199 protein-coding genes, 2 tRNA genes and 3 pseudogenes (1 of these 204 only partly in view) are annotated in these 219,114 nt (G+C 65.8%); 84 read left to right on the top strand and 120 right to left on the bottom strand.

The genetic code is table 11. The features are described from left to right. The 4 genes from ACK4HJ_RS04960 to bioB form a co-directional block, all read left to right on the top strand. Positions 1-798 carry the 3' portion of an acyl-CoA carboxylase subunit beta gene (locus tag ACK4HJ_RS04960; protein ID WP_409828260.1) on the top strand. 735 nt of this gene lie to the left of the window's left edge, so the window shows 798 of its 1,533 coding nt (coding positions 736-1,533); its start codon lies off the left edge, out of view; it ends in the stop codon at positions 796-798. A 21-nt stretch (positions 799-819) separates the two neighbouring features. Then, complete coding sequence (locus tag ACK4HJ_RS04965) at positions 820-2,868, top strand: acetyl-CoA carboxylase biotin carboxylase subunit (RefSeq protein ID WP_409828261.1); 2,049 nt, start codon at positions 820-822, stop codon at positions 2,866-2,868. A 111-nt stretch (positions 2,869-2,979) separates the two neighbouring features. Further along, positions 2,980-3,450, top strand: a complete 471-nt coding sequence (locus ACK4HJ_RS04970; RefSeq protein WP_060987719.1) for a VOC family protein — start codon at positions 2,980-2,982, stop codon at positions 3,448-3,450. A 452-nt stretch (positions 3,451-3,902) separates the two neighbouring features. Next, on the top strand, positions 3,903-4,943 hold the full coding sequence (bioB, locus tag ACK4HJ_RS04975) for a biotin synthase BioB (protein WP_409828264.1): 1,041 nt from the start codon (positions 3,903-3,905) through the stop codon (positions 4,941-4,943). Between the two features lie 71 nt (positions 4,944-5,014). Here the strand turns inward: bioB and ACK4HJ_RS04980 are convergent, their stop codons facing one another. From ACK4HJ_RS04980 to ACK4HJ_RS05010, 7 genes are all read right to left on the bottom strand, one after another. Next, the gene (locus tag ACK4HJ_RS04980) at positions 5,015-6,196 is read right to left on the bottom strand and encodes a two-component system response regulator (RefSeq protein WP_409828266.1); all 1,182 of its coding nucleotides are present in this window, start codon (positions 6,194-6,196) and stop codon (positions 5,015-5,017) included. Then, complete coding sequence (locus ACK4HJ_RS04985) at positions 6,193-9,240, bottom strand: response regulator (protein ID WP_409828267.1); 3,048 nt, start codon at positions 9,238-9,240, stop codon at positions 6,193-6,195. Before ACK4HJ_RS04985 ends, ACK4HJ_RS04980 begins: the two co-directional genes overlap by 4 nt. Before the next feature lie 33 nt (positions 9,241-9,273). Further along, complete coding sequence (locus tag ACK4HJ_RS04990; protein WP_409828269.1) at positions 9,274-9,810, bottom strand: molybdopterin-dependent oxidoreductase; 537 nt, start codon at positions 9,808-9,810, stop codon at positions 9,274-9,276. A gap of 137 nt (positions 9,811-9,947) precedes the next feature. Beyond that, a complete protein-coding gene (locus tag ACK4HJ_RS04995) occupies positions 9,948-10,313 on the bottom strand; it encodes a carboxymuconolactone decarboxylase family protein (protein WP_409828271.1) in 366 nt (121 codons plus the stop codon). A 66-nt stretch (positions 10,314-10,379) separates the two neighbouring features. Continuing rightward, positions 10,380-10,571, bottom strand: a complete 192-nt coding sequence (locus tag ACK4HJ_RS05000; RefSeq protein WP_015014124.1) for a DUF2892 domain-containing protein — start codon at positions 10,569-10,571, stop codon at positions 10,380-10,382. An 85-nt stretch (positions 10,572-10,656) separates the two neighbouring features. Continuing rightward, a complete protein-coding gene (locus tag ACK4HJ_RS05005; RefSeq protein WP_409828273.1) occupies positions 10,657-11,037 on the bottom strand; it encodes a rhodanese-like domain-containing protein in 381 nt (126 codons plus the stop codon). Positions 11,038-11,083: 46 nt separating this feature from the next. Then, positions 11,084-11,944, bottom strand: a complete 861-nt coding sequence (locus tag ACK4HJ_RS05010; protein WP_409828274.1) for an MBL fold metallo-hydrolase — start codon at positions 11,942-11,944, stop codon at positions 11,084-11,086. A gap of 100 nt (positions 11,945-12,044) precedes the next feature. Here ACK4HJ_RS05010 and ACK4HJ_RS05015 point away from each other — a divergent pair, with 100 nt between their 5' ends. From ACK4HJ_RS05015 to ACK4HJ_RS05045, 7 genes and pseudogenes are all read left to right on the top strand, one after another. Continuing rightward, the gene (locus ACK4HJ_RS05015; RefSeq protein ID WP_409828275.1) at positions 12,045-12,380 is read left to right on the top strand and encodes an ArsR/SmtB family transcription factor; all 336 of its coding nucleotides are present in this window, start codon (positions 12,045-12,047) and stop codon (positions 12,378-12,380) included. Further along, positions 12,374-12,805, top strand: a complete 432-nt coding sequence (locus ACK4HJ_RS05020; RefSeq protein WP_409828277.1) for a YeeE/YedE family protein — start codon at positions 12,374-12,376, stop codon at positions 12,803-12,805. The genes ACK4HJ_RS05015 and ACK4HJ_RS05020 overlap by 7 nt, the downstream gene beginning before the upstream one ends. A 31-nt stretch (positions 12,806-12,836) precedes the next feature. Then, on the top strand, positions 12,837-13,286 hold the full coding sequence (locus ACK4HJ_RS05025; RefSeq protein ID WP_409828278.1) for a DUF6691 family protein: 450 nt from the start codon (positions 12,837-12,839) through the stop codon (positions 13,284-13,286). 1 nt (position 13,287) lies between these two features. Further along, positions 13,288-13,644 (top strand): TIGR01244 family sulfur transferase, encoded by a 357-nt coding sequence (locus tag ACK4HJ_RS05030; RefSeq protein ID WP_409828280.1) that lies wholly within the window; start codon positions 13,288-13,290, stop codon positions 13,642-13,644. Between the two features lie 16 nt (positions 13,645-13,660). Continuing rightward, a complete protein-coding gene (locus ACK4HJ_RS05035) occupies positions 13,661-15,400 on the top strand; it encodes a SulP family inorganic anion transporter (RefSeq protein ID WP_409828282.1) in 1,740 nt (579 codons plus the stop codon). 237 nt (positions 15,401-15,637) lie between these two features. Further along, positions 15,638-15,977: pseudogene (locus tag ACK4HJ_RS05040) on the top strand (alpha/beta hydrolase); the annotation flags it as partial. 47 nt (positions 15,978-16,024) lie between these two features. Then, positions 16,025-16,702, top strand: a complete 678-nt coding sequence (locus ACK4HJ_RS05045) for a phosphoribosyltransferase (protein WP_409828283.1) — start codon at positions 16,025-16,027, stop codon at positions 16,700-16,702. A 178-nt stretch (positions 16,703-16,880) separates the two neighbouring features. Here the strand turns inward: ACK4HJ_RS05045 and ACK4HJ_RS05050 are convergent, their stop codons facing one another. Then, a complete protein-coding gene (locus ACK4HJ_RS05050; RefSeq protein WP_409828285.1) occupies positions 16,881-17,129 on the bottom strand; it encodes a biotin/lipoyl-containing protein in 249 nt (82 codons plus the stop codon). A 262-nt stretch (positions 17,130-17,391) separates the two neighbouring features. Between ACK4HJ_RS05050 and ACK4HJ_RS05055 the strand changes: the two genes are divergently transcribed. Both ACK4HJ_RS05055 and ACK4HJ_RS05060 read left to right on the top strand, forming a co-directional pair. Then, complete coding sequence (locus ACK4HJ_RS05055; protein WP_409828286.1) at positions 17,392-17,664, top strand: hypothetical protein; 273 nt, start codon at positions 17,392-17,394, stop codon at positions 17,662-17,664. Positions 17,665-17,827: 163 nt separating this feature from the next. Continuing rightward, positions 17,828-18,643, top strand: a complete 816-nt coding sequence (locus ACK4HJ_RS05060) for an SDR family NAD(P)-dependent oxidoreductase (protein ID WP_409828287.1) — start codon at positions 17,828-17,830, stop codon at positions 18,641-18,643. Between the two features lie 71 nt (positions 18,644-18,714). On the opposite strand, the gene ACK4HJ_RS05065 is transcribed toward ACK4HJ_RS05060, so the two are convergent. The 4 genes from ACK4HJ_RS05065 to ACK4HJ_RS05080 are packed head-to-tail and all read right to left on the bottom strand — an operon-like array spanning position 18,715 to position 22,523. Continuing rightward, positions 18,715-20,274, bottom strand: a complete 1,560-nt coding sequence (locus ACK4HJ_RS05065) for an MATE family efflux transporter (protein WP_409828289.1) — start codon at positions 20,272-20,274, stop codon at positions 18,715-18,717. Then, a complete protein-coding gene (locus tag ACK4HJ_RS05070) occupies positions 20,271-20,765 on the bottom strand; it encodes a MaoC family dehydratase (RefSeq protein ID WP_409828291.1) in 495 nt (164 codons plus the stop codon). The genes ACK4HJ_RS05065 and ACK4HJ_RS05070 overlap by 4 nt, the downstream gene beginning before the upstream one ends. 35 nt (positions 20,766-20,800) lie before the next feature. After that, on the bottom strand, positions 20,801-22,057 hold the full coding sequence (locus tag ACK4HJ_RS05075) for an MFS transporter (RefSeq protein WP_409828293.1): 1,257 nt from the start codon (positions 22,055-22,057) through the stop codon (positions 20,801-20,803). After that, entirely contained in the window at positions 22,047-22,523 is a 477-nt protein-coding gene (locus ACK4HJ_RS05080) for a MarR family winged helix-turn-helix transcriptional regulator (RefSeq protein ID WP_409828295.1), read from the bottom strand. Before ACK4HJ_RS05080 ends, ACK4HJ_RS05075 begins: the two co-directional genes overlap by 11 nt. A gap of 73 nt (positions 22,524-22,596) precedes the next feature. Here ACK4HJ_RS05080 and ACK4HJ_RS05085 point away from each other — a divergent pair, with 73 nt between their 5' ends. Continuing rightward, a complete protein-coding gene (locus ACK4HJ_RS05085; RefSeq protein ID WP_409828297.1) occupies positions 22,597-23,148 on the top strand; it encodes a PaaI family thioesterase in 552 nt (183 codons plus the stop codon). Further along, positions 23,145-23,558, top strand: a complete 414-nt coding sequence (gloA, locus tag ACK4HJ_RS05090) for a lactoylglutathione lyase (protein WP_252662076.1) — start codon at positions 23,145-23,147, stop codon at positions 23,556-23,558. Before ACK4HJ_RS05085 ends, gloA begins: the two co-directional genes overlap by 4 nt. 142 nt (positions 23,559-23,700) lie before the next feature. On the opposite strand, the gene ACK4HJ_RS05095 is transcribed toward gloA, so the two are convergent. Beyond that, on the bottom strand, positions 23,701-24,237 hold the full coding sequence (locus tag ACK4HJ_RS05095) for an OmpA family protein (RefSeq protein WP_409828300.1): 537 nt from the start codon (positions 24,235-24,237) through the stop codon (positions 23,701-23,703). A gap of 88 nt (positions 24,238-24,325) precedes the next feature. Between ACK4HJ_RS05095 and ACK4HJ_RS05100 the strand changes: the two genes are divergently transcribed. Both ACK4HJ_RS05100 and ACK4HJ_RS05105 read left to right on the top strand, forming a co-directional pair. Then, on the top strand, positions 24,326-24,922 hold the full coding sequence (locus ACK4HJ_RS05100; RefSeq protein ID WP_409828302.1) for a gamma-glutamylcyclotransferase: 597 nt from the start codon (positions 24,326-24,328) through the stop codon (positions 24,920-24,922). Between the two features lie 118 nt (positions 24,923-25,040). Continuing rightward, a complete protein-coding gene (locus ACK4HJ_RS05105) occupies positions 25,041-25,592 on the top strand; it encodes a superoxide dismutase family protein (protein ID WP_409828303.1) in 552 nt (183 codons plus the stop codon). Positions 25,593-26,006: 414 nt separating this feature from the next. On the opposite strand, the gene ACK4HJ_RS05110 is transcribed toward ACK4HJ_RS05105, so the two are convergent. Together ACK4HJ_RS05110 and ACK4HJ_RS05115 are read right to left on the bottom strand one after the other, a co-directional pair. Beyond that, complete coding sequence (locus ACK4HJ_RS05110; protein ID WP_409828305.1) at positions 26,007-26,600, bottom strand: NTP transferase domain-containing protein; 594 nt, start codon at positions 26,598-26,600, stop codon at positions 26,007-26,009. Between the two features lie 87 nt (positions 26,601-26,687). Beyond that, complete coding sequence (locus ACK4HJ_RS05115; protein WP_409828307.1) at positions 26,688-27,587, bottom strand: LysR family transcriptional regulator; 900 nt, start codon at positions 27,585-27,587, stop codon at positions 26,688-26,690. Positions 27,588-27,710: 123 nt separating this feature from the next. On the opposite strand from ACK4HJ_RS05115, the gene ACK4HJ_RS05120 reads away from it, so the two are divergent. Next, positions 27,711-29,060, top strand: a complete 1,350-nt coding sequence (locus tag ACK4HJ_RS05120) for an alpha-hydroxy acid oxidase (RefSeq protein WP_409828308.1) — start codon at positions 27,711-27,713, stop codon at positions 29,058-29,060. A gap of 256 nt (positions 29,061-29,316) precedes the next feature. Here the strand turns inward: ACK4HJ_RS05120 and ACK4HJ_RS05125 are convergent, their stop codons facing one another. Further along, positions 29,317-29,484 carry a hypothetical protein gene (locus ACK4HJ_RS05125; protein WP_409828310.1) on the bottom strand — a complete coding sequence of 56 codons (168 nt, stop codon included), beginning with the start codon at positions 29,482-29,484 and terminating at the stop codon, positions 29,317-29,319. A 112-nt stretch (positions 29,485-29,596) separates the two neighbouring features. On the opposite strand from ACK4HJ_RS05125, the gene ACK4HJ_RS05130 reads away from it, so the two are divergent. Then, a complete protein-coding gene (locus ACK4HJ_RS05130; protein WP_409828311.1) occupies positions 29,597-30,220 on the top strand; it encodes a tyrosine-type recombinase/integrase in 624 nt (207 codons plus the stop codon). A gap of 117 nt (positions 30,221-30,337) precedes the next feature. On the opposite strand, the gene ACK4HJ_RS05135 is transcribed toward ACK4HJ_RS05130, so the two are convergent. Further along, the gene (locus ACK4HJ_RS05135; RefSeq protein WP_409828312.1) at positions 30,338-31,753 is read right to left on the bottom strand and encodes a DUF3703 domain-containing protein; all 1,416 of its coding nucleotides are present in this window, start codon (positions 31,751-31,753) and stop codon (positions 30,338-30,340) included. Between the two features lie 523 nt (positions 31,754-32,276). On the opposite strand from ACK4HJ_RS05135, the gene ACK4HJ_RS05140 reads away from it, so the two are divergent. From ACK4HJ_RS05140 to ACK4HJ_RS05170, 7 genes are all read left to right on the top strand, one after another. After that, the gene (locus tag ACK4HJ_RS05140; RefSeq protein WP_409828684.1) at positions 32,277-32,618 is read left to right on the top strand and encodes a helix-turn-helix domain-containing protein; all 342 of its coding nucleotides are present in this window, start codon (positions 32,277-32,279) and stop codon (positions 32,616-32,618) included. Positions 32,619-33,245: 627 nt separating this feature from the next. Then, positions 33,246-34,496, top strand: a complete 1,251-nt coding sequence (locus tag ACK4HJ_RS05145; RefSeq protein ID WP_406561332.1) for a TolC family protein — start codon at positions 33,246-33,248, stop codon at positions 34,494-34,496. Positions 34,497-34,533: 37 nt separating this feature from the next. After that, complete coding sequence (locus ACK4HJ_RS05150; RefSeq protein ID WP_406561331.1) at positions 34,534-35,082, top strand: hypothetical protein; 549 nt, start codon at positions 34,534-34,536, stop codon at positions 35,080-35,082. Next, the gene (locus tag ACK4HJ_RS05155) at positions 35,079-36,200 is read left to right on the top strand and encodes an efflux RND transporter periplasmic adaptor subunit (protein ID WP_406561330.1); all 1,122 of its coding nucleotides are present in this window, start codon (positions 35,079-35,081) and stop codon (positions 36,198-36,200) included. Before ACK4HJ_RS05150 ends, ACK4HJ_RS05155 begins: the two co-directional genes overlap by 4 nt. Before the next feature lie 11 nt (positions 36,201-36,211). Further along, positions 36,212-39,331: an efflux RND transporter permease subunit gene (locus ACK4HJ_RS05160; protein ID WP_406561329.1), complete on the top strand. Its 3,120-nt coding sequence runs from the start codon at positions 36,212-36,214 to the stop codon at positions 39,329-39,331. Between the two features lie 53 nt (positions 39,332-39,384). Continuing rightward, entirely contained in the window at positions 39,385-39,783 is a 399-nt protein-coding gene (locus ACK4HJ_RS05165; RefSeq protein ID WP_406561328.1) for a hypothetical protein, read from the top strand. 367 nt (positions 39,784-40,150) lie between these two features. After that, entirely contained in the window at positions 40,151-42,544 is a 2,394-nt protein-coding gene (locus tag ACK4HJ_RS05170) for a heavy metal translocating P-type ATPase (RefSeq protein ID WP_406561327.1), read from the top strand. Positions 42,545-42,885: 341 nt separating this feature from the next. On the opposite strand, the gene ACK4HJ_RS05175 is transcribed toward ACK4HJ_RS05170, so the two are convergent. The 3 genes from ACK4HJ_RS05175 to ACK4HJ_RS05185 form a co-directional block, all read right to left on the bottom strand. Continuing rightward, entirely contained in the window at positions 42,886-45,165 is a 2,280-nt protein-coding gene (locus ACK4HJ_RS05175) for a molybdopterin cofactor-binding domain-containing protein (RefSeq protein ID WP_409828314.1), read from the bottom strand. A 22-nt stretch (positions 45,166-45,187) separates the two neighbouring features. Beyond that, on the bottom strand, positions 45,188-45,649 hold the full coding sequence (locus tag ACK4HJ_RS05180) for a (2Fe-2S)-binding protein (RefSeq protein ID WP_409828316.1): 462 nt from the start codon (positions 45,647-45,649) through the stop codon (positions 45,188-45,190). Positions 45,650-45,799: 150 nt separating this feature from the next. Further along, positions 45,800-46,372, bottom strand: a complete 573-nt coding sequence (locus tag ACK4HJ_RS05185) for a TetR/AcrR family transcriptional regulator (RefSeq protein WP_409828317.1) — start codon at positions 46,370-46,372, stop codon at positions 45,800-45,802. 125 nt (positions 46,373-46,497) lie between these two features. On the opposite strand from ACK4HJ_RS05185, the gene pdxH reads away from it, so the two are divergent. After that, a complete protein-coding gene (gene pdxH / locus ACK4HJ_RS05190) occupies positions 46,498-47,172 on the top strand; it encodes a pyridoxamine 5'-phosphate oxidase (protein WP_409828319.1) in 675 nt (224 codons plus the stop codon). Between the two features lie 27 nt (positions 47,173-47,199). Next, a complete protein-coding gene (locus ACK4HJ_RS05195; RefSeq protein ID WP_409828321.1) occupies positions 47,200-47,604 on the top strand; it encodes a VOC family protein in 405 nt (134 codons plus the stop codon). A 23-nt stretch (positions 47,605-47,627) separates the two neighbouring features. Here ACK4HJ_RS05195 and ACK4HJ_RS05200 read toward each other — a convergent pair whose 3' ends face one another. Continuing rightward, positions 47,628-48,584 (bottom strand): AEC family transporter, encoded by a 957-nt coding sequence (locus ACK4HJ_RS05200; protein ID WP_409828323.1) that lies wholly within the window; start codon positions 48,582-48,584, stop codon positions 47,628-47,630. Between the two features lie 227 nt (positions 48,585-48,811). Here ACK4HJ_RS05200 and ACK4HJ_RS05205 point away from each other — a divergent pair, with 227 nt between their 5' ends. Further along, on the top strand, positions 48,812-49,300 hold the full coding sequence (locus ACK4HJ_RS05205) for an AAC(3)-I family aminoglycoside N-acetyltransferase (RefSeq protein ID WP_409828324.1): 489 nt from the start codon (positions 48,812-48,814) through the stop codon (positions 49,298-49,300). A 112-nt stretch (positions 49,301-49,412) separates the two neighbouring features. On the opposite strand, the gene ACK4HJ_RS05210 is transcribed toward ACK4HJ_RS05205, so the two are convergent. The 13 genes from ACK4HJ_RS05210 to ACK4HJ_RS05270 form a co-directional block, all read right to left on the bottom strand. Further along, on the bottom strand, positions 49,413-51,035 hold the full coding sequence (locus ACK4HJ_RS05210) for a PAS domain-containing protein (protein WP_409828326.1): 1,623 nt from the start codon (positions 51,033-51,035) through the stop codon (positions 49,413-49,415). A gap of 224 nt (positions 51,036-51,259) precedes the next feature. Beyond that, complete coding sequence (locus tag ACK4HJ_RS05215) at positions 51,260-52,585, bottom strand: DUF3526 domain-containing protein (RefSeq protein ID WP_409828328.1); 1,326 nt, start codon at positions 52,583-52,585, stop codon at positions 51,260-51,262. Then, a complete protein-coding gene (locus tag ACK4HJ_RS05220) occupies positions 52,582-53,985 on the bottom strand; it encodes an ABC transporter permease (protein WP_409828330.1) in 1,404 nt (467 codons plus the stop codon). The genes ACK4HJ_RS05215 and ACK4HJ_RS05220 overlap by 4 nt, the downstream gene beginning before the upstream one ends. Next, positions 53,982-54,719, bottom strand: a complete 738-nt coding sequence (locus ACK4HJ_RS05225; RefSeq protein WP_409828332.1) for an ABC transporter ATP-binding protein — start codon at positions 54,717-54,719, stop codon at positions 53,982-53,984. The genes ACK4HJ_RS05220 and ACK4HJ_RS05225 overlap by 4 nt, the downstream gene beginning before the upstream one ends. Next, positions 54,719-56,902 carry a TonB-dependent receptor gene (locus ACK4HJ_RS05230; RefSeq protein ID WP_409828334.1) on the bottom strand — a complete coding sequence of 728 codons (2,184 nt, stop codon included), beginning with the start codon at positions 56,900-56,902 and terminating at the stop codon, positions 54,719-54,721. Before ACK4HJ_RS05230 ends, ACK4HJ_RS05225 begins: the two co-directional genes overlap by 1 nt. A 163-nt stretch (positions 56,903-57,065) precedes the next feature. Beyond that, the gene (locus ACK4HJ_RS05235; protein ID WP_409828336.1) at positions 57,066-59,219 is read right to left on the bottom strand and encodes a TonB-dependent receptor domain-containing protein; all 2,154 of its coding nucleotides are present in this window, start codon (positions 59,217-59,219) and stop codon (positions 57,066-57,068) included. 228 nt (positions 59,220-59,447) lie between these two features. Further along, entirely contained in the window at positions 59,448-59,969 is a 522-nt protein-coding gene (locus ACK4HJ_RS05240; protein WP_409828337.1) for a hypothetical protein, read from the bottom strand. Between the two features lie 143 nt (positions 59,970-60,112). Next, positions 60,113-60,754: a DUF3299 domain-containing protein gene (locus ACK4HJ_RS05245; RefSeq protein WP_409828339.1), complete on the bottom strand. Its 642-nt coding sequence runs from the start codon at positions 60,752-60,754 to the stop codon at positions 60,113-60,115. A 42-nt stretch (positions 60,755-60,796) separates the two neighbouring features. After that, the gene (locus tag ACK4HJ_RS05250) at positions 60,797-61,048 is read right to left on the bottom strand and encodes a hypothetical protein (RefSeq protein WP_409828340.1); all 252 of its coding nucleotides are present in this window, start codon (positions 61,046-61,048) and stop codon (positions 60,797-60,799) included. Positions 61,049-61,105: 57 nt separating this feature from the next. Next, complete coding sequence (locus ACK4HJ_RS05255; RefSeq protein ID WP_409828342.1) at positions 61,106-62,344, bottom strand: FtsX-like permease family protein; 1,239 nt, start codon at positions 62,342-62,344, stop codon at positions 61,106-61,108. Next, on the bottom strand, positions 62,341-63,024 hold the full coding sequence (locus tag ACK4HJ_RS05260) for an ATP-binding cassette domain-containing protein (RefSeq protein WP_409828344.1): 684 nt from the start codon (positions 63,022-63,024) through the stop codon (positions 62,341-62,343). The genes ACK4HJ_RS05255 and ACK4HJ_RS05260 overlap by 4 nt, the downstream gene beginning before the upstream one ends. Continuing rightward, positions 63,021-63,446 carry a transcriptional repressor gene (locus ACK4HJ_RS05265; RefSeq protein WP_409828687.1) on the bottom strand — a complete coding sequence of 142 codons (426 nt, stop codon included), beginning with the start codon at positions 63,444-63,446 and terminating at the stop codon, positions 63,021-63,023. Before ACK4HJ_RS05265 ends, ACK4HJ_RS05260 begins: the two co-directional genes overlap by 4 nt. A 168-nt stretch (positions 63,447-63,614) precedes the next feature. After that, positions 63,615-64,439, bottom strand: coding sequence for a DUF6597 domain-containing transcriptional factor (locus ACK4HJ_RS05270; protein ID WP_409828345.1), 825 nt, complete (start codon positions 64,437-64,439; stop codon positions 63,615-63,617). A 146-nt stretch (positions 64,440-64,585) separates the two neighbouring features. Between ACK4HJ_RS05270 and ACK4HJ_RS05275 the strand changes: the two genes are divergently transcribed. Continuing rightward, complete coding sequence (locus ACK4HJ_RS05275) at positions 64,586-65,578, top strand: class I SAM-dependent methyltransferase (RefSeq protein ID WP_409828346.1); 993 nt, start codon at positions 64,586-64,588, stop codon at positions 65,576-65,578. Here ACK4HJ_RS05275 and msrA read toward each other — a convergent pair. The 15 genes from msrA to ACK4HJ_RS05350 form a co-directional block, all read right to left on the bottom strand. Further along, entirely contained in the window at positions 65,541-66,086 is a 546-nt protein-coding gene (gene msrA, locus ACK4HJ_RS05280) for a peptide-methionine (S)-S-oxide reductase MsrA (RefSeq protein WP_409828348.1), read from the bottom strand. The genes ACK4HJ_RS05275 and msrA overlap by 38 nt on opposite strands. Before the next feature lie 106 nt (positions 66,087-66,192). Then, positions 66,193-67,056 (bottom strand): oxaloacetate decarboxylase, encoded by an 864-nt coding sequence (locus ACK4HJ_RS05285; protein ID WP_409828350.1) that lies wholly within the window; start codon positions 67,054-67,056, stop codon positions 66,193-66,195. Positions 67,057-67,060: 4 nt separating this feature from the next. Further along, complete coding sequence (locus tag ACK4HJ_RS05290) at positions 67,061-68,473, bottom strand: FAD-dependent oxidoreductase (protein WP_409828352.1); 1,413 nt, start codon at positions 68,471-68,473, stop codon at positions 67,061-67,063. Between the two features lie 8 nt (positions 68,474-68,481). Next, complete coding sequence (locus ACK4HJ_RS05295; protein ID WP_409828353.1) at positions 68,482-69,117, bottom strand: cysteine hydrolase family protein; 636 nt, start codon at positions 69,115-69,117, stop codon at positions 68,482-68,484. Further along, on the bottom strand, positions 69,114-71,198 hold the full coding sequence (locus ACK4HJ_RS05300; protein ID WP_409828355.1) for a hydantoinase/oxoprolinase family protein: 2,085 nt from the start codon (positions 71,196-71,198) through the stop codon (positions 69,114-69,116). The genes ACK4HJ_RS05295 and ACK4HJ_RS05300 overlap by 4 nt, the downstream gene beginning before the upstream one ends. Next, entirely contained in the window at positions 71,195-72,877 is a 1,683-nt protein-coding gene (locus ACK4HJ_RS05305; protein WP_409828356.1) for a hydantoinase B/oxoprolinase family protein, read from the bottom strand. The genes ACK4HJ_RS05300 and ACK4HJ_RS05305 overlap by 4 nt, the downstream gene beginning before the upstream one ends. Positions 72,878-72,899: 22 nt before the next feature. Continuing rightward, positions 72,900-73,400: a 3-isopropylmalate dehydratase gene (locus ACK4HJ_RS05310; protein ID WP_409828359.1), complete on the bottom strand. Its 501-nt coding sequence runs from the start codon at positions 73,398-73,400 to the stop codon at positions 72,900-72,902. Then, positions 73,397-74,683 (bottom strand): 3-isopropylmalate dehydratase large subunit, encoded by a 1,287-nt coding sequence (locus ACK4HJ_RS05315; RefSeq protein ID WP_409828362.1) that lies wholly within the window; start codon positions 74,681-74,683, stop codon positions 73,397-73,399. The genes ACK4HJ_RS05310 and ACK4HJ_RS05315 overlap by 4 nt, the downstream gene beginning before the upstream one ends. Continuing rightward, on the bottom strand, positions 74,680-75,645 hold the full coding sequence (locus tag ACK4HJ_RS05320; protein ID WP_409828364.1) for a tripartite tricarboxylate transporter substrate binding protein: 966 nt from the start codon (positions 75,643-75,645) through the stop codon (positions 74,680-74,682). The genes ACK4HJ_RS05315 and ACK4HJ_RS05320 overlap by 4 nt, the downstream gene beginning before the upstream one ends. Positions 75,646-75,697: 52 nt before the next feature. Next, positions 75,698-76,414, bottom strand: a complete 717-nt coding sequence (locus ACK4HJ_RS05325; RefSeq protein ID WP_409828366.1) for an ABC transporter ATP-binding protein — start codon at positions 76,412-76,414, stop codon at positions 75,698-75,700. After that, positions 76,411-77,172, bottom strand: a complete 762-nt coding sequence (locus ACK4HJ_RS05330) for an ABC transporter ATP-binding protein (RefSeq protein WP_409828369.1) — start codon at positions 77,170-77,172, stop codon at positions 76,411-76,413. Before ACK4HJ_RS05330 ends, ACK4HJ_RS05325 begins: the two co-directional genes overlap by 4 nt. Further along, positions 77,162-78,133, bottom strand: coding sequence for a branched-chain amino acid ABC transporter permease (locus ACK4HJ_RS05335; protein ID WP_409828371.1), 972 nt, complete (start codon positions 78,131-78,133; stop codon positions 77,162-77,164). The genes ACK4HJ_RS05330 and ACK4HJ_RS05335 overlap by 11 nt, the downstream gene beginning before the upstream one ends. After that, positions 78,130-79,002 (bottom strand): branched-chain amino acid ABC transporter permease, encoded by an 873-nt coding sequence (locus ACK4HJ_RS05340; RefSeq protein ID WP_409828374.1) that lies wholly within the window; start codon positions 79,000-79,002, stop codon positions 78,130-78,132. The genes ACK4HJ_RS05335 and ACK4HJ_RS05340 overlap by 4 nt, the downstream gene beginning before the upstream one ends. 96 nt (positions 79,003-79,098) lie before the next feature. Next, positions 79,099-80,301: an ABC transporter substrate-binding protein gene (locus ACK4HJ_RS05345; protein WP_015014065.1), complete on the bottom strand. Its 1,203-nt coding sequence runs from the start codon at positions 80,299-80,301 to the stop codon at positions 79,099-79,101. 46 nt (positions 80,302-80,347) lie between these two features. Further along, on the bottom strand, positions 80,348-81,160 hold the full coding sequence (locus tag ACK4HJ_RS05350) for a GntR family transcriptional regulator (protein ID WP_409828377.1): 813 nt from the start codon (positions 81,158-81,160) through the stop codon (positions 80,348-80,350). Positions 81,161-81,422: 262 nt separating this feature from the next. Between ACK4HJ_RS05350 and ACK4HJ_RS05355 the strand changes: the two genes are divergently transcribed. Genes ACK4HJ_RS05355 through ACK4HJ_RS05380 form a run of 6 tightly spaced genes read left to right on the top strand, consistent with a single transcriptional unit; the run spans position 81,423 to position 89,015 of the window. After that, positions 81,423-82,142 carry a TetR family transcriptional regulator gene (locus ACK4HJ_RS05355; RefSeq protein WP_409828380.1) on the top strand — a complete coding sequence of 240 codons (720 nt, stop codon included), beginning with the start codon at positions 81,423-81,425 and terminating at the stop codon, positions 82,140-82,142. 5 nt (positions 82,143-82,147) lie between these two features. Next, on the top strand, positions 82,148-83,308 hold the full coding sequence (locus ACK4HJ_RS05360) for an efflux RND transporter periplasmic adaptor subunit (RefSeq protein ID WP_409828383.1): 1,161 nt from the start codon (positions 82,148-82,150) through the stop codon (positions 83,306-83,308). A 9-nt stretch (positions 83,309-83,317) separates the two neighbouring features. Then, the gene (locus ACK4HJ_RS05365) at positions 83,318-86,503 is read left to right on the top strand and encodes an efflux RND transporter permease subunit (RefSeq protein ID WP_409828386.1); all 3,186 of its coding nucleotides are present in this window, start codon (positions 83,318-83,320) and stop codon (positions 86,501-86,503) included. 26 nt (positions 86,504-86,529) lie between these two features. Beyond that, positions 86,530-87,243 (top strand): protein-L-isoaspartate O-methyltransferase family protein, encoded by a 714-nt coding sequence (locus tag ACK4HJ_RS05370; protein WP_409828388.1) that lies wholly within the window; start codon positions 86,530-86,532, stop codon positions 87,241-87,243. A gap of 27 nt (positions 87,244-87,270) precedes the next feature. Next, complete coding sequence (locus ACK4HJ_RS05375; RefSeq protein ID WP_409828390.1) at positions 87,271-87,624, top strand: rhodanese-like domain-containing protein; 354 nt, start codon at positions 87,271-87,273, stop codon at positions 87,622-87,624. A 53-nt stretch (positions 87,625-87,677) separates the two neighbouring features. Then, a complete protein-coding gene (locus tag ACK4HJ_RS05380) occupies positions 87,678-89,015 on the top strand; it encodes a TolC family outer membrane protein (protein ID WP_409828393.1) in 1,338 nt (445 codons plus the stop codon). Between the two features lie 68 nt (positions 89,016-89,083). Here the strand turns inward: ACK4HJ_RS05380 and ACK4HJ_RS05385 are convergent, their stop codons facing one another. The 3 genes from ACK4HJ_RS05385 to ACK4HJ_RS05395 all read right to left on the bottom strand — a co-directional run bounded on the left by ACK4HJ_RS05385 (position 89,084) and on the right by ACK4HJ_RS05395 (position 92,728). Next, positions 89,084-90,439 (bottom strand): 3-deoxy-D-manno-octulosonic acid transferase, encoded by a 1,356-nt coding sequence (locus tag ACK4HJ_RS05385; protein WP_409828395.1) that lies wholly within the window; start codon positions 90,437-90,439, stop codon positions 89,084-89,086. 13 nt (positions 90,440-90,452) lie between these two features. Next, entirely contained in the window at positions 90,453-91,238 is a 786-nt protein-coding gene (locus tag ACK4HJ_RS05390; RefSeq protein WP_409828398.1) for a carbon-nitrogen hydrolase family protein, read from the bottom strand. A gap of 101 nt (positions 91,239-91,339) precedes the next feature. Beyond that, positions 91,340-92,728, bottom strand: coding sequence for a phosphomannomutase/phosphoglucomutase (locus ACK4HJ_RS05395; RefSeq protein WP_409828401.1), 1,389 nt, complete (start codon positions 92,726-92,728; stop codon positions 91,340-91,342). A 224-nt stretch (positions 92,729-92,952) separates the two neighbouring features. Here ACK4HJ_RS05395 and ACK4HJ_RS05400 point away from each other — a divergent pair, with 224 nt between their 5' ends. From ACK4HJ_RS05400 to ACK4HJ_RS05420, 5 genes are all read left to right on the top strand, one after another. Then, positions 92,953-94,548, top strand: a complete 1,596-nt coding sequence (locus ACK4HJ_RS05400; protein ID WP_409828404.1) for a DNA-3-methyladenine glycosylase 2 family protein — start codon at positions 92,953-92,955, stop codon at positions 94,546-94,548. Positions 94,549-94,608: 60 nt separating this feature from the next. Beyond that, the gene (locus tag ACK4HJ_RS05405; protein WP_409828406.1) at positions 94,609-95,169 is read left to right on the top strand and encodes a methylated-DNA--[protein]-cysteine S-methyltransferase; all 561 of its coding nucleotides are present in this window, start codon (positions 94,609-94,611) and stop codon (positions 95,167-95,169) included. Then, positions 95,166-96,107 carry a DMT family transporter gene (locus ACK4HJ_RS05410; RefSeq protein WP_409828409.1) on the top strand — a complete coding sequence of 314 codons (942 nt, stop codon included), beginning with the start codon at positions 95,166-95,168 and terminating at the stop codon, positions 96,105-96,107. Before ACK4HJ_RS05405 ends, ACK4HJ_RS05410 begins: the two co-directional genes overlap by 4 nt. 130 nt (positions 96,108-96,237) lie before the next feature. Beyond that, a complete protein-coding gene (locus tag ACK4HJ_RS05415; RefSeq protein ID WP_409828411.1) occupies positions 96,238-100,053 on the top strand; it encodes an EAL domain-containing protein in 3,816 nt (1,271 codons plus the stop codon). A gap of 313 nt (positions 100,054-100,366) precedes the next feature. Beyond that, complete coding sequence (locus ACK4HJ_RS05420; RefSeq protein ID WP_409828414.1) at positions 100,367-100,765, top strand: hypothetical protein; 399 nt, start codon at positions 100,367-100,369, stop codon at positions 100,763-100,765. Positions 100,766-100,783: 18 nt separating this feature from the next. Here ACK4HJ_RS05420 and ACK4HJ_RS05425 read toward each other — a convergent pair whose 3' ends face one another. Further along, entirely contained in the window at positions 100,784-102,685 is a 1,902-nt protein-coding gene (locus ACK4HJ_RS05425; RefSeq protein WP_409828416.1) for a propionate--CoA ligase, read from the bottom strand. A 182-nt stretch (positions 102,686-102,867) separates the two neighbouring features. On the opposite strand from ACK4HJ_RS05425, the gene chrA reads away from it, so the two are divergent. Further along, positions 102,868-104,211, top strand: a complete 1,344-nt coding sequence (chrA, locus tag ACK4HJ_RS05430; protein ID WP_409828419.1) for a chromate efflux transporter — start codon at positions 102,868-102,870, stop codon at positions 104,209-104,211. 241 nt (positions 104,212-104,452) lie between these two features. Here chrA and ACK4HJ_RS05435 read toward each other — a convergent pair. From ACK4HJ_RS05435 to ACK4HJ_RS05460, 6 genes and pseudogenes are all read right to left on the bottom strand, one after another. Then, positions 104,453-105,778 (bottom strand): annotated as a pseudogene (locus tag ACK4HJ_RS05435) (DUF2254 domain-containing protein). 83 nt (positions 105,779-105,861) lie between these two features. Then, a complete protein-coding gene (locus ACK4HJ_RS05440) occupies positions 105,862-107,058 on the bottom strand; it encodes a hypothetical protein (RefSeq protein WP_409828421.1) in 1,197 nt (398 codons plus the stop codon). A 111-nt stretch (positions 107,059-107,169) separates the two neighbouring features. Then, a complete protein-coding gene (locus ACK4HJ_RS05445; protein WP_409828424.1) occupies positions 107,170-107,772 on the bottom strand; it encodes an isochorismatase family protein in 603 nt (200 codons plus the stop codon). A gap of 99 nt (positions 107,773-107,871) precedes the next feature. Further along, complete coding sequence (locus ACK4HJ_RS05450; RefSeq protein WP_409828427.1) at positions 107,872-108,783, bottom strand: ribose-phosphate diphosphokinase; 912 nt, start codon at positions 108,781-108,783, stop codon at positions 107,872-107,874. Positions 108,784-108,785: 2 nt separating this feature from the next. Continuing rightward, entirely contained in the window at positions 108,786-110,378 is a 1,593-nt protein-coding gene (locus ACK4HJ_RS05455) for a thymidine phosphorylase family protein (RefSeq protein ID WP_409828430.1), read from the bottom strand. A 145-nt stretch (positions 110,379-110,523) separates the two neighbouring features. Then, positions 110,524-111,690, bottom strand: coding sequence for a PQQ-dependent sugar dehydrogenase (locus ACK4HJ_RS05460; RefSeq protein WP_409828432.1), 1,167 nt, complete (start codon positions 111,688-111,690; stop codon positions 110,524-110,526). Between the two features lie 171 nt (positions 111,691-111,861). Between ACK4HJ_RS05460 and ACK4HJ_RS05465 the strand changes: the two genes are divergently transcribed. Then, positions 111,862-112,467: a C40 family peptidase gene (locus ACK4HJ_RS05465; RefSeq protein ID WP_409828434.1), complete on the top strand. Its 606-nt coding sequence runs from the start codon at positions 111,862-111,864 to the stop codon at positions 112,465-112,467. A gap of 31 nt (positions 112,468-112,498) precedes the next feature. Here the strand turns inward: ACK4HJ_RS05465 and ACK4HJ_RS05470 are convergent, their stop codons facing one another. Then, the gene (locus ACK4HJ_RS05470; protein ID WP_409828437.1) at positions 112,499-112,876 is read right to left on the bottom strand and encodes a hypothetical protein; all 378 of its coding nucleotides are present in this window, start codon (positions 112,874-112,876) and stop codon (positions 112,499-112,501) included. Between the two features lie 167 nt (positions 112,877-113,043). On the opposite strand from ACK4HJ_RS05470, the gene ACK4HJ_RS05475 reads away from it, so the two are divergent. The 3 genes from ACK4HJ_RS05475 (at position 113,044) to ACK4HJ_RS05485 (ending at position 114,631) form a co-directional block, all read left to right on the top strand. Further along, entirely contained in the window at positions 113,044-113,715 is a 672-nt protein-coding gene (locus ACK4HJ_RS05475) for an adenylate/guanylate cyclase domain-containing protein (protein WP_409828440.1), read from the top strand. Between the two features lie 102 nt (positions 113,716-113,817). After that, entirely contained in the window at positions 113,818-114,066 is a 249-nt protein-coding gene (locus ACK4HJ_RS05480) for a GlsB/YeaQ/YmgE family stress response membrane protein (RefSeq protein ID WP_409828442.1), read from the top strand. Positions 114,067-114,115: 49 nt separating this feature from the next. Further along, positions 114,116-114,631, top strand: coding sequence for a hypothetical protein (locus ACK4HJ_RS05485; RefSeq protein WP_409828445.1), 516 nt, complete (start codon positions 114,116-114,118; stop codon positions 114,629-114,631). 13 nt (positions 114,632-114,644) lie between these two features. Here ACK4HJ_RS05485 and ACK4HJ_RS05490 read toward each other — a convergent pair whose 3' ends face one another. The 7 genes from ACK4HJ_RS05490 to coxB form a co-directional block, all read right to left on the bottom strand. Further along, positions 114,645-114,797: a formate dehydrogenase accessory sulfurtransferase FdhD gene (locus ACK4HJ_RS05490; RefSeq protein ID WP_409828448.1), complete on the bottom strand. Its 153-nt coding sequence runs from the start codon at positions 114,795-114,797 to the stop codon at positions 114,645-114,647. Between the two features lie 5 nt (positions 114,798-114,802). Next, positions 114,803-115,456, bottom strand: coding sequence for a formate dehydrogenase accessory sulfurtransferase FdhD (locus tag ACK4HJ_RS05495; protein ID WP_409828450.1), 654 nt, complete (start codon positions 115,454-115,456; stop codon positions 114,803-114,805). Then, entirely contained in the window at positions 115,453-117,804 is a 2,352-nt protein-coding gene (locus ACK4HJ_RS05500) for an FdhF/YdeP family oxidoreductase (protein ID WP_409828453.1), read from the bottom strand. The genes ACK4HJ_RS05495 and ACK4HJ_RS05500 overlap by 4 nt, the downstream gene beginning before the upstream one ends. A 79-nt stretch (positions 117,805-117,883) precedes the next feature. Further along, complete coding sequence (locus ACK4HJ_RS05505; protein ID WP_409828456.1) at positions 117,884-118,687, bottom strand: cytochrome c oxidase assembly protein; 804 nt, start codon at positions 118,685-118,687, stop codon at positions 117,884-117,886. A 29-nt stretch (positions 118,688-118,716) separates the two neighbouring features. Further along, positions 118,717-119,085, bottom strand: a complete 369-nt coding sequence (locus ACK4HJ_RS05510; RefSeq protein ID WP_409828459.1) for a hypothetical protein — start codon at positions 119,083-119,085, stop codon at positions 118,717-118,719. Continuing rightward, complete coding sequence (gene ctaD / locus ACK4HJ_RS05515) at positions 119,082-121,655, bottom strand: cytochrome c oxidase subunit I (RefSeq protein WP_409828461.1); 2,574 nt, start codon at positions 121,653-121,655, stop codon at positions 119,082-119,084. Before ctaD ends, ACK4HJ_RS05510 begins: the two co-directional genes overlap by 4 nt. After that, a complete protein-coding gene (gene coxB, locus ACK4HJ_RS05520) occupies positions 121,652-122,350 on the bottom strand; it encodes a cytochrome c oxidase subunit II (protein ID WP_409828464.1) in 699 nt (232 codons plus the stop codon). The genes ctaD and coxB overlap by 4 nt, the downstream gene beginning before the upstream one ends. A 57-nt stretch (positions 122,351-122,407) precedes the next feature. Here coxB and ACK4HJ_RS05525 point away from each other — a divergent pair, with 57 nt between their 5' ends. Further along, positions 122,408-122,872 carry a DUF2231 domain-containing protein gene (locus ACK4HJ_RS05525; RefSeq protein WP_409828467.1) on the top strand — a complete coding sequence of 155 codons (465 nt, stop codon included), beginning with the start codon at positions 122,408-122,410 and terminating at the stop codon, positions 122,870-122,872. A 32-nt stretch (positions 122,873-122,904) separates the two neighbouring features. Here ACK4HJ_RS05525 and ACK4HJ_RS05530 read toward each other — a convergent pair whose 3' ends face one another. From ACK4HJ_RS05530 to ACK4HJ_RS05540, 3 genes are all read right to left on the bottom strand, one after another. After that, positions 122,905-123,351 carry a CopD family protein gene (locus ACK4HJ_RS05530; protein WP_409828469.1) on the bottom strand — a complete coding sequence of 149 codons (447 nt, stop codon included), beginning with the start codon at positions 123,349-123,351 and terminating at the stop codon, positions 122,905-122,907. Positions 123,352-123,587: 236 nt separating this feature from the next. Continuing rightward, positions 123,588-124,643 carry a Bug family tripartite tricarboxylate transporter substrate binding protein gene (locus tag ACK4HJ_RS05535; RefSeq protein ID WP_409828472.1) on the bottom strand — a complete coding sequence of 352 codons (1,056 nt, stop codon included), beginning with the start codon at positions 124,641-124,643 and terminating at the stop codon, positions 123,588-123,590. Positions 124,644-124,707: 64 nt separating this feature from the next. Next, positions 124,708-125,184: a DUF3237 domain-containing protein gene (locus tag ACK4HJ_RS05540; RefSeq protein ID WP_409828475.1), complete on the bottom strand. Its 477-nt coding sequence runs from the start codon at positions 125,182-125,184 to the stop codon at positions 124,708-124,710. Positions 125,185-125,342: 158 nt separating this feature from the next. Between ACK4HJ_RS05540 and ACK4HJ_RS05545 the strand changes: the two genes are divergently transcribed. After that, the gene (locus ACK4HJ_RS05545; RefSeq protein WP_409828476.1) at positions 125,343-126,212 is read left to right on the top strand and encodes a helix-turn-helix transcriptional regulator; all 870 of its coding nucleotides are present in this window, start codon (positions 125,343-125,345) and stop codon (positions 126,210-126,212) included. A 9-nt stretch (positions 126,213-126,221) separates the two neighbouring features. Here ACK4HJ_RS05545 and ACK4HJ_RS05550 read toward each other — a convergent pair whose 3' ends face one another. Then, positions 126,222-126,665, bottom strand: a complete 444-nt coding sequence (locus ACK4HJ_RS05550; RefSeq protein ID WP_409828479.1) for an Lrp/AsnC family transcriptional regulator — start codon at positions 126,663-126,665, stop codon at positions 126,222-126,224. Positions 126,666-126,799: 134 nt separating this feature from the next. Between ACK4HJ_RS05550 and ACK4HJ_RS05555 the strand changes: the two genes are divergently transcribed. Further along, a complete protein-coding gene (locus ACK4HJ_RS05555; protein ID WP_409828482.1) occupies positions 126,800-127,693 on the top strand; it encodes a DMT family transporter in 894 nt (297 codons plus the stop codon). A gap of 54 nt (positions 127,694-127,747) precedes the next feature. Continuing rightward, on the top strand, positions 127,748-130,405 hold the full coding sequence (locus tag ACK4HJ_RS05560; RefSeq protein ID WP_409828485.1) for a DEAD/DEAH box helicase: 2,658 nt from the start codon (positions 127,748-127,750) through the stop codon (positions 130,403-130,405). A gap of 69 nt (positions 130,406-130,474) precedes the next feature. On the opposite strand, the gene fur is transcribed toward ACK4HJ_RS05560, so the two are convergent. The 5 genes from fur to ACK4HJ_RS05585 form a co-directional block, all read right to left on the bottom strand. Then, entirely contained in the window at positions 130,475-130,951 is a 477-nt protein-coding gene (gene fur / locus ACK4HJ_RS05565) for a ferric iron uptake transcriptional regulator (RefSeq protein WP_409828487.1), read from the bottom strand. 20 nt (positions 130,952-130,971) lie between these two features. After that, positions 130,972-131,922, bottom strand: coding sequence for a GTP-binding protein (locus tag ACK4HJ_RS05570; RefSeq protein ID WP_409828490.1), 951 nt, complete (start codon positions 131,920-131,922; stop codon positions 130,972-130,974). A gap of 286 nt (positions 131,923-132,208) precedes the next feature. After that, complete coding sequence (locus ACK4HJ_RS05575) at positions 132,209-132,829, bottom strand: DUF3592 domain-containing protein (protein ID WP_409828491.1); 621 nt, start codon at positions 132,827-132,829, stop codon at positions 132,209-132,211. 89 nt (positions 132,830-132,918) lie between these two features. Next, positions 132,919-133,410 carry a DUF3592 domain-containing protein gene (locus tag ACK4HJ_RS05580; RefSeq protein WP_409828494.1) on the bottom strand — a complete coding sequence of 164 codons (492 nt, stop codon included), beginning with the start codon at positions 133,408-133,410 and terminating at the stop codon, positions 132,919-132,921. 74 nt (positions 133,411-133,484) lie between these two features. Next, the gene (locus ACK4HJ_RS05585; protein ID WP_409828497.1) at positions 133,485-133,958 is read right to left on the bottom strand and encodes a hypothetical protein; all 474 of its coding nucleotides are present in this window, start codon (positions 133,956-133,958) and stop codon (positions 133,485-133,487) included. 366 nt (positions 133,959-134,324) lie between these two features. On the opposite strand from ACK4HJ_RS05585, the gene ada reads away from it, so the two are divergent. The 3 genes from ada to alkB are packed head-to-tail and all read left to right on the top strand — an operon-like array spanning position 134,325 to position 136,877. Continuing rightward, on the top strand, positions 134,325-135,458 hold the full coding sequence (gene ada / locus ACK4HJ_RS05590; protein ID WP_409828689.1) for a bifunctional DNA-binding transcriptional regulator/O6-methylguanine-DNA methyltransferase Ada: 1,134 nt from the start codon (positions 134,325-134,327) through the stop codon (positions 135,456-135,458). After that, entirely contained in the window at positions 135,455-136,210 is a 756-nt protein-coding gene (locus ACK4HJ_RS05595; protein WP_409828500.1) for a 2OG-Fe(II) oxygenase, read from the top strand. The genes ada and ACK4HJ_RS05595 overlap by 4 nt, the downstream gene beginning before the upstream one ends. Positions 136,211-136,223: 13 nt before the next feature. Continuing rightward, positions 136,224-136,877 (top strand): DNA oxidative demethylase AlkB, encoded by a 654-nt coding sequence (gene alkB, locus ACK4HJ_RS05600; protein WP_409828502.1) that lies wholly within the window; start codon positions 136,224-136,226, stop codon positions 136,875-136,877. Between the two features lie 23 nt (positions 136,878-136,900). Here the strand turns inward: alkB and ACK4HJ_RS05605 are convergent, their stop codons facing one another. Further along, positions 136,901-138,727, bottom strand: a complete 1,827-nt coding sequence (locus ACK4HJ_RS05605) for a DUF3592 domain-containing protein (protein ID WP_409828505.1) — start codon at positions 138,725-138,727, stop codon at positions 136,901-136,903. A gap of 147 nt (positions 138,728-138,874) precedes the next feature. Here ACK4HJ_RS05605 and ACK4HJ_RS05610 point away from each other — a divergent pair, with 147 nt between their 5' ends. The 3 genes from ACK4HJ_RS05610 to ACK4HJ_RS05620 all read left to right on the top strand — a co-directional run bounded on the left by ACK4HJ_RS05610 (position 138,875) and on the right by ACK4HJ_RS05620 (position 140,869). Then, positions 138,875-139,366, top strand: coding sequence for an EVE domain-containing protein (locus ACK4HJ_RS05610; RefSeq protein WP_409828507.1), 492 nt, complete (start codon positions 138,875-138,877; stop codon positions 139,364-139,366). 114 nt (positions 139,367-139,480) lie between these two features. Beyond that, positions 139,481-140,254 (top strand): hypothetical protein, encoded by a 774-nt coding sequence (locus ACK4HJ_RS05615; protein ID WP_409828510.1) that lies wholly within the window; start codon positions 139,481-139,483, stop codon positions 140,252-140,254. A 108-nt stretch (positions 140,255-140,362) separates the two neighbouring features. After that, a complete protein-coding gene (locus ACK4HJ_RS05620) occupies positions 140,363-140,869 on the top strand; it encodes a flavodoxin family protein (protein ID WP_409828513.1) in 507 nt (168 codons plus the stop codon). A gap of 28 nt (positions 140,870-140,897) precedes the next feature. On the opposite strand, the gene ACK4HJ_RS05625 is transcribed toward ACK4HJ_RS05620, so the two are convergent. Together ACK4HJ_RS05625 and ACK4HJ_RS05630 are read right to left on the bottom strand one after the other, a co-directional pair. Continuing rightward, a complete protein-coding gene (locus ACK4HJ_RS05625) occupies positions 140,898-142,226 on the bottom strand; it encodes a patatin-like phospholipase family protein (protein WP_409828516.1) in 1,329 nt (442 codons plus the stop codon). 151 nt (positions 142,227-142,377) lie between these two features. Further along, the gene (locus tag ACK4HJ_RS05630; protein ID WP_409828519.1) at positions 142,378-143,070 is read right to left on the bottom strand and encodes a GntR family transcriptional regulator; all 693 of its coding nucleotides are present in this window, start codon (positions 143,068-143,070) and stop codon (positions 142,378-142,380) included. A 118-nt stretch (positions 143,071-143,188) separates the two neighbouring features. On the opposite strand from ACK4HJ_RS05630, the gene ACK4HJ_RS05635 reads away from it, so the two are divergent. The 5 genes from ACK4HJ_RS05635 (at position 143,189) to ACK4HJ_RS05655 (ending at position 148,509) form a co-directional block, all read left to right on the top strand. Further along, positions 143,189-144,100, top strand: coding sequence for a fumarylacetoacetate hydrolase family protein (locus ACK4HJ_RS05635; RefSeq protein ID WP_409828522.1), 912 nt, complete (start codon positions 143,189-143,191; stop codon positions 144,098-144,100). Continuing rightward, positions 144,097-145,158, top strand: a complete 1,062-nt coding sequence (locus ACK4HJ_RS05640) for a TRAP transporter substrate-binding protein (RefSeq protein WP_409828525.1) — start codon at positions 144,097-144,099, stop codon at positions 145,156-145,158. Before ACK4HJ_RS05635 ends, ACK4HJ_RS05640 begins: the two co-directional genes overlap by 4 nt. A gap of 83 nt (positions 145,159-145,241) precedes the next feature. Next, positions 145,242-146,726 (top strand): FAD-binding oxidoreductase, encoded by a 1,485-nt coding sequence (locus tag ACK4HJ_RS05645; protein ID WP_409828528.1) that lies wholly within the window; start codon positions 145,242-145,244, stop codon positions 146,724-146,726. Continuing rightward, positions 146,723-147,232, top strand: a complete 510-nt coding sequence (locus ACK4HJ_RS05650) for a TRAP transporter small permease (protein WP_409828531.1) — start codon at positions 146,723-146,725, stop codon at positions 147,230-147,232. Before ACK4HJ_RS05645 ends, ACK4HJ_RS05650 begins: the two co-directional genes overlap by 4 nt. Next, positions 147,229-148,509: a TRAP transporter large permease subunit gene (locus tag ACK4HJ_RS05655; protein ID WP_409828534.1), complete on the top strand. Its 1,281-nt coding sequence runs from the start codon at positions 147,229-147,231 to the stop codon at positions 148,507-148,509. Before ACK4HJ_RS05650 ends, ACK4HJ_RS05655 begins: the two co-directional genes overlap by 4 nt. Positions 148,510-148,515: 6 nt before the next feature. Here ACK4HJ_RS05655 and ACK4HJ_RS05660 read toward each other — a convergent pair whose 3' ends face one another. The 7 genes from ACK4HJ_RS05660 to ACK4HJ_RS05690 form a co-directional block, all read right to left on the bottom strand. After that, positions 148,516-149,499: a class I SAM-dependent methyltransferase gene (locus ACK4HJ_RS05660; RefSeq protein WP_409828536.1), complete on the bottom strand. Its 984-nt coding sequence runs from the start codon at positions 149,497-149,499 to the stop codon at positions 148,516-148,518. 93 nt (positions 149,500-149,592) lie between these two features. After that, a complete protein-coding gene (locus ACK4HJ_RS05665; RefSeq protein ID WP_409828539.1) occupies positions 149,593-150,264 on the bottom strand; it encodes an NUDIX domain-containing protein in 672 nt (223 codons plus the stop codon). A 301-nt stretch (positions 150,265-150,565) separates the two neighbouring features. Further along, the gene (locus tag ACK4HJ_RS05670; RefSeq protein WP_409828541.1) at positions 150,566-151,987 is read right to left on the bottom strand and encodes an aspartate kinase; all 1,422 of its coding nucleotides are present in this window, start codon (positions 151,985-151,987) and stop codon (positions 150,566-150,568) included. Between the two features lie 190 nt (positions 151,988-152,177). Then, entirely contained in the window at positions 152,178-154,316 is a 2,139-nt protein-coding gene (locus ACK4HJ_RS05675) for an acyl-CoA dehydrogenase (protein ID WP_409828544.1), read from the bottom strand. Positions 154,317-154,728: 412 nt separating this feature from the next. After that, the gene (locus tag ACK4HJ_RS05680; protein ID WP_409828546.1) at positions 154,729-156,732 is read right to left on the bottom strand and encodes a methyl-accepting chemotaxis protein; all 2,004 of its coding nucleotides are present in this window, start codon (positions 156,730-156,732) and stop codon (positions 154,729-154,731) included. Between the two features lie 131 nt (positions 156,733-156,863). Next, positions 156,864-157,727: an NAD(P)-dependent oxidoreductase gene (locus tag ACK4HJ_RS05685; RefSeq protein WP_409828548.1), complete on the bottom strand. Its 864-nt coding sequence runs from the start codon at positions 157,725-157,727 to the stop codon at positions 156,864-156,866. Positions 157,728-157,739: 12 nt separating this feature from the next. Then, on the bottom strand, positions 157,740-158,321 hold the full coding sequence (locus tag ACK4HJ_RS05690; RefSeq protein ID WP_409828550.1) for a carboxymuconolactone decarboxylase family protein: 582 nt from the start codon (positions 158,319-158,321) through the stop codon (positions 157,740-157,742). Between the two features lie 156 nt (positions 158,322-158,477). On the opposite strand from ACK4HJ_RS05690, the gene ACK4HJ_RS05695 reads away from it, so the two are divergent. After that, on the top strand, positions 158,478-159,416 hold the full coding sequence (locus ACK4HJ_RS05695; protein WP_409828552.1) for a LysR family transcriptional regulator: 939 nt from the start codon (positions 158,478-158,480) through the stop codon (positions 159,414-159,416). A gap of 91 nt (positions 159,417-159,507) precedes the next feature. Here the strand turns inward: ACK4HJ_RS05695 and lpdA are convergent, their stop codons facing one another. The 3 genes from lpdA to aceE are packed head-to-tail and all read right to left on the bottom strand — an operon-like array spanning position 159,508 to position 165,831. Further along, positions 159,508-161,379: a dihydrolipoyl dehydrogenase gene (lpdA, locus tag ACK4HJ_RS05700; protein WP_409828555.1), complete on the bottom strand. Its 1,872-nt coding sequence runs from the start codon at positions 161,377-161,379 to the stop codon at positions 159,508-159,510. Positions 161,380-161,391: 12 nt separating this feature from the next. Next, positions 161,392-163,095, bottom strand: a complete 1,704-nt coding sequence (gene aceF / locus ACK4HJ_RS05705; RefSeq protein ID WP_409828558.1) for a dihydrolipoyllysine-residue acetyltransferase — start codon at positions 163,093-163,095, stop codon at positions 161,392-161,394. Positions 163,096-163,113: 18 nt separating this feature from the next. Further along, positions 163,114-165,831 carry a pyruvate dehydrogenase (acetyl-transferring), homodimeric type gene (gene aceE / locus ACK4HJ_RS05710; RefSeq protein WP_409828561.1) on the bottom strand — a complete coding sequence of 906 codons (2,718 nt, stop codon included), beginning with the start codon at positions 165,829-165,831 and terminating at the stop codon, positions 163,114-163,116. Between the two features lie 169 nt (positions 165,832-166,000). Here aceE and ACK4HJ_RS05715 point away from each other — a divergent pair, with 169 nt between their 5' ends. The 5 genes from ACK4HJ_RS05715 (at position 166,001) to ACK4HJ_RS05735 (ending at position 172,916) form a co-directional block, all read left to right on the top strand. Further along, positions 166,001-168,559 (top strand): PAS domain S-box protein, encoded by a 2,559-nt coding sequence (locus tag ACK4HJ_RS05715; protein ID WP_409828563.1) that lies wholly within the window; start codon positions 166,001-166,003, stop codon positions 168,557-168,559. Further along, the gene (locus tag ACK4HJ_RS05720) at positions 168,556-169,182 is read left to right on the top strand and encodes a response regulator transcription factor (RefSeq protein WP_218295105.1); all 627 of its coding nucleotides are present in this window, start codon (positions 168,556-168,558) and stop codon (positions 169,180-169,182) included. Before ACK4HJ_RS05715 ends, ACK4HJ_RS05720 begins: the two co-directional genes overlap by 4 nt. A gap of 74 nt (positions 169,183-169,256) precedes the next feature. Beyond that, complete coding sequence (gene folD / locus ACK4HJ_RS05725) at positions 169,257-170,111, top strand: bifunctional methylenetetrahydrofolate dehydrogenase/methenyltetrahydrofolate cyclohydrolase FolD (protein ID WP_409828565.1); 855 nt, start codon at positions 169,257-169,259, stop codon at positions 170,109-170,111. Positions 170,112-170,187: 76 nt separating this feature from the next. Then, positions 170,188-172,245, top strand: a complete 2,058-nt coding sequence (locus ACK4HJ_RS05730; RefSeq protein WP_409828566.1) for a M3 family metallopeptidase — start codon at positions 170,188-170,190, stop codon at positions 172,243-172,245. Between the two features lie 14 nt (positions 172,246-172,259). After that, positions 172,260-172,916 carry a glutaredoxin family protein gene (locus tag ACK4HJ_RS05735; RefSeq protein ID WP_409828568.1) on the top strand — a complete coding sequence of 219 codons (657 nt, stop codon included), beginning with the start codon at positions 172,260-172,262 and terminating at the stop codon, positions 172,914-172,916. 103 nt (positions 172,917-173,019) lie between these two features. Here ACK4HJ_RS05735 and rpiA read toward each other — a convergent pair whose 3' ends face one another. Beyond that, the gene (rpiA, locus tag ACK4HJ_RS05740) at positions 173,020-173,709 is read right to left on the bottom strand and encodes a ribose-5-phosphate isomerase RpiA (protein WP_409828569.1); all 690 of its coding nucleotides are present in this window, start codon (positions 173,707-173,709) and stop codon (positions 173,020-173,022) included. Between the two features lie 37 nt (positions 173,710-173,746). Here rpiA and ACK4HJ_RS05745 point away from each other — a divergent pair, with 37 nt between their 5' ends. Continuing rightward, a complete protein-coding gene (locus tag ACK4HJ_RS05745; protein WP_409828572.1) occupies positions 173,747-174,805 on the top strand; it encodes a quinone-dependent dihydroorotate dehydrogenase in 1,059 nt (352 codons plus the stop codon). A gap of 73 nt (positions 174,806-174,878) precedes the next feature. On the opposite strand, the gene ACK4HJ_RS05750 is transcribed toward ACK4HJ_RS05745, so the two are convergent. The 15 genes from ACK4HJ_RS05750 to uvrB all read right to left on the bottom strand — a co-directional run bounded on the left by ACK4HJ_RS05750 (position 174,879) and on the right by uvrB (position 186,395). Then, positions 174,879-175,232 (bottom strand): hypothetical protein, encoded by a 354-nt coding sequence (locus tag ACK4HJ_RS05750; RefSeq protein ID WP_409828574.1) that lies wholly within the window; start codon positions 175,230-175,232, stop codon positions 174,879-174,881. Then, positions 175,229-175,624, bottom strand: coding sequence for a phage holin family protein (locus tag ACK4HJ_RS05755; RefSeq protein WP_409828577.1), 396 nt, complete (start codon positions 175,622-175,624; stop codon positions 175,229-175,231). Before ACK4HJ_RS05755 ends, ACK4HJ_RS05750 begins: the two co-directional genes overlap by 4 nt. Positions 175,625-175,693: 69 nt before the next feature. Further along, positions 175,694-175,996 carry a DUF883 family protein gene (locus ACK4HJ_RS05760; protein ID WP_409828579.1) on the bottom strand — a complete coding sequence of 101 codons (303 nt, stop codon included), beginning with the start codon at positions 175,994-175,996 and terminating at the stop codon, positions 175,694-175,696. A gap of 211 nt (positions 175,997-176,207) precedes the next feature. After that, the gene (locus ACK4HJ_RS05765; RefSeq protein WP_409828582.1) at positions 176,208-177,245 is read right to left on the bottom strand and encodes a histone deacetylase family protein; all 1,038 of its coding nucleotides are present in this window, start codon (positions 177,243-177,245) and stop codon (positions 176,208-176,210) included. A 127-nt stretch (positions 177,246-177,372) separates the two neighbouring features. Continuing rightward, positions 177,373-177,447: transfer RNA gene (locus tag ACK4HJ_RS05770), tRNA-Val, on the bottom strand. A 50-nt stretch (positions 177,448-177,497) separates the two neighbouring features. Then, positions 177,498-177,572 (bottom strand) — tRNA-Val (locus tag ACK4HJ_RS05775). Positions 177,573-177,609: 37 nt separating this feature from the next. Beyond that, positions 177,610-178,323 carry a DNA polymerase III subunit epsilon gene (dnaQ, locus tag ACK4HJ_RS05780; protein WP_409828584.1) on the bottom strand — a complete coding sequence of 238 codons (714 nt, stop codon included), beginning with the start codon at positions 178,321-178,323 and terminating at the stop codon, positions 177,610-177,612. Positions 178,324-178,409: 86 nt separating this feature from the next. Further along, positions 178,410-178,748 (bottom strand): ISC system 2Fe-2S type ferredoxin, encoded by a 339-nt coding sequence (fdx, locus tag ACK4HJ_RS05785; RefSeq protein ID WP_409828586.1) that lies wholly within the window; start codon positions 178,746-178,748, stop codon positions 178,410-178,412. 57 nt (positions 178,749-178,805) lie between these two features. Next, positions 178,806-180,680: a Fe-S protein assembly chaperone HscA gene (gene hscA, locus ACK4HJ_RS05790; protein ID WP_409828587.1), complete on the bottom strand. Its 1,875-nt coding sequence runs from the start codon at positions 180,678-180,680 to the stop codon at positions 178,806-178,808. An 80-nt stretch (positions 180,681-180,760) separates the two neighbouring features. Then, positions 180,761-181,279 carry a Fe-S protein assembly co-chaperone HscB gene (hscB, locus tag ACK4HJ_RS05795; RefSeq protein ID WP_409828589.1) on the bottom strand — a complete coding sequence of 173 codons (519 nt, stop codon included), beginning with the start codon at positions 181,277-181,279 and terminating at the stop codon, positions 180,761-180,763. Positions 181,280-181,370: 91 nt separating this feature from the next. After that, on the bottom strand, positions 181,371-181,694 hold the full coding sequence (iscA, locus tag ACK4HJ_RS05800) for an iron-sulfur cluster assembly protein IscA (RefSeq protein ID WP_015013983.1): 324 nt from the start codon (positions 181,692-181,694) through the stop codon (positions 181,371-181,373). 32 nt (positions 181,695-181,726) lie between these two features. Then, entirely contained in the window at positions 181,727-182,131 is a 405-nt protein-coding gene (gene iscU, locus ACK4HJ_RS05805) for a Fe-S cluster assembly scaffold IscU (RefSeq protein ID WP_409828593.1), read from the bottom strand. A 51-nt stretch (positions 182,132-182,182) separates the two neighbouring features. After that, positions 182,183-183,409, bottom strand: coding sequence for an IscS subfamily cysteine desulfurase (locus ACK4HJ_RS05810; RefSeq protein ID WP_409828596.1), 1,227 nt, complete (start codon positions 183,407-183,409; stop codon positions 182,183-182,185). Positions 183,410-183,524: 115 nt separating this feature from the next. Next, positions 183,525-184,061 (bottom strand): Fe-S cluster assembly transcriptional regulator IscR, encoded by a 537-nt coding sequence (gene iscR, locus ACK4HJ_RS05815; protein WP_008904778.1) that lies wholly within the window; start codon positions 184,059-184,061, stop codon positions 183,525-183,527. Positions 184,062-184,304: 243 nt separating this feature from the next. Next, positions 184,305-186,395: an excinuclease ABC subunit UvrB gene (gene uvrB / locus ACK4HJ_RS05820; RefSeq protein WP_409828599.1), complete on the bottom strand. Its 2,091-nt coding sequence runs from the start codon at positions 186,393-186,395 to the stop codon at positions 184,305-184,307. A gap of 108 nt (positions 186,396-186,503) precedes the next feature. Here uvrB and ACK4HJ_RS05825 point away from each other — a divergent pair, with 108 nt between their 5' ends. Then, entirely contained in the window at positions 186,504-187,700 is a 1,197-nt protein-coding gene (locus ACK4HJ_RS05825) for an amino acid aminotransferase (protein WP_409828602.1), read from the top strand. 34 nt (positions 187,701-187,734) lie between these two features. Further along, positions 187,735-188,286, top strand: coding sequence for a nucleotidyltransferase family protein (locus tag ACK4HJ_RS05830; protein WP_409828605.1), 552 nt, complete (start codon positions 187,735-187,737; stop codon positions 188,284-188,286). A 54-nt stretch (positions 188,287-188,340) separates the two neighbouring features. Here the strand turns inward: ACK4HJ_RS05830 and ygiD are convergent. After that, positions 188,341-189,245, bottom strand: a pseudogene (ygiD, locus tag ACK4HJ_RS05835) (4,5-DOPA dioxygenase extradiol). A gap of 136 nt (positions 189,246-189,381) precedes the next feature. Between ygiD and ACK4HJ_RS05840 the strand changes: the two are divergent. From ACK4HJ_RS05840 to ACK4HJ_RS05850, 3 genes are all read left to right on the top strand, one after another. Continuing rightward, positions 189,382-190,272 carry a CoA transferase gene (locus ACK4HJ_RS05840; protein WP_409828608.1) on the top strand — a complete coding sequence of 297 codons (891 nt, stop codon included), beginning with the start codon at positions 189,382-189,384 and terminating at the stop codon, positions 190,270-190,272. A gap of 21 nt (positions 190,273-190,293) precedes the next feature. Further along, on the top strand, positions 190,294-191,001 hold the full coding sequence (locus ACK4HJ_RS05845) for a DUF1294 domain-containing protein (RefSeq protein ID WP_409828611.1): 708 nt from the start codon (positions 190,294-190,296) through the stop codon (positions 190,999-191,001). A gap of 209 nt (positions 191,002-191,210) precedes the next feature. Beyond that, entirely contained in the window at positions 191,211-191,708 is a 498-nt protein-coding gene (locus ACK4HJ_RS05850) for a hypothetical protein (protein WP_409828613.1), read from the top strand. A gap of 71 nt (positions 191,709-191,779) precedes the next feature. Here the strand turns inward: ACK4HJ_RS05850 and ACK4HJ_RS05855 are convergent, their stop codons facing one another. Continuing rightward, positions 191,780-194,260, bottom strand: a complete 2,481-nt coding sequence (locus ACK4HJ_RS05855; protein WP_409828616.1) for a YgiQ family radical SAM protein — start codon at positions 194,258-194,260, stop codon at positions 191,780-191,782. A 191-nt stretch (positions 194,261-194,451) separates the two neighbouring features. Between ACK4HJ_RS05855 and ACK4HJ_RS05860 the strand changes: the two genes are divergently transcribed. The 4 genes from ACK4HJ_RS05860 to ACK4HJ_RS05875 all read left to right on the top strand — a co-directional run bounded on the left by ACK4HJ_RS05860 (position 194,452) and on the right by ACK4HJ_RS05875 (position 198,475). After that, positions 194,452-195,399: a GNAT family N-acetyltransferase gene (locus ACK4HJ_RS05860; protein ID WP_409828618.1), complete on the top strand. Its 948-nt coding sequence runs from the start codon at positions 194,452-194,454 to the stop codon at positions 195,397-195,399. Positions 195,400-195,984: 585 nt separating this feature from the next. Further along, a complete protein-coding gene (locus tag ACK4HJ_RS05865; protein ID WP_409828620.1) occupies positions 195,985-196,566 on the top strand; it encodes an IMPACT family protein in 582 nt (193 codons plus the stop codon). A 185-nt stretch (positions 196,567-196,751) separates the two neighbouring features. Then, positions 196,752-198,170, top strand: coding sequence for a dihydrolipoyl dehydrogenase (locus ACK4HJ_RS05870; protein WP_409828623.1), 1,419 nt, complete (start codon positions 196,752-196,754; stop codon positions 198,168-198,170). 101 nt (positions 198,171-198,271) lie between these two features. Beyond that, positions 198,272-198,475, top strand: a complete 204-nt coding sequence (locus tag ACK4HJ_RS05875; protein WP_409828626.1) for a YjfB family protein — start codon at positions 198,272-198,274, stop codon at positions 198,473-198,475. Between the two features lie 50 nt (positions 198,476-198,525). Here the strand turns inward: ACK4HJ_RS05875 and ACK4HJ_RS05880 are convergent, their stop codons facing one another. From ACK4HJ_RS05880 to ACK4HJ_RS05895, 4 genes are read right to left on the bottom strand one after another with little or no spacing between them, the layout of a single operon-like run. Next, complete coding sequence (locus ACK4HJ_RS05880; RefSeq protein WP_409828629.1) at positions 198,526-199,671, bottom strand: NAD(P)/FAD-dependent oxidoreductase; 1,146 nt, start codon at positions 199,669-199,671, stop codon at positions 198,526-198,528. Between the two features lie 16 nt (positions 199,672-199,687). Then, positions 199,688-201,250 (bottom strand): amidase, encoded by a 1,563-nt coding sequence (locus ACK4HJ_RS05885; RefSeq protein WP_409828631.1) that lies wholly within the window; start codon positions 201,248-201,250, stop codon positions 199,688-199,690. Between the two features lie 34 nt (positions 201,251-201,284). Continuing rightward, positions 201,285-202,271: a Bug family tripartite tricarboxylate transporter substrate binding protein gene (locus ACK4HJ_RS05890; protein WP_409828633.1), complete on the bottom strand. Its 987-nt coding sequence runs from the start codon at positions 202,269-202,271 to the stop codon at positions 201,285-201,287. A 53-nt stretch (positions 202,272-202,324) separates the two neighbouring features. Beyond that, on the bottom strand, positions 202,325-203,677 hold the full coding sequence (locus tag ACK4HJ_RS05895) for a D-serine ammonia-lyase (RefSeq protein WP_409828636.1): 1,353 nt from the start codon (positions 203,675-203,677) through the stop codon (positions 202,325-202,327). A 93-nt stretch (positions 203,678-203,770) separates the two neighbouring features. On the opposite strand from ACK4HJ_RS05895, the gene ACK4HJ_RS05900 reads away from it, so the two are divergent. Beyond that, positions 203,771-204,757 carry a LysR substrate-binding domain-containing protein gene (locus tag ACK4HJ_RS05900; protein WP_409828638.1) on the top strand — a complete coding sequence of 329 codons (987 nt, stop codon included), beginning with the start codon at positions 203,771-203,773 and terminating at the stop codon, positions 204,755-204,757. 160 nt (positions 204,758-204,917) lie between these two features. Continuing rightward, the gene (locus tag ACK4HJ_RS05905) at positions 204,918-205,202 is read left to right on the top strand and encodes a DUF6150 family protein (protein WP_409828640.1); all 285 of its coding nucleotides are present in this window, start codon (positions 204,918-204,920) and stop codon (positions 205,200-205,202) included. Positions 205,203-205,236: 34 nt separating this feature from the next. On the opposite strand, the gene ACK4HJ_RS05910 is transcribed toward ACK4HJ_RS05905, so the two are convergent. Beyond that, a complete protein-coding gene (locus tag ACK4HJ_RS05910) occupies positions 205,237-206,082 on the bottom strand; it encodes a fumarylacetoacetate hydrolase family protein (RefSeq protein WP_409828643.1) in 846 nt (281 codons plus the stop codon). A gap of 242 nt (positions 206,083-206,324) precedes the next feature. On the opposite strand from ACK4HJ_RS05910, the gene ACK4HJ_RS05915 reads away from it, so the two are divergent. Continuing rightward, positions 206,325-206,930: a chromate transporter gene (locus ACK4HJ_RS05915; protein WP_409828645.1), complete on the top strand. Its 606-nt coding sequence runs from the start codon at positions 206,325-206,327 to the stop codon at positions 206,928-206,930. Then, entirely contained in the window at positions 206,927-207,523 is a 597-nt protein-coding gene (locus tag ACK4HJ_RS05920; protein WP_409828648.1) for a chromate transporter, read from the top strand. The genes ACK4HJ_RS05915 and ACK4HJ_RS05920 overlap by 4 nt, the downstream gene beginning before the upstream one ends. A gap of 24 nt (positions 207,524-207,547) precedes the next feature. Here ACK4HJ_RS05920 and ACK4HJ_RS05925 read toward each other — a convergent pair whose 3' ends face one another. From ACK4HJ_RS05925 to ACK4HJ_RS05945, 5 genes are read right to left on the bottom strand one after another with little or no spacing between them, the layout of a single operon-like run. After that, on the bottom strand, positions 207,548-208,852 hold the full coding sequence (locus tag ACK4HJ_RS05925) for a Yip1 family protein (protein WP_409828650.1): 1,305 nt from the start codon (positions 208,850-208,852) through the stop codon (positions 207,548-207,550). Between the two features lie 43 nt (positions 208,853-208,895). Continuing rightward, the gene (locus tag ACK4HJ_RS05930) at positions 208,896-209,930 is read right to left on the bottom strand and encodes a vWA domain-containing protein (protein WP_409828653.1); all 1,035 of its coding nucleotides are present in this window, start codon (positions 209,928-209,930) and stop codon (positions 208,896-208,898) included. Positions 209,931-209,979: 49 nt separating this feature from the next. Beyond that, complete coding sequence (locus ACK4HJ_RS05935; protein WP_409828654.1) at positions 209,980-210,933, bottom strand: hypothetical protein; 954 nt, start codon at positions 210,931-210,933, stop codon at positions 209,980-209,982. 5 nt (positions 210,934-210,938) lie between these two features. After that, a complete protein-coding gene (locus ACK4HJ_RS05940) occupies positions 210,939-211,550 on the bottom strand; it encodes a DUF3617 domain-containing protein (protein WP_409828657.1) in 612 nt (203 codons plus the stop codon). Between the two features lie 26 nt (positions 211,551-211,576). After that, the gene (locus ACK4HJ_RS05945; protein ID WP_409828659.1) at positions 211,577-212,074 is read right to left on the bottom strand and encodes a hypothetical protein; all 498 of its coding nucleotides are present in this window, start codon (positions 212,072-212,074) and stop codon (positions 211,577-211,579) included. A gap of 150 nt (positions 212,075-212,224) precedes the next feature. Here ACK4HJ_RS05945 and ACK4HJ_RS05950 point away from each other — a divergent pair, with 150 nt between their 5' ends. From ACK4HJ_RS05950 to ACK4HJ_RS05960, 3 genes are all read left to right on the top strand, one after another. Next, on the top strand, positions 212,225-212,869 hold the full coding sequence (locus ACK4HJ_RS05950; protein ID WP_409828662.1) for a LuxR C-terminal-related transcriptional regulator: 645 nt from the start codon (positions 212,225-212,227) through the stop codon (positions 212,867-212,869). Then, positions 212,856-214,577 (top strand): hybrid sensor histidine kinase/response regulator, encoded by a 1,722-nt coding sequence (locus ACK4HJ_RS05955; RefSeq protein WP_409828665.1) that lies wholly within the window; start codon positions 212,856-212,858, stop codon positions 214,575-214,577. The genes ACK4HJ_RS05950 and ACK4HJ_RS05955 overlap by 14 nt, the downstream gene beginning before the upstream one ends. A gap of 364 nt (positions 214,578-214,941) precedes the next feature. Continuing rightward, positions 214,942-215,925, top strand: a complete 984-nt coding sequence (locus ACK4HJ_RS05960; protein WP_409828666.1) for a hypothetical protein — start codon at positions 214,942-214,944, stop codon at positions 215,923-215,925. A 53-nt stretch (positions 215,926-215,978) separates the two neighbouring features. Here ACK4HJ_RS05960 and ACK4HJ_RS05965 read toward each other — a convergent pair whose 3' ends face one another. From ACK4HJ_RS05965 to rlmB, 3 genes are all read right to left on the bottom strand, one after another. After that, a complete protein-coding gene (locus tag ACK4HJ_RS05965) occupies positions 215,979-217,145 on the bottom strand; it encodes an ABC transporter substrate-binding protein (protein ID WP_409828669.1) in 1,167 nt (388 codons plus the stop codon). Positions 217,146-217,333: 188 nt separating this feature from the next. After that, positions 217,334-218,071: an SIR2 family NAD-dependent protein deacylase gene (locus ACK4HJ_RS05970; protein WP_409828671.1), complete on the bottom strand. Its 738-nt coding sequence runs from the start codon at positions 218,069-218,071 to the stop codon at positions 217,334-217,336. Positions 218,072-218,177: 106 nt separating this feature from the next. After that, a complete protein-coding gene (gene rlmB, locus ACK4HJ_RS05975) occupies positions 218,178-218,924 on the bottom strand; it encodes a 23S rRNA (guanosine(2251)-2'-O)-methyltransferase RlmB (RefSeq protein WP_409828673.1) in 747 nt (248 codons plus the stop codon). Between the last annotated feature and the right edge of the window lie 190 nt (positions 218,925-219,114).

Below are 219,114 nucleotides of genomic sequence, written 5' to 3' on the forward strand. Positions count from 1 at the left end.
CCGCTCAACAACCGCGAAAAGGCCCCGGTGCGCCCCAGCAACGACCCGGCCGACCGCATGGATCTGAGCCTGGACACCCTGGTGCCCGAGAACCCCAACAAGCCGTACGACATGAAGGAGCTGATCCTCAAGACCGTGGACGATGGGGACTTTTTCGAGCTGCAGCCCGAGTACGCCAAGAACATCATCATCGGCTTTGCCCGCATGGAAGGCCAGACCGTGGGCATCGTGGCCAATCAGCCGCTGGTGCTGGCCGGTTGCCTGGACATCAAGTCGAGCATCAAGGCCGCGCGCTTTGTGCGCTTTTGTGATGCGTTCAACATCCCGGTCGTCACCTTTGTGGACGTGCCCGGCTTCATGCCCGGCACCAGCCAGGAGTACGGCGGCATCATCAAGCACGGTGCCAAGCTGCTCTACGCGTACGCCGAGTGCACCGTGCCCAAGATCACCGTCATCACCCGCAAGGCCTACGGCGGCGCATACGACGTGATGAGCAGCAAGCACCTGCGCGGCGACGTGAACCTGGCCTGGCCCAACGCCGAGATTGCGGTGATGGGCGCCAAGGGCGCGGTGGAAATCATCTTCCGCGAAGACAAAGGCGACCCTGCCAAACTGGCCGCCCGCGAGGCCGAATACAAGCAGCGCTTTGCCAACCCGTTTGTGGCCGGTGCGCGTGGCTTTATCGACGACGTGATCCTGCCGCATGAGACGCGCAAGCGGATTTGCCGCAGCTTGGTCATGCTGCGCGACAAGAAACTCGAAAACCCATGGCGCAAGCACGGCAACATCCCACTGTGAGCGGACAAGGAGCATAAGAACATGTTTACGAAAATCCTGATCGCCAACCGTGGCGAAATCGCCTGCCGCGTCATCGCGACTGCCCGCAAGATGGGCATCAAGACGGTGGCCGTCTATTCCGACGCCGACAAGGAAGCCCGCCACGTCAAGCTGGCCGACGAGGCCGTGCACATCGGCGCTGCGCCCTCGCGCGAGTCGTACCTGCTGGCTGACAAGATCATTGCCGCCTGCAAGCAGACCGGCGCGCAAGCCGTGCACCCTGGTTATGGCTTCCTCTCTGAAAACGAAGCCTTTGCCAAGCGCTGCGAAGACGAAGGCATTGCCTTCATCGGCCCCAAGGCGCATTCGATTGCAGCCATGGGCGACAAGATCGCTTCAAAGAAGCTGGCCAATGAGGCCAAGGTCAACACCATCCCTGGCTACAACGACGCCATCAGCGGCCCCGAGCAGGCGGTGGAGATTGCCAAGGGCATTGGCTACCCCGTGATGATCAAGGCCTCGGCCGGCGGCGGCGGCAAGGGCCTGCGCGTGGCGTTCAACGACAAGGAAGCGTTTGAAGGCTTTGCCAGCTGCCAAAACGAAGCCCGCAACAGCTTTGGCGATGACCGCATCTTCATCGAGAAGTTCGTGCAGGAGCCGCGCCACATTGAGATCCAGGTGCTGGGTGACAGCCACGGCAACGTGATCTACCTGAACGAGCGCGAGTGCTCCATCCAGCGCCGCCACCAGAAGGTGATTGAAGAGGCTCCCTCGCCCTTCATCAGCGACGCCACCCGCAAGGCCATGGGCGAGCAGGCGGTGGCGCTGGCCAAGGCCGTGAAGTACCAGTCTGCGGGCACGGTGGAGTTTGTGGTGGGCAAGGACCAGGACTTCTACTTCCTGGAGATGAACACCCGCCTGCAGGTGGAGCACCCGGTGACGGAGTGCATCACCGGCCTGGACCTGGTGGAGCTGATGATCCGTGTGGCCGCAGGCGAAAAGCTGCCGTTGACCCAAGCCGATGTGAAGCGCGACGGCTGGGCCATCGAGTGCCGCATCAACGCCGAGGACCCGTTCCGCAACTTCCTGCCATCCACCGGCCGCTTGGTGCGCTTTCAGCCGCCGGAGGAATCCATGTTCCAGTCCGACACCAGCAAAAAGCTGGGTGTGCGGGTGGACACCGGCGTGTACGAGGGCGGCGAGATCCCCATGTACTACGACTCGATGATCGCCAAGCTCATCGTGCATGGCACGGACCGCAATGACGCGATTGCCAAGATGCGCGCGGCACTCAACGGCTTTGTGATTCGCGGCATCAGCAGCAACATCCCGTTCCAGGCCGCGCTGCTGGCGCACCCCAAGTTTGTGACGGGCGACTTCAACACCGGCTTCGTTGCCGAGAACTACGGCAAGGGCTTCCACTCCGAAGACGTGCCGCACAGCGACCCGCTGTTCCTGGTGGCGCTGGCCGCATTCATGCACCGCCGCTACCGCGCGCGCGCCTCGGGCATCAGCGGCCAGCTGGCGGGCCACGAGGTGAAGGTGGGCGAGGAGTTTGTAGTGGTGACGCTGGGTGCCGAAGGGCAGAACCAGCACCACGAAGTCACGGTCTCTGACTTTGAAGACAAATCGGGCTCCAGCTCAATCTCTGTGGGCGGCAACAGCTATCAGATCAGTAGCAACGCCACGCTGGGCCAGATCCGCGTGCAGGGCGCATGCAATGGGCAGGGCTTTACCGCCCAGGTGGAGCGTGGAGTGGGAAAGAACCCGCTCGCGCTGCGCATTGCGCACAACGGCACGCAGGTGGACGCGCTGGTGCTGTCGCCCCTGGGCGCGAAGCTGCACAAGCTGATGCCCTTCAAGGCGCCGCCAGACCTGTCCAAGTTCCTGCTCTCGCCCATGCCCGGTTTGCTGGTGGATGTGGCGGTGCAGCCCGGCCAGAAGGTGCAGGCGGGCGAGAAGCTGGCCGTGATCGAAGCCATGAAGATGGAGAACATCCTCTTCGCCGCGCAGGACGGCGTGGTGGGCAAGATCGTGGCGGGCAAGGGCGAGTCGCTGGCGGTCGATCAGGTGATCCTGGAATTCCAGTGATCCCCAGGGCCCGACAGCCCATCTGGAGGGGCCTTGCGCCCCTTTTTTTAGTCTTTTTGGCCGATAGCGCTAGAGGAATATGCGCTGGCAGCTATCAAATCAGGAGTAATCATGAGCACGACCCCACGCCCCTTCAAGGTCCTGGGCATCCAGCAGGTCGCCATTGGAGGCACCGACAAACAGCGGATGAAGACGCTGTGGGTCGACATGCTGGGCCTGGAGCAAACCGGCACCTTCCAGAGCGAGCGCGAGAACGTGGACGAAGACATCCTGGCCATGGGCAAGGGTGCCTTCAAGGTGGAGGTGGACATCATGCAGCCGCTGGACATCGAGAAAAAGCCCGCCGTGCACACCACGCCGCTCAACCACATTGGCCTGTGGATCGACGACCTGCCGAAGGCGGTGGAATGGCTCACCGCCAAGGGCGTGCGCTTTGCCCCGGGCGGCATCCGCAAGGGCGCTGCAGGTTATGACATCACGTTTTTGCACCCCAAGAGCAATGACGAGTTTCCGATTGCGGGGGAGGGCGTGCTGATTGAACTGGTGCAGGCGCCTGCCGATGTAATTGCGGCGCTGGGCTGAACCGCCGCCCTGGGACATGGTCCCAACGGCAGACCGGGGAGTGAGCAGACGCCCCGAAACAGCCAACCCTTGCGGTTGGTTTTTTTTCGTCTGCAGGGCACAGATGTCTGCCGTTAAAAGCGCTCATCTTTGGAAGGCCTGCGCGGGAGTTTGGCTGCAATAGACGGCAGATGAGGGTGGCTTGCGGGTGGCAGAAAAAGTGACCTTTCGGATGCGTTCAAGTTCGTCAAAAAATCATCAAAATCCATCTAACTGCTTTTAAATAATCTTTAATTTGCCGTCTTTTGCTGCACCATTTTTATGACGGTTTTTATGGACCTGATGGCTGGATTTGTGCAATTTTCTGAACCAGAATCCGCCCCATTGCAAGCCCGCCAGCCCGGCACCACAAGTTGCGGTGTGAACGTTAAGGCTCTGGGGCGATTTCCAGATACACCCTTCAAGGAGGAAGCATGAACCCCGGCACGACGTCCCAAACCGTTCACATCCACCGCCCCTCGTCACCCCTGGCTCGCCAGGCGGGCCCGTGGTCGGTCGAAGCCATCCAGCAATTGCTCGACAAGCCTTTGCTGGACCTGGTTTTCGAGGCCCAGACGGTGCACCGCCAGCACTGGCCTGCGGGCGACATTGAACTGGCCACGCTGCTGTCGGTGAAAACTGGGGGCTGCCCCGAGAACTGCGGCTACTGCCCGCAGGCAGCCGAGTTCGACACCGGCGTGAAGGCCGAAAAGCTCATGGAAGTGGAGGAGGTGGTGCGCGCCGCCCAGGCCGCCAAGGACGCTGGTGCCACCCGCTTTTGCATGGGTGCGGCCTGGCGTGCGCCCAAGGACCGCGACATTGAAAAGGTCAGCGCGCTGATCGGCGCGGTAAAGGGTCTGGGCCTGCAGACCTGCGCCACGCTGGGCATGCTTGAATCGCACCAAGCACAGGCGCTGAAAGACGCCGGGCTGGACTACTACAACCACAACCTGGACACCGCCCCCGAGTACTACACCGATGTGGTCAGCACCCGCGCGTACCAGGACCGGCTGGACACGCTGCAGAACGTCCGCAATGCGGGCATCAGCGTGTGCTGCGGCGGCATTGTGGGCATGGGCGAGGCGCCGGTGCACCGCGCGGGCCTGATCGCGCAGCTGGCCAACCTGCAGCCATACCCCGAGTCGGTGCCCATCAACAGCCTGGTGCGCGTGCCCGGCACGCCACTGGCCGACAGCGAGCCCATCGACCCGTTTGACTTCGTGCGCGTGATTGCGGTGGCCCGAATCACCATGCCCAAGGCGCGCGTGCGCCTGTCGGCAGGGCGGCAGCAACTGGGCGAGGCCGTACAGGCGCTGTGCTTCATGGCCGGGGCCAATTCCATCTTTTATGGCGACAAGCTGCTGGTGACGGGCAACCCCGATGTGGATGCCGATGTGCAACTGCTGGCCAAGCTGGGACTGAACGGGCGCCGCACAACCACCACCACCCTGGACGGGCACAGCCACAGCGCTTGACGCCGCTGGCTGGCGGCTCGTTTGTCGTCAGCTTGCTAATGCCATTGGACGCCGCTGACGGGCGCGGTCGGTCATTCGCGCGATGTCAGACCAAGGCCCTCCGCGGGCAGGGCGGCGGCCAGGCGGTCCACCTTCGCGAGCCGTGCGGGTTCCGCATCAGCGAACCGCTGGGCAATGCGCCGGAACTCCTCGGACAGGGTCAGGAAGGCATCGACTACATCGGGGTCAAAGTGGCTGCCCCGGCCGTCGCGAATGATCACCACCGCCTGCTCGTGCGAGTAGGCGGCCTTGTAGACGCGTTCGGAAATCAGCGCGTCATACACGTCGGCCACAGCCATCAGCCGTGCAGACAGCGGGATGTTGTTGCCCACCAGGCCCTCGGGGTAGCCCGAGCCGTCCCATTTCTCCTGGTGGCTGTAGGCGATCTCCTTGGCGTAGCGGAAGAACGGGTTGTCCTCGGTGGTGCCGGTCTCGGCCGCAATGATGGCGTCGCGCCCCAGGGTGGTGTGCGTCTTCATGATCTCGAACTCTTCCGGCGTGAGCTTGCCCGGCTTGAGCAGGATGCGGTCAGGAATGCCCACCTTGCCGATGTCGTGCAGCGGGGCGGACTTGAAGATGGTCTCGATGGCGTCATCCGTCAGCTCGTGCTTGAAGCGCGGATGGTTCTGCAGGTGGCGCGCCAGCGTCTCCATGTAGTGCTGCGTGCGGCGGATGTGGTTGCCGGTTTCGTTGTCGCGCGTTTCGGCCAGGGATGCCATGGCGCGGATGGTGGCGTCCTGCAGCTCGGCCATGGCGCGCGTGCGGTTGGCCACCTCCTGCTCCAGAAACTGGTTGTGCTGGGCCAGAAAGTCGCGCGCCCGCTTGAGCTGCAGGTGGTTGCGCACCCGCGCCATCACGATGGCGGGGTTGATGGGCTTGGTGATGTAGTCCACCGCGCCCAGCTCCAGGCCAATGCTCTCGTCCTCGGCCGCGTTCATGGCGGTGAGGAAGATCACGGGAATGTCTTCGGTGTCGGGGTTGAACTGAAGGCGGCGCAGCACTTCGTAGCCATCCATGTCCGGCATCATGATGTCCAGCAGGATCAGGTCGGGCCTGCCGTCGCCCGCCACGATCTGCAAGGCACGTTCGCCACTGGGCGCGAGTTTGACCTTGTAGTCGGTGCGCAGGAGTTCGCTCATTAGCGAGAGGTTGTCGGGTGTGTCGTCTACAACCAGCACCGTGCATTTGCCAGTGGGTGCGAATGGGCTATTCATGGGTGGGCCTCCTTGTTGTCATTGTGCGCCTTGGGGGCCTGGCGCAGTATGGCCAGTGCCTCCACAAAGTCGTAGCTGTCCAGCGACCGCTTCATCTGGCCATACGCGGGCCCCAGCAAGGCCTGCAGGGGGGCAGCGGATTGCTTGAAGATTTCGATGGCGTCGGAATCGTCGTCCGCCAGCAGCGCGTCAAGCTGCGCCACCAGCGCACGCGCGGCGGCTGCGTCGATTGGCAGGCCAGGCGCAGCGTCAACACCCGCAACCTCCTCAACGGGCAGGGCTTGCTGCAGCGCCATGATCAACTCGTGGCAAGCCACTTCGACGGGCGCCAGCAGTGGCTCTATCCGTTCGGGCGCGTCTTTCCGGGCGATGGCTTCTTCGGCATGCTGTGCCAGTGCGGCGAGGGCAGTGGCGCCAATGGTGCCCGCCGTGCCTTTGAGCGTGTGCATGGCGCGCTGGGCTTCGTCGTGATGCCCGGCGGCCATGGCGGTGCGTGTGGCCGGCACCGCGTGCGCTTGCCCCGCCACAAACTTGCGCAGCAGGCCCTCGTAGGCAGGGCGTTTGTCCAGCACACGCCGCAGGCCGGCGGCCACATCCAGCCCGGGGATGTGGCGCAATGCGTCATGGGCTGAAGGCGCGGGGGCAGGGTGGGGCGATGCCTGCGGGTTGGTGGCTTCACGCATGGTGTCTGCCGCTTCGGTGGCCCGTGGGGCAATCCATTGCAGCAGGGCGGCAAACAGTTCGTCCGGGTGGATGGGTTTGGCCAGGTGGCCGTTCATGCCCGCCTCCAGGCACAGGTCACGGTCGCGGCTCATGGCGTTGGCCGTCATGGCCAGCACGGGCAACTGGGCCCAGGCGGGGTTCTGACGCAGGTGGCGGGTGGCGGTCAGGCCGTCCATCACGGGCATTTGCATGTCCATCAGCACCAGGTCGTAGGGGGCTTGGGCGAGCAGGTCCAGTGCCACCTGCCCGTTCTGGGCCACATCCACGACCAGGCCCGCGCCGCTCAGCAGTTCGGCGCCCACCTGCTGGTTCAGGTCGTTGTCGTCCACCAGCAGCACCCGCGCGCCGGCGATGGTGGAGAGGTGCGCAGCCCTCCGGGGTGTTGGGGTGCCACGCCCGTAAGACGACCGGGCCTGTCCGCCCAGCGATTGCATGGCCGCATCAAACAGTTGCGAAGGATTGACGGGCTTGGAGAGCATGAGCGACAGCCCGGCGCGTTCCAGTTCGCCTTGCACTTCGTCGTGGCCCGCGGCGGTCACGATGACCGTGTGGGGCGGGTGTTGCAGCTGGGCGAGTGCGCGGTGGGTGTCAAACCCGTCCATGCCGGGCATCTTCCAGTCCACGAACGCGATCTCGCAAGGGCGACCAGCCTGTTCGGCTGCACGGGCCTGCGCAATGGCCTCTTCACCAGAACTGGCCGTGGTGACGGCAAAACTCATGCTCGTCAGCATGTCGTCCAGAATGTGCCGGGCCTGCTCGCTGTCGTCCACCACCAGTACGCGCCGCCCCCGCAGGTCAGGGGTGGGCAGCAGGGGGGCGTGGCGCGGCTGGCCCAGCCCCAGCCGGGCCGTGAACCAGAAGGTGCTGCCCGCACCCGGCTGGCTCTGCACGCCCACTTCACCGCCCATCAATCTGGCCAGATTCTTGGAGATGGCGAGTCCGAGCCCGGTGCCACCGTATTTGCGCGTGGTGGAGGTGTCGGCCTGCTCGAAGGACCGGAACAGCCGCGCCTGCTGCTCGAGCGTCAGACCGATGCCGGTGTCCTGCACCTCAAAGCGCAGCAGCACGCCGGTGTCGTCGCGCGAGGTCTCGGTGACGCGCACGATGATCTCGCCCGTATCGGTGAACTTGACCGCGTTGTTGGCGTAGTTCACCAGGATCTGCCCCAGGCGCAGCGGATCGCCGCGCAGGTCGTCGGGCAGGGCCGGGTCCACATCGAAAAGCAGCTCCAGGCCCTTGTGCGCGCATTTGTCGCTGACCAGGTTGGCCACGTTGTCCAGCACGCCGCGCAGGTCAAAGTCCACCACCTCCACCTCTAGCTTGCCGGCCTCGATCTTGCTGAAGTCCAGGATGTCGTTGATCAGACCCAGCAGGTGCTGGCCCGAGCGCTGGATTTTTTCCACGTAGTCGCGCTGGCGCGGCGTGAGGTCGGTGCCCAAGGCCAGGTGGCTCATGCCGATCACTGCGTTCATGGGGGTGCGGATCTCGTGGCTCATGTTTGCCAGGAAGTCCGACTTCATCTGGGAGGCGTCCTCCGCGCGGGCGCGGGCAATCTCCAGCTCGTCCTCGTGTTCGCGCAGGGCCGCGTTGACTTTTTGCAGTTCCACCGTGCGCTCGGCCACGCGCGCTTCCAGCACCTCTTCGTTGCGCTTGAGGGCATCGACCAGCTCGTTCTGCGCTGCCATGGCCTGGGCCGTGGCCTTTTCGCGTTGCAAGAACTGCCGCGCCATGGCAAAGGCGAGCAAAAACGTGAGCAGCGCCTGGAACGCGGTGAGCCCGGTGGTCAGCAAGGTCTGGTGCTTGACCTCTGCGTTGCGCGAATCGCCCAGCATGGCCGACACGCGCGAGGCGTCGAGGGAAAGCTGCTGCACGGTCTCGCGCAGGGCGTCCAGTTCGGTGCGCAACAGCCGCATGTTCTCCAGGCTGGAGGCTGCATCCACGCTCGCGCCAAAGTAGTTGTCGCCAGCAGCCACGAACCGCTGCAATGCGGACAGGGCCTTGTCGTAGATGGGCTCTTCCTGCATGAGCGTGCGGGCCGTGCCGCTCTCCAGGGCGCTGAACCGGCTCAGGAAAAGGTCATACCGCAGCTCGAGCCGGTCGAGTGTGATGCTGGCGGGGTCGAGTTCGAACTGGTGCAGCGCATGGTCCAGCTTCTCGTATTCGACATTCAGCTGCAAAAAGGACCAGAGCGCATTCACATCACCGCGCCGCATCACCGCTTCGACGTTGCGGTACTGGCTGTATTGCACCGCCGCAATCGCGACGTAGGCGAACACTAGTCCCGTAACGATCAGCGGGAGGATGTGTTTGCTGCGCAGCATGCTGGGGCGATCGGGAGACGCGGGCGCTCCTGGCTACTGGATGCGCAGCGCGTTGAGCTGCCAGGCCGCCCGGTTGTAATAAAGCTCGCTGCGCAGTTCGGCCTTGGCATCAAAGGGGTAGACGATGAAAAGCGGGCCTTTCTCGCGCACGCGCATGGGCCGGTTGTTCATCAGGCGGGCCACGATCACGTCGTGCCGCGTCGCGTCGTCTGCCGGGATCTCGGTTTTGTAGTCATTGAGGGCCACCGCGGTGATCCTGGTGCCCTTGGCGCCCACCGCTGCCAGCACATCGCGGAGCAGGGGGCCTGTGAAAGTGACGGCGCTGGGGTACCAGGGCGTCTGGGTGGTGAAGCTGTGCTGGGGCAGCTTCTCCAGCATCTTCATGTCGAACTGCGCCTGCGGGCCGCGGTTGGTCTGCGTGATGGCACCGTCAATGGTGAGGATGACGGGGCCGGTCGGTGGCTCCAGTGCCTGCACGTTGCTCACGGCCAGCAATGCCGCGCCCATGACCCATGCCGCCCATACCTTGGAGTACGACCTGTTGCGCCAAAAAAGACGATGCGAATGCATGGGCTCCTTCCTGCATGTGTAACAAAACCGCCGGTAGATGCTCCAAATGTAAACCGATTTGTTGCGGCTGGCATGACGGTCGGGAGGAGCGCATTTAACGTCATCAGCGACGGGAGGAAGGTCGCAGAGACGGCGCTTCAGGCAGCGGCTGGCGCGCTGGCAGCAGCCATGGTGTCCCAGGCCTTCAGGGCCTCGGCCGTGTACATGAGTGCCGGGCCGCCGCCCATGTAAACACACACAGCCAGCATTTCTTCCAGCTCAGCGCGGGTGGCACCGAGCTTTTGCAGTGCCTTGACATGAAAACCGATGCACCCGGAGCAGCGCTGGGTGACGCCGATGGCGAGGGCAATCAGCTCCTTGTGCTTGCTGGTCAACGCCCCTTCCGCCATGGAGGCCTGCGCGAGCTGCGCAAAGCCCCGCATGGCGTCAGGCTGGGCCTTGCGGAAGGTGGCCAGGTTTTCGTTGATGTCCTGGATCAGGCTGGTGTGGTCGAACGTACTCATGGAATGGTTCCTTGCAGGGCCTTGAGGGCACCGGACTCTGTGTGTGTGCCGGCGCCTGCCGACGGTTTATTTCTTCATGGGACAGGTGTTGATGCCGAGCAGCGTGTAAGCCGGGCAGAAGCGAAACAGGCCCGTGGCCAGTGGCACCACGCCCAGCCATCCCCACCAGCCCACCGTGCCGGTGGCGGCCAGTGCGATCAGGACCAGACCTGCCAAGACGCGCAGCACGCGGTCCACGGTTCCTACGTTGATGTTCATGATGATTTCCTTGCTCTGAGGTTGTGGCCCGGGATGGGCCTTGCTTGCACAAGCGCAGCGAACGCGGAATGCGCTCGCTGCCCGGTCAGTCGAATGAGGGGGACGCAGGCGCTACGACAGGCTTGCCCGCAGCCACCCACGCGTCAAAGCCGCCGGCAATGGACTGCACCTGCAGACAGCCCATGTCCTGCATGGCGCGCGCGGCCAGTGCGGCACGGCCGCTGGTCTTGCAGTACAGCACCACCTTGAGGTCGCGCGCACTGAGTTCGGGTGTGCTGCTGAGGCGGAACTCCAGCACCCCGCGAGAGGCGTGAATCGCGCCCGGGATGTGTCCTGCCTGGTATTCGTCGGCCTCTCGCACATCGATCAGCACGTCGGCGGTGCGGATGGCTTCGTCTGCCTGGTCCAGTGGGACCTCCTGCACCACGGCCTTGGCGGCGGTGACGAGATCGTGGGCTGTTTTCATGTCGGCGTTCCTGCGGTGGGTAGGGTGGTGCGGATTCGGCAGCGTGTCACAGCGCGTTGACAGGAATCTTGAGATAGGTCACGCCATTGGCTTCCGGCGGCGGCATTTCCCCCGCACGAATGTTGACCTGCACCGAGGGCAAGATGAGCACGGGCATCTCCAGCGTCGCGTCGCGCTGGGTACGCAGTGCCACAAAGGCCTCCTCGGTCACCCCGTCGTGCACATGGATGTTCTTGGCCCGCTGGTCGGCAACGGTGGTTTGCCACGCCACGGCGCGCCCTGCAGGGGGGTAGTCGTGGCACATGAACAGGCGGGTTTCCGCCGGCAGGCTGAGCAATTTGCGCACCGATTGGTAAAGCCTGTGGGCATTGCCGCCTGGGAAGTCGCAGCGCGCTGTGCCCACGTCGGGCATGAACAGGGTGTCACCCACAAACACGGCGTCACCGACCTGATAGGCCATGCAAGCGGGGGTATGGCCGGGCACTGCCAGAGCCTGGGCCTGCAGCTGGCCGATGTGGAACACCTCGTTGTCGTGCAGCAGCTGGTCGAACTGGCTGCCATCCGGACGGAACTCGGGCTCCAGATGAAAGACCTTCTTGAACACGTCCTGCACCTGCGTGATGGACGCGCCAATGGCGATCTTTCCGCCCAGCTTGTCGCGAAGGTAGTGCGCGGCCGACAGATGGTCTGCGTGGGCATGGGTTTCCAGAATCCATTGCACCGTCAACCCCTGACTCTGTACGAACGTCACGATCTTGTCGGCTGACCGCGTGCGGGTGCGGCCCGACTTCGGGTCGTAGTCCAACACCGAATCCACCACCGCACAGTGCCCGCCAGGCTGATCGAACACCACATAGCTCACCGTCCAGGTGGCGTCGTCGAAGAAGGCTTCTATCTGGGGTTTCATCGAAAGGCTCCGTAATTAATTTCGATGCAGATAGTTTATTGACGGATAGATTGTCAGTCAATAGAATATCAACATCGAATTTGAAAAGGAGCGCGCCACCATGCACCCAGAAGCACATATGGACTTGGAGGCCTTGCGCAGGTCCGCCGACAGCGCTTGCCGCTTGATGAAGGTTTTGTCCAATCCCGACCGCCTGCTGCTGCTGTGCCAGCTGACACAGGGCGAAAAGAGGGTGGGCGAGCTGGAGGAGTTGGTCGGCATCTCCCAGCCCACCTTGTCGCAGCAGCTGGGCGTTTTGCGCGAGGAGGGCCTCGTCAACACCCGCCGCGAAGGCAAAAACATCTATTACGAAATCGCCAGCCCCCAGGCCCTGGCGGTGATGAACGTGCTGTTTGAACAATTTTGTGGCCCCGCCCAGGAGAGCAAACCATGCTGATCGATTGGACCCATTTCACCCCTTGGGCTGCCTTGGCAGGCGGCATTTTGCTGGGCCTCGCTTCGGCGCTTTTTGTGCTTCTCAACGGACGCATCCTGGGCATCAGCGGCATTGTGGGAGGGCTGCTGCGCCCCCGCGCGGGTGACATGGGCTGGCGCCTGGCTTTTGTGCTGGGCATGTTGGTGGCGCCTGGCCTTTACTGGGTGGTGGTCGGCCCCACGCAGCCGCGCATTGATGCGAACTGGGGCATGGTGGTGATCGCCGGCCTGCTGGTGGGTGTCGGCACCCGTTACGGATCGGGCTGCACCAGCGGCCACGGCGTGTGCGGACTCTCGCGCATGTCGCCCCGATCCCTGGTGGCCACTCTGGCCTTCATGGGGGCAGGGTTCGTCACCGTCTTCATCATCCGGCACGCGCTGGCCTGAACGCCCCCCATCCTTCGGAGCATTGATCGCTATGAAAAATCGTATTTCGGAGTTTGTGGTGGGCCTGGTCTTCGGCCTGGGCCTGATCGTCTCGGGCATGACCGACCCAGGCAAGGTGCTGGGCTTTCTGGACCTGGCTGGCTTGTGGGACCCATCGCTCGCGTTCGTGATGGGCGGAGCCATTGCGGTGGGCGTGTTTGCCTTCGCCGTGGCCAAGAAGCGGACCACCAGCTTTCTGGGCGGCGCCATGCACTTGCCCACGTCGCGTGACATTGATCGCCGTCTGGTGGTCGGAAGCCTCATCTTTGGCGCGGGCTGGGGTATTGCCGGGTTTTGCCCGGGGCCAGCCATCGTTTCGGCGGGTGCGGGCCAGCCCAAAGCCATCGTGTTTGTGATCGCCATGCTAGCGGGCATGTGGCTGTTTGAGCTGGCCGAACGCATGTCCCACCGTACCCCAGCCACACAGACCGGAGGCCGCTGATATGCCGCTGCAAATCATTGCCCTGACCCCTGACTTTGCTGTGTCGCCGCAGTTGGCCACCACGGACTTTGCCTCTTTGGCCCAGCAGGGCTTCAAGACCATCATCAACAACCGGCCGGACGGGGAGGGCGGTGGCGCACAGCCCACCAGCCCTGAAATGGAGCGCGCTGCCACGGTGGCGGGGCTGCACTACGTGTATCTGCCTGTGGTCAGCGGCTCCATCACGCCAGAACAGGTACAGGCCGTGCACAAGGTCCTGATCGCTGCCCCCAAGCCCATGTTGGCGTTTTGCCGTTCAGGCGCCCGGTCTGCACAGTTGTTTGGGCTGGCGCAGGACTTGGACGCCGAAGCGTCCTGATCAACCAGGAACCCTCATGAACTTCATCCCCGGCTGGGTGCGCAACTACCAGAAGTCCTGGCTCTCCGGCGACATGGTCGCCGGCGTGATCGTGACGGTGATGTTGATCCCGCAGAGCCTGGCCTACGCGCTGCTGGCGGGCTTGCCGCCCGAAGTGGGCTTGTACGCCAGCATCCTGCCGATCATTGCCTATGCCGCGCTGGGGTCCAGCATGACGCTGGCCGTGGGCCCGGTGGCAGTGGCTTCGCTCATGACGGCGAGCGCCCTGCAGCCCCTGGCCGCCGCTGGATCGCCCGACTACGTGGCGCTGGCCATGCTGCTGTCGCTGCTGTCCGGGGGCATGTTGCTGCTGTTCGGGGTGTTGCGACTGGGTTTTCTGGCCCATTTTTTGAGCCATCCGGTGATCAGCGGTTTTATCTCTGGCTCGGCTGTGCTCATTGCTGTGGGGCAGATTAAGCACCTGCTGGGCGTGAAGGCTGGCGGCAACGACGTCTTTGATACCTTGGTTCAACTGGTCCACGCCGTGCCTGGCACCAACCTCGTCACGCTGGGAATTGGTGCGGGCAGCGTGTTGTTTCTGGTGCTGGCGCGCAAGTCCTTGTCTCCATGGCTGGTCCGCCTAGGTGCCAGTCCGCGTCTGGCAGACATCGCATCCAAGCTGGCTCCGATGCTGGCGGTGATGGTGTCCACCGCCCTGGTGGCAGCCATGCGCTGGGACCAGACGGCGGGGGTCAGCATTGTGGGCAGGGTGCCCCAGGGCCTGCCACAGCTCGGGTTGCCGGCGGTTTCGATGGCGTCTGTGGGCTCGCTGTGGCTGCCTGCGCTGTTGATCTCGCTGGTGGGCTTTGTGGAAAGTGTGTCGGTGGCGCAATCGCTCGCGCTCAAGCGTCAGCAACGCATTCAGCCCAACCGGGAACTGCTGGGCCTGGGGGCGGCCAACGTTGCCAGCGCGCTGTCGGGTGGTTTCCCCGTCACGGGCGGCTTTGCGCGCTCGGTTGTCAATTTTGCGGCCGGGGCCAACACGCCCCTGGCTGGTGTCATTTCTGCAGTGCTGATGGGTGTGGTGATTGCCGCGCTGACAGGGCTGTTTCACTATCTGCCCCACGCCGTACTGGCAGCCACCATCATCGTGGCGGTGGTCTCCCTGATCGACGTGGAGACACTGCGCGAGGCCTGGCACTACGACAAGGCCGACGCTATGGCCCTGCTGGCCACTGCTGGGGGCGTGGTCGCTTTTGGTGTGGAAGTGGGCATCCTGATGGGTGTGGCGTTGTCGCTCGCCACATTGGTGTGGCGCAGCAGCCACCCACACATCGCGGTAGTGGGACGCGTGCCAGGCACGGAGCACTTTCGAAACGTGAGCCGCCACACGGTGACCACAGAGCCCGGCTTGATTGCCGTGCGGGTGGATGAAAGCCTGTATTTCGCCAACTCGGACGCTTTGCTGGACCGTGTGGAGGAACTGCTAGCCGCCCAACCGGATACAGGCCACGTGCTTCTGGTGTGCTCAGCCATCAACCAGATCGACACCACTGCATTGGGCGTACTGACCGATCTGGAGCGAAGCCTGGCCCAGCGAGGGGCGGAGTTATTGATGTCCGAGGTGAAAGGCCCAGTGCTCGACCGTTTGCACGGCACAGTACTTGGCCAGCGGTTGGAGGGACGGATCTTTTTGAGTACACATGCTGCGTTTGAATACGCAAAGCGGGCTGGCGGCATGGCGGGGCAGTACGGGGATCCGGCGGCGGCTATCTAGCGTCCTGAGTTAGAAGTTCGTTTCATAAAGATGCCGAGACGCCGCCATGCTGCGCTGCAAGTTCTCGCTGTAGCCAGGGTCATCGCTGTGGTTTGCGCCTTGCCTCACAACGATTGTCCTGATCCGCAGAAGAGCTTAGAGAAGTGGACTTTTTATTTGACATAATATACATCGTATCTACTTAAGCCACAGAGGGTCAGGCACGCCATTGACGATCTTTCCGTGCGCTGCAGCCGGCCCATCGGGCAATTCGGTGCTAGCACGGGTGCGGACGCCGCCTTGGTCGCAGCCGCGCAGCATCCGGAGCTGGTAAGGGCTGTGGTGTCGCGCGGCGGGCGCCCAGACCTGTCCGGCGATGCGCTTGGCAGACGTCCTCGCTCCAACCCTTCTGATCGTGGGCGGAGCAGACCCTGAGGTGATGGCACTGAACCGCTAGGCCCAGGATCGCCTGAGTTGCAAAAAACAGCTGAAGATCGTTCCGCGCGCCACGCATCTTTTCGAGGAAACAGGAGCGCTTGACATGGTGGCCAGCCTGGCGGGCGCCTGGTTTTTGCAGCACCTCGGCCTTGTGGACTGATCTGATTTGATTGCGCTCAAACCGGCTGCGAGCGCAACCTGCAAGCATTGCCGGACAGCCAAGAGGTCGCGCAGGTGTTCTTCTTGAATCGTCATGATGCCGCAGAGCGGCTGTCCCAGGCCTTGACGCGCTGGAAGGGGCGCAACCCGCTGATCCTTGCCATTCCTCGCGGGGCGATCGAGATAGGACGCGTGATCGCGCATCGGCTGGACGGGGAGCTGGACGTCGTCCTGGTCCGGAAACTCCGTGCGCCCTCCTCGCCCGAATTTGCCGTTGGCGCTGTCGCCGAGAACGGGTGGTCGTACATCGCCCCCCATGCGCTAGCCGCCGGTGCCGATGATCGCTACATCGATGAAGAAAAACGCTATCAGCTCAATGTGCTCAAGGAGCGACGGCAGCGTTACACACCTGATCGGGCATCCACGGACGCGCGCGGCCGTATCGCCATCGTCGTCGACGATGGCCTCGCCACAGGGGCCACGATGGTGGCCGCCTTGCATGCGGTACGCGCACTGCAACCAGCCAGGCTCATCTGCGCCGTGCCGGTGGCGTCTCCACGGGGGATTGCGCTGGTACGCCCGCTGGCTGATGAAGTGGTGTGTCTGCTGGCTCCCGAGGAGTTTGGCTCCGTCGGGCAGTTCTACCGAACCTTTGAGCAGGTTGAAGACGAGCAGGCAAGCCGCTGGCTGAGCGAGACGGTTCGGCGCACGCCGGCCAGCCCTTGAACCCGGCAGACATTTCGTGGCCGCGCTGCGTGCCAAAAAAGCCGCCAATTCTCATTCTGCTTTCACTGCCATCTACTCGCTGGAGAGACCTCATGATGGAGACCTTGCGTGCTTCCCTCCCCTCTCCCTCACCGCCTTTGACCCCGACCGATGTCGTGGCGACAGGCAAGGCGCGCGCTCAGAACTTCACAATTCGCGCCAGCACATCGCCGTGTCCGAACGAATCGCCACGCGCCACGCAGATCTGCTCCAGAACGCCGTCGTGCGGAGCCTCGATGTCCACGTTCTGCCGAGCCAGCATGGCCCTGCCAATCACCTGCCCGGCATGGACACGATCACCCTCGCATGCCGTCCAGTCCTCGATGAAGGCGGTATCGCCTGCTTCCATCGACTCCCAACGGGTGGGGTCCAGAATGACTTCGCTCATCGCATGCACTCCCATGACAGGACACGTGCGCAGCATCGCCCACCGCCGCCATCCCCGTTTGACGCGACGCAATGCGCTCGCATTTCGCCCATTGGCATTGGACAGGTTTCCAAGGCCGCCGACCTGCATCGGATCCAATTGATCAATCGCAATTCGGGTCCCGGGTGGTTCGCAGTACGGTAGCTGTTCAACTTGCTGGGCGACGCAGGATGTCTACCACTGGCCGCTCACCAAAATGAAAAGCCAAGGAAAGGAAACTGCGATGAGATCAACCCTTCGCCTCAGACACACACTCGTTTCGGCCTTCATGCTTCTCGGCGTGACCTTGGGCGGCGGCGCTTTTCTGCCGACGGTGGCGCATGCCGCCAATTCCGGGGAACCCCCACATGCCAAACGCAAGCCAGAATCACCGGAAGCCATCGACGTCATCAAAGGCACGGTGACAAATCCCCACGCCGGACCTCTCAAGCAAGCGCTGGCGGCGAGGGGCGTCAAAGCATCGCCCCGTTCCAAGAACGGCGCTTCAGCCAATTGAACGCTTGAGATTCGGCGCCAACGCGCCGACGGCCCGCGCTGCCCGCGCTGCCCGCGCGGCCCCATTCGAGTACCCGGAATCCCTCGACTCGGTGCCCAGCTGCACCTCCGTCTGAGAGGCCATGCCGCTCCGCTCGCACGGCACCACCGCTACCATCTGCGGCATGACGTCTCTCATCCAACCTCCGATTCAACCTCCCCGACCTCACAATTCTTCCGTCCATTTCGGCCACCAAGGCCGTGTCTGCATCGTCACGGGTGGCGCGCAAGGCATTGGCGAAGCCTGCGTGCGCCGCTTTGCAGCCGAAGGCGCCAAGCCCGTCATTGTGGATGTGGACGATGCGCGCGGCCAAACCTTGGCTGCAGAGCTGGGTGCGCAGTATCTGCGCTGCGATGTGGGCGACAAAGCCCAGGTGGATGCGCTGGTGGCGCAGGTTTTGGCTACGCACGGCCGCATCGACGTGCTGGTGAATAACGCAGGCATCTTCCGCGCGGCGAATTTTCTGGAAGTGGCCGAAGCGGACTTCGACGCGGTGCTGCGCGTCAACCTCAAGGGCTCGTTCCTGGTCGGCCAGGCAGCGGCCCGGGCCATGGCCGCATCCGGTGGCGGTGCCATTGTCAACATGAGCTCGGTGAACGGCGTGCTGGCCATCCCCAACATCGCCAGCTACAACGTTAGCAAAGGCGGCATCAATCAGCTCACGCGCGTGATGGCGCTGGCGCTGGCTGACAAGAACATCCGTGTCAACGCCGTGGCACCCGGCACCATTGCGACCGAGCTAGCGGCCAAGGCGGTGCTGACCAGTGACGAAGCCAAGCACAAGATCATGAGCCGCACGCCGATGAAGCGGCTGGGCGAGCCCTCTGAAATCGCCGACGTGGTGGCCTGGCTGGCCAGCGACGCCGCCAGCTATGTAACCGGCGAAATCGTGACCGTGGATGGCGGACGCATGACGCTGAACTACACCGTGCCGGTGTAAGCAGTTGGATAATTACTATATTTTTGATAGCTGCTAGTGCTTATCCATCAAGCGCTAGAGCCCGATTTTATTCATAATCCGGCCGACGGCATGCGCTGCAGCAGGCCTGCCGTGCTGCGCGGCCACCCTACGCGGCCAAACCATGCTCCGCCGGCAATGGCCCAGGCGTTGACAACGCCGTACAGCACCAGCGCTGCGCTCTGTGCTGCAAACACCGCAGCCAGTCCGCCGCCCCAGCGCAGCGCCAGCCACCCGCCTGCCACCGCCACCGCGAGGCGCACCAGGTTGCCCACCACGGGCCACAACAGGCGCCCAGCCCCTTGCGACGCGAAGTACAGCACCAGGCCGAGGCCGAAGAACCCATACACGGGCCCCACGGTGCGCAAGTAGGCCGCGCCCGCCTCCAGCATGGCCGGGTCGCTGTTGAACAGCGACAGCCAGGCATGCGGGAAGAACGCCGCCCACAGCCCGATCGCCTCGGCCATCGCAAACGCCATGGCGGCGCCAACCCAGGTGGCGCGCAGGGCCCGCTCCCGCTGGCCTGCGCCCATGCAGGTGCCCACCATGGCCAGCAGGGGCGCGCCCAGCCCAAAGGCCAGCGGCACCAGCAAATACTCCAGTCGCGACGCTGTGCCATAGCCCGCAATGGCCGCCGTGTCAAACCCGCCCACCAGCGCGGTGGTGACACCAATGGCCAGATTGGTGGCCACGGTGGAAACCGTGCCCACCAGGCCCACGCGCAGAATGTCCCAGAACAAGGCCCAGCGAAAACGGATCTGCCCCAGTGTCGCGTCACCGACCATCTGTCGGTCTGGGCTGGCCCTCGAATCGCATCGCTGCGTTGCATTGCGATCCGATGGCGGCGCGTAGCCTTCGACATCTGATCGGTGGCGCGACACTAGCGACGGCCGCAGCAGGCTGCGCGGTGACCACAGGTAGGCCGCCAGCACGGCGCTGCCCAGCAGGTAATACGCCAAGAGCGCAATGGCGCCGCCGGCAATGCCCAACCCCGGCACAGGCCCCCAGCCGAAGATCAGCAGCGGCGACAACGGCACCAGTACCACCGCGCCCAAGACGGTCACGTACGCCGGCACGGCCATGTTGCCTGTGCCGCGGATCACGGCCGACAACGTGTTGAACAGCCAGACGAGAAACGCGCCCGCAAACACCCAATTGGAATAGACCAGCGCCGCGTCCAGCGCGCCGCCCGACCCGCCCATGCGGGTGTAAAGCCAGCGCCCTCCTCCCAACACCGCCACAGTAAAGACCAGCGAGAACACCAACGAAATCACCAGCGCGTGCAGCACCAGCGCGTCGGCATCGTCCCGCCTCCGTGCGCCCAGGGCCCGGGCGATGGCCGAAGCAATGCCGCCGCCCATGGCGCCGGCCGATGTCATCTGCATGAGCATGACGACCGGGAACACCAGCGCCATGCCCGCCAGCGCGTCCGTACCCAGCTTGCCGACAAAGTACGTCTCTATCAGCCCGACACCGGCCTGCGCCAGCATGACAAGCACGTTGGGCAGCGCCAGGCGCAATAACGTGGGTGCAATTGGCGCCTCCAGCAGCATGCGGGTGCGCGGGTTCATGGGCGCAGCGTCCGCCGCTGCGGAGGGCGTCGCAGTGCTCATGCGTCGGTGGCCGGTGCACCCACAAACGCGCCAGGCCTGCGTGGAACCACGATGCGTACGGTGGAAAGCTGCAGCACGTCGCCGTGCTGGTTGCGCGTTTCGCTGCGCACGGTGACCATGCCGCGGTCGGGCTTTGACTTGGAAGGCTGGATCTGTACGACCTCGCTCACCACATGCAGCACGTCGCTAGCCCGCGTGGGCCGCGGCCAGCTCAACTCGCCCCCGGCGCCGATGATGCCGCCCGCCACCGGCAGGCCGCTGGTCACCTGCAGCCGCATGGTGACCGCCGCCGTGTGCCAGCCGCTGGCCGCCAGGCCGCCGAACAGCGTGGCGCGCGCGGCGGTGTCGTCCAGGTGAAAAGGCTGCGGGTCGAACTGTGCGGCAAACGCGGTGATCTGCGCTTCGTCCATGGCGTGTTCGCCACTTCGGAACTGGTCGCCCACGGACAGGTCGTCCAGGTACAGCGGGGATGGAGTGGAGTTTTCGGTCACGGCGTGCGCCTTTGAGCAGTTGGAGGAGGTGAAGGTCAAGCCGCTGCCGCCGGCCGGGCCAGGGGCGCTTCGCGGATGGGCAGGTGTACCAGCGCGGCGCCCAGCGCCAGCACGATGTCGATGTACCAGACCCAGTCGTAGCTGCCCGTGGCCTGGAACACGCTGCCACCCAGGTAAGCCCCCAAAAATCCGCCCACCTGGTGCGACAGCATCACCACGCCAAACAGCATGGCCATGTTGGCCGTGCCAAACATCTTGGCCACCAGCCCAGCCGTGGGCGGCACGGTGGACAAGAACGTCACGCCCATCACCGCCGCAAACACCAGCACCACGGCGGGCGTTTTGGGGGCCAGCAAAAACACCAGCACCGCCACACCACGGGTGGCATAGAGCAGCGACAGCAGCGACTTCATGCGCCAGCGCCCCACGGCCCAGCCCATGGTCAGGCTGCCCACAATGTTGAAGAGGCCGATCACCGCCAGTGCCCAGCCGCCCACTTCAGGCGCCAGTCCGCAGGCGGCGATCACGCCCGGCAAGTGCGTGGCCAGGAACGCCACATGAAACCCGCACACCAGGAACCCCAGCGCCAGATACCGGTAACTGGGCGTGGCCAACGCCTGCGCAATGGCCTCCCGCGCGGTCAGCGCCTTCTGCCCCGATGCCGCTGCGGCCTGCGCCGCCAGCGCGTTGGAGTTGCCCTTCAGCACCCAGGCCGCAGGCAGCGCCAGCAGCACCAACACGCCCAGCCACTGCATGGCACCCGCCCAGCCGACGGCCGCGATCAGGCTGATGGCAATCGGCGCCATGACGAACTGCCCGAACGAGCCGCCCGCATTGACCACCCCGCTGGCCAGCCCCCGCTGCGACACCGGCACCAGCCGCGCAGTGGCCGCCATCAGCACCGACGGGCCGGCCATGCCCGCACCGCCCGCAGCCAGCACGCCAATGGCAAAGATCAACCCCGCAGTGCTGGTCATGTACGGCGTGATGAACGTGCCCAGTGCCACCAGCGCCACGCCCAACAGGATGACCCGGCCTGCGCCAATGCGGTCGGCCACGGCGCCCGCAAACGGCTGGGTCAGGCCCCACCACAGCTGGCCAAACGCAAATGCCAGGCTGATGCTGCCAATACCCAGCCCGGTGGACGTGTTAAGCGCCGACAGGAACAAACCCATGGTCTGCCGCGTGCCCATGGTGAGTGCAAAGGCCCCAGCGGCGGCCAGCAGCGCCAGCCACAGGGCCAAGGGCGCGGCTGTCCTGGCCACAGATGGAGGGGTGAGGTTATTCGTCATGCCCAGCCTCCGCTGGCAAAGCGGCCAGCAAATCGAGCGACTCGTCCACCAGCGCATGCAAAGCCGCCACGCGGTCCACGCCCAGCGTTTCGTTCAACGCCATTTGCGCCGCCTTCCAGTGGCGCTGGGCTTCTGCACGCTTATCCCGCCCTGTGTCCGTGATGTGCACCAGGCGGCTGCGTGCATCGGTGCCCGCCTGCAAGGTGACCCAGCCGGCATCCACCAGCGGGCGCAGGTTGCGGGTGAGCGTGGAGGCGTCCATCTTCATCGCAGAAGCGAGGTCACCCGGGCGGATGGGCCCCAGCTTGAGCACATGCGACAGCAGCGAATACTGCGTGGTCTTGAGCCCGCACCGCGCCATCTCGGCGTCGTAGTGACTGGCCACTCGGCGCATCAGCTGGCGCAGCTTGAAGTTCGTGCAGCCCTGCGGCGGCGCGCTTGCTGGGGTGGTTTGCTCGGCTTGCATGAATTTAATTGTATCTGCAATAATTGCATATGCAAGTCACTCAACTAGACCACTACAGCAACCAGGACACCACATGACCTCACAGAACCAACTTGAACACTGGCTGGCACAGGAGCGCGACATCCTGTCCGTACTGGACGCCGGACCCGGCCCGGGCGTAGCCCGGCGCGAACAGATTGCGCACCTCACTGGCCTGCAGCAGATGCAGGCCATGCTGCGCGGTGAGCTGCCCTACGCCGCCATTGCCAATACGCTGGACTTTCTGATAGTGGAAGTCGGCGACGGCACTGCGATCTTTCAGGGCACTCCGCGCGCAGAACACCTCAACCCCATGGGAACGGTGCACGGTGGCTGGTTCGCCACCCTGCTCGACTCCGCCCTGGGCTGCGCCGTACACACCCGCATGGAGCCAGGGCGCGGCTACACGACCGCAGAGCTGGGCATCAACCTGGTCAAGGCCATCACCCCCAAAGTGCCGCGCGTGCGCGCCGAAGGCCGCGTGATTCACAGCGGCCGCCAGCTGGCAACGGCCGAGGCGCGTCTGGTGGGGCCGGACGGCACGCTGTATGCCCACGCCACCACCACATGCCTGGTTTTCGACTTGCCTGCACAATCCCGGGGATGAAATTCCTCCACACGATGCTGCGCGTTGGCAACCTTCAACGCTCGATTGATTTCTACACCAACGTTCTGGGCATGCAGCTGCTGCGCCAGTCCGAGAACCCCGAGTACAAGTACTCGCTGGCCTTTTTAGGTTTCGAGGGCGGCAACCCCGGCCAGGCCGAGATCGAGCTGACCTACAACTGGGGCGTCGAAAGCTACGAGATGGGCACGGCCTACGGCCACATTGCCCTGGGTGTGCCCGACGCGTACGCGGCGTGCGAGAAGATCAAGGCCGCCGGCGGTAACGTGACACGCGAGGCCGGGCCGGTGAAGGGCGGCACCACGGTGATTGCGTTCGTTACAGACCCCGATGGCTACAAGATCGAACTGATCCAGCGCGCCGAAGGCGCAGGCGGCCAAGGCCTCCGCTGAAGAAATACTTCAAAAATGATAGCTTCAAGCGCTTACCAAATAAGCGCCAGAGGCCGATTTGACCAATAAAAAACCCGGCAGCGCCGGGTTTTTTATTGGGTTGCGCGGCGTCAGCGTCTGGCCGCGTTACTGCACCAGCCGCTTACATCGCGCCCAGCGTCACTTCCACGCGGCGCGCTTCGGCGTCTGTGCCGGTGGCGGTGGTTTGCTCGGGCTTCTTCAGCTCGATCTTGTCGTCGGCCACACCCAGGGCCTTGAGTGCATCACGCACTGCCAGGGCACGTTGCTTGGCCAGCTCGGCGTTTAGCGCGGCGTCGCCCGTCGCGTCGTGGTAGCCAGACACTACGGCCTTCTTGCCATCGGCCACACCCTTGACCACGTCGGCCAGCGCATCGTTGGCGCCGGCAGCCAGGTCAGCCTTGGCGGTGGCAAAGTAGAACTTCACCACACCGCCTTCCACGCGCACCGTGGCTTCGTCCACCACCACAACAACGGCTGCAGCAGGCGCTGCCGCGTCAGCGACGGGGGTGGATGCCGCGTTGTTGGCTACAGCTGCAGCCGAGCCGCCCATCTGCTTGACCACCACCGTGCCCACCACCACCGAAAGGATCAGCGCAATCAGCGCAAACAAGAATCCAAGGGCAAAACGTTGCTGGCTATCGTCGTCGGAGCTGGACATGAGAGGTTCCTGGGGTGATGGTTTGGAGAAAAATAATCGCTGCGAGATCACTGCGCCGCAGCAAAGCTTTCAATTGTAGAGTGGCCCCATGACGAATCTCCCCGCGCCGCTGCGCGACCCGGCCCCCATGCTTGAGCGCGCCCTTGCCGAATGGGGCGGCCACGACGACCTGTGGGTGTTTGGCTATGGCTCGCTCATCTGGCGGCCGGACTTTGACTACGCCGAGCGCCGGCCCGCAAAGGTGCACGGGTGGCACCGCGCCCTCAAGATGTGGAGCCGCATCAACCGTGGCACGCCCGAGTGCCCTGGCCTGGTGTTTGGCATGCTCTCGGGCGGCAGCTGCCGCGGCATGGTGTTCCGTGTTCCGCGTGCGCACGCCCAACAGGTCATGGTCAACCTTTGGCAGCGCGAGATGGTCACTGCCGTCTATGACCCGCGCTGGCTGACCTGCCACACGCCGCAGGGCCCCGTCAGCGCCCTCGCCTTCACTCTGTCCCGCAAGAGCCCCAATCACACTGGCGTGCTGCCCGACCACGAATACAGCCGCATCTTCGAGCAGGCCACGGGCCGTTATGGCACCACACGCGACTATGCCCAGGCCACGTTTGACGAACTGCGCCGGCACGGCATTCACGACCGGGCGCTGGGCCGCCTGATCGCGTTGGCTGCAAAAAAAGAGGTGTAGTTATCTGCGCGCATGGCTAGGATGGCGCCACATCACACCGGAAGCGCCTGCGGCAGGCCCATGCCTCCAGCGTCTGGTGTTTGCTTTTGTTGTCCCACTTTTCCAAGGAGTCCCGGCCATGACGACCCAACCGTTTTCCCCTTTGCTGATGCTCTCTAGCGCCGTGGCGGCGCTAGCCCTGTCGGGCTGCGCGTCGCACCTGGAGGGCTACCGCGCCGTGGCCAAACTGGAGCCCACGCGCGGCAACACCACCCACGGCACGGTCACATTTGTGCAGCGCGGTGACCACGTGCGTGTGCACGGAGAAATCCGCGGCCTCAAGCCCAATGCCGAGCACGGGTTTCATATCCATGAAAAAGGGGACTGCTCCAGCGGCGATGGCATGAGCGCTGGAGGGCACTTCAACCCCACCACCAAGCCTCACGGCCACCACGGCGCGGGCGAGCACCATGCAGGCGACCTGCCCAGCCTGAAGGCCGACAAGTACGGCGTGGCGGCCTTCAGCTTTGTGTCCAAGACCATCAGCGTGCAGGGCCCGGTGACCGACGTCATCGGCCGCGGCCTCATCGTGCACCGCGACCCCGACGACTACACCACCCAGCCCACCGGCAACGCCGGCCCACGCCTGGCCTGCGCAGTGATCGAGAGCCAGCCGGTCAAGCGCATCTGACCGGCTGACACGGCTGGCTGCAAAGCCCCCTCGGTGCAGTGCGGCGGGGCGCTTTGAGCCACGAGCCGCAGTCCCTCAGCGCTATCGCGACAACGGGCCAAACACCGGCACCGGGCCTTGGGGGGCCGCAGACGCCTGGACTTCCGCTGGCGAACCCTCGGCGGGCGCTGCATGCGACGCGGTGGCCGGGAGGGGATTTGTCTGGCAGCCAATCAACATGGCGGCAAATGGGGCAACGACGAATGCGATTGCGTGTGTGCGCATCGAAATGCTTCCTTTTGGGGTCATGGGTTGAGTGAGAGCCGGCAAAGCCGGTGACGGGCCATCCGTCAGCGACTACGGAATCGCGGCGTTTCAAAAAGTTTCGCAGCTCATTCATGGCGAATCATCACTGCCCGCCCCTGCCGTCTTTCCTCAGTCACCTGCCCTAACAGCGCCGCGCAGCGCCAGGATGCGCTCCGCCCGTCTCAGGTCGCCGACCGTGTCCACATCGGTCACGGTGCCCACGTCTTCCACACTCACCTGCCGCAGCCTGCCCTGCTGGGCGTACTGGCGGACGATACGGGCCGCGCCCTGTTCCCCAGTCAGCGCCATCAGTTCTGCGCCACACGCCGACGCGAAACCCACGGGGTGCCCGCGTTCGCCCTGGTACGCCGGCTGCACCACCGCAGCGCCCTCGGCAGCGGCGGCTTGCAGGGCGCAGGCCATGTTGCGCAAAGTGCCGGGCAGCACCAGCGGCAGGTCGGCCGGCAGCACCAGCCAGCCGTTGGCACCGGCCGTGGCGCGCACGGCGGCCGCAATCGAATCGCCCATGCCCGGGTGTCCAGCGTCCTCCGCGTGCCAGGCCAAGCCGCTGGCGCGCACGGCGGCCAGCGTGTGCTCCAGCACCGTGGTGCTGCCCAGCGGTGCATACAACTTGTGCGTTGCGCCCCCCGAGGCTTTAAACCGCTCGCCCCGGCCCGAGGCCAGGACCAGAACAACAGGGCCGGGTGAAGATGAAGCAAGCATGGGTTGGGGCAATGTGCGGCGCGGTCACCGATTCTAGAAATACGGAATGCACCTTCGCCACGCACCGGTCAGGAAGGTGCTACGAACTCAAAACGCCCCGCTGGACACCGAAAAATCCGCCTGCCTCACCGCCAGCGCATGCAAGGCACCCACCAGCGGCCGCACGTCGTCGCGCCGGTGGTGCAGCGCGTAGTCCAACTGCCCCAGCGGCACGGGGCTGGGCAAGGCTGCCAACGCACCCCGCGCACACAGCGTCTGCGCCCACCCTTGTGGCAGCAAGCCCACGCCCATGCCCTGGGCCAGCAGTCCCACGATGGCGCCCCAGTGATTGCACACCACACGCCGGTGGATGCGCGCACCCGCCTGCCGAAGCCACTCGTCGATGAGGTGATTGACGCCCGAACCCAGCGGCAAGCTCACCAGCGCATGCTGCTGCAGCGCCGCTGCGTCCATCTGCGGCAGCTTGGGCGCGAGTTGCGCACCCGCGCACCAGATGAAGCCCGCTTGCGCCAAGGGCGCAGACGTGAGCGCGCTGCGGGTGGCGGGGCCGGCGATGACGGCGGCATCCAGCTCACCCTTGTCCAGCCGCTCTGCCAGGGCCGCGCCCACATCCACGTGCACCGACACCTCCAACGCCGGGTGCGCATCTGCAATGGCAGCAACGCAGCGCGGCAGCCAGGTCAGCGCGGTGAGTTCGCCCACGCCCAGTCGGCAGGGGCCGCGCAATCCGCTGGCGCTGCCCATCTCCTGCTGCAGCCGGTCGGCCTGCTGCAGCAAGCCGCCTGCCAATGGCAAAAGCCGTGCGCCCGCATCTGTCAGCACCGCGCGGTGCCCGGCACGGTCAAACAGCGCCTGGCCCAGCGATCCTTCCAGCTCTGCAATGCGTTTGGACAAAGACGACACCGACAGGTGCACACGCTCTGCCGCAAGTGCAAAACTGCTGCAGGTGGCGGCCCAATAGAAGGCTTCAAGCTGCTTGAGGGTCATGCGGCTATTTTCGCGTTAGCGAACATTGCGTTCCCAATAATTTCGCTTTCTTGCGCAAAGGGGTGGCGCCACACTCGGCGCAAACCTGCTGCTGTATCACATCACTGCCATATCGGAGCCGCCGTGCCCACCTCGTCATCTGCCACCCCGTCACCCCCATCCTCATCTCCATCGCCAGCGCCCGTCTCAACCCGTAGCGTCAGCGACAACAGCAGCAGCGCATGGCAAGCCTTCAACGGCACCCGCCGCAGCGGGCGCACGCGAAACCTGCTCGCGCTGGACGACTTCGAGCCCGCAGCGCGCCGCGTGCTGCCGCGCCCGATCTTTGGCTACGTGTCGGGCGCAGCAGAAGACAACCAGGCGCTGGATGACAACCGCCGCGCGTTTGCCGAGCTGGCCCTCGTCCCCCGCGTGCTGCGCAACGTGGCCGTGCGCGACCAGGGCGTGACCCTGTTCGGCAAACGTTACGCCAGCCCCTTCGGCATCGCCCCAATGGGCATTGCCGCCCTGTCGGCCTACCGCGGCGACATCGTTCTGGCGCGCGCCGCCGCAGCAGCGGGCATACCGGCCATACAAAGCGGCAGCTCGTTGATCCGGCTGGAGGAAGTGATGGCCGCGGCCCCCGGCACCTGGTTCCAGGCTTACCTGCCCGGCACGCCCGAGCGCATCGACGGGCTGCTGCAGCGCGTGGTGGCCGCAGGCGTGGAGACCTTGGTCGTCACCGTGGACATCCCAGTGGCCGGCAACCGCGAGAACAACATCCGCGCAGGCTTTTCCACCCCCCTGCGCCCCAGCCTTCGCTTGGCGTGGGACGGGCTGGTGCGCCCACGCTGGCTGGCCGGCACGCTGCTGCGCACCCTGGCGCGGCACGGCATGCCGCACTTTGAAAACTCGTTTGCCGAACGCGGCGCGCCCATCCTGTCATCGCGCGTGCAGCGCGACTTTGCCGCGCGCGACCATTTCGACTGGAGCCACATCGCCCACATCCGCCGCCAATGGCAAGGCCCGCTGGTCGTCAAGGGCATCCTGAGCCCGCACGACGCCGCCCTGGCCCGGCAGCACGGTGTGGACGGCATCATCGTGAGCAACCACGGCGGCCGCCAGCTTGACGGCGCAGTGGCGCCGCTGCGCGTGCTGCCTGCCATCGTTGAACAAGCGGGCAGCGGCATGACCGTGATGCTGGACGGCGGCATCCGCCGGGGCACCGATGTGATCAAAGCTATGGCGCTGGGGGCGCAGGCGGTGTTTGTGGGCCGACCCTTTAACTACGCAGCAGCGGTGGATGGAGAAGCAGGCGTGGGGGCCGCTATTGAACTGCTGAGTGCAGAGGTCGACCGGAACCTGGCGATGTTGGGCGTCACGACCTGCGCCGACATCGGGCAAGAGCACCTCTTGGACCGGCGAGCACCGTGGGGGACTGCGGCGCTGGCTTCTCTCCTGCTACCTGTCAAAGGCGGTGTCGAAACGCAATGACGCGCAGAGGCATGCGCACCATTACCAATTCGTAGACGTAAAGTTTTTTGGGCAAAAGACAGTTCTCAAAAAAAATAAAGAACCGCTGATGAAAACATTTCTCTGGCGGCAAGTTCTTTGGGCCTTGCGCGCGTTATCGCCATGCTGGGCGTTGAGCACAAACGAAACGCCGCAGGTAACGATGCTGCCACGCTGGTGTCAACGCAATTTGATGTGAAGAGATTGCGGCACCGAATTCGCAGCCACCCCGTTCACTTCAAAAACGATAGCTGCCAGCGCTTGCCAGTAAGCGCCAGAAGCACTTTTGATTAAGTGAGTCAAGCTGACTGACCGCAGCGCCGAGGACGGCTTCAGGCTGGTTGCTGTCGCTCAACATGCAATCGTTGAACGACTGCTGCGATCGAGAGCAGACAGTGAAGAACATCACCGGGCGTTTTCCTGAACCGCAAGAACTGACACAGCTACCGTGGTCACTCGTGGACACCTGCATCTAGAAGGCGCATCGTGTTTGTCCAGCAACTCGATTGGAGGCCATTATGGAATCCGTTGCAGCCGTCGTTCATCGCGAGCCTTGGAACAAGGGAAAGATCGTTGGTCAGAAGGCGCCATTCAAGCCTAAAGACATCTGGGCGCTGCGCGTGCGCCTTCAGATGGAAAACCGCTTGCGCGAGCTTGCGCTCTTCAATCTGGGCATAGACAGCAAGCTACGCGGATGCGACCTGGTCGCCTTGAAGGTCCGAGACGTTTGCCATGGCGACCAAGTCGCTTCGCGAGCAACGGTCATGCAGCACAAAACTCGTCGCCCCGTCCAGTTCGAACTGACAGGGACCACTCGCGAAGCGCTTCGGCAATGGATCAAGGCCACTAAGCTGAAATCAGAAGACTTTATCTTCCCCAGCCGACTTCACAAGTCTCCGCATCTCGGGACTCGTCAGTACGCCCGAATTCTAGGGCGCTGGGTGTTGCAGCTTGGTTTGGATCCAGCGGAGTATGGAACACACTCCATGCGACGAACCAAAGCTACTCTTATCTACCGCAGGACCAAGAATCTGCGTGCTGTCCAGCTACTACTAGGCCATTCAAAAATCGAGTCAACTGTCCGCTACCTTGGCATTGAAGTCGATGACGCTCTGGAGCTCTCCGAACAGACTGAGATCTGAAGACGTTCACGCAGCAAACTTGGCTTTCGCGGACGGCAATATGGGCGGTGCTGCAAACAACGGTGATTGTGGAGTCGTGCAAAGTTATTTGGCTTTGGGTAGGCAGTTGCACCAGCGCTACTGAGGTGTCGTCACTTTGTCCGCAGTGGGTACCTGGTTCGAACCAATGCGAATGGCTCGACCAGCCTCAACCTGTTGAAAGCGCTGGCCAAACCGTTTCGAAAATGTCTGGATCATCTCGTCACTCGTATCATGCGTACCGACAGCCAAGAACTGGATGCCCGCTGAATCCAACATATCCATTTCGGCTAGTACTTGATCGCGCTGGAGTGGGGAAAATGGTCCATCGCCTGACGCAAAAAATCGCTGCACATCGATCCCCATCATCCGCATTCGGCCCTCTGGGACAGGAAAGTGGAGGTCGCCGACGATTCCATAGATTGGCTCTGCGAACGCTTCGCGAACTCTTTGGAGCAGTTTGGGAATCGTTTGGTGTCCACAGCCCACGATCACGATCAATCCCTTGCCCGCTACGTTCACAACCAGAGCTTGCTCGTCGATCCGCCCAATGAAGAGACTGCGGGGGATCGGCCCAGTGGACGCGACACCGGCGAAAAGCCGTTGAGGCTTGTCAAGCACCTCCACCTTCATGCCAGGGTGAGACATTTCCAATGGTGCAATCAACGTTTTTCCCGTCATGTCCACGCCTTCGGGACTCATGCTGAACGTTCGGGCTCGCTCCGCTGCAGCGCCGCCCACGTGATCCCGGTGGGCGTGGCTGATAAAAACTGTATCGATGCTTGAGGGCAATATTCCCATCATGCCCATGTTGTGAAGCAGCGGTGATGGCGTCGTCTGTTCGCGGTTCCAGCCAACATCAAACAAGATTGTCCGGTCGTCCGTTTGGATTAGATAGGACACGCCTGCCTCGGTCTGCAGATCTGGAGCAAGAGCATGTCGGTTTACCAGCGGCAAGATTTCAAGGGATGTTGACTCCCCCAACCCCAATACCTTCTCCACACGCAAATTGGACCATTCGTGCTCCAGAGCCGTTGCTTGGACAGCCCGGCGCGAGTCCTGCCAAGCTAACGCTGCCAACCCCAGCAGTGCAATGAGCACCAGCAGTGCGAGTCGTCGCATTACGTGGTACCAGATACTATCTCCGACAAAGTACCTTGCCAGATCACTCGGCATGGCAGAGGACTTGAGGGGGTTCACGCTTGTCAGACCAGGATTCCCCACAGGAACCCAACCGATCAGCCATCCAGGAACCACCATCATCAGGCGGCGCAATTGCCCCATGGCATCGGCCACGTCGCCGCGGCGCCAAGCCATCCGCATCATCCATACATGAGTGACCAAATGGGGAATCAAGTAGCGTTGTCCCAGGATGTGGGCACGAACCGCATGTCGCGTAGCACTATCCTCGTCGCCAGCAAGGTAAGCAGACCTCATCAGGTCCATCTCATTTTGGTATGCCCGTCGGGCTGATTTGAACTGCGGCGCTTCTCTGGGATGATGAGTTGTATTCATGAGAAGGATTTGATCAGTGCGTCATGATCGGGGCTTGAACAAACCGGCTATCGCAGCGCGCCGTACGGACCAAGGCGGTGGCCACGCATTTGTAGCCTCGATTCCAGATGAGCCTGTGGTAGAGCAGCGATTGCTGCCACGGTTGGGCATTGGACCGGGCTGGGCAATCTATGTGGGACCAGTGCAGCAAAATAGGGCACACCGCCACCATCTGGTTCAAATCGCGTGGTCGCCCATCGCCGCTTTTGAGCTTGTCGCCGGCCCCTACAGAAGGCGAGCCGCCGGGCACGTCGTTGATGCCGGTGCCCCACATTGCCTGCAGTCAACAGAGGCAGTGCGACTCCTGTTTCTTGACCCCGCCATGCCTATTGCAATGCATTGGCGCAGTATTTCGCGCGGGAATGCGTGCGAAATATCGATTTCAATGGTGCAAGAGCTAGAAGCACGATTACACCAATGGGACTTTGCCAGTGCTGGCGAACCCCAAGATGGGCCTTCTCAAGGGCTCCGTGAACTGGCGCTCATGGACTGGTTAAAAGTCGAGCTGGATCAGCCTCTCCGGGCGCTGGACGCAGCCCAGATCGTAGGCTTGTCGGAGGGGCGGTTTCTGCACTGGTTCAAGCAGAAGTATGGGCTTCCCTTTCGGGCGTATGTGCGATGGCTAAGGCTCCAAGAAGCGCTGCGACGCCTTGCCGGGGGATCCAATTTGACTCAAGCGGCGCACGCAGCTGGGTTCTCAGACAGTGCGCATCTCAGTAGAACTTTTGCGACTAGCTTTGGCATCGCCCCACGCGGCTTGCACAATGTTGAGATCACGCTATCTCAATCGGGCGGTCCTCGTTTGGATGGGATACCGGGCACATAGGTTGGCCGAGTTTCGATCATTTTTGCAGCCTTCAATGCCCTCGGAATAGGACCGTCCCGCAAATTCGCTGGTTATTACAGTGAGTAGAATGCGCGGAATTCATGCGCCGCTTGCTTCTCATCTTTTTGCTGGTGTTCACGCCGCTCCAATCCATCTGGGCGGCTGCATCACCCTATTGTGGGCACGAAGTGGCGCCGCAAGCAGCCCACTTCGGTCACCATGTGCATGACCACGAAGGTGACTCTGCCGCAGAGGATTCAGCGCAAACTCAAGCCACTGAAACGTCCGGCCACCAGGCGCTGGCGAGTTTCACTACTGCCGACATGGATTGTCATGCGTGCCACGGCGCTGGAAGTGGTTTGATTTGGACCTCGGGCGTTCACGCCCTGGCAGTTGATGCCTCCCGTCCTGCGCACCAAGTGCTTCAAGCATGGGTGCGGCCCCCGCTCTCCCGCCCCGAACGCCCCAACTGGTCTGTCCTCGCCTGAGCGGCGAGGCGGGCGCTGGGTAGCCCCTTCCTGACGATTCCATGTTGCCTTGAAAAGCAGCATCGGTGCGCACCTGCGCACCAGGCATCGGGCCTTGCCGATTTCAATCTTGTGGCTCACGCCACTGCAGAGGAATCGGATGCAACATACGAGAAAAACGAACGACGCACCATGGTTATCCATGGCGGCCGTGGCCCTGGGATGGGCGCTGGCCGGCAGTGCCGCGCTGGCCCAGCCGCCGGCAACACCGCTCACGCTCACGACCCTGTTCGATAGGGCCTGGGCGCAGCAGCCCGAGGCGCAGTCGGCTGCACTGCGGCGCGAATCGGCGCAGGCCGCGCGCAGCGGCGCTTCGTCCTGGACGGCCGAGCCCGCGGCCCTGGAGCTGCAGGCCAAGACCGACCGGCCCGGCAGCAACCAGGGCAGCCGTGAATACGAAGTGGGCGTGGCTCTGCCGCTGTGGCTGCCCGGAGAGCGCGCACGCAAGGCCGCGCTGGGGGATGCCGAGATCAAGGCCGTGGACAGCCGCCGCCTGGCCGCGCAGCTGCAACTGGCCGCCACCGTGCGCGAGGCCTGGTGGGCCTTGCAGCGTGCGCAGGCGGAGCTGGGCCTGGCCCAGGACCGGCTGCAGAACGCAGAGCGCCTGGCGGCCGATGTGGCGCGCCGTTTCAAGGCTGGCGACATGTCGCGCGCCGACCAGTCCCAGGCCGACGGCGCCGTGGCCCAGGCCGAAGCGGCCGTGGCCGAGGCCATGGGCGCACGCGATGCGGCGCAGGCCGCCCTGGCGGTCTGGGGTGGCGGCGCGGAGCTGGCCGACGGGGCAGAGCCCGAGGCCGTGCCCGGTGCCGGCCTGCCCGCCGACCACCCCGCCGTGGCCGACTGGCAGGACCAGGCCGAGGTGGCGCGCCGCGCCGCCGACCTGGCCGCCGTGCAGACGCGGGCCAACCCCGAACTGACCGTGGCCGCCACGCGCGGGCGCGAGCAGTCGGGCGAGCGTTACCTGCAAACCTTCACCGTGGGGGTGCGCGTGCCCCTGGGTGGTGGCGACCGGGCGCGCGCCAGGGAGGCCGCCGCGCGCGCTGACGCGCTGGACGCCGAAGTGCGCGCCCGCGTGGAGCAGGACCGTCTCGCTGCTGACGTGGCCGCGGCTTCGGCCCGCGTGAAGGCCGCCCAGGCCCAGCGCGAGGCCATGGCCCGCCATGCGGCCCTGGCACGCGATGCGCGCGGCTTCGTCGACAAGGCCTTCCGCCTGGGCGAGGCCGACTGGCCCACGCGCCTGCGCGTGGAGCTCGATGCCGTGCAGGCAGAGCGCCAGCTCGCGCGTGCCCGCATCGATGCCGCCGCTGCCGTGTCCACCCTGCGCCAGGCCCTGGGCCTGTTGCCGCAGTGAGCGCCCAGCCTGTCCCATCCCCATTTCTGTGACCACCATGCAAATCCTTTCTCTTCTTTCCACACTGGGCCTGGCCCTGGTGCTGGGCCTTGTGCCGCCGGCAGTCCATGCCGATGCCGGCCATGACCATGGCGAAGCCCCCGCTGCCGCTGCCGGCCCTGCCATGCCGCGCTTTGCCGCCACGTCCGACCTGTTCGAGCTGGTGGGCGTGCTCGACGGGCAAAAGCTGGCGCTCTACCTCGACCACGCGGGCGACAACAGCCCCGTGAAGGAGGCCCAGCTGGAGCTGGACATTGCCGGTACGCGCGTGCCTGTCACCCGCGTCGCCGAGGGCGAGTTCCAGGCCGCGCTGGCCGCACCGCTGGCCGAGGGCGTGAGCCCCGTTACGGTCACCGTGGTGGCCGGCGCCGAGACCGACCTGCTGGCCGGCGAGATCGATGTGCATGCCGCTGCGCATGCCCATGCCGAGCCTGCGGGCCGGCGCAACGCGCTGGTGGCCGGTGCCGTGGGCGCCGTGCTGCTGGCCCTGGGCACCGTGTGGGGTCTGCGGCGCAGCCGCGCCACCCGTGTTGGAGGTGTCGCATGAAGCGCTCACTTGCAACCCGCGCCCTGGCCGCCTTGCTGGTGGCCGCCGGCCTGTACGCCCCCCTGGGCGCGGTGGCCGGCGAAGGCCATGACCATGGTGACGCCCCTGCGGCCGCCGACGGCAATGGCCCCAAGCGCCAACCCGATGGCAGCGTGTTCCTTCCCAAACCCGCGCAGCGCCAGCTGGGCGTGCGCACCCTGGTGGCGGCCGAGGGCCGGCACCCCAAGGCCTTCGAGCTGGCCGGCACGGTGGTGATGGACCCGAATGCCGGCGGCAAGGTGCAGGCCGCTCTGGCGGGCCGGCTGGAGGCAGGGCCCAAGGGCCTGCCCGGCGTGGGCCAGGCGGTGCGCAAGGGCGAGGTGCTGGCCTATGTGGTGCCCACGGCAGGCGCCATCGAGCGCTCCAACCAACTGGCCCAGCAGGCCGAGCTGCGCGCCGCGCGCGACCTGGCTGCACGCCGCGTGGCGCGTTTGAAGGACTTGGCGGACACCGTGCCGCGCAAGGACATCGAGGCGGCCGAGAGCGAGCTGCAAAGCTTTACCCAGCGCCTGGGTGCGGTGGGGGCTGGCCTGGCAACGCGCGATGCGCTGGTGGCGCCCGTGTCGGGCGTGATCGCCTCGGCCAACGCCGTGGCAGGGCAGGTGGTGGATGCGCGCGAACTGCTGTTCGAGGTGGTGGACCCTTCGCGCCTGCGCGTCGAGGCCCTGGCCTACGACACGGCGCAGGCCCACAGCGTGGCCGGTGCCACGCTGGCCGTGGGCGGGCAGCGCGTGCCGCTGCGCTTTCTGGGCGCGGCGCGCAGCCTGCGCGACCAGGCGCTGCCGCTGCAGTTTGCGGGCGACTCGGCGGTGCTGGGCACCCTGGCCCTGGGCCAGCCCGTGCGCGTGTTCGTGCAGTCCACCGAGCAGGCCGCCGGCGTGCAGGTGCCCGTGGCCTCGCTGCTGCGCAACCCCGCGAACCAGACCATCGTCTGGGTCAAGGAGTCGCCCGAGCGCTTCGTGCCGCGCGTGGTCACCTACGTGCCGCTCGACGGTACTTCGGTGGCCGTGACCTCGGGCCTCAAGGCCGGTGACCGCGTGGCCACGCAGGGCGCCACGCTGATCAACCAGGTCCGCTAGGAGCCACCACCATGTTCAAGTGGCTACTCGAAAACAGCCTGGCCAACCGGCTGCTGGTGCTCATCGCGGCCGGCGTGCTCATGGCCTATGGCGCCTTCACGCTCACGCGCACGCCGGTGGACGTGTTCCCCGACCTCAACAAACCCACTGTCACCCTGATGACCGAGGCCGGCGGCATGGCCGCCGAGGAGGTGGAGCAGCTCATCACCTTCCCGCTCGAAACCACGATGAACGGGCTGCCCGGCGTGGAGAGCGTGCGCTCCACCTCCAGCGCGGGCCTGTCCTTCATCTACGTCACCTTCGACTGGAGCACCGACATCTTCCGCGCGCGGCAGATGGTGTCCGAGCGCCTGTCGTCCATGGAGGAGGGGTTGCCCACGGGCGTGACACCGCGCATGGGTCCCATCAGCTCCATCATGGGCGAGATCATGCAGGTGGCGATCCCCATCGACGTGCAGCGCACCACGCCCATGGCCGTGCGCGAGTACGCCGACTGGGTGCTGCGCCCGCGCCTTCTGGCGATAGCCGGTGTGGCGCAGGTGATACCCATCGGCGGCGAGGTGCGCCAGTTCCAGGTGCAGCCGCAGACGGCACGCATGGCGGAGCTGGGCATCACGCATGACCAGCTCACGGGCGCGCTCAAGGGTTTCTCGGCCAATACCTCGGGGGGCTTTCTTGAGCTCAACGGGCGCGAGTACCTGATTCGCCACCTGGGCCGCACCTCGCGCCTGGAGGACCTGCAGAACCTGGCGCTCACCGCGAAGAACGGCCAGCCCGTGCTGCTGCGCCAGGTGGCCGAGGTGACCTTCGCCGCTGCCCTCAAGCGTGGGGACGCGGGCTTCGAAGGCAAGCCGGCCGTGATCCTCGGCATCCAGAAACAGCCCACGGCCGACACCATCGCGCTCACGCGCAGCATCGAGGCAGCGCTTGGCGACCTGAAGAAGTCGCTGCCCGCGGGCATGGAGGCGCCGCGCGTCACCTTCCGCCAGGCGAGCTTCATCGAGGCCTCGGTCACCACCTTGCAGGGCAAGCTCATGGGCGCCTCGGTGTTCGTGGCGGTGATCCTGTTCGTGTTTCTGGGCACGCTCAGGCCCACGGTCATCGCGCTCACGGCCATTCCGGTGTCGATCTTCATCACGGCGCTGGTGTTCAAGTACTTCGGCCTGTCGATCAACACCATGACGCTGGGCGGACTGGCCATTGCCATTGGCGGCCTGGTGGACGATGCTGTGGTGGACGTGGAGAACGTGCTGCGCCGCCTGAAGATGGACCGCGCCAAGCACCCGAACCATCGGTTGCACCCCATCGAGGTGGTCAAGCTCGCGTCGATGGAGGTGCGCTCGGGCATCCTCTACGCCACGGCCATCATCGTGCTGGTGTTCCTGCCGCTGTTCGCGCTGCCGGGCATCGAGGGGCGGCTGTTCGTGCCCCTGGGCATCGCCTTCATCGTCTCCACCGTGGCTTCGCTGCTGGTGTCGGTCACTGTCACGCCGGTGCTGGCCTTCTATCTGCTGCCACGCATGAAGAACCTGGACCATGGCGACACGCGCGTGGTGGCCTGGCTCAAGGCGCGCTACCGCAGTGGGCTGCTGGGCGTGCTGGCGCGCCCGCGCATCGCCATGGCCGTGAGCGCGGTGGCCGTGGTGCTCTCGGTGGCGGCGGTGCCGTTCTTTCCGACCACCTTTTTGCCACCCTTCAACGAGGGCACGCTGCTCATCGGCATGCGCCTGAACCCGGGCGTGACGCTGGCTGAGTCGGCCGCACTGGCCAGCCAGGCCGAGGTGCTGGTGCGCCAGGTGCCCGAGGTCACGCACGTGGGCCGGCGCAGCGGCCGGGCCGAGCTGGACGAACATGCCGAGGGCGTACACGTGAGCGAACTCGACGTGGGCCTGCTGCCTGCGGCCGAGCTGAAACGCAGCATGGCCGAGGTGCAGGCCGACATCCGCAGCCGGCTGGCGCAGATGCCGGCGGCGATTGCCATCGGCCAGCCGATCTCGCACCGCATCGACCACATGCTTTCGGGCGTGCGTTCACAGATCGCGATCAAGCTCTTCGGCGAGGACCTCGACACCCTGCGCGGCCAGGCCGATGCGCTGCGCGCACGCCTGGCCAGCATTGACGGCCTGGCCGACCTGGAGGTGGAAAAGCAGGTGCTGGCGCCGCAGATCACCGTGCGCGTGGACCATGCCGCGGCCGCCCAGTACGGCGTGCCCGCAGCGCAGGTGCTGGCCACGCTGCAGGGCCTGGTGGAGGGAGAGAAGGTCACTCAGATCGTTGAGGGCAGCCGGCGCTTTGCGCTGGTGGTTCGCCTGCCCGAGAGCGCGCGCTCACTCGAGGGCCTGGCGCAGATCATGATCGAGACCCCGCGCGGGCGGGTGCCGCTGTCGCGCCTGGCCAGCATCGAGGACGGCGACGGCCCCAACCAGATCAGCCGCGACGACGGCAAGCGCCGCATCGTGCTCTCTGCCAACGCGCAGGGCCGGGCGCTGTCCGACGTGGTGGCCGACATCCGCCGGGTGGTGGGCGAGACGCGCCTGCCGGATGGGTACTTCATCACCCTGGGCGGCCAGTTCCAGGCGCAGGAGGAGGCCAGCCGCCTGGTGGGCATGCTGGCCATCGTCTCGCTGGTGCTGATGTTCGTGGTGCTGTACACGCGCTACCGCTCGGCCACGCTGTCGGCACTGATCATGGCCAACATCCCGCTGGCGCTGGTGGGCGCTGTGCTGGGGCTGTGGATCTCGGGCCAGCCACTGTCGGTGGCGGCGCTGATCGGCTTCATCACGCTGGCCGGCATCTCGGTGCGCAACGGCATTTTGAAGGTGAGCCACTACCTGAACCTGATGCGCGTGGAGGGTGAGAACTTCGACCACGCCATGATCGTGCGCGGCTCGCTCGAACGCCTCTCCCCCGTGCTCATGACGGCCCTGGTCACCGCCTTCGCGCTGGCCCCGCTGCTGCTGGAGGCCGAGCGCCCCGGCACCGAGATCTTGCACCCGGTGGCGGTGGTGATCTTCTCGGGGCTGATCAGCTCGACCCTGCTCGACACCTTCCTCACCCCCGCTCTGTTCTGGCTGTTCGGCCGCCGCGATGCCGAGCGCCTGCTCGATGACAAGAACGCCGAGGCGTTTTGAGCTTTCTGTTCTCTATTTCTCTAGTTTTCCATCCACCCTTTGAAAGGACCATCATGAAAACCACAACCCATCTCTTTGCCGCCCTGGCTCTCGCCGTCAGTGTCTCCGGCACAGCGTTTGCCGCAGGCGACCACGCCCATGGCCACGACCACAAGCCGCTACACGGGGGTATCGTCGTCGAAGCTAACGACATGGACTACGAACTGGTTGCCAAGCCCGACACCCTCACCCTGCACCTGCGCGACCACGGCAAACCCGCCAAGACCGAAGGCGTGAGCGCCAAGCTCACTTTGCTGAACGGCACCGAAAAATCCGAAGCCATGCTGGCGCCCGCAGGGGACGGCAAGCTGGAAGCCAAGGGCACGTTCAAGGTGACCGCAGGCACCAAGGTGGTGGCGCTGGTGACACTGCCGGGCAAGAAGCCGGCGAATGTGCGATTTGCGGTGAAGTAGCGTTTGACGAAAGTTCTAGTGGGGCACGCGCTGCGGTAGATGTTGCTCGTCGCAGTGCGGCAAATGCGTGCAAAAAGTAGGCCTCACGGCAGGGATTTCCCGTGCGAGGGGATCCAGCACTCTGTGTGTGTCTGCCACTGTACGCCACGCGTCATGGTCTCGTTCGCGCAGGACAAAGAATCTACATTTGCATCCCCCTTGACTCTAAAGTCACTCCAAGGTTTCTAATTCAGATATGAATTCAGATACCAGCACCCCATCCAGCGTAGTTGACACCTGTTGCTCTTCAGGCTGTTCCAGTCCTCCCTCCGCGCCCCCCGCGACCACACATCACCCGGATGAAGGCAAGCTGTTCAGAATCGCCACCATGGACTGCAGCGCTGAAGAGTCGGAGATTCGGCGGGCGTTGGAACCTATAGACGGAATACGCTCTTTGGGCTTCCAACTTGGCGCGCGAACCCTGAAGATCGATGCGGAGGATCGCGCCTTGCTGTTGTCTCTCGACGCCATCCGCAAAGCGGGCTTCGACCCTCAACCGGTGGCCGCTGCAGCTACCGCCACGGGCAGTCCGGGCCGATGGTTTCGCATTGCCACAATGGATTGCAGCGCCGAAGAAGCTGAGATCCGCCGTGCTCTTGAACTTCTGCCTGGAATCCGTTCATTGGGTTTTCAGCTCGGCGCGCGGACGCTGAAGATCGATGCTGACGAAAGCGCGTACCCGTTGGCACTCGACGCCATTCGCAAAGCGGGCTTTGATCCGCAACCCATTGCAGACGCTGGCGGGACTGAGGGTGGACACACGGCTGGGGCCGCCGAAGGAGAAAACCATGAGCATGGTTTTTCAAGTGGCATATCGCGTCTGGTGGCGGCGCTGGTGTTCGCCACAGGGGCGGAGGTTCTTTCATTCTTCGCACCCGACCAGATGGGCTGGAAAGTGGCCGGCATGGTGATCGCCGCCTTAGCCATCTGGCTGGCCGGCATCGACACATACAAGAAAGGCATGGCGGCACTGCTACGCGGAAAGTTGAACATCAATGCGCTGATGTCAGTGGCCGTCACCGGCGCGTTCCTCATTGGGCAATGGCCTGAAGCAGCAATGGTCATGGCCTTGTACGCCATTGCCGAACTGATCGAGGCCAAGGCGGTGGACCGGGCCCGAAACGCCATCAAGGGCTTGCTGGACCTAGCGCCAGAAGAGGCTTTGGTTCAAGGAGCCAATGGCGCGTGGTCCACCACCCCGGTCGCTTCTGTAGCCATCGGCGCGACCGTGCGCATCAAGCCGGGCGAACGGGTACCGCTTGACGGCAAGGTGACCAAGGGCACTGGAGCGATCAACCAAGCTCCGGTGACTGGCGAAAGCATCCCTGTGGACAAGGCGCCTGGCGATCCCGTGTTCGCTGGCACGATTAACGAAACCGGTGAACTGGAGTTCGAGGTCACCGCCTTGTCCAGCAACACCACTCTCGCCAGGATCATTCAGGCCGTTGAGCAAGCGCAAGGCACACGCGCCCCGACACAGCGCTTTGTAGACCGTTTCGCCGCCATTTACACGCCTGCGGTCTTCGCCCTTGCGGTGGCAGTGGCCGTACTCACCCCCTTCCTGATGGGCCTGACCTGGCTGGAGGCGCTCTACAAGGCTCTGGTTCTGCTGGTAATCGCCTGCCCTTGCGCCCTGGTCATTTCCACGCCCGTCACAGTGGTGAGCGGCCTTGCCGCTGGCGCTCGCCGTGGCATCTTGATCAAGGGCGGAACCTACCTGGAAGACGCCCGGCTCCTGAAGGCCGTAGCGCTCGACAAGACCGGCACCATCACCGAAGGCAAGCCAAAGCTGGTGAAGTGGCAGGTGTGGGGTGCGGGCGATGAGGCTGCCACCCAAAAGATGGCGGCGAGCCTCGCCGCCCGTTCAGATCATCCTGTCTCCAAAGCCATCGTCCAGGGACTAGAAGTGGCGGGCCCTGAGGCCGAGAACTTCAAGGCATTGCCTGGCCGCGGGGTCGGAGGTGTGGTCAACGGTGTGCGCTTGATGCTAGGCAACCACCGTCTGATTCATGAGCAAGGTTTGTGCGGTCCAGAGCTGGAGGCGGAGCTAGCCACCCACGAGAAGCAAGGCCGCACGGTAACTCTCCTGGCAGACGAGTCGCGCGTATTGGCGCTCTTTGCGGTCGCGGACACTATTCGGGAGACGTCGAAACAGGCCATCGTTGACCTCAAAGCGCTGGGCGTGACGTCGGTAATGCTGACTGGGGACAACACTGCTACGGCAAAGGCCATTGCTGCTCAATCTGACATTGAAGACGCGCGGGGCGATCTGCTGCCAGAAGCCAAGCTCGAAGCCATCAAAGAAATGCAGAAGCGTTATGGCGCAACCGGAATGACCGGCGATGGGATCAACGATGCGCCCGCGCTCGCGCAGGCCGACATCGGGTTTGCCATGGGCGGGGCCGGGACCGACACGGCAATGGAAGCGGCCGATGTAGTCATCATGAACGATGACCTGCAGCGCGTGGCTGAGACGGTGAGGCTGTCCAAGCGAACGCACGCCGTGCTATGGCAGAACATCACCCTTGCGCTGGGCATCAAGAGCGTATTCCTTGTAATGGCGGTAGTTGGCAGTGCAACCATGTGGATGGCGGTGTTTGCAGACATGGGCGCCAGCTTGCTGGTGATGGGCAATGGCCTGCGCCTGCTTCGGGGCGCACGTGTGGGCCATGATTCCAAGGTCGTGCGCTCGCAGCCCAAGGAGCCCGCCCATTCCCACTAGGTCCCAGTTAGTAGTAAGGCAACGTATTCAGAGAATGGGAGAGCAGGCTGCAGCTTCGCTCCTGGAGTGCGCGGGCGGATAGTCACTTGCCCAACAAGGAGAGAGATCGGCAACGACTGCTATGGGGCTAACACCGTGAATTCGGTGTGCCACGTCCACCGACTGCAATCGCTGCATTGCAGCCACCCCTCCCCCGCTTCCTGTGCCGCTGGAAGCAGGCCGAAAGCTTTCGCCAAACACCACCTCAGCAATACCCGGAACGCTGAGCTGGCGCAACCGAATGAGCCATAAAAAGAGCGCCGGGCTTCCCAAACCCGGCGCTCTCATTCCAACAGGCTTTATCAAGCCACCTTAAACGGCAACTCCCTAGGCGTCTTCCCCGTCAACCTTGCCACCGCGTTCGCAAACGCAGGCGCCAGCGGTGGCAAACCGGGCTCGCCCATGCCGGTAGGCGGCTCGGCGCTGGGCACGATGTGCACGACCACCTGGGGCATATCGGTGATGCGGGGCACGGCGAAGTCGCCGAAGTTGCTTTGCTCCACCACGCCATCCTTCAAGGTGATGGCCGCGCCGGGCAGGCACATCGACAGGCCCATCAGCGCCGCGCCCTGCACCTGGGCTTCCACGCTCTTGGGGTTGACGGCCAGGTTGCAGTGCACGCCCGCCGTCACGCTGTGGAGCTTGGGCGTGCCGTCTTTGCTGACGGAAGCTTCCACCACATAGGCGACCACGGAGCTGAACGACTCGTGCACCGCCACGCCCCAGGCGCGGCCTGCGGCGAGCTTCTTTTTGCCGTAGCCGGACTGGTCTACCGCCAGTTGCAGGGCGGCCTTGTGGCGGGGGTGCTTGTCGCCCATCAGGCGCAGGCGGTAGGCCACGGGGTCTTGCTCGGTGGCGCGGGCCACTTCGTCGAGCAGGGTTTCCATGGCGTAGGCGGTGTGGGTGCTGCCCACGCTGCGCCACCACAGCACGGGCACGTTGACCTGCGGGTGGTGCACGGACAGGCGCATGGGGATTTTGTAGGGCTCTTTCATGCCCTCCACGGCCGTGGCGTCCACGCCGTTCTTGACCATGAAGGCCTCGAACGGCGAGCCCTTGAGGATGGACTGGCCCACGATGACGTGGTCCCACGCCAGGATGTTGCCCTGGGCATCAAAACCGATCTCGGCGCGGTGCACGTGCATGGGGCGGTAGTAGCCGCCCTTGATGTCGTCCTCGCGGCTCCACAGGGTGCGCACCGGGGCGGTGATGCCTGCGGTGCGTGCGGCCTTGGCCACGCCGCAGGCTTCCACCACGTAGTCGCTGGTGGGGATGGCGCGGCGGCCAAAGCCGCCACCGGCCATCTGGGTGTGCACCTTGATGTTCTGCGGCTGCAGGCCCAGCACCTTGGCGGCGGCCATGGCGTCCAGGCCGGGCATTTGTGTGCCCATCCACAGTTCGGCCTTGTCACCATCGAGTTTGACGGTGCAGTTCAGCGGCTCCATGGGCGCGTGGGCCAGGTACGGAAAGGTGAACTCGGCGCTGATCTTTTGCGGCGCGTTGGCCAGCGGGGCCACATCAGCGGGGATGGCGATGGCGCCGGTTTGCTGCGCCAGGGCGCGGTACTGGGTGAGCAGCTGAGCGGTGTCGGCCTTCTCCACGCCGGCGGTGTCCCATTCCACCTTGAGCGCATCGCGCCCCTGCTTGGCGGGCCAGTAGCCTTCGGCGATGATGGCCACGCCTTCGCCGCCGCGGTCGGTGGGCACGCGCAGCACGGCTTTTACGCCCTTAATGGCCTTGGCGGCGCTGTCGTCCAGCGACTTCACCTTGGCGCCAAACACCGGTGGTCGGGCTACCACGGCGGTGAGCATGCCGGGCAGGCGCACGTCAATGCCGTAGTCCTGCTGGCCGCTGGATTTGGCCTGGGCGTCGAGCCGGCCCGTGGGCTTGCCGATGATGCGGAACTGCTTGGGGTCTTTGAGGGTGATTTTCTCGGGCACGGGCTGCTGCATGGCGGCCTCGGCCAGCGCGCCGTAGCTTAATTTTTTGCCGCCGGGGCCCACCACAAAGCCTGCGTTGGTGCGCAGGGTGGATGCGTCCACACCCCACTGCGCAGCGGCGGCAGACACCAGCATGGCGCGGGTGCGGGCGCCCAGCTCGCGGTACTGGGTGTACGAGTTTTTCAGCGAGTTGGAGCCGCCCGTGAGGTGCATGCCAAAGGCGGGGTCGGCATAGGCGGGGTTGGCGTCGCCGTGCACGCTGCGCACTTTGGCCCAGTCGGCATCCAGCTCTTCGGCCAGGATCATGGGCAGGCCGGTTTGCACGCCCTGGCCAAAGTCCAGGCGGTTGATGGTGACGGTGACGGTGCCATCGGTGTCAATGCGCACAAAGGCCGAGGGTTGCTCGAAGGGCTTGAGCCCGGCGGGCGTAGCTGCGTCCCCGGCGCCCTGGGCGGCAGCCACCAGCGGGTAGGCCCCCAGCGCAAAGCCGGATGCGGCCGCGGCCTTGAGGAAGGTGCGGCGCGCCACGCCCTCGGGGGCTGCGGCGTTTGCTTCTGTATTGATAGCGCCTTGCGCTTGATCCATGAGCGCTACCAGGCCTTTTGGCATGTGATTGCGGGCGGTTTGAGCGTCGAAATGCATGGTGTTCTCCTGCTCGGTGTGCTTAGGCCAAAGACTTGGCAGCGTCGTGGATGGCGGCGCGGATGCGAACGTACGTACCGCAGCGGCACACGTTGCCAGCCATGGCGGCGTCGATGTCGGCGTCGGTGGGCTTCTTCTTGCCCTTGAGCAGCGCGGTGGCGCTCATGATCTGACCGCTTTGGCAGTAGCCGCACTGGGCCACGTCGTGCTTCACCCAGGCGGCGTGCACGGCCTTGCCCACCTTGTCGCCCGTGGCGACGGCTTCAATGGTGGTGATCTTCTGGCCCACGGCGGCAGAGATGGGCGTGATGCATGAGCGCACCGGCGCGCCGTTCAGGTGCACGGTGCAGGCCCCGCACAGCGCTTGGCCGCAGCCAAACTTGGTGCCGGTCATGCCCAGCGTGTCGCGCAGGGCCCAGAGGATGGGGGTGGAGTCGTCGGCGTTGACGGCGGTGTCTTTGCCGTTGATGTTCAGGGTGGGCATCGTGGGTTCTCCGGTGGATGAAGCGAAGCGATTGCGGGAAGGCGAATGTGGGCGTTGTGAGCGCGCTCTGGTTTTAAGAGAATAAAAATTCGATTAAACAGCAAAGTTGGACTTTGTGCACGATGCCGCTACCAGGGCGGCAGCGTCCGATCAGGCTTTGATAGCGTCCCAGCAGAGGCTGAAAGCCATCTGCAGCACCTGCTCGTCATCCGCCAAGGTGCCCGACCGGATCAGGTTGGCCGTCTCGCGCACCGAGCCCACCAGGCTGGCAGTGAGCAGCGGCACGGGCACGGCCTTCAAGATCTCCTGCCGCTGGCCTTCTTCCATCACCGCAAAGAAGCCCGCCATCAGGCGCGTGGAGAACTCGCGGTTGCCCGGTGTAAACCACGGGGAGTTGTAGTACTGCTCCTGAAACACCACTTCGGCGTACTGGTCCAGCCGGTGGCGCAGCAGGTTGCCCCACATGCGGCGCACCTTGGCGCGGTAGGGCAGCTCGGGGGTCACGCCTTCCATGATGCGGACGGCCGTGACGGTCTTGGCGTCCTGGTAGAGCTGGCTGATGAGCTCGTCCTTGGAGGGGTAGTACACATACAGCGTGCTGGTGGCCAGCCCCGCAGCGCGGGCGATCTGGGCCATGGTGAGGCCGCTCAGGCCCGTCTGGGCCACCAGGTCGAAGGTGGCCTGGGCAATGGCGCGCTGTTTTTCGTCGTCTTTGGGTTTCATAGGGACCTGCCACTATAAGCGAATGAATGTTCGGCGCCTTCATTCGCGCGGGCGCATTGCTGGTTTGGCTCGCAGGCGGACCGGGTCCGGGTTGATCTGCCGCTGGGTGCTGCCCGGCACCGGCCATGCACAATCGCCCCATGACCTCGCCCTCCTCTCCTCTTTCCTCCGCCATCGCCGACCTGCGCAAGAGCTACGAGCGCGCCGAACTCAACGAAGACGCCTCGCACCCCGCGCCGCTGCAGCAGTTTGACCAGTGGCTGCACGAGGCCATCAAGGCCCAGATCCCCGAACCCAACGCCATGACGCTGGCTACCGTGGGCAGCGACCTGCGCCCCAGCACGCGCATCGTGCTCATCAAGGGCTATGACGAACGCGGCATCGTGTGGTTTACCAACTACGACAGCCGCAAGGGCCGCCAGTTGGCTGGCAATCCGTTTGCGGCGCTGCAGTTCCACTGGGTGGAGCTGGAGCGCGTGGTGCGCATCGAAGGCACGGTCGAGAAGGTGAGCGACGAGGAAAGCGACGCCTACTTCCACAGCCGCCCGCTGGATTCGCGCATCGGCGCCTGGGCCAGCCCGCAAAGCCAGGTGATCGCCGGCCGCGGCGTGCTGGTGGCCAACGCGGCCAAATACGGCGCGCAGTTCATGCTCAAGCCGCCGCGCCCGCCACACTGGGGCGGCTACCGGCTCAAACCCGAGCAGTGGGAGTTTTGGCAGGGGCGCAAGAGCCGCCTGCACGACCGCCTGCGCTACCGGCTGGATGCGGGCGAGTGGGTGCGCGAGCGGCTGGCGCCCTGATCGCGATGCGCCCCTAGGAGGCCTGCCATGTTCTCGCACATCTTCATCGGCGTGACCGACTTTGACCGCGCGCAGGCCTTCTATCAGCCTGTGATGGCCGCGCTGGGCATTGCGCCGCGGTTTGTGGACGCCAGCCACCCCTGGGCGGGCTGGCAAAGCACGCCGGGCCCGCGCCCCCTCTTCCTCATCGGTCGGCCCTTTGAGGGCGAGCACGCCCCGGGCAACGGCCAGATGACGGCCTTTGCCGCCGCCACCCGCGCCCAGGTGGATGCCGTGCACGCCGCAGCGCTGGCCCACGGCGGACGCTGCGATGGGCCGCCGGGCCTACGACCGCAGTACCACGCTGACTACTACGGCGCGTATTTTCGCGACCCGGATGGGAACAAGCTGTGCGTGGCATGCCACGGGCAGGAAGAGCCAGTGCAGACCTGAAGCGCCCCGCACACTTACGCGGCCTATCCCACCACCCACCGCGTCACCGCCAAAATCACCACCGGCATCGTCACCAACCCCAAAACGGTGGACACCGCCACGCTGGCCGTGACCTCGTCTTCGGCCACCGCATAGCGCTGCGCAAACAAGAACACATTGGCCCCCACGGGCAGCGACGCGGCCACGATCATCACCGCCAGGGGCAGGCCCGACAGGCCCAGCGCCCAGCCCAGCGCGGCCAGCACCACGGGGTGCACCATGCACTTGACCAGCGCAATGCGCAGCGCGGCTTTGAAATGGTGACCTACCTTGGTAAACGCCAGCGTCACCCCCACCAGCAGCAGCGCAATGGGCCCCAGGGCCTGGCCCAGCAGTTGTAGCGGCTTGTCCACCACCTGCGGTACCACCAGCCCGGTCTGCGCAAACAACAGGCCAGCAATGATGGGCAGCGGCACGGGGTGCACGATGCCGTTGCGCATGGCCTGCAGCACCGTGCGCCACATCGGCGGTTGGGCACCGTCGCCGCGGCCCGCATGCTCGCGCGCGGCGGCCAGTTCAAACACCACGGTGGCAGCCGTCAACAGGATGAGTGAATGCACCGATATCAGCGTGAACAGCGTAACCAACCCCGCATCGCCAAACACCAGGCCCACCAGCGGCACGCCAATCATCAGCGTGTTGCTGAAGGTGTTCGCCAGTGCCCGCGCCGCGCCCAACGTGTTGAAGCCCTGCAGCGCCAGCGTGGCCGCGTACACCAAGCCAAAGGCCACAAAGTAAATACCCACGGGGCCGAAGTTCAGGTCCTGGATGTGCACCGTGCTCATGGTGCGAAACAGCAGCGCGGGCGTGAGCACCATAAACACCAGGTTGGCCAGGTCCTTGACGGCACCAGCACGGATCCATTGCCTCCGGCCCACGTAAAACCCCAACGCGATGAACAGGATGACGGGGAGAAGCGAGGTGGCGACGGGAGAGTTCACGGTGGGAGCGAGAGGGGCTGAGGAAGCAAACGGCGCTGAAGGTGCGTGGGCACGCAGGGCGCATATTGTGGCGCGGCATGTCCGGGCTTACCCTCGGTTTGCGCAAAAAATACTATGCTTTTGATAGCTTTTAGCGCTTGCTGGATGAGCGCTGGAGCCCAATTTTGCTTGAATTTTGCAGGCTATGGATACTGGCGGCTCCTTGGCTTTTCGTCTTTGGCAAACTCATGACCCCATTTCCCCCTCCCTGCCCCATCGTCCACCTCGGCCCGGACCACGCGGCGCTGATGGCGCAGGTCAACAGCTTGTTCGGCGAAGTGTTTGGCGACCCCGACAGCTATTGCGCCCGGCGCCCACGCCCCGAATACCTGCAGCGCCTGCTGGCGCGCGACACTTTCGTGGCCCTGGCCGCCCTGGACCCCGGCAGCGGTCAACCCGTGGCGGCATTGGCGGCCTATGAGCTGCCCAAGTTCGAGCAGGAACGCAGCGAGTTCTACATCTACGACCTGGCCGTTGCCACCACCCACCGACGCCAAGGCCTGGCCACTGCGCTGATCGAGCGGCTACAGTCCATCGCCGCGGCGCGGGGTGGCTATGTCATCTTTGTGCAGGCCGACACTGGCGAAGAAGACGCGGCGGCGATCGCGCTGTACACCAAGCTGGGGGTGCGCGAGGAGGTGCTGCACTTTGACATTGCCGTGCCGGGCGGGGGCTAGTAGACTGCGGCCCGGTAGCAGTCACACCCAACTGCGGCTTCATCGCAAATTTCCGGCCTCAGCCGTCTCGCGCCGCCCGCACTTTCAGCCGCTGTTGGATTGCGGAATCGCCTTACTGAAAAACGCACACGCCCAATGACTGGCTTTTGGCCCGGTACATGGCGGTGTCCGCGGCGCGGAGGTAGTCGTCCACCGTCGGCAGTCTGGATGCGCTGCAGGCCAGGCCAATGCTCGCGCCACTGACCACGGTGTGTTCGCCGATCACGTAGGGCACTGCGAGGGCTGCGGCAATCTGCCCTGCACGGTGGCTGGCTTCAGCGGGGTCAATGCATTCCAACAGCACATTGAACTCGTCGCCACTCATGCGGGCGACCAGATCCACCGCCCGCACGCAGGATTCGAGCCGCCGCGCCACCTGTTGCAAGAGCTGGTCGCCCACAAGGTGCCCGTAGCTGTCGTTGACGGCCTTGAACCCGTTGAGATCCAGCAGCAACACGGCGAACATCGTGGCTTCATCGCGCGCTTGCCCGCCGCCATCGTTGACCCCGTTGTTCTGCTGCAGCGCGATAAGTTGCGCGAGGCGATCGCGGAACAACGGCCGGCCGGGCAAGTTGGTCAGCGCATCGTAGGAACTGCCCCGCTCTGCCAAGTCGCTCAACGACCCGGCCATGCGGACGGGCGCTCCCTCTTCGAACTCGGCAAGCCCGCGCCAGTTGACCCACACCAGCCGCCCCGCCCCGTGGAACGCACGGAAATCCACCGAAAAGTTCGGGCTGCTTCCGGACAGGTGCCTGCGGTAGGCCTCCTGCACGCGCGCGCGATCCTCGGGGTCGATGAGTTGCTCCAAAAAGCGCCAGCCACCGTCAAACACATGGTCGCGGCTGCCGAGCCCGACAATCTGAAGAAATCGCCCGGACACATGCAGTGCATCTGTTCGCAAGTCCCAATACCAGATGCCGTCATTCGACCCGTGGGTCGCCAGGGAATAGCGGTTTTCGGAGCGCACCAGCTCAAGTTCGGTGTTCTTTTGCTGGGTCACGTCGATCATCAGGCCGATCATGCGGTTCGGCCGCCCCGGCTCGACCACTGCGCGGCACAGATCGCGCACCCACACGACCTTGCCCGACTTGGCGATCAGCCGGTAGTTCATCTCGTAGGCATGGCTGTGCGTGGCGTTGTATGCAGCATCGTCGATGCGCAGTGCCTCCTCCAGATCATCGGGATGCACATGCGCCCGCCAGAAGCCCGGGTCAGCTCGCCACTCCTCGACGGAGTAGCCGAACAAGCGTTCGACCTGCGGGCTCAGAAAGGTATTGCCCACGCCGATTTCAGCTTCCCACACCACGCCGTCAATGGTTTCGAGCAAGCGCAGGAAGCGCTGGCGGACTTCCACCAGCACCTGCTCGGTGACCTCGGTGATCTCGATCAGGACACCTTGGCGGCTGATCACGCGTTCCGCCGAATCGGTCTCGGGGTGGAACTGCAGACGCACCCAGCGGAAGTCCGCATCGGCAAACCGCAAACGGAACACAGGCATGCCCGAGCGCATGGTGCCGACGTCGTCGGGATGCACGAACTCCAGCAGAGACCGGCCCAGCGCCGCTGCCACAGGATGGCCGGTGAGCTTGTGCCATGCAGGGTTCAGATAGGTGATCTCCCACAGCGCATCGGTTTGAACCACCGCCTCGGGTAGCAGTTGCAGCAGGTTCGCGGACGGCGTGGGAGGGGTGGGCATGCAGGGCTATTGCTAAAAGGGGGCTGGCACATCCAACGGATAGCGAAATCGACCATTTGAGACCAATATGGTACGAGCCTTATAGCACTTGAGGCCCCCAATGCAGGGGCACAGAGGCCAGTCGGTCTGTCAGATTTTTGGCCTTCCGATTTGCCTGCCAGGTGCGCCGCCGTTAGGCAGCCAGTGCTGCAGTCTTACCCTGCCGACTTGCCAGGGCTGCCATGTCATTCCTCGAACCGAGGCAACTGCCGCAGCTCTTCGGCCCGCATTCCCTGTTTGCTCATCACGCGCGGCACCAAAAACGCTCTCCACCGCTGCTCAAACGCGTCCACTTGCTGCTGGTAGCGCATGTGGCTGTCCACATCTGTGCCGGCCAGCCGTTCCCCATACAGCACCAAAGCCAGGCCGGGTGACAACCACGACCATGCCGACACCTGTTTGGCTTGCAGTGCACGGCTTTGGCGGAACTGTTCCACCAGAGGCTGCAGCGTTTCGTCCTGGTCCAGCACGCGCACGACGAAGCTGGCGGGCCATACAGCGGGCTGTTGCGCGGGGATGTGCGGGTGCTCGTCGTACCAGGCTTCAGCCAGCGCCTGTTCGTTGTCCTCGGCCTGGTGCTGTGCGTCGCGCAAGGTGACCACGGCTGACAGGCGCGATGGCAGGGGCGCATTTTTCTGCGCCAGCAACACCAGACCTGCGGGCACAGCAAACGTCAACGCCAGCCACAGCCCCAGTGCAGCCAGTATGCAAGTGGCGCCGCTGACGGGCAGGACCGACAAGATGCCGCCCAGCGCGACCCACAACGCGCAGAACGCGCCCAGCGCGCCGGCCCACTGCAGCGCAACTGCAGCGGTTGCACCAGGGTCCAGCAGCAGCGCTGGCAGGGTGGCTGCCACCGCAACCATCCACAGTGCCAGCAGCCGCCAGCCCAGCGCGGCGAGCAGAATGGGGCCGATGCCGTAGCGCGACTGCACCCGCAGCAGGCCCAGCCGGCCTTGCTCACGCTCTTCCTGCAGCAGCCCGGCGCACAGTACCAGGGCCACCAGCGGCAGCAGCAGCGCCACCATGGCTGGCAGGCCGGGCAAACCGGTGTCGGTGAGCAAAGGGTTGCGCAGTGGACCCGGGTCGCGCGAATCGACATGCCGGGTGTCCAGCGACGCCTTGATGCGCGACGGCAAGACCTGGAGCCGCTGCACGCCCAGCGCCAGGCCGGCCTCTACCGGCATGCGGGTGAGGCCCAGGTCGCTGCGGCCCAGCTGGTAGGTGGCGGTGGCACTGGCCGCGCTGGGTGCGGGGCTTGCCTGCAGGCGCAGTTGTTGGGCGTGCAGTTTGTCGGCGTAGGCAGTTCGGTCCTGCGCTTTGGCCTGGCGCCAGGTTCGGGCGTCCAGTCCCGCCACGGTGGCAGAGGCCAACAGCACCAGCAGCAGCGCAGCCAGCGCCCACCAGGCTATGGGTTGGCGGTACAAACGCAGACCTTCGGCCTGCCAATGGATGAGGCGTGGAAAAAGCATGCGATGGGTGGCTGTTGTGGAGATGACAAACGTCGTCATGGGTTCAGCTTTCTGGCGCCCAGGCAGAGTGCCGTCAGGGCCGCCAGCAGCCACACCCCCAGCGCCACCCAGTCTGCGGCGCTGTGGCGCAGCGCAAAGCCGATGCCGGGCGGTGTGTAAGTCCACGCCGGAATTGCCTGCCACAGCGCGTTGCCTGCGTAGCGGCTCTCGAACGATGTGACCCCCTGGGTGGCTTGCAGGTCCCATTCGTCCACCAGGGTGGTGAAGCGCTCTCGGTATTGCTCAGCGGCTTCTTCAAAGTGCTGCTGGTGGGCCAGGTCGGTGCCGGCCAGTGCGCTGCTCACGGCCCGCATCGGGGCGTAGGGCGATACGGCGGTCAGCCATCGCAGCAGGTATTGCTGCTGCGCCTGCGCATGCCACAACTGGCCGAAATGTTGTGCATACACCTTGGTGGCATACGCATCCCTGAACAGGCGGCGCTTTGCATTTGCGCCAAAGGGCAGGCCTTCAAGGCGCGCCACGCCGTTGTCGGCCAGCAGTTGCGCGTCAAACGCCTTCATGCGCTGGGCAGCGCTGCCCTCCCCCGGCAGGCCCTGGTCAATGTCGCGCTGGATACCGGCCCAGAACGCCTCGCCCGTGGGTAGTGGCGCCAGCGCCTCGACCGTGGACGCCGCCAAGCGCGGCACGATGAACACCCAGCCCACCCACAGCGCCAGCAACACCAGCAGCGCGCCGCGCGAAGTGCGACACCTGGTCGACACCCCGACCGAGACGGCCGCCCAGGTGGCGTAGTACGCACCCAGCGCCGCCAGCAGCATTGCGGCCTCAGCCGCACCCTGCCGTGCAGCCAGCAGCCAGCCTGCAACCAGCGCAGCGGGTGCCAGCACGAGCGCAACGCTGGCACACAGGCCCAGCCATTTGCCCAGTACCAGCGGCACGCCGCGCATTCCACACGCATGCAGCATACGCAGGGTGCCCTGCTCCCGTTCTTGCGCGACAGCGCCGTGGCCCAGCACGGCGATCAGCAGCGGCACCATCGCCAGCAGCACAAAGGCCGGGGTGAAGTCGCCCAGACCCATCGAAGGGGCGGCGTCAGCTACGGGCGCGTGCAGCGCCATGTTGCGCTTGTGCGGCTCCAGCCACAGCGCCTGGCCGGTGCGCGCGTTGATGCCAGGGTCTACGCTGGCCAATGGCAGTTGGGGTTTGAACGCATACAGCCCGAAGTGCGCAGCACGGTGGGGGTTGCGGTCGCCCTGGTGGTCCCACTGGGCGCGGGCGGCGGTCCCGACCTGCTGGCGCTCCTGCTCTGCCACCTGGCGCTGGTGCACGGCCGACACCAGCACGGCCGCCAACAGCGATACAAGCACCAGCCCGAGTCCCCACAAGCGGCCGTCGCGCAGCAACGCGCGCATTTCCTTGGCGGCGATGGACGCGATCATGGTGCGGTGACCTCCACCACGCCGCGCGCATGCTGCAGGTAGATGCGCTCCAGCTCGTTGTGGGCTATGTCGTGCGCGGCAAACTCCGCCACTAGGCGCCCTTCGCGAAGAATGCCGATGCGGTCAGCCACCTGAATGGCATTGAACAGGTCATGCGTGGCCATCAGCACGGCCATGCCGCCCTGCTTGGCCTGCAGTACGCTTTGCGCGAACTCGTTGGCAGCTGCAGGGTCTAGCCCGGAGGTGGGCTCGTCCAGCAGCATGGCGCTGGCGCGGCGCGCTTTGGCAATCGCCAGGCCAACCTTTTGCCGCATGCCCTTGGAGTACCCCCCAACCCGGCGCCCCTGTGCGTCGGGCGCCAATCCCGACGCTGTGAGCAGGTTGTGCGCTTGGGTTTTGTCGAGTGCGATGTCCGACAGCTTGCAGAAGTACTGCAGGTTCTCCACCCCCGACAGGTAGGGGTACAGCGCCACGTTCTCGGGCAGGTATGCCAGGTGAGCGCGTGACTGGTGCGGCTGCAGCGAGGCGTCCACCCCGTTGACCAGGGCCTGCCCCGACGCGGCGGGAACAAATCCCAGCAGCGCGTTCAGCGTGGTGGTTTTGCCCGCGCCGTTGCCGCCCAGCAGCGCATAGACGCTGCCCGCCGGGACCGCCAGGTCGAGCGCCTGCAGCGTGACCCGGTCGCCCCTCCGGATGGTGAGGGCGCGGGTCTCAAGAATGGCCGCCGCTTCCATCAGAAGAAGTAGCGCAGCGTGGCGCCAAAAGTGCTGCGGGGAACGGGCGACATCATCAGCCCTGCGGCGCTGCCGTAGGCGATTTCGGTGCCATAGCGGTGGGGCTGGAAGGTGGCGTACAGCGACAGCTGCGTCTGCTTCCAGTCGTACGTGGCGCGCAGGTCATAGCGCGTGTACAGAGGCATGGTGCGCTCTTGCGTGGCAGGCGTGCCCACGTAGTACGGCATGTCCGCGATCAGGTAGGCATCCGCATTGAGCGTGAGCTGGCCTTCGCCCAGCCGCAGCTTGTGCTGGGCTCCGGCCTTGAGTTGCGTGGCAGGCACCGTAAGCTTGGCACCGGTATTGGGCGCCGGGTTGTCCACCTTGGCCTGCAGGATCTTGCCGATGCTGGCGTACACGCTGGTGGCGCTGCTGGCGCGCCAGCGGGCTTCCAGCTCCAGCCCTTTGCGCGTGGTTTCGCCCACCGATTTGAAGGAGCCATCGGCTTGGCCCACGATTTCGTCGGAGTTCTGAATGGCGTATCCCACGCCCGACACCGTCCAGCCGCTGGCAGGCGATGCGGTAAAACCCAAGTCGAATGATCGCACCTTGCTGGGCGCGATCTGGCTGATGATGCCGCCTGTTGCACCCAGCGGGCCGGTGGCGCCGCTGCTGCTGATCTGCTCGGCCGAGGGCGACCGCATGCCTTCGGCCACGTTGGCAAACAACTCCACCTGCGGGGTGAGCGACCACGACGCGCCCAGCTTGGGCGTGAACACACCCTTGTCGTAGCCGGTGCTGGCCGCAGGCAGCTTGAGGTTGGCGATGTCGTAGTCAAACCGGTCGTAACGCGCACCGGCGCTCAGCTTGAGGGTGTCAGTCACGCGCCACTGGCCCTGCGCAAACAGTCCGTAGGTCAGCAGGTCCAGGTCTTGCGCATTGACGTAGTTGGCCGATGGTGTGCGGTTGACGTAGACCTGGCGGTAGGCGTCCCCCCGGTCCTTGCGCAGCTCGGCGCCAAAGGCAATGGCCGCATTGCCAAACGTGGTGTTACGCAGTACGCGTGCGCCGAAGATGTCCCGGTCATCCACGCCCACCGTGTGATTGGTGGCGTTGGCGGTGATGCCGCGTTTGCGATTGAAGCTTTCGGCGTAGGCCGTGGCATACCAGCCCGCCTCGCCTTCGGCCGGGGCGCGGTTGAACACCAGGCTGGTGCGCCGCGCATTCCCGAAGCCAGGGTTGTTCGATTGGGTGGAGCGTGGGTCGAGCCCGGCTTCCAGCGCAGGCAGCAGCAAATACCCAGGCGCATCAAAGTCGGCCACGTAGCGCATCACGCGCAGGCTGTAGCGGGCGCCTTGGTGCTGGGTGGACAGCTTCCAGAACAAGGTGTCGCGGTCGGTGCGGGACGCATAGCGGTAGCCGTCGTTGCGGTACACGTCGGCCATCAGCAGCGAATCGATGCTGGAGAAGCTGGTGGGCATGCTGTTGGACAACACCAGCGTGCTGCGGCGCAGGCCGTAGCGCTCGGCGCTGACACTGACGCTGGACGGCGTGGCGCTGCCGCCCTTGCGGGTGCGGATGTCAACAGCGCCTGCGCGGTTCTGGTCGCCATACAAGGCAGAGATAGGGCCCTTGATGACGTCCACGCCGTCGATCAGGTCGGCGTTGAGCCATTCCAGAAACACCGGGCCATGCCCTGCCCCGCCCTGGCTGGACGGAATGTTTTGCGGGACCCCGTCCACATACACGGCGGTATCGGCACCGTGTGTGCCCTGCGTGGCAAAGCCGCGCATGCGAAAGCCGTTGCCGGTTTCGCCCTGATCGATGTTGTTGGCCAGCACGCCAGGGACGCGGCGAAAGATGTTGGAAATATCGCGGCCGACATTGGTGCTGGCAATGTCGTCCTGGTTGAGTTGCTGCACCGTGGCGGGCAGTGCGCTTGGCTGGAGCGTGACAGCAGCGCGTTCGCCGGGCGTGCGCGCGGCGGGGCCGGTCGTGCCCAGCACGTCCACGGCCGGGAGGGCGCGTGTGGGCTGGGTGATTGCTTCTGATGCGGATGCTGCGGCAGGTGTCTGTGATGTCTGTGCTTGGGCCCACGGCACCAGTGCCACCGCCAGTGCGGCAGCAGTGAGCTTGGCAGCGGGCATGCGGCTGAGCGCAGCACGGCTGCGCGATGAAGAAGGGGATAAACGGGTTGGGTTCATGGCGGGTTTCGTCAACGGACGGTGTGGGGTACAGGCACGCGAACGAGCGCGCAAACGCGCGCTGCCCAACCGCGGAGGTATCGGCGGCAGGCAGAGTGCGCTTGGGAGTACGTGAGCGAGTGAGTGAATTGGGGGTGGGCGAGCCGCGCAACGCGGCCAGCTTTCAGAAAGCCACCTTCACCCCCACCGTCAGGTTGCGCCCCATCAGCGGCGCCGCGTTTTTGATGAAGCTGGTGTGTGCATACGCCAGGCGATCCGTCAGGTTGGTGCCCTTCACGTACACCTGCCACGGCGTGCCGTTACCAAGCTGCCCGTTGTATGCCACTCCCAGGTTGAGCATGCCGTAGCCGGGGGTGGCGGTTTCAAACGCGGCGATGCGGTTCTGGCGGGCGACCTGCACCCATTCCACCTGGCCTTCCCAGGCGTTCCAGTTGGCATCCAGGCGCACGCCGATGCGGCTGGCGGGGATGCGGGGCAGGTTGCCGCCGCCGTCCGCGATGCGGGCGCGCACGGTGTCGCCAAACAGCGTGACGCCCAGGTTCCGCGTGAGGCGCTGGCGCACCTGGCCCTCGATGCCGGTGAAGGTGGCGTCGGCCTGGCTGTACTGCAGCAGCTGCAAGCCGTCCAGCTCGTCCAGGGTGCGGCCGTAGATGTAGTTGTTGATGCGGTTCCTGAACACGCTGACGCCGAAGGTGGTGTCGCCGGCGGTCTTCTTCAGGCTCACATCAAAGTTCTGCGAGGTTTCGGAGCGCAGGTTCGCGTCGCCGCGCTCATACGTGCTGGTGGCCATGTGCAAACCGCGGGCGTACAGCTCTTCGGCCGACGGCGCGCGGCTGGCGCGGGTGAAGGACGCGCCCAACTGGTAGCCCGGCGTGAACTTCCACACCGCGCCCAGGGATGCCGAGGTGCCGTTGTGGCTGCGTTCGATGTTGCTGGTTTCGGCCTTGGCCGTCTGGCGGTCGTGGCGCAGCGCGGCTTCAAAGCGCCAGTCGCCCAGGCGGTATTCCTCCAGTACAAACAGGCCCGTGCGGCGGGTGATGGTGGGCTGCACGTAGGCTTCGTCCCCCTCGGCGCTGAACTTGCGCTGCGAGGTCTGCAGGCCGATCACGCCCTTGAAGCCGGCGATGGGCTCGTGCTGCAGCTCCACGCGGGTGTCGTAGGCTTTGTTCTTGAAAGTGGTGCTGACGGCGCCGTCCTCGAATTCGTCGTGCACGTAGTCAGTGATGCCGGCGCGCAGGCGCAGGGCCGAGAAGCCCGCGAAGGGGTTGCGCAGCTCGCCGCGGATGTCAAAGCGTTCGCTGCGCAGGTCCACGACCGGCACATCGCTATGGTCATGATCGTGATCGTGGTCATGGTCGCCGTGGTCGTGGCCATCGTCTTCGTCGTGCGATCCGCAGTGCAGGTGGCTGCCATGCGTGTGGCAGCCCTCGAAGCTGTGGTTGTGGCCCGGCAGGCCGTACTTGGCGGTCTGGCGGGTGTAGGCAGCGCCCAGGTAGCCGCGCTCGCCCACCCACGACAGGCCCACGCTGCCGGTGTCGGTGCGGTTGAAGCTGCCCGGCACCTTGCGGGTGGCCTCACCCTCAGGCGCCCAGCCCTTGCCCACGCGGTAGTCGCCCGCATCGCGCGCCACGCCTTCCACATGCACGGCCAGATTGCCCGCGCCCCCGGTCAGCGAGACAGCGCCTGCTTTCTCGCGCGCGCCAGAGTTGGCGCGCAGCTCGGCGCTGCCTTCAAAGCCCTTTTGGGGAATGGCAGTGGGGATTTTTCCGTCCAGCACATTCACCACGCCGCCCACGGCGCCGTTGCCATAGACCAGGGCCGAAGGGCCGCGCAGCACTTCGATCTGCGTGGCGAGCATGGGCTCGGACACCACGGCGTGGTCGGGGCTGATGGTGGAGGCGTCGTGCAGCTCGGCGCCGTCCGACAGCACCTTCACACGCGGGCCGTCCATGCCGCGGATGATGGGGCGGCTGGCGCCCGCGCCGAAGTGGCTGCTGGTGATGCCGGGCTCGCTGTTCAGCGTCTCGCCCAAGGTGGCCTCGCGGCGGCGCACCAGCTCATCGCCTTCGAGCACGGTGGCGGGCGTGGTCATTTCGTTGGCACCCAGCTGCAGGCCGCTGGCGGACACGGTGACGGGCGGCAGGCTGGGCGCTGCAGCTGGGGCATCGGCTGCAGGCGCGGTGGCCGCTGTCTGCGCATGCGCCGGATGCAGGCCGGGCGACAAGGTCAGAGCAGCGGCCAGCGCAATGGGCTGCAACGCGGGGCGCCGCGTGGCGGCACGGCGAATGTGAATGGAGCGGGAGATAAGGTGTGTCATGGTGCGTTGGCAGAGGGCAGGCGTGCCACACGGCCGGCCGCGAACGGAAGGACCGGAGGACGTGGCACGGTTGCGCGCCCGCGGTAGGGCGAAAGAGTTTGAATAAAAAACGACCCTAGCGCTTGACTATCAAGCGCTAGCAGCTATGAAATCAGGAGCAATGGACTGTAGGAGCGTCGTCAAGTTGGGCATGCACCCAACGGCAGCTGCTGCGATTGCAGCGCCGCTTCAAGCGACGGCAGCGGCCGTGGCAGGCGCCACGCACCCAGGCGGTCCGCGGGCCTGGAACTGTGCAAGCCGCTGCCCGGCGGGGCCGTGCGCGCGGTGCGGGGATGGCTGCGGCGCTGGCACCGCAGTGGGCAGCGCCAGCGGGGCGGCGTGCAGCACGTCCCCCAGCGTGAGTTGGTCGAGCAGCAGGCAGTCCACCGCCGCGCCTTGCGCAGGGTGGGCCCACAGGTGGTCCAGCCAGCCGCCGTGGGCATGCGAATCTGCTTGTGACCGCGCATCAACATGTGCAGCAGCAGGCTCGTGGACATGCGTGCCAGCGTGTGCCGACAGCCCGGGCGCATGGCCCGCCTGGTGCATGCGGCCCAGCGTAGGGGCCCACAGCAAGGCCAGCAGCAGCCAGGCCAGTGCCAGCGTGCGGCCCAGCCGCCGCGCACTACCCTGCCCCATTGCCGCAACGCGCGCGCCACCGCGTGGCGCACGCAGGGCGCGCACCGGTCGGGGTGGGTAGGGCAGCAAAGACACGGGCGGGAGGGGCGAGACGACAATGAAAAAGCGAAAAAGCGAAAAAGCGAAAAAGCGAAAAAGCGAAAAAGCGAAAAATCGAGGCAAGCGTGCCAGCAGCGGACGAGAACGGCAGATCGGGTGCCGCCCGGCGCTTTGGCGCTTTACTTCACCGGCACCGCCTCGGTCACGCGGTAGTACAGGCCATAGGGGTCGTTGTGCAGCACGGTGAACTTGCCTTCCACCACCACGGGTTCCAGCGAATAGCGCACGGGCGTCTTGGCCTTCACCTCGATCATGCTCTCGGGACCACCCGGCATGCAGAACGAGCAGGTCAGCGGCACCGAGGTAAGCAAGAAATGGGTCTGCGTGGGCTTGGCATCGAGCGGCATCATGAAGCCCTGGATGCGCTGCGTGGTCTTGTCCATGCCCTTTTGCGCATCGTTGAAGACAGGCAGGATGCCGTCCTTGGTGGTCTTCTTGGTCAGATCGGTCAGCACCGACCAGGGGATCACGTCATTGCGCTGGGGCAGCGGTGCGATGGGGCTGTCGGGGCTGTGGTAGCCCGCACCGGATCCCGATGGCACAACGGTGCCTGCACCTGCGGGCAGCGGCGAACTCAGCACGGGCGCCGTCGCCTTCGGCGCTGCGGCCTCTTTGGCCCGCTCAAAAGCGCCCGGTGCGGGCTTGGTGGCAGCGCCCTGCTGCGCCTGCGCGCCACCAGCTGCTGTCAGCAGGCAGGCAGCCAACCAGCCAAGACGTAGCACTCGGCCAGTGCCAGGTTGGGGGATCAAAGCGTGGGACATGGCGGGCAACCTCCAGAAAGAATGAACAGCGCGGCCCGGCGATCAGTGCGCGTGCCTCATGCCGCAGTATTTTCCGATGGCCAGACCCTTGCACGCGGCCTGGAGTTCCTTCTGGCACACGTCGTGGCCCTTGCCAGATTCCAGGCACTTGGCGGCGGCCTCGTGCGCGGCGGCCATGGCGCGGTGGCGTTCGATGTCGGCCTTGGTTTCCTTGTCGCTGTGGGCCTGGGCATGCGCCAGGGCGCCGGCCAGCAGCAGGGGGGCCAGGGCGAGGGCGGTGAGGAGTTTTTTCATGACGAGCCTTTCAGTTGAGAGGGTAGGTTGGATAAACAAAAATCTGCGGTCGGGCGGCTAGGGCTGGCTAAGCAGGTCGGCCACGTCAGTGCGGTAGGCCTGCATGGCAGGCAGCAACGCCCCCAGCGCCGCCACACCCGCGGCCAGCAACGGCACGCCCGCCTCGGCCGGCAGCCAGATCAAGCCCGTGACGGGCAGCAGCCCCTGGGCCTGCAGTGCCCAGCCCAGGCCATGCGCCAGGGCGTGCCCCAGCAGCAAGCCCAGCGCGGACGCCATGGCGGCCAGCCACAGCGCCTCCCACAGCACCAGCCCGGCCACGCGGCCCGGGGGCGCGCCTAGCATGCGCAACATCGCCAGGTCGGCACGGCGTTCCCGCACGGCATTCCACAGGGCAATGAACACGCTGAGCGCGGCCACGGCCAGCAGCACGCCGCCAAAGGCGCGCAGCACGTCTGCGCCCACACCCAGCAAGCGCAGCAGGCGCGTGACCTCGATGGCCGGCGCGGCCGCCTGCATGCTGGTGCCGCTGTTGATCTGGCGCGGCATGGTCACCGCGGCCAGCGGGGTGCGGTAGCGCACCAGGGCCACGGTCACCTCGCGCTCTTCTTTCAAAATTTCCAGGTCCTCGGCATCCGCGGCCGTGGCCGTCTCGTGCACCATCCAGACGGATTCGGTACTGGTCAGGATCAGCCGGTCCAGCACGCAGCCGCAGGGCTTGAGCACGCCGCTCACGCGGTAGGGATGGTCGCCATGCGCGTGCCCCCCCCCACCCAGCCCATGGCTGCCGATAAAGGTGGCCCCCACCAGCGGCGCCCCCGCGTGGCTGCTTTTGACGATGCCGCGCGCCACGCTGGCGCCTAGCACGGCATCCATGGGCTGCTGCCACAGCGCGCCTTCGGCGAACTGGGCTTCGTAGTGCGCCACGTAGTCGGGCGTGGTGCCCACGATGCGAAAGCCCTGGTAGCTGTCGCCCAGGCTCAGCGGAATGACCTGTGCCACCTGCGGGTTCTGTTGCAGCGCCTGCACTTCCTGCAGCGGAATGTTGCCCGTGGGCACGTCGATGTGGAACACGCCCGCCAGGATCAGCTGCAGCGGGCTGCCCTTGGCGCCCACGACAAGGTCGATGCCCGATAGGTCGCGCTCGAACGCCTTGTCGAGCTGCGTGGCCACCAGCAGCACCAGCGTGATGGCCGCCAGGCCCAGCGTGAGTACCAGCAGGTTCAGCACGGCCGCAAGCGGGCGGGACCAGAGGTAGCGCCACGACAGGCGTGCGAGTTTGGTCACTCCTGAATTCATAGCTGCTCGCGCTTATCCAATAAGCGCTGGGCGCCAATTTCATTCAAATTCAACGTTTGCACACCGGCCAGGGCTTGCACCACGCGCTGGTCGTGCGTGGCAATCACCAGGCTGGCATCGCAGGCGGCCGCGCTGTGCTGCAGCAGCGCCAGCGCGTCGGCAGCGGCCTCGTCGTCCAGGCTGGCCGTGGGCTCATCGGCCAGCAGCACCTGCGGCGCCAGCAGCACCGCCCGCGCCAGCGCCACCCGCTGCGCCTGCCCGCCCGACAGCTGGTGCGGCTTGCGGGCGGCCAAGTCGGCCACGCCCACCTGCGCCAAGGCGCGGCAGATCGCCGCATCGTCGCGCGCCAGCCCGGCTGCAAAGTACACCAGCGCCAGGTTGTCGGCCACGGTGAGCGCGCTGCTGAGGTACAGCTTCTGCGGCAGAAAGCCGATGTTGCGCGCGCGCCAGGCGTCGATCTCGCTGCCACGCTGCATGCCCAGCTCGGTACCGGCCACAAACACGTGGCCGCCGCTGGCACCACGCAATCCCGCCATCAGCGCGAGCCAGGTGGACTTGCCCGTGCCCGACCGCCCACGCAGCAACAGCGTGCCGCCCTGGCGCAAATCCACATCCGGAAACCGCAGCGGCGCCGCACCGCCCGTGGCGTAGGTGTAGCAAAGCCCCCGGGTGCGGATCATGCGGCTGCGCTCCCGGCTGGGTGCGCACAGTCGGCACACCGCCCATGCACGGCAACGTCCACCGCCAGGCTCTCATGCCCTGCTGTGGCCAGCGCCTGCAGCACCTGCTGGAGGGCCTTTTGCACCTTGGCCGAACCCTGCGACAGGCGGAACTGGCGGTGGCAATCGTCGCACTCAAAACGCGGTGCGGCGCCCTCTTCGCCCTGGGGCGCCAAGGCATACCGCGTCACTCGGGCGGCATCCACCTGCTTGTGCAGCAGCCCGGCCGAGGCAAACCGGTCGAGCATGCGGTAGACAGTGACTTTGTTGACGGCAGCCCCCGATGCAGCCAGCGCCGCTTCCACCTCGGACTCGGACAGGGCCGCATCCGGCCTCGCCTCGTACACAGCTGCCAACGCCCGCGTGGCGCGGGTGGCGCGCATGCCCTCGGGCAACACCCAGGTACGACGGGGCGGCAATGCAGCGGCTGGAGATTCGTGGGCGGGCATGGCTCAGGAGCGGGGAAAGGAGTGCTTGCAATAACGCAAACGGCTTGCATTATGCCGATGCTTGCTGTACCCACGGGACAATCACCCCCCACGTCACCAAGGCTATGACCAGATCCGATAGAACCAGTAGCTGTCGTCATGGGCATTCACACGCCTTGCCAGTTCGCTGGGGCTTGCGCCGGTGACCCGCCGGGCCTCGCGGCACAGATGGGACTGGTCTGCGTAGCCCGCACTCTGGGCCACATCCTGCCAGCGCGGCGGGTGCCCGGATCGATCGCCTTCCTGCCGTGCCCGCAGCAATGCATCTTCGGCACGCGACAACCAACCCAGACGGCGCAGCGACTGGCCCGCCCAGGCACGCGCAAGGCGCTCCAGGCTGCGAACGCTGCCACCCATGCCGTGAAGCGTCGCGTGGGCAAGCAAATTCCGCATCCAGCGCACAGATGCCGAATCGCCAGATGCCAGCGGGGGCCGCATCCGGTCCTCCTGCAGCACAAAATTTTCCAGCAGCGCCATGCGATCCACATCACAAGCCGCACTGCGGACCCGGTGGATCAGTGCGACCCACGGGGCGGGCAGCAACTCTTCGGCCGACAGCAGGCCATCGACGAGCGTGCTCATGTCCAGCCCGGTCATGCGGTGAAACGCGTGGGGATGAAACACCACACCGAAGGTGCGCACCGGCCCCGGGTTGCGCGTGACCAGTGGCTGTGACCGTGGGCCCAGCAACAGCGTGGGGGGCAAAGTTCGTACTCCGCGCAGATCGTCGTCCAGCTGCTCTGAGGACCCCTCCAAGTACCACGCGATGCCGCAGTAGACAGATGCGGGATACCGGTTGATGTGTCCCGCCTGCGCAGCTTTGCCCGTGGTGTCCTTGGTGATGTAAGCGCGGATGCTGCCCACGCACGACAGTGGGGGCAGCACCACGGAGGCGAAGGGAAGCGAAATCCTGGGGCGCATGCCGGCCATCGTAAACAGATTCGCTGCCACCGCATGTTGGCGAAAACGTTCAAGACAGCAAAAAAACCAGCTCACAAAATCCGCCCACCACCATCACCGCTACTCACTTCGGCATGACCTCATCAACACGTCTGGCTCCCCAGCCACTCTTGGCCTCAGCCCAACCCAGCCACACTGCCTGGCTGTGCGGCATCTCCCGTGCGCGGCACCAGTTGCTAGATGCAGGTGCCGTGTTCAAAGACGAGCTGGCCCTGGAGATACTGGGACCAGAAGAGGCAGCGCGCGTGATCCAGGAAGTGGAAGGTGACGGGCCACGCGGGCGCAGACGCGAAAACGGAAGCATCGCGCAGGCCATGCGGGGAGCGTTGGCTGCCCGCAGCCGCATTGCTGAAGACACTCTGTGCGAAGCCGTCTCAGACGGAGCCACCCAATACGTGTTGCTGGGCGCCGGCCTCGACACCTTCGCTTTGCGCGATCGGTGGCCGAGCGGCCTGGAGCGGGTTTTCGAGGTGGACCATCCAGCCACCCAGCGCTGGAAGCAGCAGTTGGCAGAAAGGGCCGGGCTACAGATGCCATCGGCTGCTTGCTTTGTGCCGGTGGATTTCGAGCAGCAGGACTTTATAGAACAGCTCAAGGCGCACGGCTGGCGACCCGACCAGCGCACCGTTTTTTCATGGCTGGGAGTGACCATGTACCTTGCACCTGCCGCGGTGCAAGCCACCTTGGCGCGTATAGGCAATTGGGCCGCGCCAGGCAGCGTGCTGGTGTTCGACTATGTACGCCGCCCGTCCGCCATGGACCTGCCAAGACGGTGGGGCCTCCAACTCATGGCCCGCAAGTTCAGTCGCATGGGCGAGCCTTGGCGCTGCTTTCTGGGAGATGACGAACTGGAAAAGCTGCTCTCAAGCAACGGCTTCGACACCCATGAATTCATTTCCCCACGCGTGTTGATGCGCACGCTGCTGGCGCACCGCGCCCCCAGCCTGCTTCAGCGCGGGCTCGGCAGCATCATGGGCGGCGTAGCGCGCGTGCGGGTGGGCGCTCGCCAAGACAAAGTGCTCCAAACGCTCACGCCCCCTTCAGGTACTTCGCAAACGTCTTCCTGAACTTCTCTACCTTGGGCCCCACCACAAATGCGCAATAGCCCGCGTGCGGGTTCTTCGCAAAGTAGTCCTGGTGGTAGGCCTCGGCCGTGCTGTAGTTCGAGAGCGGCTTGACCTCGGTGGTGATGGGCGCGCCAAACAGCTTGTCTTGCGACATCTGGCGGATCATGGCGTTGGCGATCTCGCCGTGCTCGGGGTTGTCGTAGTAGATGCCGCTGCGGTACTGCGTGCCCACGTCGTTGCCTTGGCGGTTGAGGGTGGTCGGGTCGTGGGTGTGGAAGAAGATTTCCAGAATCTCCTCCAGGCTGATTTCGTCGGCGTCGAACGTCAGGCGCACCACCTCGGCGTGGCCGGTATCGCCCTGGCAGATCTGCTCGTAGGTGGGGTTCAGCGTGTGGCCGTTGGTGTAGCCGCTTTCCACGTCGGTGACGCCGCGCACGCGGTCGAACACGGCTTCGGTGCACCAGAAGCAGCCGCCGCCCAGGGTGATGGTTTGTGGGTTGTGGGCCATGTGGGAGATCTCCATGCAGTTCGGGGGAAAAACGTTCACGGCATGGTACGCGCCCTCACCCGCCGCAGTGCGGGCGGGGGCATTGGCCTTTACCCCTTGGGGGGGGCTACTCGTACTGGCGACCCTGTGCCATCAGTTCGGGCGTGCCGATCAGCGCATTCAGGCCGTCAAAGTCCATCATCCGGTCCTTGAAGGGCGCCGTGGTCTGGTGCGTGTGCAGGCTGGCGTAGTAGCCCTGCAGCGTGTGCGCCACGGCGCGGGCGGTGCCGCCGGGGAAGATCACGATGCGAAAGCCGCGCTGCTGCAGCTCGGCCGCGCTCTGGATCGGTGTCTTGCCGCCTTCGACCATGTTGGCCAGCAGCGGGATACGGTGGGCAAAGCGCTGGCAGGCCGCGTCCATCTGCTCGGGGGTGCGCAGGGCCTCGATGAAAAGCGCGTCCACACCACATTCCAGGTACGCCTCGGCGCGGTCGAAGGCGGCGTCAATGCCCTCCACGGCCAGCGCGTCGGTGCGGGCCAGGATCAGGGTGTGGGCGCTGCGGCGCGCGTCCAGCGCGGCCTTGAGCTTGCCGCACATCTCGGCCACGGGCGCCACCGTCTTGCCGTCCAGGTGGCCGCAGCGCTTGGGAAAGCCCTGGTCCTCAATCTGGATCATGGCCGCGCCCGCACGCTCAAAGCCGCGCACGGTGCGCTGGGTGTTGAGTGCGTTGCCAAAGCCGGTGTCGGCGTCGACGATGACCGGCGTGCGCACGCGCTCGGTGATGCGGGCCAGGGTGTCTTCCACCTCGGTGTAGGTGGTCAGGCCCACGTCGGAGCGGCCCAGGCGGGTGTAGGCAATCGATGCGCCCGAGAGGTACAGCGCCTCGAAGCCCGCCTGCTCGGCCACCAGGGCGCTCAGGGCGTCGTAGACGCCAGGGGCCAGGATGGCGCGGGGTTCATGGAGGCGTTCTTTGAACGATGAAGGGGTCATGTCTTCAAACTTTCTGGCGGGTCAGATCGGCCGCCGTGTGCGCAGCGATGTAACCACCGGCCACGGCGCTGAGCAGGCCGTTGCCGGAGAGATAACCCCAGACCGCGTCGCCCGACACGCCACGCGCGGCGCCGCCTGCGGCCAGCAGATTGGGAAATGGCTGGCCGTGCTGGCTGAGCACGCGGCACTGGGCGTCGATGTCCAGCCCGCCCTGGGTGTGGAACAGCGCGCCGGTCACCTTGACGGCGCAGAACGGTGCCTGAAGTGGACGCGCGAATACGCGGCGATTGTGATCGTTTTGGCCGCTAGCGCTAGTGGTGCTTGCCAGAGTAGCTATCAATTTTGATTCTTCGCAGCCGATGGTGGCTGCCAGTGCCTGCACGCTGTCGCAGTGCTTGACGGCACCTGCCGCCTCGGCATCCACAAAGTCCGGAAAGCCACGGGCCAGCGCGAGGATGGGCGCATCGAACACGTTCCACGCCACGCCCCCCGGCTGCGCCAGCACATGCACCGAGGCCTCGGAGTAGCCCTGTGTCTCGTCGTGAAAGCGCTCCCCCAGCGCATTGACCTGGATGCCACCTTCCATCATCAGCGCCCACGAGATCAGCGCACCCTGTGGAATGGCCCAGGAGCCGTGGCCCTGGTAGCCGCCCAGGTCGGCCAGCCGGGCACCCAGCGCCTGCCCCCAGGCAATGGCGCTGCCGTCGTTGCCGGTGTGGCCGGCGAACAGCGCATCGTGCATCTCGGGCAGCAAATCGCGCACCATGGCCGGGTTGCCGCCAAAGCCGTTGCAGGCCAGGATGAGTGCGTCGCAGGCCAGGTGCTCCAGCGTGCCGTCGGGCCGCTCGTAGCCCACACCGATCACGCGCTGCTGGGCGTTGACCCACAGCTCGCGCACGGTGGCTTCGGTAATGAGGGGAATGTCGGCCGCCGTCACCGCGTTGGCCAGGCGGCCCATCAGGCCCACGCCGGTTTTCTCGGGGGTGGCGTGCATGCGGCGCACGCTGTGGCCGGGGTACAGAAATCCGTCCAGCACCTGCCACTGCAGGCCGTGGCGTGCTTGCAGTGCATCCAGCGCCGGGCCAATCGCCTGGGCGTAGGCCTGCACCAGGTGCGGCGCCGCCCTGCCCTTGGCCTTGGCGCTGATGTCGGCAGCGAAACGCTCCGGGCTGTCGTCAATGCCCGCCGCGCGCTGCGCCTGCGTGCCGGGCGCGGGGATAAAGCCGGATGACAGAGCAGATGAGCCCAGCGGCGTGGCGTCGCGCTCCAGCACGGCGCAGTCCACACGGGTGTAGTGCAGCATCAGCGCCGCAGTCAGCCCACAGGCACCGCCACCCACGATGAGCACCGGCACATGGGCGTCTTGCGCCACGGTGCCGGGCAGGTGCTCGGCATAGCAGATGCGGGGGGTGCTCATGGGCGCATTCATGCGGAAGGGGCGGCCACGGCGGCCGCAAAGTCGGCGCAGGTCAGCACCTGGGCCACGTTGGCCATATCGGCCAGCGAGGTGTCGTGCACTGCCTGCTTGAAAGCCGCGCAGCCGTCGGACAGCACCAGGGTCTGGTAGTCGCGCATGTGCGCATCGCGCACCGTGCTGGCCACGCCACCGTTGGTGACGATGCCGCACACGGCCACGGTGGTGATGCCCGCGCGGCGCAGCACCCAGTCCAGCTGGGTGTTGAAGAAGGCCGAATACGCCACCTTGCACACCGACACGTCCACCCACGGTGCGATCTCGGCCACATGGGCCTGGCCTGTGCTGCCGGGCGCAAAGTCGCCACGGCGCAGAAACGGGCGCAAGGCCTTGAGGTGGGGCGAGACCATGGGCTCGCCCTGCGCGTCGGGCCACAGGGTGAACTGGCTGCCCACCACCATGCCGCCCGCCGCCTTGAGTGCCTTTGCCACCGCTGCCACCCGGGGCGGCAAGGCCTGGGCGGCTGCGCTCACCGCGCCACCGCGTGCATAGGCACCGTCCGGGGCCAAAAAGTCGTTTTGCAGGTCGATGATGACCAGCGCGGTGTGGCGCGGGTTGATGCTCGGGTTAGGTGCGCCGCGACTCATGCTGCGCCCTCCCCGTCGGCCCGCACCAGCAGATTGCCCAGCGGGTCCACCGTGGCGCTGAAGCCAGGCTCCAGCCACACCGTGGTGTCGGGCTGCTCCAGGATGGCGGGGCCGTCGACGCGGGTGCCAACGGGCAGGTCCAGCCGTGCGTGGCGCGCGGCGTCCCACCAGCGGCCGGCGTGGAACACGCGCTGCACGCCGAACGACGGGTTCACGGTAGTGGTCTGCGGTGCCAGCACCGTCAGGTCGAACTTGGGGCGCACGCCCACGCGGGCGTAGCGCAGGTTCATCACCCGCACGGCAATGCCGTCAAGCACACGGCCAAAGGCAGCGCGGTAGGCGGCCTCGAATGCGGCGCGGATGCCCTCGTGGCTCAGCGCATCAGCCGCCACGGGCACCTGCACGGTGTGGGTCTGCCCGGCGTAGAGCATGTCCAGCGCAATGATTTCCTGCACTTCCACAAACTTCACGCCCGCCGAATCCAGGCGCTGCTGGCAGGTGGCTGCGAGTGTGGCCACGCGCTGGCGCAGGTCGGCCACGTCCAGGTCGACCAGGGGTTTGTTCAGCGTCTGCACCGCGTCGTGGCGCATGTCAGCCATCACACAGCCCAAGGCCGAGGTCACGCCCGGGTAGCGCGGCACGATGCCCGTGCCCACACCCACCTCCCGCATCATGGCGCAGACATGCAGCGCACCGCCGCCGCCAAACGGCATGTAGGCGAACTGGCGTGGGTCGTGACCGCGCTCGATGGACACCACGCGCACAGCGCCCGCCATCTTGGCGTTGGCCACCGTGAGGATGGCTTCGGCGGCTGCCATCACATCCAGGCCCAGCGGTTGGGCCACATGGGTCTCGATGGCATCGCGCGACTTTTGCGCGTCCATGGCGGCCAGCAGGCCACCGCCCAGGGGCCGGTCGGCGGCGATACGGCCCAGCAGCACGTTGGCATCGGTGACCGTGGGCCGGGTGTTGCCCCTGCCATAGCAGGCCGGGCCGGGGATGCTGCCGGCCGACTCGGGGCCCACCTGCAGCATGCCGCTGGCGTCTACCGAGGCGATGGAGCCGCCACCCGCGCCAATGGTCTCGATCTGGATCATGGGCGAGCGCACCACCATGCCGAACTCGATAGCCGTTTGTGCAGCCAGCGCCGCCTCGCCCTTGGCCACGAGGGACACATCGAACGAGGTACCGCCCATGTCGCCGGTGATCACATCAGGGAAACCGGCCGCACGTGCAATCGCCGCGCAGGCAATCACGCCCGCAGCCGGGCCGGAGAGCGCGGTGCGCACCGGCACATCGCAGGCCGTCTGGCGTGACATCACGCCGCCGTTGCTTTGCACGATGAGCAGCTCGCCGCCAAAGCCCTGCGTGCGCAGGTCGCCCTCCAGCCGCTCCAGGTAGCTGCCCACCACGGGCTGCAGGGCGGCGTTGAGCGTGGCCGTGGAGCAGCGCTCGAATTCACGGATCTCGGGCAGCACCTCGCTGGCGGCCGTCACATGCGGGTTGGGCCACACGCTGCGCACGGCGGCCACGGCGGCCTGTTCGTTGGCGGGGTTGGCATAGGTGTTGATGAAGAATACGCAGACGGCCTCGCAGCCTGCCTCCAGCAGCGCACGGGCTTGGGCTTTGACCTGCTCCACATCCACGGGTGTGTGCACCGTGCCGTCGGCCAGCACGCGCTCATCCACCTCCAGCCGCAAGTCGCGCGGCACGATGGGCTCGAAGCTGCCGCGCAGGCCCCAGGTCTGAGGCCGGTCGCGGCGGCGCATCTCCAGCACGTCGCGAAAGCCGCGCGTGGTAATGATGCCGGTGCGCGCCACCTTGCGCTCCAACAGCGCGTTGGTGCCCACGGTGGTGCCGTGCACGATGGTGGCGATCTGCCCGGCCGAGTCGGCCACACGCGCCACGCCATTCATGAAGCCGCGCGCCTCCTCGCCCCGGGTGCTGGGCACCTTGACGATGCGGGCGCTGCCGTCACGCTCGTCCAGCACGAACAGGTCGGTGAAGGTGCCCCCCACGTCCACGCCCACCACATAGGACGCCTCGCTCAAAGCCTTGTCCGAAACCTTGCCGCTGCTCATTCCTTGCCTTTCATTACGGCGTTGGCGCTCACATAGCCCATCGCCAGGTCCTTCTCACGCGCTGCTGCATCCCGCGCGGCCGGGGCACCGTAGCCGCCGCCGCCGGGGGTTTCCAGGCGCACGCGCTCGCCCTGCTTCAGGCGGATGCCAATCATCTTGGAGCGCATGGGTGGCTGCTTCCATTCACTATCGTTTTCATAGCTGAAGACGTTCATGGAACCAGCGCTACCGCCCGAAATGCCTTGGGGTGCGGCCTTGCCGCGCTCGCCAAAGATGAAGACCTCGGCATCCTGCTCCAGCAGCTCAATCTCATAGATGGCGCCCAGGCCACCCCGGTGCTGGCCGTCGCCGCCCGAATCGGGCCGCAACGCCCACTGCGTGAAGCGCACGGGGTACGCAGCCTCCAGAATCTCGAGCGGCGGTATGGTGGCGGTGGAGATGGGCGCGTTGCCGTGGCTCAGGCCATCGCCATCGCTGTGCCCGCCGTGGCCGCCGCCGAAGAAGCTGAACATCACCCAGCGCTGCTCCTTGCGCGCGGGGTCGGTGCGCAGCCCGGCGATGGACAGCGCGTTGATGGTGCCGTAGGCCTGGGCCATGGCGCGCTTCGGGTCAGCCTGCGCGGTGGCGCTGAAGATCACATCGATCATGCGCAGGATGGTCTCGGTATAACCACCCACGGGGCGTGGGCGTGCGGCGCTGATCACCAGGCCATCGGGCAGCACAAAGTCCACCGCGTCGAGCACGCCCGCATTGGCAGGCACATCGGGGAACAAGTGTTTGAGCGCCACATAGCACGCCGCAATCGCCGTGGCGCGCGAGATGTTGACCGGCCCCGCGCACTGCGGCGAGGTGCGCGAGAAGTCGAGCGTCAGGCGGTCGCCCTGCACCGTCATGTCGAGGGCAATGGTCAGCGGCTCGTCCTTCACGCCGTCGTTGTCCAGGATGTCGCTGAAGCTGTAGCGCCCGTCGGGCAGCGCCGCGATGTGCGACTGCATGAGCTTGACGGCGCGCGTGCGCAGTTCACCCATGGCCTGCTGCACCTGGGCATCGCCGTACTGGTCCAGCAGGTTGTGCAGGCGGCGCTCGCCCAGGTCCAGCGCGGCCAGCTGGCCGTTCAGGTCGCCCCACAGGCTATCGGGCAGGCGGGTGTTGGCCTTGAGGATAGCGAGCACGTCGTCGTCGAACACGCCGCCGCGCACGATGCGCACCGGCGGAATCTGCACAGCCTCTTGCCAGCACTCGGTGGCGGCCGGGTTGTAGTTGCCGGGTACGGCACCGCCCACATCGTGCCAGTGCGCCGCCGATGCCAAGAAGCAGAACAGCTGGCCGTTGCGGAAGAACGGGCGCACCAGCTTGAAGTCGTTGGCGTGGGTGCCGCCCTCGTAGGGGTCGTTGAACAGCCAGGTATCCCCCGCCGTGATGCCGCCGCGCTCGCCCGCCGCCCGCATGGCCGCGCGCACGGCAAAGGCCATGGCACCCACAAAGACCGGCAGACCGGACTTTCCTTGCACCAGCGTGTCGCCCGTGGTGGCGTCGTACAGGCCGTGGCAGGCGTCATGCGCCTCGGCAATGATGGGATTGAACGCGCTGCGGTACAGCGTGGCGTCCATCTCGTCTGCGATCTGTTCGAGCCGCCCGCGCAGCACGGCCAAAGTGACCGGGTCCATGACTGGGTCCATGGGCGGAGGGGTGGGTGTGTGTTCAGCCATGCAGGGGCTCCTTGCCAAAGCGGGCGCGCAGCTGGTTCATCAGACCACCGGCGCGCACCATGTCCAAAAGAAACGGAGGAATCGGGTCGCAGGCCAGCACACGCCCCTGGGCGGTGGTGACCGACGGTGTTTGTTCGTTCAGGGTGATGCCCTCCCCCTCCCCGATGGTCTCGGCCTCGGGGCAGGTCAGCAGCAGCAGGCCCAGGTTGAACGCGTTGCGAAAGTAGAGGCCGCTGAACGACGGCGCAATCACCGCCGTCACGCCCAGGCGCACCAGCACAGCAGCCGCCTGCTCGCGCGACGAGCCAATGCCAAAGTTGGGCCCGGCCACGATCACATCGCCTTTGCGCACGCCCGCCACAAAGTCGGGGCGCACGGATTCGAGGCAATGGCGTGCCAGCACTTCGATGCCGTGTTTCATGGCGTGGCCGGGGGCCAGTACGTCGGTGTCGATGTCGGCACCCAATTTCCAGACGCGGTGGATGCTCGTCATGCCAGCACCTCCCGCGGGTCGGTAATAAAGCCTCGCAGGGCCGAGGCCGCCACCGTGTAGGGCGAGGCCAGGTACACCTGCGCCGTGGGCGAGCCCATGCGGCCCTTGAAATTGCGTGCCGTGCTGGAGATGACGTTGGTGGCGGCGCCCACCGTGTCGCCATAACCCGCACAGGCCCCACAGGTGGTAGGAAACAGCTCGGCCCCTGCGTCCTGCAGCACCTGCAGCACGCCTTCGGCCTGGGCAGCGGCCTGGTCGCGCTGGCTGGCGGGCGCCACCATCAGGCGCACGCCGGGGGCCACTCGCTGACCACGCAGCACGCTCGCGGCGGCGCGCAGGTCGTCCAGCTTGGCGCCGGTGCAGGCGCCGATGTAAGCCACGTCAATGCCCTGCCCTGCGTGCTGCGCCACTGGGGCGGCGTTAGCGGGGCTGTGTGGGGCGGCAACCTGGGGCGTGAGCGTGGCGGCGTCGAAGGTGTGGCGCGTCAGGTCAGCGCCTTCGTCCGTGCGCCAGGCATCCAGCCCCTGCAGGTCTGCATCAGGCACGCCCGCCGCCCGGAGCCAGTCGCTTGTCGTGGCGTCGGGGGCAATCAGACCGGCCTGGGCACCCAGCTCCGCGCTCATGTTGGACAGGGTCATGCGCTCTTGCATGCCCAGCGCCTGCACGGCGGGTCCGGCAAATTCCACGGCCTGGTACTGGCCGCCGTTCATGCCAAAGCGGCCAATCATGTGCAACATCATGTCCTTGGCGGTCACGCCTGCAGCCAGCTGGCCGCTCCAGTGCATCTGCAGGGTGTGGGGCACGCGCAGCCAGATTTCTCCGGTCACGACCACGCCCAGCATCTCCGTGCTGCCAATGCCGAACATGTAGGCGCCAAACGCCCCGCCCGTGGGCGAATGCGAGTCGCCGCCCACGCAGAACATGCCGGGGCGGATGTGGCCGTGCTGGGGCACCACCACATGGCAGATGCCTTGGCCGTCATACACATGGGGCAGGTCCTGCTCGCGCGCCCAGTCGCGGGCGATGCGCACGATGCGGCGGGATTCGTCGTCGCGCTCGGGCAGGTAGTGGTCCATCACCAGGACCACGCGGCGCTTGTCCCAGATCTGGGCGCCCAGCTCTTCCAGCATGGGCTTGAGCCGGCGCGGGCCGGACGAGTCGTGGAACATGGCCAGATCGACACGGCAATTGACGATCTCGCCCGGCGTGACGCGGTCGCGGCCACTGGCGCGGGCCACGAGCTTCTGCGCCAGCGTGCTCGGAGAGCGGAGTGGGACGCTCATTCGGGCTTGGCTCCAGAAAACTGCACCACCTTGGCCCAGCGCGGGATCTCGGCCTGCACAAACCGCGCAAACTCCTCGGGGCTGTTGCCCACGGGCACGGCACCTTCGTGCTCCAGGCGCCGCTTCACATCGGGCGAGGCAATGGCCTGGCGCGCGGCGTCGCTGATGCGCTTGGCCAGCTCCGGGTTCATCTGTCCCGGGCCGAACAGCCCGAACCACGCGCTGGACTCATAGCCGGGCAGCACCTCGGCAATCGCGGGCACATCGGGGAACGCAGGCAGGCGCTGCGCACTGGTCACCCCCAGCGCCTTGAGCTTGCCCGCGCGGATCTGCGCCTGGGCGTTGCCCACGGCGGCAAACATCAGCTCCACCTGCCCGGCCAGCACATCCTGCAGCGCGGGCGCGGTGCCCCGGTATGGAATGTTCACGATGTAGGCACCCGACTGCATCTTGAACGCGTCCCCCGCCAGGTGCAGGGACGAGCCCACGGCGCCAATCGCAAAGTTGAGCTTGCCGGGCTTGGCCTTGGCCAGGGCGATCAGCTCGCGCACATCCTTGGCGGGCACGGCGGGGTTAGCCACCAGCACCGAGGGCGAGGTTGCCACACAGGTCAGCGCCGTGAAGTCCTTGATAGGGTCGAACGGCAGCGTCTTGTACAGGCTGGCGTTGATGGCATGGCTGGTGAAGCTCATCAGCAGGGTATTGCCATCGGGCGCGGCCTTGGCCACTGCGTCGGCCGCGATGTTGCCGCCCGCGCCAGGCCGGTTCTCGACAATGACGGTGCGGCCCAGCAGACGGCCCATTTCGGTCGCGAGGGTGCGCGCGAGGGTGTCGGTGGAGCCACCGGCCGGGGCGCCCACCAGGATGCGGATGGGGGAGTTGCTTTGGGCGAGCGCCAGCGGGCCCTGCCACAGGGCGGGCGCGGTGCCCAGTGCAACCAAGAGGTGACGGCGTGATGTCATGGCGTGTGTCTCCAATCCTGTAGTGCGTTGTCTTGTGGGGTGGGCGAAGGCATCACAGCCCTAGGTATGCCCTGCGCAGGTCGTCGCTGCGCAGCAAGTCGGCCGGGGCGCCCGAGAAGCGGATGCTTCCGTTCTCCATCACGTAGGCGCGGTCGGCGATTTCGAGGGACTGGCCCACGTTCTGCTCCACCAGCATCACCGCCAGCCCGGTGGAGCGCAGCTGCCGGATCAAGCCAAACATCTCTTCGACCAGCAGGGGCGACAGGCCCAGCGAAGGCTCGTCGAGGATGAGCAGGCGCGGCTCGGCCATCATTCCGCGGCCAATGGCCAGCATCTGCTGCTCGCCACCGCTCATGGTGCCGGCGAGCTGCGTGGTGCGCTCCTTCAAGCGCGGAAAGGTGGCGAACACCTTGTCGATGTTGTCTGCCCGCCGCTCGCGGGCCCGGGTGAAGCTGCCGAGCGCCAGGTTTTCCATCACGCTCAGGTTGGGGAAGATCTTGCGGCCTTCGGGCACCTGGATCAGACCCGCCTTGACGACGTCGGTGTAGTGGGCGCCGCTGAGGTCGGTCCCATCAAACGCCACCTTGCCCGCCCAGGCCTTGTAGATGCCGCAGACCACGTTGTTGAGCGTGGACTTGCCCGCACCATTACTGCCCAGCAGCGCCACGGTCTCGCCGGGCTGCACCTGCAGGTCCACACCCCGTAGCACTTCCACCCGGCCGTAGCCGCCGCGCAGGCCGGTGATTTCCAGCAAGGGAGAGGTGCTCATGCAGCCTCCTGCGGTGCGGCGGCGCGCAAACGGGCGGCGGTGCCGTGGCCCAGATAGGCCTCGATCACCCGCTCGTCCGAGGTGACCTGCGCCGGATTGCCCTGCGCAATGAGCTGGCCCTGTGCCAGCACCCACACATGCTCGGCCAGGTTCATCACGGCCTGCATGACGTGTTCGATCATCAACACGGTCACGCCACCATCGGCAATGCCGCGCACCACGGGAATCATCTCGGCAATCTCCTGGGGGTTGAGGCCAGCCAGCACTTCATCGAGCAGCAGCAGGCGCGGACGGGTGGCCAGGGCGCGCGCCAGCTCCAGGCGTTTGCGGCCAGCCACCGTGAGGTCGGCCGCGGGTTTGTCCAGCTGCGGGGCCAGGCCCACACGGGCTGCGACTTCGCTGGCCAACTCCAGGGCGGCACGGCGATTGCGCTCTTTGAGGTGGGCGCCCACGGCAATGTTTTCACGCACGGTCTGCGCTGCGAATGGCTGCACGATCTGGAAGGTGCGCGTCATGCCCAGTCGGGCGTTGAGGTGCGGGGCCTGGCCGGTGATGTCCTGGCCCGCAAAGCGCACGGTGCCTGTGTCGGGCCGCAGAAAGCCCGACATGAGGGCAAACAGCGTGGTCTTGCCCGCGCCGTTGGGGCCGATCAGCGCGGTCAGCGAACCCTCGGACACCGCCAGACTCACGTTTTGCACGGCTTTCAGGCCGCCGAAGGATTTGCTCAGCACACTGAGCTGCAACAGGTCATTCGCCATGGCGGCCTCCCGAACGTTTCCACACCGCCACCACCGACTGCCCGATGCCCGCAATGCCACGGGGCAGGAACATCACGATGATCACCAGTACCACGCCGTAAATCACCATATTGATGCCGGGCAACTGGCCGAACAGGTTGCGCGTGACGTCGGCCAGAATGTGCAGTACCAGAGCACCCAGCACAGGGCCCCAGACGGTGCCGATACCACCCACAATGGCTGCGACCAGCGCCTCGACCGAGGTGGCCGAACCATAGGCAATACCCGGGTCTATGTACTGGAAGACCTGCACATAGAAAGCCCCGGCTGCGCCCATAAACCCGCCGGAGATGGCAATGGCGCCCATCTTCACGCCGAAAGGGTTGACGCCGATGGCGCGCGCCGCGTCTTCGTTGTCGCGCACGGCCTGCAGCCAGGCACCAAAACGCGAGTTCTTGAGCCACCAGCTGACCAGCAGTGCCAGCGTGACCAACGCCAGGATCAGGAAGACAAAGCCCTTGCGCGAGCCGAACTGCATGTTGGAGAGCGACTCCTTGAGCGGCAGCATCAGCCCGACACCTGCGCCGGTGAACGGCACCGACAGCGCCAGAATGCGAAACACCTCGGCAAAGGCCAGCGTAACCAGCGCGAAGTACGAGCCCTTGAGCCCGTAGCGGAACGACAGCCCGCCCACAAACAGCCCCACCAGCGCGCTGCCTGCCACCGCCATGGGCAACGCAATCCAGGGGTTGATACCCCCCTGCATCTGGGCAATGGCCTGGATGTAGGCCCCCGTGCCGAAGAACAGTGCGTGCCCGAACGAGAACTGACCGCCAAAGCCCCCGAGGATGTTCCACGCCTGCGCCAGCAGCGCTGCGTAGAGCGACATCATCACGAAGTTGAGCAACACGCCGGAGTCGGAAGAGGCCGCAATGGCCGCCACGACGACGGTAAACAATCCAATGCTTGCAAGCTGCTTCATGCCTTGGCTCCAAACAAGCCCTGCGGGCGAAATAGCAACACTGCGATGAAGATGGCGAACATGCCGATCTGGCCCAGCGACTCACCCAGGTACAGGCCGCCCAGCGACTCCACCACCCCGATCAGCAGCCCTCCCACCAGCGCGCCGGTGAAGCTGCCCATGCCGCCCAGCACCACGATGGTGAATGCCACCAGCACAAAGCCGCTGCCCACCTGCGGGTTCACGTAATACGCTGGCAGCAGAAAGCAGGCGGCAGCGCCCAGGCAAGCCAGACCAATGCCAAAGCTCATGGCATACACATGGTCCACGTTGATGCCCATGAGCTTGGCGCCGTGTTTTTCCTTGGCCACGGCGCGGATGGCGCGGCCCAGATCGGTGCGGCCCACGATCCACAGCAGCACAGCCGACACCACCAGCGCACCGGCAAAGGCGACCAGCTTGGGCAAGGCGATCATGGCCGGGCCCACCGCCACAGTGGTGAGCGTGTAGGCCGTATCGATGGTGCGCGTGTCGGATTTGAAGAACAGCAGCGCGAGGTTTTCCATCACGATGGAAATGCCCAGCGTGACGAGCAGGATGTTTTCGTCCTTGCCATGGCTGGCGCGGTTGATGACCAGGCGCTGCAGCGCATAACCCAGGGCAAACATGCCGGGCACCAGGATGGGCAGCGCAAGATAAGGGTCGAGCCCGAAGTGCTGCTTGAGCAGGTACACCGCGTACAGCGCCAGCATCAGCGACGCGCCATGCGCGAAATTGATGATGTGCAGCACGCCGTAGATCAGCGTGAGCCCGAGCGCGATGAGGGCATACACCGCGCCCGTGGTCAGGCCGTTGAGGACCGACGGAAAGAGGATGCTGAGGTCGAACATGGAGGGAATGGGCGCCATTCAGGCAAAGGCGCGGCCTGGCGCCTCGGTGGGAGGCGCCCCGCAGCCCCTGTCGTCAGGGCTGAAAGTTGGTGGGTGTCAGGCCTTCAGCGGGAAGAGCGGGTCCGCTTCGCGGTAGTCGCGCGGGATGATGACCTTGATGTCCTTGTTCAGCACCTGGGTCATGAGCGGCTGGGCTCCCTGGTTCTGCCCGGCCACAAACTTGGTGGGGCCGTACGGCATGATGTGATCGGCAAAGGTGCTCTTCTCCAGTGCATCGATGAGGGCCGCACGGTCCGCCGACTTGGCGCGCTCCAGCGCATCGGCCAACAGCCACATGCTGGTGTAGGTCATGAACAGCTCGTAGCTGAAGAACAGGCCTTTGGCTTCGACGCGCTTCTTCAGGTCCTGCGCACGCTTGTCCTTGGGGTTGAACCAGTGGTTGCAGTCGATGATGCCGTTGGCCGCGTCCGGAAACTCCTTGACGAACTTGTAGCTCGACGCCGCACCGCCCAGCACCGAATAGATGGCCTTGGGCGTGACCTTTTGCTGTTGCATGGTGCGCACCAGCAGCGCGTATTCGTTGTAGTAGTTGGCGGGGATGACGATGTCCGGGTTCACCGCCTTCATGCGCAGCACGATGTTGTTGAAGTCGCGCGTGGGGTTGGCGTGCTTGATGACTTCCTTGACCTCGTAGCCGTAGCCCGGCAGTTCGCGCGACAGCAGCTGGGCGGTGCCCGAGCCGAACAGCGATTCCTCGTGGATGATCATCACCGTCTTGGCGGGTTTGCCGGCTGCGGTGTTCAGCACATGCAGGTTGGCCATGGCGGTTTCAGTGCACTTCTTGTAGCCGGGGCCAAAGCGGAAGGTGTTCTTCAGGCCGCGCTCCACGATTTGGTCGGCCACGCCCACGTCGACGATGTGGGGCAGGTTGTATTTGGCGGCAGCCTGCGTGGTGGCCAGGCAGATGGCCGAGGCAAACGCCCCCACCACCGCCGAAACGCCCGCTTCATTCATCTTCTCGACCTCGGCGGCACCGGCCTGGGGCTGCGACTGCGCATCGCCCAGCAGGGCTTCGAGCTTGGCGCCGCCCAGGGCCTTGATGCCGCCCGCCTTGTTGATGTCCTCGATGGCCATCATCGCGCCTTCACGGCATTGCTGGCCCGAATAGGCCAGTGCGCCTGTCACGGGGTGCAGCACCCCCACCTTGACGGACTTGGCCTGGGCACCGCCCACCAGCGGGAAGGCCAGGGCCGACGCGGCGGCAGCCGACTGGGTCATGAAATGGCGGCGGGTACTCATGGGCATTCTCCTGGCACGTAGGTAGGGTTGAGGTGGGGGATGGAATTCAGTGGAACTGGGCCGACAGCTCTTTGCTGACCCAGACCTTGGCATCGATGCTGCCCACGCGGGACAGCTGCATTTCGTATTCGTAGCGGTCGGGCCGGTACAACCCGTGCAGCCATTGCACGGGGCGCTCTTGGTCGTCGTAAATGAGGCGACGCACAGCCAGCAGCGCCGAGCCCACCGACACATCCAGGTGCCGGGCCACCACGGCGTCGGCCAGCTTGGCCGAAATGGTCTGGTGCGCTCGGCCCACCTTGACGCCCGATTCTTCGAGCAGCACCAGGATGGGCTTACGTGCAAGTTCGCGACGCCCGAACTGGCGGGCGATGTCGGCAGGCACATAGGTGGTGATGTGCGACAGCGGCCCCTCCTTGGTGCTGCGCACGCGCACCGCTTTTTGCACGGCATCGCCCACAGCAATCTGCAAGGCACCCGCCACCGCACGGGATGCCGTCACGGTGTCAACGTCCAACACCTTCACGGAGGTGCGCAGGCCCATGCTGACCAAGTTTTCCAACAGGCCGGTGAGGTGGGCGCGGCTGCCTTGGCCATCACCGCCGTCGGCGGTGAACGAGGCCGCCGCCGGCGCCAAAGGGCGCGTGCCTCTGCCGGGCTCGCGCGAAATCATGCCCTCGCTCTCCAGCAGCTCCAGCGCACGGCGTACCGTCACCCGCGCCACGGCGAACTGCTGCATCAGCGCCAACTCGCCCGGCAGCCCGTCTGCAAACCGGCCCTCTTGCAACTGCTCGCGCAGCACCAGATAGATCTGGTGGTACTTGGGCAACGGGAGGTTGTTGGCAGGCATGGCGGTCATAGTAGAAACAGTTCTAATGTCCTGTCAATAAGACATTTGGAGGCAAATGTTCGGTACTTTGCAGACATTTGCGTAATCCGGTCGTGAGGGCGGCGGCTCAGTTGCCGATGCAACTCGCGTGCCAAAGCGAGCCAAACGCCCGAGAACTTGCATCGCTAGTGGCTACCGGGAGACTTTTTTCAGGTGATGCGGCATGCGCCGATTGACGCTACCCGGCGCATTGACTACATTACTAACCGGTCAGTCATTAACACTTCCCGCGTTGCCCTCCTCCACTTCTACTCCTACCGCCCCTGCGAGCCCAGCCTCTGCGTCTAAGCGCGAGCGGCGCAAGGAAGCGCGCCCTGGCGAGTTGCTCGAAGCCGCGCTGGAACTCTTCGTCGAAAAAGGCTTTGCAGCGACCCGCGTCGACGAAGTGGCTTCGCGTGCTGGTGTGTCCAAGGGCACTCTTTTTCTTTACTTCCCCAGCAAGGAAGAGCTGTTCAAGGCCGTGGTGCGTGAGAACATCGCCGGACGATTTGCCGAATGGAACGCCGAGCTGGAAAGCTTTGAAGGCAGTGCCAGCGACCTGCTGCGCTACTGCTACCAAGTGTGGTGGGAGCGTATAGGCTGCACCAAGGCTTCGGGCATTACCAAGCTCATGATTAGCGAGGCGCAGAACTTCCCGGAGATCACTTTGTTCTACCAGCATGAAGTGATCCAACCCGGCCAGGCGCTTGTGCGCCGCATCCTGCAGCGCGGCATCGACAGCGGTGAGTTCCGCCCGCTGGATCTGAACCATGCCGCGTACGTGGTCGTGGCGCCCATGATCTTTCTGATGATGTGGAAGCACTCGGTGGGCGCGTGCGTGCCCGAAGGCGCCGGCTTCGCTCCCGAAAAGTACATCACCGCGCACGTGGACGCGCTGCTGCACGGACTGTGCGCCGCGCCCGACCCCGCTCCCGCTCCCATTTCTTCTCCACCTTCCTTCTCTTCGCTCTGATCACCATGAAACGCTGGATATCCTGGGTGGTGGCTGCTGCCTTGCTTTTAGCGCTTGGCGCTGGAGTGTGGCGAGCCATGGCGGCGCGTCAGGCACAGCAGGCCCAGGCGGCATCGGCCGCCAGCGCTGCGGCCTCTGCTCCACTTCAGTTGGCGGCCGACGAACTGGTGACGGTGCAGCGGCGGTCGCTGAGCGTGGGCGTCCCGGTCTCCGGGTCGCTGCGCGCCGTAGAAACGGCCATGGTCAAGGCCCGCGTGGGTGGCGAGCTGCAAGGGCTGACACTGCGCGAGGGCGATCCCGTCAAGGCAGGCCAGGAGGTCGCGCGCATAGATCCCACCGAAGCACGCGCCCGACTGCGCCAAGCCCAGCAGCAGGCGGACGCGGCCAAGTCCCAGGTGGATATCAACCAGCGCCAGTACACCAACAACCGTGCGCTTGTGGACCAGGGTTTCATTTCGCCCACGGCGCTCGTCACCTCGCAGGCCAGCCTGGAGGCGGCGCAATCCACGCACCAGGCGGCAGTTGCGGCGGCAGATGTGGCGCGCAAGGCACTGGACGACACGGTGCTCAAAAGCCCCATCAACGGCCACGTGGCACAGCGCCTGGCCCAGCCCGGCGAGCGGGTGGCGGTAGACGCCCGCATCGTGGAAGTGGTGGACCTTTCGCGCCTGGAGCTGGAAGCCCTGCTCACCCCGGCCGACTCACTGGCCGTGCGCGTGGGCCAGAAGGCACAGTTGTCCATTGAAGGCGTCCCCACGGAGGTCACGGCCAGCGTTGCCCGCATCAGCCCCACAGCCCAGGCCGGCAGCCGCGCGGTGCCCGTGTATCTGCGGGTGGAACAGCCTGCGGGTGCCGCACCTCTGCGCCAGGGCCTGTTTGTGCAAGGCACGCTGGACACCGGCAAGGCTGAAGTGCTCGCCGTGCCGCTCGATGCCGTGCGCACCGACAAGCCCTTCCCCTATCTGCAGGCGGTGGCCGAGGGCCGCGTGGCCTACGTGCCCGTCAAGCTGGGCATGCGGACCGTGGCTGAGCGACAAACGCTAGTGGCCATTGAAGGCGCGCCGGAGGGCACCCTCGTCATCGCCGGGCGCATCGGCCAACTGCGTGAAGGCACGGCCTTGACCACAGCCAGCGGTGCCGGTTCTGCCCAGAAGCCCAAGCCCTGACCGCACGCCATGTGGTTCACCCAAGTCAGCCTCAAGAACCCCGTGTTCGCGACGATGGTGATGCTCGCCATCGTCGTGCTGGGTTTGTTCTCGTACCAGCGCCTCAAGGTCGATCAGTTTCCCAACATCGACTTCCCGGTCGTGGTGGTCACCGTGGACTACCCCGGCGCCTCGCCCGAGATTGTGGAGAGCGAAGTCACCAAGAAGATCGAGGAAGGCGTCAACTCCATCGCCGGCATCAACGCCCTCACCTCGCGCAGCTATGAGGGCACTGCCGTCGTCATCATCGAGTTCCAGCTGCACATCGACGGCCGCAAGGCCGCCGAGGACGTGCGCGAGAAGGTGGCCACCGTTCGCCCCACCCTGCGCACCGAGGTCAAGGAACCGCGCGTGCTGCGTTTTGACCCCGCCAGCCGCGCCGTGTGGTCGCTGGCCGTGTTGCCCGAGGAGAAATCCAACCGCAGCGCCGTGGAGCTGACCACATGGTCCGAGCAGGTGCTGAAAAAGCGCCTGGAGAACGTCCGCGGCGTGGGCGCCGTCAACCTGGTGGGAGCCACCAAGCGCGAGATCAACATCTACCTGAACCCGCAGGCGCTCGAAGCCTTTGGCGTGACGCCCGACCAGGTCGCGCAGGCCGTGCGCAACGAAAACCAGGATCTACCCGTAGGCTCCATCCGCTCGCAGGCGCAGGAGCGCGTGGTGCAGATCGACGCGCGCATGCAGCGCCCCGAGGACTTCGGCCGGATCATCGTCGCCCGCAAGAACGGCGCGCCGGTCCGGCTGGACCAAGTCGCCCGCGTCAACGACGGCGCGCAAGAGGTGGAAAGCCTGGCCCTGTACAACGGCCAGCGCACGCTGCTGCTGTCAGTGCAGAAGTCACAGGGAGAAAACACGATCGAGGTGGTCGATGGACTGAACGCGGCCGTGGCAGAACTGAAGAACCAGCTGCCCCCGGGCGTGCGCCTAGAGACCATTGGCGACAGCTCCCGCCCCATTCGCGTGGCGGTGAACAACGTGCGGCAGACGCTGATCGAGGGCGCCATTCTCACGGTGCTCATCGTGTTTTTGTTTCTGAACTCCTGGCGCTCCACCGTGATCACCGGGCTGACCCTGCCCATCGCGCTGATCGGCACGTTCTTGTTCATGAACATGTTCGGCTTCACCATCAACATGATCACGCTGATGGCGCTGAGCCTGTGCGTGGGCCTGTTGATCGACGATGCCATCGTGGTGCGCGAGAACATCGTGCGCCATGTGCAGATGGGCAAAAGCGCCTACGCCGCTGCCATGGACGGCACGCAGGAGATCGGCCTGGCGGTGCTGGCCACCACGCTGTCCATCGTGGCGGTGTTCATGCCCATCGGTTTCATGGGCGGGATCATCGGCAAGTTCTTCCACGAGTTCGGCATCACCATCGTCGCGGCGGTGCTGATCTCGATGTTCGTGAGCTTCACGCTCGACCCGATGCTGTCCAGCGTGTGGCACGACCCCAGCATCCACGCGCACGGCCAACGCACGGAGCCGGTCACGTTCTACGACAAGACCATCGGCCGCGTCACGGGCTGGTTTGACCGCGCCACCGATTCGCTGGCCGAGGGTTACCAGCACATCCTGCGCTGGTCGCTGGTGCACAAGCTGGCCACCATGGCGATTGCGCTGGCGATCTTTGTGCTGAGCATCTTCATGGTGCCGCTGCTCGGCACCGAGTTCGTGCCCAAGGCCGACTTCTCGGAAACCTCCATCAACTTCTACACGCCCGTAGGCTCGTCGCTGGAGGCCACCGAGGCCAAGGCTAAGCAGGTGGAAGGTATTCTGCGCGAGCTGCCCGAGGTGCGCTACACCCTCTCCACTATCAACACCGGCAGCGCACAGGGCAAGATCTACGCCAACATCTATGTGCGTCTGGTGGACCGCAAGGACCGCAGCCGCAGCGTGGACCAGATGTCCGACGTGCTGCGCGAGCGCCTCAAGACCGTGCCTGGCATCACGGTGACTCACGTGGGCCTGCTCGACGCGGTGGGCGGCAACAAGCAGGTGGAGTTTTCGCTGCAAGGGCCGGACCTGCAGGAGCTGGAGCGCCTGACCAAGGTGGTCACCGAGAAGATCCGCGACATCCCCGGCCTGGTGGACCTGGACACCAGCGCCAAGCCCAACAAGCCAGTGATCGCGCTGGAAGTAAAGCGCGACGTGGCCTCGGACCTGGGCCTGTCAGTGGCGCCCATGGCGGCGTCGCTGCGCACGCTGGTTGCGGGCACCACCGTTGGCAACTGGCGCGCGCCCGACGACCAGACCTACGACGTGAACGTGCGCCTAGCGCCTGAAGCGCGCACCCAACCGGCGGACCTGGAGCGCCTGCCCTTTGCCCTGGCGGCCACCGATGGGACCACCCGCATCGTGCGCCTGAACCAGGTGGCGACCGTGACCGAATCCACCGGTGCCAACCAGATCAACCGCCGCGACCTGACCCGCGAAGTGGCCGTGAATGCCAACGTGGCGCAGCGCTCGGCGGGGGAAGTGTCGAACGACATCAAGAAGGCGCTGGAGGAAGTGAGCTTCCCGCCCGGCTACCGCTACCAGTTTGGCGGCTCCACCAAGAACATGGCCGAATCGTTCGGCTACGCCATCTCGGCGCTGGTTATGGCGATCATCTTCATCTACATGATCCTCGCGAGCCAGTTCAAGAGCTTCTTGCAGCCGCTGGCTCTCATGACCTCGCTGCCTCTCACGCTGATCGGAGTGGTGCTGGCACTCCTGATGTTCCGCTCCACGCTGTCAATGTTCTCCATCATCGGCGTGGTGATGCTCATGGGCCTGGTCACCAAGAACGCCATCCTGCTGGTGGACTTTGCGATCCGCGCCCGCGAGGAGCACCCCGACGACCAGGGCCGCATGGTGCCTGGCCTGCCCCGCGCGGAGGCCCTGCTGCTGGCCGCGCGTGTGCGGCTGCGCCCCATCCTGATGACCACGCTGGCCATGATTTTTGGCATGGTGCCGCTGGCCTTTGCGCTGTCCGAAGGTTCGGAGCAACGCGCCCCCATGGGCCAGGCGGTGATTGGGGGGGTCATCACCTCGTCGCTGCTCACCCTGGTGGTGGTCCCCGTGGTGTATTGCTACATGGACGATCTGGCTGCCTGGGCGCGCCGCAAGTTCGGGTCAGCCCCTGCAACGCCCTCTAAAATCGAGGGTTTGTCCTGACCCACGCCCTCCCCGGGAGAAACTCCATGAACCTGCCCCTGAACACCCTTGCCAACACCAGCGATCCCGTCGCACAGGCCCGCTACAACATGATCGAGCAGCAGATCCGCCCGTGGAATGTGCTCGACGCCGACGTGCTGGACTTGCTGGCTGTGGTGCGACGCGAGGATTTTGTGCCCCCGGCCTACCGCAGCATGGCGTTCATGGACATTGAAGTGCCCTTGCTGGGCAACGACGCCGAAGAGGCGGTGCGCCGCGGCCAGAGCATGCTGCAGCCCCGTGTGGAGGCCCGCATGCTGCAGGACCTGCAACTCAAGACCACGGACCGCGTGCTGGAGATCGGTGCGGGCTCGGGCTACATGGCCGCGTTGCTGGCCCACCGCGCCGAACGCGTGGTGTCACTCGAGATCAACCCCGAGCTGGTGGAGATGGCCCGCGAGAACCTGCGCGACGCCGGTGTGCAAAACGCCGAGGTGCGCCTGGGCGATGGCGCGCGCGACGCTATTCCGGATGGTCCCTTCGACGTCATCGTGCTCAGCGGCTCCGTGGCCGAAGTCCCCAGCGCCCTGCTTGCGCTGCTCAAGGACGGCGGCCGCCTGGGCGCCATCGTGGGCAACGACCCTGTGATGCGCTTTACTCTCACGCGCCGCACGGGTGACCGCTTCGAGACCACCACGCCCTGGGACACGATTGCGCCGCGGCTGGTCCACTTCCCCGAGCCCTCGGCCTTCACGTTCTGATATTGGTTTTCCCCTTCGGAGTTCTGCATGATCGACCACGTCCGCCCCGCCCAGCTGTCTGCCTGGTTTGCCGCCGCGCCCGCAGGCAGCCAGCCCCTGGTGCTGGACGTGCGCGAACCCTGGGAGCTGCAAACCGCGAGCGTGCGCGCCGACGGCTTTGAGCTGGTGGCCATCCCCATGGGGGAGTTGCCCGCCCGGCTGGAAGAGCTGGACCCCGCCCACCAGTCGCAACGCCCCATCGCCTGCCTGTGCCACCACGGCGCCCGCAGCCTGCGGGTGGCCGCATTCTTGCAACACAACGGTTTTGAGCGCCTGGCCAACATCACGGGCGGGATTGACGCGTGGTCGCACGAAAACGACCCCAGCGTGCCCCGCTACTGAGCCGTGCCGGCCCCGCTTTCCACCCCATCTGCAGAACCCTCCGAAGGACCTCCATGACCCCGTTCCGACCTCTTTCCCTGCCCCTTCTGTTCCTGGCATTGGGCGCGGTGCTGGCTGCGCCGGCGCAGGCCCAGAGCCTTTTGGAAATGGTGGAGTCGGCACGCACCTATGACACGGCCTGGCAGTCTGCCCGCGCCCAGCTGGATGCCGCCGCCCGCCGCGCAGACCAGGCCCGTGCCGGCCTGCTGCCCAGCGCCGGGCTGACGGCGGGGCTGTCGCGCGCCAATGTAGAGCTGAGCCGCCCGCCCGTCGAAAACACCGGCACGCAGCAGACCGTGGGCGTGCAGGCCTCGCAGCCGCTGTTTCGCCCCGCCAACCGCATCACCCTGCAACAGGGCGAGCGCGGCATCGACGTGGCCCAGGCCCAGCTCGACGCGGCCACGCAGGACCTGCTGGTGCGCGTGAGCCAGGCTTACTTTGACGTGCTCGCCGCGCAGGACACGCTGACCTTTGTGCGCGCGCAGAAGGCCGCCGTGTCCGAGCAGCTCGCCGCTGCCAAGCGCAATTTCGAGGTGGGCACAACCACCGTGACGGACTCCCGTGAAGCCCAGGCCCGCTACGACCTGGTGATCGCGCAGGAGATCGCGGCCGAAAACGACCTGCGCGTGAAGCGCCTGGCCCTGGACCAGCTGGTGGGCATCACCGGTACGCAGCCCCTGCCCCTGGCCCTGCCCGTGTCGCTGCCCAGCGTGCAGCCGGACAACGTGAACACCTGGGTGGACACGGCCCGCGAGTTGCAGCCCGGTGTGCGGCAGGCCCAGGTGGCACTCGACATCGCGCGGCTGGAAACCAAAAAGGCCGAAACCGGCCATTTGCCCACGGTGGACCTGCAGGCCGGCTACAACGTAACCCGCAACCCCAACGGAACGGTCACGGCCCCTGGCGTCAACAGCCGCACCAACAGCGCCAGCGTGGGCGTGGCCTTCAACCTGCCGCTGTTTGCCGGGTTTGCAGTGCAAAACCGCGTCAAGGAAACCCTGGCACTGGAAGAAAAGGCCGCGGCGGACCTTGAGACCACGCGCCGCAACGTCGCCCAGGCCACGCGTGCTGCCTTCTTTGGCGTGCAGTCCGGCCAGGGCCAGGTCCAGGCGCTGGAAGCCGCCGAGGCCTCCAGCCAGAGCGCGCTGGATGCCAACAAGCTGGGCTACCAGGTAGGCGTGCGCATCAACATCGACGTGCTGAACGCGCAAAGCCAGCTCTTCCAGACCAAGCGCGACCTGGCCCAGGCCCGCTACAACGTGCTGCTCGGCACGCTACGGCTGCGCCAGGCGGCCGGCACGCTGACGCAGCAGGACATCGAGGCGATCGACGCGCTGCTGGCGCGGCCCTGAGAGCGCAGCGCGGCGCAGTCGTTGAAATTCGCAGGTTGCGCTGCGCAGATATTGGGCGCCTCAGCCCCTTACCGCTGCTGCAACACCGCCGACACTGCCTCGGCGGTGGCCGCCGCGGCGCCCCGGTGGGCTGCGGCAAACCGGGTAGCCCGGTCGCTGGCAGCTGACTGGCCGGCGGGGTCCGCCGCCAGCTGCACGGCCTCGCCCATGCCCTCCGCCATGCCGGCCACACGCCGCGCTGCACCTGCGACGCACGCCAGCTCGGCCGCCTCGGCAAAGTTGAAGGTGTGCGGGCCCAGCACCACGGGGCAGCCGCAGGCGGCGGCTTCGATCAGGTTCTGTCCGCCCAGTGGCGCAAAGCTGCCGCCCAGCAAGGCCACATCGGCCATGCCGTAGTACAGCGCCATCTCACCCAGCGAGTCGCCCAGCCACACATCCGCCGGCTCAGGCTGTGCCAGCCAGCTGCTGCGGCGAGACACCGTGAGGCCCGCATGCAGCAGCAGCTGGTGCACTTCGTCAAACCTTTGGGGGTGGCGGGGCACGATGAGCCATTGCACAGTGGCGCGCGGTGAGACAACCTCTGCTTCACTATTGATAGCTGCTTGCGCTTGACTGGTAAGCGCCGAGGGCATTTTTTGCTTCAAGTTCTCCAGCCACAGGGCCTCTTCGCCTTCGCGGCTGCTGGCAAGCAGCACCACCGGTCGCGCATGCTGTGCGCGCCAGCTGCGGCCCAGCGCCAGCTGAGCGGGGTCGGGCACCACGTCGAATTTCAGGTTGCCAAACACACCGCGCACCGGGGCGCCGATGGTGCGCAAGCGCTCGGCATCGTCCTCGGTCTGCGCCCAGGCGGCTGTGAGCCCGCCATATGCCGGACGCGCCAGCGGCGCCAGCCGCAGCGCCCGGCCCAGCGACCGGGCGTTGAAGCGCGCATTGGCCAGCACCAGCGGCACACCGCGCTTGCGGCAGCCGGCCACCAAGTTGGGCCACACCTCTGTTTCCATCAGGATGCCGATGGCCGGGCGGAACTTGCGCAAAAACCGGGCGACCGCGCCGGGTGTATCCCAGGGCTGCCACACCTGCATGTCGCCGGGCAGCAGCAGCTTCTCACCCTCGGCACGGCCGGTGGCGGTGCCGTGGGTCAGCAGCAGGCGCATGCCGGGCAGCTGCTGGCGCAACTGCGCCAGCAGGATGGCGGCGGCGCGGGTCTCGCCCAGAGAGACGGCATGGATCCACACAAAGCGGGCCAACGGGGCGGTGGTGCTGGGGGGCACCAGGCTGTCCACAGGGGGCGGATAGCGGCCGAACCGCTCGCCCACGGCGTGGGCGTAGCCCGGCTCGGCCACGGCGCGGCGACGCAGTTTGCGGCGCAGCAGCGGCTGGGCACACCAAGTCACCAGCGAATACAAGGCCCGTGCGGCGTTCATGGCGGCGCAGTGTTCACGACGGCGAGAGGGTCACGTCCTGCACACCGCCCGTCCAGGCGCCCTGGCGGCTGCGCTCGGCCCACACCAGGCAGGGCGCATCACCGGGCGCGGCAGCCACGCACTCCCCACCAGGCGCCCAGAAGGCGCTGCGGCCGGCGCTGACATAGCCGCCCGAAGGGCCGCTGTAGTTGGCCAGCAGCACGGCCATGCCGTGCTCGCGCGCATAGCCTTGCAGCAGTGCGGATTCGGCCGGATAGCCTGTATTGGAGATCAGCGCGCCGGCGGCGTACAGCGCTGCACCCGCCGCGCGGGCGGCCCGCGCATGTGCGGCATGGGTGAGATCGGCACACACTGCCAGGCCTATGGCCTCGCCCGCCAGGGGCAGAACCAGCGCATCGTCTTCGCCCGGGCTGGCAAACGTTTCCTCGCTGGTGTGCAGATGGCGCTTGCGGTACAGGGCAACGTCACCATCGATGCCCACCACCCAGGCGCCGATCGCGGGGTGGGCCCCCGCCCGCTGCGGCGCAGCCGGGCCGCCCACCACCAGCACCATGGCGTGGTCGCGGGCCGCCTGCTGCAGGGCCTGCAGCGCGGGGTGGCTGGCGTCCATCACGTGGGCAGCCAGCAGGTCTGGCTCGTAGCCGGTCAAGGACAGCTCGGGGAACAGCAGCACCTGCACGCCGAGCCGCGCGGCGGCGTGCACAAAGCGCAGGTGCGTTTGCAGGTTGTGCCGCACGTCGCCAGGCGCGGCAGGGCATTGGGCTGCGGCTACGCACAGCGGGGGAGCAGAAAGGGACATGCCGGACAGCGAAACAAAAGAGGATGGCGCAAAAGAAAAAGCAGGCCGGATTGTGCCTGCCTGCTTTCTGGACGGCGCAGCGGGTCAGGACTCTCAGCCTCTCAGTGGCTGGCCGCCCCCACGTGCGCGTCGGGCTTCACGCGGTGCAGCAGCGCCAGCATGGCCTTTTCGATCCGCGCCAGCGCCTCGGGCGTGTGGCCCTCAAAGCGCAGCACCAGCACGGGCGTGGTGTTGCTGGCGCGGATGAGGCCAAAGCCATCGGGCCAGTCCACGCGCAGTCCGTCGATGGTGTTGATGGCAGCGGGCGCTGCAAACGCCTCAGCGGCCAGGGCCTGCAGCTCGGCCGTCAGGCGGTGGGGCTCGCCTTCGGCGCAGGCCACGTTCAGTTCGGGGGTGGAATGGCTGGTGGGCAGCGCGTTCAGCAGCGCGCTGGGGTCGCTACTGCGGCTTGCGATCTCCAGCAAGCGGCAGCCCGCGTACGTGCCGTCGTCAAAACCGTACCAGCGCTCCTTGAAGAAGATGTGCCCGCTCATCTCGCCGCCCAGGGGGGAGTTCGTCTCCTTCATGCGGGCCTTGATGAGCGAATGGCCCGTCTTGTACATCACCGGCACGCCGCGAGCGGCCGTGATGGCGGGGGCCAGGCGCTGAGTGCATTTCACATCGAAGATGATTTCGCCGCCCGGCACGCGCGACAGCACATCCTGCGCAAACAGCATCATCTGGCGGTCCGGAAAGATGTTGTTACCGTCCCGGGTGACGATGCCCAGACGGTCGCCGTCGCCGTCAAAGGCGAGGCCCAGTTCGGCGCCGCTGGTCTTCAGGGCGTCTATCAGGTCGCGCAGGTTCTCAGGTTTGCTGGGGTCCGGGTGGTGGTTGGGGAAGTTGCCGTCCACCTCGGAAAACAGCTCCATCACCTCGCAGCCCAGGGCGCGGAAGATGGCCGGGGCCGATGCGCCCGCAATGCCGTTGCCGCAGTCCACGACGATCTTCATGGGCCGTGCCAGGCTGATGTCACCGACGATGCGCTCGGTGTAGGCGGGTAGCACGTCGGCACTGCGCACCGAGCCGCCGGGCACCAGTTGCCAGCTTTCCTGCTCCATGGTGCGGCGCAGTCCCTGGATCTCGTCGCCGTAGATGGCGCGGCCGTTCAGCACCATCTTGAAGCCGTTGTAGTCGCGCGGGTTGTGGCTGCCCGTGACCTGGATTCCGCTGTGGCACAGCGTGCTGGCCGCAAAGTACAGGATGGGTGTGGTCACCATGCCCACGTCGATCACCTCCATGCCCGCGTCCACCAAACCCTGGATCAGTGCTGCCGACAGCGCAGGCCCCGACAGGCGGCCATCGCGCCCCACGGCGATGGTGGTCTGCCCTTCCGCCCGGGCCGCCGTGCCAAACGCACGACCCAGGCCCCGGGCCACGTCCTCGGTCAGCGTGGACGGCACGATGCCGCGGATGTCATAGGCTTTGAAAATGGCGGGAGTCACTTGCACGTGGAGGGGCCTTTCGTGGGGATTGAGGTGCCGCGCGGTGGGGTTGGCGACCGGGTGCTGGCTCGGCTGGCGGGCCACGTCGGCCGAATTGTAGGGTGGTGGATGGGGGCGCTTGTGTCAGCGAATGCCGCGCTGCGTTGGGCGCCTATGGGCTGAGGCGCCCGCGCAGCCACAGGTCCGAAAACGGCTAGTTCGCCCCCCGCAGGCTCCTATCATCGGGCTCCATGACTTTCCCAGCACCCTCCTCCTCGCCGGACTTCCGTGCTGCCCTCGCGCCAGCGGGGGACTCCGTGCAGGACGAAGGCCGCTACCTGGCCGTGCTGGCACGGGATGCGCGGTTCGACGGGCGTTTTTTCACCGGCGTGACCTCCACCGGCATCTACTGCCGCCCCGTGTGCGCCGTGCGCGCGCCCCGGCGCGAGAACTGCCGCTTCTTTGCCCTGGCAGCCCAGGCTGAAAGCGCGGGCTTCCGACCCTGTCTGCGCTGCCGTCCCGAGATGGCGCCGGGCGCTGCGGTGTGGTCGGTGCAGGACGCGAGCAACATCCTGGTGCAGCAGGCCGTGCGCCTTTTGGATGCGCCCGAGCTGTGGCCCGCCCCCGCCGGGCCTGGCGAAGGCGCCACGGTGGCACGGTTGGCCGAGCGACTGGGTGTGAGCGACCGGCACCTGCGCCGCATTTTTGAAGCGGCGCTGGGCGTGTCGCCCCTGCAGTACCTGCAAACCCGCCGCCTGCTGACGGCCAAGCAGTTGCTGACCGACACCCGCCTGCCCGTGACCCAGGTGGCGCTGGCCAGCGGCTTTGCCAGTGTGCGCCGCTTCAACGCGGCGTTTGCCAGCCACTACGGGCTGAACCCCACCCAGCTGCGGCGTGACGGCGCAGCCAAAGATCCACGCGCGACCAACACCCTGCGCCTGGGCTGGCGGCCGCCGCTGGATGCTGCGGCCCTGCTGGGCTTTTTTGAGCGGCGGCAGTTCCACGGCGTGGAATGGGTCCTGCCAGAAGAGAGCACGCTGCGCCGCACCGTGCGCCTGCCGGCAGCCTGCACGGGCCTGCCGCACGAGACCACTGGCTGGCTGAGCGCGCGCTTTGACATGGCACGCCACCAAGTGCTGCTGCAGACCAGCGACAGCCTGTACCCCGTGCTGCCGCTGGTGATACGGCGCGTGCGCGCCATGCTGGACCTGGACGCAGACCCCGCAGCCATCAACGCCGTGCTGAACCCGCACTTCCCGCAGGGCGACGGCCTGCGCGTGCCGGGCGCGTTCGATGGGTTTGAGCTGGCCGTGCGTGCTGTGCTGGGCCAGCAGATCACCGTAGCCGCTGCGCGCACGCTGGGCCAGCGGCTGGTGGAGCGGCTGGGCGAGCCCATCGCCACGCCCTGGGCGGAGCTGAACCGCCTGTTCCCCACGCCCGCCACGCTGGCCGCCGCCGGTGGCGATGCGCTGGGGCAGCTGGGCATCGTGCGGCAGCGCCAGGCCTCCATCATGGCCCTGGCGCGTGCGGTGGACGGGGGCACGCTGGCCCTGCACGCGGGGGCGGATGTGGCGCAGACCACTGCCGCCCTCTGCGCGCTGCCCGGCATTGGCGACTGGACGGCCCAGTACATCGCCATGCGGGTGTTGCGCTGGCCCGACGCCTTTCCGGCCGGGGACGTGGCGCTGCACAAGGCCCTGGGCGTGATGGGCCACAAGAACCCGGCGCGCGCGGCGACCGAGGCATCGCAGGCATGGAGCCCCTGGCGCAGCTACGCGGTACTGCGCGCCTGGGCATCCGGTATCGCCGGCAGCAGCGCTGCGTCGAATGCACTATCAAAACAATAGCTGCTAGCGATTGCCTATCAAGCGCTAGAGGCCATTTTTACCTCAGATCAATTCCTCCACATGCACTATCACCCCCACACCGTTCAGCTTCAGGCCGCCAGCGCCCTGGGCACCGTGCGCCTGGCCGCATCGCCCGCCGGGCTGGTCGGCGTCTGGTTTGAAGGCCAGCGCCATGAACCGGTGACCCGGCTTTACGGCACCGGGGCGTGGCCCCATGCGCCGGGACACGCGCTGCTGCAAGCGGCAGCCTTGCAGTTGCAGCAGTACCTGGCTGCCGAGCGCAGCACGTTCGACCTGCCGCTGGACCTTTCCGGCGGCACGCCGTTTCAGCAAAGCGTGTGGCGCGCCTTGCTGGCCATTGGCCGGGGCGCCACCACCAGCTACGGAGCGCTCAGCCTGCAATTGGGTTACCCCCGGGCCGTGCGCGCCCTGGGCGCGGCCGTGGGGCGCAATCCGCTGAGTGTGGTCGTGCCCTGCCACCGCGTGGTCGGCTCCGACGGCAGCCTGACAGGCTATGCCGGTGGCCTTGACCGCAAAAGGGCCTTGCTGACCCTGGAGAATGCGCAGCTCGCCGCCACCCGCGCGCACTCCATCGCCGCCACCCCACAAGGATTTCAATGAGCACCCCCACGGCCACCAGCCCTGCGCACCAACCTGTCTCTTCCTGGATCGGCGAATTCATTCTTCTGGCAGCGCTCTGGGGGGCCTCGTTCCTGTTCATGCGCCTGGGCGCCGCAGAGTTTGGCCCGCTGCCCACCGCCGGGCTGCGGGTGGCCCTGGCCACCGTGTTCCTGTGGCCCATCATGCTGCGCCAGGGGCACTTTGCCGCGTTCAAGGCGCACTGGCGGCCCATCATGCTGGCCGGCGTGATCAACTCGGCCATTCCGTTTGCGCTGTTTGCCTGGGCGGTCATGCACATCCAGACGGGACTCAGCTCCATCCTCAACGCCACGGTGCCGCTGTTTGGGGCCCTGGTGGCCTGGATTTGGCTGGGCGACCGCATCAACAGGCTGCGCTGGGCGGGCCTGGCGCTGGGCTTCGTGGGCGTGGCGCTGCTGGCGTGGCGGGCACCGGCCGGCACGGGCTTCAAGACCGACAGCGCCCACTGGGCCATTGCGGCGTGCTTGGTGGCCTCGGCGTTTTATGGCATATCGGCCAGCTTCACGCGCCGCCACCTCACCGGCGTGCCGCCCCTGGCCACGGCCACCGGCAGCCAGCTGGGTGCCACGCTGGCCCTGGCCCTGCCCACGCTGTGGCTCTGGCCGGTGCAGTTGCCGGGGGCGCGCGCCTGGGGCGCCATTGCGGCCATTGCCGTGCTGTGCACTGGCATTGCTTACATCCTGTATTTCCGCCTCATCGCCCACGCAGGCCCCAGCCGGGCGTTGGCCGTGACCTTCATCACGCCGGTGTTCGCCGTGATGTATGGCGCGCTGTTTCTGGGCGAGAACATCACGCTGTGGATGGTGGGTTGTGCGCTGGTGATCGTCTGCGGCACGATGTTGTCAACCGGACTTATCAGGACGGCGCGCGCCCGCGCCGCCTCCGTTGAGAGGGCCTAAACTCGGTGCATGGTTTTTGCGCCGGGTCCCTACACCGCATCGAGTCTGCCCACGCCCGGCCCGGGGCCTGACATTCTTCCCCTGAACGGCCCATTGGCCGTCCAGGGCGCCCCCCTGCCGGACGTGCTTCATGGGTAACAACACACTGCTGGCCGCCACAGCACTGATGTTGCTGCTGCTGGTGCTGGCGGGCCTGCCTCCCCACCGACTACTGCATCCCGATCGCCGAATTCGTGTGGCAGTGGGGCTGGCGGGCGGCCTGGTCTCTGCGGCCGCATTTGAAGCGCTGCGCTGGAACGCCCCCGATCTGCACGTGCTGGCATATCCCACCGCCACGGCTTTTGTGGCGCTGGCCTTTGGCGGGCCAGCGGCCCTGGTTTCCGCCGCGCTGGCGCTGGCTGCCTCGGCCTGGAGAGAGACCGCCACCACCCCGGTGGCTGTGGCCGTGCTCGCCACGGCGTGGGTGGCCGGCTGGCTGTGGCGCCTGGCAGGCCAACGGATCCGGCTGCCGCGCTGGGGGGGCATCGCTGGACTGACGCTGACCCTGCCGTTTGCCATCGAGGCCTGCCTGCGCATGGCCCAAAGCGCCACACAACCCCTGTCGGGCCTGCCCTGGCACCACGGCGCGGGGGTGCTCATGCTGGGCGTGGGGTGGCAGATACTGGTCAGCCGCGCCCGCTCCGAAGTGGCGCACCAGGACGCCCAGCAGGCGTTGCGCCACCAGGAAAACCACCTGCGCCTGGCCCTGGATTCGCTGGGCGGCGGCCGGTGGGAATGGGACGTGGTCAACCGCCGCTTCCGCTGCTTCGGTGCGTTCTACGAAACCTACGGCATCACGGCCGCCGACGAAGATGCACTGGACCTGTGGCAGCGCTGGTACGCGCTGCGCCACCCGCTGGACACCGAACGCAATGCGGCCAAGCTGGCCCGTGCCATGGACGGGCTGGACGAAAACTATGAGGCCGAGTTCCGCGTGCGGGACACGCAAGGCCGTTGGCATTGGCTGATGTCGCGCGGCACCGTGGCGCAGCGGGACGCACAGGGTCGGCCCACCGCGCTGATCGGCATGGACGTGGACATCACCGCGCACCGCGAGGTGGAAGACGCGCTGCGCACGTCCGAGGCCAAGTACACCACCTTCTACCAGACGCTGCCCGACCCGGCGGGCATCTCGCGCATTTCGGACGGACGCTACATCGACGTGAACCCCGCTTTCTGCGAAGTGCTGGGCCTGCCGCGCGAGCAGATCATCGGCCGCACATCCAACGAGCTCAAGATCTGGGCCAGCGAGCAGGAGCGTGAGCGGCTGGTGGCCACCTTCAGGCGCGACGGCAAGGTGGACCGCCTGCCGCTGGTGGCGCAGCGCCAGGGCGCGCGCCTGCCTGGCCTCATGTCGGCACGCTCCGTGCTTGTGAACGGCGAAAACTGTTTTGTCTTCGTTTTCCACGACATGTCCGAAGCGCAACGCACCAGCGACGAGCTGCACGCCCTCAACAGCCTGCTGCAGCAGGCGGGGCGCCTGGCCCGCCTGGGAGCCTGGGAGGACCAGCGCGGCAAGGGCCTGGTCTACTGGTCGGACGTATGTTTCGACATCCACGGCCTGCCCCCCGGCTCCCCCCTGCCGCACGACTACATTGACCGCCATGTGGCGCCGGCCTACCGCGAGCCGCTGAGGAACAACTTCCGCCTCAGCATTCTGGAGCGTCGCGAGTGGAGCATGGAGATCGAGGTGCTGCACACCGATGGGCGGCTGGTGTGGGTGCGCGCCATGGGCGAGCCCGTCATCGAGAACGGCCGTGTGACCCGCGTGCGCGGCGTGATGCAGGACATCGACGAAGCCAAGCGCGCCGAGCAGCGCCTGCGCCAGTCCGAAGAGCGCTTCTCGCGCATCTTCCACCTCATGCCCTACCCCATGGGCCTGTCGCACCGCAATGACGGGCGCTATGTGGAGATCAACCCCGCCTGGGTCGAGATGCTGGGCATTCCGCGCGAGGAAGCCATCGGTCGCACCGCGATCGAAATGGGCGTCTTCAGCGCCGAAGACCGCGAGCGCCTGATGGCTGCCGTGCAGGCCGGTGGACACCTCAACGGGTACGAGCTCACCCTGAACGTGCGGGGCGGCCCGCCGCGCACGGTGCTGCAGTTCATGCGCGCCACCGAGTTCGACGGCCAGCCTTGTTGGCTGTTTTCGGTGCACGACATCACCGACCGCAAGCGCAACGAGCTGCAGGTGCGCGAGCGCGAGGAGCTGCTCTCGCTCACCATTTCGGCCGCATCGCTGGGCCTGTGGGACTGGAACCTTCAGACTGGCCACATCAGCGGCGACCCGCGCTGGCAGGCCATGCGCGGCCTGGCGCCCGCAGGCAGCACCGAGCCGCCGGTGCAATGGACCCGAGCCGTGGCGCCAGAAGACATCGACCGCATCACCGCCGAGCTGGCACGCCACACGGCAGAGCCCGCAACGCCGTTTGACGCCACTTGGCGCATCACCACCGGCGATACCGTGCGCTGGGTGCGCAACCTGGGCAAGATCGTGAGCACCAACGCCATGGGCCAACCCGAGCGCATGCTGGGCGTGTCCATCGACGTGACACCCCAGCGCGAGCAAGAAGTGCTGCTGCAGCGGCTGGCGCTGTACGACGCACTCACCGGCCTGCCCAACCGCGTGCTGCTGGCCCGCAAGCTGCAGGAGAGCATGGACGTGGCCCGCAGCAAAGGCACCTTGCTGGGCGTGGCCTACCTCGATCTCGATGGCTTCAAGCCCGTGAACGACCGCCTGGGTCACGGCGCGGGCGACCGCCTGCTGGTGGTGGTGGCGGGCCGTCTCACCCGCGCGCTGCGCGCGCTCGACACGGTGGCGCGCCTGGGCGGCGACGAGTTCGTGATCCTGATGCCCGGCCTGGCATCTGTGGCGGACTGCGAGGACCGCCTGCACCGGCTGATGGAAAGCATCTCGGCACCCTACACGCTGGATGCGGAGCGCGTGGTCGTCACCGCCAGCATCGGCTACACCGTGTTTCCGCAGGACGACGCCGATGCCGACACCCTGCTGCGCCACGCCGACCAGGCCATGTATGCCGCCAAGCAGGCGGGGCGCAACCGCTTCCACCAGTTCGACTCGGCGCAGGAACGCGCCTTGCTGGCCCTGCGCGAACAGGGCCGCCACCTGGGCGAAGCGCTTGAGCGCGCGCAGTTTGTGCTTTACCTGCAGCCCAAGGTGGACATGAAAAGCGGCACCGTGGTGGGCGCCGAAGCGCTGGCCCGCTGGCAGCACCCCGAGCGCGGCGTGGTATCGCCCGGCGAGTTTCTGCCCTTGCTGGAGGGCACCGAGCTGGAGATCCGCTTTGGCGAATGGGTCATCGAAGCGGCCCTGGCCCTGCTGGAGCAGCTGCAGCACCAGCGCATGCCGATGCCGGTCAGCGTCAACATTGCCGCACAGCACCTGCAGCACCCCGGCTTTGCCGCCTGGATGGCGGCCTGCCTGCAGCGCCACCCGCAGGTACCGCCGCACCTGGTCGAGATCGAGATCACCGAAAGCGCAGCCCTGTACGACCTGGCCGCCGTGGCCGCTGCGCTGACCGATCTGCGCAACCTGGGCCTGACCGTGGCGCTGGACGACTTTGGCACCGGCTACTCGTCCCTGACCTACCTGCGCCGCCTGCCCATGGACACGCTCAAGATCGACCAGAGCTTTGTGCACGGCATGATGGGTGACCCGGGCGACTTGGCGATCGTGCAAGGCGTGATCGGCCTGTCGCGGTCCTTCGGCTACCGCGTGATCGCCGAAGGCGTGGAGACGGTGGAACAGGGCCAGATGCTGCTGCAGCTGGGCTGCACGCAGGCGCAGGGCTACTGCATTGCACGGCCGATGCCGCTCGCAGACTTCGTAGCCTGGGTGCCCGCTTGGCAGCCGCCCGCCGGCTGGCAGCGCAACCGGCCAGGTTGATGCCGGTCATTTTTTATACAAAATCAGGCTCTAGCGCCCATCCAGTAAGCTCTGGATGCTATCGATTTGATAGTTTTCAGAATTTTTTTTCGATCAGCCAGTACACGCGCCTGCTGGCCAACTCCGCCCCGCCTATGGACGGCGGTGCTGGCAGGGGTGCGGCCACATTGTTGGTGAGCTGCAAGGGGTTGGCGCGCTTCGGTAAAACCGCATCCCGGGTGCGGCCCGGCTTGGTTTATCTGCCCGCCGTCTGCCCGCAGACTCGCATCCCTTGATTTGGCTTTTGACTCACCGGACAAAATAGGAAGACCCCATGCTCTACATCGTCAACTGGACCATCGTCATGCTGCTGTTTGCGCTCTGGTCGCTCGCGGCCTGGGCCTTTCACGCTGTTGTGGTGTGGGCGATAACCATGGCACCAACACTCACCGGGCCAGCCGCAGACCTTTCGTCAGTGCCCGTACCCGCATGGCTGCTGCAGTTCTTGCCCATCGAAGCCATTCAGGGTCTGATCGTGGCGCTTACCGAAACGTGGACCCTGCTGGCAGGATTTCTGAACGCTGCTCCGTCGGTCGTCTCGGGCGTCACCGCCGTGACCTGGGCTGTGTGGGGATTGGGCAGCGCATCACTGCTGGCGTTGGGCGTGGGGATCCACCTGTGCGTTTCACTGTGGGTCCGTCGCAGCGCCGGTACTGCGAAGGTCCCAGCTTAGACACACCCGAACGGGTGATCACCCCACGAGATCCTTCACCTGCTGCAGTGCTGCCGGGTCTTCCATCGTTGTCAAGTCGCCCGGGTCGCGCCGCTCGGCCACGGCCTGCAGGGCGCGGCGCAGCAGCTTGCCGCTGCGGGTTTTGGGAAGCACGGTCACAAAGTACACGCGAGATGGCCGCGCCACGGCGCCGAGCTGGCTGTCCACCTGCTTCATCACCTCGCCTTCGAGCTTGAGGCGCGCGGCATCGTCTGTCAGGCCCGAGGCATCGCGCGCCACGGCGAACGCCATGGCCACCTGGCCCTTCAAGCTGTCGGCCACACCCACCACGGCCACTTCGGCGATGTTGGGATGCGAGGCAATGCTCTCCTCGATCTCACGCGTGCCCAGGCGGTGGCCGGCCACATTGATCACGTCGTCGGTGCGGCCCAGGATGAAGTGGTAGCCGTCCGCATCGCGGATGCCCCAGTCAAACGTGCTGTAAATCATACGGCCGGGAATGCTCTTCCAGTAGGTGTTCACAAAGCGGGCGTCGTCTCGCCACACCGTCTGCATGCAGCCGGGTGGCAATGGGCCTTCGATGGCGACTACACCCTTCTGGTTGGGCCCGGTCAGTTCCTCGCCCGTGGCCTCATCGATCAGCTTCACACCGTAGCCGTACATGGCTTTGCCGGGGCTGCCGAAGCGTGTGGTTTGTTTTTCCACGCCATTGGCCAAGGTCAGGATGGGCCAGCCGGTTTCGGTCTGCCAGTAGTTGTCGATGATGGGCACTTGCAGGGCGTCGCTGATCCACTGCGCCGTGGGCTCGTCCAGCGGCTCGCCCGCCAGCCACAGGGCCTTCAAAGTTTTGACGTTGTACTTGGCGAGGTAGGCAGGGTCCTGCTTCTTGAGCACCCGCACCGCCGTGGGGGCCGAGAACATGTGAGTGACCCGGTATTTCTCGACGATGCTCCACCACACGCCCGCATCGGGCCGCGTGGGCAGGCCTTCGTACATGATGGTCGTCATGCCCGCGATCAGAGGGCCATAGACGATGTAGCTGTGGCCCACCACCCAGCCAATGTCGCTGGTCGCGAAGTACACATCGCCCGCCTTGGCGTCAAAGATGTGCTTCATGCTGGCCGCCAGCGCCACGGTGTAGCCGCCCGTGTCGCGCTGCACGCCCTTGGGCTTGCCGGTGGTTCCGCTGGTGTACAGCGTATAGCTGGGGTGGGTGGCATCAACCCATTCGCAGGGCACGATGGTGTTGAGGTGCTGCTCGCGCAATGGCGCCCATTCGTGGTCGCGCCCGGCCTGCAGGTGCATGGGGGCCAGGCCCCGGTTCACCATCAGCACGGCGGCGGGCTTGTGTTTGGACAATCCAATGGCCTCATCCAGCAGCGGCTTATAGGGCACCACCTTGCCGCCGCGCGATCCGGCATCGGCACTGACCACGGCCACGGGCTCGGCATCTTCGATGCGCGAGGCCAGCGAGCCCGAGGCAAAGCCGCCAAACACCACCGAATGCAGCGCGCCAATGCGCACGCAGGCCAGCATGGCAAAGGCCGCCTCGGCAATCATGGGCATGTAGATGAGCACACGGTCGCCCTTCTTCACGCCCAGGCCTTTCAGCACCGCCGCCATGCGCTGGACCTCGGCATGCAGCTCGGCAAAGCTGTAGCTGCGCTCGGTCTCCGTCTCAGTGGAGATCGCCACCAGCGCCGCCTGGCTGGCGCGCGTGGCCAGGTGCCGGTCTACCGCGTTGTGGCACAGGTTGGTGGTGCCGCCCACAAACCATTTGGCAAACGGCGGGTTGCTGTAGTCGCACACATGCTGGGGGGGAGTGTGCCAGTCAATCAGCTTCGCCTGCTCGCTCCAGAAGGCGTCGCGGTGGTCGATGGACTGGCGGTAGAAATCGGCGTAGGCGCTGTGTGCGGTCATGGTGGGTGTCTCCTCGGCATCTCTCGCCCTGCCAGAACAGCAGGTTTTGAATTTATAATTATTCATAACGGGCTTGCGGCAAACTGACGCAGCTAGGTGGTACGGTGTCGGGTGCAGGTCCGTCGTCGCCCACCGATCAATATGCCTGCCAGCGTCACACAGGCCTGTCACACTCCGGGCCCATGCATCCAGCACCGCCCCCCGCTCCCACGTCCGTCCGGTTCCGGGAAGCTTTTCTTTTTTGGCTCAAGCTTGGCTTCATCAGCTTTGGTGGGCCGGCCGGGCAGATCGCCATCATGCATGCGGAGCTGGTGGAGCGCCGCCGCTGGATCAGCGAAAAGCGCTTTCTGCATGCCCTCAACTACTGCATGCTGCTGCCCGGCCCCGAGGCGCAGCAACTGGCGACCTACATCGGCTGGCTTTTGCACCGGACCTGGGGCGGCATCGTGGCCGGGGCGCTGTTCGTGCTGCCCTCGCTGTTCATCCTGATCGGGCTGTCGTGGGTGTATCTGCGCTTTGGGGATGTGCCCGTGGTGGCGGGCATCTTCTACGGCATCAAGCCCGCAGTCACCGCCCTGGTGCTGCATGCGGCGCACCGCATCGGCACGCGGGCGTTGAAAAACGGGTGGATGTGGGGCATCGCCGCTGCATCGTTCGTGGCCATTTTTGCGCTCAACACGCCCTTCCCGGCCATCGTGCTGGCTGCGGGACTGATCGGCTACTTTGGCTCGCAGCGCTGGCCCGCGGTGTTTGCCTTGGGCGGCGGCCACGGCAACGGGCACAAGGGCTACGGCCCGGCGCTCATCGACGACGACACGCTGCCGCCCGCGCACGCGCGCTTCTCGCGCCGCCACCTGGCCAAGGTGCTGGCGGCGGGCCTTGCGCTGTGGCTGGCCGCCATGGCCGTGCTGGTGGCCACTCAGGGCTGGCAGGGCACGCTTACGCAGATGGCCTGGTTCTTTACCAAGGCAGCGCTGGTCACCTTTGGCGGGGCATATGCCGTGCTGCCCTACGTGTACCAGGGCGCGGTGGAGCACTACCACTGGCTCAGCGGCCCGCAGATGATCGACGGCCTGGCCTTGGGCGAAACCACGCCCGGCCCGCTGATCATGGTGGTGGCCTTTGTCGGTTTTGTGGGCGGCTGGCTGCAGCAGGTGTGGGGGCCGGACGCGCTGTTTGCAGGGGCCGCCGTAGCGGCCACGGTTGTGACATTCGTGACCTTCCTGCCGTCGTTCATCTTCATCCTGGCGGGTGGCCCGCTGGTGGAGGCCACCCACGGCAAGCTGGGCTTTACCGCGCCCCTGTCGGCCATCACCGCGGCCGTGGTGGGCGTCATCCTGAACCTGGCCCTGTTCTTTGCATACCACCTGCTGTGGCCCAAGGGTTCTGGCGGAGCGTTCGATGCCGTATCGGCGGTGATCGCCGTCGGTGCACTGGTGGCGCTGTTTCGCTTCAAAATGCGGGTGATGCCTCTCTTGACATTGTGCGCGTTGACCGGGCTGACCCTGAAATTGGTCACAACGTAGCTTGCCTGAGCCGATCTTTATTTCCGCCCGAAAGTCATTGCGGTCTACGCATTGCCGCATGGCTCATGGTCGCCAAACAGGCCTGCATCCGGCAAAAATACGCCATCTCAGCACTATATTTTTAATAGCTGCTGACGCATGAATATCAAGCGCTGGAAGCATAAAACACGAAAATACGCTGCATTGGCATGCGATCAATGTCGTCAAAAGGTGATTTCGGCAGCGTTGCAGCGGTCGAGCTTCAGCGATTCGCCAGGGGAGCGCCCACGCTCTGCGCCAGCGAACGGATCACATCCAGATCCTGCGGCAAAGGTAGCGCCTTCTCCGCGCGCGCCAACGCCTGCTGAGCATGCCGCGTCGCGGCCACTCGCATGACGTCATCGCTGGTAGACGCCAACGACCGGAGTGCTTTTAGCAGCCGCACGCCCACTTCCACAGTACCCGCACCGTCGCGTGCGATCGCGGTAAAGGCATCGTCGAAAAGGTCGTCAATCTGCAGTGCTGGCGCCTCGATGCGGTCAAACTCCACAGGCAGCGCAGCGAGTTGCTTGTCCTGCTCGGTCCACAGCGTGAACAGCCGCACCAGGGTGCCCACGACCCCGATGGCGGTGCCAGGGTCGTTGACGGCAGGCGAAAGCGCGCGCCCCGCAATCTCGGATAGCACGATGAGCCCCAGGCGCGGGTCATGGTCAAACACACGGTCACGGCCGATGGTGAAGGCAGCGGTCACCCGTTGAAGCTCAACTTTCTGCCCAACGGTGGACCCTGCCACCACGCGGGCCAAAGGGCTACCCGGCATGGCAAAAGTGCCCGGCAGCGCATCGATCACCACGCGGCCACCGGTCTCTTGTGCAAATTCCTGGAGGGCGTGCATGTCGATCTGCTGCACGTAGCCCACTTCGCTTGCAAAAACGGCCATGCCCGCGGATGGCTCTTGCAGGTTGCGCACCAGGCCGCCCAGTGCCGGGCGCTTGCGCCGCCGCCGCATGGCATCTGATGTGGCCGCCTCCACTTGCTCCACCGTGGCACCCAAACGCCCCTACCGCGCAATGCGGTCGGTCCATCGCACAAATGTGAACACCACAAAACCGAGCACCGCCACCGTCATGGAGAACAACGTGAAGCGTCCTGCGATTTCAAAGTACCCGTTTTTCATGACCATGAGGGCCACGACGCTGAAAATGAACGCCCCCACAAAGGTCGACAGCGCGTTTTGCGAGACATCGTCCGCAATCACCAAAGGGAACGAACGTGGCGTGGCCGTGGTGCTGGCTGACGAATACGCCGACACCATCGATGCCACGGCAAACGTGGCGACGGCCAGCATGCTCGCGGCGATGATGGGCAGCAGGCTTTCCACCGACGCGCCCGACACGTCAGGCGCCAGGCGCGCAAGCGGCAGTTGGTCGGACACCTTCGCGCCAAACACCGCAATGATCGAGACGATGCATATGAATAGCGGCTTGACCCACAAACGCTCACGGATGCGGCGCACCAGAAAACGCCACTGATCGGACGACACCCACCATTTCATATGCACTCCTTCGCCCTGCGGCATTCCATCCATTGTCTGCCCCGCACCGCAGCGCGTGTAGTGCCTGTTTGACACTCAATAGGAGGCAACTGCGCAAACACGGGGAACGCTAAAGACTACTGTCGAGCCGACGCACCACCCGATCGCGCAGGCTCTGGCGCCCAGCCTTCGTTATCGACAATGTCCAGCAAGGCGCGCACGCTGCGGCCCAGGTCCACTCCCAGCACCTCGGCGGCGGCCTGCACCCCGGCATCGCGGCGCTGTGCGGTGGTCACAAACGCGGTAAACGCGGCCCAGTCCCGCGCCATGTGGTCCACCAAAATACGGGCCAGCTCGTACGACAGCAGATTGCCGTCGTCGGTGCGCTGAAACGACGTGCCCGCCCAGAACTCCTGCATGCGCTCAGGCGTCCAGAAGCGCTGGTGCATGTGGTGCAACTGAGCGGCGGTGTGCTGCGCGGGGGGCGCGCCCTTCAGGCGGCGCTCGGTGTTCACGGCCAGGCCCTCGTCCAGCCAGGTGGGCAGCTGCAAGTGGGCCAGTGCGTTGTGCGTCATCTCGTGGGCAATCACGGGCTCGATGGCGGCCAGATCGGCGGCCACCACCACAAAGTGTGGGCAGCCGAAGTGGATGAACATGCCGCCGCTGCGCGCAAACTCGCCATCCTCGCCGTAGAACTGCGCGACGTAGTGGTAGTAGGTGTCCTCGTCGTCCAGCACCAGCAGGATGCATTTTTCGGCCACGGGGAAATGCGCCATGCCCGCCAGTAGCCGCTCGATGCGCTGGCGCGTGGTGGTGACGTAGCGCGCCGTCGCGCGGGCCACCGACCGGTCTAGCGGCGACAGGATGAAGCAGTCCGCCCCTTCGTACAGGTGCATGTGCTGGCCCAGCGCATCGCGCAGGTGCAGCAGCCAGGCGCGGCGGCCCTGGTTCAGGGCCTGTGCGATGTCCTCCGGCCTGCGGTCGCCAGAGTCACCGTGGGCCCAGGCGTCCAGCGCCGGCCAGTCCAGCTGTGGCAGGTCCTGGAGGTGGTGCAGATGCGCCAGAACCTCAAATCGGTCCATTCCGGGCGCCTCAAGAATCGCCGGGGCGGGCTCTGCCTCGCCAATGTCCTGCAGATCGTCGCCCGACTCGGCCGTGGGCGGCAAATGGCTTTTGGCCAGCCACGCGCCCAGAAACGGCAACACCCACACGCCACCGACCCACATGGTCTTGCGAAAACTTGACTCTCCGCTGCGCGCAATCCGGCGGCTGGCCTGCACATTGACCACCAGCAAGGCCACCACCAAAACCAGGGCGATAAATTCAGGCGTCATGGGCAGAAAGAAGCGGGGAGCCGCCGAGGGTTGGCGGCAGAGAACTATGATTTCGATAGCTGACAGCGCTTCATGGATAAGCGCTGGAGGCCAAAATGGCCATATATCTGCTTACTTGATCAACGCCAGCACATCTTTGAACGCCGGGTGCTCGCAGCTGCCCACCCATTCAAACGCCACCATCTCGGTGGTCACCAGCTCGGCGCCCGCGCCAGCCAGGCGGTCGAAGGCGGCGTCGCGGTTGCGTTCGGTGCGCGAGCCGCAGGCGTCGGTCACCACCCAGACTTCAAACTCGTCGTCGATCAGGTCCAGCGCGGTTTGCAGCAGGCACACATGGGCTTCGCACCCGGCGATGACGATGGTGCCGCGCTCGGGGGCTTGCTGGGCGGGCTTTTGCAGGTGTTTGGGCAAGCTGCGTGCGTTGCCGCCCTGGGGCTTGGCCGGGGGGCGCAGCCACTCGCCCAGGCCTTCTTCGGCGGCGCTGAAGTGCATCTTGGCCAGGGTTTTCTGGCACAGCGCCCGCAGCGCAGCGTCGTTGGCGCCCAGCCGCGAGGGGTTCTGCTCGGTACCCCACACGGGCACGTCCAGGATGCGGGCGATCTCGGCCAGGCGGCGGGCGTTGGCCAGCACGGCGGGGCCTTCGTGGATGGCGGGCATCAGGCGCTCCTGGTAGTCGACCAGGACGAGTTGCGATTCGGTGGCATCAAGCAGCATGGTGTGTTCGATCGTGTGCGTGTTCTGAAATGCGCGGGCCGGGACGGGGCGCAGGCGAATGGGGCATTGTCGCAGCCCGGCGATGCGCCTTATGTCGCCTTATGCCGCCAGAACCGTGTGCAACGCAGCCGCCAGCGGCTCGGCCATTGCAACAGCGTTGCTGGGGTGAGGAATGCAGTCCGTGCTCCACACCTCGCCCACGCCCGCATCGTGCAGCGCCTGCAGCGCATCGCCCGCAAACAGCGCGTGGGTCACGGCCACGTCCACCGATGCGGCGCCCGCCTGCCGCAGCAGCCGCGCCGCCAGCGCCAGCGTGCGGCCCGTGCTGGCCATGTCGTCCAGCAGCACCACCGCGCGGCCGCGCGCGTCCAGCGGTGGCAGCTCGATGGCCACATCGCGGTCGCCATGACGCTCCTTGGTGCACACCGCATGGTCAAAGCCGTAGCGCGCGGCTGCCTGGGCAATCCACTGGGCGGATTCGCCGTCCGGTCCCACCAGCAGCGCGTTGGGGCGGCGCGCCGCGATCAGGTCGGCCAGCGGCTCTGCGCCGCTGAGCACCACGGCTTGCCGCACGGCAATGGCCTGCTCCAGCCGGGCTATGCGGTGCAGGTGCGGGTCTACGGTGATGACGGCGTCGAACAGGTCCGCCAGAAAGGCGCCCACCACCTGCTGGCTGACAGCCTCGCCGGGGTGGAAGGCGATGTCCTGCCGCATGTAGGCCAGGTACGGAGCCACCAGCGTGAGGTGCTGCACGCCGAGGCGGCGCGCCGTGCGGGCCGCCAGCAGCAGTTCCACCAGCTTGTCGTTGGGTTGGTGCAGGCTGCGCAGCAGCACGGCGCACGGCGGCAGGCGGCCTGCGGCATCGACTGGCAGGCGCAGCTTGGTTTCGCCGTCGGGAAAGCGGTGGCGCTCTATGGCCCGGGCCGTGAACCCCGAAGCCTGCGCTAGGCGCAATGCAGGGGCTGCTTCGTCGTCAAAGTACAGCAAGCCGGCGGTAGCGGGTGTGGCCATGGTCAGAACTCCACAAACACGCGCGGCACTTCGTCGGCCGTGCCCAGGCGGTAGCCGCTGTCCTGCTCGCAGGCCTGGCGCGCAAACTCCAGGTCGGCCGGGTAGCTGGCGTGCACGCGGTACAGCAGGTCCCCAGCGGCCACGGTGTCGCCCAGCTTGTGGACCAGGTCCACCCCTGCGCCGGGCACCTTGGGGGCACCCGCCAGGCGGGCCACACGCGCGATCTGGTAGTTGTCGATGCTGGCCACCACGCCACTGGCGGGGGCCACCACGTCCAGCGTGAGCGGGCCCAGCGCCGGGTGGTTATGGTCGAAACCCCGGCTGCCCTGGGCCGCGATGATGGCGTTCATGCGCGCCAGCGCGCGGCCCGAATCGAGGATGTCGCGCGCAATCGCATAGCCGTCGCCGCCGCGCACGTCGGGGTCGCACTCAATCAAGCGCCCGGCCAGGCGCAGGGCTTTTTGCCGCAGATCTGCCGGGGCGCGCGGGTCGTTCTGCAGCACGCGCATCACGTCCCGCGCCTCCAGCACCGGACCCACGCCATTGCCCACGGGCTGGCGGCCGTCGGTGATGACAACATCGAGCGACAGGCCCATGCGCCGCGCCACGTATTCAAACAGGCGGCGCAGGCGCTGCGCGTCGGGCATGGACCGCACCTTGGCCGTGGGGCCGATGGGGATATCGAGCACCAGGTGGGTCGCACCCGCGGCCACCTTCTTGGACAAGATGGACGCCACCATCTGCCCGGCCGAGTCGATGGACAAGGGCCGCTCCACCGAGATCAGCACATCGTCGGCGGGCGACAGGTGGGCTGTGCCGCCCCAGGCCAGGCAGCCCCGGTGGTCGCGCACGATGCCGGCCAGCTGTTCCAGCGGCAGCTCCACATTGGCCAGCACCTCCATGGTGTCTGCCGTGCCTGCGGGCGATGTGATGGCGCGCGACGAGGTCTTGGGGCACAGCATGCCGTGCGCGGCCACGATGGGCACCACCAGCATGGTGGTGCGGTTGCCCGGAATGCCGCCGATGCAGTGCTTGTCCACCACCAGAGGCTCGTGCCAGTTCAGGCGCTCGCCGCTGCCCACCATGGCGTCGGTCAGGAAGTACACCTCCTCGCGATCCAACTCGCTCTGGTGGCAGGCCACCACAAAGGCGGTGAGTTCGATCTTGGAATACCGGTGGCCGGCGATGTCGCGCACGATGGCGGCAAAGTCCTCGCGCGTGAGACGCTCGCTGGCGATTTTGCGGAACAGCGCGCCCATGGATTCAGGCGGCTCGGCCTGCGCCACCGACACCGTGTGGCCGTTGTCCACGCCCAGCTGGGCAAATGCGTCTTCCGACAAGCCCAGTTCGTGGCAGTCCACGATGGCGGCGTCGTCCACCACGTTGACGGTGGCCAGGATGCGCTGGCCATTGGCGCGTACCTCGATCTTCGACAGGGCCTGAAAGCCCTCGGCCCGGTACACGGCGCAGTCGCGGTGCAGGTAGGCGACGTTTTCGCGCCAGGTGTCGATGGCAACGCGGCGCAGGGCCAGTTCGGAGCGAGGGGGCAGCGGCTGCGCCAGCACGGTGGCGCCAGGTGGGTGCAGGTCGGTCATGCAGCCAGACTACACCCGCCCCCTGCGCTGCGGCACTGGCGCCAACCCGTGCGCGGCAGGCGCGAGCGCAGTTTTGCGGCGAGGTTTGACGTGGATCAAGCCGTGGCGTAGCGCGGTGCCCGCCTGCGCTGACCGCTTGTGCCGCTCAGCCGCCGGGCTGCAGGCGCATCAATCGCCCCTGCGGGCTGTCGGTGACCAGGTACAGCAGGCCATCCGGGCCCTGGCGGACGTCGCGCAGGCGTTCTCCGCTGCCTTCCAGCAACTTTTCCTCGCGCAGCACCTTGCCGGCGCCGTCCATCTCCAGCCGGTGCAAGGTGCCGAACTTGAGCGAGCCGACAAACAGGCTGCCCTGCCATGCAGCGCCATAGCGCGTGCTGGTCAAAAACGCCATGCCCGATGGCGCGATCGACGGCACCCAGGTGTGCAGGGGTGGCTCCATGCCGGCCTTGGCCGTGCCCTCGCCGATCTTGCCGCCGCCATAGTTCTCGCCAAACGTCACCACGGGCCAGCCGTAGTTGCGCCCTGCCTGTGGCAGGTTGATCTCGTCACCGCCCTGCGGGCCGTGCTCGTGCGTCCACAGCTTTCCGTCTGGCGAAAGCGTGGCGCCCTGCGGGTTGCGGTGGCCGTAGCTCCAGATCTCGGGCAAGGCGCCAGCGCGGCTGCGAAACGGGTTGTCCGGCGGGATGGCACCGTCCGGGCTGATTCGCACCACCTTGCCGTGGTGGTTGTCCAGTTTCTGCGCGTCGCTCATGCGCTGGTAGCGCTCGCCCAGCGTCATAAAGAGGTTGCCGTCCGGCGCCTGCACGATGCGGCAGCCGAAGTGCAGGCTGCTTGACACCTTGGGCTGCTGGCTGAAGATCACCCGCACCTCCTGCAGGCTGCGCCCATCGGTCGCCAGCGTTGCCCGGGCCAGCGCCGTGCTGTTGCCTGTGGCCCCGGCGCCCGCCGGTTCTGAAAAACAGAAGTAGATGCGCCGGTTGCGCGCAAAGTCGGCGTCGGTAATGACATCCAGCAGGCCGCCCTGCCCGCCCGTCGCAACCGGTGGCACGCCCGCCAGCGCAGGCCCCACCTGGCCGCTGGCGCTGACCACGCGCATGCGCCCGGGCCGCTCGGTCACCAAAAACTGCCCCTCCGGCAGAAACGCCACGGCCCACGGGTTGACCAGGCCGGTGGCCACGGGCACCAGTGTTGGGGCCGTTGAGCTGCTGCGGTTTTGCGCCGCCACTGTGCCGTGGCAGGCAATTGCTACCAAAAATATAGCTGTTTGCGCTTTATACACAAGCGCTGGAGGCACTTTTCTATACAAATTCATGGGAAAGGTCTCCGTTCAACAACGATTCATTAACACACCGCAACAACAGGGGCCGCACGCACCATGCACCGCCTGCGTTGCAGAACATCAGGGATAAACCTGAGGCAAATCAACAGCTTGCAACATCCTTTATTTTTAATAATTAAGCGCGGCGTGATACCCTTCGCCCCCATGTCCCGATGGTTATGTATCTTTTTGCTGGCCTGCGCCTCGGCCGCGCACGCCGCGCCCCAGGTCGCAAACCCCGATGATTTCGACCGTTTCATTGGCGAAAAGGCCGCAGAAAAGCTGGCCGACAAGGGCCTGCTGAACCGTCTGGAGGACGTGAGTCACAAGGTGGCCGACAAGGCCCACAGCGTGGCGGATCAGGCCTCCAACCTCGTCATCAATGCCATGGGCTTTCTGGGCGTGCCCTACAAGCGGGGCGGCAACAGCGCAGAAACCGGGTTCGACTGCAGCGGCTTTGTACGCGCCATCTACGAACAGACCGTAGGCCTGCTACTGCCCCGCCGGGCCGACCAGCAAGCCGCCGCCACGCAGGTCATCGACAAAAAAGAACTGCAGCCGGGCGACCTCGTGTTCTTCAACACCATGCGCCGCAATTTCAGCCACGTGGGCATTTACGTGGGGGACGGTAAATTCATCCACTCCCCGCGCAGCGGCGCGCAAGTGCGTGTGGAGGACATGGGCGTGGCTTACTGGGCCCGCCGCTTTAACGGCGCGCGCCGCGTCACATCCCAGACCGGCGTGGACACCACCGCCCAGGTCAAGCCTTAGCTTCGGCGAACGTGCGGGTCCACACCGCACGCTACTTCACCTGAATCACGGTTTCGGAGCTTCGGATCGGGCCACCCACCACGTTGACAGGTCGCGCGGACGGATCGCGTAGCATCGCCTTGGCGGCTGCCATGTCCACGTTGTAGCGTGACCGGGCCTGCGCCTCGCAGGACCGGCGCTCTGCTGCCGCCATGGCTGCACATTCCTGCAAACTGACCTTGAGCCCGCCGCCTGCTTCGCGGATGGCGGACTGGTAGCGCTGCTGGGGCGTGGTGTCGGGCTCCGCGCCCCGCTGCAGCGACGCCTCATCGCTTTGCGCCAGTGCCGGTGCGGGCATCTGCAGAATGCCGCCCAGCGTCAAAGCGGCAGCAAAAATCAAACGGCTCCGGTGGCCTGTGAATTTGCTCATGGGATTCCCTTTCATGCGTTCGGCCGCGTCTCTGCCCCCGCGTGCCGCTTCATCCGGGACCGTGGTGAAGGGCGAGTCGGCCTGGGCTGATGGTCCCGCGCCCCCGTGCCTGCAGCGGCCGGCAAGCGTCGCGCTACCATGTCGGACACCACCCACAGCACAGCGCCATGTCCCACCCCCAGCCCCTGCCGCTGCCCCCTTTCGCACACGACAAGGCCTACCTGCACCAGCTGCTGTCGCACCGCAACCGGTTCCCCGCCAGCGCGGCAGAGGTCGATGCGGCGATTGCTCAGGCATTTGTGCGCAACGTCGCCATCCTGGTGGTGGACATGTGCGGTTTTTCGCGCATCACCCAAAGCCACGGAATCATCCACTTCCTGGCCATGATCCATCAGATGGAGCAGGCCGCCCGGCCCGCCATCGAGGGCAACGGGGGCCAGGTCGTCAAGCAGGAGGCTGACAACGTGTTTGCTGTGTTCAGCACGGCAGAGCAGGCGCTGGAGGCAGCGCTGGACACGCTGCGCGCCCTGCATGCCATGAACGCGGTGCTGCCGCCAGAGCGCGCACTGCACATCAGCGCTGGGATCGGCTATGGCCCCTCGCTGGTCATTGCCGATGAAGATCTGTTCGGCGCCGAGATGAACTGCGCCTGCAAGCTGGGGGAGGACGTAGCGACCGCAGGCCAGATCCTGTTGACCGCTGCCGCCCACGCCGCGCTGCCCGCGGGCCGGTATGCCTGCGCCCCCGCGCACTACCAGGTGTCGGGCCTGGACCTGACGGCGCATCTATTTGAAGACTGCCTGTACGAGCGACCTCTCGGAGAACCCCCGGGGTCCTGAAGCCGGCGCGGGGACGCCCGCAGGGGACCTTGTCCGACATCGGGGCACTACACGCCTTCGTACAGTGACCCTCGTCACAAAACACAAGGACAAGGGGGTTGCATGCCATCGCTGCTGGAAATGTTGTTGATCGGTTTGGCGGTTGGCCTGGTGGCCCGCGCCGTCAAACCACGCGACGACCGGCACAGCTGGATCATGATGGCTTTGCTGGGCGTGACCGGCTCGTTTCTGGCGAGCTACGTAGGGTTGGCCATGGACTGGTACGACGAGGGTGAAGCTGGCACCTGGATTGCACCTGTGCTGGGCGCCGTCACGCTGCTGTCGCTGTTCGGCCTCTTCAAGGGCCGGTAACACAGGCAACAACTTTGCAAATAGTTTTATTGCAACGGGACTTTGAACCATGGCTTCTTCGACGCATTCCACCCCTGCTACGGACGCCCACTTGCAGGCCGCCATCCAGCGCAGCCGCCGCCTATTGCACCGGCGTGCGCTGGTTGCTGCCGTGGCCAGTGCGGTGCCGGTGCCGGGGCTGGATTGGGCCGTGGACGCGGCCCTGCTCACGCGGCTGCTGCCGCAAATCAGCGCCGAGTTCGGCTTGACAGCAGAGCAGATCGACCAGTTGGACCCGAGCGCGCGCGAGCAGGTGCAAAAGGCCGTGGGCCTGGTGGGGTCGGTACTGATCGGCAAGCTCATCACCCGGGACCTGGTGCTGCGCGTTGCCCACACTGTGGGGGTGCGACTGACCACCAAACAACTCGCCAAGTACGTTCCGCTGGCAGGCCAGGCCGCGGCCGCAGCACTGGGCTATGCCGTGCTGCGGTACCTGGGACAGCAACACATCCGCGATTGCGTACGCGTGTGCCAGTCAGCCGGGCTGGCGCTGCCCGCGCCCACACCGTCAAAAACTTCCAAGTAGCCGTGGTACGAAATCAGGCCGCGGCCAATGCCTGCCGTGGCGCCTCGGCACCCTCTACGCGCTCCGGATGGGTGAACACCTCAAATTCGGCCCCGCGCGCAACCGCAATCAACGTGATGCCTGCGACCTGTGCCGTGCGCACCGCCAGCGCCGTGGGTGCCGACACGGCAATCAACAGGCAGGCTCCCAGCCTCGCTGTCTGGCCCCGCCCCCACCGTGAACGCCTTGGCGCGCCAGTGCACCGGCCAGCTTGTCCAGCGCGCAGTGGCGGCCAATGTCCTCCCGCACCGCCACCAGGCCACCCTGCGGCCCCGGTGCCCAGAATCCGGCAGCGTGCAAGGCGCGCGCCTGGCGGTTGAGCTGCTGCGCGCCCTGCAACCCCTGCATTGCCATAGCAACGGTCTCGGCCGTCCACCGCGCCACTGGCCGCCGCACCCATTGCACAGGACGCAGCGCGTTCTGCGTGCATTGCACCCCGCACAGGCCACACCCGCTCGGCCCGGTCAGCCGATGGTGGTGTTTGCCAGGATCGGTATCGGCGGCGCCGCCCCGGGTGGTGATGTGAACATCGATACCGTCGCCTACCGCCGGCCGCACCTGGATGTCGGTGATGTCCTGCGCGGACGCCACCAGCGATTCCGCCAAGCTGAAGCCCACGGCAAAGTCTTCCAGGTCCGCCGGCGTGGCCATCATCACCGCGTGGCTTCGGCCGTTGTAGTGAAAGGCGACGGCGGCCTCTTCGGGCACCGTGCGCTGGCCAGCAACCAAGCCCGCCACAGCGCCAGCATGGTGCAGTCGCGGCACCGGGGTGAGAGCGGGCTTCATATCACGGGCTCCGACGGCAACGTGTGCTTGCGCACCCGCACAGGCACCGACTTGGCGGCCGGGACCTTGCTTTTGTCCGCATGGTGCGCGAGCGGAATCACGGGGTTGCACTCGGGGTAGTAGCCGGCGCAGCAGCCGGGCGGGAGGTTGTAGCGGGTGGCGCGCAGGTTGTGCACTTCTCGCGCCGGGCCGGCGCCCTGTTGGCGGGCCGCGCTTTGCAGCGTCAGCATGTCGCCCTCCTCCACCCCCAAGCGCACCATGTCCGACTCGCACATCAGCAGCACGTCACGCGTGCCCTGAATGCCACGAAACCGGTCGTCGTATCCGTAGATGGTGGTGTTGAACTGGTCGTTGCTGCGCAGCGTGACCAGCCTCAACACATCGTCGCCACCGTCGCCCTCGAAGGCCGCGCACAGCGATGGAGGCACGTGGAACTCTGCCTTGCCGCTTTCGGTGTCCCACCGTCGCTCGCGGGCTGCCACCGGGCGGCCAAAGCCGCCGGGCTGGCCCATCCGCTGGTTGAAATCACGGAAGTCGTCGGGGAAGGTCTGCTCGATGGCGTCGCGCACGCGCGCGTAGTCCTCCGTCCACGCGTCCCAGGGCACTTGCGTACCCGGCGGCAGCGTGGCCTTGGCAATCTCGGCCACGATGCGCGCCTCGGGCAATAGCAACTCGCCAGCAGGTGCATGGTGCCCGCGCGAGGCATGGATGCAGCCCGTGCTGTCTTCCACCGTCACGGTCTGTTCCGCGCCAGTGGGGCCCACATCCCGCTCGATGCGCCCCAGGCAGGGCAGCAGGTAGGACGTCTGCGCGGTGATGAGGTGCGTGCGATTCAGCTTGGTGGCGATCTGCACCGACAACCGCTGCCTGCGCCACGCGGGCTCCAGCCGGTAGTGATCGGGCGCGGCGCGCAGCAGGTTGCCGCCCAGGCACATAAAAGCCTTCACACGCCCGTCTAGCAGGGCTTCGCAGGCCTCTACCGTGTTGAGCCCCTTGTGGCGCGCCGGCTCAAACGCAAACTGCCGGGCCAGCGTGTCCAGCGGCACCAGCTTGGGGTCGTCCGCAATGCCGACCGTGCGCTGCCCCTGCACGTTGGAATGCCCCCGCACCGGGCACACGCCTGCGCCGGGCTTGCCCATGTTGCCGCGCATCAGCAACAGGTTGACCACCATGCGCACGTTGTCCACGCCCAGCTTGTGCTGCGTCAAGCCCATGCCGTAGATTCCGATGACGGCGCTGGAGCGCGCATACACCTGGGCTACCTCGGCGAGCGCGGCGCGCGGGAGGCCGGACTCCATCTCGACAGCGGTCCAGTCCAGGCCCCGCAGCCAATCCGCAAACAAGTCCAAGCCCGTGGTGTGCTCGGCAACAAAGTCCACATCCAGCACCCGAGCCGCGCCAGCAGCCTGCGCCGCGTCGTCCAGTTCGAGCACCGCCTTGCACAAGCCGGCCAGCGCGGCAATGTCCCCTCCAGGCCGCACCTGCAGGTAGTGCGTGGCAATGCGGGTGGGCTTGCCCACCAGCATCTGCCCTGGCCGCTGGGGGTTGGTGAACTCTTCCAGACCCCGCTCACGCAGCGGGTTGAACACGATGATGGGCACCTTGCGTTCACTCGCCTCCTGCAGCGGGTGCAGCATGCGGGGGCTGTTGCTGCCCACGTTCTGGCCAAAAAACAGCAGGCAGTCCGTGTGCTCGAAGTCCTCCAGCCGCACCGTACCAATTGGCACGCCCAAGGCCTCCTTCAATGCCACCGAGGTGCTCTCATGGCACATGTTGGAACTGTCGGGCAGGTTGTTGGTACCGTACAGCCGCGCCAGCAGCTGGTACATGTATGAGGTCTCCAGCGACGCACGGCCCGAGGCATAGAACACCACGGCGTCCGGCGTGTGCTCCTGCGCAATCTCCTTCAGCTGCTGGCCGATGTCGGCAAAGGCCTGCTGCCAGCTCACCGGGCGGTACTTGTCGGCCTGCGGGTCGTAGCGCAGCGGCTCCGTCAGACGCCCGAAGTGCTCCAAGTCATGGTCTGGCAGGGACAGCAGTTCGGTGACGGTGTGGGTTTCAAAGAACTCGGCACCGATGCGCCGGTGGGTCAGCTCGGCAAAGGTGGCCTTTGCGCCGTTCTCGCAAAACTCGGCCAAATGCGCCTTGGCCGGCTTGGCCCAGGCACAACTGACGCACGCAAAGCCATCGGGCTTGTTCTGGCGAGGCAGTTCGGCCAAGGCGGTGGGCGCGGCGTGGTGGGCTACGTGGTGGGCCAGAGAGTTCAGCGACCCCCAACCGCCCGCAGGTCCATCGTACGGTTCGAAATCGGTGTCGTGCTGTGTGGGGTGCATAGAGTGCGATGCCATACCCCATGCTAAGAACCCTTCAGCCCCAGACATGTAGGACAGGGGGGCCAATCCCATGCGGCTAACACGCGCCGCCCCTTCATTGCCAGACGGTGGTGTGCCTTGGCGCCACGGCGCCCGCGCTCCCCAGCCAGCGAAAACCCACCCACGCGGCGGCCAGAAGGTAGACCGCCCCGCCCGGAATCCACATCACGAGACCTGCGAGCTGCTGGTCCCACAGCTCCCGCGACTCGCCCGCGTACAGCACCACCGGTGCGAAGGTCAGCAGCGCCCCCAGCAGCCCCGTGTGCATCACCGTGAACAGCAACGCCAGTGTGGCCTGCAGGGCACGTGCAGTGCCCGGGCGCAGCACCGCCCACCAGAACAGCCAGCCGGTGCAAAGAAAGCTCGCGTGCTCCAGCACATGCCACCCGTTGAACATCACGGCTGCCATGTACGGCCCGGGCGCATGCCAGATCCAGATGGCGGCCGCGTGCAGCAGCGCACACAGCATGGGCCGCCGCGTCAGCGCCTGCACGCCGCGCCATACCCCATCAATGCGGCGGCCCACCACGGCCCGCCACTGCGGCAAGGGCCGCGCAAGCACGGCCAGTGGCGCCACGGCCACGATGAGCAGCATGTGCTGCACCATGTGCCAGGCCGTGCTGCTGCCTGCCATGTCGTCAAAAGGGCCGAACAGCGCGAGGCCAGCCAGCAGCATGGCGCAATGGAACAGCGCCCGGCGCGCCGGGTCAGGCCGGCGCAGTATGGCGCCCCACATGTAGCCCAGCCACGCCGCCGCAAACAACCCCTGCGATGCCCAGATGGGCGCGTGGGCGCCCTCGCCCGTGAAGGCGTTGCCGTGCGCCGCAGCAGGGCCAGCCGACAGAGTCGCGCATGCCAAAAGTGCTGCCGCTGCAGCCGACCGCATCCCTACACGCATGGCGCCAGCAGCAGCAACGGTAAAGCCACCACCAGAGTGGAGACCCCCGCCACCCCGTGTAGCACTGCGGCCGCTGATGCAAAGAACCGCCGACGGCGTGCGGCGGCGTCATCACCCTGCAGGGCGCGGGCAGCCCGGGCCTGGCGCAGCGCGGCCCAGGCAAAACCAGCGACAAACGCCGCCGATACAAAGAGGAGGAAGGCGTTGACCCCGGTCCACGGCCCTGCGTGCGCCGGCGGCGGGGCCACGGCACAGGCCACCGCAGCACCGCCATAAACCAGGCACAGCCAGACAAACCACAGCGTGAGGCCGGTGGCCAAATGCACCGGGTGCCCTGCAGGCTGGCGCAGCCACTTCATGCCGCCCCCGAGCGGAAAGCCAGCGGCAGCAGCGCCATCACCAGCCACGCCACGGCTGCCGCGCCCGCGGTGTAGCGCCACCACAGCGCCACCACCACAGGCTCATACGGGGCCAGGGTGCCGACATACCCACACCGCACACGCCACACCTGCAAGGCCGACAACACGGCGGCCAGGGCCGCATGCGCCAGCAGGTAGTACAGCGTGAAGGTCAGCACAGCGTCATGCGCGAGCCGCCGGGGCTCCAGCGGCGCGAGCACCAGCAAGGCAGCCAAACCGCAGCACGCCAGCACGCCCAGCACGGCGGCAGCGCCCAGTTGCGCGGCAAGCCGGGGCGCGTTTGGCGTCGTCTTCAGCCCCTCCACTGCGCGCTGCATGCACAGCGTGCCCAGGCCCAGCACCGCCGCCACAGCAGCCAGGGGCCAGATACCCAGCGGAGACTGCGCGGGCGGCTGCCAATGCGGCGCCACCGTCCACAGATACAGCCACCCGAACAGCAGCGATGTGAAGAGCGCCGCATCGGCCAGCAAGGTCAGGCCCATGCCCCACAAGCCGGGGCCGTCGAAGGTGCGCGAATGCAGCTTCAAACCGTCGGGCAGGTCGTGGGCCTCGCCAGCGGCAGCGCGCGGGTGCGCGCCGTTTTCCCACGACCAGCGCAGCAGCACGCCCACGGCCGCCAGCGCCGTGCCCGCCGCTGCCACATAGGCTTTGGCTAGCAGCAGAATGCACAGCGCCGCCAGCAACAGCCCCGCCACGAGCGGCCACCAGGAGTTGCCGGGCAGGTGGATCACTTCGCGCGGCACGCCGGTCACCGGGTCGCTGCCCAGTGTTTCACGCCGACCGTGGCGCGCCTGCGGCAGCGCATGCTGCCCCGCCGCGATGGTGTGGGGAAGGTCCGGGTGGTCCCACAGCGGATGGCGCGTGGACAGCGGCGGCAGGCTGGCGAAGTTGTAGCTTTTGGGCGGTGTGCCGGTGGCCCACTCCAGCGTATCGGCACCCCAGGGGTTGACCAACGCGCGGCGCCCGAGGCGGAAATGCAGGGCAATGTCCAGAATGACCGTGGCAACTCCAAACGCCATCACAAAGCTGAAGACCGAAGAGACGAGGTTGGGCAGGTCCCAGCCCATGCCCGGCGCATACGTGTAGACGCGGCGCGGCATGCCCATGAGGCCCGTCCAGTGCATGACCAGAAACGTGCCGTTGAAGCCGATGAAGCTCAGCCAGAAGCCCACCTTGGAAAGACGCTCGAAAGGCATGCGCCCGCTGAAGTGCGGTAGCCAGTAGTACAGCCCCGCAATCAGCGGGAACAACATGCCGCCAATGAGCACGTAGTGGAAATGGGCCACCACAAAGTGCGTGTCGTGCACTTGCCAGTCAAACGGCACAAAGGCCAGCATCACGCCCGTCAGCCCGCCGGCCACAAAGATGAACAGGAAGCCGGCTACCCACAGCATGGGCACCGACCATACCGGCCGCCCGGCCCAGAGCGTTGCAATCCACGCAAACACTTGCACCCCTGTGGGAATGGCCACCAGCATGCTGGCCAGCGAAAAGAACGCCAGCGCCATGGCCGGAATGCCCACCGCAAACATGTGGTGCACCCACAGCCCGAAGCTGATGAACCCGATGCTCACCAGCGAGATCACCACCCAGCGGTAGCCCACCAGCGGCCGGCGCGCAAACACCGGCACGATGGTGGACACCACGCCCGCCGCGGGCAGAAAGATGATGTAGACCTCCGGGTGGCCGAACAGCCAGAACAGGTGCTGCCATAGCACCGCATCGCCGCCGCGCGTCGGATCGAAGAAGGCCCAGCCTGCGGCACGCTCCAGCTCCAGCAGGATGGAACCCAGGATCAGCGGCGGAAAGCCGGTGACGATCATGAGCGACGTGACCAACATGGCCCAGGCGAACACGGGCATCTGGTGCAGCGCCATGCCCGATGCGCGCGTGCGCAGGATGGAGACGGCAATCTCGATACCTGCGGCCATGGTGGATATCTCCACAAAGGTGACGCCCAGCAGCCAGAAGTCGGAGTTGAGCCCGGGCGAGTAGTGGCTGCTGGAAAGCGGCGTGTACATGAACCACCCCGCATCCGGCGCCAGGCCCAGCAGCAAGCTGCTGGTGAAGATGACCCCGCCAAACACGTAGCACCAGTAGCCAAACGCCGACAGCCGCGGAAAAACCAGGTCGCGTGCACCCAGCATCTTGGGCAGCAGATAGGCCGCCAGGCCCTGCAGGATGGGCACGGCGAACAAAAACATCATCATGGTGCCGTGCATGGTGAAAGCCTGGTTGTAGGCCTCGGCACCCATGAAAGCCTGCCCTGGGCGTGCCAGCTGCGCGCGCAGCAGCATGCCCAGTAACCCTGCCACCAGGAAGAACACCCCGCCCGTCAGCATGAAACGCAATGCAATGCTGCTGTGGTTGACCACGCTGAGGGCCCGCCAGCCGCGGGGGTTGCCCCACACGGCCTCGAACTCCGCATGCAGCGCCTGGGCATCCGCTGCCAGGGGCGGGTGGTCGGTGGAGGAGGTGTCCACAGCGCTTCGTACAGGTGCCGATGTCATCGTGATGCCCCTTCTGCCGGGGCCGGGGCCGTGTTGGTTTCGCCCGAACTGGGCCCTGCGGCTGCCAGCCAGGCATCGAATGCGGCGGCCTCCATGGCGATCACCGTCATGCTCATGTGGGCATGGCCCACGCCGCAGAACTCGGCACATTGCCCGCGGTATGTGCCAGGCGCGTGGGCCTGCAAACGCACCCGGAAGCTGCGCCCCGGCACGGCATCGAGCTTGCCGCCCAGCCGGGGCACCCAAAACGAATGGATCACGTCCGCGCTGCCGGTCACTACGTCCACCGGTCTTCCGGCCGGAATGCGCATCTCGTTGCGCAGTACCGTGCCGCGGCCGGGATAGCGTACCTCCCACCACCACTGGTGGCCGATGGCCTCAATCTCCAATGGTGCCGGCTGGCCAGCCGTCTGCCCGGGCAAAGGCAACTGGTGCAGGCCTGCGGGCGCGCCAAACCACACCAGCGCGGCAATGCTGACACTGGGCAACACCAAACCGCCCCACACCAGCCAGCGCTGGCTGGTGTGCGCTGTGTCATGCGGCTCGCGCGCGGTGTTGCCTGTGGTGCCTCGCCGCATGGCCAGCAGCCACACGGCCACCACGCCCAAAAGCACCACCACCGCCACTGCCAGCATCCACCACCATACAGTGGCGATGGCCTGCGCGGACGGGCCCGCCGGGTCCAGCGTGGACAAAGGGCCTTTGCAACCGGCCAGCAGCAGGGCCGCGGCAGGCCAAGGCAGAATGCCCGCATGAATCCAACGCCTCCTCAACCCATCCTGAGCCGCGCAGCCATCGCCGGCCATCCCCTGCACCCGATGATGATCCACTTCCCCGTGGCAGCCCTCATTGGTCTGGTGGGCGCGGACGGCGCGTTTGTCTACACCGGTGACCCTTTCTGGGCGCGGGCGGGCTTGTGGCTGGCGGGCGTGGGCGCGCTGGGGGGCTGGGGCGCCAGCATGGCGGGCTTGGTGGACCTGCTGACCGTGGGGCGCATCCGGCGCCTGATCACCGCATGGGGCCACGCGCTCATTGCCGTGATGATGCTGTCGCTGGCCACCTTGAATTGGATGTTGCGCCTGGGAGACCCCGGTGCCCTCATCATGCCGTGGGGCCTGGGCATGTCTCTGCTGACTGCAGGATTCATTGGCCTGGCAGCCTACCTGGGCGGGCGGCTGGTGTACGAGCATGCCGTGGGTGTGGACACGAGCGAATAGCGGCAAGGCAGCCGGGGCACCCATGGCCCCGATCAAAACGGCTTCCCCAACACCAGCCAGGCCACCAGCAGGATGGCCGACCCGCACAGCACCGTGACAGCCACACACGGCGCTGCCAGCCCGGTCTGACCCCGCTCGGCCCGCAGCACCAGCAAGCCGCACACGGCGTGGGCCAGCACCAGCATGCCCACCGCCACCAGCTTGGCCACCAGCCACAGCGTCAGCGGCCCGAGGAACACAAAAATCGCCGTGCCCGATGCAATGGCCACCAGCGCGGCCGGCGTGACCACAAGCGTAAACAGCATGCGCAGCACCTGAGGGCGCGGCGTGGCAGCAGCCCCCCCAGCCTGCTGCTGCGCGCCGCCAAGCACCGGGGCCTGTTGCGGCCCTGTGGCCGACGCAATCAGCGTGGGCAGGTACAACAGCGTGCCGCACCACACGATGACGGCCGTGATGTGCAACAGCTTCAGCCACGGCATGCCGGCGCGCTCCATTGTGCGCGGAGGTGCGCGCGTTGTCCAATTTTGTGGCCCGGGAGGGGAGTGGTCATCACAGTCCGCGTTGCTCCTGCAAGGGGGGTTCAGGGTCGGGCTGTGATGATAAGGACGGGGGTTGACCCTCCAGTGCAATTGGCGAATCTGTCTTACGTGGCGGTGTTGCTAGGAGCCACGCAGGGCCGCGATCAACGCGGCCTGAGACGGTCGTCGGCTGCGGCTCAGTCAGCCTTGAAGCCGGTGGCTGCCACGGCCTTGCCCCAGGTCACCGTGTCGGCCGCAATGATGCGGGCAAACTCCTGCTGGCTGGTGCCCGTCACGCGGAACCCGGCCTCTTCCATCTTGGCCTTGCCTTCGGGGGACTGCACGGCCTTCACGATGTCGGCGCTGAGCTTGGCGACGATCTCGGGCGGTGTCTTGGCGGGCGCGACGATTCCGAACCACGAGGAGAACTCCAGGTTGGCGTAACCCTGCTCCTTGATGGTGGGCACATCCGGCAGCGCGTTGGTCCGCGTGGCGCCGGTGGACCCCAACGCGACCAGCTTGCCCGCCTTCACATTGGGCGCAGCCAAGCCCACGCTGGCGAACACGCCCTGCACATCGCCGCTGAAGAGCCCACCCAGCGCGTCCGATGTGTTCTTGTAGTGCACCGGCTCCGGCTTGAGCTTGACGGCGTCACCAAACATGAACGCTCCAAAATGCCCCGGCGTGCCCGCACCAAACGTGGCCAGGAACAGGCCCTTCTGCTGCTTGGTCCAGTCCACAAACTCCTTCACGTTGCGCGAGGGCACTTTTTGCGGATTGACCAGCAGCACGAAGTCGGACGTGACCACCTGGCTGACAGCGGTGAAGTCCTTGGCCGGGTCATAGGGCAGCTTGTTGTAGCTGCTGGGCGCGATGCTGAGCTGGCCTGTTTCGCCCAGCATCAGCGTGTAGCCATCGGGCGCCGCGCGCGCGGCCTCGCCAGCAGCAATCAGCCCGCCGGCCCCGGGCTTGTTGTCCACGATCACGCCCAGGTTGCCCCAGCCTTCCGACAGCTTTTGCGCCAGCAGGCGCGCCACGATGTCCGGCCCCGTGCCCGCCGGAAAGCCCACGATGATGCGCACTGGTTTGTTGGGGTATGCCCCGCCAGCGGCCTGTGCGTGCGCTGCGCCCCAGGGCGCGGCCAGGCTGGCCGCTGCAGCTAGGGCCGTGGCGGCCAGCAGCGCGCGGCGGGGCGTGGAGTATTGGGGCCCGGCAGTGCTCAGCGCTGGGGTGTGAGGGACCAGGGGTTTCATGGTTGTCTCCGTTGGGTGTTGTGATGAAGAAAAGAAACAAAAACAATCGGTCTGCGCTTACGACTCAGGCCAGTTCAAAAAACCGCATGGCCACCGTGTCGGGGTAGCGCGCGCCCGCGCCGACGAACATGCGCTCGGCAATCCAGCCCAGTGCGGGCGATGCGGTTTCAAAACTGGGGCTGCACCGGAAGTAGATCTGCGCGGGGTCCACCGGCTCGCCGCGCACCAGCCGGGCAATCAGCTCGGGCGGACCGGACCGCACGGCCCGGTTCTGCACATAGATGAAATCGCCGCCGTCGGTTTCGAGCACATACCTCGCATCCAATTCCGACAGCCGGTCGTTCACCACCAGCTGAAAGTCGGCACCGCCCGGCAGCACCCGTGCCGTCCACCCCTGCCCCGTGGCCGTGCCGCCGGTGATGGGAATCAGCCGCCGGAGACCGTGCACGGTGCGCCCCACCTCCTGCGGCGCGCCCACCTGCACACGCAGGTCGGCAAAGAACTGGAGACGGGGTTCGGGCAGAGGCAAAACATCAGGCATGGACAGGTGGCTCGCAACCAGAATTAGTTATAAAAACTAGCGTAAATCCGGTTGCGGCAGCGCGCTGTCATCCCTGAAGATGACAGGGCAATGACACGGCGTTTTCCCCCATTCACCCACCCCGGCCAAAGCTGCCCCTGCGCACGGAGCGCCCGGCCATGAGGCACTGGCTTGCGCCACCACAGCCCGCCGCTGGGCCGCCCGGCACGGTCAACCCCGCGGGCGCGGCGCTGGCGGGCATGGTGCACCGGCTGGGGGAGCCCAGCTTTGTGCCCGGGCTGCTGCAGGAACTGACTCCCGTGCTGCCTGCCGCATCCTGGTCGGTGTACCGCACGGGCCGGCGCTGCAAGCCCACCCTGTTCATGTCGGCAAGCCTCGGGGTGCCCGACACCACGCAGGACTGCTGGTGGGCCTACCTGTCGGGCCCCTACCGCCGCGACAGCACCTGGGGCCGCTCGTTTGACGACGATGCCCCCGTGGCACCCCTCACGCAGCTGTGCCACGTCACGGCGCAAGAGGTGGAGGGCGAACACCGCGCCCGCGTGTACGAGGCCCACGGCGTGGCTGAACGGGTGTCGGTGGTGGACCATGAAGACGACGGCTCGGTGTTTGCCGTCAACTTCTACCGCCACCAGCACCAGCCACCCTTCCGCGACCGCCACCTGAGTGGTTTTGAATCCGTGGCGCCAGTGCTGCTGGCCTTGGCGCGCAAGCACATCCAGCTGTCGCAAGGTGCCGCGCATTCATCCTTTGCGGCGGGCTCGGTCGCCCTGCCCCCAGCGCCCCCGGGGCATGTGCCCGCCCCCAGTCTTCCCGCGCTGCGCATGCGGCTGCTGCGCACCAACGACCAGCTCACCGACCGTGAACTGGACGTGTGCGCGCGCCTGCTGCAGGGTATGACCCACGAAGGCATCGCCAGCGACCTGGGCCTCAGCGTGCCCACGGTCAAGACCTACCGCAATCGCGCCTTTGCGCGCCTGGGCATCCACTTCCGCAACGAGCTGTTTGCGCGGGTGCTGGGCGGCTGAGCGGCGCGTTCAGACACCCGGAACCCAGGGCGGCGGCCGCCGCCGGATGGTTTGCGCCTTCACGATGGCGGTGCTCGTCTGCGCCTTGTCTGCAATGCGGTCCAGAACGCTGTCAAGCTGCTCGATGGTGCGCACATGGACGCGCGCCACAAAGCAGTCGTCGCCCGTCACCTTGTCGCATTCGCAGAACTCGGGCGTATCGCGAATGAGCTGCTCCACCGCCGCCAGCTGGCCCGGCAGCGGCTTGATGCGCACGATGGCCTGCAGCTGATAACCCAAAGCCCGCGGCTCGATGTCCACCGTGAACGCGCGGACGACCCCACGCTCCTCCAGCCGGCGCAGCCGCTCGGACACGCTGGGCGAAGACAGTCCCACATGCTCGCCCAGGTCCTTGAGGGACGTGCGCGCGTCCTGGTGCAGCTGGGTGAGGATGGCTTGGTCGATGGCGTCCATGGTGCGAATGCAAATTTGAAGCAATGCCTCAGATTATCAGGACACTAGTGAAATGGCCTAATTTTTCCCATTCACTCGCGACGGAGTGTTTTCTATAGTTCTGCCATCTGGTTTCCAAAGCAAGAACATTCCCCATGGACAAGAAAACACAGGGCACCCTGGAGATGAGCGCCGCGATGGCCATCTCCGGGACCATCGGCTGGTTCGTCGTGCAATCGGGTCTGCCCGCGCTGCAGGTGGTCTTCTGGCGCTGCGCATTCGGCGCCATGGCGCTGGGCCTGGTGTGCGGGGCGATGGGGCTGTTGCGCGGCGTGCTGACTTGGCGCAGCGCATTGTGGGCAGCGCTGGGCGGCGTGGCCATCGTCACCAACTGGCTGCTGCTGTTCGGCGCCTATTCGCATGTGTCCATCTCCATCGCCACGGCGGTGTACAACACGCAGCCCTTCATGCTTGTGGTCTTTGGCGCCCTGCTGTTTGGCGAACGGGTGACGCTGGCCAAGCTGGGGTGGCTGGGCCTGGCGTTTGTGGGCATGCTGCTCATCGTGCAGGCCAAGCCCGGCGGCGGCGTGGCCAGCGGCCACTACGCGCTGGGCGTAACCATGGCGCTGGGCGCGGCCTTCTTCTGGGCCCTGGCCTCGGTGGTCGCCAAGCGGCTGACGGGCACGCCGCCGCATTTGATCGCGCTGGTTCAGGTGGCGGTGGGCGTGCTGATGCTTGCGCCCTTTGCACAGCTGGGCACGCCGCCGCAGGGGGCGTCCACCTGGCTGATGCTTGTGACCTTGGGTGTGGTGCACACGGGCCTCATGTACATCCTGCTGTACGGCGCGGTGCAGAAGCTGCCGACGTACCTGCAGGGGGCCCTGTCATTCATCTACCCCGTGGTGGCAATCGGCGTGGATTTCGTTGCCTTCGGCCACCGGCTGCAGCCCGCACAGTGGCTGGGTGCTGCCGCCATCCTGCTGGCCGCTGCGGCCATGAACCTGCAGGCCACCCGGCCCCGGCTGTCGCCTGCCCCGCGCAGCACCTGACCGCAGGGCCGCAGACACCGGCGACCCAGCCGCACGGCACAATCGGCGGCCTGTATGCCAGACTGCGGCCCCGCCTCCCCACCATCCGCCCGTGTGCCGCAGCCGCCGCCCGGCGTGGAAGTGGGCCACTTCCGCCCCCGCATCACCCTCATGACCCTGGGCCGCGGCCAGGGCCTGCTGGGCATGGGGCCCCACGGCCGGCTGGGCCCGCGCGGCGACAGCGTGACGCTGGCGCAGATCGACTTCACCTACCGTACCGATGGCGGCGCCACCTGGCACGAGAGCGCGCCCACCTCCATCCTGGGCGCGCGCCCCGCGAATGTGCAGGAGCTGTTCGACACCGGCGGCCCCGTGGTGCGCATGCAGCGCAATCTGGCGGCCGAGGCCGATGTGCTGGACCGCGTGTGGGACCTTGGCCTGATCCCTGTGGATGCCAGCAAGCTCCAGTGGCGCCACCGCGCCGCCGCCAGCAGCCTGGGCCCCGTGTGGACGCTGGCGCAGGAGGCGCAGTTTGGCGACTTCTGGGCCGACGTGGTGCCGCAATTGCGCGCCGAGGGCTGGAGCGTGGTGGTGCACCCCGGCTTCGCGCACGAAAGCGTGCCCGTGCTGCGCTGGAAGCTGCACATCGCCCCCGACACGGGCGAGCTGCTGGGCAAGGAGGTGGACGGCCCGCTGGCTGCGCGCGAGCGCCCTGTGCAAAAGCTCATGCTGCCCGAGCGCGAAGGCGCCTGGTTGCTGACCCTGGGCATCGAGATTGACGGCGAAACCCTGGACCTGGCCCCGCTGCTGGCCGACCTGCTGCGCCGCGACCCGCGCTGGGTGAACGCGCGGCAGATGGCGGCCATTGACGACCTGGCGATCATCAAGCTGCGCGCACCCGGCGGCAAACGCATCGAGGCGCCGGCTGGGCCGCTCAAGGCCATCGTGGGCGCGATGGTGGACCTGCTGACCGACCCTCTTCGCAATGCAGGCAACCAACGCCAGGACGGCGACCCGCTGCGCCTTGGCGTCTGGGAGGCGCGCCGCATCGAGGCCCTGCGCGCCGGCCTGGTGCAAGCCCACCGCGTGGGCACCGTCAACGGCTGGAACAACGACTGGCAGCTGCAGGGCGATGCGGGCCTGGCACAGCTGGCCAAGCGCCTGCGCCGCATCGGCACACCCCGGCCGGTCAGTGCGCCTGTGGGCCTGCAAGTGCAGCTGCGCCCCTACCAGCTGGAGGGCCTGGCCTGGCTGCAGTACCTGCGCGAACAGGGCTTGGGCGGCATCCTGGCCGACGACATGGGCCTGGGCAAGACGGCCCAGGCGCTGGCCCATGTGCTGCTGGAGAAGGAAGCCGGCCGTCTCACGCGCCCTGCCCTCGTCGTGCTGCCCACCTCGCTGCTCTTCAACTGGCAGGCCGAGGCCGCGCGCATGGCCCCCGGCCTGCGCGTGCTGGCGCTGCACGGCCCTGGCCGCGCCCAGCGCTACCTGCAGATCGGCCAGCACGACCTGGTGCTGACCACCTACCCCTTGCTGTGGCGCGACGTGGACGCGCTGGCCGCGCAGCCCTTTCACCTGCTGATCCTGGACGAGGCGCAGATGGTGAAGAACGCAGGAAGCCGCAGCGCCCGCGCCCTGCGCCGCCTGCAGGCCCCGCACCTGCTGTGCCTGACCGGCACGCCGCTGGAGAACCACCTGGGCGAACTGTGGGCGCAGTCCGACTTTCTGATGCCCGGCTTTCTGGGCGACGTGCGCAGCTTCAACGCCCGCTGGCGCAAGCCCATCGAGGAACACGGCGAAACCCTGCGCGCCCAGCTGTTGGCCCAGCGCGTGCGCCCCTTCATCCTGCGCCGCCGCAAGCAGGACGTGGCCACCGAGTTGCCCCCGCGCACCGAAACCATCCTGCGCGTGCAGCTGCAAGGCAAGCAGCGCGAGCTGTACGAGGCCGTGCGTACGGCGGCCGACAAGCAGGTGCGCCGCGCGCTGGAGCGCCAGGGATTCGAGGGCGCACAGATTGCCATCCTGGATGCGCTGCTGAAACTGCGCCAGGTCTGCTGCGACCCGCGCCTCGTCAAAGGCACGACGAAAACGGCGCAGACCATGGAGCGCGCCAAGCTCGAACTGCTGGCCGACCTGCTGCCCCCGCTGGTGGACGAAGGCCGCCGCGTGCTGGTGTTCTCGCAGTTCACCGAGATGCTGGCGCTGGCGGCCGAGCAGCTCGACAGCCTGAGCCTGCCCTACCTCACCCTCACCGGCCAGACGCCGCCGCGCGAGCGGGGCGCGGTGGTGAAACGCTTCCAGAACCAAGGCGACGACAGCGCCCCCATCCTGCTGGTGAGCCTGAAAGCCGGCGGCGTGGGCCTGAACCTCACGGCCGCCGACACCGTGATCCACCTCGACCCCTGGTGGAACCCCGCCGTCGAAGAACAGGCCACCGCCCGCGCCCATCGCATCGGCCAGGACCAGCCCGTGTTCGTCTACAAGCTGGTGGTGGAAGGCAGCATCGAAGAACGCATGCTGGAGCTGCAGGCGCGCAAGGCGGCACTGGCGAGCGGCGTGCTGGGCCACGACGCGGAAGGCGCCGTCAAGTTCAGCGAAGCCGACCTGCACGCCCTGCTGGCCCCGCTGGCCGAACCTGCGAACAACCCGCTGGCCATCCCCGCAGAGGACGCCAAGCGCTGGGGCAGCACCGGCCGACGCCGGCCCCGGGCACTTCAGCCGCCAGAAGTTTGAGTGTTTTTGGTGCCTAGCGCTTATCTATCAAGCGCTATTAGCTATCACTCATATAGCAATACAAGCCATTCAAGCCTTTGCGCGCTGCGGGCGCGAGGGGCAGTTGGTACGCGTGCAGGTGCCGTAGAGCGACAACGCATGCTCCTGCAGCCGAAAGCCTTTGGCGCGCGCAATCTCGGCCTGGCGCGATTCGATGGATGCGTCGTGGAATGCCTCCACCTTGCCGCAATCCAGGCACACCAGGTGGTCGTGGTGCAAGCCGTCGTCGAGCTCATACACCGCGCGGTCCGCCTGAAAGCTGCTTCGCCGCAAAAGCCCCGCCTGCTCCAGCTGGGCCAGCACGCGGTACACGGTGGCCTGGCCCACGTCTGTGCGGTCGTGCAGCATGCGCCGGTACACGTCTTCGGCCGTGAAGTGTCGCAGCCCATCGGGGGACGCCTGTGCCGCCAGAAAGATGTCAAGGATCCTCATGCGCGGCAGCGTGGCCTTGAGCCCGGCCTGCTTGAGCGGGTCAGCGCGGACGCCGAGGTTCGGGTGAAAGCCCATGAATCGTCCTTGGAAAGTATTCACGACCACGCGGGAAAGGGGTCGTCATACCGAGTCCACGCATGCGGGCCCTGGGCCATTTCCGCGTCGGTCAGCAGGCAGGCGTCCAGGCGCTGCCGCAGTTTGGATTCGTCCATGCCGATACCGATCAGCACCAGCTCCTGCCGGGCATCGCCCACACCATCGGCCCAGTTCTTCTCGATGGCCGCCAAGGACTCGGCATCGCGGGGCCAGCGATCGCGGGGCACTGCGCCCCACCAGAAGCCCGCAGCACCATGCCGCGCCACAGCGCCTGCCTGCGACCACGAGCCCGCGTACGCCGGACGGCTGGCCAGCCAGAAGAACCCCTTGGACCGCACCACGCCAGGCCATTCACTCTCAACCCAGTCAAAAAATCGTCGCGGGTGAAACGGAACGCGGGCGCGGTAGACAAAGCTGTGGATGCCGTAGGCCTCGGTCTCCGGCGTGTGTTCGCCGCGCAGCTCAGCCAGCCAGCCCGGCGCCTTGGACGCTTCTTCAAAGTCAAACAGCTTGGTGTCCAGCACTGAGGCCAGCGCCACCTTGCCGAACTCAGACACCTCGATGCGGGCGCGCGGGTTCAGGCTGCGCAAAATGGCCATGAGCTGTTCGCGCTGCGCTGCGTCGATCAAGTCCACCTTGTTGAGCACGATCACGTCACAAAACTCGATCTGCTCAATCAGCAGGTCCACCACCGTGCGCTGGTCTTCTTCGCCAAGCGACTCGCCACGCGACTGCAGGCTGTCGCGCGAGCTGTAGTCCTTGAGGAAGTTGTAGGCATCGACCACGGTGACCATGGTGTCCAGCCGCGCAATGCTCGACAGACTCTTGCCGTCTTCGCCCGTGAAGGTGAAGGTTTCGGCCACGGGCAACGGTTCGGAGATGCCGGTGGATTCGATCACCAGTTGGTCGAACCTGCCCACGGGGCGTGGCGTGTGGATGAGTGCAGGCACAGTCTGCGCCGTATGCAACAGTATTACATTACGCAAGGATAACGCAACTTGATTGCATTTGTGCCAGCTACTTTACTGCCCTCTTCCCACACCCGTAGCACGGCGTAGAAACCGCCAATGCGGCGGCGGGAAGGTGGCGAGCCGCACGCCTCAGCCAACCAATGGACTCGCGGTGGGCTGGCGAAAGATGCTTCGTTGGAGGGCACGTTTGCCACCGCATATCGCGCCGGAAATTTTGTTGATTCTGGGCTCCGGCGCTTACTGATAAAGCGCTGAAAGCTATAAATTAAGTAGCGCTCTTTGCAGCAGCTTGCCGCTTGTTGCGCCCACGTCGTTCGCTCCTGAGCGTACGCACCATCGCCAGGACGAGCAGGCCAGCGCCGCCTGCAAAGCCCGCAATCACCAGGTTCAAAACCAGAGGCCCAACCCGCAGGGTCCGGTCCACCACCGATTCCGCCGGATGCGTTGGGTTGACCCACACCTGCACCGGCGCACCTGTGCGCTGCGCGTTGTGCAGACGGTCCGCCAGTTGCTGGTGAAATTCGCGCCAGCTGTCACCCGCGTTGTCCACGGCGGCGCGCGTGCCGGTGTGTTGCGCCCCACCTGCCTGGTAGCGATAACGCACCACGGCCACGTAGTGCGGGGCACCACGGGCCATTCGCCCGACGTGCAGTCGCACAGACTCCACCTGTGCGGGCACGGGCTGCCATTGGCGCATGCGCGACCAGTCGTACACCGTAGGGCCCACACTGAAGACAAGCAGGCCCAGGCTTGTCGCCAGCAGCATCAGGGCCACCAGCACCAACGCGGCTTGTGACCAGATGCTGGTGCCGAATGCGCCCTTCGATCCGATTGAAGAAGGGGCGTTGTTTCGGCGCAGCCTTTTGCGCGCGCTGGCTTTGCCCATTACGACCCGCCCCCAGCGGCACCGTGCCCACCGGGCATTTTCTGCCGTTCCTTCGCACGTTGTGACACCTTGTGCTTCATGGCAATCGCTCAGAGGGCAGATGAGGCCTGAAATGCGCCCCACAGCTTGCGCACCACCGCGGCCAGCACCCATAACCCAAATCCGCCCGTAAGCCCCCCAATACCCAGCGCCAGACCCAGCAGACCGGGCCGCAGGCTGCGGTCGACAATTGACTCTGACGGGTTCCGGGCGTTGACCCACACCTGCACAGGCTCGCCGGTTTGCTGCGCGCGCTTCAACCGCCGACCCAACTGCTCTTGAAAGCTGCCGATGTTGTCGGCCCGTTCGTGAATGGCTGCGCGCTGCCCGGTGTAGGTCGCGCCGCCCAGCGCGTAGCGGTAGCGCACCGATACGCTGTGCGTGGTGCCGCCCTTGCTGCCATGGTGGCTTTGCAGCGTGGCCGATTCCACCTGCGCGGCGACCGGCTGCCAGGTTTGCATGCGCGCCCAGTCGTACAACGGCGACACCACCATGAACACAAAGATGCCAATACCTGCCGCAGCAAACGGCACGGCGAACAAGGCGAGAACCCAAAGGCCTCCCGGTGGTTTTTCGCGCTTGGCCGCTGCGCGCTGGCAGGAAGATGCAGGGCCCCTCACCGCAAGCGCTCGTAAGTGGCTTTGGAGGGCACGTCCGCGTTGGAGAAATACGGGTCCGGGTCCAGGCTCAGCAGTTTGCCCTGCTGAGTGATGGTGTAGGCGCTGCCAGTGTCGCGGCGCGGGCTGTTGGACACGTACAACTGGCCTTTGGCGGCACGCCAGGTGCCACGCATCAGTGCATCCTTCAGGGCCTTTTGCACCGAGCTCTCAGACAGTGGGACCGCACCGGATGCGCTCAGGTCAAGGTTCACGACCTGCGCATCGGCCTGAATCACCAACACCTGACCGGCCAGGAACTTGGGCGGCGGCGCGCCGTTGATGCTGGCGACCTTCCAGCGGCCCACCAGTGGGTGCGCCACCTGCGGGTCAGCGGCCCAGGCAGTGGACCCCAGACCAATGACGGCTGTGAACAGGGTCAGCATCAAGGCCTTGCGAACCCCTGGCGTGCGTGGGGGGTGGATGAATAACATGGGTCTCCTCCCGGACGATGGATTATTTTTGGGGGTTGGGCCGTTGGCGGCAGACCGCGAGCAGTCTAAAAGACAAGCCATACCAGCCAGCCAATGCACTTGACGAATCAAAAATTTTAGTGTTTTTGGCCTCTAGCGCTTATCCAGCAAGCGCCAGAAGCTATAAAAAAGAGAGCGATCTCTGCAAACCACACAACGCGTACGCCTGGCGCAGAATTCAAAAGCAAGCTTCGGAGTGTGCCGTGCGCACCGTGTCCCTAGAGTGCATGGCATCGCAATCCATCTTGTGAGCCAAGCACCATGAACTTGAACGTCCTCCACCGCAGCGCCCACACCCCCGCCTGCCCATTCAACTCCGTCATTGCCATGCCCTACCGCGCTACCCTTTCGGCCAAAGCCGCACAGGCAGCCACCACACAGGCCGACCCGCGTTGGGCCGCCGTGGTGGCGCGCAGCGCAGCGGCTGATGGGCGCTTTTGGTATTCGGTGCAGACCACCGGCGTGTACTGCCGCCCCAGTTGTGCGGCGCGTACACCCCGGCCGGAGAACGTGCGGTTTCATGCCAGCTGCGCAGAGGCGGAAGCTGCCGGGTTTCGTCCCTGCCAGCGCTGCAAACCCCGGCAGCCCACGGCGCTGTCGCACCACGCCGCGCTGGTCACCGAGGCCTGCCGCATCATCGAGGGCGCTGCCGCCGGTGAGGTGCTCACGCTGGATGCGCTGGCCGCTCAGATGGGCCTGAGCCCGTCGCACCTGCACCGCATTTTCAAGCAGGCTACAGGCCTCACGCCCAAGGCGTATGCCGCCGCCCAGCGTGCGCAGCGCCTGCGCAGTGCTCTCGACAACGCACGCACGGCCTCGGTGACGGACGCGATCTACAGCGCGGGCTACCAGTCCAGCAGCCGCTTTTACGAACAATCCGATCAGGTGCTGGGCATGAAGCCCAGCCGCTACCGCGCTGGGGGCGCGGCGCAAGACATCCGCTTTGCCGTCGGCCAGTGTTCGCTGGGCGCCATTCTGGTGGCGCAAAGCGAACGGGGCATCTGCGCCATCTTGCTGGGCGACGATGCCGACACCCTGGTGCGCGACCTGCAGGACCGTTTTGCGCAGGCCCACCTGATCGGCGGCGACGCCGCGTTTGAAGCCTTGGTGACGCAGGTGGTGGCATTTGTGGAGGCACCTGGCCTGGGGCTGAACCTGCCACTGGATGTGCGCGGCACAGCGTTTCAGCAGCGCGTATGGCAGGCGCTTCAGGCCATTCCCGCCGGGCAGACGGCCAGCTATGCCGAGGTGGCCCAGCGAATTGGCGCGCCCACCGCCGTGCGCGCCGTGGCGCAGGCCTGCGCAGCCAATGCGCTGGCGGTGGCCATCCCCTGCCACCGGGTGGTGAAAAGTGATGGTGCGTTGTCAGGCTACCGCTGGGGCGTGGAACGCAAACGCACGTTGCTGGCACGCGAAGCCGCGCCAGAGCCTGCACAGCCGCTGGCGGAGAAAGTGGTATGAGCGCTGTCCCGCTGCCTCACCAACCCGGTCTGCAGCACGACGACTGGGCGCAGCGTGCGGCTGCCATCGACTGGCCAACAACCACCGAGGCACTGCACCAGCAGGGCAACGCGGTATTGCCGCAACTGCTCAGCGCCACCGAATGCGCCGCGCTGGCCCGCTTGTACAGCAACGCGGATGAGAGCACCTTCCGCAGCCGTGTGGTGATGCAGCGCCACGGATTCGGCCAGGGCGAATACCGGTACTTCAGCTACCCGCTGCCCGATATGGTGGCCGGGCTGCGCGAGGCCCTGTACCCGCACCTGGCGCCCATCGCCAACCAGTGGAACACCGCCATGGGCATAGCTGTGCGCTACCCCACGCAGCATGCCGACTTCATTGCCCGCTGCCATGCCGCAGGCCAGGTGCGCCCCACCCCGCTGCTGCTGCAATACGGCGCTGGCGACTACAACTGCCTGCACCAGGACCTGTATGGCGAGCACGTGTTTCCGCTGCAGGTGGCCATCCTGCTGTCGGCGCCGGGGCAGGACTTCACGGGCGGCGAATTCGTGCTGACCGAGCAGCGCCCGCGCATGCAGTCGCGGGCCGAGGTGGTGCCGCTTTTGTGCGGCGACGCCGTGGTGTTTGCCGTGCACCACCGCCCCGTGCAGGGCACGCGGGGACACTACCGGGTGCAGATGCGCCATGGCGTGAGCCGCGTGCGCAGTGGGCAGCGGCACACGGTGGGCATCATCTTCCACGACGCTGTCTAACCCCTTCTCTCACATGACCCTTGGCCTTTTCGACGATCAGCCCGGCCCACCCCAACCGCCCGAATGGCTGGAGCCCGGCGCCGTGGTGCTGCGCGGATTTGCGCTGACACACGCGGCAGGCCTGCTGCAAGCCGTCGATGCCATCACGGCGCAGTCACCCTTCCGCCACCTCATCACGCCAGGCGGCAAGCGCATGTCGGTGGCCATGACGAACTGCGGGCCGCTGGGCTGGATCAGTGACCGCAGCGGCTACCGCTATGGCCCGCTGGACCCTGAAACAGGCGAGCGCTGGCCCGGTATGCCGGCGCTTTTCAAACAACTCGCGCGCGATGCGGCCGAGGCTGCGGGTTTCGCGGGCTTTGCGCCGCACGCCTGCCTCATCAACCGCTACGCGCCCGGCACGCGCCTGTCGCTGCACCAGGACCGCGACGAGGGCAACTATGCCCACCCCATCGTGTCGGTGTCGCTGGGCATTCCGGCCATGTTTCTGTGGGGCGGCGCACAGCGCGCCGACAAGGCGCGGCGCGTGCCGCTGCTGCATGGCGATGTGGTGGTGTGGGGCGGACCGGCGCGGCTGCGCTTTCATGGGGTGCTGCCGCTACCGGAGGCCGAGCATCCGCTGACGGGCGCGCACCGCATCAACCTGACGTTTCGCAAGGCAGGTTGAGCGGGCCGCTCTGCCCTCCGCCACTACCGTGGGTAGCCCGTGGCCTTGACGACCCGCGCCAGCATCTGCTCCGCCACGGGGCGGCCGCGCAGGCTGTCGGCGATGGTCATGCGGCTGCCATTGCGCAGGTTCACCTGCAGACGGTAGAAGGTGGTGTGCTGGCTGCCGCTTTGTGTGCTGTAGCTTTCCTTGATCGAAAGGCGCGCAATATCGGCTGCAGGCACGCGCTGCCAGGTCAGCATCAGGCCCAGCAGCCGGCGCTCGGCGTGCAAGCCTTGGCGGTCCAGTTGCACGCGCAGGCTGTTGCACAGCGCAAAAACCCCCCACAGCAGCATGGCGCCACCCACGCCTCCGAACGCCACCGGAAACAGCACCGGCGCCCCCATGGCCCCTGCCGCCATGCCCGTACCAAAGAAGCCTCCGCCCATCACCAGCCACAGCGTGTTCTGCCGCCACATGCGGCCATAGGGCTGGTACAGGCGCACTCCGCCCGGTACCACTTCGATGTCGCTCACGGCATCCAGATCGGCATCTTGCCGGGCCTGCACCTGCGGGTGGCTGGCGGCGTCTTGCGTCAGCTTGGTGGATTCGGCGCGTGTGGCATACACCGGCACCTCAAACTGTCGCGACAACTTCAGCGCCGGGTCGGTGCTGTCCAGCAGCACGGTCCAGCGGTGCTCGCTGTCGCCCGCAGGGTCTTCAGACTGCGGAAGACCCGCGGGTACGTTGAGGCGAAACGATATGCGGCTGCCCTGCCCTTGGGGCTGCACCTGCGCTGCGCCTTCGGCCTGCCACACCACGTGCTCGCGGGAGTGGGTGTCGTTGCTGGTGCTGCTGCCTGCTGACCGGGTTGGGTAGTGGTAGGCGCAGCGCAGGGTGACCGCGAACTGCAGGCCGGGGTGGTAGGGCACCGACGGCAGGTCCACCGTGGCGCCCACATGCCCACCGATGGAGCCCGGGAACGGGTCCATGACCAGGCGCACGTCGCCATGGCGGCGCGCATCCAGCGTGGCGCGCACAGCCCATACCAGCAGGCCTGCCCCCACGGCCACCAGCAGGCACAAGACGCCAACGACCAGGTAGTTTTCGTTGCGCCAGGCGCGCGGCAGCGCCGAGAGGGCCGCAGGGTAGGCGATGCAGCCCCACACCACCGCAAAGCCCCAGGCAAACCACACCTCCCACCGCTTGCCAGATCGGATGCGGTTGTCCGCCCACGCCTTGTTGGCCATCCACGGCACGTCCGCGCCCACAGCCTGCAGGCGCACGGCTTTTTCGGCCGGCGCACGCCGCATGTGCCAGCCCCAGGCCATCAGGCCCATGCCCACGCCGCCAAACAGCACCACAAAAATCATGCGAAAGGCCAGCATGCCTGCGCGCAGGCTGCGGTCGGCCACCGACTCTTGCGGATGCGCAGGGTTCACCCACACCGTCACCGGGGTGCCGCTGCGCTGCGCGCTTTGCAGGCGCGCGGCCAGGTCGGAATGAAAACTGCCAATGTTGTCGGCAGAAGTGTTGATGGCAGGCCGGTGGCCGTCATACGCCACGCCGCCCACCTCGTATCGATAGTGGGCGGACACGCTGTGGGTGCTGCCCGACTTGCTGCCCCGGTGCGTGTTCAGCTGCGCCGACACCACCCGCGCCGGAACGGCTTGCCAGGACTGCATGCGCGCCCAGTCATACAGCGTGGGCAGCACGCCCAGCAACAGCATGCCAATGCCCACGGCCGCAAACGGCAGTGCGAACAGCATGAGGAACCAAGCGCCGCTCTTTGTGTTGCTCTTACCGTTGCTGTCGGACCCCGCCTGGTGCGGTGCAGCGCGCTGGTGGCGACGACGTGCCTGGTTGGCCATACACCCTCCCTCTGTGAGCCCCCGTGGCAGGGGTGCTGTTGTTTGTTCCGGAATCCGGGCGGCGCTGATTTTGCGGCCTGCCGTAGAAGCATCCAGCCTGCAGGCAGCCTGGATGCGCACCGCCACACCTTTGCCAGAATGGCGGCCATGCCTGCCACCTCAGCCCCCGCCCCACGCCCCGCCCGCTACTGGCTCATGAAGTCCGAGCCCGACGAATGCTCCATCGACGACGCCTTGGCCGCCCCTGAATCCACCGTGGCGTGGACAGGTGTGCGCAACTACCAGGCCCGCAACTTCATGCGCGACGAGATGCATGTGGGCGACGGCGTGCTGTTCTACCACTCCAGCTGTCCCGAGCCCGGCATTGCCGGCCTGGCGCGCGTGGCCAGCACCACCCGGCCTGATCCCACGCAGTTCGACCCCGCATCGCCCTACCACGACCCCAAGTCCCCGCCCGACGCGCCGCGCTGGCTGCTGCTGGACGTGCAGGCCCTGCGCAAGACACGGCTGCTGCCCCTGGCCGAACTGCGCGCGCGGCCCGAACTGGCTGACCTGCGTGTGCTGCAAAAAGGCAGCCGCCTGTCCATCACGCCCGTGGAAGCCGAGCACTGGAACCGCATCGTGGCGCTGCTGGGCTGAGAAGGTGGGCCTGTGCGCATGCATGCGGCCTGCGCCTACTGACGCGGGCGAACGCCGGGCCTACCATGGCCTTTCTCTCACCACCCCTCGCGCCCTCCGCGCTCTGCCCGCTTCATGCGCTCCCTGCTTGACTTCAGTTCCTGGCCCGCCTTGATGTCCACCCTGTTCGGGCTGCTGCTGGCGACGCTGGTGATGGTGGGCATCCGGCTGGTGTTCATGCAGACCCTGCAGCGCCGCCGCGAGCGCGAGAACCGCCAGATCAACGAACGGCTCAAGACACTGATTGCGGCATACAAAACGCTGGGAGGCTCGTTCACCGGGGAGCTGAGCGTGAGCCCCACCCACCTGCGCGATCTCCGCCGGACGGCCCCGGAGACCCACACGCCTGCGCTTGAACCTGCGCTGGCCCCTGAAGCCTCGGACGCAGACGGCCCGGCAGGAGAGACCCACGCCGCCACCCTCCTGCCCACCAGCACCGAGCGCCAGCGCCGCACGCGCGACGCCGTGGAGGCCGCGCTCTCCGACGTAATCTTGCTGGGCACCGAAGAGCAGGTGCGGCTGGCCGCACAAGCCGCGCAGGACATGGTGGCCGGCCGCCGCGTGGCGATGGCGCCGCTGGTGGTGTCGCTGCGGCACTTCATCCGTGCGGCGCTGGACCTGGAGCCCATTCCCGACAGCCTCGCCATCCCGCACCAAGGGCCGCTGCGCCCCGGAGCCAGCGCGGCCGGCAGGCGCGGCGGCGCGCCAGAACGTGCAGGCGGCGGCGCTGGCGGCCGGGGTGGAGGCGCAGGCGGCGGTGCAGCGGGCGGCGGCGGCATGGGCGCCATGGCCCTGGGCGCCGGTGCCCACCGCGCTGCGGACGATGCACCTCCCGGCGGAGCGCCATGACAAAGCGGCGAGGCCAGTTTTTTGACTGTTTTTGGCCCTAGCGCTTGCTGGATAAGCGCTGACAGCTATCAAAATTGACTATTTCCAACGTTCAACAGTACCCTGCCCATGCCCGCCCCCGCCAAGACACTGCTCATCGTCTACCACTCTATGACGGGCGGCACGCGCCAGATGGCGGAAGCCGCCCAACAAGGCGCACAGGACGCGGAACCGGGCATGCCGGTACGCCTGCTGCACGCCGCGGATGCCCACCCGGCCGACGTGCTGGCGGCCGATGGCTATGTGTTTGCCACGCCCGAGAACCTGGCGGCCATCAGTGGCTTGATGAAGGACTTTTTTGACCGCAGCTACTACCCGGTGCTGGACCGGGTGAACGGCCGGCCCTACGCCGCGCTGGTGTGCGCCGGCAGCGACGGAAGCAACGCCGCCCGGCAGCTGGCACGCATTGCCACCGGCTGGCGCCTGCGCGCCGTGGCCGACCCGCTGATCGTCTGCACCCACGCCCAGACGCCCAAGGCTATCCTGGCCCCCAAGCACATTGCCGACGCCGACCTGCAGCGCTGCCGCGAGCTGGGCGCCGCGCTGGCCACGGGGCTGGCCATGGGTATTTATTGACGCAGCTGCGCGCCGTGCGCAGGCGGAGCTACCGCCCACCCCAGGCCTGGGCATACGCCCCCACCAGGTGCTCGCGGGTCTTCTTGTAGCCCTCCCAGTCAAACCCGGCCAGAAACGCACGCGCCGCTTCGGCTCCGCGGCGAAACAGGTCCAGTTTGCCCGCATCGCTCATCTCAAAGTCCAGCCAGTCGTGGTCGGCCGTGTCGATGTAGGCCACCAGCTGCTTGAAGTCAGGGTTCTTGCGCAGAAACTCATAGTCCAGGCAGTGGCGCGACGAGTTGAATGTCTGCGTGACCAGCTTGGTCAGCTTGGTGATGGTGTGGCTGCGGTCGTCCCACTGCAGCTTCACGCCCAGCGTGGGCCGCGTGGGCACCTTCAAGGTGTTGTGAAACGCGTCGATGGGAAAGTTGGACAGCACGCCGCCATCGATGAAGCAGGCCTCGGGCGGCGGGAACGGCGGCTCACGGCCGGGGTCCATGTCGCGATCGTCCATGCCTGCCAACTGACACCACAGCCTGCGGTGGTCGGCATCGCGCAGTTTGATGGGCACGCGATAGGGCTGGAAGAACACCGGGATGGACATGGAGCAACGCGCATAGTCCGCCGGGTTCACGGCGCCCGGGTCGGCCCAGTACAGCGCAGCCATGCGCGGAAACTCCACCTTGGTCTCGGTGGCGATGTCGGCGGTGACGATGCACAGGTAGTCCTTCGCGGCATCCAGCGGCGGTAGATCTGGCGCGCCCAGCAACTGCATGGCGCGGTGCTGGCTGCTGGCGCGCAAGTGCCAGCCCAGCGGTGTAGCAGCCATGCGCTGCCGCAGGGACCGGGTGTTGTGGATGCCGCACTGCGCCAGCGTCTCGGTCAGCCAGGCATGAAAGCGATCTCCCCGGTTCAGGCCCTGCATCTCGTCCAGGTTGTCCAGCACCTGCATGCCCTTCCACAGCCCCTTGGCCAGGCCGGGCCGCTTGAGCATGGTCTGGATGAAATCGCGGGCGTCCTCGTCATCGTCGTCCTTGCCGTCCATGAAACTCGCCATGGGGACGTTGGCCACGATCTCCACCAGCCGATCGCTTTTGGCGTCGGCGGGCTCGCCCAGCGCCGCCAGCACCAGCGCCGTGATGGACCCGGCCGACGCGCCCCCCAAGGCTGAAAACCGCAGGCCCGCCTGCTCCAGCAGGTAGATGTAGCCCACCAGGGCGATGCCCAGCACGCCCCCGCCCTCCATGACCAGATCCACGTACTGGCGGCCTGCGGCGTCCAGCGCGTCGCTGTAGGGTTTCTGGTCCAGCCCCTCGGCGCGCATCTGCGCGACGGTGGGTGCGGCTGCGGCGTGGAACTGGGCTGCACTCAAGGGCATGGCGGGCTCCTCGTGTCGGGTTGGGCAGGATGGGCGGCGGATGTCCAAGCGCATCCTGCCGCACCTGCCGTGCCCAGGCAAATGAAGAAGTGCTCAATGACCAAGCCCAACGCGCTTGAGCCAGGCGCAGAAGCACCCTTCAAAGGAGGCGCTACTGCACCTGCCCGCCCGGCTGCAACAGGGGCGACCGCAGGATGATCTGTGCGGTGGCCAGCAGGTGCCGCTCGATCGCCTGGAAGGCCTCTGCGGAATCCCGGCGCAGCGCGGCCTCCATGATCTGGCGGTGCTCGTGGCGCACGTCGCGCTCGTCGCTGCTCAAGGGCACGGACAGGCGGCGGTAGCGTTCGCTCTGCTCGTACAGCATGTGGCGCATGCGCAGCAGCCACTGGTTGGGGCAGGCACTCACCAGGGCCTCGTGGAACTCGCCATGCGCCTCGTTCCAGGGCGCGGTGGACCTGGCCTCCACATCGGGCGCCAAGGATTGCAGGCGCTCCATGCGGTGCGCCGCGGCCACGATGCGCGTCTCCCACTCCACATCCCCGTGCTGCATGGCCTGGCCGAGGCACAGGCATTCCATCTCGACCCGCGCGCGGGTCAGGTCCAGCAGTTCGTCTTTGCTGACGGGGGTGACGTGGTAGCCCCGGTGCGATTCAGCCACCACCATACCCTCCGCCGCCAAGCGCGACAGCGCCTCGCGCACTGCACCCAGGCTCAGGTCTAAGCGCTCCTCCAGTGCCTTGATGTTGAGCTTGGCGCCCGGGGGCAGGCGGCCGTCCAGGATTTCGGTGCGGATGAGGTCGCAGGCGGTTTCCGCCTGGGTGCGCTTGGTGAGGGTGGTCAGCATGGCGGTCGAATTGTATGCGGGAATCTACCAAGACACGAATAATAGATTATTTGATGAAATATCTATCAATCGCCGAGCAGCGGGCCCGGCACTGACCACTTTCTCTTTGGGAGACCGCATGAAGTTGCTTCGTTTTGAAAAGCAGGGCCAGGCCGGCTGGGCCGTATGGAACGCCGCTGCGGGCGCGTGGCATGGAACCACCCACACCGCCCAGGGCTACCCGGGCGATGTGGATGCGCTCATCCGCCAAGGCCGTGCCGCGCTGGACGGCGCCGCGCTGGCCATGGCCCGCCAGCCTGCAGTGGACCTGTCCACCGTGCAGTTTCTGCCGCCCGTGGCCCGGCCCGGCAAGATCCTCTGCGTGGGGCTGAACTACCGCGATCACACAGCCGAAAGCGGCTTTGTGCAGCCGGCCTACCCCACCTTGTTTGCGCGCTTCAACACCAGCGTGACGGCACACAACGCGCCACTGCTGCACTCGGAGCTGTCGGACACGCTGGACTTTGAGGGTGAACTGGCCATGGTGATCGGCAAGGGCGGCTACCGCATCAGCCATGCCAACGCCTTGTCGCATGTGTTGGGGTATTCGGTGTTCAACGATGGCAGCGTGCGCGAATACCAGTTCAAGACGCCCCAATGGACCATGGGCAAGAACTTTGACGGCACGGGCGCCTTCGGCCCCTGCCTGGTCACGGCCGACGAGCTGCCGCCCGGCGCCCGCGGCCTGCTGCTGGAGACCCGGCTGAACGGACAGACCGTGCAGTCTGCAAACACCAGCGACATGGTGTTCGACATCGAATCACTCATCGTGACCATCAGCGAGGCCCTGACGCTAGAGCCCGGCGATGTGATTGTGGCCGGCACCCCAGCCGGCATAGGCCATGCCCGCGAACCGCGCCTGTACATGAAACCCGGTGACATCTGCGAAGTGGAGATCGAGCGAGTCGGCCTGCTGCGCAACCGGGTGCTCAGCATCGACACCACCACCCCCGCCACCCCAACCCCTGCCCTTGAGGAGACAACGCCATGACGACCACGACGACGACAAAGGCTTTTCGACTGAACACCTGGCACCGCTGGCTGTGCGCCAGCGTGGTGGGCGCCGCCACCTTGCTGGCTGCAAGCGCCCAGGCGCAGGATGTGAAGGCGCGCACCGCCCGCTTTGGGCATGGCCTTGCGGACAGCCACCCCGCAGGCCAGGCAGCCAAGCAGTTTGCGGCGGACATGGAGCAGGCCACGGGCGGCAAGATGAAGATTGCCGTCATCGCCAACCAGGCGCTGGGCCCCGACCCGCAAATGCTGGGCGCACTGCAGGGCGGCGTGCAGGAGTTCTACACCGGCAGCGCGCTGGCCCTGCTGGGTCAGGTGAAGGAGCTGGGCTTTCAGGACGTGCCCTTCCTCTTCAACACCGAGGCCGAGGCCCACGCGGTGTTCGACGGCCCGGTGGGCCAGTACCTCAATACCAAACTCAACGGCGTGGGCATCCATGTGCTGGGCTGGTGGGAGAACGGGTTTCGGCACATCACCAACTCGCGCCGCCCGATCAACAAGATCGACGACCTGAAGGGCCTGAAGCTGCGCACCCAGCCCAACCCGCTCACGCTCGACGCCTTCAAGGCCATTGGCGCCAACGCGTCGCCGCTGCCGTGGTCCGAACTGTTCGTGGCGCTGGAAACCAAGGCGTTCGACGGGCAGGAAAACCCCGTGGTGCTGATGTACACCCAGCGGTTTTATGAGGTGCAGAAGTACATGACGCTCTCGGGCCATGTGTATTCGCCGCTCATCTTTGCGGTGTCCAAGAAGTTCTGGGACAGCCTCACGCCGGACGAGCAAAAAATGATGAGCACCGCAGCCCGCAAGGCCACGGAGTTTCAGCGCAAGTCCACCGCTGCCGAGGCGGGCTCTGCCCTGCAGGGCATGAAAGACAAGGGCGTGCAGGTCACGCAGTTCTCCGAGGCCGACCTGCAGGCCATCCGCGACCGCGTGCCGCCTGCGATTGCACCGCACCTTGAAAAGATCGGCCCGGAGTTCATGACACTGGTACGCACCGAGATCGCCAAGGCGCGCGCGGCCACCAGCGCCAAGTAGGCCAAACCTGCTGGCCGCCTTTCCCCCACCGCCCCGCACGCGCAGCCTCTGCGCGGCGGAGCCTTCCTCTTGACCCCGTTGGCATGAGCATGACGTCCCGTTCGCCCCTCCCCCCTGACTTTCTGCACGCGCTGGGCCAGCTGCTGGGCGAGCGCGTGTCCACCAGCCCCTCGGTGTGCGCGCACCACGGGCGTGACGAGTCCATCTTTGAAGCGCTGCCGCCCGACGCCGTGGCCTATGCGCGCACCAGGGACGAGGTGGTTGCCATCGTGCGGCTGTGCCATCAGCACCGCGTGCCGCTGGTGCCCTACGGCGCGGGCTCGTCGCTAGAGGGCCACACCCTGGCCGCCAGCGGCGGCCTGACGCTGAATCTGCAGCAGATGGACCGAATCATTGCCATCCATGCCGACGACCAGTGCGCCACCGTGCAGCCCGGCGTCACGCGCAAGGCTCTCAACGCCGCGTTGCGGGACCAGGGCCTGTTCTTCCCGATCGACCCCGGTGCGGACGCGACCATCGGCGGCATGTGCGCCACCCGCGCCAGCGGCACCAACGCCGTGCGCTACGGCACCATGCGCGACAACGTGGTGAACCTGACCGTGGTGACTGCCGATGGCGAACTCATCACCACCGCACGGCGCGCGCGCAAGTCGGCCGCAGGCTATGACTTGACGCGCATGTTCGTGGGCTCCGAGGGCACGCTGGGCGTGATCGTGGAGGCCACCGTGCGCCTGTACCCACTGCCCGAAAGCGTGATGGCGGCGGTGTGCGCGTTTCCAGACATCCATTCGGCTGTCGAGGTGGTGGCCCAGACCATTCAACTCGGCGTGCCCATTGCCCGTTGCGAGTTTGTAGATACCGTTGCCATCCGCGCACTCAACCTGTACAGCAAGACCGGGCTGCCAGAGCAACCCCACCTGTTCTTTGAGTTCCACGGCAGCGAGCCGGGCGTGCGCGAGCAGGTGGCCGTGGTGCAGGCCCTGGCGCAAGACGGCGGTGGCGCGCAGTTCCAGTGGTCGGCCACGCCGGAGGAGCGCACGCGGCTGTGGGAGGCGCGGCACAACGTGTACTTTGCAGCGCTGCAGTTGCGGCCGGGGTGCCGATCGGTGGTGACCGATGTCTGCGTGCCCATCTCCCGCCTGGCGGACTGCGTGACAGCCACCGCGCAGGACCTGCAGCAGTCCGGCATCCTGGCGCCCATCGTGGGCCACGTGGGGGATGGCAACTTCCATGTGCAGATGCTGGTGGACGCGGCACAGCCCGCCGAGGTGGAGCAAGCCGAGGCGTTGAACGCGCGCCTGGTGCAGCGCGCCCTGGCCATGGACGGAACCTGCACGGGCGAACATGGCGTGGGTCTGCACAAGCAAGGCTTTCTGCTGGACGAACTGGGCGCCCCCGCCGTCGCGGTGATGCGCCAGATCAAGCAGGCCATGGACCCGCACAACCTGCTGAACCCCGGCAAGATCTTTCCGTTCACCGCGCCCAGCACTGCGCACGCCGCGCCACAAGACTACCCCGCCCATCCCGACCACCTCGCTCGTCCCGACACGGAACCGCAAGCCGCATGAACCGACTCATCCGCTGGTATTTCAAGGCGCTGGAGGCCACCCTGGTGGTCTGCCTGGCAGCCATGTGCGTCATGGTGTTCGGCAACGTGGTCCTGCGCCATGTGTTCGACTCGGGCATCAACATCTCGGAAGAGCTGTCGCGCTTTCTCTTCATCTGGCTCACCTTCTTGGGCGCCATCGTTGCCATGCGCGAAGGCGGACACCTGGGCATGGACATGCTGGTGCGTCGCCTGTCGGGCCGGGCGCTGTGGGGTGCCGTGCTGACCGCACAAGGGCTGGTGCTGGCCTGCTGCGCGGTGTTCCTGTGGGGCATGGTGCGCCAGCATGCGCTGAACATGGCCAACATCGGCCTCATCACCGGCATCTCGCTGGGTGTCGTGTATTCGGTAGCCTACCTGTGCGCGGCGTCCATCGGAGTGATGGCGGCAGCCAACATCGTGCGGCTGCTCACCGGCCGGGCCACGGCAGCATCGCTGGCGGGCACGCAGGAAGAGAGCGCCGCATGATCGTTGCCATCTTCGTGGCGGCGCTGCTCGCGGCCATGGCGCTGGGCGTGCCCATTGCATTTGCGCTGCTGGCCTGCAGCATGGCCATGATGGCCTACCTGGGCATCTTCGACGCGCAGATCCTGGCGCAGAACATGCTGTCCGGCGCGGACAGCTTTCCGCTCATGGCCATCCCGTTTTTTGTGCTGGCGGGCGAGCTGATGAACGCGGGCGGCATCTCGCGCCGCATCGTGGACGTGGCGGGTGCCTGGGTGGGGCACTTCCGCGGGGGCCTGGGCTATGTGGCCATCTTTGCCTGCGTGATCATGGCCTCGCTGTCGGGCTCGGCCATTGCCGACACGGCCGCCGTGGCGGCGCTGCTCATCCCCATGATGCGCAAGGCGGGCTACCACATACCCCGCGCCTCGGGGTTGATCGCCTCGGGCGGCATCATCGCGCCCATCATTCCGCCGTCCATCGGATTTGTGATGCTGGGCGTGGTGGGCAACATCTCCATCACCAAGCTGTTCATCGCCGGCATCGTGCCGGGCCTGCTCATGGCGCTGGCGCTGGTGCTGACCTGGGTGGTGCAGGCCCGGCGCGACAACATGCCCCGCGGCGAAAAGATGCCCCTGCGCGCACGCCTGTCGGCCACGGCGGCGGGGTTCTGGGCGCTGCTGCTGCCGCTGCTCATCGTGGGCGGGCTGAAGGCGGGCTACTTCACGCCCACCGAAGCCGCTGTTGTCGCCGTGTTCTATGCGCTGTTCATCGGCTTTGTGGTGTACAGAGAGCTGCGCGTGGCCCAGCTGTACGGGTTGCTGCTCGCGGCGGCCAAGACCTCGGCCGTGGTGATGTTCCTGGTGGCAGCGGCGCAGGTGTCGGCGTGGTTGATTGCAGCGGCCAACATCCCCATGGTTGTGGCCGACCTGCTGCAGCCGCTGGCCGCGCACCCGGTGCTGCTGATGGCGGCCATCATGGCCATCGTGTTTGTGGTGGGCACGGCGCTGGACTTTGCGCCGACCATCCTCATCCTGGTGCCGGTGCTGATGCCCGTGGTGCGCATGGCCGGCATCGACCCGGTGTACTTTGGCGTGCTGTTCATCATGAACAACGCCATCGGCCTCATCACGCCGCCGGTGGGCACGGTGCTCAATGTCGTGTGCGGGGTGGCGCGCGAGCGGCTGGAGACCGTGATCCGCGCCGTCATGCCCTACCTGCTGGCGCAGATGGCCGTGCTGCTGCTGTTGATTCTGTTCCCGCAACTGGTGCTGGCGCCGCTGAACTTTTTTACACGCTGAGCGGGCTCACGGCCCAGGCGCCACCGCTGCAGCCGGCGGCAGATCGGGCGCGCGGTACACCAGCACCTTCAGCGCGCGGTGTTCATCCACATCCGCAAACACGGCCGGGTTGGCCACGCGCTCCACAAACTGCAGCTCCGGCGCCAGTTCTCGCATCTGGTCTTGCAGGAAGGCCAGGCCCAGCTCGGGCGCGTTCAGGCACAGCAGCGCATGGCCGCCGGGAGCCAGCAGGTCGTTCAGGCGGCGCATCAGGCGTGCGTAGTCCTTGGTGGCGACGAAGCTGCCCTTCTGGTAGCTGGGCGGATCCACGATCACAAGGTCATACGGCCCGCTGCGGTTGATCTTGCCCCAGCTGCTGAAGATGTCATGCGGTAAAAACGCTGCGCCCGTGGTGATGCCGTTGAGCTGGTGGTTCTGCTGGCCGATGCCGATAGCGCCGTGGCTCATGTCCACGTTGACCACCTGCTTGGCCCCCGCCTGCAGCGCCACCACCGAAAAGGCGCAGGTGTACGCAAACAGGTTGAGCACCTTGAGCCCGTAACGACTCCCTTGGCGTGCAGCCACAAAGTCGCGCGCCCAGCGGCGCCCCGCCGCCATGTCAAGGAACAGGCCGTGGTTCTGCCCGCGCAGCACATGCACCCGAAAGCGCGCGCCGGCTTCGGTGACGACGTGCGGGTCGGGCACGGCGCCCGCCATCAGGCGCGTGTCGCTGCGGCCTTCCACCCGCAGGGCTTCGCCCCGGTGCTGGAAGACCCAGCTCAGCGGCTCGCCCGGCGGTGCAACCTGCTCCCAGCGCGCTTGCAGTGCGGCGCCCACGGCAGCCAGTGCGTCTTCGGTGGCGGGCGCAAAGCTGGTCAGCACAAAGACAGGCGGGTACGCGTCCAGCACCCACTGCTCGCACCCGGGATGCATGCCACCCCGGCCGTGGAAGATGCGCGCGGCGTCGGTCGGCAGGGGCATGGCGGCGATGGCGTCGAGCAGGGCTTGCATGGGTGAGGTGGAAAAAGAATCGCGAGAAAATTTGAATGAAAATGGGCTCCAGCTCTTATCCATAAAGCGCTGATAGCTACCAAATAAATAGCATCATGGATTGTCGACCAGACCCGTCGCGCTGCCCTGCTGCTGCAACTGCTGCTGTAACTGCTGCTGTAACTGCTCCAGCGCCACATGCTGCAACAGCATTACCGTCTTGCCGTCCTGGATGCGCCCGGTGCGGATGCCGTCCAGCGCATCGACCAGCGGCATCTCGATGACCTCGATGTCCTCGCCCTCCTCCACCATGCCGCCGCCTTCGCGGATGCGGTCGGAGGGTTCATAGTCCGCCACAAAGAAGTGCAGCTTCTCCGTGACAGAGCCCGGGCTCATGTAGGCCTCGAACACCTTGCGCGGCGTGCGCACCTGAAAGCCCGTCTCCTCCTCGGCCTCGCGGCGCACGCAGGTTTCGGGGTCGTCACCGTCCAGCAGGCCTGCACAGGCCTCAATGAGCTGGCCCTGCGCGTTGCCGTTGAGAAACGTGGGCAACCGGAACTGCCGCGTGAGCACCACCATGCCCCGGCGCGGGTCATGCAGCAGCACCACGGCGCCGTTTCCCCGGTCGTACGCCTCGCGCACCTGGCGCTGCCACTGGCCGTCGCGCCGGCGCAGCTCCAGCGTCACCTTGCGCAGGGTGTACCAGTGGTTGGACAGCACCTCCACCGCCAGCAGCTTCACTTGGTCCGTGCTGGCAGGCACCGGGGCGGGCACGGGGCGCGTCATGCTTTGGTCTCCTGCATGGTTGCAGGGCGTGTGGAATGAAGGGGCCAGCGATGGGCAGCGGGATGTGGCAACACAGGTTTTTTCCTTGCGGGGCTCGAAGGGCAGCATCATGCCTGTCTCAGAAGGCGGCGACTGAATTTGAGTCAAACAGGGCTTTATCGCTTGCTGGAAAAGCGCCAGCAGCTATGAAAAAGTGAGTGGAAACACTCTGCAACCAAAAGCCGGGCGAGGCGCGCCCACAAAAAAGCCCGCACACGGCGGGCTTTCAACCATCACGGTGCGTCCCTACGTACGTGCGGCGTCAAACGCGTGGAACCAGCGCGCCAGAATTCACACACAGCGCCAGGTTCAGCGCCTTGACAGCAGTCTTGTAGTCTTCGCGCTCGATCACGAACTGCATGTTGACCTGCCGCAAGGTTTGCGACACGCAGTTCACGTTGACCTGCGCATCGGCCAGCGCCTGCGCCGCCTTGGCCAGCACGCCAGGGATGCTGATGTTGGAGCCAATGGCGCACACGATCGCGCTGGGCTTGATCGTCACGATCTGGTAGTCCTCCTCCAGCTCCGCCACCAGTGCGGGGGTGACCTGGCTGTCCCACACCAGGTGGGCGATGGAGTTGGCGTTGGTGGCCTTGAGGATGTAGCTCACGCCGTGCTTGCAAAACACGTTCATCAGCCCCGCGTCAAAGCCCACCGTGCCCACCATGCTGGGGTCGTGGATCTCGATCAACGTGACCTTGTCGGTGCCAGTGACGATCTCCACGCGCGCGCGCTCGCCCACGAAGTCCTTGGTGATCAGCGTGCCGGGGTGGTCGGGCTCGAAGGTGTTCTTCAGGCGGATGGGGATGCCCGCCAGCTCCATGGGCTTGGCGGCCTTGGGGTGGATGGCTTCCATGCCCACGTCGGCCAGCTGGTCGGCCACGTCGTAGTTGGTGGCGCCCACGACGATGGCGTTTTCCAGGCCCACCAGATTGGGGTCGGCAGACGACAGGTGGAATTCCTTGTGGATCACGGCCTCGGCGGGGCGCACTTCCACGGCGATCTTGCTGAACGTGACTTCGGAATAGCCCCGGTCGAACTCGCGCATGATGCCTTCGGTGCCCTTGGTGTAGCCCGTGGCCACCACCACCTTGTCACTCAAGTCCAGGCCCTTGAAGCTGTGGGCAATGCGCTCGTCAATCGTCCATGCCTCGTTGTCGTCAAAACCGGCCAGGTCCATCAGCACGGCGTTCACGCCCTTGGCCTTGAGGATCTCCACCGAATTGAACGCGCTGTGCGATTCGCCAATGGAGGCCAGCACTTCGCGTGCTGCCAGCAGCACGTCGTGGCGGCTCAGGTAGCCGCTGGCCAGCACGTGCTGCATGGCGTTCAGGTATTCGCGCGCCTGCCCGATGCGGTGGTCAATGAAGGCATCGGCCACATCCAGCGGCAGGCCCAGGTCGGCGTAACTTGCGTTGATCTTCTTCAGGCTGGCGGCCAGCTGGGCCAGCGCATCCTGATAGCCCTTGCTCTCTGCAAACAGGGCGTAGATGCCGCGCTCGCCCGTCTTTTTATGTTCCAGCAGCTGATTGGTCACGCCCGAGTAGGCGGACACCACGTAGATCCGGCCGTAAATGCGCTTGGGATCGTGCAGCATGATGTGGCGCAGCACATCGCCAAAGGCGGTCATGGAAGTGCCGCCGATCTTCTCGACAGAGATCTTGGAGTTTTGAACGTCTTGCATGGACAGGCTCAGGGGAGCAGAGGAATGGAACAACCGGGCAGGAAAAAATGCTTGCTGCCCAGGGCCGGCGCAGCAAACCCGGTATTTTCCATTACTTTTGTTGGGGCACCCCGCGCGGCCGCCAGTCATCCTCTGCCGCACGCACTGCCGCATCCCAATTGCTCCTGCCCGTGCACGCGGCGGGCGGCCCTCAAGGGGCGAAGTCATCCACCTGGATCACCTTGTCGGCGGCCTGCAGGTACGCCAGCGCCAACGCCGGGTTGGGCATTCCCGCGGCCGCCTCTTCAAACGAGCCGGTGCGCCGCACCAGTTTGTTGAGCTGGTTGGTGGCGTCTTCGCCCAGCTGGGCGGCCAGCTCCAGCGCACGCACCAGGTCCACCACCCCGCCGCCCTTGGGCAGGCTCATGTCGGGACAGAGGCGTTGCACCAGGGCCGGGTTGTCACGCAGCTGTTTGGCCAGCGACAGCATCTGAACGTCGCGCAGCGGCGCGAGGTGCGCGGTGCGGCTGAGCACCAGGTTGCCAATGAGGCGGCGGCCGGGCGCGGGCAGGTTGGCGTACAGGTCGCGCAGCACTTCTTCGGCTGCATTCAGCTCGGTGCGCAGGGCGGCGCGGGCCAGGGGCAGCATCTGGGCGTCTCCCTCCACCGCGTAGCGCCACAGGCAGCCGCTGGCCATGTAGAGGTGGGACAGGCAGTCGCCGAGGCGGGATGACAGCAGCTCCATGCGCTTGAGCTTGCCGCCGAGCAAGCCCATGGCCAGGTCGCAGGTCAGCGCGTACTTGGCGCTCAGGCGCGACAGCATCGCGGCCTCTGCGGCCAGGTCGGCGGGCGGCGTGCCCACCACGGGCGCGCCAAACAGGCTGCGCCACAGGTTGCGCGCCACATGGCCGGCGTGGCCCAGCAGGGCCTGGCCCAGCGCCTCTGTGTCCTTGCGCTCCACGGCCTGCATCTCGGCCATCACATACGGGTGGCAGCGCACAGCCCCCTGTCCAAAGATGATGAGCGAGCGCGTGAGGATGTTGGCGCCCTCCACCGTGATCGCCACGGGCATGTGCCTGTATGCCACCGACAGCAGGTTGGACGGCCCGTTGATGATGCCCTTGCCGCCCAGGATGTCCATGGCGTGGTTGATGGCGGTGCGGCCGGCCTCGGTCAGGTGCACCTTCAGGATGGCGCTGGCCACGGCGGGCTGGCCGCCATTGTCCAGCGCAGCTGAGGTAAAGCGGCGGGCGGCATCCGTGGCATACAGCTCCACCGCCATGCCCGCGATGATGCCGGCCACCGCGTCGAACTTGCCGATGGGCAAGCCAAACTGCTCCCGCACCTTGCCATAGCCATTGGCCACGAACACCGCGCTTTGCTGCGTGGCCGCGCCCAGGGCTGGCAGCGAGATCGCGCGGCCCGCCGCGAGGCACTCCATCAGCATGCGCCAGCCCTGCCCCACCTGCGCCTCGCCGCCGATGATCCAGTCCATGGGCACGAACACGTCCTCGCCCACTATGGGCCCGTTCATGAACGCGCTGTCCATGGGGCGGTGGCGGCGGCCGATTTGCATGCCAGGCGTGGGCACGGGAATGAGCGCGCAGGTGATGCCCAGGTCGCGCTGGCCCTCGGGGCGGCTCTCGTCGCGCGCGTTGAAGGCTAAGCCCACCACCGTGGCCACGGGCGCCAGGGTGATGTAGCGCTTGGAAAATGTGACGTTGAAGCCGCGCACCGGCTGTCCGTTGACTTCGCGCGTGGTCAGGATGCCGCGGTCTGGAATCGACGCCGCATCCGAGCCGGCGTACGGCGACGTCAATCCGAAGCACGGCAGTTCGCGCCCGTCGGCCAGGCGCGGCAGGTAGTGCTGCTTTTGTGCGTCCGTGCCGTAGCGCAACAGCAGTTCAGCCGGGCCCAGCGAGTTGGGCACCATGGCCGTCACCGCCGCCGACACGTTGACCGTGGCCAGCCGCGTGACCACCGCCGCATGCGCAAAATGCCCAAAGCCCAGGCCACCCCATTCCTTGGGGATGATCATCCCGAAGAAGCGCTTCTCGCGCAGGTACTGCCACACCTCGGGCGGCAGGTCGCGTGCGGTATCGATCTGAAAATCGTCCAGCATGCCGCACAAGATTCGCACTTCGTTGTCGAGAAACGCCTGTTCTTCAACGGTCAGCTTGTTCGGGCCGGTGGCGAGCAATGCACCAAAGTCAGGGGTGCCTGCGAACAAATGGCCCTCGAAACCGATGGTTCCGGCTTCCAGCGCTGCGCGCTCGGTGTCGCCCATCGCGGGCAAGGCTTTGGCAAAGGGTGCCATCGCGAATTGACCGACGAGTGATGCGATGCCCATGACCACCTCCTTGAAACTGAGAACGAAAGCAAAAGCACCTTTGCGCAGATGCGAGTGCTTCAGTTTCAGCCGGTGTTCGCCCAGGCCGCGTCCCCATACTCTGACTCTGTTGTCATCCATGGGCTCGATTTACGCGTCCACCACGGGGAGTTCACACAGTCCAGGCGGCTACTTAAGCCGCCGTTCCGGCCGCGGTTGCACTGCGGCTAGTGAAACGCGTGAGAGAGGGCACAAAACGAAAAAGTCCAGGCGTGTGCCGCGCGCGCTTCTGCGATGACTCGAAGTATTTTCAGGCTCTAGCGCTTATCCCACCTGCGCGAAAAGCTATTAATACGATAGCAACTGCCGCAACACCTCTATTGCCGCAGCGCCTGTCTGATGGATGGGAAGCGTCTGGCCAACCCGGGGCAACTCACTGCGCCTGCACCGCCCCGTCGCGCACCACCCATTGGGCGCCCCAATGCTGTGACCACTGCTGTGCCAGGCGGTTGAAGCTGCCGTCGCGCTTCATGGCGTCCAGCGCTTCCTGCCAGCTGCGCACCACCGCCTGATCGGTGCGCTTGGACATGCCGATGTACAGGCGATTCACAAAGAGTTCATAGACCGGCTCGAAGTCGGCTGGGTTCAGGCCCGCATCGCTGGCGGTGGTGGGCAGGTCCATGTCGGTCATGACCAACGCGGTGACCTTGCCTTCGAGCAGCTTGCGAAAGGCGGTCGCCCAGTCGGGCGAGTAATCCAGGTTGCGGAAGTCCTTGCCTTTGAGGAACTCCTCTTTGGAATCCCCCTTGATGACCGCGATGCTGGGCAGCTTGCGCGCCTCATACAGGCTCTTGACGCTGATGCCGCTGCCTTTCTTCACGTACAGCACCGCATTGCTGTGGACCAGCGGACCGACCCAGTGGAACTGGTTTTCGCGGCTGGGTGTGCGTGCCATGGTGAACAGCACGGCATTGGGCTCGGTCTGCAGCGCGGCGTAGCTGCGCTCCCACGACGTGATGCGGACCTCTGCGTGGTGCCCGGTGCGGGCCAGAATCTCGCGCACCACGTCGGGCGAAAAGCCCTTGACGTCCGCACCGCTCGCATCGTGCTTGTTGGCGGCATCGGTGTAGTTCAGCGGGGGTTCATGGGCCGTGCCGATGATGAGCTGAACGCTGTGCGCCAACTGCGCCGACTTCGCGGCCGACGCGCCGGGCCCTTGCCGAACGCGCAGGGCGGCGGCGGGGCGCGCCACTTGCTTTTCGCTGACACGCGCAATGGGCAGGTCCGGCAGCGCATCGGCACCCGGAAAACCGGGCACGTGAAACGCTGCCGCCGCGTAACGCAGCCGGTCGGCGCGGGTCTGCAGGGTTTCCGCATCGACGCTGGCACTGTGCAGAAGCTCGGCGTAGCGCCCGGTCACGGCATCCAGGTGGTCCAGCGAGCTGCTCAGCTGGGCAATGTCGCGCTGTTGCTGCTGGGTGACGGCGGCGATCTCTTCCATCATGTGCGTGACTTGCCGCGAGCTGGCGTTGATCTCGTCCATCGAATTGGCCACTTGGTCAGCCAGTTTTGCCGACTGCGTAATCTTTTCCACAGAGCCCGCGATCAGCGTCTTGATTTCTTTGGCCGCGCTGGCGGAGCGCTGGGCCAGCGTGCGCACCTCGGATGCCACCACTGCAAAGCCCCTGCCTTGCTCGCCCGCCCGCGCAGCCTCCACCGCAGCATTGAGCGCCAGAATATTGGTCTGGAACGCAATGCCGTCGATGACGCCGATGATCTCCTCGATCTTCCCCGAGGATTCGCTGAGCGCATCCATGGTGTGGGTCATCTTGCCGACCACCGCATTGCCCTGGGTTGCAATGTCGGATGCAAAACGCACCGACTTTTGAGAATCTGCCGTCTTGCTGCCCGCCTGCTGCACGGTATCGAGCAGGCTACCGATGTGCGACCGGCTTTGTTGCAGCAACTCGGTCTGCTGCGACATGTTGGAGGCCAGATTCAGATTGTTGGATGAGAACGTGACCGATTCATGGGCGACCGTTTCGGCCTCTTGCCGGACCTGCCCGATTTTTTCGGCGAGCGCGTTGCGCAGAGCATGAAGCGCCGCCAGGGCACTGCTTGAATCGCTGGCTGGCGTCCACGTGGAGGACGCCAACCTGCCAGCGCTCAGATGGGCGATGTGTTCGCTCAATGCGTGGGGGCTGGCCCCCAACTGCCGGGCCACCGACCGGTGCAGACGCGTCAGGGCAACGCCGACCAGCACCGCCGCCACCAGCAAAAGCCACATCAAGCGTTGCCAGGCAGCTTCGGAGGCGCCGGGGGCCGCCTGCAGATCACCGTGCAAGCTCCAGGCGCTGGCCGCCAGCACCACAAAACTGGACGCGCAGACAAGGCCCCAGACGAAGAAATGTGAACCTAGGGAGGCTTTGGGTTTCATGCAGGGTCTCACCAAAGAAGTGATTCGTGCGGAACCCTTAGCAAACTTGATGCCCGCGGTAACAAAAAGTCACATGCGCCGAGACGCCTGCGCGACTCTTTGTTGGCACCCGCCTCAGCTTTCGCCGCCTTTCACGCGAACACGGCCGCGATGCCGCTCACATGGGCGCTGCCAAGACTTCGCTGCTGCGCGCGCTGAAAAGCCGCGCGCGCCGCGCTGGCGCCAGGCAGGTTGGCCCCGCTGACCCGGCCGGTGTCGAGCAGGTAGGCCAGGTCTTTCTCCATCAGGTCGATGGTGAACAAGGGCGTGGTGTTGCCCGCCGCCATCATCCTGGCGGCCCCGGCAATGGGCGCCGCCACGATGGGGAACTCCGCCAGCAGGTCCGCCGCCTGCGCTGCCGGGCAGCCATTGCGGGCGAGAAAGCCCAGCAGTTCGGCCAGACTCAGCAACTGCGCGGCAAACAAGGCGTTGGCAGCGAGTTTCAGCACTGCACCCTGGCCGATGGCCCCCACGTGCAGCACCTTGGCCGCCATCGCGCCGAGCACAGGGCGGGCCTGCTCCAGCGTGTCGGCCTCCCCCCCCACCATCAGGATCAGCTGAGCGGCTTCGGCCTGGGGCCGGGACCCTGCCACCGGGGCATCCAGCATTTGCGCGCCGCGGCTTTGCGCCGCTTCGGCAAGCTGCCGTACCCAGCCCGGCGTGACGGTGGAACATTCCACCGCGATAGCGCCGGGCCGCAAGCCGGCCACCGCCCCCGCCGCCCCATCCAGCCAGACAGCGCGCGCGGCCGCGTCGTCGGTGACCATGGAGATCACGATGTCCGCGCCTTGCGCTGCGTCGCGCGGTGTCGCCGCCAGCGCGGCGCCCACCTCCAGCAGCGGCGCCGCCTTGGCAGGGTTCCGGTTCCACACGGTGACGCGGTGGCCTGCCTTGACGAGCTGCGTGGCCATGCGGGTGCCCATGGCACCCAGTCCCAAAAATGCAATGTGTTGCATGGCGTGTTTGCCTCAACCTGCAAGCGCGCGGTTGCGTGGAGCGACCCAGCCGTGCGCGGGGTCGGCCATGAAGTCTTCTTTCGGGGTCTTGGTCAGGTGGTTGGTGTAGTTGGAGAGCGTCTTGGTCGCCGCAATCGTCACGACTTCCAGCACCTGGGCCTTGCTGAAGCCCGCAGCGATGAAGGCGTCCACGGCAGCGCCGTCCACCCCGCCCCGCTCCCGCACGACCGCTTCGGTGAAAACCCGCAAGGCCTGCAGTTTTGGGTCTGGAATGGGCGTGCGGTTGCGCAGAGCGGCGATTGCGGCTTCATCCATCTTCACGGCGCGCGACAAATAGGTGTGCCCTGCGGTGCAGTACTCGCACTCGTGCAGCACGTTGACGGCCTGGTAGGCCACCTGCTGCTCGATGGGCGTGAGGGTGGCGTGGGCCGCCACCAAGCCAAACAGCGTGTCGTACGCGATAAGTGCCAGCGGGCTTTCGGCCAGATTGCCGTGCAACCGGGGCACAAAGCCCCAGGCCTGGGCCACCTCGGCCAGTTTCGCCCGGGAAGCTGCCGGGGCGTTGTCGAGGGTGTAGGACGTGAAGGTGGTCATGGTTTCTTTCTCAATAGCGACAGCGCAACTGCCCCGCCGAAGCACTGGTTGGATGGCCGCCCACCCATTGCGGGCGACCTGAAACCGGACTCTATTGATGATCAAAAGACGGATACAGACGCATTCATTCAGCATTCACGTGCAGATAATGCATGAATGAACACCGACAGCCTGCACCTCTTTGTGGCGGTGGCCCGACGCGGCAGTTTTGCCGCAGTGGCCAAGGAGCGCGACGTGGACCCATCCTCCGTATCGCGCGCCATTGCGGATCTGGAGAGCGGGCTGGGCCTGCGGTTATTGCAGCGCAGCACCCGATCGATGACGCTGACCGAAGCGGGCGAAATCTATCTGTCGCGGCTGGAGCCCTTGCTGGACGAGCTGGAGCATGCGCGCGACGCAGCCGCACAGGTCAGCCGGGCGCCGCAGGGTGTGCTGCGTCTGACCGCCTCGGTCACGTTCGGGCAGGTGTGCATCGTTCCCCTGCTCGGCGAGTTTCATGCCCGCTATCCGGGCCTGCAGGTCGAGTGCCTGTTCACCGACACGAACGTAGACCTGGTCACAGAGCGCGTGGATCTGGCCGTGCGGCTGGCGCCGGCCATCGAGGGCGACGTGGTGGTGTCGAAACTCATGGACACACGCTACGGCGTGTATGCCAGCCCCGGCTATGCAGAAAGGCATCCGCCTGTTGTGCGCCCTGCCGACCTGTCCCAGCACCCGGTGCTGCGCTTCAACCTGCGGGCATACCGCACGCACTGGACGTTTCGTGACCCCGAGGGCAACGAGGAGCGCATCGCCATCCAGGGCCACCTGACACTGGCGCCCGCCAGCGCACTGCTGGCAGCGGCTGTCGCCGGCCTGGGACCAGCGCTGCTGCCAGACTGGCTGGTGGCCGATGCGGTCGCCACGGGGCGTCTGGTGCCGCTGCTGCCAGGCTACGCGGCCACCGCCACCACCTTCGATACGGCTGCATGGCTCGTCTACCCCAGCCGCACCTATCTGCCGAGCAAGGTGCGCGCGATGGCAGATTTTCTGCGCGAGAAACTTCGGGAGGGCGCTGGAGTGCATGCCCACGGGCCCGCGAGGAGCGCAGCGTAGTAGGTGACTGCGGCATAAAAAAGCCGCGCAGCCCTTTCGGAATCTGCGCAGCCAGCTACTGAATCAGTAGCAACCGAAGAGCGCTCTCAGGCTATTTCTTCTGCGGAGGCACATCTGTGCAACTGCCATGCGCAATCTCCGCCGCCATGCCGATGCTTTCGCCCAGTGTGGGGTGCGGATGAATCGTCTTGCCAATGTCCACCGCGTCTGCGCCCATCTCGATGGCGAGAGCGATCTCGCCGATCATGTCGCCCGCATGCGTGCCCACCATGCCGCCGCCGAGGATCTTGCCGTGGCCGTGGGCCTCGGGGGAGTCGTCGAACAGCAGCTTGGTCACGCCTTCGTCGCGGCCGTTGGCAATGGCACGGCCGGAGGCGGTCCAGGGGAACAGGCCCTTCTTGACCTTGATGCGTTGCGCCTTGGCCTGGTCTTCGGTCAGGCCCACCCATGCCACTTCGGGGTCGGTGTAGGCCACGCTCGGGATCACGCGGGCGTTGAACGCGGCGGAAGCCAGCGCCTTGTCGCCCGTGAGTTCCCCGGCGATGACTTCGGCCGCCACGTGCCCTTCATGCACCGCCTTGTGGGCCAGCATGGGCTGGCCCACGATGTCGCCGATGGCGAAGATGTGCGGCACGTTGGTGCGCATCTGGATGTCGACGTTGATGAAGCCGCGGTCTGTGACGGCCACGCCAGCCTTTTCAGCGGCGATCTTCTTGCCGTTGGGCGTGCGGCCCACGGCCTGCAGCACCAGGTCATAGACCTGCGGCTCGGGCGCGGTGCCGCCCTCTTCCGCTGCAGCGAAGCTGACCTTGATGCCCTCGGGAGTCGCCTCGGCTCCGACGGTCTTGGTCTTGAGCATGATGTTGTCGAAGCGGTGAGCGTTCATCTTCTGCCACACCTTGACCAGGTCGCGGTCGGCGCCCTGCATCAGGCCATCCATCATCTCAACCACGTCCAGGTGGGCGCCCAGCGTGGAATAGACGGTGCCCATTTCCAGGCCAATGATGCCGCCGCCCAGGATCAGCATGCGCTTGGGCACTTCCTTGAGTTCCAGCGCACCGGTCGAATCGACCACGCGCGGGTCCTTGGGCATGAAGGGCAGATGCACGGCCTGCGAGCCGGCGGCGATGATGGCGCGCTTGAAGGCCACGACCTTCTTGCTGCCCGTCTTCTCCTGGCCCTTGGCGCCGGTGGTTTCCTCCACTTCGAGGTGGTTGGCGCCCACGAACTGGCCCACGCCGCGCACGGTGGTCACCTTGCGCATCTTGGCCATGACGGCCAGGCCGCCGGTCAGCTTGCCGATGACCTTTTCCTTGTGGCCACGCAGCGTGTCCACGTTGACCTGGGGCGTGCCGAAGTCGATGCCGGCCGCCTTGAGGTGGCTGGCTTCGTCGATCACGGCTGCCACGTGCAGCAGCGCCTTGGAGGGGATGCAGCCCACGTTCAGGCAGACACCGCCCAGGGTCGAATAGCGCTCGACGATGACGACCTTCAGGCCCAGGTCGGCCGCGCGGAAGGCGGCGCTGTAGCCGCCGGGGCCGCCGCCCAGCACAAGCACGTCGCACTCGATGTCGGCCGTGCCGCCGAAGCTGGCCGCTTCGATTTTAGGAGCTGCCGGCATAGATGCAGCGGGCGCTGGAGCCGATTTTTGCTCTGCAGCCGGTGCGCTTGCCGCAGGAGTAGACGCAGGTGCTGGCGCAGACGCCGGTGCAGCGGCCGCCGCATCTGCAGCCTCCAGTGTCAGCACCACGGCGCCTTCGGCCACCTTGTCGCCGACCTTGACCTTGAGTTCCTTGACCACGCCGGCGTGGCTGGAGGGAATCTCCATGGAGGCCTTGTCCGACTCCACGGTGATCAGGCTCTGCTCGGCCTTGATGGTGTCGCCGGGCTTGACCAGCACTTCGATGACGCCGACCTCGTCGAAGTCGCCAATGTCGGGGACCTTGATGTCAATGGTTGCCATTGCAGGTCTCCTTCACAGCAGGATGCGGCGGTAGTCCGCCAGCACCTGACCGAGGTAAGCGTTGAAACGCGCGGCGCTGGCACCGTCGATCACGCGGTGGTCGTACGACAGAGACAGCGGCAGCGTGAGGCGCGGCACGAACTGCTTGCCATCCCACACCGGCTTCATCTGCCCCTTGGACAGGCCCAGGATGGCCACTTCGGGCGCATTGATGATGGGCGTGAAATGGGTGCCACCGATACCGCCGAGCGACGAGATCGAGAAGCATCCGCCCTGCATGTCGGCTGCGCCGAGCTTGCCGTCGCGGGCCTTCTTGGCCAGCTCGCCCATTTCCTGGCTGATCTGCAGGATGCCCTTCTTGTCGGCATCTTTGAGCACCGGCACCACGAGGCCGTTGGGCGTGTCGGCCGCAAAGCCGATGTGGTAGTACTGCTTGTAGACGAGCGTGTCGCCGTCCAGGCTGGTGTTGAACTCTGGGAACTTTTTCAGCGCGGCCACCACGGCCTTGATCACGAAGGCCAGCATGGTCACCTTCACGCCGCTCTTTTCGTTCTCCTTGTTGGTGGAGACACGGAAGGCTTCGAGCTCGGTGATGTCGGCCTCGTCGTTGTTGGTGACGTGGGGAATCATCACCCAGTTGCGGTGCAGGTTGGCGCCGCTGATCTTCTTGATGCGCGACAGGTCCTTGCGCTCCACGGTGCCGAACTTGGAAAAGTCCACCTTCGGCCACGGAAGCAGGTCCAGGCCCACGCCGGAACCACCGCTGGCAGCAGGTGCCTTGGCTGCCTGGGACTTGGTCTGCGCGGCGCCGCTCATCACCTGCTTGGTGAAAGCTGCAATGTCTTCCTGCGTGATGCGGCCCTTGGGGCCTGTGCCCTTGACCTCTTCGAGCGGCACGCCCAGTTCGCGGGCGAACTTGCGCACCGAGGGGCTGGCATGCGGCAGGCCAGGTGCAGGTGTGCCTGGCTGGTGCGCGGGCACCGCAGCGGCCGACGCTGGCGCGGGGGCTGGTGCAGAAGCCTGTGCGGCAGCGGGCGCCGCTGCAGCAGCAGCCGCAGAAGCGGGAGCCGGTGCAGGCGCTGCGGGTGCCGAGGCAGGTGCCGCTGCACTGGAGGCAGCGCCTTCGAGCACCGCGACCAGATCACCGATGTTCACGGTGTCGCCGATCTTGACCTTGAGTTCCTTGACCACGCCTGCGGCGGGCGAAGGGATCTCCATGGAGGCCTTGTCGGATTCGACGGTGAACAGTGACTGCTCGACCTTGATGGTGTCGCCCACCTTGACCAGCATTTCAATGACGGCCACGTCCTTGAAGTCACCGATGTCGGGCACGCGCACTTCGACCGGGCCGGAAGCGGCAGGGGCCGCAGGTGCAGGTGCAGCAGCGGGCGCTGGTGCTGGTGCTGGTGCTTCATTTTTAGGAGCTGCTTGCGCAGGTGCAGCGGGCGCTGGAGCCTGTTTTGGCTCTGAAGAAGCGTCGGCCGTCTCCAGCACCACGATGACGGAGCCCTGCTTGACCTTGTCACCCAGGGCGACCTTCACTTCATTCACGGTGCCAGCGTGGCTCGATGGAATTTCCATCGAGGCCTTGTCGGATTCCACCGTCAACAGCGATTGCTCGGCCTTCACCGTATCGCCCGGCTTGACCAGCACTTCGATCACGCCCACTTCGTCGAAGTCCCCGATGTCCGGGACTTGAATATCTACCAATGCCATGGTTCGTCTCCCGGATTGTTATGCGTACAGCGGGTTGATCTTGTCTGCGTTGATGCCGTACTTGGCAATGGCCTCGGCCACCTTGGCCACGGGCACCTTGCCCTCTTCGGACAGTGCTTTGAGCGCGGCCACCACGATGTAATGGCGGTTTACTTCGAAGTGCTCGCGCAGCTTGCTGCGGAAGTCGCTGCGGCCGAAGCCGTCAGTGCCAAGCACCTTGTAGGTACGACCGGCGGGGATGAACGGACGGATCTGGTCCGCGTAGTTCTTCATGTAGTCAGTGGACGCGACCACGGGGCCGCTCGTCTTGCCCAGTTGCTCCGACACGAAGGACACGCGCGGTGTCTCCAGCGGGTGCAGAAGGTTCCAGCGCTCCACGTCCTGGCCGTCGCGGGCCAGTTCGTTGAAGCTGGGGCAGCTCCAGATGCCAGCGGCCACGCCCCAGTCTTTTTCAAGCAGCTCTTGCGCAAAGAACGATTCGCGCAGGATGGTGCCGCTGCCCAGCAGTTGCACGGTGGGCGCGTCGGCAGCCAGGGCGGGCGCCTGCTTGCACAGGTACATGCCTTTGATGATCTGGTCCTCGGTGCCGGGCTGCAGGCCGGGCATGGCGTAGTTCTCGTTGAGCAGCGTCAGGTAGTAGAAGACGTTTTCCTGGCGCTCGACCATGCGCTTCAAGCCGTGGTGCATGATCACGCCGACTTCGTGGGCGAAGGTGGGGTCGTAGCTGATGCAGTTGGGTATGGTGCCGGCCAGGATGTGGCTGTGGCCATCTTCGTGCTGCAGGCCTTCGCCGTTGAGCGTGGTGCGGCCCGAGGTGCCGCCCAGCAGGAAGCCACGTGCCTGCATGTCACCCGCAGCCCAGGCCAGGTCGCCGATGCGCTGGAAGCCGAACATCGAGTAGTACACGTAGAACGGGATCATGATCCGGTTGTTGGTGCTGTAGCTGGTGGCCGCGGCGATCCAGCTGGCCATGCCGCCGGCTTCGTTGATGCCTTCCTGCAGGATCTGGCCAGCCTTGTCTTCCTTGTAGTACATCACCTGGTCGCGGTCGACCGGGGTGTACAGCTGGCCCTTGGGGTTGTAGATGCCGATCTGGCGGAACAGGCCTTCCATGCCGAAGGTGCGCGCCTCATCCACCAGGATGGGCACCACGCGAGGGCCCAGGGCTTGGTCGCGCAGCAGCTGCGTGAGGAACCGCACGTAGGCTTGCGTCGTGCTGATCTCGCGGCCTTCGGCCGTGGGTTCGAGCACGGCCTTGAAGGTGTCGAGCGAGGGCACGGTGAAGCTCTCGTCGGCCTGCGGGCGGCGCTGGGGCAGGTAGCCGCCCAGGGCCTTGCGGCGCTCATGCAGGTACTGCATCTCGGGCGTGTCGTCGGCCGGCTTGTAGTACGGGATATCGGCCAGCTGGCTGTCCGGAATCGGGATGTTGAAGCGGTCGCGGATGTACTTGATGTCCTCGTCCGAGAGCTTCTTGGTCTGGTGCACGGTGTTCTTGCCTTCACCGGCCTTGCCCATGCCGTAGCCCTTGACGGTCTTTACCAGCAGCACGGTCGGCTGGTTCTTGTGCTCGTTGGCGGCGTGGAAGGCGGCATACACCTTGGCGGGCTCATGGCCACCACGGCGCAGCTCAAACACCTCTTCGTCGGTCATGTGCTCGACGAGCTTGAGGGTCTCGGGGTACTTGCCGAAGAAGTTCTTGCGAACGAAAGCGCCGTCGTTGGCCTTCATGGCCTGGTAGTCGCCGTCCAGCGTTTCCATCATCAGTTGCTTGAGCTTGCCGCTCTTGTCGCGGCGCAGAAGCTCGTCCCAGCCGTTGCCCCACAGCAGCTTGATCACGTTCCAGCCGGAGCCGCGGAACTCGCTTTCCAGTTCCTGCACGATCTTGCCGTTGCCGCGCACCGGGCCGTCCAGGCGCTGCAGGTTGCAGTTGATGACGAACACGAGGTTGTCGAGGTTTTCGCGCGCGGCCAGGCCGATGGCGCCCAGCGATTCGGGCTCGTCCATCTCGCCGTCGCCGCAGAACACCCAGACCTTGCGGTTGGCGGTGTCGGCGATGCCACGGGCGTGCAGGTACTTGAGGAAACGTGCCTGGTAGATGGCCATCAGCGGGCCCAGGCCCATGGACACCGTGGGGAACTGCCAGAACTCAGGCATGAGCTTGGGGTGCGGGTAGCTCGAGAGGCCCTTGCCGTCCACTTCCTGGCGGAAGCTGTCCAGCTGCTCTTCGGTGAGGCGGCCTTCCAGGTAGGCGCGCGCGTAGATGCCGGGGGAGCTGTGGCCCTGGATGTACAGCAGGTCGCCGCCGTGCTTTTCGCTGGCCGCATGCCAGAAGTGGTTGAAACCGGCACCGAACATGCTGGCCACCGATGCGAACGAGCCGATGTGGCCGCCCAGGTCGCCGCCGTCCGCCGGGTTCAGGCGGTTGGCACGCACCACCATGGCCATGGCGTTCCAGCGCATGTAGGCGCGCAGGCGCTTTTCAATCTGGATGTTTCCGGGGCAGTGGGCTTCCTGCTCGGGCTCGATGGTGTTGACGTAGCCGGTGTTCGCGGAGAACGGCATGTCGATGCTGTTCTGGCGCGCGTGTTCCAGAAGCTGCTCCAGCAGGAAGTGGGCACGCTCCGGGCCCTCCTTGTCGATCACGGCGGACAGCGCGTCCATCCATTCACGGGTTTCTTGCTGGTCGGCGTCGGTGCCAATGCCGAAACCGGCCTGAGGGTCGGGCTGTGCTGACATGCTTTTGTCTCCTGTAGAAGTAGCAGCAATTTAGTACGTTGCCTCTAGTTTCTCACAAAAATCGCTTATTTCAAATGGTGCTTTATCATTTCATAATGCAATAAATTGCTGCAGTTGCACATTGATGTGGCGCCGTAACGGGGTGTCACCGCTCCCCTACACTTCGCAGATGGATTCGCAGCTGCCCTCCTCGTCGGCCAACCTGGTCGTTTCTGCCCCAGTGCGCTGGTGGCGCAAGTGGTGGCGCGGCTTGTCCCCCACGCGGCAGGACCGCTTTGCCGCGCTGGCGCCGCTGGCTGCCGTGCTCATGTTTCTGGCGGCCATCGTGGCGGCGTTCTGGTATTTGCGCGCCGAAGAGGCCGAAAGGGAACAGGAAGCCCTGCGCCGCGACGTGGAATACGCGCAGCAGCGCGTGCGCCTGCGTCTTCTGGAGCGTCAGGAACAGCTCATGCGCATTGCCCGTGACCTGTCAAACCAGGAGCTGGAGCGCGCAGACTTCGTGAGCCGCGCCGAGACGCTCATCAGCCAGTACCCCGAACTGCAGGCCATCACATGGATCGACGAGCGCCGCCGCATCCGCGCCAGCCATGCCGCACCCACGCTGGCCAGCAACGAGCTGCGCATCGCAGGCGAAGTGCTCAAGCCCGGCGAGACCGCCGATACCTTTGGTCTGGCCCGCGACCTTCAGCAGCCGGTGTACTCACAGCCTGCCGCCACCACCGGTGACTCCGCTCCGCTGCTGCAGTTGCAGGTGCCACTCAACAACCAGGGAAAGTTCGCTGGTGTCGTGCTGGGTGAATACTCCATCGACAGCCTGCTGCGCTACGGCACTCCCACCGAGGTGCTGGCCCGCTACGCGGTGACGCTGCTGGATGGCAAGAGCCAGGTGCTGGCCGGCACCCCCTTGGGTCCGCGCAACCCTGCCACCCAGCTGCTGCCGTGGACGCCCCGTGCGAATGAATACGAGGTGCCCGTCTCCCCCGTGGGCAACGGCCTGGTGCTCAAGGCCCAGGCCTACCGCACCTCACTGGGCGTGGTGGGCAGCGGGCTGTTCTGGCTGGTGGGCACGCTCAGCGCCATGACGGCCTGGATGCTGATCGCCACCTGGCGCCACACCCGCCGTCGTATGCAGGCCCAACAGGCCCTGGTGGCCGAGACGAACTTCCGCCGCGCGATGGAAAACTCCATCCTGACCGGCATGCGCGCGCTGGACATGGAAGGCCGCATCACCTACGTGAACGCTGCCTTCTGCCAGATGACGGGCTGGAGCGAGGCCGAGCTGGTGGGCCTGAAGGCGCCCTTCCCCTACTGGCCCGAATCCGACCACGAGGCGCTGCACGCCAAACTGCGCGACGAACTCAGTGGCAAGACCATCGTCGGCGGGTTCCAGGTGCGCGTGCGGCGCAAGAGCGGCACGCTGTTTGACGCACGGCTGTATGTGTCGCCGCTGATCGACGCGCACGGCCAGCAGACCGGCTGGATGACGTCGATGACCGACATCACCGAGCCCAACCGTATCCGCGAGCAGCTGTCGGCCTCGCACGAGCGATTCACCATCGTTCTGGAGTCGCTGGACGCCTCCGTCTCTGTGGCGCCGCTGGGCAGCGAAGAGCTGCTGTTTGCCAACAAGCTCTATCGCCAGTGGTTCGGCTCGCAGACCGGCGGGCACCTGCAGCTGGTGGCGCAGGCCGGCGTGGTGCCGGTGGCCGGCTCCAACCCGTCGGGCATGGACGACGAAGATGGCCTGATGGGCTTGCCCACCGACCCTCTTACCAGCGCCCGCACCGAAAACGCCGAAATCTATCTGCCCGACCTGGGCAAATGGTTGGAGGTGCGCTCACGCTACCTGAACTGGGTGGACGGCCGCCTCGCGCAGATGGTGATTGCCACCGACATCACGCCCCGCCGCCTGGCGGAAGAACAGGCCGAGCGCCAGGCCGAGCGCGCCCAGTCGGTCAGCCGCCTCATCACCATGGGCGAGATGGCCTCCAGCGTGGCGCACGAGTTGAACCAACCGCTCACCGCCATCAACAACTATTGCAGCGGCATGGTGTCGCGCATCCAGAGCGGACAACTGACCGAAGAAGCCCTGCTAACGGCGCTGCAGAAGACTGCCCACCAGGCCCAGCGCGCGGGCCAAATCATCCAGCGCATCCGCTCCTTCGTGAAGAAGAGCGAACCGAATCGCGCGCTGGCCGATGTGCACTCCATGGTCAACGAAGCCGTGGAACTGGCCGACATCGAACTGCGCCGCCACAACGTGCGCCTGACCCACTACGTGGCCGCCCGCCTGCCGCCCGTGATGGCTGACACCATCCTCATCGAGCAGGTGCTGGTCAACCTGATGAAGAACGGCGCCGAAGCCATCCAGCACGCCAACCGCCCCGCCGCCGGCCGCAGTGTGGAGCTGCGCGTGGTGCCCAAGACGGTGGACGAGCGCCAAGTGGTGGAGTTTTCGGTGCAGGACACCGGCAAGGGCCTGGCGCCAGAAGTGCTGGAACGTTTGTTCGAAGCCTTCTTCTCCACCAAGCAGGAAGGCATGGGCATGGGCCTCAATCTGTGCCGCAGCATCGTCGAGTCGCATCAGGGCAGGATGCAGGCGGAGAACCTCTACAATGGCCCGGAGGTCATCGGCTGCAGGTTCTCCTTCTGGCTGCCGCTTGCCAAGCCTGCTGATGCCACTACAAATTCTGTAGCAAACACACGAAACCCAAGGACCATTGCATGAGCTTGATTCCGAAAAAAGGCACTGTCTACGTTGTGGATGACGATGAGGCAGTTCGCGATTCCCTGCAGTGGCTGCTGGAAGGCAAGGACTACCGGGTACGCTGCTTTGATTCGGCCGAGACCTTCCTGTCGCGCTACGACCCGCGCGAAGTGGCTTGCCTGATCGTGGACATCCGCATGGGCGGCATGACCGGCCTGGAACTGCAGGACCGCCTCATCGAGCGCAAATCCCCCCTGCCCATCGTCTTCATCACCGGCCATGGCGACGTGCCCATGGCTGTCAACACGATGAAGAAAGGCGCGCTGGACTTCATCCAGAAGCCTTTTGACGAAGAGGAACTGGTCGGCTTGGTCGAACGCATGCTGGACCATGCCCGCGAGGCCTTCGCCGGCTACCAGCAGGCAGCCAGCCGCGACGCCCTACTCTCCAAGCTCACCAGCCGCGAAGCCCAGGTGCTCGAACGCATCGTCGCCGGCCGCCTGAACAAGCAGATCGCCGACGACCTGGGCATCAGCATCAAGACGGTGGAGGCGCACCGCGCCAACATCATGGAAAAACTCAACGCCAACACCGTGGCCGACCTGCTGAAGATCGCCCTGGGGCAGAACGCACCCAAGGCCTGAGGACTCATTTTTTGATAGCTGCTAGCGCTTTCCAGATAAGCGCTAGAGGCTAATTTGACTGACATTTTTTGACCATGACCGCCCAACTCATTGACGGCAACGCCCTGTCCCGCCAGCTGCGCACCGAGGTCGCGCAACGCGCTGCGGCCCTCACCGCCCGCGGCCACCAGCCTGGCCTCGCAGTGATTCTGGTGGGTGAAGACCCCGCATCCGCCGTCTATGTACGCAACAAGGTGAAGGCTTGTGAAGACAGCGGCGTCCGCTCTGTGTTTGAGAAGTACGAGGCCGATCTGAGCGAAGCCGCTTTGTTGGCACGTATTGAGGCCCTCAATGCCGATCCGACCGTACACGGCATCCTGGTACAGATGCCCCTGCCCAAGCACATTGACCCGCACAAGGTCATCGAAGCCATTGCCACGTCCAAGGATGTGGATGGGTACTCCGTGCTGTCGGCCGGCGAACTGATGGCAGGGCTGGAAGGTTTCCGCCCCTGCACGCCCTATGGCAGCATGAAGCTCATCGAGTCCACGGGCCAATCGATCAAGGGCAAGCACGCCGTGGTCATTGGCCGCAGCAACACCGTGGGCAAGCCCATGGCCCTGCTGCTGCTGCAGGCGAACGCCACTGTGACAGTCACCCACAGCGGCACACCCGACTTGGGCTACCACACCCGCCAAGCCGACATCGTGGTGGCGGCGGTGGGCCGTGCCAACACGCTTACTGCTGACATGGTCAAGCCCGGCGCCATCGTGATCGATGTGGGTATCAACCGCAAGGCGGATGGCAAGCTCTGCGGCGACGTGGACTTTGACGGCGTCAAGGAAGTCGCCGGCTGGATCACCCCCGTTCCTGGCGGGGTCGGCCCCATGACCATTACCATGCTGCTCGTCAACACCATCGAAGCCGCCGAGCGCGCTGCCGCTGGCTGAACAACGCGCCTGGTGCGACGCCAAATCAGCTGCTTTGCAACTTGAACCTGTGCCACCCGGCGCCATCTGACTCCGCATGAGCAACGCCCTTCTCGACTTCTCGGACCTTCCCCACTTTGATCGCATCGCCCCACAAGATGTGGCCCCCGCGATGGACGCACTGCTGGAGCGTGCCAACCAGGCACTGGAGACGGTCACCGCGCCGGACTTCCCCGCCCGCTGGGAAGACATTGCCCGGGTGCTGGATGTGGCGACAGAGCAGCTCGGCACAGCATGGGGCGCGGTGAGCCATCTCAACAGCGTGGCCGACACACCCGAGCTGCGCGCCGCGTACAACGCCGCACTGCCCCGCGTCACCGAGTTCTGGACCCGCCTGGGCGCCGACGAGCGCCTGTACGCCAAGTACAAAGCCATTGACCCCGCCTCGCTGACGGCGGAGCAGCGCCAGGCGCACCTGAACGCCGTGCGCAACTTTGTGCTGAGCGGTGCGGAACTGACCGGTCCAGCCAAAGAGCGCTTTGCGCAGATCCAGGAACGCCAAGCCGAACTCAGCCAGAAGTTCAGTGAAAACGCGCTGGACGCCACCGACGCGTTTGCCTACTACGCCACTGCGGACGAACTGGAAAGCGTGCCTTCAGACGTGCAGCAAGCCGCGCTTGCCGCCGCCCAGGCGGAAGGCAAGTCGGGTTACAAGCTCACGCTCAAGATGCCCTGCTACCTTCCCGTGATGCAGTTCGCCGCGCGCAGCGACCTGCGCGAAAAGCTCTACCGGGCATACGTCACACGCGCTTCCGATCAGGCCGAGGGCGACGCCCGCAAGTTTGACAACACCGCGCTGATCAGCGAGATCCTCGCCCTGCGCCGTGAAGAGGCCCAACTGCTGGGCTACGGTAATTTTGGCGAAGTATCCGTGGTGCCCAAGATGGCAAAGTCGCCCGCAGAGGTGGTCGGCTTCTTGCGGGATCTGGCCCGCCGCGCGCGGCCGTATGCGGAGAAAGACGTGGCCGACCTGCGGACGTTCGCGGCAGAGCATCTGGGGCTGACATCGCCACAGGCCTGGGATTGGCCGTACATCTCGGAGAAGCTCAAGGAAGCGCGTTATGCCTTCAGCGAGCAGGAGGTCAAGCAGTATTTCACCGCCCCCAAGGTGTTGGCGGGGCTCTTCAAGATCATCGAAACTCTGTTCGAGGTGTCCATCCGCCGTGACACAGCCGCCGTGTGGCACCCCGCCGTGGAGTTCTATCGCATTGAGCGCCAGGGCCAGCTGGTGGGCCAGTTCTATTTGGACCAGCCGGCCCGCACCGGCAAGCGCGGAGGCGCCTGGATGGACGATGTACGCGCCCGCTGGAAGCGCCCAGACACGGGCCAGCTGCAAACGCCCGTGGCCCACCTGGTCTGCAACTTTGCCGAAGGCGTGGACGGCAAGCCGCCCCTGCTGACGCACGACGATGTGATCACCCTCTTCCACGAGTTCGGCCATGGGCTGCACCACATGCTGACGCAGGTGAACGAGCGCGACGTGTCGGGCATTAGCGGTGTGGAGTGGGACGCCGTGGAACTGCCCAGCCAGTTCATGGAAAACTTCTGCTGGGAATGGGACGTGCTCAAGCACATGACCGCCCATGTGGACACGGGGGCCCCGTTGCCCCGCGAGTTGTTCGAGAAGATGACGGCGGCCAAGAACTTTCAGAGCGGCATGCAGACCCTGCGCCAGATCGAGTTTGCGCTGTTCGACATGCTGCTGCACACCGAGCACGACCCCGCCCAGGACTTCATGCCGCTGCTGGCGCAGGTGCGCAGCGAGGTGGCCGTGCTGGAACCACCGGCTTTCAGCCGAACGGCACACACCTTCAGCCACATCTTTGCCGGTGGATACGCTGCGGGTTACTACAGCTACAAATGGGCCGAAGTGCTGAGCGCGGACGCGTACGCCGCCTTTGAAGAGACTGTGGGCGGCGATGGCCTGCCCAGTACCGAAACTGGCCGGCGCTACCGCGAGGCCATCCTGGAAGCTGGCGGCAGCCGCCCTGCCATGGAATCCTTCAAGGCCTTCCGCGGCCGCGAACCCAGTCTGGATGCCCTGCTGCGCCACCAAGGCATGGCCGAAGAAGCCACGCCGCCCCGAATGAACTGAGGAGAACGACCACCATGCCGAAGCCATTGTCCGCCCCGCTGCTTGCATCGCTGCTGATGGCCCTGGCCTGCGCCAGTGCCCAGGCACAGACTGTCTACCGCATCGTCGGCCCGGACGGCAAGGTTACCTTCTCGGACCGCCCACCGGCAGATGCAGCAGCCCAGCCTGCACGAACCTCCGGCACAGGTCCCACAGCCCCGAATGCGGAGCTGCCTTTGGCGCTACGCCAGCCTGCCACACGGTTTCCGGTCACGCTCTACACCAGCAGTGACTGCGCGCCCTGTGCCAGCGCACGCAACATGCTTGTGGCGCGCGGCATTCCGTTCACCGAGCGAACGGTGTCCACCAACGAAGACATTGACGCGCTGCAGCGCCTGAGCGGCAGCGCCAGCCTGCCTTTTGGCACCATCGGCAGCCAGCAACTGGCGGGCTTTTCAGACACCGAGTGGACACAGTACCTGGACGCCGCTGGCTATCCCAAGCAGTCGCAACTGCCGCCCAATTACCGCAGGCCTGCTGCAACCCCTCTGGTTGCAGTGAAGGCTGCAGAGCCTGCTTCGGCGGCAGCGTCGGCCCCTTCTTCAGCACGCGCCCAGGCTCAGAGGCAGCGTCCGCCAGCGCCTGTCAATGAAGGCCCCACCCCCAGCAACCCTGCAGGGATCCGGTTCTGACTGGGTTCTGATGGGGTGGTCGCGCGCTGCAGGGCGGGCTAAAAACATAAAAGGGAGCTTTCAAGGCTCCCTTTTTTATTTGGCGAGCGGCGCTGCCGTCCCATTAGTACGTCAGCGTTTTCACGCCCTGAGCGGTGCCCAGCAGGCACACGGAGGCCTTCTGGTGTGCAAAGACCCCCACCGTCACCACTCCCGGCCACTGGTTGACGTCGGACTCGAAAGCCACGGGGTCGGCAATGGTCAAGCCCTTCACATCCAGGATGTGCTGACCATTGTCGGTGACCAGAGGCTGGCCATCTTTGAGGCGCAGGGCAGCTTGCGCCCCCATGGCTTCGAAACGACGAGCGATGTGGCTAGCGGCCATGGGGATGACCTCCACCGGCAGGGGAAACTGCCCGAGGGTCGGCACCAGCTTGGACTCATCCGCGATGCAGACAAAGCGGGCTGCCAGGGCGGCCACGATCTTCTCGCGTGTCAGCGCGGCCCCGCCGCCCTTGATCATGTGGCCTTGGCCATCGATTTCATCCGCACCGTCGATATAGACAGAAAGCGCCGGCACCTCATTGGCATCCAGCACGGCAATGCCCAGAGCCTTGAGCTTTTCGGTGCTCGCCACCGAACTGGACACGGCCCCCTTGATCTGGTCCTTGATGGTGGCCAGGGCATCGATGAACTTGTTGACGGTGGAGCCGGTGCCCACCCCCACAATTTCGCCGGGCACTACGTATTGCAGCGCGGCTTGGCCTACCAGGGTCTTGAGTTCGTCTTGGGTCAGGGGAGTCGTGGTCGTCATGGGAGAAAATCAGGGGTAATCCCCGAATTATCCCCCCATGTCCCTCATCCCCTACGCCCTCACCCGCCCCTTTCTCTTCGGCATGGATGCCGAATCCGCCCACGAACTCACCATGGACATGCTCGCGCGCGGACAACGCACTCCGATGCAGTGGGCCTGGTGCAACGAGACCGTGGATGACCCCGTGGAGTTGGCCGGCCTGACCTTTCCCAACCGGGTCGGAATGGCTGCAGGCCTGGACAAGAATGCACGCTGCATTGATGCGCTGGGCGCCATGGGCTTCGGTTTCGTGGAGGTCGGCACCGTCACACCCAAAGGCCAGCCCGGCAACCCAAAGCCTCGCATGTTTCGCCTGCCCCAAGCAAAGGCTCTGATCAACCGCCTGGGCTTCAACAATGATGGGCTGGATGCCTTCTTGCGCAACGTGCAGCAGGCGCAGTTCCGCACCCTGGCACGCAAGCATCGCATGCTGCTGGGCTTGAACATCGGAAAGAACGCCAGCACGCCGATCGAAAGCGCCACCAGCGACTACCTCACCTGCCTGGAGGGCGTGTACCCGCACGCGGACTACGTGACCGTCAACATCAGTTCGCCGAATACCCAAAACCTGCGGGCGCTGCAAAGTGACGCAGCACTGGACGCACTGCTGGGCGCCGTTGCCCAGCGGCGCGAGGCGCTGGCGACCCAGCATGCGCGCCGGGTGCCGGTGTTCGTGAAGATTGCCCCTGACCTGGAGGAGCAGCAGGTGGCCGTGATCGCCGCCACCTTGCAGCGCCATGGCATGGATGGCGTCATCGCCACCAACACCACCATCAGCCGCGCTGCCGTGCAGGGCATGCAGCACGCCGAAGAAACAGGTGGGCTCAGTGGAGCACCGGTGCTGGAAGCCAGCAACCAGGTGATCCGGCAACTGCGCGCGGCCCTTGGATCTCAATTCCCCATCATCGGCGTGGGCGGCATCATGAGCGCGGCCGACGCGGTCAGCAAAATCCGCGCAGGCGCAAACGTGGTGCAGATATACACCGGTCTTATCTACGAGGGCCCGGCACTGGTGGCCAAAGCGGCCAAAGCCATCAAGGCCATCGGTGCTGGATAAACATCCGGAAAGAAAAACGGAGCCGCTGTTTCCAGGGCTCCGTGTCACGGCGAGGCGAGACTGTTGGCGCCAACTATAAAGCCTTGCGGCGCAGACGCATTACCAGTGGCAGTACCACGCCGGCCCAGCGCACCAATCGACGCGGCCCCGCAACCAGCGCCCCCGCAGCTACGGCAGCGACAGCAACAGGATGCTCTCGCGCAAAGCCTGCGAGGCGCAGCGCCATGGATTCGTCCACTGTTCCGCCCAAGCCTGGGTTGCGTTCTGCCAGCGCAAGCGATTGCGCACGTGCAGCGCGCCGGGCCCGCAGGCGCTCACGCTGAAGGGCGATACGCTCAATCACCTGCTGCTGTTCAGGCGTTGCAGACAGCGGAATCGACTGTGGCGACGATGCTTCCGGGGTGGATGATTTGGCTGCGGATGTCATAGACGCTCCTTGATGTCTCGCCAATCCTGGCTCAGTTCGCGGCGCGTCAGCGCAAAACCGTCGCCCGCACGCTGGGCCACTGACACCAGCGACGCGAGGGCAACCACCCACCCCAGTGTCCACACGCCTGCCACCAGCCAGCCCACCAAGGTACGCTGAGGGGTGTCCCAAAAATGCACAAGCACCGCCAACGACAGCATGATGAGTGCCACCACGGTGAGCCCAGCCACCAGAATGATGAGAATCAGAATCTGCTGCAGCCGCTGTTTCTGGTCTTGCCATTCCAGCCGGGCCAACGCCATGCGGTCCTCGACAGCAATGGCCCCTTCGATGATGTTGGCCCGCCATCGGTTGACGAGCGGTTCCAGTCCAAGCAAAGCGAGCCAGTTCATGCCAAACCTTGGTCGGAAGGGCTGATCACGCTACGCAAAGCGGCGCAAAGGAGATTTGCATGCATGCGCTCAGCGCCGTGCAAGCAGGAATCCCACCAACGCACCCACCGCCAGTGCCGCGCCAGCCACGCGCCATGGCTCATCATGGGCGTAGCGGTCTGCAGCAATGGCTGCGTCCTTGGCTTGGCGGGCGGCATCCTGGGCGGCACGCACGGCGGACTCGCGCACGTTGTGCATGCCGTCGTCCAGGCGTTGACGCAAGAGCTTGATCTCTGGGACTGCATCCAGGTCCTTGTTGGCCAGCAGCCCCCGCAGATCAGAAACCAGTTTCTCCAGTTCGCCCTGGGTGGTGTTCGTGTCGGAAGCAGTCATACAAGCCTTTCTTCGATGTACAAAATTGACGACAGGTGTCGCAGGCGAGCACCTGGGCTCATCTTAGCCACCCCTGGGTAAAGCCCTCCGTAGGACGGGGACGCATGTGGTTACCGTTTGCAATGCACTTGCGCTAGGTCATGGGCGACCAGCCCATGTTCCGCAATGAGTGGGGCATTTGTCAATGCGCGGCGGCGCAACAGTCTGGTACCTACGCATTCTCAAAACCATCCAACACATTGATCGCATTGATGCCGAGTTCGGCAGCGGCGTACCCGCCTTCCAGCACGAACACCGTTGGTAAGCCCAGCTGGCTCAGCCGCGCACCCAGGCGCGTGAAATCGGAGGACGCCAGCGCAAAGCGCGAGATAGGATCGCCCTCGAACGCATCCAAACCCAAGGAGACGACCATCACGTCTGCGCGATAGCTGCCAACGCGCTCACAGGCATGTTCCAGGGCCTCAAACCACCGTGCTGCGGAGGTCCCTGCGGGCAAAGGCAAGTTCAGATTGAAACCCAAACCCAATCCAGCGCCCCTTTCGTCCGCGTGTCCTAGATAGAAGGGGTACTCGGTGCGCGGGTCGCCATGGATGCTGATGAACAACACATCGTCGCGGTCATAAAAAATGCTCTGCGTCCCGTTGCCATGGTGGTAATCCACGTCCAGCAATGCCACCCGACCCGCGCCCTTATTTCGAAGCACCTGTGCCGCCACGGCAGCATTGTTGAGAAAGCAGTAGCCGCCCATGAAGTCCGGCCCCGCATGATGGCCCGGCGGGCGGGTGCAGCAGAACGCGGCCGGTGCGCCCTGCGCGACACTGCGAGCGGCGCTGGCCGCCGCGTCGGCCCCTGTTTTGGCGGCCATCCAGGTTCCTTCGGCCATGGGGGTGCCGTTGTCCATGGAGTACAGGCCCAGCTTTGCCACAAAGTTGTCCGGCTCCACATCGCTGCGCAAGGTACGAACCGGCCACACGGACGGAAAAGGCTGCACGGCTGCATTGGACGCATCCAGTGCCAGCCATTGCGACCAGGCCGTTTGCAGAAACGACAAATAGCGCGCCTCATGCACTTGCTGCAGGGCAGCGGTGCTGTCGAAGTCCGGCGTGTGCATGGGATGGCCCTGCGCGCGTAGCGCCTGCTCCACATAGTCCACGCGCTGCGGTTTTTCAAAGCAGGGAACGCGCTCCCCGCGGTAAAACTCGTGAACAGGCGCGTGGCCTGGATGCAGCGGATTGAGGAAGGTGATCATGCGGGGTGGCAGGCGTCTGTACCGGGAAACCTGCACTGTAGCCGCCTTCGCACCGGCCAACTTCCCTCACGACGATACGCACCACAACAAAAAGCCCCTCCAGTTTCATCCGGAGGGGCTTTGAATCTGGTGGGTGATACATGGATCGAACATGTGACCCCTGCCGTGTGAAGGCAGTGCTCTACCGCTGAGCTAATCACCCGTCATGCCTGCCTTTCCACAAGGCGGTTGCATGAAAGCCTGTCAAAAGCGTGGTGGGTGATACATGGATCGAACATGTGACCCCTGCCGTGTGAAGGCAGTGCTCTACCGCTGAGCTAATCACCCTTGTCGCTGCGACAGCCCTCTATTATGGCACAGCTTTTCAGGCCGTTTGAGTGGCACGCCAAATTGTTTTGCCACCACTCGCTTTGTCGATCTGGGCTAGCACCTCGGCATGAGCCGCATGCTCCTGTTCGCTCGCTTTCAGGACGGGCAAAATCAGGCCGCGCAAGTCGATTGCCGCAACTTTCATCCCGCCTGCGCTCTCCTGCACATCCTCAGCGATGAGCAGGGCATCCTGGCCGCGCGTCAGATTGATGTAGACATCCGCGAGCAACTCTGCGTCCAGCAGAGCACCGTGCAACGTGCGCCCCGAGTTGTCCACGCCCAAACGGTCGCACAGTGCGTCCAGCGAGTTTCTTTTGCCCGGGTACATCTCCTTGGCCATGGCCAGGGTGTCCGTCACGCTCTCCACAAAGGTGCGGAACGCAGGGCGCCCCACCAGTTCCAGCTCCTTGTTGAGAAAGCCCACGTCGAAGGCCGCGTTGTGGATGATGATCTCGGCTCCCTGCAGGTACTGGAGGATGTCGTCCACCACTTCAGCGAACTTGGGCTTGTCCTTCAGGAATTCGTTGCTGATGCCGTGCACCTTCAGCGCATCCTCGTGGCTGTCGCGACCGGGGTTGAAGTAAAGATGCAGGTTGTTGCCGGTGAGCTTGCGGTTAAGTAGCTCTACGCAGCCTAGTTCAATGATGCGATCCCCACCCTCGGCCGAAAGGCCGGTGGTTTCGGTGTCCAGAACAATTTGCCGGGTCATGCGCGCCCCCACACTCGGCACTTCGTGTCCTCGCCGCCCCCCAAAGGGGCGCCAGCTTGCTTGGGGCGGCCTCGCGCTGCACTCATCTAGTGGTTCTCTTTGGCGTGGTTGATCGTGTACTTGGGAATCTCGACAGTCAGATCGGTCTGCGCAAGGATGGCTTGGCACGACAGGCGCGACTGCGGCTCCAGACCCCAGGCGCGGTCCAGCAGGTCTTCTTCCTCTTCCTCGGCCTCGTTGAGAGAACTCAGCCCCTGGCGCACGATGACGTGGCAGGTGGTGCAGGCGCAGCTCATGTCGCAAGCGTGCTCGATGTTGATGTGGTGGTCGAGCAGCGCCTCGCAGATGGACGTGCCGGCAGGCGCAATGATCTCGGCGCCTGCCGGGCAATATTCGGGATGGGGAAGAATCTTGATGACGGGCATGGGGCGGTCTTTAACTTGGCAATCCTTGACTTGATCGGCAGGGTGCGTGCAGGGGGCTCACAAGGTTTGAACGTTTTTGCCGGCCAACGCCTGCTGGATGCCTCGGTTCATGCGCTGGGCCGCAAACGCCTCGGTCCCCTTGGCCAGGGCCTCGGTGGCGGCTTCAATTGTCGCGGCGTCTTGCGCATCGAGCTGGGCGCGCAGCGCAGCCATCAAGCCGTCGATGGCAGCACGCTCTTGCGCGCTCAACACATCGCCGTCCGCATCGAGCGCGCTCTGGGTGGCCAAAAGCATGCGGTCCGCGTCCACTCGGGCCTCCACCACGGCGCGCGTCTTCATGTCCTGCGCGGCAGTCGCAAAGCCGTCCTGCAGCATGCGCGCAATCTCATCGTCAGACAGGCCATACGAGGGCTTCACATCAATGCGCGCCTCAACGCCGCTACCCTGCTCCTTGGCGCTCACGCTCAGCAGGCCATCCGCGTCAACGGTGAAGGTGACGCGGATGCGCGCAGCGCCGGCAGCCATCGGCGGTATCCCGCGCAACTCAAACCGCGCCAGACTGCGGCAGTCCTGCACCAGGTCTCGCTCTCCCTGCACCACGTGGACCGCCAACGCCGTCTGACCATCCTTGTAGGTTGTGAAGTCCTGCGCCTTAGCGGTCGGGATGGTCTCGTTGCGTGCCACGATACGTTCCACCAGGCCACCCATGGTTTCGATACCCAGCGACAGCGGGATCACGTCGAGCATCAGCAGGTCTCCCGCCGTGTTGTTGCCCGCCAGCTGGTTGGCCTGGATGGCGGCACCCAGCGCCACGACCTCGTCGGGATTGAGATTCGTCAGCGGCTTTTTGCCAAAGAAGTCGGCCACCGCCCGCTGCACTTGCGGCATGCGGGTGGAGCCGCCCACCATGACCACGCCCTGCACCTCGTCACGCGACAAGTGGGCATCACGCAGCGCACGCCGCACAGCGGCCATGGAACGCGCCGTCAGCGCCTCCGTAGCAGCGTCAAAATCGCTCCGTTTCACATCAAAAACGGCTGTACCGCTTGTCAATAAAGCGCTGAAAGCTATTAAATCTGTAGCAGTCAATGCCTCCTTGCACGCCCTTGCCGCCATGCGCACAGCGGCTTTGTCGGCGGGCGTCACCGCCTGTAGTCCCAGCTGCTGCAACACCCAGTCGGCCAGCGCGGCGTCATAGTCGTCGCCGCCCAGCGCCGAATCTCCGCCCGTGGCAATCACTTCGAACACGCCCTGGGTCAGTCGCAATATGGAGATGTCGAAGGTGCCACCTCCAAGGTCGTAGACGGCGTAAACGCCTTCGCTGGCATTGTCCAGGCCATAGGCGATCGCGGCGGCGGTGGGTTCGTTGATCAAACGCAGCAGGTGGATGCCCGCCAGCTTGGCGGCATCCTTGGTGGCCTGACGCTGGGCATCGTCAAAATAAGCAGGCACTGTGATGACCGCGCCATACAGGTCGTCGTTGAAGGTGTCTTCGGCCCGGTACCGCAGCGTTGCCAAAATCTCGGCGCTGACTTCAACGGGCGACTTGGGCCCGCCGACCGTTGCGATGCTGACCATGCCGCCCGTACGGGCGTCTTCGTCCGGCGCCACAAACTCGTAGGGCAGCTTGCCGGCCTCGGCAACATCTTTCAGGCCACGGCCCATGAAACGCTTGGCTGACGCAATGGTGTTGCGCGGGTCCTGGGCTTGCGCGGCCCAGGCTTCATATCCGATCTGGCGCCCGCCGTTTTCGAGGTAACGTACCACCGAAGGAAGCAGGACGCGCCCCTCGGCATCGGGCAGGCACTCAGACACCCCATTGCGCACGGCGGCAACCAGCGAATGGGTGGTACCCAGGTCAATGCCGACTGCAATGCGCCGCTCGTGCGGGTTGGGGGACTGGCCGGGTTCGGAAATCTGCAGAAGCGCCATGAAATATCGGGTCTCAACGTGGCGGGGCCGGCCATCACATCAGCACGCAATGGTGTGCCCCAAGGGAAAGCAAAACCGTTCTATTGTCCCAGTTGCTCTCGGCGACGCTCAATGTCCTCTGCAAATCGCGCAATGAACATGAGGGCTCTGACCTGGCGCGCTGCGCCTGCGTAGTCTTGCTGCTCGTCAATGAGCTGGCCGCACTGGGCCAGAGCGGTACGGCGGGCTTGCTCGACAACTTCCTCCAGCGCATCAAGTTCGCTCTCGATACGGGCTTCTTCCAACGATTCACGCCACTCCATCTGCTGCATGAGAAAAGGCGTCGGCATGGCCGTGTTGTCTTCGGCGCGGATGGGTGCACCATTGAGCTCGCACAGGTAGGCCGCGCGGTGTTGCGGGTCTTTCAGGCGCTGGTAGGCCTCGTTGATGCGCACGGACCACTGCATGGCCACACGCTGCGCGGCGGGGCCTTGCGCCGCAAACTTGTCGGGGTGTGCCTCGCGTTGCAGCTCTTTCCATCGGGCGTCAATGGCACTGCGCTCTTGTGCAAAACGGCGCTCGAGCCCAAACAATTCAAAGTCGTCAGATTGCAGATTCATGCGCGGCGCAAGCAGCAGGTGTGAACAACATCCAAGAAAAAACCGCCAGCACACAGCGCTATGGCGGTTTGGCAGAACGATGCGGCGGGAATCAGACGCGGAAGCTCTCTCCACAACCACAACGGTCACGCTCGTTGGGGTTGTTGAACTTGAAGCCTTCGTTCAAGCCCTCGCGGACGAAATCCAGCTCGGTGCCATCGATATATGCCAGGCTTTTGGGGTCGATCAACACCTTGACGCCATGGTTTTCGAACACGATGTCCTCCGGTTCGCTTTCGTCAACGTATTCGAGCTTGTAGGCGAGGCCCGAGCAGCCGGTGGTCTTTACCCCCAAGCGAACGCCCAGCCCTTTGCCGCGCCGGGTCAGGTAGCGGTTGACGTGCCGGGCCGCGGCTTCTGTCAGCGTAATGGCCATGTCGCTGGATCCATCCATCTGTGAATCAAAACTCAGGCGGCAGCAGGCGCGGTCGCGGCGTGTTTGGTCTTGTAGTCCAGCACAGCGGCCTTAATCGCGTCTTCGGCCAGGATGGAGCAGTGCACCTTCACGGGCGGCAGGGCCAGCTCTTCGGCGATCTCGCTGTTCTTGAGGGCCGCCGCTTCGTCCAGCGTCTTGCCCTTGACCCATTCAGTCACCAGCGAAGACGAGGCGATGGCCGAGCCACAGCCGTAGGTCTTGAAGCGCGCGTCTTCAATCACGCCGGTCTCGGGGTTCACCTTGATCTGCAGCTTCATCACGTCGCCGCAGGCGGGCGCGCCCACCATACCGGTGCCCACCGAATCGTCGCCCTTGTCGAACGAACCCACATTGCGGGGGTTTTCGTAATGGTCAACCACTTTGTCTGAGTAAGCCATGATGTGTACCTCTTCAATGCAATCTTCAAAAATCTGTGGGCAGCCGTGGGATCAGTGCGCAGCCCACTGGATGGTGCTGATGTCGATGCCATCCTTGTACATCTCCCACAGCGGGCTCAATTCGCGCAGACGGGCCACGTTCTCTCGGATGGTGGAGATGGCGTAGTCGATCTCCTCCTCGGTGGTGAAACGGCCAATGGTCATGCGCAGGCTGCTGTGAGCCAGTTCATCACTGCGGCCCAGGGCACGCAGCACATAACTGGGCTCCAGGCTGGCCGAGGTGCAGGCAGAGCCAGACGACACGGCCAGGCCCTTGATGCCCATGATGAGCGACTCGCCCTCGACGTAGTTGAAGCTCATGTTCAGGTTCTGGGGCACGCGCTTGCCAGGCTCGATGCTGCCGTTGATGAACACCTGCTCGATGTCCTTAAGGCCGTTGAGCAAACGCTGCTGCAGGGCGCGGGCCTTGGCGTTGGACTCGGTCATCTCTTCCTTGGCTATGCGGAATGCTTCCCCCATGCCCACGATCTGGTGGGTGGGCAAGGTACCAGAGCGCATGCCACGCTCGTGGCCGCCGCCGTGCATCTGAGCCTCCAGGCGGACGCGGGGCTTGCGGCGCACATACAAGGCGCCGATGCCCTTGGGACCGTATGTCTTGTGCGCCGTCATGCTCATCAGATCGACCGGCAACGTGGACAAGTCAATCTCCACACGGCCAGTGGCCTGGGCAGCATCCACATGCAGCAGGATGCCCCTTTCGCGACACAGCGCGCCAATGGCGGGGATGTCCTGGATCACACCGATTTCGTTGTTGACGAACAGGACGCTGATGAGCACGGTGTCAGGACGAATGGCCGCCTTGAGTGCGTTCATGTCGACGAGGCCGTCTTCCTGCACATCAAGGTAGGTGGCTTCAAAGCCCTGGCGCTCCAGCTCGCGCATGGTGTCCAGCACGGCCTTGTGCTCAGTCTTGAGCGTGATGAGGTGCTTGCCCTTGCCCTTGTAGAAGTGGGCCGCGCCCTTCAAGGCCAGGTTGATGGATTCGGTGGCGCCGCTGGTCCAGACGATCTCACGCGGGTCGGCACCAATCAGCTCTGCGACCTGCACACGCGCTTTTTCGACCGCCTCCTCGGCCTCCCATCCCCAGGCATGGCTGCGCGAGGCTGCGTTGCCAAAGTGTTCGCGCAACCAGGGGATCATGGCGTCCACCACGCGGGGGTCTACCGGGGTGGTGGCGCCATAGTCGAGATAGATGGGAAAGTGCGGGGTCATGTCCATGGCTGGCTCAGAGAAGGTTGCTGGCTGGCAAACTCAACAAAAATAACAACTACAAAACTTGCTTCGGTTTCAGGGCCAAGCCGACCCTGCCGGGCCCGCCACCACCCTACTCCCTTCAGGATTTGGCGAACACGTTGCCCAGTGCGAAAACCGAGTTCGGCGCGTTCACACGAATGGGCTTGACCACGGGGGTGGTAGAGATGGCCCGGCGGACCACGGGCTTGTCTTCAATCTGCACACCTTTGGCGATCTGCTCATCAACCAGTTTTTGCAAAGTGACTGAATCCAGAAACTCCACCATGCGCTGGTTCAGCGACGCCCACAGCTCGTGCGTCATGCAACGGCCAGCTTCACCCAGGCAGTTTTCCTTGCCTCCGCACTGGGTGGCGTCAATAGGTTCATCCACCGACACGATGATGTCTGCCACGGTGATATCGCCCGCCTTTCGGGCCAGCGTGTAACCACCACCGGGGCCACGCGTGGATTCCACCAGCTCATGGCGACGCAGCTTGCCGAAGAGCTGCTCCAGATAGGACAGGGAAATCTGCTGGCGCTGGCTAATGGCTGCAAGGGTGACAGGGCCGTTATTCTGGCGCAGGGCCAGGTCAATCATGGCGGTGACCGCAAAACGGCCTTTGGTAGTGAGACGCATCGCAAGCTCCTTGTGCTAAGGCTTGTTCGTTGAAGAAACCGCCTCCGCTGGCTGTTGGCCAGCGAGGGCACCGTCTCCGCCCCTTTCTCCGCACAATCAGTCGCCTGGCACGGAGCCCTTCATCGTTGGGCTGTTTTCTTGAGTGTTTTGTGGGAGTATAACACAAATCCCTATCGAATCTGTCGGGTTAAAAAACCAACTAGTTATTTATCGACTCGACAGTAACAACTCATCGCCCATCGCTTACAGAGCCACCGAATCATTTCCATGTGCGCCAAACGCCTGGTCCTTCAGGCGCGTCAACTGGTCCCTCACCCGGGCAGCCTGCTCAAACTCCAGGTTGCGGGCATGCTCCAGCATGAGCTTTTCCAGGCGCTTGATCTCGCGTGACACATCTTTTTCGGACATGTCCTCCACCTGCGCGCGCTGCATCGCTTCCTGCTCCAGCCTCGCCGCGTCCTTGCCGGCTTTTTCGCTGTAGACACCGTCAATCAGGTCTCTTACCCGCTTGACAATGCTGCGCGGAGTGATTCCGTGGGCCTCGTTGTATGCGATCTGCTTGATGCGGCGGCGTTCCGTCTCGTCCATGGCTTTTTTCATGGAGTCGGTAATGCGGTCCGCATACAGGATGGCTTTGCCATTCAGGTTGCGCGCCGCGCGGCCGATGGTCTGTATCAGACTGCGCTCTGCGCGCAAGAAACCTTCTTTGTCGGCATCCAGGATCGCGACAAGCGACACCTCAGGGATGTCCAGCCCTTCGCGCAGCAGGTTGATGCCCACCAGCACGTCAAAGGCGCCCAGACGCAGGTCGCGGATGATTTCAACCCGCTCCACGGTGTCCACGTCGCTGTGCAGGTAGCGCACCTTCACGCCGTTATCGGTGAGGTAGTCGGTCAATTGCTCGGCCATGCGCTTGGTCAGCGTGGTGATCAACACCCGGTCCTTCTTCTCGGTGCGGATGCGGATCTCTTGCAGCACGTCGTCCACCTGGTGCGTGGCGGGGCGCACTTCGACCACCGGGTCCACCAGACCCGTGGGGCGCACCACCTGGTCCACCACCTGCCCTGCGTGCGTTTTTTCGTAATCCGCCGGCGTGGCAGACACAAAAATCACCTGCCGCATGCGCTGCTCGAACTCCTCAAACTTGAGCGGCCGGTTGTCCAGCGCCGAAGGCAGCCGGAATCCATATTCCACCAGCGTCGTCTTGCGGGCCCGGTCGCCGTTGTACATGGCACTGAGCTGCCCGATCATCTGGTGGCTTTCGTCCAGGAACATCAGCGCGTCCTTGGGCATGTAGTCCGTCAGCGTGCTGGGCGGCTCCCCAGGCGCCGCGCCCGACAGGTGGCGCGTGTAGTTTTCGATGCCCTTGCAGTGCCCTACTTCGCTGAGCATCTCCAGGTCAAAGCGCGTGCGCTGTTCCAGCCGCTGCGCCTCGACCAGCTTGCCGTCGTCCAGCAACTGCTTCAGGCGCTCGGCCAGCTCGATCTTGATGGTTTCGACAGCCGTCAGCACCTTGTCGCGCGGCGTGACATAGTGGCTGCTGGGGTATACGGTAAAGCGCGGAATCTTCTGCTTGACGCGGCCCGTGAGCGGGTCGAACAGCTGCAGGCTTTCCACCTCGTCGTCGAATAGCTCGATGCGGATGGCCAACTCAGAATGCTCGGCCGGGAACACGTCGATGGTGTCGCCCCGCACGCGGAACTTGCCGCGTGAGAAGTCCTGCTCGTTGCGCTGGTACTGCATGCGGATGAGCTGAGCAATCACGTCGCGCTGGCCCAGCTTGTCCCCCACGCGCAGCGTCATCACCATGCGGTGGTAGCTCTCAGGCTCGCCAATGCCGTAGATGGCTGACACCGTGGCCACGATGACAACGTCGCGCCGCTCCATCAGGCTCTTGGTGCAAGACAGCCGCATCTGCTCGATGTGCTCGTTGATGGCACTGTCCTTCTCAATGAACAGGTCGCGCTGGGGCACGTAGGCTTCGGGCTGGTAATAGTCGTAGTAGCTGACGAAGTACTCCACGGTATTCTTGGGGAAGAACTCGCGGAACTCGCTGTACAACTGCGCTGCCAGCGTCTTGTTGGGCGCAAACACGATGGCCGGGCGGCCCATGCGGGCGATCACATTGGCCATGGTGAAGGTCTTGCCCGAGCCCGTCACGCCCAGCAGCGTCTGGAAGGCCTCGCCGTCGTTCAGGCCTTCCACCAGCTTGTTGATGGCCTCGGGCTGGTCACCTGCTGGCGGGTAGGGCTGGAACAGCTCGAAGGGAGAGTCGGGGAAACGGACGAACTCGCCGTCTTGCTTTTCGGTTATGACTTCTGTGATATCCGGCATGGGTGCAGTCAACGTGTGAAAGAGGCCGGCCGTTAAAATCGGCGGAACCCGGCACGGTACACCACACCCGGATTCCTCGCTACTGACAACCTCTTTCCAAGGATTTTCATGTCTCTGTTCACCGCCGTCGAAATGGCCCCCCGCGACCCCATCCTGGGCCTCAACGAGCAATTCAACGCCGACACCAACCCCAACAAGGTCAACCTGGGCGTCGGCGTTTATTTCGACGACAACGGCAAGCTGCCCCTGCTGCAGTGCGTGCAGGCCGCTGAAAAGACCATGATGGAAAAGCCCACGGCCCGTGGCTACCTGCCCATTGACGGCATCGTGGCCTATGACAACGCCGTCAAAAGCCTGGTGTTCGGCGCCGACAGCGAACCCGTCACCTCCGGCCGCGTGGCCACCGTGCAGGCCATCGGCGGTACCGGCGGCCTGAAGATCGGCGCCGACTTCCTCAAGAAGGTCAGCCCCAACGCCAAGGTGCTTATCTCCGACCCCAGCTGGGAAAACCACCGCGCGCTGTTCGCCAACGCGGGCTTTGAAGTGGACACCTACGCTTACTACGACGCCGAAAAGCGCGGCGTGAACTTCGAAGGCATGCTCGCCAGCCTGAACGCTGCCGCCCCCGGCACCATCGTCGTCCTGCACGCCTGCTGCCACAACCCCACCGGCTATGACATCACCCCCGAGCAGTGGGACCAGGTCATCGCTGCCGTCAAGGCCAAGGGCCTGACGCCTTTCCTCGATATGGCCTACCAAGGCTTCGGCCACGGCATCGCCGAAGACGGCGCCGTCATCCAGAAGTTCGTGGCCGCTGGCCTGAACTTCTTCGTGTCCACTTCGTTCTCCAAGAGCTTCAGCCTCTACGGCGAGCGCGTGGGTGGCCTTTCGGTGCTGTGCACGGACAAGGAAGAAGCCAGCCGCGTGCTGTCCCAGCTCAAGATCGTGATTCGCACCAACTACTCCAACCCGCCCACGCACGGCGGTGCGGTGGTGGCTGCGGTTCTGAACAACTCCGAGCTGCGCGCCATGTGGGAAAAGGAACTCGCCGAAATGCGCGTGCGCATCAAGGCGATGCGCCAGAAGCTGGTCGATGGCCTGAAGGCAGCCGGTGTGAAGCAGGACATGAGCTTCATCACCACCCAGATCGGCATGTTCAGCTACTCCGGCCTGTCCAAGGATCAGATGGTGCGCCTGCGCAATGAATTCGGCGTGTACGGTACTGACACCGGCCGGATGTGCGTCGCCGCCCTGAACAGCAAGAACATCGACTACGTCTGCCAAGCCATTGCAAAGGTCGTCTGAGCACGATGAGGAAGCGGTGCTAGCGCGCCGCTTTGTGAGCGAAACGCTCCAGAACCCGCACAACGCGGCCCTTCTGGAGCGTTTGCCGTTTCTGGGCCTTCCGGATGCCTGGCTGGTGGCGGGCTGCTTGTTCCAGACGGTGTGGAATCTGCGCTCTGGCTTGGAGCCCACCGCGCATAGCAAGGATTACGACGTTTTCTACTATGACGCCGCCGATCTGTCGGAGGCGGCCGAGCAGCAGGTGCAATCCCGCGTCACCGACCTCTTCGCCGACCTACCGATCACCGTGGAGGCCAAGAACCAGGCGCGTGTGCACCTCTGGTATGAGAAGTGGTTTGGCTACCCCTACGCACCACTGCAGTCATCGCGCCACGGCATAGAGTGGTTTTTGGTGCATTGTACCTGCGTGGGCCTGCAGCCCGCTGCTGCAGGCAAACCGCCTGCGCTGTATGCGCCGTATGGACTGGAGGAGTTGTACGCCGGCGTCTTGCGCCCCAACCCTGCATGTCCGCACCTTCCGCTGTTCGAGGCCAAAGCCCGCAGCTACCGTGAGCGCTGGGGCTGGCTCACGGTGCAATTTGAATAAAATTTGGCTCCAGCGCTTATCCAGCAAGCGCTGACAGCTATCATTACGGTAGCATCAACCCCACAGCACCGACCGCATCGAGATCGAAGCCGATTGGTAGCCGGTGTTGAAGAAGTGCGGCATCTCGCTACCCTGCACTGCGCCTGCCGCATACAGCAACGGCAGGTAGTGTTCGTGCGTGGGGTGGGCTTGCTTGGCCACGGCGCCCAGCTTCAAAAAGTCTTGTAGGGCATCCAACTGGCCCTTCTTGATCTGCTCCTGCACCACCGTGTCGAATTCCGCCGCCCAGTCGTAAGCCTCATTGGCTGCCGAGCCACGGCGGGTGAGTCGCAGGTTGTGCACGATGTTGCCGCTGCCCACGATGAGCACGCCACGCTCGCGCAAGGCCTTGAGCTGCTGGCCCAGCGCGTAGTGCTCGGCAGGGGCGCGGCTGTAGTCCATGCTCAGCTGCAGCACCGGGATGTGCGCCTGCGGGAACATGGGCTTGAGCACCGACCACGTGCCGTGGTCCAGCCCCCACTCGCTATCGTCCACCCCCAGTGCAGCGCCGGTGGCGGGCGACTTCAGCTCCTGCGCCAGGCTGCGCGCCACCGCCGGGGCACCCGGTGCCGGATACTGCTGGTCGAACAACGCCTGCGGAAATCCGCCAAAGTCGTGAATCGTCTTGGGCTGCGCCATGCCGGTCAGTTGCCAGCCGCCGCGCGTGATCCAGTGGGCCGACACGCAAAGGATGACTGCGGCTGCACGGTGCGCGCCATCAGCTCCGCGCCCACGGCCTGCCAGCTGCGGCGCCAGGCGTTGTCCTCGATGGCGTTCATGGGGCTGCCATGGCCCACAAACAGCACGGGCATGCGGGGCGAGGGCTTGAGCGCCTGCAGCGCGGAGGTTGTGGCCGCGCTGTTGAGAGACGTGGTCATGAAGGCTCCCGGAAAGGCGGCCAGGCCCGAAGGGGCGGCCAAAGAGTTTCTGCGTTGCATGGCGGTCGGGGAGCGTAACAAATTATGTATAACGCGAGGAGTGAGACCGAGGCGCGTGCTGAAGTTCCAGCTCCGCACCTTTCGCACAGAACCACAACGCCGAGACACCTTTGAACCCATGACCACTGCCCTGCTCCGGCCCTTGCGCAACACCCGCGTCCTGAGCCTCGCGCTCAACCTGCCCGGCCCCGCCGCCCTGATGCGCTGCGCGCGCATGGGAGCCGACTGCACCAAGCTTGAACCGCCGCCCGCCCCGGGCCACCCCAGCGCCGACCCCATGGGCATCTACAGCCCGGCGGCCTATGCCACGCTGCACAGCGGAGTGCGCGTGCTACATGCCCACCTCAAGACGGCAGAAGGCCAGGCCGTGCTGCACGAAGAACTGACCCGCACCGATGTGCTGATCACCTCATTCCGCCCCTCGGCCCTCAACAAGCTGGGCCTCTCCTGGGAGGTGCTGCAAGCGAAGTACCCGCGCCTGTCGCTGGTGCGCATCGTGGGCGCGGCGGGCGAGCGTGCGGAAGAACCCGGCCACGACCTCACCTACCTGGCCGATGCCGGCCTGGTGACGGGCACCGAGATGCCGCCCACGCTCTACGCCGATATGGGCGGCGCCCTGATGGCGAGCGAAGCCGTGCTGCAGGCCCTGCTGGAGCGCACCCACACCGGCAGCGGTGTGTGCATCGAAGTGGCCCTGGCAGACGCCGCCGCCTGGCTGGCCCAGCCGCGCGATTGGGGCCTGACCACGCCCGAGGGCGACGTGGGCGGCCACCACGCGGGCTACCGCATCTACCCCTGCGCCGACGGACGGGTGGCCGTGGCCGCACTGGAACCGCACTTTGCCGCCAGCCTGTGCGCTGCAGCCGGCCTCCCCGCTACAGGCAACCCAGAGGTGCTGCGCGCCCCCGCCACCCATGCTGCCGTGGCGGCCTTCCTGCGCACGCAGACCCGCGCGCAGCTGGACGCCCTGGCAGCGGCGCAGGACATCCCCCTGCACACCCTGGCCTGACGGCTTTTCGGCAGCTGCTCCATGCAGAAACAAGGCACCATCATCCGCTGGGACGCCACGCGCGCCTTTGGCTTTATCCGCAGCCCGGACACCTCCGCAGACGTGTTCTTTCATGTGCGCGACTACCAGGGCAGCGTTGCACCTCGCGAAGGCCTGGCCGTGGTGTACGAAGAAATCCACGTGGGTGGCAAAGGCCCGCGCGCCATGGCGGTGCGGCCTGCAGCAGGCGCACCCACGGGCCGAGCGCCCGCCGTGCAAAGTGCTTCCAGGTCCGCGCCTGCATCTGCCTCCGCACCGCGGCCCGCGCACCCACGCAGCGCAGCACAGGTTGCGCCCCGCCGCGGGCAAACCCAGCGCCCACGGCCTGCCGCCGCGCCCGCAGCGCCTGTCCTCTTTCTGGTGCTTGGCTGGGGCGCACTGCTTGCCTGGGGCGTATGGGCAGGGCGGCTGCCCTTGTGGGCCTTGGGTGCGGCCGTGTCGCTCAACGTGCTGACTTTTATGGTCTACGCCATCGACAAGAGTGCAGCGCAGAACGGCCAATGGCGCACCCGCGAAAGCCATCTGCACCTGCTGGCACTTGCAGGCGGCTGGCCAGGCGCTTGGTTTGCACAGCAGCAGCTGCGCCACAAGTCGCGCAAGTCTGAGTTCCGCGCCGTGTACTGGGCCACAGTGGCGCTGCACTGCGCAGTGCTCGCCGCGTGGGTGGGCGGCTGGCTGCCACGCGGCTGAGAGTCCGCCACACTGCGCGTCGCACCACCATAGATCACTCACCTATTGATAGCACTCAGCGCTTGATCCACAAGCGATAAGGGCCATTTTGCTTGCAATTCGCAATTTTTGCGTCGCGCTGACGCGCACAGTGCCCGCCGGCCTACAGCACACCGCAGCACGTGCGGGTTTCAATCCTCAAGGTCTGCAACACATACCGGGAGATGACCATGAAACCCCTCGTTCTCGATTCCACCATGACCAACATGGGCGGCGTGTTCTACCCCACCGGCCACGTGTTCGCACTGTTTCCAGACGAAGACTGCGTACGCCAAGCCGCCAATGAGCTCCAGTCGGCGGGCCACCAGGGCGATACCGCCTATGCGAGCCCCGACGTCATCATGGAAGAAATCGTGCGCACATTGGGTACTGCCGATGCCCCCATGCCATCTGTGGGCGCGGAAGGCGACATGGTGCGCCGCATCGCCGACTTGGCGGGCAAAGGGCACCATGGCCTGCTGATCTCGATGGCCGACAAGGACACGCCGGAGCGCCTGGTCGATGCCATCACACCCTCGGGCGCCGTGACTGCCTTCTACTACCGCACGTTCATCATCGAGGACCTGATCCCCCAGCCCGTGGACGGCGCCCCGCAGTCCGTGGTCGTGGGTACGCACGCGGCGGAGGGGGAGGATCACCCCACCGTGAACAGCGACCAACCGCGCTGACGCAGAGCTTCTGCCAGCAGAAGGTGGTGACGCCCTGCGCGGCCGAAAAGGCGCGGTGACGCTCCCCGCAGTTACTGCGGCTTGCGCTTGAAAGAAGGCTTGGTCGCGCCGGTGGCCCGGGGTGGCAAACCTGTGTGCTGGGTCAGCATACGCCCCGGTTTGGGTTGGCTGGTGCGGAAGCGAACGTCTTCCTTCGGTTCCTGCAACTCCTGCGTGCGCGGGCGCAGCGCCACCGCCTTGCCATCCTTGTTGATGGCATAGCCCAAACCGGTTCCGCCTTTGCCGGCGGTGCTGTTCTTCTTGCGGGCACTCTGATAGCCGCCATCCGTTAGCGGCTGGAAGGTCGGGATCAGGTGGTGCTTGCCATTGCCGATCAGATCCGCCCGGCCCATGGCCTTGAGCGCCTCGCGCAGCAGCGGCCAGTTGTTGGGGTCGTGGTAGCGCAGGAAGGCCTTGTGCAGCCGGCGGCGCTTTTCGCCGCGCACGATGTCCACCGATTCTTCGTCCGCGTCGCGCATCTGGCGGCGCACGCGGGTGAGTGGGTTGCGGCCCGAGTGGTACATGGCCGTGGCCGTGGCCATGGGGCTGGGGTAGAAGGTCTGCACCTGATCGGCGCGGAAGCCGTTCTTCTTGAGCCAGATGGCGAGGTTCATCATGTCCTCGTCGCTGGTGCCAGGGTGTGCGGCGATGAAGTACGGAATCAGGAACTGCTTCTTGCCCGCCTCTTCGCTGAACTTCTCGAACATCTGCTTGAACTTGTCATAGCTGCCGATGCCCGGCTTCATCATCTTGGTGAGCGGCCCTTGCTCGGTGTGCTCGGGTGCGATCTTGAGGTAGCCGCCCACGTGGTGCTGCACCAGCTCCTTCACGTATTCAGGGCTTTTCACAGCCAGGTCGTAGCGCAGGCCCGATCCGATCAGTATCTTCTTGATGCCCTTCAGTGCACGGCCACGGCGGTAGATCTTGATCAGCGGGCCGTGGTCGGTGGTGAGGTTCTGGCAGATGCCGGGGTACACGCAGCTGGGCTTGCGGCAGGCGGCCTCAATCTCTGGGCTGCGGCAGCCCAGGCGGTACATGTTGGCCGTGGGGCCGCCCAGGTCGCTGATGGTGCCGGTGAAGCCTTTGACCTTGTCGCGGATGTCCTCGATCTCCTGGATGATCGAATCCTCGGACCGGCTCTGGATGATGCGGCCTTCGTGCTCGGTGATGGAGCAGAAGGTGCAGCCGCCAAAGCAGCCGCGCATGATGTTGATGGAGAAGCGGATCATCTCCCACGCGGGGATCTTGGTCGCGCCATCGTGGCTGCCGTTTTCGTCGGCGTAAGCGGGGTGTGGACTGCGCGCATAAGGCAGATCGAACACATAGTCCATCTCGGCCGTGGTGAGCGGGATGGGCGGCGGGTTGATCCACACGTCGCGCGCCGTCACGCCCTCGCCGTGCGCCTGCACCAGCGCGCGAGCATTGCCGGGGTTGGTCTCCAGGTGCAGCACGCGGTTGGCGTGGGCGTACAGCACCGGGTCGCTTTTCACCTGCTCGTAGCTGGGCAGGCGAATCACGCTCTTTTCGCGCGGCGGCACCTTGAGCTTGGCCTTGAGCGCCGGGTTGGCCACGAACAGCATCGGTTGGATGGCGGGGTTGGGTTCGGCAGATTTAGGGTCATTTTGGCCGCTAGCGCTTACCCCGCCTGCGCTAGCAGCTACTGAATCAGGAGCATCTTCTTTGCTACAGGTGCTGCCTTGCGCGGCCGCCTGCTCGCTGGTGGTCATGTAGGGGTTGATGTGGGCTTCCACACGGCCGGGCTCGTCCACGGTGGTGGAGTCGATCTCAAACCAGCCCTTACCGCTTTCGTCGTCGGGGCGGCGCACGAAGGCTGTGCCGCGCACATCGGTAATCTGCTCTACCGGCTCACGCGCTGCAATTCGGTGGGCCACTTCAACGAGCGCGCGCTCCGCGTTGCCGTACAGCAGCAGGTCGCACTTGCTGTCCACCACGATGGAGCGGCGCACCTTGTCGCTCCAGTAGTCGTAATGAGCGATGCGTCGCAGGCTGCCTTCGATGCCGCCCAGGATGATGGGCACGTCCTTGTAGGCCTCGCGGCAGCGCTGGCTGTAGACGATAGCGGCACGGTCGGGGCGCTTGCCGCCCACATCACCGGGGGTGTAGGCGTCGTCGCTGCGGATCTTCCGGTCGGCGGTGTACCGGTTGATCATCGAATCCATATTGCCCGCCGTCACACCCCAGAACAGGTTGGGCTTGCCCAGCGCCTTGAAAGGCTCGGCGCTCTGCCAGTCGGGCTGGGCGATGATGCCCACGCGAAAGCCCTGGGCCTCCAGCGTGCGGCCGATCACCGCCATGCCAAAGCTCGGGTGGTCCACATACGCGTCGCCCGTCACCAGGATGATGTCGCAGCTGTCCCAGCCCAGCTTGTCCATCTCGGCGCGGCTCATCGGCAGGAACGGGGCCGTGCCGAAGCGCTTGGCCCAGTACGGACGGTAGCTGGTCAAGGGCTTTGCGGCGCGCGCAAAAAAGGAGACGTCAACGGGGGCGTTCATGCAATGGAGGGCGCGGCCGACCCCGGAGCGGCGGGGGCATTCTTGGGACGCGTCTTTGGTGGATAACCCGCGATTTTACGTGCCCAAGCCCTTTTTGTCGCCCTCGCAGCTCTTGCCCCTCTCTGTCGCAGGCTTGATAGCGGATAGGCATACACTTGCTTTTGTCAATTAATTAGATGACAAAAGCACTAATGACCAACATCACCTCCGCCCCAGTGCCTGAAAGCGCCGTGAAGGCAGTGCGCCGTTTCAACCGGTTTTTCACCCGCCGCATCGGCGTGCTGGACCCGTACCTCGGCAGTGACCTGTCACTGACCGACGTGCGCGTGCTCTACGAACTGGCGCACCGAAAAACGCCTGTGGCCAGTGAACTGGCTCGCGATTTGGGCCTGGACGGTGGGTACATAAGCCGCATCCTGCGCCGGTTTGAGCAGGCGGGGTGGATCAGCCGCAGTGCCAGCGAGCGGGATGCGCGGCAGAGCGTGCTGGCCCTGACCAGCGCGGGGCGCGATGTGTTCGAGCCCTTGCAGCAGCGCTCGCGCCAAGAGGCCGCAGCCCTGCTTGCGCCACTGCCGCCCGCACGCCAGCAAGAACTGGTGAATGCAATGGAACGCATTGAATTCCTGCTCAACCCCGCCTCTGCACCCCCTTCCGGCCCCCGCGTTGCCGTGCTGCGCGACCCAGTGCCCGGTGACATGGGCTGGGTGGTGCAACAGCACGGCGAAATCTATTGGCGCGAATACGGCTGGGACAACCGTTTCGAAGCCCTGGTGGCCGACATTGCGGCGCAGTTTGTGCGCAAATTTCAGCCTGCATGGGAGCGCTGCTGGGTGGCCGAGCTGGATGGCGAACGCGTGGGGGCCGTATTTGTGGTGCGCAAGTCGACCACCACAGCCCAGCTGCGCATGCTGATCCTCGCGCCCCAGGCACGCGGGTTGGGCCTGGGGGCGCGGCTGACGGACGAGTGCATCGCGTTTGCGCGTGCCAAAGGTTACAAAAAAATGGTGCTGTGGACGAACAGCTGCCTCACAGCGGCTCGCAGCATCTACGCCAAGCGGGGGTTTGTGTTGAAGAAGTCAGAGCCCTATGAAGGCTTTGGCCAGCAGCTGGTGGGCGAGACCTGGGAGCTGAAACTGTAGGGCGCATTCACCACGGCGCGCGTCGCCCGCAATGGAAAAGGCCCCGTGGGGCCTTTGGTGAGTTGTTGCTTGTCTGCTTGTCTGACTGCGTGCCTACCACTCGCCGACTTCACGCACCCGCTGCGCCAAGTCTGGCCAAGCCTCATCGTCAGCAGATTCGGAGGCGACCTGCGGGCCGGGATCTGCAGCGGCTGCGCTCACGACAGCCGTGTTGGGTGCCACGGATGCCAAAGGTGCCGATACCATCGTGGACTCTCCAACGCCTGTTACGGCCGGTGCCCGTGATGGCAGGAAGCGGCCGAAGACGTGGCTGACCAGGGATTGGTGCAAGGGAGCAGAGAGCGGGGAGGCAAACATGGCGGGGTCCTTTTAGCGGGCCTGAGTGCTTTCAAATCAATAGCGCAAGCGTAGGCGTGGGCAACAAGTCGCCAGTGTAGGAAAGCACGCTGAATTCAGGTGTGACAGAACGCACAAACAACACGCAACTAGCGCAATAAAGACGCGCGCAGCCAAGCCATGTGAATTTGTTCACAGCGCGGCGCCGGCGTACGGCAGAGCTCCCGCTCGCCGTACACTCTGCGCCCCATGCCCCACACCCTGGCCGCTCCGGCGCACAGCGAAGTCCTCATCAAGAAGAGCCGCTTTATCGGCTGCGTGCAGCCCATGGCCGACCGGGCCAGCGCGCAGGCGGCCGTGGACGCGCTGTGGAAGCAGCACCCGGGCGCGGCACACATTTGCTGGGCGCTGCTGGCGGGCGGCCAGTCTGCCGCCGTGGACGATGGCGAGCCTGGCGGTACGGCAGGCCGCCCCATGCTCGACGTGCTGCGGCACCAGGACCTGGAGGGCGTACTGGCCACGGTGGTGCGCTACTTTGGCGGCGTCAAGTTGGGCGCGGGCGGGCTGGTGCGCGCCTACACCGACACGGTGGCCCAGGCCCTGCTCTTCGCCCCCAAGATCACGCTGCAGCGCATGGCAACGCTGCAATGCCATGTGCCCTATGCGCTGGAAGGCCTGCTGCGCCGCGAGATCGAGGGCGCATCGGCAGAACTGCTGAGCGTGCAGCATGGCACGCTGGTCACGCTGCAGATGCGCCTGCCAGAGTCGCATGCGCCGGCGTTCGTGGAGCGGATCAACAACAGCGGCCAAGGCCGGGTCGGCTGGCTCTGATTGATCTGCTGCCGGCTTGATTGACCACTTCACAACCTGGTTGCGGTAACTCGGCGCGACATTTCGAAACCAAGGCAAAGGCCCGTAAGGGGCCCGCAAAATCGGGTCTGCGCCTACAAGGCCACGGCCGGTGTGCCGCCACACTGTCGGCTCATCAAGCGGTGAGACCACCGAGGAGACGCACCATGGGCCACGCGCTCGACACCATCATCATTGGCGCGGGCACCGCAGGGCTGGCGGCATTGCGCGAAGTGCGCAAGCGCACCAGCCGTTATCTCATCGTGAACGAAGGCCCATGGGGCACCACCTGCGCGCGTGTGGGCTGCATGCCGTCCAAATCCCTCATCGAGGCGGCCAACGCCTTCCACCGTCGCCACGCATTCGCAGAGTTCGGCCTGCGCGGCGCAGAGGCCCTGTCGGCCGATATTCCGGCCGTGCTGGAGCGGGTGCGCAAGCTGCGAGACGACTTTGTGGCCGGCGCCCTCAAGGCCACCGACAACCTGGGCACTGCGCGCCGCAAAGGCCGCGCCACCCTGCTGGGCCCGAACCGCGTGGACATCGACGGCACCGCGTACGACACCCGCAGCATCATCCTGGCCCCGGGCTCCCGGCCCACACTGCCGGAGGAATGGCTGGCGTTTGGCGACCGCATGTTGACCACCGACACCCTGTTCGAGCAGTCCACCCTGGGCCCCCGCATCGCGGTGATCGGCATGGGACCGATTGGTGTGGAGCTTTCGCAGGCCCTGGCCCGCTTGGGCCTGCAAGTGGCCGCGTTCACCACCGGCGACACGCTAGGCGGGCTGAGCGACCCCGTGCTGAATGCCGAGCTGACGGCATTGCTCAAAAAAGAATTGGTGCTTCACACCCAAGCCAAAGCCGAGCTGCGCGAGGTGACCGGAGGCATTGAGGTAAGCAGCGGGCCGCACCGCATGGTGGTAGACCAGGTGGTGGCCGCAATGGGCCGCGTGCCCAACATCCAGTACCTGGGCCTGGAGACACTGGGCGTGCCGCTGGACGAACGCGGCATGCCGGAGGTGGACCCGGGCACCCTGCAGATCGGCGATTTACCCGTGTTTTTGGCTGGCGATGCCAACGGCCAGACCCCGTTGCTGCACGAGGCCGCTGACGAGGGCCACATTGCCGGGATGAACGCACTGGCCGAGAGTCCCACGCGGTTTCAACGGCGCACGCCAATGTCCATCGTGTTTTCAGACCCTCAGATCGCCGTCGTGGGCCAGCGCCGGGCCGACCTGGACACCGAACACACCGTGGTCACAGGCATGGTGGACTATGCGCAGCAGGGCCGTGCGCGCACCGCCCTGCGCAACCAAGGCCGGTTGTGTGTATATGCGGACCGCAGCACAGGCCGCCTGCTGGGGGCCGAACTGTGCGCCCCAGAAGCTGAACACATGGCCCACCTGCTGGCGCTGGCCGTTCAGCAAAAGCTCAGCGTGCATGACCTGCTGGGCATGCCCTTCTACCACCCCACACTCGAAGAAGGACTGCGCACCGCATTGCGCGATGCGGCTAGGCAACTGCCATCGGCGCGGGAATCCGACCTGTCGAGCTGCCCGGCCATGGGGGTGGCGGCGCTGGAGTAAAACATCAGGGCTGGTGGACGGGTCAAAACGCCGTTAAAACCCCGCTCAAGAAATCGGTCGCCGTGCCGATAAAGACCCATTGCCCCTCAGAAAGCCTTGCCATGGACGTCGCACTGACCAACAGCATCATCAACACGGCTACCGCTTTGGCCAGCGCCAAAACCTCCGACGCCGTGAACGTGGCCGTGCTCAAGCAGGCGATGAACATGCAGGAAGTGGCAGCCGCCACCCTGCTGGAAGCCCTGCCCCAACCCGCGCTGGCCACCAGCGGCACGCTGGGCACACAGGTCAATACGTACGCTTAAATCCACTCATTGCGAATAAGGGGGCTGCGCCAGCCCCGCGCGCGCAGCCGTTACCGCAAACGCGTTGGCGACAGCCCATCGGTCCCGACCTTCTCGCGCACCAACTCATCGGCCAGCGGCTCCGCGCGCAGCAGATTACGCGCCAGCAGCGACGCGCCCGCCGCGCTCTGAATCCCGTAGCCGCCCTGCCCGGCCAGCCAGAAAAATCCGGGCACATGGTTGTCCCAGCCGATCACCATGTCGCCGTCCGGCACAAACGAGCGCAGCCCCGCCCAGGCGTGCGACGGGCGGCGGATCTGGAAACGTGTCATTTCCTCGATGTGATAGATGCCCGTGGCCACGTCCAGTTCTTCGGGCACCACATCGTGCGGGTGCGTCGGGTCGGCATTGGCCGGTGAGCCCAGCAGTTGCCCCGCATCGGGCTTGAAGTAAAAGCTCTCGTCGATGCCGATCACCGCAGGCCAGTGGGTAGCGTCCATGCCCTCGGGCACGGGGAAGGTGAACGCAGTGCGGCGGCGCGGCTCCAGCCCGATGGGTGGCACACCGGCCAGGCCCGCCACCACATCGGCCCAAGCGCCCGCAGCGTTGACGATGGTGGGGGCCGCAAACACCCGCCCACCGGCCAGCGTCACTTGCCATACATCACCTTCGCGGCGCACGGCCGTGACCTCGGCGTTCGTCAGCACCTGGCCCCCGCGCTGGCGCAGGCCGCGCAGGTAGCCCTGGTGCAGGGCGTTCACGTCAATGTCGGCGGCCTCGGGCTCGCTCATGCCGGCCGCCACAGCCTCGGGTTTGAGGCAGGGCAGCATCGCCATGAGATCGGCCTTGTCCACCCATTGCACATTGGGCGAGGTGGCGTGCGCTTCGTCGTAGGTCTGCTTGAGCAGGTCCAGCTGGTCCGGCCCGGCCACATAGACCACGCCCCGGGGCGAGAGGATGGGATCGGTGCCGAACTCGGGCGGCGGCGCATCATAGAACGCGCGGCTGGCCCGGGTCAGCGCCTGAATGTTGGGCGTGCCATAGGTCGCCATGTAGAGCGCGGCCGAGCGGCCGGTGGTGTGATAACCGGGCTGCGATTCACGCTCCAGCAGCAGCACGCTGGCGCCCTGCCCTGCGGCGCCGGGCTGCACCAGTTGCCAAGCCACGGAGGCCCCGGCAATGCCCGCGCCAATCACGATGGTGTCTGCGGTTTGCATGGTCGGAGTCTCCTTTTCAAACGGCTGATACCTGCGCGGCCGATGCCGCACGGTCGTCGCGCGGCAAGGTGCGGGCGTCGCGGGGGTCCGGTGCCACCGTCACGATGGAAGTCAGCGCAGGTTCGGCGCGCGTCTGCACCAGCTTGGCAATGTCGGGCCGGGGCCGTGCCAGCCCCGCAATGCCTTTGAACGCCTGCTCCAGCGCGTGCCCCACACCCAGCGTGTGCCGGTCAGCACGGAACCGACCCACGATCTGCAGGCCAAACGGCATGCCCGCATCGTCCAGCCCGCACGGAAGGCTCAGCGCCGGGTGCGTGGTGAGCGTACTCACATAGGTCAGCGCCAGCCAGCGGTAGTAGTTGGCCTGCGGCTCGCCGTTGATGTGGCTGGCAAAAAGATCCGTCCACGCAAACGGCGACACCGGCGTGGTGGGCGCCAGAATCACGTCGTAGTCCTCGTACAGCTTCTGGAACCGCGCCAGGATGCGTGTCTGCTCGGCCTGCGCCCAGGCGCTGTCCAGCAGCGTCATGGCGGCGCCCATTTCGTAGTTGGCGCGGGTGTTGGGGCCCAGGCTGGCGGGGTCGCGCTCGTAGGCCTCGCGCGTGCTGGCCACAAAGGCCTCGGCGCGCAGCACGTCAAAGCAGCGGTGCACATCACCCAGGTCGATGTCGATGGCGTCGCAACGCGCAAACAGGTGCTTCATGGCCTGTACCTTGCGGCGGAACACGGCGCGGATGCCGTTGTCCACCGCGCAGGCACCGAAGTCCTCGGTGTAAGCCACGCGCAGGCGGCTCAGGTCCACGGTTTCGGGTAACAGAAAGCTCATCGGGTCCAGCGGGTAGCTCAGCGGGTCGCCCACCGACATGCCCGCCGATGCCGCCAGCTGCAGACAGGCCTCTTCAACCGTGCGGCCCATGGGGCCCACCACCGAAATCGGCGTCCAGCCCAGCAGCTTGCGCGAGCTGGGCACCACGCCGGGTGATGGCCGAAAGCCCACCACGCCACAAATGGACGCCGGAATGCGCAGCGACCCGCCCGTGTCCGAGCCCGTGCACACCGGCAGCATGTCGCACGCCAGCGCGGCCGCTGAGCCGCCCGACGAGCCCCCGGCGTTCAGGTTGGGGTTGAACGGGTTGCCCGTGGCGCCCCACACGGTGTTGCGCGAATTGGCGCCCGCGCCCATCTCGGGGATGTTGGTCTTGCCCGTGACGATGGCGCCCGCTGCGCGCAAGCGGGCCACCAGCACGTTGTCCTCGGCGGGGATGTGCTCTCGGTAGATCTGTGATCCATAGGTGGTCAGCAAGCCCGCCGTGGCCTCCAGGTCCTTCACGCCCATGGGCAAGCCATGCAGCAGGCCCAGCGGCTCGCCGCGCAGCACCGCCTGCTCGGCCGCCTTGGCCTCGGTGCGGGCGCGGTCGTAGCAGGTGGCGGTGACGGCATTCACATGCGGGTTCACGGCCTCGATGCGGGCAATGCAGGCGTCGAGCAGCTCCACCGGCGAAATCTCGCGTGTGCCAATGCGGTGGCGCAGTTCGTTGGCCGTCAGTTCAACCAGGGCTTGGGGGTTTGTGGTGGTCATCTCGGGCTTGTCTCCTTGTTCTGGTCCCACGGGTTCAGTCTGCGGTGATGGCAGCACGCTGTGCAATGGCGCGCATCAGCGGCAGCTCCTTGTCGATCAGCTCGGCCAACACCCTGGACGAAGCATAGGACGGCTCGAACCCCACCGCGATCATCTTGTCACGCGTTTCGGGGTCTGACACCACCTGGGCCAATGCTTGCTCCAGCCGAGCCTTCACGGCCGGTGGCAGGCCACGCGGGGCCACCATTGCCAGCCAAGTGTCCATCTCCAGACCGGGGTAGCCAGTCTCGGCCAGCGTGGGCACCTTGGGCAGCAGGGCCGAGCGTTTGCCGGAGGTCACCGCAATGGCCTTGATCTTGCCGTCTTTGAGCTGCGGCAGCGCGGCCGATACGGTGTCCACCGTGAACGGGATCTGCCCGCCGAGCAGGTCGGTCATCGCGGGCGCGCTGCCCTTGTACGGCACATGCTGGATCTTGAGTCCCGCCGCGTGGAAGAACATCTCGCCCGCAAACTGCGAGGTGGTGCCCGCACCGAACGAGCCATACGAATACTTGTCCGGCCCGGCCTTCACAAGGGCCACGAACTGCTTCACATCCGCTACCGGCACGTCCTTGTTGGCCAGCAAGATCAGCCCCGTGCGCCCGGCAATGCCAATGGGCTCGAAGCTCTTGACCGGGTCATACGGCAGCTTGGCGCGCACCGCCGGGTTCACCGTGAAGGTGGTGCCCGAACTCATGAGCAGCGTGTAGCCATCCGGCGCCGCCCGCGCCACCGATGACGCGCCGATCACCGTGCCCGCGCCCGCCCGGTTGTCGATCACCACGCTCTGGTCCAGCTTGTCGCCCAGCTTCTTGCCGATCAGGCGCCCCAGCACATCGGTGGCACCACCGGGCGGGAACGGAATCACCAGCGTGATCGGCTTGGTGGGGAACGCTGCCTCCTGTGCCATGGCTGGAGCCCACGCGGTGGACCCCAGGGCGGCACAGAGGGCGGCAGACAAAAGCAGTTGCTTGCGGTTCATGGGGTTCTCTCCAAAGGTCACAAAGGTTGGGGGAATTGGGGAATGAGAAGAAATCAGCCCTGCGCAGCCAGCACGGCCCGCCCGCGCTGCACAAAGCCCTGGTACTGCGCCTCGGGCACCAGCAGGCCGCCCGTGGTCCACACCAGATGTGTGGCCTGGTGCAGCACGGCGTCGATGCCCGTGCTGCGCAGCCAGGCCTGCCCGGCGGTGGTACCGGTCAGCAGGGCCGGGCCGCTGAAGCCTGCAGCGGCCGAAGGCTCAATGCGCTCGCCCAGGGTATCGAGCACCCGCACCAGCTGCGCAAACAAGGTGTCGTCGGCCACCGTAAACACGCCCGACAGTAGCGGCCGCATCAGCTCCGCCGCCAGCAGCGACGCACGTGGCACGGCCAGGCCGTCGGCCTCGGTGCGGTTGCTCAGGCCCCAGTCGTACACCGAGGGGTGCGCCCCCGGCCCGGCCATCATCTGCACCATGAAGCACGGCGACTGCACCGGCTCCGCAAAAAAGCAGTGCACATGCGGCCCCAGCACCTGCCGCAGGCCAAAGGTGATGCCCGCTGGCGCGCCACCCACGCCACACGGCAGGTAAACGATGAGCGGGTGCTCGGCATCCACCGCCACGCCCTGCTCGGCCAGTTGCTTTTGCAGGTGCAGCGCCGCTGCGCTGTAGCCCAGCAGCAGCGAGAACGATTGCTCGTCGTCCACAAAGTGGCACAGCGGGTTGATGGCCGCCTCGGCACGGCCTGCGGCCACGGCGCGTTCGTAGTCGCCAGCGTGCTCCACGACCTGCACACCACGCTGGCGCAGGCGGGCTTTCTTCCATTCCTTGGCATCGGCCGACATGTGCACCGTGGCCTGGAAGCCCAGGGCCGACGCCACCACGCCAATGCTCATGCCCAGGTTGCCGGTGGAACCCACCGCCACCTGGTAGCGACCCAGCACCTCGCGCGCCTGCGGCGTTGCCAGCGCGCGGTAGTCACCACCGGGCAGCACCAGGCCGTGCTGCAGCGCCAGCCCCTCGGCAAACTCCAGCACCTCATGCATGCCACCCCGCGCCTTGATGGAGCCCGCCACGGGCAGGCTGTGGTCGGCCTTGATGAACAGGCGGCCTTGCCCTTCGGCTATGCCCAGCGCGGGCTGCAGCGCAGCGCCGGGTAGCAGTGGCGACTCGACCACGCCCCCGGTGGCGGCCAGTTCAGGAAACACCTGGGCCAGCAGCCCTGCAAAACGGGCTAGGCGCGCAGCAGCCGCCTTCGTATCATCCAGACTAATGCTTCTACCCAGTGCGGTCAGCGCGGCGGCGGGTTGCGCCTGCCGGGCTGCATTGGTCCACAACGCAGGCTGGGCATTGCGCAAGCGGGTGTACAGCAGTGCATCTGTGGGAGGTTGAGTCGGGGCGATCGTCATGGCGCATGGGTCTCGAACAATGTTGCCCCCATTCTTCGCCGGTCACGCCCCCGTCACAAACCATTTATATTGAGCGCATCATTAGTATTAATAATGGACATTCGCCTCTCCCCCTCTCTGCTCGCCTGGCTGCGCAGTTTTGATGCAGCCGCCCGCCACGGTAGCTTTACCAAGGCGGCGGCCGAGCTGTGCATCACCCAGGGCGCCGTGAGCCAGCAGGTCAAGCAGCTTGAAGAATGGCTGCGCCGCCCCCTGTTCCTGCGCACCCCGCGCGCCCTGGTGCCCACGCCCGAGGGCAAATGGCTGGCCGTGGTGCTGCGCGAGAGCTTTGACGCCATCGAAAGCACCCTGGCCCAGATGCGCCAACCGGCGGAGGCCGCCACCGCCACGCTGAGCTGCTCGCCCTCGTTCGCCATGAGTTGGCTCACGCCCCGGTTGGGCGACTTTTTCCGCCAACACCCGCACACCGGCCTGCGCGTGTTTGGCGAATTCCACACCCTCGACCGCACTCGCATGGTGCGCGACGGCGTGGAAGCCGCCGTGCGCTTTGACCTGGGCGGCTACCGCGACCTGAGCGCAACCGTATTCCTGGACGAATGGCTGGTGCCCGTGGCCAGCCCCGGCTTTCTGGCCAACCATGCGCGCATCGACCACCCGCAGCACTTGCGCGGCGAGTGGCTGCTGCACGACGGCAGCGCCTGGGACGGCGCCGATACATACGAAGAATGGCAGCACTGGTTTGGCCAGCGCGGTGTGCCGCCGCCGCCGTGGGCGGGCGGCCAGCAGTTCAACCTGTCGCAACTGGCCCTGGGCGCCGCGCTGGCCGGCCAGGGCATCGCCATGGGCCGTGCCGCGCTGGTGCTGCAAGACATACAGGCCGGCCGCCTGGTGCCGCTGCTGGGGCCCTGCGTGGCCTCGCGCGCAGCGTATTCGTTTGTGACCACCACGCACCCCAGCCCGGTGATGCAGTTGGTGCGGGACTGGCTGGCGGATGAAGCGGTGCGGTTTTGTGCGGATCGGGCGCGGGTGCTGGCGGCGCCGAAAAATCCTGCAGCGAGCAACGCTTTGTTATCTATTTGATAGCTGCCAGCGCATACACAGCAAGCGCTAGAGCCGATTTTTATTCAATTTTTTACAAGCCACATGCGGAATGACGGCCGACCCCGCCAGAATTTGGATACCCTCAGCACCTTGTCTGCCAGTAGTGGCAGCCCCGTCCAGCCGTCAGAAAGGGAGCCCCGTGGCCAAGATCTTGGAAGTGAAGTACGAAAGCCAGGCCCAGGCCCGCGTGTGCGAGGTGGCCTATGAAAGCCAGGCCGACCTGTGCTGGCACGAGGTGGGCTACGACACCCAGGCCAGCGGAGATGCGGCGTGGTTTTTTGTGGCGTACGAGAACCAGGCCAGCTTCAAGATCTTCAAGGTGAAGTACGAGAGCCAGGCAGACCTGAAGGTGTTCAAGGTGAAGTACCCCGACCAGGCAGGCTGGCGCAACCTGAGCCACCCACTCAAAGGCAAGCTGGGCTGAGCTGCCCGCTCTGACGTCAAGTCGCTACTTCCTTTTACCCGCCCACCAGGTTTTGCACCTGCTCGCCCAGGCCGGTGCCGCCCAGGCGCACCACGTCGCCGGGTTTCAAGAACCATGGCGCGGGCTTCTGTCCCAGGCCCACGCCAGCGGGCGTGCCGGTCAGGATCACGTCGCCCGGCTCCAGCGCCATGAACTGGCTGATGTATGACACCACGGCGGGCACCCCGAAGATGAAGTTGCGCGTGCTGCCGTCTTGCACGCGCTGGCCGTTCACCTCCAGCCACAGGTCGATGGCGTGCGGGTCCGGCACCTCGTCGGCCGTGGCCAGCCAGGGGCCGATGGGCGCGAAGGTGTCGTAGCTCTTGCCCTTGTCCCACTGCCCGCCGCGCTCCATCTGCCAGGCGCGCTCGGACACATCGTTGGCCAGCACATAGCCCGCCACGTGCTGCAGCGCATCGGCCTCGGCCACATGGCTGGCGCGGGTGCCAATGACGATGCCCAGCTCCACCTCCCAGTCGGTCTTCACAGAGCCTGGCGGTATGCGCACGTCGTCGTTGGGGCCGCTGAGCGCGGTCACGGCTTTCATGAACAGCACGGGTTCGGCGGGCGGCTGCAGGCCGGCTTCGCGGGCATGGTCGGCATAGTTCAGGCCCACGCACACGATCTTGCCCACGCCCGCCACGGGGCAGCCCAGGCGCGGGGCGCCCTCCACCGTGGGCAGACGGCTGACGTCAATGGCGGCCAGCGCGGCCAGGGTGCGGGGCTTCAGCTGGGCGGGGCCGATGTCGGACAGCAGCATCGACAGGTCGCGCAGCGTGCCTTGCGCGTCAATGAGGCCTGGGCGTTCGGCGCCGGGCTGGCCATAGCGGATGAGTTTCATGGGGGGTTCTGAGAAAACGAAGGGGAGCCAAGCGAACGCGCGCAGCATAGCGCCCGTCGCCATGGCACGCGGACGCCGTTGGCCGCCACAGCCATGCCGCAATGCGAAGACGGCCCCGCCCGATGCGGATGCCTGGCGGGCTTACCATTTCGCACCGCCCACCGCAGCCAAAAACTCACAATTTGATAGCTGCCAGCGCTTTACCATCAAGCGCTAGAGGCCAATTCGACCGAAAAATCGCCATGGCCCTCGCCGCCGAACCGCCCGCCAGTTCCCTCGCTTCCCCACAGCCGCTGCGGCCCCAGCCCCGCAACCCGTCCGATCTGTTCTGGTCCTTCACCTGGCTGGCCCTGCAGGGTTTTGGCGGCGTGCTGGCCGTGGTACAGCGCGAACTGGTGGAGAAAAAGCGCTGGATGACCAACGAGGAGTTTGTGGAAGACTGGGCCGTGGCGCAGATCATGCCCGGCCCCAACGTGGTCAACCTCAGCATCATGATTGGGGACCGCTACTTCGGCCTGCGCGGCGCGTTGGCGGCGCTTTCGGGCATGCTGACCTTTCCGCTGATGCTGGTACTGGCCCTGGCCGTGGTGTATGCGCAATTTGCCAGCCACCCCGCCGTAGCCGGTGCGCTGCGCGGCATGGGCGCGGTGGCGGCAGGGCTCATTGCGGGCGTGGGCATCAAGCTCTTCGCGTCCATCCAGAACCACCCGCTCGGCCGCCCGCTGTGCGTGGCCTTCACCGTCTTCACCATCGGAGCCATGGTGGTGCTGCGCTGGCCGCTGTGGTGGATCCTGCCCTTGATCGGCGGCGCGGCCTGCCTGCTGACATGGAGAAAGCTCGCGCCATGAGCCCTCTTGCGACCACCTTGGGGCCGGCCGACTGGCTGAGCCTGTTCGTATACTACCTTTCGCTGTCGCTGCTGGCGGTGGGCGGAGCCATCGCCACCGCGCCCGACATGCACCGCTTTCTGGTCGATCGCCACGCCTGGATCACCGACCCGCAGTTCAACGCCTCCATCGCCATCGCCCAAGCCGCCCCTGGCCCCAACGTGCTGTTCATCGCCCTGTTAGGCTGGAACGTGGGCATCAACGCGGGCGGCCCCGGCGTGGCAGGCTGGCTGCTGGGAGCCCTGGGCATGGCGGTGTGCATGCTGGGCGTGATGCTGCCCAGCAGCCTGCTGACGTGGCTGGCCACCCGCTGGGGCCACCGCAACCGCGAACGCCGGGGCGTGCGCGCATTCAAGCAAGGCATGGCGCCCGTGGTCATCGGCCTGCTGCTCGCCACGTCTTGGGTGCTGTCGCGCGCCCATGGAGGCCCCGCCGAGACCTGGCCCCTGTGGCTGCTGAGCGGCGCCACCGTGCTGCTGGTGTGGCGCACCAAGCTGCACCTGCTGTGGATGCTGGGCGCGGGGGCGGTGCTGGGGGCGCTCGGCTGGGTGTGATCTGCCTCCCATCCGGCGCAGCCATCACGAAGGACGCTTGAGCGCTGCCACCTGCCCCGTCGGCACAGCCTTCAGCGCTGCACGCAGGTCGTCCATGGGCAGGTTGCCGCTGCCTTCCAGCAGTACGCCGTTGGGCAGCAGCATGACCAGGCTGGCGCTGGTTCCGTCCTTGCGGTAGCTCTCTTTGAACGCGACACCATCGCGGCGGTAAACGCGTTCCACTTCCTCGGGCGTTTCGCTGTCCAAGGTGCTGCGCGACCAGGCCGCCATGCCGATGGCAAGCGCAGGCACGGCACCGATGTCCTGCATGCGCACCTCGATCAGCCGCTCGCCCTCGGAGTACTGCGCGCTGACGTTGGTAAACTGCATGCCCATGGCGGCATCGCTGCGCGCCTCCACCGCCGTGCGGGGCATGCTGCCCAGCGTCTCGGGCAGGAGTGCGCGCAATGCCTCGGGCGCCAGAGGGGCAGCGCCCTTGCCGCCCAACGCGGCGCTCATCATGTCGCCCATGGCCTGGCCTGCCGCCTGGGTGTCGCCTCGCGCCTGCGCCTCTTCCATGCGGCGGTTCGCCGCCTCAACCTTGGCGGTGTCGATGCTGATGCCTGTGCCAGGCAGGGTGATGTTGACGCCAGGCCCCGCCACGGAGGGGCCGCCCAGGCTTCCCGCCCCGCCTACACCTGCAAACGCGCCGGGACGGGGTGTGACGAGCGACGTCACCAGCCCTACCACCAGGCCGGCCACGATGCCGCAGACGATCAGCGCGGCCGTGTAACCCACCGCTCTCTCACCCGGCACCCTCATCAGCACTGGCACGCCCCGGTAGATCAGATACACGGAGTACAGCGCTGCCAGCACTCCCAGCATCGCCAACGCGGGCACTGCGCTGAACACGCCGCCCAGCCAACCCGCCGTGGCGCCATAGGCGATCAGCTGGAAAGCCCGCGGCAACTGTGTCTGGCCCCCAAAGCGCGGCGCCAGCGCGTTGGCCACCAGCGCCATCACTAACACCATTGCCAGCGAGAGCACGTAGCCCACCACCATGCCGACCAGCCCCTGCACGATGGGCACCCGCACCGACACGCCGAATGCGCCCATACCCACCAGGCTGTAGCCGATGAAGCCCGCCACGGCGGGAATGGCCGCCAAAAAGATGAGGTAACGGGAGTAGACGCTGGCGATGCCCGGGTTTTCGCGTTCGATCTGCAACCAGGTGTCGCCGGGGCGCAGCAGCATGGCCAGCACGCGGTCCAGCAAGCTGCTCATTGGGGCACCGGCGGCGGGTGATGTCTGCGCAGCAGTTGTCGTGTAGGTGTCTTCGGGGATGGTCATCACTTGCTCCTTGGAAGGTGGCTCATGGGGGGGCAGGGTCAGTTCACTTGCAGGCCGCCCCGGCTTCGCGAACGATCTGGCGCACACCCTTTTTGATGCCCATGGCATTGCCAGGATGCCCTTCATGCGGAGCGCTGAGTGCCGCCACGCCGTCCCAGCGGTGGCACACGGGCAAGGTCCGGAAGTTGCTGCCAATGGCCTCAAAGAACCAGGCCGTGCAGGTCTTGTCGTCTGTACACAGCTTCTGGCACGCGCGTGCGTTGGCGTCCTTGCCCATTTCGAGGGGCTCAAACGGCTTGGGCTCCGCGCTCAGGCTGGCGTGCTCCCCGGTCGGCCAGGTGCTGAGGTTCATGGCGAATTCGGGGCCTTCCACAAAGTTGCCACAGGCAGGTGGCGGCGCAGCGGGTGCCGGCGTGGGTGCGGGGGCCTGGGCCACTTCGCGCAGCGCCTTGTTCAGCTCGCCTGCGTCCTTGGCATCCAGGTAGCGGCCACCCGTGCTGCTGGCCAGGCACTGCAGTTGGGCCTTGGCCTTGGGGTTTTTGTCGATGTCAAAACCCACCACATGGGCCGTGAAGTCCACGCCCAGCTTCTCCAGTTCCTTACCCAGCGCACAAGGGTCGGCGTGGCAGGTCTCCTCGCCATCGCTGACCAGAATGACGGTGGCCTTGCGTTCGCCGAACTTGAGCTGCTCTGCCGCCATGCGCACGGATGCAGAGATGGGCGTCATGCCCTTGGGCTGCAGCGCATTCACGGCCTGCTGCATGCCCGCCTTGTCCACGGGACCGGGCGCCTTGAGCATCTCAATGTCAGCGCAATTGCCCTTGCTGCGGTGGCCATAGGCCATCAGCCCCAGTTGCTGGTTGGCAGGCCAGGTGGCAAGCATGCTGCCCACGGCCTCACGGGCGATTTCAATCTTGGCTTTGCCGCCGATCTGCCCCCACATGGAGCCGGAGGCATCGAGCACCAGCATGGACTGGCCCGCCCCTTGGGGGGTGCGGGGCGCGGCCTGCTGGGCCCATGCGCTGGCGACAGGCACCAGCAGCGCCGCCGCAAGGGAGAGAGACAAAAGTGAACGCATGCAGAACTCCTTGTTTCAAGATCCATGGGCGCCATGTGCTGGCCGCCGGTTACTGCCGGACAAAGGTGAACGGCGTGCTGATATGGCAAACCGTCGGGACGCTCACGCGCACGGTGCTCTCGCCTTCCATGTGGTCCGGGTTGAGCACCCGCACGGTCCAGCCGCCCTCCATCACCTGTCCCTGGGTGGCAGCCAGCGTTCCGCGCCAGTGGTTGGGGGCTACGCGCTGCCAGGTCACTTGCGGGCTGCGAACGATTTGCGATGCATTGAATGGCCGCTGGAACACCACATCACCGGACTGCGGCGCTGGCATCTGCCGGGCAAGCGCCGGCCCAAGGCCTTGCAAACAAGTTCCACTGGTGCGCGGGTTGCCGTGGGCAAACCGCCAAGTGCCATCCCGGGGCTGAATCTCTGGACCCAGCGAGGGCGAACCGCCTTGCCCATGCTGTTGCAGATCCAATTCGCGGGGCCCGGGCTTGTGGACCTCCACCTCAATACCAGCGGGACGGCGACCGCCAGACGAACCTGCAGGGACCTGTGCCGCGGAGACGCGTGAGCCCGATGAACCTGAAGGGCTTAAAGGGCTTGAAGGGCTTGAAGGGCCTGCAACGCCCGACGGCGGACTGGCTGGCAAGCCCGGCGCGGCAGGCTGTGCACCGGGCTCGCGGCGGCGCAACACCTCGGCACCGGCAAACGCGCCGTCCGGCAGCGGGATGGCCACCCGCGCTTCGTTCTGCGTCATTCGGCCACCACACTCGCCCGCCGCCGCGCAGCGCCACACCTCGTCAGGAAAGTCGCGGCTGGCATCGATGAAAGCGCGTTCGGCCTGGTACTGGCTGTCGATGCCCAGCACCACGCGCACCTCGTCGGGGGCCAACGCGCCGCTGCAGTGCACGCCTGCGGCACAGGCGAGCTGGTCCAGCGTCTGGCCGACGGCGAGCGCTGGAGCGCCCAGTGAGCAGGCCAGCGCCGATGCCAGCGCAAACAGCTGACGGTCTGTCATTGCCTTCACCGCTTGCCCGCAGGCTTGAGGCCACCACAGTCCGCAGACAGGCGGCGGGCATCCGTGCTCATGTCCATACGGCCATGCTGCTTGCTGGTGAGCACGGCCTTGGTGCTGAAGTGGCTGGCACTGTGCAGCGTGGTGGTGAAGTCGCCCTGGCTGGGCGGCTCCTTGCACACCAGGCGCCCCGTCCAGGTGTTGCCGCTGCGCTTGACTTGCGTGAAGGTGCAGTCGCCCTCGGTCAGTCCTTCGCGGACGGGGTCGGCCTTGGCGTCCTCGGGGCTGATGCACAGGCGCAGTGCGCCATCGGCGCCCATGCCCATGCCGTGGCCCGCCATCTGCTGCTCCATCATCTTGCGCGCTTCGGGCGGCAGGTTCTTCATCTGCTCGCGCATCTGCGCCATCTGTGCGGCCATGTCGGGTTGGCCTGGCATCTTCATGTCGTGTTTGAACTCCCACAGGCCGGGCTGGATGGTCTGGGCGTGGGCGGCGATGCCGACGCAGGCACCAGCGAGAACAAAGGTTGTCTTCAACGCCAGGCCTCCCCAGCGCAGAAGGGCGCCTGCCTCCTTGGACTGCGGGCACACGGAGGGGTTAGCTTGAGTTTCATGGGTCATGCTCGGCTCTCTTTCTTTGACTGTGTTCATTGCGCATCGCGCTCGATGCTTACGCGCCAGCGGATGTCACCGCGCGCACTGCTCAGGGTGCCCTGCACTGCCTCGCCCACCACGGGGCGGCGCGCAAATCGCAGGGTGAAGGGGTCGTCCTGGTCGGCGCTCACCACCAGCAACGCGGTCAGGCCGCCCGTTTGAGTCTGTCGCGCACGAACCTCTCCCACCGAGCCCACCCACTCGCAGGGTTCACCAACCGGGTCTTCGCACATGGCACGTCCAGCCACCCACTGCAACTGCAGCACGCGGCTGCCCTGCTTCTGCAAAATGTGCAGACGCGCCAGCTCGGCGCCAGCGAGGGTGCGGATGCGCGGGTCGTCGCGCGTCACACGCCAGTTACCCTGCCAGGGACCGGGCACTGTCTCCAGCGCACGTTCGCCGGCGGACTGTCCGTAGCCCATGCCGGCGGCCAGTGCCACCAGGGGCAGGCACGCGGCAGCCAGCAGCAGGCTGTTTCGGCGCAGTGACATAGGGCTCCTTTCGACGCATGTGTTTTGTGGGAGTGGATGGTGCCCAGCGCCGGCCAGCGCGGCCATATGCCGATCGGCCTATGCCCGCCATCTGGGCTGCACGCTATCCTTCGAAGCGTGAAAAATGTCACGACACAAGGAGATCCCGCCTTGGACGAACTCGATGGTTTTGCACTGCTGCTGGTGGATGACCACCCCCTGTTTCGCGATGGCCTGATGGCTGCTCTGCGCCACCAGGCCCCAGGTTTGCGCGTAGAGGCTGTAGGTTCGCCGGCCGAGGCGCTGGAAATGCTGGCAAATACCAGCGAGGGCTTTGATCTGGTGCTGCTGGACTATCGTCTGCCCGGAACGGATGGACTTCGCTGCGCCGCACAGGTGATGGAGCGTTACCCGGGCCTGGGCGTGGGACTCATGTCGGGAGCGGACGACCCCACGCTGGGGCGCCGTGCCCAGGACGCGGGGCTTGTGGCCTATTTGCCCAAGACGCTTGAAGTACCTGCCCTGCTGGCCAAGCTTCGCCATCTGGCGGGGGGAGAACCCGCATTTGCCGATGCCGCGCAGCCCCCTGACGCCGCCGACCAGACCCCCACCGGCCCGTATGGTCTGACAACGCGGCAGGTCGACGTGCTGCGCATGCTGGCTTCGGGCGGCAGCAACAAGGAGATCGCACGCGAAATGGGCATTTCACCTGGCACCGTGAAGAACCACCTGAACGCCATCTTCGCCAAAATGGGCGCAGCCAACCGCACTCAAGCAGTGATGATGGCGCGGGCAGTGATCCATGAAGGCTCCTGACGCCGCAGCCCCCTCGGACAGGGTTTTTGCCGACAGCATTGGCTCGCTGTCGCGGGCGCTGCGGGGATCGGTCGTATCGAACCTTGTCGCAGCGGCGCTGCTGGCCTGGGCCATGCACGGCGGGCACCCAGCGGGCGTGCTGGCCGCGTGGCTTGGGGGCCTGGCGCTGGTCCATACATGGCGACCACTTTTGCGCGCTGTGCTGCGTCAGTCGTCATCGGAGCCCCTGACCGCGGCGCGCAAAGCCCGGCGCGTCGAGGTGGACGCCTTGATTCTCGCGGCGTACTGGGGCGCATCGTCCGTCATGTTCTTCCACCCGGGCAGCAGCCTGGAGCCGTTCTACTGGGCCTTGGTGCTCGGAGGAACCGCTGCAGGAAGCATTGGCGCACATGCGCACCACCCCCGGGTGATGTGGATCTTCCTGCCCACGTTGATAGCCCCGTTTGCACTGCGCGCGCTGCTGGAACCCGACAGCGACAGCCGTTTTCTGGGTGCAGGCATGTTGTTGCTGTTGGTCTACCTGCTGTACTACGGCAAGCAGCACGCGCGCACCCTGCAGCGCATGATCGCCCTGCGCCACGAAAACAGTGCGTTGGTCGAAGAACTGCAAAGCCAGGCGCATGCACTGCGCGAGGCCAACGCCGCCAAGTCCCGCTTCTTCGCCGCTGCCAGCCATGACTTGCGCCAGCCGCTGCAGGCCATGGGCCTGTACCTCAGCGTCCTGCAGGGCGATGGCCCCACCCTGGCACGGATGGGGGAATGCATGGATTCGCTTGACCGCCTGCTCGCACAGGTGATGGACCTTTCGCGCCTGGACAGCGGCCAGACCACCGCGCATCCTGAGCCAGTGGCCCTGCAACCGCTGCTGCAGCGCCTGGCAGACACGTACGAAGCCGCTGCGCGAAAAAAGGGCCTGCAGCTGCGCGTGCACCCTACAACGGCGTGGGCACAGAGCGACCCATTGCTGCTGGAGCGGGTTCTTGCGAATCTGCTGACCAATGCGATCCGCTACACCGAGCACGGGGGAGTGCTGCTGGGCGTGCGCCGCGCGGGTGCCGGCCTGCGCCTGTGCGTGGTGGACACGGGCATTGGCATCCCGAACGAGGCATACGAGGCGGTGTTTGAAGAGTTCGTGCAATTGAACAACGCCGAGCGCAACCCAGAACGCGGTCACGGCCTGGGCCTGCCGACGGTGAGACGCATCGCCGCGTTGCTGGGCCACCCTGTGGGCTTGCGTTCCCGCGTGGGGCGCGGCAGCGTCTTCGCATTGGACCTGCCGTCTGCCAAACCCAGCGACGCACCCGCCCCGCGCGCGCAGCCGGCCGCTGCAGGGCGCCTGCAAGGGCGTGTTCTGGTCGTAGAAGACAACTCCCTGGTGCGCGACGCACTTCTTACCTTGCTGGAAGGCTGGGGCCTGGAGGTGACCACCGCCCCCGACGCACCGGGCGCATTGCTGGCCCTGCGTACTACCGCCTTCGATGCCGTGCTGAGCGATTGGCGGCTGCCGGGCGCCGAAGACGGGTTGGCCGTGCTGCGCCAGGCAGGGGTGCTGCAACCGGGCCTGAAGCTGGCGGCCATGATCACGGGCGAGGACACGCAGCGCATGGCCGAAGCACAACAGGACTTCCCTGTGTTGCGCAAACCCGTGCGCCCATTGCGCCTGCGCGCATTGCTGGAGCGATACCTGCGCGAACACAAGGCGCCATAAGCGGCTTTTCTGCATCGAAGCACCCGCCGCTGCTCATTTTGGTATCTTTTTGGCATCTATCGCTTATCTGATAAGCGCATATAGCTATGTTTTTTATAGCGCCCAAGCGTTCTGACGCACAGACTCTATTCCACTGAATCCGAGAAATCGGCAGACCAGGGATGTACTGCGCAACCCGCGCAAGTCCACGCTATCACGGACCGCAAGGAGTTGCGCAGAACATCCCCAGAGCTGCATGCGCGCGAACTCATGGCGTGGGAACTGCGCCTGGGCAGGCTCAGTGCATCGGGCTTTACACACTTCGCCAGGACTCCGCCACGGCTTCGGTTAGATTGCCGGCACACAACGGAGGGGAAGCATCCAGATGATCGTCGCCAACTACTGGGCAGAAGCCCGCCGCCAGCACGGCCTTGGCCGCCACAAGATCACCGTGCAGCGCTGGGGCTGGTCGGACACCAGCGAGGCCGAGGCCCAGGCCATGGCCGAGGTGCGCGCGGACGAAGCCCTGGCGCAGGCGCAGCGCGATGCCGCCACGCCGCGGCGCGAACGCAAGACCGCCTACAACGGTGCCCAGGGCTTGCCGATTCGCGAAGAAGTGCTTCAGCGCCAGGGCGATGCGGTCATCACCCGCAACGGCTATGGCGCGGAGTGTCTGAACACACGCAACGTGCTGTTTGCCGATGTGGACTTTGAAACGCGCACCAGCAACCGCCTGCGCCTGGCGGCCGCCGCGCTGCTGGCGGTGGCCGTGCTGTTGCCAGCGCTGTGGCTGCTGGGCGGAATGCTGGCCTGGGTCGTGGGCGTTGGAGCCTTGCTGCTGCTGACCCTGCCGCTGGCAGCGCTGCTGCAGCGCGGCGTGGACGCCGCGCTGGGCGGCCCCCACGTTCGTGCCCTGGCGGGGCTGCGGGCCTTCATTGAGCGCCACCCTGCCTGGGCCGTGCGCGTGTACCGCACGCCCGCGGGCCTGCGCCTGCTGGCCACGCAAGGGCTGGTGGACCCGGTGGGCGCTGAGGCACAGGAGTTTTTTGCCGCCGTGGGGGCCGACCCTGTGTATGTGCGCATGTGCCTGAACCAGCGCTGCTTTCGCGCGCGGCTTACCGGCAAGCCCTGGCGCATGGGCATCCACCAGCACATGCGACCCAGACCCGGCGTGTGGCCGGTGCGCCCCGAGCAGTTGCGCCTGCGCGAGGAATGGATGCGCCACTACGAAGATCGGGCGGCGCAATACGCGGCATGCCACTGGATCGAGTCGCTGGGCAGTGGCGCCATGCACCTGGATGTGCGCCCGGTGGTGGAGCTGCACGACCGCCTGAGCGGCGCACTGGAGCCGCAGCGGCCGCTGGCCTGAAAGCGTGGACGGGGCAGGCCTGACCGCGGCCCCGCCCCTGGACCATCCAGTGGTCAGCTGATCCGGCGACCGTTCTCGGCGTACACAGCCAGGTAGATCGCGTCCGAACCGATGTACGGCGCCTTGTTGCCAAAGCCCACGCTGAAGTCGCCAAACGACAACGAGCGGATGGCACTGAGGCCCGCACGCAGCCGTTCGCGCGTCAGATCCTTGCCGGCATTCTTCAGGCCTTCGATCATGATCTGGCCATTGAGCCAGCCTTCCAGCGCGCTGCCGCTATTGATGTAGGCGGGGTTGGCACCCACGGCCTTCATCGTGGCCTGGAACTTGCGCACCGCCACCGACTTTTGCGAATTCGCATCCGGGAACACCTGCACCAGCGCCATGCCACGGGTGGATGCGGCCAGCTTGGGCATCTCCGACGCGACCACCGTCACCGACAGGCCAGCCAGCGGCACGCCCTGCGCCTTGGCGCGGAAGGCCTGCACAAAGGCCGTGTTGGCCGTGCCGGTGGTGGCCAGCAGCACGGCGCCGGGGCGCTCGGCTGCCACCTTGGCGGCCAGCTCTGCGCCGTTCTTGCCATCCACAGCCAGCGCGTATTCGCCTGCGCGCTCCACCTTGATGTCGTCCAGCGCCTGGGACATGTCCTTGAGCACTTCCTTGCCGAAGGGGTTGTCCAGGTACACCACCGCAATGCGCTTGAGGCCCATGTCCACCACCTGCTTGACCAGGCGCTGCGTTTCCTCACGGTAGGTGGGGCGCAGGAAGAACACGTGCTTCGCATCGGCACTGCGCAGCGAGGTGGCGCCCGTCACCGGGCCCACGGTGGGAATGCCCTTGGATTCGATCAGCGGCAGGATGGCGGCGGTGTTGGCCGTGCCCAGCGGCGAGATCAGCGCGAAGGCCGCCTGGGCCTCCAGCATCTGGGTCACGTTCTGCAACGTGCGGGCGGCCACGTAGCCGTCGTCCTTGGGGTCCATGCGGATCTCGCGGCCGTGCACGCCGCCGGCCTGGTTCACTTCGGCAAACGCGGCCTTCATGCCGGCCACCTGCTCAATGCCGGCCTGGCCCAGCGGGCCGGTCAGCGCAATGGAGCAACCCAGCGTGACATGGCGCGCAGACAGCGCCTCTTCGGCGGCCATTACAGTGTGGGCCCAGGCGGGCAGGCCGGTGGCTGCGACGGCCTGGGAGGCGCGCAGGAGAAATTGACGACGGCTCATGGTGTGGTTCTGACGGAAAAAAGCAAAGGAGGCCGAGGCTACAGGCAAGAACCACCGGCCCGTGTCCATTTCGCGACAAGAGGGCGTGCACACGACACAAAACGTCTAGGTTGGACTCCCTACTCCGCCAACCTCCGGGAGGATGTGGCAAGCACCGGGACGCGGACTGAGGTTTGCCTGAGGCCGCGTCAGGCCGAAAGCACCTGCGGCAGCAAGGCGCCTGCAGCACCGCGCAGCACGGCGTGCGCGGCACCGTCCAGTTCGCTATTCGCGGGGTTCAGCACCACCACACGTGCCCCAGCAGACCGCGCTTGGTGCGCCAGCCCCGCCGCAGGGTACACGGCGCCCGCAGTGCCCACCACCAGCATCAGCGCGCACTGGCGCGCCGCCTGTTCGGCGGCCTCGAACGTGGCATACGGCAAAGCCTCGCCAAACCACACCACGCCCGGCCGCACCAGGTTGCCGCAGCGGTCGCAGTACGGAGGATGGCCGGCGGAAGCATGTCTTATGTGGCAGCAGCTGCGCGGCGTGTCGAGCCAACGATCTTCGAAGATGTCGCCATGCAGGCACAACACGCCGTTGCTGCCCGCGCGCTGGTGCAGGCCGTCCACGTTCTGGGTGATGAGCGTGAGCCTGCCGGGGTGCCGGCGCTCAAAGTCGGCCAGCGCGTGGTGCGCGGCGTTAGGCTGCACGCCTTGCAGCAGGTCGCGCCGGTACTGGTACCAGTCCCATACACGCTGGGGATGGCTGCGAAAACCCTCCTCGGTGGCCATTTCTTCGGCCCGGAACTGCGCCCAGTATCCCGTCTGCGCATCGCGGAAGGTGGGCACGCCAGATTCCGCGCTGATGCCGGCGCCGGTCAACACGGCAATGTGCGGCGCCTCCTGCACCCAGGCGCGGACGGTATCCAAAGAGTGCTCATCCATACAACACCCATCCACTTTCTACAACGTGTCATTTGTAACGACGAGCGGGTGTGTTTTGGCGGGATGAGCTGGCATGGCGGGTTCGTTCACACCTTCTCAGGGGGGTTTACGTCCTTTGCCGCAGCGCCTCGTACAGGCACACGCCGCTGGCCACGGACACGTTGAGGCTTTCCACCGCACCCTTCATCGGGATGCTGACCAGCTCGTCGCAGGTCTTGCGCGTGAGCTGGCGCATGCCATCGCCTTCGGCGCCCAGCACCAGGGCCACGGGGCCTTTCAAGTCCACCTGGTAGATAGTCTTGGGCGCATCATCGCTGGTGCCGATGCACCAGATGTTGCGCTCCTTGAGTTCGTTCAAGGTTCGGGCCAGGTTGGTGACCATGAAGTACGGCATGGTCTCGGCCGCGCCGCTGGCCACCTTGGCCACGGTGGCGTTGATGCCCACGGCGTGGTCTTTGGGGGCGATGACGGCATGCGCGCCCGCGCCATCGGCCACCCGCAGGCAGGCGCCCAGGTTGTGCGGGTCGGTCACGCCATCCAGCACCAGCAGCAGGGGCTGCTCGATGCCGGCGGCCTCCAGATCTTCCAGCAGTTCATCCAGCGAGGTGGCCACCTTCGCGGGCTCCACCCGCGCGGCCACGCCCTGGTGGCCGTGGCTGCCGGCCAGCTTGGCGATGCGCACGCTGTCGGCTTCGATCAGGCGGGCACCGGCCTCACGGGCGCGGTCGAGAAACTGGCGCATGCGGGCATCGCGGCGCGTGGCTTCGTAATAAATCTCGATGATGGACTTTGGCGCGGTCTTCAGACGCACGCCCACGGCGTGAAAGCCGAACAGAACTTTGGGGCTGGACATGGGGGGATTATCCCCGGCGATACGTGGCCACCGCAGAAAACTATCAAATTAATAGCTACTAGCGCTTGCTGGATAAGCGCTAGGGAAGCTCTTCACGAATCGGTTCTGGCAGTGCCGTAGTGATGCCCGAACTAAGACAGCCCTTGCTTTCGAGAATTGATCGCCCCCAGCAGGCGCTGTGCGCGGGCAA

Source organism: Acidovorax sp., from assembly GCF_046294525.1.
GTDB lineage: Bacteria > Pseudomonadota > Gammaproteobacteria > Burkholderiales > Burkholderiaceae_C > Acidovorax.

Excerpts from the sequence above, each read along its gene's own strand:
- ACK4HJ_RS05745 (WP_409828572.1), top strand. The coding sequence starts at position 173,747 with ATGTCCCTCATCCCCTACGCCCTCACCCGCCCCTTTCTCTTCGGCATG.
- ACK4HJ_RS05160 (WP_406561329.1), top strand. The coding sequence starts at position 36,212 with ATGTTCAAGTGGCTACTCGAAAACAGCCTGGCCAACCGGCTGCTGGTG.
- ACK4HJ_RS05415 (WP_409828411.1), top strand. The coding sequence starts at position 96,238 with ATGGGTAACAACACACTGCTGGCCGCCACAGCACTGATGTTGCTGCTG.
- hscB (WP_409828589.1), bottom strand. The coding sequence starts at position 181,279 with ATGAATCTGCAATCTGACGACTTTGAATTGTTTGGGCTCGAGCGCCGT.
- ACK4HJ_RS05125 (WP_409828310.1), bottom strand. The coding sequence starts at position 29,484 with ATGTTCTTCACTGTCTGCTCTCGATCGCAGCAGTCGTTCAACGATTGC.
- ACK4HJ_RS05895 (WP_409828636.1), bottom strand. The coding sequence starts at position 203,677 with ATGACGATCGCCCCGACTCAACCTCCCACAGATGCACTGCTGTACACC.
- ACK4HJ_RS05345 (WP_015014065.1), bottom strand. The coding sequence starts at position 80,301 with ATGAGTACCCGCCGCCATTTCATGACCCAGTCGGCTGCCGCCGCGTCG.
- ACK4HJ_RS05550 (WP_409828479.1), bottom strand. The coding sequence starts at position 126,665 with ATGGACGCCATCGACCAAGCCATCCTCACCCAGCTGCACCAGGACGCG.
- ACK4HJ_RS05845 (WP_409828611.1), top strand. The coding sequence starts at position 190,294 with ATGCAGAAACAAGGCACCATCATCCGCTGGGACGCCACGCGCGCCTTT.
- ACK4HJ_RS05010 (WP_409828274.1), bottom strand. The coding sequence starts at position 11,944 with ATGAAACCCCAGATAGAAGCCTTCTTCGACGACGCCACCTGGACGGTG.
- ACK4HJ_RS05285 (WP_409828350.1), bottom strand. The coding sequence starts at position 67,056 with ATGACCCCTTCATCGTTCAAAGAACGCCTCCATGAACCCCGCGCCATC.
- pdxH (WP_409828319.1), top strand. The coding sequence starts at position 46,498 with ATGCACAATCGCCCCATGACCTCGCCCTCCTCTCCTCTTTCCTCCGCC.
- ACK4HJ_RS05440 (WP_409828421.1), bottom strand. The coding sequence starts at position 107,058 with ATGACGCCTGAATTTATCGCCCTGGTTTTGGTGGTGGCCTTGCTGGTG.
- ACK4HJ_RS05910 (WP_409828643.1), bottom strand. The coding sequence starts at position 206,082 with ATGAAACTCATCCGCTATGGCCAGCCCGGCGCCGAACGCCCAGGCCTC.
- ACK4HJ_RS05620 (WP_409828513.1), top strand. The coding sequence starts at position 140,363 with ATGCCCGCCCCCGCCAAGACACTGCTCATCGTCTACCACTCTATGACG.
- ACK4HJ_RS05945 (WP_409828659.1), bottom strand. The coding sequence starts at position 212,074 with ATGTCACTGCGCCGAAACAGCCTGCTGCTGGCTGCCGCGTGCCTGCCC.
- ACK4HJ_RS05555 (WP_409828482.1), top strand. The coding sequence starts at position 126,800 with ATGGACAAGAAAACACAGGGCACCCTGGAGATGAGCGCCGCGATGGCC.
- ACK4HJ_RS04995 (WP_409828271.1), bottom strand. The coding sequence starts at position 10,313 with ATGAGTACGTTCGACCACACCAGCCTGATCCAGGACATCAACGAAAAC.
- uvrB (WP_409828599.1), bottom strand. The coding sequence starts at position 186,395 with ATGCCGGATATCACAGAAGTCATAACCGAAAAGCAAGACGGCGAGTTC.
- ACK4HJ_RS05525 (WP_409828467.1), top strand. The coding sequence starts at position 122,408 with ATGAATCCAACGCCTCCTCAACCCATCCTGAGCCGCGCAGCCATCGCC.
- ACK4HJ_RS05495 (WP_409828450.1), bottom strand. The coding sequence starts at position 115,456 with ATGAAGCCCGCTCTCACCCCGGTGCCGCGACTGCACCATGCTGGCGCT.
- ACK4HJ_RS05765 (WP_409828582.1), bottom strand. The coding sequence starts at position 177,245 with ATGATCACCTTCCTCAATCCGCTGCATCCAGGCCACGCGCCTGTTCAC.
- fdx (WP_409828586.1), bottom strand. The coding sequence starts at position 178,748 with ATGCCCGTCATCAAGATTCTTCCCCATCCCGAATATTGCCCGGCAGGC.
- ACK4HJ_RS05185 (WP_409828317.1), bottom strand. The coding sequence starts at position 46,372 with ATGAAACCCAAAGACGACGAAAAACAGCGCGCCATTGCCCAGGCCACC.
- ACK4HJ_RS05140 (WP_409828684.1), top strand. The coding sequence starts at position 32,277 with ATGGACTGGTTAAAAGTCGAGCTGGATCAGCCTCTCCGGGCGCTGGAC.
- ACK4HJ_RS05245 (WP_409828339.1), bottom strand. The coding sequence starts at position 60,754 with ATGTCCCACGCTTTGATCCCCCAACCTGGCACTGGCCGAGTGCTACGT.
- ACK4HJ_RS05535 (WP_409828472.1), bottom strand. The coding sequence starts at position 124,643 with ATGAAACCCCTGGTCCCTCACACCCCAGCGCTGAGCACTGCCGGGCCC.
- rpiA (WP_409828569.1), bottom strand. The coding sequence starts at position 173,709 with ATGACGACCACGACTCCCCTGACCCAAGACGAACTCAAGACCCTGGTA.
- ACK4HJ_RS05650 (WP_409828531.1), top strand. The coding sequence starts at position 146,723 with ATGAACCGACTCATCCGCTGGTATTTCAAGGCGCTGGAGGCCACCCTG.
- ACK4HJ_RS05885 (WP_409828631.1), bottom strand. The coding sequence starts at position 201,250 with ATGACCACCACAAACCCCCAAGCCCTGGTTGAACTGACGGCCAACGAA.
- rlmB (WP_409828673.1), bottom strand. The coding sequence starts at position 218,924 with ATGTCCAGCCCCAAAGTTCTGTTCGGCTTTCACGCCGTGGGCGTGCGT.
- aceE (WP_409828561.1), bottom strand. The coding sequence starts at position 165,831 with ATGTCAGCACAGCCCGACCCTCAGGCCGGTTTCGGCATTGGCACCGAC.
- ACK4HJ_RS05015 (WP_409828275.1), top strand. The coding sequence starts at position 12,045 with ATGCACCCAGAAGCACATATGGACTTGGAGGCCTTGCGCAGGTCCGCC.
- ACK4HJ_RS05350 (WP_409828377.1), bottom strand. The coding sequence starts at position 81,160 with ATGACCGCCATGCCTGCCAACAACCTCCCGTTGCCCAAGTACCACCAG.
- ACK4HJ_RS05500 (WP_409828453.1), bottom strand. The coding sequence starts at position 117,804 with ATGGCATCGCACTCTATGCACCCCACACAGCACGACACCGATTTCGAA.
- ACK4HJ_RS05325 (WP_409828366.1), bottom strand. The coding sequence starts at position 76,414 with ATGAGCACCTCTCCCTTGCTGGAAATCACCGGCCTGCGCGGCGGCTAC.
- ACK4HJ_RS05410 (WP_409828409.1), top strand. The coding sequence starts at position 95,166 with ATGAGCACCCCCACGGCCACCAGCCCTGCGCACCAACCTGTCTCTTCC.
- ACK4HJ_RS05455 (WP_409828430.1), bottom strand. The coding sequence starts at position 110,378 with ATGACCGACCTGCACCCACCTGGCGCCACCGTGCTGGCGCAGCCGCTG.
- ACK4HJ_RS05465 (WP_409828434.1), top strand. The coding sequence starts at position 111,862 with ATGTCCCGATGGTTATGTATCTTTTTGCTGGCCTGCGCCTCGGCCGCG.
- ACK4HJ_RS05000 (WP_015014124.1), bottom strand. The coding sequence starts at position 10,571 with ATGAACATCAACGTAGGAACCGTGGACCGCGTGCTGCGCGTCTTGGCA.
- ACK4HJ_RS05035 (WP_409828282.1), top strand. The coding sequence starts at position 13,661 with ATGAACTTCATCCCCGGCTGGGTGCGCAACTACCAGAAGTCCTGGCTC.
- ACK4HJ_RS05295 (WP_409828353.1), bottom strand. The coding sequence starts at position 69,117 with ATGAGTCGCGGCGCACCTAACCCGAGCATCAACCCGCGCCACACCGCG.
- ACK4HJ_RS05375 (WP_409828390.1), top strand. The coding sequence starts at position 87,271 with ATGATCGACCACGTCCGCCCCGCCCAGCTGTCTGCCTGGTTTGCCGCC.
- ACK4HJ_RS05155 (WP_406561330.1), top strand. The coding sequence starts at position 35,079 with ATGAAGCGCTCACTTGCAACCCGCGCCCTGGCCGCCTTGCTGGTGGCC.
- ACK4HJ_RS05645 (WP_409828528.1), top strand. The coding sequence starts at position 145,242 with ATGAGCATGACGTCCCGTTCGCCCCTCCCCCCTGACTTTCTGCACGCG.
- bioB (WP_409828264.1), top strand. The coding sequence starts at position 3,903 with ATGAACCCCGGCACGACGTCCCAAACCGTTCACATCCACCGCCCCTCG.
- dnaQ (WP_409828584.1), bottom strand. The coding sequence starts at position 178,323 with ATGACCCGGCAAATTGTTCTGGACACCGAAACCACCGGCCTTTCGGCC.
- ACK4HJ_RS05870 (WP_409828623.1), top strand. The coding sequence starts at position 196,752 with ATGGGCCACGCGCTCGACACCATCATCATTGGCGCGGGCACCGCAGGG.
- ACK4HJ_RS04965 (WP_409828261.1), top strand. The coding sequence starts at position 820 with ATGTTTACGAAAATCCTGATCGCCAACCGTGGCGAAATCGCCTGCCGC.
- ACK4HJ_RS05380 (WP_409828393.1), top strand. The coding sequence starts at position 87,678 with ATGACCCCGTTCCGACCTCTTTCCCTGCCCCTTCTGTTCCTGGCATTG.
- ACK4HJ_RS05485 (WP_409828445.1), top strand. The coding sequence starts at position 114,116 with ATGGCTTCTTCGACGCATTCCACCCCTGCTACGGACGCCCACTTGCAG.
- ACK4HJ_RS05445 (WP_409828424.1), bottom strand. The coding sequence starts at position 107,772 with ATGCTGCTTGATGCCACCGAATCGCAACTCGTCCTGGTCGACTACCAG.
- ACK4HJ_RS05575 (WP_409828491.1), bottom strand. The coding sequence starts at position 132,829 with ATGGGCAAAGCCAGCGCGCGCAAAAGGCTGCGCCGAAACAACGCCCCT.
- ACK4HJ_RS04990 (WP_409828269.1), bottom strand. The coding sequence starts at position 9,810 with ATGCATTCGCATCGTCTTTTTTGGCGCAACAGGTCGTACTCCAAGGTA.
- ACK4HJ_RS05450 (WP_409828427.1), bottom strand. The coding sequence starts at position 108,783 with ATGGCCACACCCGCTACCGCCGGCTTGCTGTACTTTGACGACGAAGCA.
- ACK4HJ_RS05915 (WP_409828645.1), top strand. The coding sequence starts at position 206,325 with ATGGCCCTCGCCGCCGAACCGCCCGCCAGTTCCCTCGCTTCCCCACAG.
- ACK4HJ_RS05005 (WP_409828273.1), bottom strand. The coding sequence starts at position 11,037 with ATGAAAACAGCCCACGATCTCGTCACCGCCGCCAAGGCCGTGGTGCAG.
- ACK4HJ_RS05460 (WP_409828432.1), bottom strand. The coding sequence starts at position 111,690 with ATGAATTTGTATAGAAAAGTGCCTCCAGCGCTTGTGTATAAAGCGCAA.
- ACK4HJ_RS05475 (WP_409828440.1), top strand. The coding sequence starts at position 113,044 with ATGTCCCACCCCCAGCCCCTGCCGCTGCCCCCTTTCGCACACGACAAG.
- ACK4HJ_RS05020 (WP_409828277.1), top strand. The coding sequence starts at position 12,374 with ATGCTGATCGATTGGACCCATTTCACCCCTTGGGCTGCCTTGGCAGGC.
- ACK4HJ_RS05065 (WP_409828289.1), bottom strand. The coding sequence starts at position 20,274 with ATGAGCACTGCGACGCCCTCCGCAGCGGCGGACGCTGCGCCCATGAAC.
- ACK4HJ_RS05095 (WP_409828300.1), bottom strand. The coding sequence starts at position 24,237 with ATGTCCAGCTCCGACGACGATAGCCAGCAACGTTTTGCCCTTGGATTC.
- ACK4HJ_RS05860 (WP_409828618.1), top strand. The coding sequence starts at position 194,452 with ATGACCAACATCACCTCCGCCCCAGTGCCTGAAAGCGCCGTGAAGGCA.
- ACK4HJ_RS05150 (WP_406561331.1), top strand. The coding sequence starts at position 34,534 with ATGCAAATCCTTTCTCTTCTTTCCACACTGGGCCTGGCCCTGGTGCTG.
- ACK4HJ_RS05220 (WP_409828330.1), bottom strand. The coding sequence starts at position 53,985 with ATGATCGCGTCCATCGCCGCCAAGGAAATGCGCGCGTTGCTGCGCGAC.
- ACK4HJ_RS05890 (WP_409828633.1), bottom strand. The coding sequence starts at position 202,271 with ATGAACCGCAAGCAACTGCTTTTGTCTGCCGCCCTCTGTGCCGCCCTG.
- ACK4HJ_RS05670 (WP_409828541.1), bottom strand. The coding sequence starts at position 151,987 with ATGCAAGACGTTCAAAACTCCAAGATCTCTGTCGAGAAGATCGGCGGC.
- ACK4HJ_RS05085 (WP_409828297.1), top strand. The coding sequence starts at position 22,597 with ATGACCTCACAGAACCAACTTGAACACTGGCTGGCACAGGAGCGCGAC.
- ACK4HJ_RS05180 (WP_409828316.1), bottom strand. The coding sequence starts at position 45,649 with ATGCCCACCCTGAACATCAACGGCAAAGACACCGCCGTCAACGCCGAC.
- iscA (WP_015013983.1), bottom strand. The coding sequence starts at position 181,694 with ATGGCCATTACGCTGACAGAAGCCGCGGCCCGGCACGTCAACCGCTAC.
- ACK4HJ_RS04970 (WP_060987719.1), top strand. The coding sequence starts at position 2,980 with ATGAGCACGACCCCACGCCCCTTCAAGGTCCTGGGCATCCAGCAGGTC.
- ACK4HJ_RS05900 (WP_409828638.1), top strand. The coding sequence starts at position 203,771 with ATGGACATTCGCCTCTCCCCCTCTCTGCTCGCCTGGCTGCGCAGTTTT.
- ACK4HJ_RS05265 (WP_409828687.1), bottom strand. The coding sequence starts at position 63,446 with ATGCGCGCCACCCGCGCCACGCGGGCGTTGGCAGCTGTGTACGAGGCG.
- ACK4HJ_RS05960 (WP_409828666.1), top strand. The coding sequence starts at position 214,942 with ATGATCGTCGCCAACTACTGGGCAGAAGCCCGCCGCCAGCACGGCCTT.
- ACK4HJ_RS05105 (WP_409828303.1), top strand. The coding sequence starts at position 25,041 with ATGACGACCCAACCGTTTTCCCCTTTGCTGATGCTCTCTAGCGCCGTG.
- ACK4HJ_RS05075 (WP_409828293.1), bottom strand. The coding sequence starts at position 22,057 with ATGACGAATAACCTCACCCCTCCATCTGTGGCCAGGACAGCCGCGCCC.
- ACK4HJ_RS05595 (WP_409828500.1), top strand. The coding sequence starts at position 135,455 with ATGAGCGCTGTCCCGCTGCCTCACCAACCCGGTCTGCAGCACGACGAC.
- ACK4HJ_RS05760 (WP_409828579.1), bottom strand. The coding sequence starts at position 175,996 with ATGACTGCTTCCGACACGAACACCACCCAGGGCGAACTGGAGAAACTG.
- ACK4HJ_RS05750 (WP_409828574.1), bottom strand. The coding sequence starts at position 175,232 with ATGACATCCGCAGCCAAATCATCCACCCCGGAAGCATCGTCGCCACAG.
- ACK4HJ_RS05425 (WP_409828416.1), bottom strand. The coding sequence starts at position 102,685 with ATGACCGCACACAGCGCCTACGCCGATTTCTACCGCCAGTCCATCGAC.
- ACK4HJ_RS05510 (WP_409828459.1), bottom strand. The coding sequence starts at position 119,085 with ATGAAGTGGCTGCGCCAGCCTGCAGGGCACCCGGTGCATTTGGCCACC.
- ACK4HJ_RS05320 (WP_409828364.1), bottom strand. The coding sequence starts at position 75,645 with ATGACATCACGCCGTCACCTCTTGGTTGCACTGGGCACCGCGCCCGCC.
- ACK4HJ_RS05170 (WP_406561327.1), top strand. The coding sequence starts at position 40,151 with ATGGACTGCAGCGCTGAAGAGTCGGAGATTCGGCGGGCGTTGGAACCT.
- ACK4HJ_RS05335 (WP_409828371.1), bottom strand. The coding sequence starts at position 78,133 with ATGAAGCAGCTTGCAAGCATTGGATTGTTTACCGTCGTCGTGGCGGCC.
- ACK4HJ_RS05210 (WP_409828326.1), bottom strand. The coding sequence starts at position 51,035 with ATGCCCACCCCTCCCACGCCGTCCGCGAACCTGCTGCAACTGCTACCC.
- ACK4HJ_RS05880 (WP_409828629.1), bottom strand. The coding sequence starts at position 199,671 with ATGCAAACCGCAGACACCATCGTGATTGGCGCGGGCATTGCCGGGGCC.
- ACK4HJ_RS05940 (WP_409828657.1), bottom strand. The coding sequence starts at position 211,550 with ATGACCCATGAAACTCAAGCTAACCCCTCCGTGTGCCCGCAGTCCAAG.
- ACK4HJ_RS05720 (WP_218295105.1), top strand. The coding sequence starts at position 168,556 with ATGAGCTTGATTCCGAAAAAAGGCACTGTCTACGTTGTGGATGACGAT.
- msrA (WP_409828348.1), bottom strand. The coding sequence starts at position 66,086 with ATGGCCCACAACCCACAAACCATCACCCTGGGCGGCGGCTGCTTCTGG.
- ACK4HJ_RS05715 (WP_409828563.1), top strand. The coding sequence starts at position 166,001 with ATGGATTCGCAGCTGCCCTCCTCGTCGGCCAACCTGGTCGTTTCTGCC.
- ACK4HJ_RS05955 (WP_409828665.1), top strand. The coding sequence starts at position 212,856 with ATGAAGGCTCCTGACGCCGCAGCCCCCTCGGACAGGGTTTTTGCCGAC.
- ACK4HJ_RS05135 (WP_409828312.1), bottom strand. The coding sequence starts at position 31,753 with ATGAATACAACTCATCATCCCAGAGAAGCGCCGCAGTTCAAATCAGCC.
- ACK4HJ_RS05235 (WP_409828336.1), bottom strand. The coding sequence starts at position 59,219 with ATGACACACCTTATCTCCCGCTCCATTCACATTCGCCGTGCCGCCACG.
- ACK4HJ_RS05470 (WP_409828437.1), bottom strand. The coding sequence starts at position 112,876 with ATGAGCAAATTCACAGGCCACCGGAGCCGTTTGATTTTTGCTGCCGCT.
- ACK4HJ_RS05680 (WP_409828546.1), bottom strand. The coding sequence starts at position 156,732 with ATGAAACCCAAAGCCTCCCTAGGTTCACATTTCTTCGTCTGGGGCCTT.
- ACK4HJ_RS05825 (WP_409828602.1), top strand. The coding sequence starts at position 186,504 with ATGTCTCTGTTCACCGCCGTCGAAATGGCCCCCCGCGACCCCATCCTG.
- ACK4HJ_RS05250 (WP_409828340.1), bottom strand. The coding sequence starts at position 61,048 with ATGAAAAAACTCCTCACCGCCCTCGCCCTGGCCCCCCTGCTGCTGGCC.
- ACK4HJ_RS05935 (WP_409828654.1), bottom strand. The coding sequence starts at position 210,933 with ATGACAGACCGTCAGCTGTTTGCGCTGGCATCGGCGCTGGCCTGCTCA.
- ACK4HJ_RS05365 (WP_409828386.1), top strand. The coding sequence starts at position 83,318 with ATGTGGTTCACCCAAGTCAGCCTCAAGAACCCCGTGTTCGCGACGATG.
- ACK4HJ_RS05970 (WP_409828671.1), bottom strand. The coding sequence starts at position 218,071 with ATGGATGAGCACTCTTTGGATACCGTCCGCGCCTGGGTGCAGGAGGCG.
- ACK4HJ_RS05540 (WP_409828475.1), bottom strand. The coding sequence starts at position 125,184 with ATGCCTGATGTTTTGCCTCTGCCCGAACCCCGTCTCCAGTTCTTTGCC.
- ACK4HJ_RS05850 (WP_409828613.1), top strand. The coding sequence starts at position 191,211 with ATGAAACCCCTCGTTCTCGATTCCACCATGACCAACATGGGCGGCGTG.
- ACK4HJ_RS05400 (WP_409828404.1), top strand. The coding sequence starts at position 92,953 with ATGACTTTCCCAGCACCCTCCTCCTCGCCGGACTTCCGTGCTGCCCTC.
- ACK4HJ_RS05625 (WP_409828516.1), bottom strand. The coding sequence starts at position 142,226 with ATGCCCTTGAGTGCAGCCCAGTTCCACGCCGCAGCCGCACCCACCGTC.
- ACK4HJ_RS05420 (WP_409828414.1), top strand. The coding sequence starts at position 100,367 with ATGCTCTACATCGTCAACTGGACCATCGTCATGCTGCTGTTTGCGCTC.
- fur (WP_409828487.1), bottom strand. The coding sequence starts at position 130,951 with ATGGGCTTTCACCCGAACCTCGGCGTCCGCGCTGACCCGCTCAAGCAG.
- ACK4HJ_RS05660 (WP_409828536.1), bottom strand. The coding sequence starts at position 149,499 with ATGCAAGCCCTGCTCGACGCCATCGCCGCCATGCCCCTGCCGACCGAC.
- ACK4HJ_RS05675 (WP_409828544.1), bottom strand. The coding sequence starts at position 154,316 with ATGGGCATCGCATCACTCGTCGGTCAATTCGCGATGGCACCCTTTGCC.
- lpdA (WP_409828555.1), bottom strand. The coding sequence starts at position 161,379 with ATGGCAACCATTGACATCAAGGTCCCCGACATTGGCGACTTCGACGAG.
- ACK4HJ_RS05920 (WP_409828648.1), top strand. The coding sequence starts at position 206,927 with ATGAGCCCTCTTGCGACCACCTTGGGGCCGGCCGACTGGCTGAGCCTG.
- ACK4HJ_RS05635 (WP_409828522.1), top strand. The coding sequence starts at position 143,189 with ATGAAGTTGCTTCGTTTTGAAAAGCAGGGCCAGGCCGGCTGGGCCGTA.
- ACK4HJ_RS05360 (WP_409828383.1), top strand. The coding sequence starts at position 82,148 with ATGAAACGCTGGATATCCTGGGTGGTGGCTGCTGCCTTGCTTTTAGCG.
- ACK4HJ_RS05290 (WP_409828352.1), bottom strand. The coding sequence starts at position 68,473 with ATGAGCACCCCCCGCATCTGCTATGCCGAGCACCTGCCCGGCACCGTG.
- ACK4HJ_RS04985 (WP_409828267.1), bottom strand. The coding sequence starts at position 9,240 with ATGCTGCGCAGCAAACACATCCTCCCGCTGATCGTTACGGGACTAGTG.
- ACK4HJ_RS05730 (WP_409828566.1), top strand. The coding sequence starts at position 170,188 with ATGAGCAACGCCCTTCTCGACTTCTCGGACCTTCCCCACTTTGATCGC.
- ACK4HJ_RS05810 (WP_409828596.1), bottom strand. The coding sequence starts at position 183,409 with ATGGACATGACCCCGCACTTTCCCATCTATCTCGACTATGGCGCCACC.
- ACK4HJ_RS05685 (WP_409828548.1), bottom strand. The coding sequence starts at position 157,727 with ATGCAACACATTGCATTTTTGGGACTGGGTGCCATGGGCACCCGCATG.
- ACK4HJ_RS05545 (WP_409828476.1), top strand. The coding sequence starts at position 125,343 with ATGAGGCACTGGCTTGCGCCACCACAGCCCGCCGCTGGGCCGCCCGGC.
- ACK4HJ_RS05055 (WP_409828286.1), top strand. The coding sequence starts at position 17,392 with ATGAGATCAACCCTTCGCCTCAGACACACACTCGTTTCGGCCTTCATG.
- ACK4HJ_RS05115 (WP_409828307.1), bottom strand. The coding sequence starts at position 27,587 with ATGACCCTCAAGCAGCTTGAAGCCTTCTATTGGGCCGCCACCTGCAGC.
- ACK4HJ_RS05255 (WP_409828342.1), bottom strand. The coding sequence starts at position 62,344 with ATGAATTCAGGAGTGACCAAACTCGCACGCCTGTCGTGGCGCTACCTC.
- folD (WP_409828565.1), top strand. The coding sequence starts at position 169,257 with ATGACCGCCCAACTCATTGACGGCAACGCCCTGTCCCGCCAGCTGCGC.
- ada (WP_409828689.1), top strand. The coding sequence starts at position 134,325 with ATGCCCTACCGCGCTACCCTTTCGGCCAAAGCCGCACAGGCAGCCACC.
- hscA (WP_409828587.1), bottom strand. The coding sequence starts at position 180,680 with ATGGCGCTTCTGCAGATTTCCGAACCCGGCCAGTCCCCCAACCCGCAC.
- ACK4HJ_RS05060 (WP_409828287.1), top strand. The coding sequence starts at position 17,828 with ATGACGTCTCTCATCCAACCTCCGATTCAACCTCCCCGACCTCACAAT.
- ACK4HJ_RS05560 (WP_409828485.1), top strand. The coding sequence starts at position 127,748 with ATGCCAGACTGCGGCCCCGCCTCCCCACCATCCGCCCGTGTGCCGCAG.
- ACK4HJ_RS05640 (WP_409828525.1), top strand. The coding sequence starts at position 144,097 with ATGACGACCACGACGACGACAAAGGCTTTTCGACTGAACACCTGGCAC.
- ACK4HJ_RS05875 (WP_409828626.1), top strand. The coding sequence starts at position 198,272 with ATGGACGTCGCACTGACCAACAGCATCATCAACACGGCTACCGCTTTG.
- ACK4HJ_RS05405 (WP_409828406.1), top strand. The coding sequence starts at position 94,609 with ATGCACTATCACCCCCACACCGTTCAGCTTCAGGCCGCCAGCGCCCTG.
- ACK4HJ_RS05630 (WP_409828519.1), bottom strand. The coding sequence starts at position 143,070 with ATGCTGACCACCCTCACCAAGCGCACCCAGGCGGAAACCGCCTGCGAC.
- ACK4HJ_RS05195 (WP_409828321.1), top strand. The coding sequence starts at position 47,200 with ATGTTCTCGCACATCTTCATCGGCGTGACCGACTTTGACCGCGCGCAG.
- ACK4HJ_RS05315 (WP_409828362.1), bottom strand. The coding sequence starts at position 74,683 with ATGAGCGTCCCACTCCGCTCTCCGAGCACGCTGGCGCAGAAGCTCGTG.
- ctaD (WP_409828461.1), bottom strand. The coding sequence starts at position 121,655 with ATGACATCGGCACCTGTACGAAGCGCTGTGGACACCTCCTCCACCGAC.
- ACK4HJ_RS05305 (WP_409828356.1), bottom strand. The coding sequence starts at position 72,877 with ATGGACCCAGTCATGGACCCGGTCACTTTGGCCGTGCTGCGCGGGCGG.
- ACK4HJ_RS05530 (WP_409828469.1), bottom strand. The coding sequence starts at position 123,351 with ATGCCGTGGCTGAAGCTGTTGCACATCACGGCCGTCATCGTGTGGTGC.
- ACK4HJ_RS05855 (WP_409828616.1), bottom strand. The coding sequence starts at position 194,260 with ATGAACGCCCCCGTTGACGTCTCCTTTTTTGCGCGCGCCGCAAAGCCC.
- ACK4HJ_RS05205 (WP_409828324.1), top strand. The coding sequence starts at position 48,812 with ATGACCCCATTTCCCCCTCCCTGCCCCATCGTCCACCTCGGCCCGGAC.
- ACK4HJ_RS05050 (WP_409828285.1), bottom strand. The coding sequence starts at position 17,129 with ATGAGCGAAGTCATTCTGGACCCCACCCGTTGGGAGTCGATGGAAGCA.
- ACK4HJ_RS05100 (WP_409828302.1), top strand. The coding sequence starts at position 24,326 with ATGACGAATCTCCCCGCGCCGCTGCGCGACCCGGCCCCCATGCTTGAG.
- ACK4HJ_RS05225 (WP_409828332.1), bottom strand. The coding sequence starts at position 54,719 with ATGGAAGCGGCGGCCATTCTTGAGACCCGCGCCCTCACCATCCGGAGG.
- ACK4HJ_RS05930 (WP_409828653.1), bottom strand. The coding sequence starts at position 209,930 with ATGCGTTCACTTTTGTCTCTCTCCCTTGCGGCGGCGCTGCTGGTGCCT.
- ACK4HJ_RS05260 (WP_409828344.1), bottom strand. The coding sequence starts at position 63,024 with ATGATCCGCACCCGGGGGCTTTGCTACACCTACGCCACGGGCGGTGCG.
- ACK4HJ_RS05330 (WP_409828369.1), bottom strand. The coding sequence starts at position 77,172 with ATGGCGAATGACCTGTTGCAGCTCAGTGTGCTGAGCAAATCCTTCGGC.
- ACK4HJ_RS05755 (WP_409828577.1), bottom strand. The coding sequence starts at position 175,624 with ATGAACTGGCTCGCTTTGCTTGGACTGGAACCGCTCGTCAACCGATGG.
- ACK4HJ_RS05925 (WP_409828650.1), bottom strand. The coding sequence starts at position 208,852 with ATGACCATCCCCGAAGACACCTACACGACAACTGCTGCGCAGACATCA.
- ACK4HJ_RS05340 (WP_409828374.1), bottom strand. The coding sequence starts at position 79,002 with ATGTTCGACCTCAGCATCCTCTTTCCGTCGGTCCTCAACGGCCTGACC.
- ACK4HJ_RS05480 (WP_409828442.1), top strand. The coding sequence starts at position 113,818 with ATGCCATCGCTGCTGGAAATGTTGTTGATCGGTTTGGCGGTTGGCCTG.
- ACK4HJ_RS05110 (WP_409828305.1), bottom strand. The coding sequence starts at position 26,600 with ATGCTTGCTTCATCTTCACCCGGCCCTGTTGTTCTGGTCCTGGCCTCG.
- ACK4HJ_RS05695 (WP_409828552.1), top strand. The coding sequence starts at position 158,478 with ATGAACACCGACAGCCTGCACCTCTTTGTGGCGGTGGCCCGACGCGGC.
- ACK4HJ_RS05605 (WP_409828505.1), bottom strand. The coding sequence starts at position 138,727 with ATGGCCAACCAGGCACGTCGTCGCCACCAGCGCGCTGCACCGCACCAG.
- ACK4HJ_RS05030 (WP_409828280.1), top strand. The coding sequence starts at position 13,288 with ATGCCGCTGCAAATCATTGCCCTGACCCCTGACTTTGCTGTGTCGCCG.
- ACK4HJ_RS05615 (WP_409828510.1), top strand. The coding sequence starts at position 139,481 with ATGCGCTCCCTGCTTGACTTCAGTTCCTGGCCCGCCTTGATGTCCACC.
- ACK4HJ_RS05965 (WP_409828669.1), bottom strand. The coding sequence starts at position 217,145 with ATGAGCCGTCGTCAATTTCTCCTGCGCGCCTCCCAGGCCGTCGCAGCC.
- ACK4HJ_RS04980 (WP_409828266.1), bottom strand. The coding sequence starts at position 6,196 with ATGAATAGCCCATTCGCACCCACTGGCAAATGCACGGTGCTGGTTGTA.
- ACK4HJ_RS05385 (WP_409828395.1), bottom strand. The coding sequence starts at position 90,439 with ATGAACGCCGCACGGGCCTTGTATTCGCTGGTGACTTGGTGTGCCCAG.
- ACK4HJ_RS05165 (WP_406561328.1), top strand. The coding sequence starts at position 39,385 with ATGAAAACCACAACCCATCTCTTTGCCGCCCTGGCTCTCGCCGTCAGT.
- ACK4HJ_RS05840 (WP_409828608.1), top strand. The coding sequence starts at position 189,382 with ATGACCACTGCCCTGCTCCGGCCCTTGCGCAACACCCGCGTCCTGAGC.
- ACK4HJ_RS05025 (WP_409828278.1), top strand. The coding sequence starts at position 12,837 with ATGAAAAATCGTATTTCGGAGTTTGTGGTGGGCCTGGTCTTCGGCCTG.
- ACK4HJ_RS05080 (WP_409828295.1), bottom strand. The coding sequence starts at position 22,523 with ATGCAAGCCGAGCAAACCACCCCAGCAAGCGCGCCGCCGCAGGGCTGC.
- ACK4HJ_RS05370 (WP_409828388.1), top strand. The coding sequence starts at position 86,530 with ATGAACCTGCCCCTGAACACCCTTGCCAACACCAGCGATCCCGTCGCA.
- ACK4HJ_RS05230 (WP_409828334.1), bottom strand. The coding sequence starts at position 56,902 with ATGAACCCAACCCGTTTATCCCCTTCTTCATCGCGCAGCCGTGCTGCG.
- ACK4HJ_RS05690 (WP_409828550.1), bottom strand. The coding sequence starts at position 158,321 with ATGACCACCTTCACGTCCTACACCCTCGACAACGCCCCGGCAGCTTCC.
- ACK4HJ_RS05865 (WP_409828620.1), top strand. The coding sequence starts at position 195,985 with ATGCCCCACACCCTGGCCGCTCCGGCGCACAGCGAAGTCCTCATCAAG.
- ACK4HJ_RS05275 (WP_409828346.1), top strand. The coding sequence starts at position 64,586 with ATGACCTCATCAACACGTCTGGCTCCCCAGCCACTCTTGGCCTCAGCC.
- aceF (WP_409828558.1), bottom strand. The coding sequence starts at position 163,095 with ATGGCATTGGTAGATATTCAAGTCCCGGACATCGGGGACTTCGACGAA.
- ACK4HJ_RS05145 (WP_406561332.1), top strand. The coding sequence starts at position 33,246 with ATGCAACATACGAGAAAAACGAACGACGCACCATGGTTATCCATGGCG.
- ACK4HJ_RS05310 (WP_409828359.1), bottom strand. The coding sequence starts at position 73,400 with ATGACGAGCATCCACCGCGTCTGGAAATTGGGTGCCGACATCGACACC.
- chrA (WP_409828419.1), top strand. The coding sequence starts at position 102,868 with ATGCATCCAGCACCGCCCCCCGCTCCCACGTCCGTCCGGTTCCGGGAA.
- gloA (WP_252662076.1), top strand. The coding sequence starts at position 23,145 with ATGAAATTCCTCCACACGATGCTGCGCGTTGGCAACCTTCAACGCTCG.
- ACK4HJ_RS05665 (WP_409828539.1), bottom strand. The coding sequence starts at position 150,264 with ATGACGCGCCCCGTGCCCGCCCCGGTGCCTGCCAGCACGGACCAAGTG.
- ACK4HJ_RS05655 (WP_409828534.1), top strand. The coding sequence starts at position 147,229 with ATGATCGTTGCCATCTTCGTGGCGGCGCTGCTCGCGGCCATGGCGCTG.
- ACK4HJ_RS05130 (WP_409828311.1), top strand. The coding sequence starts at position 29,597 with ATGGAATCCGTTGCAGCCGTCGTTCATCGCGAGCCTTGGAACAAGGGA.
- ACK4HJ_RS05300 (WP_409828355.1), bottom strand. The coding sequence starts at position 71,198 with ATGAGCAGCGGCAAGGTTTCGGACAAGGCTTTGAGCGAGGCGTCCTAT.
- ACK4HJ_RS05735 (WP_409828568.1), top strand. The coding sequence starts at position 172,260 with ATGCCGAAGCCATTGTCCGCCCCGCTGCTTGCATCGCTGCTGATGGCC.
- iscR (WP_008904778.1), bottom strand. The coding sequence starts at position 184,061 with ATGCGTCTCACTACCAAAGGCCGTTTTGCGGTCACCGCCATGATTGAC.
- ACK4HJ_RS05215 (WP_409828328.1), bottom strand. The coding sequence starts at position 52,585 with ATGACGACGTTTGTCATCTCCACAACAGCCACCCATCGCATGCTTTTT.
- ACK4HJ_RS05585 (WP_409828497.1), bottom strand. The coding sequence starts at position 133,958 with ATGTTATTCATCCACCCCCCACGCACGCCAGGGGTTCGCAAGGCCTTG.
- ACK4HJ_RS05610 (WP_409828507.1), top strand. The coding sequence starts at position 138,875 with ATGCCTGCCACCTCAGCCCCCGCCCCACGCCCCGCCCGCTACTGGCTC.
- ACK4HJ_RS05175 (WP_409828314.1), bottom strand. The coding sequence starts at position 45,165 with ATGCATTTCGACGCTCAAACCGCCCGCAATCACATGCCAAAAGGCCTG.
- alkB (WP_409828502.1), top strand. The coding sequence starts at position 136,224 with ATGACCCTTGGCCTTTTCGACGATCAGCCCGGCCCACCCCAACCGCCC.
- iscU (WP_409828593.1), bottom strand. The coding sequence starts at position 182,131 with ATGGCTTACTCAGACAAAGTGGTTGACCATTACGAAAACCCCCGCAAT.
- ACK4HJ_RS05390 (WP_409828398.1), bottom strand. The coding sequence starts at position 91,238 with ATGTCCCTTTCTGCTCCCCCGCTGTGCGTAGCCGCAGCCCAATGCCCT.